218 protein-coding genes, 7 tRNA genes and 2 pseudogenes (2 of these 227 cut by a window edge) are annotated in these 224,262 nt (G+C 67.0%); 123 read left to right on the top strand and 104 right to left on the bottom strand.

What is annotated here, in order from left to right; genetic code table 11:
* Together NGK70_RS05955 and NGK70_RS05950 are read right to left on the bottom strand one after the other, a co-directional pair.
* Positions 1-624, bottom strand: partial view of a multidrug effflux MFS transporter gene (locus NGK70_RS05955; protein ID WP_251972358.1) — the 5' portion only. Its footprint begins 594 nt before the window's first position; the window shows 624 of its 1,218 coding nt (coding positions 1-624); it begins with the start codon at positions 622-624; its stop codon lies beyond the left edge, outside the window.
* Between the two features lie 22 nt (positions 625-646).
* A complete protein-coding gene (locus NGK70_RS05950; RefSeq protein WP_251972357.1) occupies positions 647-1,654 on the bottom strand; it encodes a DMT family transporter in 1,008 nt (335 codons plus the stop codon).
* 142 nt (positions 1,655-1,796) lie between these two features.
* Here NGK70_RS05950 and NGK70_RS05945 point away from each other — a divergent pair, with 142 nt between their 5' ends.
* Entirely contained in the window at positions 1,797-3,836 is a 2,040-nt protein-coding gene (locus tag NGK70_RS05945) for a DUF6600 domain-containing protein (RefSeq protein WP_251972356.1), read from the top strand.
* Between the two features lie 23 nt (positions 3,837-3,859).
* On the opposite strand, the gene NGK70_RS05940 is transcribed toward NGK70_RS05945, so the two are convergent.
* The gene (locus tag NGK70_RS05940) at positions 3,860-4,741 is read right to left on the bottom strand and encodes a diguanylate cyclase (protein WP_251972355.1); all 882 of its coding nucleotides are present in this window, start codon (positions 4,739-4,741) and stop codon (positions 3,860-3,862) included.
* A 145-nt stretch (positions 4,742-4,886) separates the two neighbouring features.
* Between NGK70_RS05940 and NGK70_RS05935 the strand changes: the two genes are divergently transcribed.
* Positions 4,887-5,342, top strand: a complete 456-nt coding sequence (locus tag NGK70_RS05935) for a methyltransferase family protein (protein ID WP_251972354.1) — start codon at positions 4,887-4,889, stop codon at positions 5,340-5,342.
* On the top strand, positions 5,339-6,145 hold the full coding sequence (locus NGK70_RS05930) for a GNAT family N-acetyltransferase (RefSeq protein ID WP_251972353.1): 807 nt from the start codon (positions 5,339-5,341) through the stop codon (positions 6,143-6,145). The genes NGK70_RS05935 and NGK70_RS05930 overlap by 4 nt, the downstream gene beginning before the upstream one ends.
* On the opposite strand, the gene NGK70_RS05925 is transcribed toward NGK70_RS05930, so the two are convergent.
* Both NGK70_RS05925 and NGK70_RS05920 read right to left on the bottom strand, forming a co-directional pair.
* Complete coding sequence (locus NGK70_RS05925; RefSeq protein ID WP_251972352.1) at positions 6,118-7,407, bottom strand: MFS transporter; 1,290 nt, start codon at positions 7,405-7,407, stop codon at positions 6,118-6,120. The two genes, NGK70_RS05930 and NGK70_RS05925, sit on opposite strands and share 28 nt — an antisense overlap.
* A 78-nt stretch (positions 7,408-7,485) precedes the next feature.
* Entirely contained in the window at positions 7,486-8,823 is a 1,338-nt protein-coding gene (locus NGK70_RS05920) for an Hsp70 family protein (RefSeq protein WP_251972351.1), read from the bottom strand.
* 72 nt (positions 8,824-8,895) lie between these two features.
* Here NGK70_RS05920 and NGK70_RS05915 point away from each other — a divergent pair, with 72 nt between their 5' ends.
* Positions 8,896-9,285, top strand: a complete 390-nt coding sequence (locus NGK70_RS05915; protein ID WP_251972350.1) for a VOC family protein — start codon at positions 8,896-8,898, stop codon at positions 9,283-9,285.
* Between the two features lie 7 nt (positions 9,286-9,292).
* Here NGK70_RS05915 and gatA read toward each other — a convergent pair whose 3' ends face one another.
* Positions 9,293-10,789 (bottom strand): Asp-tRNA(Asn)/Glu-tRNA(Gln) amidotransferase subunit GatA, encoded by a 1,497-nt coding sequence (gene gatA / locus NGK70_RS05910; RefSeq protein ID WP_251972349.1) that lies wholly within the window; start codon positions 10,787-10,789, stop codon positions 9,293-9,295.
* Positions 10,790-10,805: 16 nt separating this feature from the next.
* Positions 10,806-11,105 (bottom strand): Asp-tRNA(Asn)/Glu-tRNA(Gln) amidotransferase subunit GatC, encoded by a 300-nt coding sequence (gatC, locus tag NGK70_RS05905; protein ID WP_251972348.1) that lies wholly within the window; start codon positions 11,103-11,105, stop codon positions 10,806-10,808.
* Between the two features lie 296 nt (positions 11,106-11,401).
* Here gatC and NGK70_RS05900 point away from each other — a divergent pair, with 296 nt between their 5' ends.
* The 5 genes from NGK70_RS05900 to rodA all read left to right on the top strand — a co-directional run bounded on the left by NGK70_RS05900 (position 11,402) and on the right by rodA (position 17,553).
* The gene (locus tag NGK70_RS05900) at positions 11,402-12,445 is read left to right on the top strand and encodes a rod shape-determining protein (protein ID WP_310742605.1); all 1,044 of its coding nucleotides are present in this window, start codon (positions 11,402-11,404) and stop codon (positions 12,443-12,445) included.
* Positions 12,446-12,509: 64 nt separating this feature from the next.
* Positions 12,510-13,448, top strand: a complete 939-nt coding sequence (gene mreC / locus NGK70_RS05895) for a rod shape-determining protein MreC (RefSeq protein ID WP_251972346.1) — start codon at positions 12,510-12,512, stop codon at positions 13,446-13,448.
* Positions 13,445-13,963 carry a rod shape-determining protein MreD gene (gene mreD, locus NGK70_RS05890; RefSeq protein ID WP_251972345.1) on the top strand — a complete coding sequence of 173 codons (519 nt, stop codon included), beginning with the start codon at positions 13,445-13,447 and terminating at the stop codon, positions 13,961-13,963. The genes mreC and mreD overlap by 4 nt, the downstream gene beginning before the upstream one ends.
* Positions 13,964-14,026: 63 nt before the next feature.
* The gene (gene mrdA / locus NGK70_RS05885; RefSeq protein ID WP_251973693.1) at positions 14,027-16,402 is read left to right on the top strand and encodes a penicillin-binding protein 2; all 2,376 of its coding nucleotides are present in this window, start codon (positions 14,027-14,029) and stop codon (positions 16,400-16,402) included.
* Entirely contained in the window at positions 16,399-17,553 is a 1,155-nt protein-coding gene (rodA, locus tag NGK70_RS05880) for a rod shape-determining protein RodA (RefSeq protein ID WP_251972344.1), read from the top strand. The genes mrdA and rodA overlap by 4 nt, the downstream gene beginning before the upstream one ends.
* Positions 17,554-17,637: 84 nt before the next feature.
* Here the strand turns inward: rodA and NGK70_RS05875 are convergent, their stop codons facing one another.
* Positions 17,638-19,209: a sensor histidine kinase gene (locus NGK70_RS05875; RefSeq protein ID WP_251973692.1), complete on the bottom strand. Its 1,572-nt coding sequence runs from the start codon at positions 19,207-19,209 to the stop codon at positions 17,638-17,640.
* A 65-nt stretch (positions 19,210-19,274) separates the two neighbouring features.
* Positions 19,275-19,946 (bottom strand): response regulator, encoded by a 672-nt coding sequence (locus tag NGK70_RS05870; RefSeq protein WP_251972343.1) that lies wholly within the window; start codon positions 19,944-19,946, stop codon positions 19,275-19,277.
* Positions 19,947-20,164: 218 nt separating this feature from the next.
* Between NGK70_RS05870 and recA the strand changes: the two genes are divergently transcribed.
* The 5 genes from recA (at position 20,165) to NGK70_RS05845 (ending at position 24,608) form a co-directional block, all read left to right on the top strand.
* Positions 20,165-21,226: a recombinase RecA gene (gene recA / locus NGK70_RS05865; RefSeq protein WP_251972342.1), complete on the top strand. Its 1,062-nt coding sequence runs from the start codon at positions 20,165-20,167 to the stop codon at positions 21,224-21,226.
* A gap of 40 nt (positions 21,227-21,266) precedes the next feature.
* Positions 21,267-21,791, top strand: a complete 525-nt coding sequence (recX, locus tag NGK70_RS05860; protein ID WP_251972341.1) for a recombination regulator RecX — start codon at positions 21,267-21,269, stop codon at positions 21,789-21,791.
* 250 nt (positions 21,792-22,041) lie between these two features.
* A complete protein-coding gene (gene sucC / locus NGK70_RS05855) occupies positions 22,042-23,202 on the top strand; it encodes an ADP-forming succinate--CoA ligase subunit beta (protein ID WP_251972340.1) in 1,161 nt (386 codons plus the stop codon).
* Positions 23,203-23,225: 23 nt separating this feature from the next.
* Positions 23,226-24,119 (top strand): succinate--CoA ligase subunit alpha, encoded by an 894-nt coding sequence (gene sucD, locus NGK70_RS05850; protein WP_251972339.1) that lies wholly within the window; start codon positions 23,226-23,228, stop codon positions 24,117-24,119.
* A 132-nt stretch (positions 24,120-24,251) separates the two neighbouring features.
* Positions 24,252-24,608 carry a phage holin family protein gene (locus NGK70_RS05845; protein WP_251972338.1) on the top strand — a complete coding sequence of 119 codons (357 nt, stop codon included), beginning with the start codon at positions 24,252-24,254 and terminating at the stop codon, positions 24,606-24,608.
* A gap of 30 nt (positions 24,609-24,638) precedes the next feature.
* Here NGK70_RS05845 and NGK70_RS05840 read toward each other — a convergent pair whose 3' ends face one another.
* The gene (locus NGK70_RS05840) at positions 24,639-26,264 is read right to left on the bottom strand and encodes a M48 family metallopeptidase (RefSeq protein ID WP_251972337.1); all 1,626 of its coding nucleotides are present in this window, start codon (positions 26,262-26,264) and stop codon (positions 24,639-24,641) included.
* A gap of 182 nt (positions 26,265-26,446) precedes the next feature.
* On the opposite strand from NGK70_RS05840, the gene moaC reads away from it, so the two are divergent.
* Positions 26,447-26,977 (top strand): cyclic pyranopterin monophosphate synthase MoaC, encoded by a 531-nt coding sequence (moaC, locus tag NGK70_RS05835; RefSeq protein ID WP_251972336.1) that lies wholly within the window; start codon positions 26,447-26,449, stop codon positions 26,975-26,977.
* Between the two features lie 10 nt (positions 26,978-26,987).
* Here the strand turns inward: moaC and NGK70_RS05830 are convergent, their stop codons facing one another.
* The 11 genes from NGK70_RS05830 to NGK70_RS05780 all read right to left on the bottom strand — a co-directional run bounded on the left by NGK70_RS05830 (position 26,988) and on the right by NGK70_RS05780 (position 39,104).
* The gene (locus NGK70_RS05830) at positions 26,988-28,898 is read right to left on the bottom strand and encodes a PglL family O-oligosaccharyltransferase (RefSeq protein ID WP_251972335.1); all 1,911 of its coding nucleotides are present in this window, start codon (positions 28,896-28,898) and stop codon (positions 26,988-26,990) included.
* A gap of 105 nt (positions 28,899-29,003) precedes the next feature.
* Positions 29,004-29,480, bottom strand: coding sequence for a pilin (locus NGK70_RS05825; protein WP_251972334.1), 477 nt, complete (start codon positions 29,478-29,480; stop codon positions 29,004-29,006).
* 290 nt (positions 29,481-29,770) lie between these two features.
* Positions 29,771-31,414: a chaperonin GroEL gene (gene groL / locus NGK70_RS05820; protein ID WP_251972333.1), complete on the bottom strand. Its 1,644-nt coding sequence runs from the start codon at positions 31,412-31,414 to the stop codon at positions 29,771-29,773.
* Between the two features lie 64 nt (positions 31,415-31,478).
* Entirely contained in the window at positions 31,479-31,769 is a 291-nt protein-coding gene (gene groES, locus NGK70_RS05815; RefSeq protein ID WP_251972332.1) for a co-chaperone GroES, read from the bottom strand.
* Positions 31,770-31,992: 223 nt separating this feature from the next.
* Positions 31,993-33,084, bottom strand: coding sequence for a DNA polymerase III subunit delta (gene holA, locus NGK70_RS05810; RefSeq protein ID WP_251972331.1), 1,092 nt, complete (start codon positions 33,082-33,084; stop codon positions 31,993-31,995).
* Between the two features lie 22 nt (positions 33,085-33,106).
* Positions 33,107-33,679, bottom strand: coding sequence for an LPS-assembly lipoprotein LptE (locus NGK70_RS05805; protein WP_251973691.1), 573 nt, complete (start codon positions 33,677-33,679; stop codon positions 33,107-33,109).
* 11 nt (positions 33,680-33,690) lie between these two features.
* Positions 33,691-36,384 (bottom strand): leucine--tRNA ligase, encoded by a 2,694-nt coding sequence (gene leuS, locus NGK70_RS05800; protein WP_251972330.1) that lies wholly within the window; start codon positions 36,382-36,384, stop codon positions 33,691-33,693.
* Positions 36,385-36,519: 135 nt separating this feature from the next.
* Positions 36,520-36,969: an ExbD/TolR family protein gene (locus NGK70_RS05795; protein ID WP_251972329.1), complete on the bottom strand. Its 450-nt coding sequence runs from the start codon at positions 36,967-36,969 to the stop codon at positions 36,520-36,522.
* 16 nt (positions 36,970-36,985) lie between these two features.
* Positions 36,986-37,663, bottom strand: a complete 678-nt coding sequence (locus tag NGK70_RS05790) for a MotA/TolQ/ExbB proton channel family protein (RefSeq protein ID WP_251972328.1) — start codon at positions 37,661-37,663, stop codon at positions 36,986-36,988.
* A gap of 35 nt (positions 37,664-37,698) precedes the next feature.
* Positions 37,699-38,511 carry a 4-hydroxy-tetrahydrodipicolinate reductase gene (gene dapB, locus NGK70_RS05785; RefSeq protein ID WP_428985578.1) on the bottom strand — a complete coding sequence of 271 codons (813 nt, stop codon included), beginning with the start codon at positions 38,509-38,511 and terminating at the stop codon, positions 37,699-37,701.
* Positions 38,512-38,558: 47 nt separating this feature from the next.
* Positions 38,559-39,104 carry an outer membrane protein assembly factor BamE gene (locus NGK70_RS05780; RefSeq protein WP_251972326.1) on the bottom strand — a complete coding sequence of 182 codons (546 nt, stop codon included), beginning with the start codon at positions 39,102-39,104 and terminating at the stop codon, positions 38,559-38,561.
* 88 nt (positions 39,105-39,192) lie between these two features.
* On the opposite strand from NGK70_RS05780, the gene fur reads away from it, so the two are divergent.
* Complete coding sequence (fur, locus tag NGK70_RS05775; RefSeq protein ID WP_251972325.1) at positions 39,193-39,639, top strand: ferric iron uptake transcriptional regulator; 447 nt, start codon at positions 39,193-39,195, stop codon at positions 39,637-39,639.
* A gap of 57 nt (positions 39,640-39,696) precedes the next feature.
* Here the strand turns inward: fur and hprK are convergent, their stop codons facing one another.
* The 3 genes from hprK to hpf all read right to left on the bottom strand — a co-directional run bounded on the left by hprK (position 39,697) and on the right by hpf (position 41,775).
* Positions 39,697-40,659 (bottom strand): HPr(Ser) kinase/phosphatase, encoded by a 963-nt coding sequence (gene hprK, locus NGK70_RS05770; RefSeq protein WP_251972324.1) that lies wholly within the window; start codon positions 40,657-40,659, stop codon positions 39,697-39,699.
* A gap of 52 nt (positions 40,660-40,711) precedes the next feature.
* Positions 40,712-41,182 (bottom strand): PTS sugar transporter subunit IIA, encoded by a 471-nt coding sequence (locus NGK70_RS05765; protein WP_251972323.1) that lies wholly within the window; start codon positions 41,180-41,182, stop codon positions 40,712-40,714.
* A 245-nt stretch (positions 41,183-41,427) separates the two neighbouring features.
* Positions 41,428-41,775 carry a ribosome hibernation-promoting factor, HPF/YfiA family gene (hpf, locus tag NGK70_RS05760; RefSeq protein ID WP_251972322.1) on the bottom strand — a complete coding sequence of 116 codons (348 nt, stop codon included), beginning with the start codon at positions 41,773-41,775 and terminating at the stop codon, positions 41,428-41,430.
* 454 nt (positions 41,776-42,229) lie between these two features.
* Here hpf and corA point away from each other — a divergent pair, with 454 nt between their 5' ends.
* Positions 42,230-43,192 (top strand): magnesium/cobalt transporter CorA, encoded by a 963-nt coding sequence (gene corA / locus NGK70_RS05755; RefSeq protein WP_251972321.1) that lies wholly within the window; start codon positions 42,230-42,232, stop codon positions 43,190-43,192.
* Between the two features lie 146 nt (positions 43,193-43,338).
* Complete coding sequence (locus NGK70_RS05750; protein ID WP_251972320.1) at positions 43,339-43,818, top strand: hypothetical protein; 480 nt, start codon at positions 43,339-43,341, stop codon at positions 43,816-43,818.
* 40 nt (positions 43,819-43,858) lie between these two features.
* Here the strand turns inward: NGK70_RS05750 and NGK70_RS05745 are convergent, their stop codons facing one another.
* The 8 genes from NGK70_RS05745 to NGK70_RS05710 are packed head-to-tail and all read right to left on the bottom strand — an operon-like array spanning position 43,859 to position 51,170.
* A complete protein-coding gene (locus NGK70_RS05745; RefSeq protein WP_251972319.1) occupies positions 43,859-44,338 on the bottom strand; it encodes a nuclear transport factor 2 family protein in 480 nt (159 codons plus the stop codon).
* The gene (locus NGK70_RS05740; protein ID WP_251973690.1) at positions 44,335-45,108 is read right to left on the bottom strand and encodes an SDR family NAD(P)-dependent oxidoreductase; all 774 of its coding nucleotides are present in this window, start codon (positions 45,106-45,108) and stop codon (positions 44,335-44,337) included. The genes NGK70_RS05745 and NGK70_RS05740 overlap by 4 nt, the downstream gene beginning before the upstream one ends.
* Before the next feature lie 25 nt (positions 45,109-45,133).
* Positions 45,134-45,697: a DUF3833 domain-containing protein gene (locus NGK70_RS05735; protein ID WP_251972318.1), complete on the bottom strand. Its 564-nt coding sequence runs from the start codon at positions 45,695-45,697 to the stop codon at positions 45,134-45,136.
* Positions 45,698-45,735: 38 nt separating this feature from the next.
* Complete coding sequence (locus NGK70_RS05730) at positions 45,736-47,133, bottom strand: MFS transporter (RefSeq protein ID WP_251972317.1); 1,398 nt, start codon at positions 47,131-47,133, stop codon at positions 45,736-45,738.
* Positions 47,130-47,723 (bottom strand): chalcone isomerase family protein, encoded by a 594-nt coding sequence (locus NGK70_RS05725; RefSeq protein WP_251972316.1) that lies wholly within the window; start codon positions 47,721-47,723, stop codon positions 47,130-47,132. Before NGK70_RS05725 ends, NGK70_RS05730 begins: the two co-directional genes overlap by 4 nt.
* Positions 47,720-48,970: an SAM-dependent methyltransferase gene (locus NGK70_RS05720; RefSeq protein WP_251972315.1), complete on the bottom strand. Its 1,251-nt coding sequence runs from the start codon at positions 48,968-48,970 to the stop codon at positions 47,720-47,722. The genes NGK70_RS05725 and NGK70_RS05720 overlap by 4 nt, the downstream gene beginning before the upstream one ends.
* A 44-nt stretch (positions 48,971-49,014) precedes the next feature.
* Complete coding sequence (locus NGK70_RS05715; RefSeq protein WP_251972314.1) at positions 49,015-49,836, bottom strand: DUF1365 domain-containing protein; 822 nt, start codon at positions 49,834-49,836, stop codon at positions 49,015-49,017.
* Positions 49,837-49,847: 11 nt separating this feature from the next.
* The gene (locus NGK70_RS05710; protein WP_251972313.1) at positions 49,848-51,170 is read right to left on the bottom strand and encodes an NAD(P)/FAD-dependent oxidoreductase; all 1,323 of its coding nucleotides are present in this window, start codon (positions 51,168-51,170) and stop codon (positions 49,848-49,850) included.
* Between the two features lie 505 nt (positions 51,171-51,675).
* Here NGK70_RS05710 and NGK70_RS05705 point away from each other — a divergent pair.
* From NGK70_RS05705 to NGK70_RS05685, 5 genes are all read left to right on the top strand, one after another.
* Positions 51,676-52,740, top strand: coding sequence for a MerR family transcriptional regulator (locus tag NGK70_RS05705; protein WP_251972312.1), 1,065 nt, complete (start codon positions 51,676-51,678; stop codon positions 52,738-52,740).
* 40 nt (positions 52,741-52,780) lie between these two features.
* On the top strand, positions 52,781-53,689 hold the full coding sequence (locus NGK70_RS05700) for an NUDIX hydrolase (RefSeq protein ID WP_251972311.1): 909 nt from the start codon (positions 52,781-52,783) through the stop codon (positions 53,687-53,689).
* Positions 53,690-53,832: 143 nt separating this feature from the next.
* A complete protein-coding gene (locus tag NGK70_RS05695; protein ID WP_251972310.1) occupies positions 53,833-54,402 on the top strand; it encodes a cytochrome b in 570 nt (189 codons plus the stop codon).
* A gap of 35 nt (positions 54,403-54,437) precedes the next feature.
* Positions 54,438-55,022 (top strand): YceI family protein, encoded by a 585-nt coding sequence (locus NGK70_RS05690; RefSeq protein ID WP_251972309.1) that lies wholly within the window; start codon positions 54,438-54,440, stop codon positions 55,020-55,022.
* A 112-nt stretch (positions 55,023-55,134) separates the two neighbouring features.
* A complete protein-coding gene (locus tag NGK70_RS05685; protein ID WP_428985577.1) occupies positions 55,135-55,704 on the top strand; it encodes a YceI family protein in 570 nt (189 codons plus the stop codon).
* Positions 55,705-55,850: 146 nt separating this feature from the next.
* Here NGK70_RS05685 and NGK70_RS05680 read toward each other — a convergent pair whose 3' ends face one another.
* From NGK70_RS05680 to NGK70_RS05645, 8 genes are all read right to left on the bottom strand, one after another.
* The gene (locus NGK70_RS05680; protein WP_251972308.1) at positions 55,851-56,108 is read right to left on the bottom strand and encodes a hypothetical protein; all 258 of its coding nucleotides are present in this window, start codon (positions 56,106-56,108) and stop codon (positions 55,851-55,853) included.
* A 508-nt stretch (positions 56,109-56,616) separates the two neighbouring features.
* Positions 56,617-57,081: a MaoC family dehydratase gene (locus NGK70_RS05675; RefSeq protein WP_251972307.1), complete on the bottom strand. Its 465-nt coding sequence runs from the start codon at positions 57,079-57,081 to the stop codon at positions 56,617-56,619.
* Positions 57,082-57,104: 23 nt separating this feature from the next.
* Positions 57,105-58,379 carry a benzoyl-CoA 2,3-epoxidase subunit BoxA gene (gene boxA, locus NGK70_RS05670; protein WP_251972306.1) on the bottom strand — a complete coding sequence of 425 codons (1,275 nt, stop codon included), beginning with the start codon at positions 58,377-58,379 and terminating at the stop codon, positions 57,105-57,107.
* A 128-nt stretch (positions 58,380-58,507) separates the two neighbouring features.
* Positions 58,508-59,935 (bottom strand): benzoyl-CoA 2,3-epoxidase subunit BoxB, encoded by a 1,428-nt coding sequence (gene boxB, locus NGK70_RS05665; RefSeq protein WP_251972305.1) that lies wholly within the window; start codon positions 59,933-59,935, stop codon positions 58,508-58,510.
* 73 nt (positions 59,936-60,008) lie between these two features.
* Entirely contained in the window at positions 60,009-61,667 is a 1,659-nt protein-coding gene (boxC, locus tag NGK70_RS05660) for a 2,3-epoxybenzoyl-CoA dihydrolase (protein ID WP_251972304.1), read from the bottom strand.
* Positions 61,668-61,869: 202 nt separating this feature from the next.
* Positions 61,870-62,034 carry a LiaI-LiaF-like domain-containing protein gene (locus tag NGK70_RS05655; RefSeq protein WP_251972303.1) on the bottom strand — a complete coding sequence of 55 codons (165 nt, stop codon included), beginning with the start codon at positions 62,032-62,034 and terminating at the stop codon, positions 61,870-61,872.
* A gap of 28 nt (positions 62,035-62,062) precedes the next feature.
* Positions 62,063-62,944 carry an alpha/beta fold hydrolase gene (locus NGK70_RS05650; RefSeq protein ID WP_251972302.1) on the bottom strand — a complete coding sequence of 294 codons (882 nt, stop codon included), beginning with the start codon at positions 62,942-62,944 and terminating at the stop codon, positions 62,063-62,065.
* 48 nt (positions 62,945-62,992) lie between these two features.
* A complete protein-coding gene (locus NGK70_RS05645; RefSeq protein ID WP_251972301.1) occupies positions 62,993-63,325 on the bottom strand; it encodes a cupin domain-containing protein in 333 nt (110 codons plus the stop codon).
* A gap of 223 nt (positions 63,326-63,548) precedes the next feature.
* Between NGK70_RS05645 and NGK70_RS05640 the strand changes: the two genes are divergently transcribed.
* The 3 genes from NGK70_RS05640 to vapC all read left to right on the top strand — a co-directional run bounded on the left by NGK70_RS05640 (position 63,549) and on the right by vapC (position 64,845).
* Positions 63,549-64,109 (top strand): histidine phosphatase family protein, encoded by a 561-nt coding sequence (locus NGK70_RS05640; RefSeq protein WP_251972300.1) that lies wholly within the window; start codon positions 63,549-63,551, stop codon positions 64,107-64,109.
* A gap of 110 nt (positions 64,110-64,219) precedes the next feature.
* A complete protein-coding gene (locus NGK70_RS05635) occupies positions 64,220-64,420 on the top strand; it encodes a type II toxin-antitoxin system VapB family antitoxin (RefSeq protein ID WP_251972299.1) in 201 nt (66 codons plus the stop codon).
* Complete coding sequence (gene vapC / locus NGK70_RS05630) at positions 64,417-64,845, top strand: type II toxin-antitoxin system VapC family toxin (protein WP_251972298.1); 429 nt, start codon at positions 64,417-64,419, stop codon at positions 64,843-64,845. The genes NGK70_RS05635 and vapC overlap by 4 nt, the downstream gene beginning before the upstream one ends.
* Here the strand turns inward: vapC and NGK70_RS05625 are convergent.
* From NGK70_RS05625 to NGK70_RS05595, 7 genes are all read right to left on the bottom strand, one after another.
* Positions 64,823-65,329 (bottom strand): hypothetical protein, encoded by a 507-nt coding sequence (locus NGK70_RS05625; protein ID WP_251972297.1) that lies wholly within the window; start codon positions 65,327-65,329, stop codon positions 64,823-64,825. The genes vapC and NGK70_RS05625 overlap by 23 nt on opposite strands.
* Positions 65,330-65,466: 137 nt before the next feature.
* A complete protein-coding gene (locus NGK70_RS05620) occupies positions 65,467-65,982 on the bottom strand; it encodes a hypothetical protein (RefSeq protein WP_251972296.1) in 516 nt (171 codons plus the stop codon).
* Between the two features lie 34 nt (positions 65,983-66,016).
* The gene (locus tag NGK70_RS05615; protein ID WP_251972295.1) at positions 66,017-66,364 is read right to left on the bottom strand and encodes a hypothetical protein; all 348 of its coding nucleotides are present in this window, start codon (positions 66,362-66,364) and stop codon (positions 66,017-66,019) included.
* A 287-nt stretch (positions 66,365-66,651) separates the two neighbouring features.
* Entirely contained in the window at positions 66,652-67,074 is a 423-nt protein-coding gene (locus NGK70_RS05610) for a type II toxin-antitoxin system VapC family toxin (RefSeq protein ID WP_251972294.1), read from the bottom strand.
* Complete coding sequence (locus NGK70_RS05605) at positions 67,074-67,316, bottom strand: antitoxin (protein WP_251972293.1); 243 nt, start codon at positions 67,314-67,316, stop codon at positions 67,074-67,076. The genes NGK70_RS05610 and NGK70_RS05605 overlap by 1 nt, the downstream gene beginning before the upstream one ends.
* Positions 67,317-68,191: 875 nt before the next feature.
* The gene (locus NGK70_RS05600; protein WP_251972292.1) at positions 68,192-68,620 is read right to left on the bottom strand and encodes a hypothetical protein; all 429 of its coding nucleotides are present in this window, start codon (positions 68,618-68,620) and stop codon (positions 68,192-68,194) included.
* Positions 68,621-68,799: 179 nt separating this feature from the next.
* Positions 68,800-69,021: a hypothetical protein gene (locus NGK70_RS05595; protein ID WP_251972291.1), complete on the bottom strand. Its 222-nt coding sequence runs from the start codon at positions 69,019-69,021 to the stop codon at positions 68,800-68,802.
* A 109-nt stretch (positions 69,022-69,130) separates the two neighbouring features.
* On the opposite strand from NGK70_RS05595, the gene NGK70_RS05590 reads away from it, so the two are divergent.
* Together NGK70_RS05590 and NGK70_RS05585 are read left to right on the top strand one after the other, a co-directional pair.
* Positions 69,131-70,144 (top strand): IS701 family transposase, encoded by a 1,014-nt coding sequence (locus tag NGK70_RS05590; protein WP_251969112.1) that lies wholly within the window; start codon positions 69,131-69,133, stop codon positions 70,142-70,144.
* Between the two features lie 122 nt (positions 70,145-70,266).
* Positions 70,267-70,446, top strand: coding sequence for a hypothetical protein (locus tag NGK70_RS05585; RefSeq protein WP_251972290.1), 180 nt, complete (start codon positions 70,267-70,269; stop codon positions 70,444-70,446).
* 507 nt (positions 70,447-70,953) lie between these two features.
* Here the strand turns inward: NGK70_RS05585 and boxB (NGK70_RS05580) are convergent.
* Complete coding sequence (gene boxB, locus NGK70_RS05580) at positions 70,954-72,381, bottom strand: benzoyl-CoA 2,3-epoxidase subunit BoxB (RefSeq protein ID WP_251972289.1); 1,428 nt, start codon at positions 72,379-72,381, stop codon at positions 70,954-70,956.
* A gap of 423 nt (positions 72,382-72,804) precedes the next feature.
* Here boxB (NGK70_RS05580) and NGK70_RS26425 point away from each other — a divergent pair, with 423 nt between their 5' ends.
* A complete protein-coding gene (locus tag NGK70_RS26425; protein WP_310742581.1) occupies positions 72,805-74,043 on the top strand; it encodes a glycosyltransferase family 2 protein in 1,239 nt (412 codons plus the stop codon).
* A gap of 42 nt (positions 74,044-74,085) precedes the next feature.
* Here the strand turns inward: NGK70_RS26425 and NGK70_RS05570 are convergent, their stop codons facing one another.
* On the bottom strand, positions 74,086-75,045 hold the full coding sequence (locus NGK70_RS05570; protein WP_251972288.1) for a helix-turn-helix transcriptional regulator: 960 nt from the start codon (positions 75,043-75,045) through the stop codon (positions 74,086-74,088).
* Between the two features lie 227 nt (positions 75,046-75,272).
* Between NGK70_RS05570 and NGK70_RS05565 the strand changes: the two genes are divergently transcribed.
* The 9 genes from NGK70_RS05565 (at position 75,273) to NGK70_RS05525 (ending at position 84,949) form a co-directional block, all read left to right on the top strand.
* Complete coding sequence (locus NGK70_RS05565) at positions 75,273-75,725, top strand: DUF4863 family protein (protein WP_251972287.1); 453 nt, start codon at positions 75,273-75,275, stop codon at positions 75,723-75,725.
* A gap of 115 nt (positions 75,726-75,840) precedes the next feature.
* Positions 75,841-77,502, top strand: a complete 1,662-nt coding sequence (locus NGK70_RS05560; RefSeq protein WP_251972286.1) for a benzoate-CoA ligase family protein — start codon at positions 75,841-75,843, stop codon at positions 77,500-77,502.
* A gap of 15 nt (positions 77,503-77,517) precedes the next feature.
* Positions 77,518-78,369: an alpha/beta fold hydrolase gene (locus NGK70_RS05555; RefSeq protein WP_251972285.1), complete on the top strand. Its 852-nt coding sequence runs from the start codon at positions 77,518-77,520 to the stop codon at positions 78,367-78,369.
* Positions 78,370-78,396: 27 nt separating this feature from the next.
* Positions 78,397-79,566, top strand: a complete 1,170-nt coding sequence (locus tag NGK70_RS05550; protein ID WP_251973688.1) for an ABC transporter substrate-binding protein — start codon at positions 78,397-78,399, stop codon at positions 79,564-79,566.
* 161 nt (positions 79,567-79,727) lie between these two features.
* Entirely contained in the window at positions 79,728-80,609 is an 882-nt protein-coding gene (locus NGK70_RS05545) for a branched-chain amino acid ABC transporter permease (RefSeq protein ID WP_251972284.1), read from the top strand.
* A gap of 4 nt (positions 80,610-80,613) precedes the next feature.
* Positions 80,614-81,630, top strand: coding sequence for a branched-chain amino acid ABC transporter permease (locus NGK70_RS05540; protein ID WP_251972283.1), 1,017 nt, complete (start codon positions 80,614-80,616; stop codon positions 81,628-81,630).
* Positions 81,623-82,369, top strand: coding sequence for an ABC transporter ATP-binding protein (locus NGK70_RS05535; RefSeq protein WP_251972282.1), 747 nt, complete (start codon positions 81,623-81,625; stop codon positions 82,367-82,369). The genes NGK70_RS05540 and NGK70_RS05535 overlap by 8 nt, the downstream gene beginning before the upstream one ends.
* A gap of 2 nt (positions 82,370-82,371) precedes the next feature.
* Positions 82,372-83,112, top strand: coding sequence for an ABC transporter ATP-binding protein (locus NGK70_RS05530; protein WP_251972281.1), 741 nt, complete (start codon positions 82,372-82,374; stop codon positions 83,110-83,112).
* 31 nt (positions 83,113-83,143) lie between these two features.
* Positions 83,144-84,949, top strand: a complete 1,806-nt coding sequence (locus NGK70_RS05525) for a feruloyl-CoA synthase (RefSeq protein WP_251972280.1) — start codon at positions 83,144-83,146, stop codon at positions 84,947-84,949.
* 123 nt (positions 84,950-85,072) lie between these two features.
* On the opposite strand, the gene NGK70_RS05520 is transcribed toward NGK70_RS05525, so the two are convergent.
* A complete protein-coding gene (locus tag NGK70_RS05520; protein ID WP_251972279.1) occupies positions 85,073-85,498 on the bottom strand; it encodes an acyl-CoA thioesterase in 426 nt (141 codons plus the stop codon).
* Positions 85,499-85,544: 46 nt separating this feature from the next.
* Positions 85,545-86,753, bottom strand: coding sequence for a 3-oxoadipyl-CoA thiolase (gene pcaF / locus NGK70_RS05515; protein ID WP_251972278.1), 1,209 nt, complete (start codon positions 86,751-86,753; stop codon positions 85,545-85,547).
* 150 nt (positions 86,754-86,903) lie between these two features.
* Here pcaF and NGK70_RS05510 point away from each other — a divergent pair, with 150 nt between their 5' ends.
* Positions 86,904-87,746: an IclR family transcriptional regulator gene (locus tag NGK70_RS05510; protein WP_251972277.1), complete on the top strand. Its 843-nt coding sequence runs from the start codon at positions 86,904-86,906 to the stop codon at positions 87,744-87,746.
* Positions 87,747-87,877: 131 nt separating this feature from the next.
* Here the strand turns inward: NGK70_RS05510 and NGK70_RS05505 are convergent, their stop codons facing one another.
* The 3 genes from NGK70_RS05505 to NGK70_RS05495 all read right to left on the bottom strand — a co-directional run bounded on the left by NGK70_RS05505 (position 87,878) and on the right by NGK70_RS05495 (position 88,637).
* On the bottom strand, positions 87,878-88,147 hold the full coding sequence (locus tag NGK70_RS05505; protein WP_251972276.1) for a tripartite tricarboxylate transporter substrate-binding protein: 270 nt from the start codon (positions 88,145-88,147) through the stop codon (positions 87,878-87,880).
* Positions 88,110-88,358 carry a hypothetical protein gene (locus NGK70_RS05500; protein WP_251972275.1) on the bottom strand — a complete coding sequence of 83 codons (249 nt, stop codon included), beginning with the start codon at positions 88,356-88,358 and terminating at the stop codon, positions 88,110-88,112. The genes NGK70_RS05505 and NGK70_RS05500 overlap by 38 nt, the downstream gene beginning before the upstream one ends.
* 123 nt (positions 88,359-88,481) lie before the next feature.
* Positions 88,482-88,637: a LuxR C-terminal-related transcriptional regulator gene (locus tag NGK70_RS05495; RefSeq protein ID WP_428985576.1), complete on the bottom strand. Its 156-nt coding sequence runs from the start codon at positions 88,635-88,637 to the stop codon at positions 88,482-88,484.
* A 15-nt stretch (positions 88,638-88,652) separates the two neighbouring features.
* Between NGK70_RS05495 and NGK70_RS05490 the strand changes: the two genes are divergently transcribed.
* Entirely contained in the window at positions 88,653-89,015 is a 363-nt protein-coding gene (locus tag NGK70_RS05490; protein WP_251972274.1) for a DUF3237 family protein, read from the top strand.
* Positions 89,016-89,018: 3 nt separating this feature from the next.
* Here NGK70_RS05490 and NGK70_RS05485 read toward each other — a convergent pair whose 3' ends face one another.
* The 3 genes from NGK70_RS05485 to hrcA form a co-directional block, all read right to left on the bottom strand.
* The gene (locus tag NGK70_RS05485; protein WP_251972273.1) at positions 89,019-90,698 is read right to left on the bottom strand and encodes a methyl-accepting chemotaxis protein; all 1,680 of its coding nucleotides are present in this window, start codon (positions 90,696-90,698) and stop codon (positions 89,019-89,021) included.
* Positions 90,699-90,916: 218 nt separating this feature from the next.
* A tRNA-Ile gene (locus tag NGK70_RS05480) sits at positions 90,917-90,994 on the bottom strand.
* A gap of 41 nt (positions 90,995-91,035) precedes the next feature.
* Positions 91,036-92,067: a heat-inducible transcriptional repressor HrcA gene (gene hrcA / locus NGK70_RS05475; protein ID WP_251972272.1), complete on the bottom strand. Its 1,032-nt coding sequence runs from the start codon at positions 92,065-92,067 to the stop codon at positions 91,036-91,038.
* Between the two features lie 140 nt (positions 92,068-92,207).
* Here hrcA and NGK70_RS05470 point away from each other — a divergent pair, with 140 nt between their 5' ends.
* The 4 genes from NGK70_RS05470 to NGK70_RS05455 are packed head-to-tail and all read left to right on the top strand — an operon-like array spanning position 92,208 to position 96,507.
* Entirely contained in the window at positions 92,208-93,098 is an 891-nt protein-coding gene (locus NGK70_RS05470) for an NAD kinase (protein ID WP_251972271.1), read from the top strand.
* On the top strand, positions 93,098-94,876 hold the full coding sequence (gene recN / locus NGK70_RS05465) for a DNA repair protein RecN (protein WP_251972270.1): 1,779 nt from the start codon (positions 93,098-93,100) through the stop codon (positions 94,874-94,876). The genes NGK70_RS05470 and recN overlap by 1 nt, the downstream gene beginning before the upstream one ends.
* Positions 94,873-95,826, top strand: a complete 954-nt coding sequence (gene rapZ, locus NGK70_RS05460; protein WP_428985604.1) for an RNase adapter RapZ — start codon at positions 94,873-94,875, stop codon at positions 95,824-95,826. Before recN ends, rapZ begins: the two co-directional genes overlap by 4 nt.
* 12 nt (positions 95,827-95,838) lie before the next feature.
* Positions 95,839-96,507, top strand: coding sequence for an LON peptidase substrate-binding domain-containing protein (locus tag NGK70_RS05455; protein WP_251972268.1), 669 nt, complete (start codon positions 95,839-95,841; stop codon positions 96,505-96,507).
* A gap of 39 nt (positions 96,508-96,546) precedes the next feature.
* Here NGK70_RS05455 and mutY read toward each other — a convergent pair whose 3' ends face one another.
* The 3 genes from mutY to mutM form a co-directional block, all read right to left on the bottom strand.
* Entirely contained in the window at positions 96,547-97,632 is a 1,086-nt protein-coding gene (gene mutY, locus NGK70_RS05450; RefSeq protein ID WP_251972267.1) for an A/G-specific adenine glycosylase, read from the bottom strand.
* A 55-nt stretch (positions 97,633-97,687) separates the two neighbouring features.
* Positions 97,688-99,937 (bottom strand): dynamin family protein, encoded by a 2,250-nt coding sequence (locus NGK70_RS05445; RefSeq protein WP_251972266.1) that lies wholly within the window; start codon positions 99,935-99,937, stop codon positions 97,688-97,690.
* A 177-nt stretch (positions 99,938-100,114) separates the two neighbouring features.
* Entirely contained in the window at positions 100,115-100,984 is an 870-nt protein-coding gene (gene mutM, locus NGK70_RS05440; RefSeq protein ID WP_251972265.1) for a bifunctional DNA-formamidopyrimidine glycosylase/DNA-(apurinic or apyrimidinic site) lyase, read from the bottom strand.
* 88 nt (positions 100,985-101,072) lie between these two features.
* On the opposite strand from mutM, the gene NGK70_RS05435 reads away from it, so the two are divergent.
* The 7 genes from NGK70_RS05435 (at position 101,073) to pth (ending at position 107,169) form a co-directional block, all read left to right on the top strand.
* Positions 101,073-102,950 (top strand): tetratricopeptide repeat protein, encoded by a 1,878-nt coding sequence (locus NGK70_RS05435; RefSeq protein WP_251972264.1) that lies wholly within the window; start codon positions 101,073-101,075, stop codon positions 102,948-102,950.
* Positions 102,950-103,483 (top strand): lipoprotein insertase outer membrane protein LolB, encoded by a 534-nt coding sequence (locus NGK70_RS05430; protein WP_251972263.1) that lies wholly within the window; start codon positions 102,950-102,952, stop codon positions 103,481-103,483. The genes NGK70_RS05435 and NGK70_RS05430 overlap by 1 nt, the downstream gene beginning before the upstream one ends.
* A gap of 51 nt (positions 103,484-103,534) precedes the next feature.
* The gene (gene ispE / locus NGK70_RS05425; RefSeq protein ID WP_251972262.1) at positions 103,535-104,413 is read left to right on the top strand and encodes a 4-(cytidine 5'-diphospho)-2-C-methyl-D-erythritol kinase; all 879 of its coding nucleotides are present in this window, start codon (positions 103,535-103,537) and stop codon (positions 104,411-104,413) included.
* 40 nt (positions 104,414-104,453) lie between these two features.
* Positions 104,454-104,530 (top strand) — tRNA-Gln (locus tag NGK70_RS05420).
* A gap of 110 nt (positions 104,531-104,640) precedes the next feature.
* On the top strand, positions 104,641-105,603 hold the full coding sequence (locus NGK70_RS05415; RefSeq protein WP_251972261.1) for a ribose-phosphate pyrophosphokinase: 963 nt from the start codon (positions 104,641-104,643) through the stop codon (positions 105,601-105,603).
* Between the two features lie 89 nt (positions 105,604-105,692).
* Positions 105,693-106,319, top strand: a complete 627-nt coding sequence (locus NGK70_RS05410; RefSeq protein WP_251972260.1) for a 50S ribosomal protein L25/general stress protein Ctc — start codon at positions 105,693-105,695, stop codon at positions 106,317-106,319.
* A 163-nt stretch (positions 106,320-106,482) separates the two neighbouring features.
* Positions 106,483-107,169, top strand: a complete 687-nt coding sequence (pth, locus tag NGK70_RS05405; RefSeq protein ID WP_251972259.1) for an aminoacyl-tRNA hydrolase — start codon at positions 106,483-106,485, stop codon at positions 107,167-107,169.
* A 39-nt stretch (positions 107,170-107,208) separates the two neighbouring features.
* Here pth and NGK70_RS05400 read toward each other — a convergent pair whose 3' ends face one another.
* Genes NGK70_RS05400 through rsmD form a run of 3 tightly spaced genes read right to left on the bottom strand, consistent with a single transcriptional unit; the run spans position 107,209 to position 108,754 of the window.
* Positions 107,209-107,484, bottom strand: a complete 276-nt coding sequence (locus NGK70_RS05400; protein WP_251972258.1) for a YfhL family 4Fe-4S dicluster ferredoxin — start codon at positions 107,482-107,484, stop codon at positions 107,209-107,211.
* 56 nt (positions 107,485-107,540) lie between these two features.
* Positions 107,541-108,041 (bottom strand): pantetheine-phosphate adenylyltransferase, encoded by a 501-nt coding sequence (gene coaD, locus NGK70_RS05395; protein ID WP_256490755.1) that lies wholly within the window; start codon positions 108,039-108,041, stop codon positions 107,541-107,543.
* A gap of 29 nt (positions 108,042-108,070) precedes the next feature.
* Positions 108,071-108,754 carry a 16S rRNA (guanine(966)-N(2))-methyltransferase RsmD gene (gene rsmD / locus NGK70_RS05390; RefSeq protein WP_428985575.1) on the bottom strand — a complete coding sequence of 228 codons (684 nt, stop codon included), beginning with the start codon at positions 108,752-108,754 and terminating at the stop codon, positions 108,071-108,073.
* Positions 108,755-108,835: 81 nt separating this feature from the next.
* On the opposite strand from rsmD, the gene ftsY reads away from it, so the two are divergent.
* Entirely contained in the window at positions 108,836-109,963 is a 1,128-nt protein-coding gene (ftsY, locus tag NGK70_RS05385; protein WP_251972257.1) for a signal recognition particle-docking protein FtsY, read from the top strand.
* Positions 109,964-110,040: 77 nt separating this feature from the next.
* Here ftsY and NGK70_RS05380 read toward each other — a convergent pair whose 3' ends face one another.
* From NGK70_RS05380 to NGK70_RS05340, 9 genes are all read right to left on the bottom strand, one after another.
* Positions 110,041-112,560 (bottom strand): XrtA/PEP-CTERM system-associated ATPase, encoded by a 2,520-nt coding sequence (locus tag NGK70_RS05380; protein ID WP_251972256.1) that lies wholly within the window; start codon positions 112,558-112,560, stop codon positions 110,041-110,043.
* A gap of 7 nt (positions 112,561-112,567) precedes the next feature.
* A complete protein-coding gene (locus NGK70_RS05375; protein ID WP_256490754.1) occupies positions 112,568-114,202 on the bottom strand; it encodes a TIGR03016 family PEP-CTERM system-associated outer membrane protein in 1,635 nt (544 codons plus the stop codon).
* Complete coding sequence (locus tag NGK70_RS05370) at positions 114,180-115,091, bottom strand: XrtA-associated tyrosine autokinase (RefSeq protein WP_251972254.1); 912 nt, start codon at positions 115,089-115,091, stop codon at positions 114,180-114,182. Before NGK70_RS05370 ends, NGK70_RS05375 begins: the two co-directional genes overlap by 23 nt.
* 17 nt (positions 115,092-115,108) lie before the next feature.
* The gene (locus NGK70_RS05365) at positions 115,109-116,665 is read right to left on the bottom strand and encodes an XrtA system polysaccharide chain length determinant (protein ID WP_256490753.1); all 1,557 of its coding nucleotides are present in this window, start codon (positions 116,663-116,665) and stop codon (positions 115,109-115,111) included.
* Between the two features lie 125 nt (positions 116,666-116,790).
* Positions 116,791-117,426: an XrtA/PEP-CTERM system exopolysaccharide export protein gene (locus NGK70_RS05360; RefSeq protein WP_251972252.1), complete on the bottom strand. Its 636-nt coding sequence runs from the start codon at positions 117,424-117,426 to the stop codon at positions 116,791-116,793.
* A 217-nt stretch (positions 117,427-117,643) separates the two neighbouring features.
* Positions 117,644-119,053 carry a TIGR03013 family XrtA/PEP-CTERM system glycosyltransferase gene (locus NGK70_RS05355; RefSeq protein ID WP_251972251.1) on the bottom strand — a complete coding sequence of 470 codons (1,410 nt, stop codon included), beginning with the start codon at positions 119,051-119,053 and terminating at the stop codon, positions 117,644-117,646.
* 321 nt (positions 119,054-119,374) lie between these two features.
* Positions 119,375-120,106: a bifunctional demethylmenaquinone methyltransferase/2-methoxy-6-polyprenyl-1,4-benzoquinol methylase UbiE gene (ubiE, locus tag NGK70_RS05350; protein WP_251972250.1), complete on the bottom strand. Its 732-nt coding sequence runs from the start codon at positions 120,104-120,106 to the stop codon at positions 119,375-119,377.
* A gap of 33 nt (positions 120,107-120,139) precedes the next feature.
* Positions 120,140-120,556, bottom strand: coding sequence for a gamma-butyrobetaine hydroxylase family protein (locus NGK70_RS05345; protein WP_251972249.1), 417 nt, complete (start codon positions 120,554-120,556; stop codon positions 120,140-120,142).
* Between the two features lie 87 nt (positions 120,557-120,643).
* The gene (locus NGK70_RS05340; protein ID WP_251972248.1) at positions 120,644-124,564 is read right to left on the bottom strand and encodes a DUF3683 domain-containing protein; all 3,921 of its coding nucleotides are present in this window, start codon (positions 124,562-124,564) and stop codon (positions 120,644-120,646) included.
* A 320-nt stretch (positions 124,565-124,884) separates the two neighbouring features.
* Here NGK70_RS05340 and ugpB point away from each other — a divergent pair, with 320 nt between their 5' ends.
* The 5 genes from ugpB to ugpQ are packed head-to-tail and all read left to right on the top strand — an operon-like array spanning position 124,885 to position 129,994.
* Positions 124,885-126,195 (top strand): sn-glycerol-3-phosphate ABC transporter substrate-binding protein UgpB, encoded by a 1,311-nt coding sequence (gene ugpB, locus NGK70_RS05335; protein ID WP_251972247.1) that lies wholly within the window; start codon positions 124,885-124,887, stop codon positions 126,193-126,195.
* Positions 126,196-126,239: 44 nt separating this feature from the next.
* Positions 126,240-127,121: a sn-glycerol-3-phosphate ABC transporter permease UgpA gene (gene ugpA, locus NGK70_RS05330; RefSeq protein ID WP_251972246.1), complete on the top strand. Its 882-nt coding sequence runs from the start codon at positions 126,240-126,242 to the stop codon at positions 127,119-127,121.
* Positions 127,122-127,140: 19 nt separating this feature from the next.
* On the top strand, positions 127,141-127,992 hold the full coding sequence (gene ugpE, locus NGK70_RS05325; RefSeq protein ID WP_251972245.1) for a sn-glycerol-3-phosphate ABC transporter permease UgpE: 852 nt from the start codon (positions 127,141-127,143) through the stop codon (positions 127,990-127,992).
* A 31-nt stretch (positions 127,993-128,023) separates the two neighbouring features.
* On the top strand, positions 128,024-129,184 hold the full coding sequence (locus NGK70_RS05320) for a sn-glycerol-3-phosphate import ATP-binding protein UgpC (RefSeq protein ID WP_251972244.1): 1,161 nt from the start codon (positions 128,024-128,026) through the stop codon (positions 129,182-129,184).
* Between the two features lie 12 nt (positions 129,185-129,196).
* On the top strand, positions 129,197-129,994 hold the full coding sequence (ugpQ, locus tag NGK70_RS05315; RefSeq protein ID WP_251972243.1) for a glycerophosphodiester phosphodiesterase: 798 nt from the start codon (positions 129,197-129,199) through the stop codon (positions 129,992-129,994).
* Positions 129,995-130,036: 42 nt separating this feature from the next.
* On the opposite strand, the gene NGK70_RS05310 is transcribed toward ugpQ, so the two are convergent.
* A complete protein-coding gene (locus tag NGK70_RS05310; RefSeq protein WP_251972242.1) occupies positions 130,037-131,197 on the bottom strand; it encodes an alpha-hydroxy acid oxidase in 1,161 nt (386 codons plus the stop codon).
* Positions 131,198-131,414: 217 nt separating this feature from the next.
* Between NGK70_RS05310 and rpsL the strand changes: the two genes are divergently transcribed.
* The 6 genes from rpsL (at position 131,415) to NGK70_RS05280 (ending at position 138,371) form a co-directional block, all read left to right on the top strand.
* Positions 131,415-131,792 (top strand): 30S ribosomal protein S12, encoded by a 378-nt coding sequence (gene rpsL / locus NGK70_RS05305; RefSeq protein ID WP_009855881.1) that lies wholly within the window; start codon positions 131,415-131,417, stop codon positions 131,790-131,792.
* A gap of 171 nt (positions 131,793-131,963) precedes the next feature.
* On the top strand, positions 131,964-132,434 hold the full coding sequence (gene rpsG, locus NGK70_RS05300) for a 30S ribosomal protein S7 (RefSeq protein ID WP_251972241.1): 471 nt from the start codon (positions 131,964-131,966) through the stop codon (positions 132,432-132,434).
* A gap of 76 nt (positions 132,435-132,510) precedes the next feature.
* Complete coding sequence (gene fusA, locus NGK70_RS05295; RefSeq protein WP_251972240.1) at positions 132,511-134,613, top strand: elongation factor G; 2,103 nt, start codon at positions 132,511-132,513, stop codon at positions 134,611-134,613.
* Between the two features lie 109 nt (positions 134,614-134,722).
* Positions 134,723-135,913 (top strand): elongation factor Tu, encoded by a 1,191-nt coding sequence (tuf, locus tag NGK70_RS05290; RefSeq protein WP_251972239.1) that lies wholly within the window; start codon positions 134,723-134,725, stop codon positions 135,911-135,913.
* A 65-nt stretch (positions 135,914-135,978) separates the two neighbouring features.
* Positions 135,979-136,290 (top strand): 30S ribosomal protein S10, encoded by a 312-nt coding sequence (gene rpsJ / locus NGK70_RS05285; protein WP_019561663.1) that lies wholly within the window; start codon positions 135,979-135,981, stop codon positions 136,288-136,290.
* Positions 136,291-136,583: 293 nt separating this feature from the next.
* Positions 136,584-138,371 carry a bacteriohemerythrin gene (locus tag NGK70_RS05280; protein WP_251972238.1) on the top strand — a complete coding sequence of 596 codons (1,788 nt, stop codon included), beginning with the start codon at positions 136,584-136,586 and terminating at the stop codon, positions 138,369-138,371.
* A gap of 117 nt (positions 138,372-138,488) precedes the next feature.
* Here NGK70_RS05280 and NGK70_RS05275 read toward each other — a convergent pair.
* The 18 genes from NGK70_RS05275 to NGK70_RS05190 form a co-directional block, all read right to left on the bottom strand.
* A tRNA-Met gene (locus NGK70_RS05275) sits at positions 138,489-138,565 on the bottom strand.
* Between the two features lie 92 nt (positions 138,566-138,657).
* A complete protein-coding gene (gene rpoC, locus NGK70_RS05270; RefSeq protein WP_251972237.1) occupies positions 138,658-142,887 on the bottom strand; it encodes a DNA-directed RNA polymerase subunit beta' in 4,230 nt (1,409 codons plus the stop codon).
* A gap of 15 nt (positions 142,888-142,902) precedes the next feature.
* A complete protein-coding gene (rpoB, locus tag NGK70_RS05265; protein WP_251972236.1) occupies positions 142,903-147,030 on the bottom strand; it encodes a DNA-directed RNA polymerase subunit beta in 4,128 nt (1,375 codons plus the stop codon).
* A gap of 321 nt (positions 147,031-147,351) precedes the next feature.
* Positions 147,352-147,729 carry a 50S ribosomal protein L7/L12 gene (gene rplL / locus NGK70_RS05260; RefSeq protein ID WP_251972235.1) on the bottom strand — a complete coding sequence of 126 codons (378 nt, stop codon included), beginning with the start codon at positions 147,727-147,729 and terminating at the stop codon, positions 147,352-147,354.
* Between the two features lie 40 nt (positions 147,730-147,769).
* Complete coding sequence (gene rplJ, locus NGK70_RS05255; RefSeq protein ID WP_251972234.1) at positions 147,770-148,291, bottom strand: 50S ribosomal protein L10; 522 nt, start codon at positions 148,289-148,291, stop codon at positions 147,770-147,772.
* Between the two features lie 308 nt (positions 148,292-148,599).
* Positions 148,600-149,313: a 50S ribosomal protein L1 gene (rplA, locus tag NGK70_RS05250; protein ID WP_251972233.1), complete on the bottom strand. Its 714-nt coding sequence runs from the start codon at positions 149,311-149,313 to the stop codon at positions 148,600-148,602.
* A 4-nt stretch (positions 149,314-149,317) separates the two neighbouring features.
* On the bottom strand, positions 149,318-149,752 hold the full coding sequence (gene rplK / locus NGK70_RS05245) for a 50S ribosomal protein L11 (protein WP_251972232.1): 435 nt from the start codon (positions 149,750-149,752) through the stop codon (positions 149,318-149,320).
* Between the two features lie 109 nt (positions 149,753-149,861).
* Entirely contained in the window at positions 149,862-150,425 is a 564-nt protein-coding gene (nusG, locus tag NGK70_RS05240; RefSeq protein WP_251972231.1) for a transcription termination/antitermination protein NusG, read from the bottom strand.
* Positions 150,426-150,449: 24 nt separating this feature from the next.
* Positions 150,450-150,836 (bottom strand): preprotein translocase subunit SecE, encoded by a 387-nt coding sequence (secE, locus tag NGK70_RS05235; RefSeq protein WP_251972230.1) that lies wholly within the window; start codon positions 150,834-150,836, stop codon positions 150,450-150,452.
* Between the two features lie 162 nt (positions 150,837-150,998).
* Positions 150,999-151,074, bottom strand: a tRNA-Trp gene (locus NGK70_RS05230).
* 18 nt (positions 151,075-151,092) lie between these two features.
* Positions 151,093-152,283, bottom strand: a complete 1,191-nt coding sequence (gene tuf, locus NGK70_RS05225; protein WP_251972229.1) for an elongation factor Tu — start codon at positions 152,281-152,283, stop codon at positions 151,093-151,095.
* A 59-nt stretch (positions 152,284-152,342) separates the two neighbouring features.
* Positions 152,343-152,417 (bottom strand) — tRNA-Thr (locus NGK70_RS05220).
* 83 nt (positions 152,418-152,500) lie between these two features.
* Positions 152,501-152,574, bottom strand: a tRNA-Gly gene (locus tag NGK70_RS05215).
* Between the two features lie 105 nt (positions 152,575-152,679).
* A tRNA-Tyr gene (locus tag NGK70_RS05210) sits at positions 152,680-152,765 on the bottom strand.
* A 76-nt stretch (positions 152,766-152,841) separates the two neighbouring features.
* Complete coding sequence (locus NGK70_RS05205; RefSeq protein ID WP_428985574.1) at positions 152,842-153,603, bottom strand: uracil-DNA glycosylase; 762 nt, start codon at positions 153,601-153,603, stop codon at positions 152,842-152,844.
* A complete protein-coding gene (gene trpC, locus NGK70_RS05200; RefSeq protein ID WP_251972228.1) occupies positions 153,600-154,415 on the bottom strand; it encodes an indole-3-glycerol phosphate synthase TrpC in 816 nt (271 codons plus the stop codon). Before trpC ends, NGK70_RS05205 begins: the two co-directional genes overlap by 4 nt.
* A 4-nt stretch (positions 154,416-154,419) precedes the next feature.
* Complete coding sequence (trpD, locus tag NGK70_RS05195) at positions 154,420-155,454, bottom strand: anthranilate phosphoribosyltransferase (protein WP_251972227.1); 1,035 nt, start codon at positions 155,452-155,454, stop codon at positions 154,420-154,422.
* Between the two features lie 41 nt (positions 155,455-155,495).
* Positions 155,496-156,065, bottom strand: a complete 570-nt coding sequence (locus NGK70_RS05190; protein WP_251972226.1) for an anthranilate synthase component II — start codon at positions 156,063-156,065, stop codon at positions 155,496-155,498.
* A 1,204-nt stretch (positions 156,066-157,269) separates the two neighbouring features.
* Here NGK70_RS05190 and NGK70_RS05185 point away from each other — a divergent pair.
* From NGK70_RS05185 to NGK70_RS05005, 37 genes are all read left to right on the top strand, one after another.
* Entirely contained in the window at positions 157,270-158,016 is a 747-nt protein-coding gene (locus NGK70_RS05185) for a hypothetical protein (protein ID WP_247735662.1), read from the top strand.
* A 118-nt stretch (positions 158,017-158,134) separates the two neighbouring features.
* Complete coding sequence (locus NGK70_RS05180; protein WP_009876569.1) at positions 158,135-158,347, top strand: AlpA family transcriptional regulator; 213 nt, start codon at positions 158,135-158,137, stop codon at positions 158,345-158,347.
* Positions 158,348-158,389: 42 nt separating this feature from the next.
* Positions 158,390-159,265 carry a ParA family protein gene (locus tag NGK70_RS05175; RefSeq protein WP_247735661.1) on the top strand — a complete coding sequence of 292 codons (876 nt, stop codon included), beginning with the start codon at positions 158,390-158,392 and terminating at the stop codon, positions 159,263-159,265.
* Complete coding sequence (locus NGK70_RS05170; RefSeq protein WP_247735660.1) at positions 159,249-159,509, top strand: hypothetical protein; 261 nt, start codon at positions 159,249-159,251, stop codon at positions 159,507-159,509. Before NGK70_RS05175 ends, NGK70_RS05170 begins: the two co-directional genes overlap by 17 nt.
* Positions 159,502-161,166, top strand: coding sequence for a ParB family protein (locus NGK70_RS05165; RefSeq protein WP_247735659.1), 1,665 nt, complete (start codon positions 159,502-159,504; stop codon positions 161,164-161,166). The genes NGK70_RS05170 and NGK70_RS05165 overlap by 8 nt, the downstream gene beginning before the upstream one ends.
* A gap of 15 nt (positions 161,167-161,181) precedes the next feature.
* The gene (locus NGK70_RS05160) at positions 161,182-161,742 is read left to right on the top strand and encodes a DUF2857 domain-containing protein (protein WP_073664028.1); all 561 of its coding nucleotides are present in this window, start codon (positions 161,182-161,184) and stop codon (positions 161,740-161,742) included.
* Positions 161,743-161,745: 3 nt separating this feature from the next.
* Positions 161,746-162,996, top strand: coding sequence for an STY4528 family pathogenicity island replication protein (locus tag NGK70_RS05155; RefSeq protein WP_247735658.1), 1,251 nt, complete (start codon positions 161,746-161,748; stop codon positions 162,994-162,996).
* 331 nt (positions 162,997-163,327) lie between these two features.
* Positions 163,328-164,107, top strand: a complete 780-nt coding sequence (locus NGK70_RS05150) for a PFL_4669 family integrating conjugative element protein (RefSeq protein WP_247735657.1) — start codon at positions 163,328-163,330, stop codon at positions 164,105-164,107.
* Positions 164,104-164,631 (top strand): DUF3158 family protein, encoded by a 528-nt coding sequence (locus tag NGK70_RS05145; RefSeq protein ID WP_247735656.1) that lies wholly within the window; start codon positions 164,104-164,106, stop codon positions 164,629-164,631. The genes NGK70_RS05150 and NGK70_RS05145 overlap by 4 nt, the downstream gene beginning before the upstream one ends.
* Before the next feature lie 73 nt (positions 164,632-164,704).
* The gene (locus NGK70_RS05140; RefSeq protein ID WP_023106357.1) at positions 164,705-165,145 is read left to right on the top strand and encodes a single-stranded DNA-binding protein; all 441 of its coding nucleotides are present in this window, start codon (positions 164,705-164,707) and stop codon (positions 165,143-165,145) included.
* 278 nt (positions 165,146-165,423) lie between these two features.
* Positions 165,424-167,445 (top strand): DNA topoisomerase III, encoded by a 2,022-nt coding sequence (locus tag NGK70_RS05135; RefSeq protein ID WP_247735655.1) that lies wholly within the window; start codon positions 165,424-165,426, stop codon positions 167,443-167,445.
* 532 nt (positions 167,446-167,977) lie between these two features.
* Positions 167,978-169,558, top strand: a complete 1,581-nt coding sequence (locus NGK70_RS05130; protein WP_247735654.1) for a DNA cytosine methyltransferase — start codon at positions 167,978-167,980, stop codon at positions 169,556-169,558.
* A 243-nt stretch (positions 169,559-169,801) separates the two neighbouring features.
* Positions 169,802-170,359, top strand: a complete 558-nt coding sequence (locus tag NGK70_RS05125; RefSeq protein WP_247735653.1) for a hypothetical protein — start codon at positions 169,802-169,804, stop codon at positions 170,357-170,359.
* A 335-nt stretch (positions 170,360-170,694) separates the two neighbouring features.
* A complete protein-coding gene (locus NGK70_RS05120) occupies positions 170,695-170,907 on the top strand; it encodes a hypothetical protein (RefSeq protein WP_247735652.1) in 213 nt (70 codons plus the stop codon).
* Between the two features lie 21 nt (positions 170,908-170,928).
* The gene (locus NGK70_RS05115; protein WP_247735651.1) at positions 170,929-171,321 is read left to right on the top strand and encodes a hypothetical protein; all 393 of its coding nucleotides are present in this window, start codon (positions 170,929-170,931) and stop codon (positions 171,319-171,321) included.
* A gap of 214 nt (positions 171,322-171,535) precedes the next feature.
* On the top strand, positions 171,536-172,273 hold the full coding sequence (locus NGK70_RS05110; protein WP_247735650.1) for a DUF5983 family protein: 738 nt from the start codon (positions 171,536-171,538) through the stop codon (positions 172,271-172,273).
* A gap of 96 nt (positions 172,274-172,369) precedes the next feature.
* Positions 172,370-172,648, top strand: a complete 279-nt coding sequence (locus tag NGK70_RS05105) for a uridylate kinase (RefSeq protein ID WP_247735649.1) — start codon at positions 172,370-172,372, stop codon at positions 172,646-172,648.
* Between the two features lie 289 nt (positions 172,649-172,937).
* Positions 172,938-173,765: a GTPase gene (locus NGK70_RS05100; RefSeq protein WP_247735648.1), complete on the top strand. Its 828-nt coding sequence runs from the start codon at positions 172,938-172,940 to the stop codon at positions 173,763-173,765.
* 142 nt (positions 173,766-173,907) lie between these two features.
* On the top strand, positions 173,908-174,261 hold the full coding sequence (locus NGK70_RS05095) for a DUF3085 domain-containing protein (protein ID WP_247735647.1): 354 nt from the start codon (positions 173,908-173,910) through the stop codon (positions 174,259-174,261).
* Positions 174,262-174,626: 365 nt separating this feature from the next.
* Positions 174,627-175,556: a DUF3577 domain-containing protein gene (locus NGK70_RS05090; RefSeq protein WP_247735646.1), complete on the top strand. Its 930-nt coding sequence runs from the start codon at positions 174,627-174,629 to the stop codon at positions 175,554-175,556.
* A gap of 152 nt (positions 175,557-175,708) precedes the next feature.
* A complete protein-coding gene (locus NGK70_RS05085; RefSeq protein WP_011871441.1) occupies positions 175,709-176,536 on the top strand; it encodes a DUF932 domain-containing protein in 828 nt (275 codons plus the stop codon).
* A gap of 95 nt (positions 176,537-176,631) precedes the next feature.
* Positions 176,632-177,321 (top strand): DUF3275 family protein, encoded by a 690-nt coding sequence (locus NGK70_RS05080; RefSeq protein ID WP_247735645.1) that lies wholly within the window; start codon positions 176,632-176,634, stop codon positions 177,319-177,321.
* Between the two features lie 94 nt (positions 177,322-177,415).
* Positions 177,416-177,739 carry a hypothetical protein gene (locus NGK70_RS05075; protein ID WP_247735644.1) on the top strand — a complete coding sequence of 108 codons (324 nt, stop codon included), beginning with the start codon at positions 177,416-177,418 and terminating at the stop codon, positions 177,737-177,739.
* Positions 177,740-177,841: 102 nt separating this feature from the next.
* Positions 177,842-178,249: a hypothetical protein gene (locus tag NGK70_RS05070; RefSeq protein WP_247735643.1), complete on the top strand. Its 408-nt coding sequence runs from the start codon at positions 177,842-177,844 to the stop codon at positions 178,247-178,249.
* A 16-nt stretch (positions 178,250-178,265) separates the two neighbouring features.
* Entirely contained in the window at positions 178,266-178,526 is a 261-nt protein-coding gene (locus NGK70_RS05065; protein WP_100773603.1) for a hypothetical protein, read from the top strand.
* Positions 178,527-178,602: 76 nt separating this feature from the next.
* Positions 178,603-179,253: a hypothetical protein gene (locus tag NGK70_RS05060; RefSeq protein ID WP_009876587.1), complete on the top strand. Its 651-nt coding sequence runs from the start codon at positions 178,603-178,605 to the stop codon at positions 179,251-179,253.
* Positions 179,254-179,293: 40 nt separating this feature from the next.
* A complete protein-coding gene (locus NGK70_RS05055; RefSeq protein ID WP_256490839.1) occupies positions 179,294-180,427 on the top strand; it encodes a DUF6094 domain-containing protein in 1,134 nt (377 codons plus the stop codon).
* 50 nt (positions 180,428-180,477) lie between these two features.
* Entirely contained in the window at positions 180,478-180,798 is a 321-nt protein-coding gene (locus NGK70_RS05050) for a methyltransferase (protein WP_100773606.1), read from the top strand.
* An 89-nt stretch (positions 180,799-180,887) separates the two neighbouring features.
* A complete protein-coding gene (locus NGK70_RS05045) occupies positions 180,888-181,193 on the top strand; it encodes a hypothetical protein (protein ID WP_247735641.1) in 306 nt (101 codons plus the stop codon).
* Between the two features lie 138 nt (positions 181,194-181,331).
* Complete coding sequence (locus tag NGK70_RS05040; protein WP_247735640.1) at positions 181,332-183,611, top strand: helicase-related protein; 2,280 nt, start codon at positions 181,332-181,334, stop codon at positions 183,609-183,611.
* 191 nt (positions 183,612-183,802) lie between these two features.
* Positions 183,803-184,402: a PFGI-1 class ICE element type IV pilus protein PilL2 gene (pilL2, locus tag NGK70_RS05035; RefSeq protein WP_247735701.1), complete on the top strand. Its 600-nt coding sequence runs from the start codon at positions 183,803-183,805 to the stop codon at positions 184,400-184,402.
* Positions 184,399-185,049: a hypothetical protein gene (locus NGK70_RS05030; protein WP_247735639.1), complete on the top strand. Its 651-nt coding sequence runs from the start codon at positions 184,399-184,401 to the stop codon at positions 185,047-185,049. Before pilL2 ends, NGK70_RS05030 begins: the two co-directional genes overlap by 4 nt.
* Before the next feature lie 14 nt (positions 185,050-185,063).
* On the top strand, positions 185,064-185,789 hold the full coding sequence (locus tag NGK70_RS05025) for a TIGR03759 family integrating conjugative element protein (RefSeq protein WP_066126875.1): 726 nt from the start codon (positions 185,064-185,066) through the stop codon (positions 185,787-185,789).
* Positions 185,771-186,361 (top strand): transglycosylase SLT domain-containing protein, encoded by a 591-nt coding sequence (locus NGK70_RS05020; RefSeq protein WP_247735638.1) that lies wholly within the window; start codon positions 185,771-185,773, stop codon positions 186,359-186,361. Before NGK70_RS05025 ends, NGK70_RS05020 begins: the two co-directional genes overlap by 19 nt.
* A complete protein-coding gene (locus NGK70_RS05015; RefSeq protein WP_247735637.1) occupies positions 186,358-186,906 on the top strand; it encodes an integrating conjugative element protein in 549 nt (182 codons plus the stop codon). Before NGK70_RS05020 ends, NGK70_RS05015 begins: the two co-directional genes overlap by 4 nt.
* A 4-nt stretch (positions 186,907-186,910) precedes the next feature.
* On the top strand, positions 186,911-189,097 hold the full coding sequence (gene traD / locus NGK70_RS05010; protein WP_247735636.1) for a type IV conjugative transfer system coupling protein TraD: 2,187 nt from the start codon (positions 186,911-186,913) through the stop codon (positions 189,095-189,097).
* Entirely contained in the window at positions 189,094-189,843 is a 750-nt protein-coding gene (locus NGK70_RS05005; protein ID WP_247735635.1) for a TIGR03747 family integrating conjugative element membrane protein, read from the top strand. Before traD ends, NGK70_RS05005 begins: the two co-directional genes overlap by 4 nt.
* Positions 189,844-190,297: 454 nt before the next feature.
* On the opposite strand, the pseudogene NGK70_RS05000 reads toward NGK70_RS05005, so the two are convergent.
* The 3 genes and pseudogenes from NGK70_RS05000 to NGK70_RS04990 all read right to left on the bottom strand — a co-directional run.
* Positions 190,298-190,648: pseudogene (locus NGK70_RS05000) on the bottom strand (transposase); the annotation flags it as partial.
* Between the two features lie 56 nt (positions 190,649-190,704).
* Positions 190,705-191,718, bottom strand: a complete 1,014-nt coding sequence (locus NGK70_RS04995) for an IS701 family transposase (protein ID WP_251969112.1) — start codon at positions 191,716-191,718, stop codon at positions 190,705-190,707.
* A 75-nt stretch (positions 191,719-191,793) separates the two neighbouring features.
* A pseudogene (locus NGK70_RS04990) lies at positions 191,794-192,474 on the bottom strand (IS701 family transposase); the annotation flags it as partial.
* 156 nt (positions 192,475-192,630) lie between these two features.
* Between NGK70_RS04990 and NGK70_RS04985 the strand changes: the two are divergent.
* The 16 genes from NGK70_RS04985 (at position 192,631) to NGK70_RS04910 (ending at position 206,665) form a co-directional block, all read left to right on the top strand.
* The gene (locus tag NGK70_RS04985) at positions 192,631-193,011 is read left to right on the top strand and encodes an integrative conjugative element protein, RAQPRD family (RefSeq protein WP_247735634.1); all 381 of its coding nucleotides are present in this window, start codon (positions 192,631-192,633) and stop codon (positions 193,009-193,011) included.
* Positions 193,008-193,241 carry a TIGR03758 family integrating conjugative element protein gene (locus NGK70_RS04980; RefSeq protein WP_003050225.1) on the top strand — a complete coding sequence of 78 codons (234 nt, stop codon included), beginning with the start codon at positions 193,008-193,010 and terminating at the stop codon, positions 193,239-193,241. Before NGK70_RS04985 ends, NGK70_RS04980 begins: the two co-directional genes overlap by 4 nt.
* A 16-nt stretch (positions 193,242-193,257) precedes the next feature.
* A complete protein-coding gene (locus tag NGK70_RS04975; protein ID WP_009876604.1) occupies positions 193,258-193,617 on the top strand; it encodes a TIGR03745 family integrating conjugative element membrane protein in 360 nt (119 codons plus the stop codon).
* A 12-nt stretch (positions 193,618-193,629) separates the two neighbouring features.
* Positions 193,630-194,040, top strand: a complete 411-nt coding sequence (locus NGK70_RS04970; protein ID WP_003158639.1) for a TIGR03750 family conjugal transfer protein — start codon at positions 193,630-193,632, stop codon at positions 194,038-194,040.
* A complete protein-coding gene (locus NGK70_RS04965) occupies positions 194,037-194,726 on the top strand; it encodes a PFL_4703 family integrating conjugative element protein (protein ID WP_009876605.1) in 690 nt (229 codons plus the stop codon). The genes NGK70_RS04970 and NGK70_RS04965 overlap by 4 nt, the downstream gene beginning before the upstream one ends.
* Positions 194,723-195,640 carry a TIGR03749 family integrating conjugative element protein gene (locus NGK70_RS04960; RefSeq protein ID WP_247735632.1) on the top strand — a complete coding sequence of 306 codons (918 nt, stop codon included), beginning with the start codon at positions 194,723-194,725 and terminating at the stop codon, positions 195,638-195,640. The genes NGK70_RS04965 and NGK70_RS04960 overlap by 4 nt, the downstream gene beginning before the upstream one ends.
* Complete coding sequence (locus NGK70_RS04955) at positions 195,630-197,060, top strand: TIGR03752 family integrating conjugative element protein (RefSeq protein WP_247735631.1); 1,431 nt, start codon at positions 195,630-195,632, stop codon at positions 197,058-197,060. Before NGK70_RS04960 ends, NGK70_RS04955 begins: the two co-directional genes overlap by 11 nt.
* Positions 197,041-197,481 (top strand): TIGR03751 family conjugal transfer lipoprotein, encoded by a 441-nt coding sequence (locus NGK70_RS04950; protein WP_003158644.1) that lies wholly within the window; start codon positions 197,041-197,043, stop codon positions 197,479-197,481. The genes NGK70_RS04955 and NGK70_RS04950 overlap by 20 nt, the downstream gene beginning before the upstream one ends.
* On the top strand, positions 197,481-200,363 hold the full coding sequence (locus tag NGK70_RS04945) for a conjugative transfer ATPase (protein WP_251972224.1): 2,883 nt from the start codon (positions 197,481-197,483) through the stop codon (positions 200,361-200,363). The genes NGK70_RS04950 and NGK70_RS04945 overlap by 1 nt, the downstream gene beginning before the upstream one ends.
* A gap of 24 nt (positions 200,364-200,387) precedes the next feature.
* Positions 200,388-201,152 carry a DsbA family protein gene (locus tag NGK70_RS04940; protein ID WP_003050104.1) on the top strand — a complete coding sequence of 255 codons (765 nt, stop codon included), beginning with the start codon at positions 200,388-200,390 and terminating at the stop codon, positions 201,150-201,152.
* Positions 201,153-201,328: 176 nt separating this feature from the next.
* Positions 201,329-201,823: a JAB domain-containing protein gene (locus NGK70_RS04935; protein ID WP_003050103.1), complete on the top strand. Its 495-nt coding sequence runs from the start codon at positions 201,329-201,331 to the stop codon at positions 201,821-201,823.
* A gap of 163 nt (positions 201,824-201,986) precedes the next feature.
* Positions 201,987-202,433 (top strand): TIGR03757 family integrating conjugative element protein, encoded by a 447-nt coding sequence (locus NGK70_RS04930; RefSeq protein ID WP_087747799.1) that lies wholly within the window; start codon positions 201,987-201,989, stop codon positions 202,431-202,433.
* Positions 202,430-203,377 (top strand): TIGR03756 family integrating conjugative element protein, encoded by a 948-nt coding sequence (locus NGK70_RS04925; RefSeq protein ID WP_003050097.1) that lies wholly within the window; start codon positions 202,430-202,432, stop codon positions 203,375-203,377. Before NGK70_RS04930 ends, NGK70_RS04925 begins: the two co-directional genes overlap by 4 nt.
* Before the next feature lie 10 nt (positions 203,378-203,387).
* A complete protein-coding gene (locus NGK70_RS04920) occupies positions 203,388-204,782 on the top strand; it encodes an integrating conjugative element protein (protein WP_003050095.1) in 1,395 nt (464 codons plus the stop codon).
* The gene (locus tag NGK70_RS04915; RefSeq protein WP_003050094.1) at positions 204,779-205,126 is read left to right on the top strand and encodes a hypothetical protein; all 348 of its coding nucleotides are present in this window, start codon (positions 204,779-204,781) and stop codon (positions 205,124-205,126) included. The genes NGK70_RS04920 and NGK70_RS04915 overlap by 4 nt, the downstream gene beginning before the upstream one ends.
* Before the next feature lie 15 nt (positions 205,127-205,141).
* The gene (locus tag NGK70_RS04910; RefSeq protein WP_087747801.1) at positions 205,142-206,665 is read left to right on the top strand and encodes a conjugal transfer protein TraG N-terminal domain-containing protein; all 1,524 of its coding nucleotides are present in this window, start codon (positions 205,142-205,144) and stop codon (positions 206,663-206,665) included.
* A 6-nt stretch (positions 206,666-206,671) separates the two neighbouring features.
* On the opposite strand, the gene NGK70_RS04905 is transcribed toward NGK70_RS04910, so the two are convergent.
* From NGK70_RS04905 to NGK70_RS04895, 3 genes are all read right to left on the bottom strand, one after another.
* Positions 206,672-207,031 (bottom strand): DUF3742 family protein, encoded by a 360-nt coding sequence (locus NGK70_RS04905; RefSeq protein ID WP_003050090.1) that lies wholly within the window; start codon positions 207,029-207,031, stop codon positions 206,672-206,674.
* Positions 207,032-207,115: 84 nt separating this feature from the next.
* Positions 207,116-207,748, bottom strand: a complete 633-nt coding sequence (locus tag NGK70_RS04900; RefSeq protein ID WP_003050087.1) for an RES family NAD+ phosphorylase — start codon at positions 207,746-207,748, stop codon at positions 207,116-207,118.
* A 12-nt stretch (positions 207,749-207,760) separates the two neighbouring features.
* Complete coding sequence (locus NGK70_RS04895) at positions 207,761-208,387, bottom strand: hypothetical protein (RefSeq protein ID WP_003050085.1); 627 nt, start codon at positions 208,385-208,387, stop codon at positions 207,761-207,763.
* A 315-nt stretch (positions 208,388-208,702) separates the two neighbouring features.
* On the opposite strand from NGK70_RS04895, the gene mobH reads away from it, so the two are divergent.
* Complete coding sequence (gene mobH / locus NGK70_RS04890; RefSeq protein ID WP_003050081.1) at positions 208,703-210,565, top strand: MobH family relaxase; 1,863 nt, start codon at positions 208,703-208,705, stop codon at positions 210,563-210,565.
* Between the two features lie 50 nt (positions 210,566-210,615).
* Here mobH and NGK70_RS04885 read toward each other — a convergent pair whose 3' ends face one another.
* The 7 genes from NGK70_RS04885 to NGK70_RS04855 form a co-directional block, all read right to left on the bottom strand.
* Positions 210,616-211,098 (bottom strand): AAA family ATPase, encoded by a 483-nt coding sequence (locus NGK70_RS04885; RefSeq protein ID WP_013520789.1) that lies wholly within the window; start codon positions 211,096-211,098, stop codon positions 210,616-210,618.
* 47 nt (positions 211,099-211,145) lie between these two features.
* Positions 211,146-211,415 (bottom strand): hypothetical protein, encoded by a 270-nt coding sequence (locus NGK70_RS04880; RefSeq protein ID WP_003050070.1) that lies wholly within the window; start codon positions 211,413-211,415, stop codon positions 211,146-211,148.
* Positions 211,412-211,618 (bottom strand): IS66 family transposase, encoded by a 207-nt coding sequence (locus tag NGK70_RS04875; RefSeq protein WP_199917100.1) that lies wholly within the window; start codon positions 211,616-211,618, stop codon positions 211,412-211,414. The genes NGK70_RS04880 and NGK70_RS04875 overlap by 4 nt, the downstream gene beginning before the upstream one ends.
* Before the next feature lie 55 nt (positions 211,619-211,673).
* Positions 211,674-213,614 carry an esterase/lipase family protein gene (locus NGK70_RS04870; RefSeq protein WP_018715741.1) on the bottom strand — a complete coding sequence of 647 codons (1,941 nt, stop codon included), beginning with the start codon at positions 213,612-213,614 and terminating at the stop codon, positions 211,674-211,676.
* Positions 213,611-214,645, bottom strand: a complete 1,035-nt coding sequence (locus NGK70_RS04865) for an Lnb N-terminal periplasmic domain-containing protein (protein ID WP_018715740.1) — start codon at positions 214,643-214,645, stop codon at positions 213,611-213,613. The genes NGK70_RS04870 and NGK70_RS04865 overlap by 4 nt, the downstream gene beginning before the upstream one ends.
* Before the next feature lie 8 nt (positions 214,646-214,653).
* Positions 214,654-215,292, bottom strand: coding sequence for a TetR/AcrR family transcriptional regulator (locus tag NGK70_RS04860; protein ID WP_103738602.1), 639 nt, complete (start codon positions 215,290-215,292; stop codon positions 214,654-214,656).
* A gap of 221 nt (positions 215,293-215,513) precedes the next feature.
* The gene (locus NGK70_RS04855) at positions 215,514-216,527 is read right to left on the bottom strand and encodes an IS701 family transposase (RefSeq protein WP_251969112.1); all 1,014 of its coding nucleotides are present in this window, start codon (positions 216,525-216,527) and stop codon (positions 215,514-215,516) included.
* A 379-nt stretch (positions 216,528-216,906) separates the two neighbouring features.
* On the opposite strand from NGK70_RS04855, the gene NGK70_RS04850 reads away from it, so the two are divergent.
* The 6 genes in view from NGK70_RS04850 to phbB are tightly spaced (at most 49 nt apart) and all read left to right on the top strand, a layout consistent with a single transcriptional unit that may run on beyond the window.
* Positions 216,907-218,394, top strand: a complete 1,488-nt coding sequence (locus NGK70_RS04850) for an efflux transporter outer membrane subunit (RefSeq protein WP_251972223.1) — start codon at positions 216,907-216,909, stop codon at positions 218,392-218,394.
* A 14-nt stretch (positions 218,395-218,408) separates the two neighbouring features.
* A complete protein-coding gene (locus tag NGK70_RS04845; RefSeq protein ID WP_054667827.1) occupies positions 218,409-219,488 on the top strand; it encodes an HlyD family secretion protein in 1,080 nt (359 codons plus the stop codon).
* Between the two features lie 3 nt (positions 219,489-219,491).
* Positions 219,492-222,254 carry a ribosome-associated ATPase/putative transporter RbbA gene (gene rbbA, locus NGK70_RS04840; protein WP_087747804.1) on the top strand — a complete coding sequence of 921 codons (2,763 nt, stop codon included), beginning with the start codon at positions 219,492-219,494 and terminating at the stop codon, positions 222,252-222,254.
* Position 222,255: 1 nt separating this feature from the next.
* The gene (locus tag NGK70_RS04835) at positions 222,256-223,386 is read left to right on the top strand and encodes an ABC transporter permease (RefSeq protein WP_251972222.1); all 1,131 of its coding nucleotides are present in this window, start codon (positions 222,256-222,258) and stop codon (positions 223,384-223,386) included.
* A 49-nt stretch (positions 223,387-223,435) separates the two neighbouring features.
* Positions 223,436-223,897: a phasin family protein gene (locus NGK70_RS04830; protein ID WP_087747806.1), complete on the top strand. Its 462-nt coding sequence runs from the start codon at positions 223,436-223,438 to the stop codon at positions 223,895-223,897.
* A protein-coding gene (gene phbB / locus NGK70_RS04825; RefSeq protein ID WP_251972221.1) for an acetoacetyl-CoA reductase crosses the window boundary here: on the top strand, positions 223,887-224,262 show its 5' portion. The gene runs 371 nt beyond the window's last position; 376 of the gene's 747 nt are visible here — the first part of the coding sequence; the start codon lies at positions 223,887-223,889; its stop codon lies beyond the right edge, outside the window. Before NGK70_RS04830 ends, phbB begins: the two co-directional genes overlap by 11 nt.

Raw genomic sequence — 224,262 nt, 5'->3', positions numbered from 1 at the left:
CACCAGGTTGGGCAGGTCGAACGACTGCCGGTGCGCGGGCGCGAGCGTCTCCGGCAGCGCGCGCCAGGCCGTCAGCCACAGCAGCGTTCCCACCCCGGCGAGGAACCAGAACACCGCCTGCCAGCCGGCGTGCACGAACAGCCAGCCGCCGATGATCGGCGCCACCGCCGGGGCGACGCCGAAGAAGATCGTCACCTGCGACATCACCCGCTGGGCCTCGGCCGGCGGGAATAGGTCGCGGATCACCGCGCGCGACACCACCATGCCAGTGCCCGCCGCCATGCCCTGCAGCGCCCGGCAGGCGATCAACAGGCCGATGTGCCCGGCCAGCGCCGAGCCGATGCTCGCCAGCGTGAACGCCGCGATGCCCACCAGCACCACCGGGCGGCGCCCGAAGCTGTCCGCCAGCGTGCCGTGGAAGAGGTTCATCACCGCGAAGCCGAGCAGGTAGGCCGACAGCGTCTGCTGCATCTGCACCGGCGTGGCGCCCAGCGCCTGGGCGATGCCCTCGAAGGCCGGCAGGTAGGTGTCGATCGAGAACGGCCCGAGCGTGCCCAGCGCCGCCAGCAGCACGGCCAGGGCCCAGCGGGGAGCGCGCCAGAGGCGGGTGGCAGAGTGGGGCATGACAGTGACGGGCTCTGCTCAATCAGTCCGGGTGGGCGTCGGCCACCAGCGGCTCGGGCCGGGCGTGCAGCGCACTCAGCACCCCCACCACCAGCAGCGCGACGCCCGCCAGCGTGGCCGGCTCCGGCAGGACGCCTCGCAGCACGAAGGCGTAGGTCAGCGCCGCCAGCGTCTCGAAGACGATCAGCTGGCCCACCAGCGTGGTCGGCAGGCGTTGGCTGGCCTCGTTCCAGCACAGCGTGCCCAGCCAGGACGCCAGCAGGCCGATGGCCGTCATCAGCGTGATGAAGAAGGCCGGGCGTGGCCCGAAGGGCAGCGGGAAGGCCGCGGCACCGGCCCCAGGCCCATCACCGGGCGCCGGCCCCGCCCCGGTGAGCGCCAGCACCGCCCAGGTCAGCAGGAAGCCCAGCAGCGCCACCGGCAGCGTGGCCAGGCCCTGCGCGGTGGCCCAGGTGCGCGGGCTGCGGTCGGGGTGGGCGCGCAGCCAGTCGGCGTTGCGCAGCGGGTACCAGGTCCAGCAGACCACCGCGCCGACGGCCAGCAGCGCCCCCAGCGCGTAGCGCCCCAGGTCGGCCGCCGGGTCCTGGCGCAGCTGCGCCAGCTCGACCTGGTTGACCAGCGCGATGCCCGCGGCGATCAGGGCCAGCGGGGGCAGCAGCCGCGCCCAGGGCAGGCGGCCGTCGCGCGCCGCATCGCGGCGGTTGGACACCAGCGCGATCACCACCGGCAGCGTGCCGATGATCATCGTGGGCAGCGGCCCGCCGGCCCGCTGGATCGCCGAGGCCAGGAAGAGGTAGTAGATGATGTTGCCCACCAGCGCCAGCTTGAGCGCCTCCAGCCAGTCGGCGCGGCCAAGTTGGGCCAGCCGGGCGCGGTCCAGCCAGGCCAGCGGCAGGGCGATCAGGCCAAATGCCAGGTAGCGCCCGAAGGACTGCAGCGCCGCCGGATACTCGGGCAGCAACAGGGGCCCGACGAACACCAGGCCCCACATCAGGCCGGCGGCGAGCGCAAACAGGGTTCCGATCCACATGGGCACACACCTTACACGATCGGCCCGGGCCGGCCGGTCGCTTCAGCGACCTCAGTCGGTCCCGCAAGCGGGCAGGGCCTGCGCGGTCGTCCGGATCGCTGGTTCGGCCGTTGAATCTCCACCGTCACTGCACGAGGCCACGATGCAGATCCTCACTCTTGTTCCCGACCCCCGGTCCGACCCCGGTGCTGACCCCGGCGCCGCCCCCGGTACCGACCGCTGGGCGCGGTTGCGCCGCTGGGCTGCGCTGGCCCTGCTCGCGCTGTTGGCCCTGTACGGCGCCCTGGGCTGGACGGCCCCGGCCCACGCAGCCGATGACCCGCCCGGGCGCGTCGGCCTGGTCGCCTGGATCGACGGTGAGGCCCGGCTGCAGCGCAGCGAGGGCGGCGAGGCGCTGGAGCACGAGCGCGAGTCGCTGCGCAACTGGCCGATCAGCAGCGGCGACCTGTTCTCCACCGGTGCCCGCTCGCGCGCCGAGCTGGGCATCGGCTCCACCGTGCTGCGCCTGGACGCCGACACGCAGCTGCTGCTGCGCCGCGTCGATGACGAGGCGATCGAGCTGCAGCTGCTGCGTGGCAGCCTGGCCCTGCTGCTGCGCAGCCCCGAGGTGGCGCGCGAGCTGCGCATCGACAGCCCGGCCGGCAGCCACCTGCCACAGGGGCCCGGGCTGTTCCGCTTCGACGCGGGCGCGCCCGGTCGCGATGGCCACGCCGCCACCGCCTGGCGCAGCGACCTGCGCATCGAGCAGCGCGACGCCAGCCTGGTGCTGCGCGCGGGCCAGCGCGCCGAGCTCTACCAGGACGGCGGCTGGCGGCTCGGCCGCCCCGAGGCGGACGACTTCTCACGCTGGGCGATGGTCGACGAGGGCGAAGCCGCCCTGGCCCGCGCCGCCAGCGGCCCGCTGCCGCCGGAGATGAGCGGCGCCGACCGCCTGCACGCCCACGGCGACTGGGAGCGCCACCCCGAGTGGGGCTGGATCTGGACGCCACGCGGCGTGGCGATCGGCTGGGCACCCTACCGCGAGGGCCGCTGGGCCTGGGTTGCGCCCTGGGGCTGGACCTGGATCGACGTCGCGCCCTGGGGTTTTGCGCCCTTCCACTACGGCCGCTGGGTGCAGCACCGCCAGCGCTGGACCTGGGTGCCTGGCGAGTACCGCGCCCGGCCGGTCTATGCGCCGGCGCTGGTGGTCTGGGCCGGGGCGCCGGGCGTGTCCGTGTCGGTGCGCATCGGTGCCGGCGTGGCCTGGTTCCCGCTCGCGCCGCGCGAGGTCTACGTGCCGGGCTACCGCTGCACGCCCGAGCACCTGCGGCGGCTGAACCACCCGTTCGTCGGCGAGATCCGCCACCCCGAACGCCTGCTTGAGCGCCCCGACCTGCACTGGCGCGACACCCGCTACCGCCACGAGCGCGGCCCGGCGGTCAGCACCATCGAGGACCGCAGCGGGCGCGGGTGGCGCGTCACCCCCTGGCGCGAGGCCCTGCCGCTGCCGCCCCGGCTGCGCGCGCCGGAGCCGCCCTCGCTGCGCCTGCCGCTGCCCTGGGTGGATGAGCGCCGCCGCGATGAGCGTCGTGAGGAACGGCGCGATGACCGTCGGGACGACCGCCGCGATGACCGCGCCGACGGGCGGCGGGACGATCCGCGCGGCGACCGCGGCGATCGCGCCCAACCCGCCCCCGGCCGACCGGATCGCCACGAGCGTCCGGTCGGCGAGGGCAGCAAGCGCCTGCCCGAGCGCCCCCGCGAGCCGCTGATGACCCAGCCCGGTGACCCCGGGCCGGCCGGGCGCACCCCGACCATCCCGGCCCGCCCGCTCCAGCCGACGCCGCCGATCCAGGTGGCCCCTCCGGCACAGGCCGCCCCTCCGGCGCCGGCCACACAGCCGGTGCAGCCGGCGCAGCCACCTCAGCCCGCCCGGCCCGACCCGCGCAGCCGGCCCCAACCGCCAGCGGCGGCGACACCGGCCCCCCGCAGCGAGCCGCGCGTCGACCCGCCCCGGCAGCCCCCCGCCCGCGAAGCCCGCCCCGAGCCGGCCCCGGCGCCGCGCGAGGAGGCCCGGCCGGACAAGCCCCGCAAGGAGATCCCACGCCAGCCACGGCCCGGCCAGGACGACCCGAAGGGCGACAAGGCCGGCGAGCACGGCGCCGAAGGCCGCGGCGGCAACCGGCACGAGGCGCAGCGCTGAGGACGGGGATCAGGCGGCGCAGCTCAGGCGAAGCCGTCCGGCCGCCAGCAGACCACCCGGTTGCGGCCGGTGCGCTTGGCCTCGTAGAGGGCCTGGTCGGCCCGGTCGATGATGGCGGCGATGTCCTGGCCTGCACTGCAGGCACACAGGCCGAAGGAGGCGGTCAGGCGCACCCGCTCGCCACCAGGCAATCCGATCTCGGACGCCTCGATGACCCGCCGGATGCGTTCGAGCGTGCCCAGCGCCGCGTCGAGCGTGCTGTCGGCCAGGTAGGCCAGGAACTCCTCGCCGCCGTAGCGGAACACCAGGTCATGGATGCGCAGCTGGCGCTTGGCCCCGGCGCCGATCCAGCGCAGCACCTCGTCGCCGCTCGCATGCCCGAAGCGGTCGTTGACGCGCTTGAAGTGGTCCAGGTCCATCATCGCCACCACCGCCGGGCGGCCGTCGCGCTGCGACTGCTGCCACTCCAGCGCCAGGCGCTCTTCCATGTTGCGCCGCCCCGGCAGGCCGGTGAGCGGGTCCATCGACAGCAGGCGGGTCAGCAGGCCCTGCTGCAGCGCGCGCACCTCGCCGACCAGCTGGTCAGAGGCCGCCGCGAAGCGGTCGTAGGCCGCCAGCCGGGCGTCGCTGGGCGGGCAGCTCAGCAACTCGCGGGCATGGTCGTGCATCTGGGCGTGGAGGCTGCCGATGCCCGCAAACGCCGGCTGCCCGGCCAGCCCCAGCTGCGCATCGGCCACCTCGGCGTCGTACCAGCAGCCAAAGGTGCAACGGTGGTGTGCATCGGGGCTCAGGTCGTCATCGGTCGGCGCCATGCCCGCGATCAGGCGGCGGTGAAGCCGGGCCGCCCAGGCCTGGTGCGCGGACAGCGCCTGTTCAAGAGCGGCGATGGCGTGTTCGGTCCCCATGCCAGCCATTGTGTAACGTGCCACGGTACCCGGTCGCCCCGCCGGCGCGGATGTGAGAAATTTGGCCAGACGCTGCCCACAAAGGCCCCGTCGGCCCCCCCGACCCTGTCCCCAGCCGGGGACCTGAACCTGCCCACACTGTCGCGTGAAAGCCACCCTCCTCCCTCCCCCCTTGATGGCGGCCATCGCCGCCACCGGCATGGTCGCCACGGCCGACTGGCCTGCCGTGGGTCGCCTCGCCCTGCCCGGGCTGCAACCTGCGGCCGTCATCGCCTGGCTGGCCGGCGCGGCGCTGATGCTCACCGCCGCCTGGACGATGCGGCAGGCCCGCACCACGCTGAACCCGATCCAGCCCGGGCGCGCCCGCCAGCTGGTGACCCACGGCCTGTTTGCCCGCAGCCGCAACCCCATCTACCTGGCCGACGTGCTGCTGCTGATCGGCCTGCTGCTGTGGCTCGGGCAGGTGAGCGGGCTGCTGTGGATCACCGCCTTTGCACTGTGGATCGACCGGCTGCAGATCCCCGCTGAAGAACAGGCCCTCACCGGGCTGTTCGGCGACGACTACCGCGCCTACCGGGCACGGGTGAGGCGCTGGCTGTGAGCAGGCCCACACAGAGGGATGGCACGCAACGGGACGGCACGCACGCGCTGGCCTCGCGCGCCGAGGACGCCGGCCTGAACGCGGCCGCCACGGCCGACTCGATCTGGCTGGACGGCTGGCTGCTGCGCTTCTGCGACGCCAAGGCCAAGCGCTCACGCTGCATCAATGCGCTCGCCCCCGGGCGCCTGCCCCTGCCCGAGCGGCTGGCGCTGGCCCAGGCGCGTTACGCCGCGCACGGCCTGCCGCTGTTCGTGCGCATCACGCCCTTCGTGCCGCCCGGGCTCGACGAAGGCCTGGCCGCGCTGGGCCTGGGCCGCATCGATGACACGCGGGTGATGCTGCAGCCGCGGCTGGCCAGCCTCGGACCGCCAGCGGCACTGCCGGCCGAGCTGGAGCTGCAGCCGCTGGACGGCGCCGCCTATGCAGAGCTGATCGGCCAGTGGCGCGGCACGCCCGCCGCGCAGCGCCAGGCCCACGCCACGCGCCTGACGCAGTCGCCGGTGCGCTACGAGGCCCGGGTGCTGCGCCGCCGCGACGACGCCCAGGTGCTGGCCGCCGGCCAGTGGGCCTGCGAGGCCGAGTTCGTCGGCCTCTACGACGTCGCCGTGACCCCGGCCTCCCGTGGCCAAGGCCTGGGCCGGCGGCTGTGCGAGCACCTGCTGGCGCAGGCCCGGGAGGCGGGCGCGCGCATCGGCTACCTGCAGGTCGAGGCGGACAACAGCCCCGCCCGGCAGCTCTACGCGCGGCTGGGCTTCAGCGACGCCTACGCGTACCACTACCGGACAGCCGCAGGCGCCGGCTGAACCCGCGGCACGGCGGGCGGGTGTCGCCGCGTCGCGCGCAGCAGGAAGAGCGCGATCGACAGGTTCAGCGCATTCCACAGCACGCCGTTGACGAAGGCGGCGTCGTACGAGCCGGTCAGGTCGAACACCTTGCCCGACATCCAGCCGCCCAGCGCCATGCCGAACAGCGTGCAGGTCAGCACCAGGCCGACGCGCGCCCCCGCCTCGGCCGGCGGAAAGTGCTCACGCACGATGATCGCGTAGCTCGGCACGATGCCGCCCTGGAACAGCCCGAACAGCGCCGAGATCACGTACAGCGAGACCAGCGAGTCGAACGGGATGAACAGCAGCAGCGCCACGCCCTGCAGCACCGACCCGAGCAGCAGCGTGCGCAGCCCGCCGATGCGGTCACAGATCCAGCCCGACAGCAGCCGGCTGACGATGCCGCAGGCCAGCATGAGCGACAGCATCTGCGCCCCCGCCGCGGCACCGTAGCCCAGGTCGCCGCAGTAGGCGACGATGTGCACCTGCGGCATCGACATCGCCACGCAGCAGGCCACGCCGGCCACGCACAGCAGCGCCTGCGCCGCGCCCATGCTCAGGCCGAAGGGGCGCGCTGCCGGCGGCGCGCCGGCACCCACGGCGGGCACCGCTCCCGTGCGCAGCACCGGCGCCGCAGCCGGCGGCCGCTCCCGCATCGCCAGCGCCAGCAGCGGCAGCAGCACCAGGCACAGCGCCCCCAGGCCGAAGTAGGCCTGGCGCCAGCCGATGGTCTCGATGCCGTACTGCACCACCGGCGGCCAGATCGAGCCGGCCACGTAGTTGCCGCTGGCGCAGATCGCCACCGCGATGCCGCGCCGTCGCACGAACCACAGCGAGGTGTCGGCCACCAGCGGCGAGAACGTGGCCGAACTGCCCGCCAGCCCCAGCAGCAGGCCGTGCGCCGCGGCAAAGGCCCACAGGCTGCCGGACAGCCCGGCCGCGATGAAGCCCGACCCCAGGCCCAGCGCGCCGATCAGCACCACCACCATCACGCCGAAGCGGTCGGCCAGCCGCCCCATCAGCACCCCGCCGATGCCGAAGCCGATCATCATCGCGGTGTAGGGCAGCGCAGCGTCCGCCCGCGCCACGCCAAACTCGGTCTGCACCGTGGGCAGCACCACCGAGACGACGTACATCGCGCTCGACCCGAGCGTCATCGCCGCCAGCGTGGCGGCAAGGCGGATCCAGGCGTAGCGGGAATCGGGAAGATGGAGGGCAGGCGGTGAGGTGGATGAAGCCATCACGCCAGTATCGCGGCAGGCGAGCGCCAGCGCCCCAGTGGCTTCCCTGCAGAGAGCCGCCGACAGATCAGCGGCCGATCAGCCGCCGAACAGCCGCCGCGCGTACAGCCCGAGGCCGGTGGCCACCGAGGCGAGGCGCTCGCCGTACACCGGCCGGGCAGTGGGGAAGGCCGCGGCCAGCGCGTCGGTCAGGCCCTTCAGGCCGGTGGAGCCGCCGGTGAAGTAGAGCGCATCCACCTGCGCCGGCTGCAGGCCGGCCATCGCAGCGGTCTCCAGGGCAGCAGTGACGATGCGGCCCAGGTCGTCACGCAGCAGGGCCGCGGCCTGAGGCTCGGTGAGCGTGGCCTGCAGGCCGCGCTCGACCAGGCCGAGGTCGATGGCCACCTCGCCGCCGGCCGCCACGGCGATCTTGGCCTGCTCGGCGCGACCGGCCAGGTCGTGGCCGAGGTGGTCGGTGAGCACCTTCATCAGGCGGCGGTGCTGGTCGGCATCGGCGTAGTCGCCCTTCATGCCGCGCAGCTCCAGCACGCGCTGCGGGCGGTAGACGGTGTTGATGAGGTGCCAGGTCGCCAGGTCGAAGTAGACCTTGCTCGGCACCTCGCGCGCGGGCTGGCCGGGGCGCTCGGGCCCGTAGGCGCCGAAGCCCAGCAGCGGCAGGATGGCGCCCAACTCGACGCGGCGGTCGAAGTCGGTACCGGCGATGTGCACGCCGTGGCTGGCCAGCACGTCGTCGCGGCGGTCCAGCCGCTCGCGCCGCGCCGGGCCGACCCGCACCAGCGAGAAGTCCGAGGTGCCGCCGCCGATGTCGGCCACCAGCACGTGCTGCTCGCTGTCGATGCCGGCCTCGTAGTGGAAGGCCGCGGCGATCGGCTCGTACTGGAAGCCGATGTCGGTGAAGCCCACCGCCCGTGCCGCGGCCTGCAGCGCCGCCTGGGCCTGCGCATCGCGCACCGGGTCGCCGTCGACGAAGTACACGGGCCGGCCCAGCACCACGCGCTTGAGCTCGCGCCCGGCATGCGCTTCGGCACTGCGCAGCAGATGGCGCAGGTAGCTGGCGATCACGTCGGCAAAGCTCACCGAGCGGCCGGCGCCGATGTCGGTGTGCTGGTCCATCAGGCTGGAGCCGAGCACGCTCTTCATCGAGCGCATCAGCCGGCCTTCATTGCCCTCGACGTAGGAGGCCACCGCGGCACGCCCGTACAGCCGCGGCAGGTTGGGCAGGTCCGGTCCCTCGGCCAGGTAGAACACGGCGGTCGGCATCGTGAGCGCCTCGCCCTCCAGCTGCACCAGCTCCATCGCACCGGGCGCCCCGCCCGCCCCACCTGCGGCGGGCACGGCGATGGCGGAGTTGGAGGTGCCGAAGTCGATGGCACAGAAGTCGTCAGGGACGGAAGAGGCGGGGGCTGGCGTGGGCATGGGGCGCGGATCATACGGGTGCAGCCCGCGTGACAGATACTGGTTGCGCCCGATCGCTGCCAGGAGCTTCACATGCAGTTCACCTACGCCATCGTCTACGTCGCCGACGTGGCCGCCTCACTGGACTTCTTCGAGCGTGCGTTCGGCCTCAGGCGCCGCTTCCTGCACGATAGCGGTGGCTACGGCGAGCTGGACACCGGCGCTACCGCGCTGGCCTTCGCCCAGCACGACACCGCCCGCGCCAACCTGGGCCAGGACTACATCGCGGCCGACGCTTCCCCCGTGCCGCTGGGCGTGGAGATCGGCCTGGCCTGTGCCGACGTGCCGGCCGCTTACGCACGGGCCACCTCTGCGGGCGCCATGGGGCTGCACGCGCCTGTCACCAAGCCCTGGGGCCAGACCGTGGCCTATGTGCGCTGCCCCGACGGCACGCTGGTCGAGCTGTGCACGCCGATGGGCTGAGTCGGCGTCAGGCCAGCGCCGGTGCGCGGCGGTGCCAGTCGGTGGCCTGTTGTAGCGCATGGCCGGCGTGCAGCAGCGCCGACTCCTGCCAGTAGTTGCCGATCAGCTGCAGGCCCACGGGCATGCCGTGTTCGCCAAAGCCGGCCGGCACGCTGATGCCGGGCAGGCCGGCCAGCGAGGCGGGCAGCGTGAAGATGTCGGCCAGGTACTCGGCCACCGGGTCGGTCTGGCTGCCGATCGGGCGCGCCACCGTCGGCGCCACCGGGCCGGCGATCAGGTCGCAGTCCTTGAACGCGGCCTGGAAGTCGTCGGCGATCATGCGGCGCAGCTTCTGCGCCTGCAGGTAGTAGGCGTCGTAGTAGCCGTGGCTCAGCACGTAGGTGCCGATCATGATGCGGCGCTTGACCTCGGGCCCGAAGCCCTCGCTGCGGCTGGCGCGGTACATCTCGCCCAGGTCCTTGTAGGACTTGGCGCGGTGGCCGTAGCGCACGCCGTCGTAGCGGCTGAGGTTGGAACTGGCCTCGGCCGGCGCGATGATGTAGTAGACCGGGATGGACAGCTCGGTGCGCGGCAGGCTCACCTCCACCAGCGTGGCGCCGAGCTTCTCCAGCTCGGCCAGCGCGGCGCGCACCGTGCCCAGCACGCCAGGGGCGACGCCCTCGCCGAAGAACTCCTTCGGCAGGCCGATGCGCAGACCGGCCAGCGGGCGCTCGGCACTCGCGCCGGGGCGCAGGGTGGTGGTCTCGGCCACGAAGTCGGGCACCGGCTGCTCCGCGCTGGTGGCGTCGCGCGGGTCGAAGCCGCTCATCGCCTGCAGCAGGTGGGCGCAGTCGAGCGCCGAACGCGCCATCGGGCCGGCCTGGTCCAGGCTGGACGCGAAGGCGATCATCCCGTAGCGCGAGCAGCGGCCGTAGGTCGGCTTGATGCCCGTGACGCCGGTCAGCGACGCGGGCTGGCGCACCGAGCCGCCGGTGTCGGTGCCGGTGGTGGCAGGCACCAGGCGGGCCGCCACCGCCACCGCGCTGCCGCCGGAGGAGCCGCCGGGGATGCGGGTGACGTCCCAGGGATTGCGCGCCGGCCGGTAGGCGGAGTTCTCGTTCGAGCCGCCCATCGCGAACTCGTCGCAGTTGAGCTTGCCCAGCGTCACCGCCCCGGCCGCGGCCAGGCGGCTGACCACCGTGGCGTCGAAGGGGCTGTGATAGTCAGCCAGCATCTTCGAGCCAGCGGTGCTGGGGAAGTCGCGCGTGACGAAGATGTCCTTGTGCGCGATCGGCACGCCCAGCAGGCGGTGGCCTGCGCCTTGGATGCCGCGTGCGCGCCAGAGGTCGGCCGCGCCGGCCTGCGCCAGCGCCACCTCCTCGTCGACCGCCAGGAAGGCGCCGAGCGATTCATGCGCAGCGACGCGCGCCAGCAGGTGCTTCGTCAGCTCGACGCTGGAGACCTGTTTGCTGTCCAGCAGCGCGGCCAGCTCGGCCACGCCGAGCGTGTGCAGTTCGTGACTCATCTTGCCGCCCCCCCCTTTACTCGATCACACGCGGCACCAGGAACAGCCCGCCCTCGACGGCCGGGGCGCTCTTCTGGTTGGCTTCGCGGTTGTCTGGCTCGCTCACCGAGTCCTCGCGCAGGCGCAGGTGCACGTCCTGCACCGCCGACAGCGGCGTGTACAGCGGCTCCACGCCGCTGGTGTCGACCGCGCGCATGCGCTCGACGATGCCGAAGAAGTCGTTGAGTTGCGCCAGCAGGTCGTGCTGCTCGGCGTCGCAGAGATCGAGCCGCGCCAGGCTGGCGATGCGGCTGACGTCCTCGGGAGTCAGTGCCATGTTCGATGGGGTGAGAGCCGGCCCGCGAGGGGTCTCGGGGCCTTCGGTTATTATCACCCGTCTATCAGGATGGTCCGCCCGGCCATGCCGCCTGCGCCTCTGCCCTGCTGTCCTACTTCCGGCAGGTGGTGGCCTCAAGCGCTGACGGGTCGGGCCGTTTTGTCGTTGCGCCCTGCGTTTGGACTGCGGTGCGAGCGCTGCCCAGCGCCTGCACCGTTGTCGGCAGGGCCCCGGATTCCCGTCGAGGCGCGGCCCTGCCGTCTGGGCGCGCCTCGACCGCTGAAGAGTTGACCATGTTGTTCGGATCGCTGCGCCGCTACTTCTCCACCGATCTCGCGATCGACCTCGGGACCGCCAACACGCTGATTTACGTGCGCGGCACGGGCATCGTGCTGAACGAACCTTCCGTCGTCTCCATCCGCCACGAGGGCGGCCCCAACGGCAAGAAGACCATCCAGGCCGTCGGTGCCGAAGCCAAGGCCATGCTGGGCAAGGTGCCCGGCAACATCGAGGCCATCCGCCCGATGAAGGACGGCGTGATCGCCGACTTCACCGTCACCGAGCAGATGCTCAAGCAGTTCATCAAGATGGTGCATCCGCGCTCGCTGCTGCGGCCGAGCCCGCGCATCATCATCTGCGTGCCCTGCGGCTCCACCCAGGTCGAACGCCGCGCGATCCGCGAATCGGCACTTGGCGCGGGCGCCAGCGAGGTCTACCTGATCGAGGAACCCATGGCCGCGGCCATCGGTGCAGGCCTGCCGGTGAGCGAGGCGTCGGGCTCGATGGTGGTCGACATCGGCGGGGGCACCACCGAGGTCGGCGTGATCTCGCTGGGCGGCATGGTCTACAAGGGCAGCGTGCGCGTGGGCGGCGACAAGTTCGACGAAGCCATCATCAACTACATCCGCCGCAACTACGGCATGCTGATCGGCGAACCCACGGCCGAGGCCATCAAGAAGGAAATCGGCTCGGCCTTCCCGGGCTCCGAGGTCAAGGAGATGGAGGCCAAGGGCCGCAACCTCTCCGAGGGCGTGCCGCGCAGCTTCACCGTTTCGTCCAACGAGATCCTGGAGTCGCTGACCGATCCGCTCAACCAGATCGTGTCCAGCGTCAAGAAGGCCCTGGAGCAGACCCCGCCCGAGCTGGGTGCGGACATCGCCGAGCGCGGCATGATGCTCACCGGTGGTGGCGCGCTGCTGCGCGATCTGGACCGTCTGCTGGCCGAGGAAACCGGCCTGCCGGTGCTGGTGGCCGAAGACCCGTTGAGCTGCGTGGTGCGCGGCTGCGGCATGGCCCTGGAGCGCATGGAGCGCCTGGGCTCGATCTTCACATCGGAGTGATCCGGCCTGACGGCCGCGGCGCCCGGCGCGCCTGGGCCGTTGCGCCGTCCAGCATGAGTGCAGCATGCCCTTAGGCACCCTGGACCGCTCCCCGCCCCCCTTCTTCCGCCAGGGCCCCTCGGCCCTGACGCGGGTGGTGTTCTTCGCCTCGCTGGCCATCTGCCTGATGGCGCTGGACACACGCGCCGGGCTGACCGCACCGCTGCGCACGGCGCTGGCTGCGGCCCTGCACCCGGTTCAGCAGTTGATGCTGGCGCCGGTGTTGGCCATGGCCGGCGGTCGCGACTACCTGGGCGGCATCACTCAGGCCCGCGAGAGCGCCGAGTCGGCCCGCGCCCAACTGGCCCGCCAGGGCGAGCGCGCCCTGCAGGTCGAGCAGCTGTTGCGCGAGAACGAGCGCCTGCGCGGTCTGCTGGAGCTGCGCAGCCGCGTCAACGTGGTCTCGCACGCCGCCCAGGTGATCTACGACGCCGCCGACCCCTACACCCGCAAGATCGTGATCGACCGCGGCAGCAGCCATGGCCTGCGCCAGGGTGCGCCGGTGATCAACGAGGTCGGCGTGCTGGGCCAGGTGACGCGCCTGTACCCCTTGACCGCGGAGGTCACGCTGCTGACCGACCGCGATTCCGCCCTGCCGGTGCTGCTGCCGCGCAAGGCGATCCGCAGCATCGCGATGGGCGAGCCGCGCCGTGGTGCGCTGGAGCTGCGCTTCGTCGCTGCCAATGCCGACGTGCAGGTCGGCGACGTGGTGGAGACCTCGGGGCTGGACGGCGTCTACCCCGGCGGCTACCCGGTGGGCACGGTGCGCCAGGTGGACCGGCGCACCCAGTCCGACTTCGCGCAGATCGAGCTCACTCCCGCAGCCCCGCCCGACGGCGTGCGCCATGTGCTGGTGCTCGATCCACTCGCCCCGTTGCTGCCGGCCGCACCCGCCGCCAGTGCACCGGCCTCTGGTGCCTCCGGCGGCGCACGGCGCCCGGTCCCCAGGGGCAAGACGCCATGATGCCGCGCGCCAATGACCAGCTGCTGCTGCCGGTGAACCGCTGGTTCATGTGGGGCAGCCTCTTCGTCGCCCTGGCGGTGAACCTGCTTCCACTGGGGCGCCTGGCTTGGCGGCCCGACCTGCTGGCCGTGGTGCTGGCGTTCTGGACCGTGCACCAGCCGCGCCGCATCGGTGTGGGCATCGCCTTCTGCTTCGGCCTGGCGATGGACGTGCACCAGGGCGCGCTGCTGGGCCAGCATGCCCTGGCCTACACGCTGCTGAGCTTCTTCGCCATCACCGTGCACCGGCGCCTGACCTGGTTCACGGCGCCGGCGCAGGCGCTGCACGTGCTGCCGATCTTCGTGGCCATGCACCTCGTCGCGATGCTGGTGCGCCTGGCCACGGGAGACGGCTTCCCCGGTTGGCTGCTGCTGGCCGCCCCGCTGGGCGAGGCGCTGCTGTGGCCGCTGGTCAGCGTGCTGCTGCTGGCACCACAACGGCGCGCCCCGGACCGGGACGCGAACCGGCCGCTGTGAGGCCGCCGCGCGCAACCGCCAGACCGCGATGAGCCGCCCCGACCACAGGCCTTGGGCATGGGCATGACCGAGCTGCGCAACGTCGAGCAGGAGCTGGAGCGCTTTCGCGTGCGGCTGATCGTCGCGGGCGCCTTCGTGCTGTTCTGCTTCGGCCTGCTGATGGCGCGGCTGATCTACCTGCAGGTGGTCGTGCACGAGGACCTCGCCACCCAGGCCGAGAACAACCGCATCGCGGTGGTGCCCGTGGTGCCCAACCGCGGCCTGATCGTGGACCGCAACGGCGTCGTGCTGGCCGACAACTACTCGGCCTACACGCTGGAGATCACCCGCTCGCAGCTGCAGGCGCCGCTGGATGAGGTGATCGACCAGCTCGGCGAGGTGATCGGGGTCGAGCCACGCGACCGGCGCCGCTTCAGGCGGTTGATGGAAGACTCCAAGACCTTCGAATCCATCCCCCTGCGCACCAAGCTCAGCGACGCCGAGGTGGCGCGCTTCACCGCGCAGCGCTACCGCTTTCCGGGCGTGGAGATCAAGGCCCGGCTCTTCCGCAACTACCCCTACGGCGAACTGGCCAGCCATGTGCTGGGCTACATCGGCCGCATCAACCAGGCCGAGAAGGACGCGATGGAGGACTGGCCCGAGGAGGACTGGGCCAACTACCGCGGCACCGACGTGATCGGCAAGCTCGGCATCGAGCAGCGCTACGAGCGCGAGCTGCATGGCACCACCGGGGTGGAGGAGGTCGAGACCAGCGCCGGAGGTCACCCGGTGCGCCGCCTCAGCTCGGAGCCGGCCACGCCCGGCAACACCGTGCGGCTGTCGATCGACATCAAGCTGCAGGCGCTGGTGGAGGAGCTGTTCGGCGATCGCCGCGGTGCGCTGGTGGCCATCGACCCGCGCAACGGCGAGGTACTGGCCTTCGTCAGCAAACCCACCTTCGACCCCAATCTCTTCATCGGCGGCATCGACAACGACAGCTGGAAGGAACTCAACGAGTCCATCGACAAGCCGCTGCTGAACCGGGCGCTGCGCGGGACCTACCCGCCGGGCTCCACCTACAAGCCCTTCATGGCCATGGCCGCGCTCAACACCGGCAAGCGCACGGCCGGCTCGGTCACGATGGACTACGGCTACTTCATGTTCGGCAACCACCGCTTCCGCAGCCACGGCGACGAAGGCCTGGGTGCGGTGGACATGGCCCGCTCGATCATCAAGTCCTCCAACGTCTACTACTACGCGCTGGCCGCCGACTTGGGCGTGGACCTGATCCATGACCAGCTCGATCCCTTCGGCTTCGGCCGCCGCACCGGCATCGACCTGGATGGCGAAGTCACCGGCGACCTGCCCTCCACCGCCTGGAAGAAGCGCAAGTACAAGCGCGCCGACCTGCAGCGCTGGTACTCGGGCGAAACCATCTCGCTGGGCATCGGCCAGGGCTACAACAACTTCACGATGACCCAGCTCGCCAGCGCGATGGCCACCCTCGTCTCGGGCGGGCAGCGCTTCGAGCCCCGCCTGGTCAGCCGCATCGAGAACGTCGTCACCCGCGAGCAGCGCAGCATCTCGGCCCAGGCCCTGCCGCCGCTGGCGCTCAAGCCCGAGCACGTCGCCGTGATCCGCCGCGCCATGCATGGCGTGACGCAGGAGGGCACCTCCACGCGGGTGTTCGTCGGTGCGCCCTACCTCAGCGGCGGCAAGACCGGCACCGCCCAGGCCAAGAGCATCGGTCAGAACGAGAAGTACAACGCCTCCAAGCTCAACGAGTACCTGCGCGACCACTCGCTGTACACCGCCTTCGCGCCGCTGGACGAGCCCCGTGTGGCGCTGGCGGTGATCGTCGAGAACGCCGGCTTCGGCGCCGAGGCCGCCGCGCCGATCGCGCGCCGTGTGCTCGACTACCTGATTGCCGGCATCTACCCCGGCGAAGAGGACATCGCCCTGGTGCGCAAGGGCCTGGCCAGCGCCCCGGTGGGCGCAGGTCGCCCGGTGGCCTCGGTGCCGCTGCCGCCGTCGCGCGCGGTGGCCGGCGAGACGCAGGGTGGTGCGGTGTCGGCGGTCCCCACCGCCCAGGCGGCTTCGCAGGCAGCTTCACAGGCGATCTCGCAAGCGGTTGCGGCCACGGCGAACGCGGCCTCGGCAACCGCACCGGCAACGGCAACGGCCTCGGGCGTGGGAGCCCCCCCGGCTTCTGCAGCGTCCACCGCGGCCATGACCTCCAGCCCCGCAACCGCCGCCCGATCGGGCGTGCCCCGTGCGGCGTCTGCACCGCCCCCGTCGGCCAGCGCTGCGGCTTCGCGGCCCACCGCTGCCCGCCCTGCGTCGGCAGCGCCCCTCCCTCGCCGGGCCGCGGCAACGCCGTCGGTGTCACCGTCAGTGCCGCCATCGACACCGACGCCGCCCCCCACCCCGACCGAACGCCGCGAGGAGGCCCGCCCATGACTTCCGCCCTGGACGAGCGCACCTGGCGCCAGCGCCTGCAGCCGCTGTTCTCCGGCTTCGACCTGCCGCTGATGCTGGCGGTGCTGGTCCTGGCGGCCTGCGGACTGACGGCGATGTACTCCGCCGGTTTCGACCACGGCACGCGCTTCGTCGACCACACCCGCAACATGATCCTGGCCGCGCTGATCCTCTTCGGCGTCGCCCAGGTGCCCCCACAGCGGCTGATGGCCTTCGCCGTGCCGCTCTACACCATCGGCATGGTGCTGCTGGTGGCCACCGCGCTGTTCGGCGTGACCCGCAAGGGCGCCACCCGCTGGCTCAACATCGGCGTGGTGATCCAGCCCAGCGAGATCCTCAAGATCGCCACGCCGCTGATGCTGGCCTGGTGGTTCCAGCGCCGCGAGGGGGCCCGGCGCGTGCGCGACTTCGTCGGCGCCGCCCTGCTGCTGCTCGCCCCGGCGGCCCTGATCGCCAAGCAGCCCGACCTGGGCACCGCGATCCTGGTGTTCTCGGCGGGCTTCTACGTGATCTTCTTTGCCGGGCTGTCCTGGCGCCTGATCCTGCCGGTGGTGGCCATTGGCGCCACCGGGCTGATCGCCCTGGTGCTCAGCGAGGACAGCATCTGCCAGCCCGGTGTGGACTGGAAGGTCCTGCACGAGTACCAGAAGAACCGCGTGTGCACCCTGCTCGACCCCAGCAAGGACCCGCTGGGCAAGGGCTTCCACATCATCCAGGGCATGATCGCGATCGGCTCGGGCGGCCTCTGGGGCAAGGGCTTCATGAAGGGCACCCAGACCCACCTGGAGTTCATCCCCGAGCGCACCACCGACTTCATCTTCGCGGCCTACTCCGAGGAGTTCGGCCTGGCCGGCTTCCTGGTGCTGCTGTTCGGCTTCACCTTCCTGATCCTGCGCGGGCTGGCGATCTCCTTCGAGGCGCCCACCGTGTTCGCCCGCCTGCTGGCCGGCGCGATCACGCTGAGCTTCTTCACCTACGCGATGGTCAACATGGGCATGGTCAGCGGCATCCTGCCGGTGGTGGGCGTGCCGCTGCCCTTCGTCAGCTACGGCGGCACCGCGATGGTGATGCTCGGCCTGTCGCTGGGCATGCTGATGTCGATCGCCCGCTCACGCCGGCTGATGCCAAGCTGATGCCAAGCTGATGCCAAGCTGATGCCAAGCTGATGCCGATCTGATCCGCGCTACCGCCCACGCCTCGGCGCCGCGCCTGACTTGTCAGGCCAACGACATCGGCCCGGTCGGCTCCAGCGGCTCCAGCGGCTCCGGCGGTACCGGGGGAGCAGGGGGAGCCGACGGCGGCCCCTCGGCCGGCGCATGCGGCAGCCGCAGCGTGAAGCGCGCCCCGGGCCCCTCCCCGGGCGGGATCGAGCCAGGCACGCGGGCATCCTCCAGCAGCACCGCAGCGCCGTGCTGCTGGGCCACCTCGGCCACGATGGCCAGCCCCAGGCCGGAGCCATCCACCTTGGTGCCCAGCGCCCGGTAGAAGGGCTGGAACACCAGGTCGCGCTCCGCGGCAGGGATGCCCGGGCCGGAGTCCTCGACCTGCAGCACCACCACCTGCCCGAAGGGATCGGGCACCACCCGCACCGTCACCGTACCGCGTGGGGGCGTGTAGTGCAGCGCGTTGTCGACCAGGTTCACCAGCAACTCGCGCAGCATCACCTCGTGTCCCAGCACACGGGCATCGACGCTCCCTGCCCGCTCGGCGGGGGCCTCGAAATCCGGCCCCTCGTAGCCCAGGTCGATGCCGTCGTCGAGCGCACGGGGCACGAAGTCGCGCACCACGTCGGTGGCGAGCCGGTGCAGGTCGACCACGTCGCGCAGCGCCGTGCCTGAACGGGCCTCGGTGCGCGCCATCGACAGCAGCTGGTTGACCATGTGCGCCGCGCGCTGCGAGGCATTGGCCATCTGGTCCAGCGAGGCGCGCAGCGAGCGCGGGTCGCTCTGCCCCGACTCCAGCTCGCGCGCCGCCAGCTCGGCCTGCATGCGCAGCCCCGCCAGCGGCGTCTTCAGCTGGTGCGCCGCATCGGCCAGGAAGCGCTTCTGTGTCGTCATCGTGCTGCGCTGGCGCTCCAGCAGCTCGTTGATCGCCCGCACCAGCGGCGACACCTCCTCGGGCACCTCGCGCTCATCGATCGGCGACAGGTCGTCGCTCTGGCGCTTGCGGATGCGCTGCTGCAGGGCGTTCAAGGGGGCGAGGCCACGCACCAGCGCCAGCCACACCAGCAGCACCGCGATCGGCAGGATCACGAACTGCGGCAGGATCACGCCCTTGATGATCTCGGTGGCCAGGCGCGAGCGCTTGGTCAGCGTCTCGGCCACCTGCACCAGCGCCGGCCGCTCCTCGAAGCCCACCTGCACCCACTGGTAGGCCACGCGCACGCTCTCGCTGCCGATCTCGTCGTCACGCAGGCGCAACTCGCCGGGTGTCACCGCGTCGCCTTCGGGCGGCACCGGCAGCTCCCGATCCCCGCCGAGGAAGAGGCCCCGCGTGTCGAGCACCTGGTAGTAGACGCTGTCGGCCTCGTCGGCACGCAGCATGCGCACCATCTCGGGCGGCAGGTCGAGCTTGATCGCCTCCCCGCGCAGCTCGATGCGCTGCGCCAGCGAGCGCACCGACTCGACCAGCGCCCGGTCGTAGGGCCGGCTGGCGATGCCCTGCGCCGCCAGCCAGGTCAGCGCCAGGCTCATCGGCCACATCAGCAGCAGCGGGGCCAGCATCCAGTCGAGGATCTCGCCAAACAGCGAGCGCTGCTCGCGCCGCCGCGCGAGCACGCTGGGCCGCATGCTGCGCCGAGCGCCCTTGGCCGGCTGCGCCGCCGCCGTCGTTTTCACGGGCTCAGTTCACCGGCTCAGGCCGCGATGCGTTCCAGGCAGTAGCCCAGCCCGCGCACCGTGGCGATGCGGATCGGCCCCTGCTCGATCTTCTTGCGCAGGCGGTGGATGTAGACCTCGATGGCGTTGTTGCTGACCTCCTCGCCCCACTCGCACAGGCGCTCGACGAGCTGGTCCTTGCTCACCAGCCGGCCGGCGCGCTGCAGCAGCACCTCCAGCAGGCTCAGCTCGCGCGCCGACAGGTCGAGCATCTGCTCGTTGATGTAGGCCACGCGCCCGGTGGCGTCGAAGGTCAGTGGGCCGTGCTTGATCAGCGCCGAGGCCGAACCCAGGCCACGCCGCGTCAGCGCCCGCACCCGCGCCTCCAGTTCCTGCAGCGAGAAGGGCTTGGCCATGTAGTCGTCGGCCCCCAGGTCCAGCCCCTTGACACGCTGCTCGACACTGTCGGCCGCGGTCAGGATCAGCACCGGCACCGACGAACCGCGCGAGCGCAGCTTCTTCAGTACCTCCAGCCCATGTAGCTTGGGCAGCCCCAGGTCCAGGATGAGCAGGTCGAACTCGTGCGCGGCCAGTGCAGCATCCGCCTCGGAGCCGCTGGCGACATGGTCCACGGCGTAACCGGCCGCACGCAGGCTGCGCAACAGGCCATTGGCCAGCACTTGGTCATCTTCCGCGATCAGAATTCGCATGGCTCAGGTCTCCTCGACGGCCCCGTCACTGCGACACTCGCAGGCGCGGCCGTTCATGTCACCTATTCTAGGAACCCGACCCGGCGCCGGATATCGGGACTGTTGCCATACGGCATGACCTGCACCTGCCGGCGGCATGCCCACGCGCATGCGCCCCAGAAATACTGTACAAACATCCAGTTTTTGAGATAATGACACGCAAACCCAGGAGCACCCCGATGGAAGCCAACGCCAGTTCCAAGTCCGCCCTCAGCAGCGAAAAAGCCAAGGCCTTGCAGGTCGCGCTGGCCCAGATCGAGAAGCAGTTCGGCAAGGGCTCCATCATGCGCCTGGGCGAAGGCGAGGTGATCGAGGACATCCAGGTCGTCTCCACCGGCTCGCTGGGCCTGGACATCGCCCTGGGCGTGGGCGGCCTGCCGCGCGGGCGCGTCGTCGAGATCTATGGCCCGGAATCCTCCGGCAAGACCACCCTGACCCTGCAGGTCATCGCCGAGATGCAGAAGCTGGGTGGCGTGTGCGCCTTCATCGACGCCGAGCATGCCCTGGACGCCCAGTACGCGCAGAAGCTGGGCGTCAACCTGCAGGACCTGCTGATCTCCCAGCCCGACACCGGCGAACAGGCTCTCGAGATCGTCGACGCGCTGGTGCGCTCCGGCTCGGTGGACCTGATCGTGATCGACTCGGTGGCAGCGCTCACCCCCAAGGCCGAACTCGAAGGCGAGATGGGCGACGCCCTGCCCGGCCTGCAGGCCCGGCTGATGAGCCAGGCGCTGCGCAAGCTGACCGCGACCATCAAGAAGACCAACTGCACCGTCTTCTTCATCAACCAGATCCGCATGAAGATCGGCGTGATGTTCGGCAGCCCCGAGACCACCACCGGCGGCAATGCGCTGAAGTTCTACGCCTCGGTGCGCCTGGACATCCGCCGCATCGGCAGCATCAAGAAGGGCGAAGAGGTCATCGGCAGCGAAACCCGGGTCAAGGTGGTCAAGAACAAGGTCGCCCCCCCCTTCAAGACGGCCGAGTTCGACATCCTCTACGGCGAGGGCATCAGCCGCGAAGGCGAGATCATCGACCTGGGCGTGACCGCCAAGGTGCTCGACAAGGCCGGTGCCTGGTACGCCTACCAGGGCGAGAAGATCGGCCAGGGCAAGGACAACTGCCGCGAGTTCCTCCGCGAGAACCCACAGCTGGCCCGTGAGATCGAGAACAAGATCCGCGAGTCGATGAACATCGCCCTGCTGCCGCCCCCCGCCGCTGCGGCGGGCCAGGGCGGATGACGGGGTCGAGTCAGGCCAGGTGAATGCGTAAGGTGCTGAAATGACCTGGAGCAGGCCGCGGCGCACGGAGGGCGAAGCACCTCGGCGCACCCTGGACCAGCCTGGGCTGGCAGGGTTGAGCCTGAAGGGCCGGGCGCTGAAGTACCTGGCTGCGCGGGAGCACTCCCGCGTCGAACTGACCCGCAAGCTCGCCGCCCACGCCGAGTCGCCCGAGCAGATCGACACCTTGCTCGACGAACTGGAGCGGCTAGGCTACCTGAGTGCCGAGCGGGTGGTGGCCAGCGTCATCCATCGCAAGGCGGCTCGATTCGGCAGTGCCCGCATCCGCCAGGAGCTGGTGGCCAAGGGGCTGGACATCGCCGAGCACGGCGACGCCCTGGTCGCGTTGCGCGACACCGAGTACCAGCGCGCTCACGAGGCCTGGCAGCGCCGCTTCGGCGAGGCCCCCGCCACGGATGCGCAGGAGCGCGCCCGGCAAGCCCGCTTCCTGCTGGCGCGGGGCTTCCCGGCCGGCATCGTGGCCCGCATCGTCCGCGGCATCGGCGACCCTGCGCGCGACGACTGAGGCCGCTGAGGCGGTCCCGCCCCCAGCGGGGCCACTCCTCCGCACGGGCCTTTGGTCCCGCGCGCTGGCACCCGCCGCCACCACCCCTGACCTGCGGAAAGCCCGCACTTTTGCCGCACTGCAGCATGCTACAGTTCGCGCGCAATTTCGGGACACACCACATGGCGCAACGCCATTTCAGCGTGTACCACCCCAAAAAGGACCCGCCGGGCGCCGGCCCTTCCGCCCTCACACCAGCCAAGCACGACCCATGAAGATCCACGAGTACCAAGGCAAGGAAATCCTGCGCCAGTTCGACGTCCCGGTGCCCCGGGGCCATGCGGCATTCACCGTTGACGAGGCGGTGGAAGCGGCCCAGAAGCTGGGCGGCCCGGTGTGGGTGGTCAAGGCCCAGATCCACGCCGGTGGGCGCGGCAAGGGCGGCGGCGTCAAGGTCACCAAGACGCTCGAGGGCGTGCGCGAACTGGCCGGCCAGATCCTGGGCATGCAGCTCAAGACCCACCAGACCGGCCCCGAAGGCCAGAAGGTGCGCCGCCTGTACATCGAAGACGGCGCCGACATCGGCCGCGAGTTCTACGTCTCCCTGGTCACCGACCGCGCCTCGCAGAAGGTCGCCTTCATCGCCTCCAGCGAAGGCGGCATGGACATCGAAGAGGTCGCCCACTCGACCCCCGAGAAGATCGTCACCGAACTGATCGACCCGCTGACCGGCCTGGGCGACGAGCAGGCCGCCAAGATCGCGCGTGCCATCGGCATGGAAGGCCATACGGTCGACCAGGCGGTCACGCTGTTCAAGAACCTGTACCGCTGCTACATGGAGACGGATGCCTCGCTGGTCGAGATCAACCCGCTCAACCGCGACTCCAAGGGCAACCTGATCGCGCTGGACGCCAAGTTCAACTTCGACGCCAACGCCCTGTACCGTCACCCCGAAATCGTGGCCTACCGTGACCTGGACGAAGAAGATCCGGCCGAAGTCGAAGCCAGCAAGTTCGACCTGGCCTACATCAGCCTGGACGGCAACATCGGCTGCCTGGTCAACGGCGCCGGTCTGGCCATGGCCACGATGGACACCATCAAGCTGTTCGGCGGCGAGCCGGCCAACTTCCTGGACGTGGGCGGCGGTGCCACCACCGAGAAGGTCACCGAGGCCTTCAAGCTCATGCTGAAGAACCCGGACGTCAAGGGCATCCTGGTCAACATCTTCGGCGGCATCATGAAGTGCGACACCATCGCCGAGGGCGTGATCGCCGCCTCGCGCGCGGTGAACCTGAGCGTGCCGCTGGTGGTGCGCATGAAGGGCACCAACGAGGACCTGGGCAAGAAGATGCTGGCCGAGAGCGGTCTGCCGATCATCGCGGCCAACACCATGGCCGAAGCCGCGACGAAGATCGTCGAAGCGGTCAAGTAAGCGCCCAGCCAAGGAACACGAACATGTCGATTTTCATCAACAAGGACAGCCGGGTCATCACCCAGGGCATCACGGGCAAGACGGGCCAGTTCCACACGCTGGGCTGCCAGGCCTATGCGAACGGGAAGAACTGCTTCGTCGCGGGCGTGAACCCGAAGAAGGCGGGCGAGAAGTTCAGCGACATCCCCATCTACGCCAGCGTCAAGGAAGCCGCGCAGCAGCAGGGCGCCAACGTGAGCGTGATCTACGTGCCGCCCGCGGGCGCGGCCGCGGCGATCTGGGAAGCCGTCGAGGCGGACCTGGACCTGGCGATCTGCATCACCGAAGGCATCCCGGTGCGGGACATGCTGGAAGTGCGCAACAAGATGAAGGCCAAGGAAGCGGCTGGCGGCAAGAAGACGCTGCTGCTGGGCCCGAACTGCCCGGGTCTGATCACGCCCGAGGAAATCAAGATCGGCATCATGCCGGGGCACATCCACCGCAAGGGCCGCATCGGCGTGGTCTCGCGCTCGGGCACGCTGACCTATGAAGCGGTGGCGCAGCTGACCGAGATCGGCCTGGGCCAGAGCTCGGCCGTCGGCATCGGTGGCGACCCGATCAACGGGCTGAAGCACATCGACGTGATGCGCGCCTTCAATGACGATCCGGACACCGATGCGGTGATCATGATCGGCGAGATCGGCGGCCCGGACGAGGCGGAAGCCGCGATGTGGTGCAAGGCGAACATGAAGAAGCCGGTGGTGGGCTTCATCGCCGGTGTGACCGCTCCGGCGGGCAAGCGCATGGGTCACGCCGGTGCGCTGATCAGCGGCGGTGCGGACACGGCCGACGCCAAGCTGGCGATCATGGAGGAGTGCGGCTTCACGATCACGCGCAACCCTTCCGAAATGGCGCGCCTGCTCAAGGGGCTGATCTGAGTTGAGCGAGTCCGGGCAGCACCGGCCGGCACATGCCGCCGGCCCGCCGCCCGACATCGCCACGGAGCCGCCTGCGGGCGGCTTTTTTGCGCCCCTGCGCCATCGACCACGCGGCTGTGTATGCTGCGGAGCATGGTCAAACTGCTCATTCGCTGGTCCCTGCTGGCTGCCGCCCTGCTGTTGATCAGCCATCTCTACAGCGGCATGGTGGTGCAGAGCTTCACCGCGGCGCTGATCGTCGCCCTGGTGCTGGGCTTGCTCAATGCCATCGTCCGGCCGGTGCTGATCCTGCTGACGCTGCCGGCCACCATCGTCACCCTCGGGCTCTTCCTGTTCGTCATCAACGCCGCGATGCTCTACACCGCCGCCTGGATGCTGGACGGGTTCCAGGTCACCGGCTTTGGCGCCGCGCTGCTGGCCTCGCTGCTCTACAGCGCCTGCGGCATGGTCATCGACGCGGCCTTGCAGCATCTGTTCCGGGACCGCTGACGCGGCCCGGCATCGCGGCAGCGGCCCGGCTCAGCGCGGGCCGTTGCCGCCTTCTTCACGCTGATCAGCTTGGTCACGCCGACGGCGCTCTTCGATCGCCTTCAGTCGCGCGTCGATCACGGCAGCCTCCACCGAGTCGGCCCCACCCGTGCTGCGCGCCAGGCGCTGGCCCGCGCGCAGGCGGTCGGCCGCCCCGCTCAGGTCGCCCCAGGCCAGGTGCGCCTCGCCCTGGGCACGCAGGGAGGCCAGGCGTGCGCCGAGCCGCTCCTCGACCTGCGCCAGCGCCATCCAGGCCGAGCCGTCCTGCGGGTGCAGCGCCACCCAGGTGCGCAGCTCCTCGGCCGTGCGGGTGAGCGACTGCGCCGGACCCGGCTGCGCCACCACCACCCTGGCACCCAGCAGCATCGCCGCGCGCGAGCCATCCAGCGGCGCCTGGGCCAGCAGCGCCGCGGCCTCGCGCGGGCGGTCGCGCTCCAGCAGGGACTCCACCTGCGCCTGCAGCACGGCACGCTGCGCCGCGACCGACGGGGTGGCCAGCGCACGGGCACGCGCCAGGGCGGCGTCCGCCTGCGGCCAGTTCTTCAGCCGGGTCGCGGCCACCGCCGCTGCATACGCCGCGGTCAGGGCCTGCGGATCGCTCCCCGCAGTCGTTGGCGCGCTGCCTGTGCCATGTCCTGCCGCCGTCACGCTGCCGGCCAGGCGCTGCAGCGCCTCGCTGCGGTTTTCCATCAGGCCGCGGGCACGCCCCTGCATCGCGGCGTGCCACCACAGCGCCTGGGCACCGCCCGACCCCATGAGGTCCAGCAGGGTCGATGCGCCCTCCACGCCCAAGCGGGAGCGCGCCTCGGCCACCCGCTCGGTGGTCAGCGGGTGGGAGCGCAGGTAGGGGAACTGGTTGTAGTCGGTCAGCCGCTGCGCCTGCTGCATGCGCTCGAACATGCCCGCCATGCCGCTGCCGGCAAATCCGGCCTGCTCCAGCACGCCAAAGCCCACGCGGTCCGCCTCCCGCTCCATGTCGCGCGAAAAGTTCAGCTGCCCCTGCGCCACGGCCGCCTGCCCGCCGACGATCATCGCGTTGGCCGCATCGACGTTGCTGCGTGCCGCCGCCATCACCCCCAGGATCATCGCCACCACGCCGAGCAGCGACTGGCGCCGGTTCGACGCGAGCATGCGCGCGATGTGCCGCTGGGTGACGTGCGACAGCTCGTGCGCCAGCACCGACGCCAGTTCGTCGCGCGTGGCCGTCATCGACAGCAGCCCCAGGTGCACGCCGATGTAGCCGCCCGGCAGCGCAAAGGCGTTGACGCTGCGGTCGCGCACGATGAAGGTTTCCCACGCGAAGTGCTGGGCCAGCTCCTCCGGCAGATCGCCACGGGCCTTGGCCGCCTGCAGCAGCGGCGTGAAGACCGACCGCACGTAGTCGACCAGCAGCGCATCGTCGAGCAGGTCCGGGTCGCGCCGGGCCTCCTGCATGATGCGGTCACCGATGCGGCGCTCGGCCCCGATGCCCAGGTCCTCACCCGCCGCATCGCCCAGCGCCGGCAGCGCCGAGCGACCTGGACCGCCCTGTGCGAGCACACCGGCAGGCACCGGCAGCAGCAGCGCGGCGGCCAGCAGACCGGCCAGGCCGCGCTGCGCCGCCGATCGCTGTGCCACCACCCGCCGCCCACGGCCCACTGCGGGGCACGCGGGGCACGCGGGGCACGCGGGGCGCACGGGGGCTCCGGCACAGGAAGACAGGAGCCGGTGCGCGGCGCCACGGCAAGAGGCTGGGGACGACATGCCGCCTATCATGCCGCCACAATGTCACACCCGTGTAAACCCAGCCAGTCCCCCTCATGAGCCAGCCGACCCTGCCCGCCGACACGACCCACCCGGGCGAGATCGCCTCACCCCTGACGCATTTCGACGCCCACGGCCAGGCACACATGGTCGATGTGGGCGACAAGGCCGTCACGCACCGGGTCGCCACCGCCGAGGGCCGCATCTGCATGCAGCCCGCCACCCTGGCGCTGATCACGCAGGGCAGCGCCAAGAAGGGCGACGTGATCGGCATCGCCCGCATCGCCGCCATCCAGGGCGCCAAGCGCACCGCCGACCTGATCCCGCTGTGCCACCCGCTCGCACTCACCCGCGTGGCGGTGGAGTTCGAGATCGACGCGGCAGCCAGCACCGTGCGCTGCCGCGCCACCGTCGAGACCACCGGGCGCACCGGCGTCGAGATGGAAGCGCTCACCGCCGTGCAGATCGGCCTGCTGACGATCTACGACATGTGCAAGGCCGCCGAGAAGGGCATGGTCATCACCGACGTGCGCCTGCTGGAAAAGCGCGGCGGCAAGTCGGGGGAGTGGCGCACAGCGGCGCCCTGACGCCAAGACGCTACCTCGGCACGCTGCCAGCGCCCTGGCTGAGCCGGGGCGGCAGCACCAGCTGGGCGGCATCCAGGCGGGGATCCGGCCCGCACTGGAACGGCCGGCTGGCTGCACTGGCTGCACTGGCTGCACTGGCCGCACTGGCCGCACTGGCCGCTGGCACCGGTCTGGCCACGGCGGAGGCGACTGCCGATGCCGCCCCCAGGCCAGCTGCGCTGGCCGGATCGCAGGGCGCGAAGAAGGCCTCCGCGGCCGGGTTGTGGAACTCCTGCAGCCGGGCCGCCACATGGCGGGCACGCTCCAGCTCGCCCCGCCCCGCCAGCGCCCGGGCGTAGGCCGTCATCAGCCGGGTGTCCATCAGGTGATAGAGCGGGCGCTCGAACTGCGCGAACACCGCCTCCGGCCGCTCGGCCATCGTGACCTTGGCGTAGTCGGCGTGGTGCCCCCAGAACAGGCTGCGCTGGCCGCGCTCGATGCGCGCCTCCAGCGGCAGGTCTTCGCCCAGGGAGAGCTCCGGCTCGAAGATCACCGCCACCTGCCAGTACTGCAGCGTCGCCCAGACCGTGCCCAGCACCGCCAGCGCCCCGGCCAGCGCCACGGCAGCCACGCCCACCCGGCCGGTGGACTGCGCCGGCGCCAGCCCGCCGCCGGTGGGAGCGCTGCCCGTCAGCCAACCGGCCATCACCGCCGTGGGCAGCAGGAAGTAGGTGTACCAGAGCGGATACTCCAGCAGGCTGTGCACGCCCACCAGCACCAGCATGAACAGCGCCGTGCGTGCGCCCATGGCCGCCTCGTCATCCGCAGCGCGCAGTGCCCCGCGCGCGCTCCACAGCCCCCACAGCAGCGCGGCACACACCGCCACGGCGATCGGCAGGCCGAACTCCGCCGCCCACTGCAGCGCGATGTTGTGGGTGTGGTCGAAGAAGGCCACCGGCCGGCCCGGGAAGGGCGTCATCGACCAGACGAAATTGAACGCCCCCACGCCGGTGCCGAACCAGGGATGCGCCTGGATCATCGCCCAGGCGTTGGACCAGATCCGCCCGCGCGAGCTGCTCGCATCGCCGTGCAACGTCTTCTTGAGCTGATCCTCGCCGTAGTAGGCCACCCCGTGGGCCGATAGCCACTGCTCCAGCCCCCACCAGCTCAGCACATACAGCGGCAGGCAGGCGATGAGCAACAGGCGCACCCAGCCCGGCAGGCGGCGGTCCAGCAGTCCCCAGATCAGCAGCAGGCCGATGCCCACGCTGCCGGTGCGCGAAGCCGTCATCGCCACGCCAAACACCAGCAGCGCCACCACCGCCAGCAGCACCCGGCGCGGCCAGCCGGACGACACGCCCAGCCACACCGCGGCGGCGATCGCCCACATCAGCAGGGTCGACAGCTGGTTGGGCTGGCGCATGTTGCCAATCGCCCGCCCGGCAATCGTCGGCAGGGACACCAGGCGGCCATCCGCCCAATCGGGCGCGAACACCTGCACCAGCCCGACCCCCACACTGGCCAGCCCTGCGATCACCAGGCCCCAGGCCAGCGGCCGGGCAAAACTCGCCAGATCACCCGCCTGGGCCGCACGTGCCGCGGCGTACACCATCGCCGCGGCCAGCAGCACACAGGCCAGGGGGAGCAACCGCTGCCCGATGGGCGCCCCCGGTACGAGCATCGCCCCCGCCAGAAGCCCCAACGCCAGCAGCACCGCCCGAGTCCCCGCCGGCAAGGCCCCCACCGCCCGCACCGGCGCCCGTGCCAACCACGCCAGCAACCACAGCCCCGAAGCCGCCACGGCCCAGGCCTGGTTGAAGTAGGTGGACGAGGGCGAGACGCTGAAGGCGATCAGGAAGGGGAGAGCGACAACAAGCCAACCGATCGAAGTGACCGCACCGCCGTCGGTCCGGCCGCTGAATGGGGGTATAGCTTGACTCATCAGAGCCGGCATTGTGCTCGATTCATCGGATGCATTCTCTGAGGCCCGAAAACGGAAAGAGGGGGCCGAAGCCCCCTCTTTGAGTCGAACCTAAAGCAGGTGTCGTTACTTGCAGGAACCCGGGAGATATTTGGGGGTGAGCGTGCCCGCCGCGCACTTCCACGCGGCGACTTGCTTGCCCTGATCCTTGGCGGCGGCCGACACGTCGATGGCATTAGCCATTGCAATGTCCGAATAAGGCGTCAGCGTGATGGTCTTACCATCGATGGCTGCGTCATTGAAACCCTGGGTGGTCACCGTGACAACACCGTTGATACCAGTGGCCACCGACGCAACGTACTTCGAGGGACTAGTGGATTCACAGCCCCATCCATTCGCCGTACCGATCGACGTCGTCGGCATCGACTGGATAGCCTCGCTGATCGACGTGCGGCACTGCGACGCGGCCAGGATGACTTCAGACATCTTCGCGCGCTTGGTGTAATCCTGATAAGCCGGCAGCGCCACGGCAGCCAAGATGCCGATGATCGCCACGACGATCATCAGTTCGATCAGCGTGAAGCCCTGTTGAACACGTTTCATCTGTAACCTCCAGTTGGGACAAGAACAAGGACTCATCATGCAGTTCCCGTGCCAGCCTGATCTCGCAGAGAACCTGCACTTTTGAGGAGCTTTTGCGCGCATGGAGACCCATCAGAGCCGGTTGACGACGCTGGGGCGACCAAAAATGTCACTTCGCGGTCGTGCCCACGAACACCAGCCGTCGCCTCGGCCCGGGCTTGACGTGTCTGGTCGCTCAAATGCAAAAAGGCCGCATCGCTGCGGCCTTTTTGCTGGCTTGAACGCGGCGAGCCGCGCTCAGGCAACCGGACTCACATGCCCATGTCCATGCCGCCCATGCCACCCATGCCGCCGCCCGGCATGGCCGGTGCGTCGTCCTTGGGGGACTCGGCGACCATGCACTCGGTGGTCAGCATCAGGCCGGCCACGGAGGCTGCGTTCTGCAGCGCGGTGCGGGTCACCTTGGTCGGGTCCAGGATGCCCATCTCGATCATGTCGCCGTAGGTGTCGTTGGCGGCATTGAAGCCGTACGTACCCGCGCCTTCCAGGACCTTGTTGATCACCACGCTGGGCTCGCCACCGGCGTTGGCCACGATCTCGCGCAGCGGCTGCTCGATCGCGCGCAGCACGATCTTGATGCCGGCGTCCTGGTCGTGGTTGTCACCCTTGATGCTGCCAGCCGATTGACGGGCACGCAGCAGGGCCACACCACCACCGGCCACGATGCCTTCTTCAACGGCGGCACGGGTGGCGTGCAGCGCGTCTTCGACACGGGCCTTCTTCTCCTTCATCTCGACTTCGGTGGCCGCGCCAACCTTGATCACCGCCACGCCGCCGGCCAGCTTGGCCACGCGCTCTTGCAGCTTTTCACGGTCGTAGTCGCTGGTGGCTTCCTCGATCTGGATGCGGATCTGCTTGACGCGCGCTTCGATGTCGCCAGCAGCGCCAGCGCCGTCGATGATGGTGGTGTTTTCCTTGCCCACTTCGACGCGCTTGGCCTGGCCCAGATCGGCCAGGGTGACCTTCTCGAGCGTCAGGCCGACTTCCTCGGCGATGACCTTGCCGCCCGTCAGGATGGCGATGTCTTCGAGCATGGCCTTGCGGCGGTCGCCGAAGCCCGGGGCCTTGACGGCCACGACCTTCAGGATGCCGCGGATGGTGTTGACCACCAGGGTCGCCAGCGCTTCGCCTTCGACTTCTTCAGCGATGATCAGCAGCGGACGGCCGGCCTTGGCCACTTGCTCCAGCGTGGGCAGCAGGTCGCGGATGTTGCTGATCTTCTTGTCGAACAGCAGGACAAACGGGTTGTCCAGCAGGGCAGCCTGCTTTTCCGGGTTGTTGATGAAGTAGGGCGACAGGTAGCCGCGGTCGAACTGCATGCCTTCGACGACGTCGAGCTCGCTGTTCAGGCTCTTGCCGTCTTCGACGGTGATGACGCCTTCCTTGCCGACCTTGTCCATCGCCTGGGCGATGATGGTGCCGACTTCTTCATCGCTGTTGGCGGAGATGGTGCCGACCTGCGCGATTTCCTTGCTGGTCGTGGTGGCCTTGGACTGCTTCTTCAGCTCGGCGACCAGGGCGATGACCGCCTTGTCGATGCCGCGCTTCAGGTCCATCGGATTCATGCCGGCGGCGACGAACTTCATGCCTTCGCGCACGATCGACTGGGCCAGCACCGTGGCGGTGGTGGTGCCGTCACCGGCCAGGTCGCTGGTCTTGGAAGCGACTTCCTTGACCATCTGCGCGCCCATGTTCTGGAGCTTGTCCTTGAGCTCGATTTCCTTGGCCACGGACACACCGTCCTTGGTCACGGTGGGGGCGCCGAAGGAGCGCTCCAGGACCACGTTGCGACCCTTGGGGCCCAGGGTGACCTTGACCGCGTTGGCCAGGACGTTCACGCCCTCGACCATGCGATGACGGGCGTCGGAACCGAAGACGACGTCTTTAGCTGCCATGTGTTTACTCCGAATTCTTCAAATAGGGGATGGTTTGCGTGGAGGGGAAGAAGCAGCCCGAGGCTTACTTCTGCACCACGGCAAACAGGTCTTCTTCGCGCATGACCAGCAGCTCTTCGCCGTCGACCTTGACGGACTGGCCGCTGTACTTGCCGAACAGGACGCGGTCACCCACGGCGACGTTCAGGGCCACGAAGTCGCCCTTGTCGTTGCGCTTGCCCGGGCCCACGGCCAGGACTTCACCCTGATCGGGCTTCTCTGCGGCGTTGTCGGGGATCACGATGCCCGAAGCGGTCTTGGTTTCTTGTTCGAGGCGCTTGACGATCACGCGATCGTGCAGAGGACGAAGTTTCATCGTATCTCCTAGGGAGGAAAGACTGGACTGTTTGGGAATCGGTGGGGCCGTCGCCGGCAGGGCGCAAACGCCGCCCACCTCCCCCGGCAGGTTCACCAAAGAGAACACCACCCGGGATCACTAGCACTCATCACCTGCGAGTGCTAACAGCGAGATTATAGGAACGATGTGCGGGCTTTCAAGGGGCCAGGGATCTGCCCTTGTTCTACGGGTTTTCCCGCCCTCAGGGCCGCAGCGCCAGCGGCGGCGGCGGCGCAGCGCCCCGCTTGGGCAGCGGGCGCAGCGCCTCCACCGTCTGCAGCATCAGCCGCCTGAGCGCCTCCCAGGGGTCGAGCGGCCAGGCGGGATCGCGCAGACCCTTGACGATGCCGTCCACGGTGTGGGCGTCGGCCACCAGGGCGTCGAGGGGGGCATCGGGCAGCTGCGGCAGCACGCGCTCCAGCAGGCGCTCCTTCTGGCCCCAGACACGCGCCTCGCGCAGCGCCAGCGGGGGCGGTTTGCCCTCGCGCAGCGCGATCTGCACGCGGCGCAGCGCGCGCAGATCCTCCGACAGGGTCCAGTGCACCAGCACGGCGGCCTCGCCCTCGGCGCACAGGCCGTCGAGCATGCGCAGTGCGCGGGGCACGTTGCCGGCCAGCACCGCCTCGCCGAGCTTGAAGACGTCGTAGCGCGCCACGTTGAGCACGGCCGATTCGATCTGCTCGAAGCCCAGCGTCGCGCTGGGATGCAGCAGCGCCAGCTTGCTGATCTCCTGGTGCGCGGCCAGCAGGTTGCCTTCGATGCGGTCGGCAAAGAAGGCCAGCGCGCGCTGGCCGGGCTCGCCGTCCTCGACACGCAGGCCCTGCGCGGCCAGGCGCTGGGCGATCCACTGCGGCAGCGCGGGGCGCTCGATGGGGTCGACGCGCACGCTGGCGCCGGCACCGTCCAGCGCGGTGAACCAGGCGCTGGCGAGCTGGGTGCGGTCCAGCCGCGGCAGCAGCACGAGGATGAGGTTGTCGTCCGACAGCGTCTCAACCAGCCGCTGCAGCGCCTCGGAGCCCTCCTTGCCAGGCTTGCCGCCGGGGATGCGGATCTCGATCAGGCGGCGGTCGGAGAAGAGGCTGAGCGCGCTGGTCTCGCCCAGCAGGCCGGACCAGTCGAAGTGCGCGCCTTGCACGGTGTGCACCACCCGCTCGCTGTAGCCCGCCTGGCGGGCGGCGGCGCGCACCGTGTCGGCGGCCTCCTGCGCCAGCAGGGCCTCGTCGCCGTAGACAACGTACACCGGGCGCAGGCCGCGGGCCAGGGCCTGGGGGAGCTGTTCGGCGCGCAGCTGCATGGCGTGGACCGGTGCGCTGCGATCAGCGGGCCGAGGCCGCCGCCGCAGCAGCCGATGCGGCCGAAGCCGCGGACGCAGCCTCGGCCACGGCAGCCGGGCCGATCGTGGCCAACCGCCGCAGCACCTGGGTGGCGATGTCGGCGTGCATCGCGCGGTAGAGGATCTGCGCCTCCTGCTCCTTGGCCAGCGAGATCGACTCCTCGAAGGTCATGTCGCGTGCCAGCGCCAGCTCGGTGGGCTCGATCAATTCGCGCCCGCCGGGCGTGCGCACGCGGTAGCGCAGCCGCGTGCGCAGGCTGAGTTCACGCACCTGGCCAGCGGCGGTGGTAGAGGTGGCGACCTGATTCTGGCTGTCGAGCAGCGCCTCCAGCACCAGGTCGGCCTCGGCGGGCGCCTCCACCAGCGTGACACCCGGGCTGGCACGCAGCTGGCGGCGCAGCTCGTCGGCCTGGCCGGAGTAGCGCGAGAAGCCGGCCAGGTGGATGCGCTTGAGCTGCAGCTCGGGCGGGCGGCGCAGCTGGAAGCCGCAACCGGCCAATGCCAGGGACACCACGGTGGCCGAGCCGACCAGCCAGGAGCGCCGCGAGATCGTCATCACGAGCCGGGTCAGACGACCACGTTCACCAGCCGACCGGGCACGACGATGATCTTCTTCACCGGCCGGCCTTCGGCGAACTTGGCCACGTCGGGGCTGGCCGCGGCCGCCGCCTCGATCGCGGCCCGGTCGGCGCTGGCGGGCACCTTGATCGCGCCACGCAGCTTGCCGTTGACCTGCAGCACCAGCTCGATCTCGTCCTGCACCAGCGCGGCCTCGTCCACCGCGGGCCAGGGTGCGTCGAGCAGGTCGCCCAGGCGAGCCGCAAAACCCAGTTCCTGCCAAAGCGACCAGGTCAGGTGCGGGCAGGCGGGATAGAGGCCGCGCAGCAGCACCGAAACGGCTTCGCAGAGCACCGCGTCGTCGCCAGCCGAGCCGTCCGGCTTGAAGGCTTCCATCGCGTTGAGCAGCTTCATGCAGCCCGACACCACGGTGTTGTACTGCATGCGCTCGAAGTCGTAGCTGATCTGCTTGAGCACCAGGTGCAGCTCGCGGCGCAGCGCCTTGGCCTCGGCACGCAGCGGCGCCTCGCTCAGGTTGCCGGCGGTGGCGGTCTTCAGCCGGGCCTCGTTCTTCGCCGCAAAACCCCAGACGCGCTTGAGGAAGCGGTGCGCCCCCTCGACGCCGGCGTCGTTCCACTCCAACGTCTGCTCTGGCGGGCTGGCGAACATCACGAACAGGCGGGCGGTGTCTGCGCCGTACTGGTCGATCAGCGCCTGCGGGTCCACGCCGTTGTTCTTGGACTTGGACATGGTGCCCACGCCCTGGTAGTCCACCGCCGAGCCGTCGCTCTTCAACTTGGCGCCGACGATCTTGCCGCCCGCGTCGAAGACGTTCTCCACCTCGTGCGGCCAGAAGTACTCGATGCCGCCCTTCTCGCCGCGGCGCGAGTAGATGTGGTTGAGCACCATGCCCTGCGTGAGCAGGCGGGTGAAGGGCTCGCTGACGCTGACCAGCTTCAGGTCGCGCATCACCTTGGTCCAGAAGCGCGCGTACAGCAGGTGCAGGATGGCGTGCTCGATGCCGCCGATGTACTGGTCCATGCCCGGCGTGCCGGCCGAATTCCCCGCGCCCATCCAGTACTGCGTGCCCTCGGCGACCATCTTGTCGGCGTTGGTCGGGTCGCAGTAGCGCATGTAGTACCAGGAGCTGTCCACGAAGGTGTCCATCGTGTCCGTCTCGCGGCGCGCCGGCTTGCCGCAGCAGGGGCAGGTGACGGCCAGGAAGTCCTCGCGCTTGGCCAGCGGGTTGCCCGAGCCGTCCGGCACGCAGTCGATCGGCAGCACCACCGGCAGGTCCTGCTCGGGGACCGGCACGGCGCCGCAGCTGTCGCAGTGGATGATGGGGATCGGGGTGCCCCAGTAGCGCTGGCGGCTGATGCCCCAGTCGCGCAGGCGCCAGGTGGTCTTTTTCTCGCCCAGCCCCTGGGCGGCGAGCAACTCGGCGACCTTGCTGACGGCGTCCTTGTAGGCCAGGCCGTCCAAAAATGCAAATTCAGCGCCGGAGTTGACGCAGACCGCGCGCTGCTTGTCGCCGTACCAGTCGGCCCAGGCGTCGAGCGAGAACGGCTCGTCACCCACCTTCACGACTTGCTTGATCGCGATGCCGTACTTGTTGGCGAAGGCGAAGTCGCGCTCGTCGTGCGCCGGCACGCCCATCACCGCGCCGTCGCCGTAGCTCATCAGCACGTAGTTGCCGACCCAGACCTCGACCTGCGCTCCGGTCAGCGGGTGGGTGACGAACAGGCCGGTGGCCATGCCCTTCTTTTCCTGCGTGGCCAGCTCGGCCTCGGTGGTGCCGCCCTGGGCGCATTCGGCGATGAAAACCGCCAGCGCCGGGTTGCCCGCCGCGGCGTGCGCGGCCAGCGGGTGCTCCGGCGCCACGGCGCAGAAGGTCACGCCCATGATCGTGTCGGCGCGCGTCGTGAAGACGTAGAGCCGCCCGCCCTGGATCAGCTCGCCGTCGTTAGCGCGGATCTGATGCGGAAAGGCGAAGCGCACGCCCTCGCTCTTGCCGATCCAGTTCTCCTGCATCAAGCGCACGCGCTCGGGCCAGCCGGAGAGGTAGTTCGGGTCCTCGGGGTTCGCCACCGCGCTGAGCAACTCGTCGGCGTACTTCGTGATGTTCAGGTAGTAGCCCGGGATCTCGCGCTTTTCCACCGGCGCGCCCGAGCGCCAGCCCCGGCCGTCGATGACCTGCTCGTTGGCCAGCACGGTCATGTCCACCGGGTCCCAGTTCACCACCTGGGTGCGGCGCTCGGCAATGCCGGCCTCCAGCATCTTCAGGAAAAGCCACTGGTTCCACTTGTAGTACTCGGGGTCGCAGGTGGCGACCTCGCGGCTCCAGTCGATCGCCAGGCCCATCGCCAGCATCTGGCCCTTCATGTGGGCGATGTTCTCGCGCGTCCACTTCTCCGGCGGCACGCGGTTCTTCAACGCGGCGTTCTCGGCGGGCAGGCCGAAGGCGTCCCAGCCCATGGGCATCAGCACGTTCATGCCCTTCATGCGCAGCTGGCGCGTGAGCATGTCGTTGATGGTGTAGTTGCGCACATGGCCCATGTGCAGCTTGCCCGAGGGGTAGGGCAGCATCGAGCAGGCGTAGAACTTGGCCTTGCTGGCGTCCTCGGTGACGCGGTAGGCGTCGGCAGCACGCCAGGCGGTCTGGGCGGCGGATTCGACGGCAGCGGGATCGTATTTCTCGTTCATGGCGCGGCAGCAGCAAGCAGGGGAGCGGTCCGTCGTCCTGCGACGGCAGGCGGACCTCGCCGATCGGGCGGCGGAAGCGGGGGATTATCGCGTGGGGCCGGGGCGAGCCCGGCGTCGGGTGCGCTCAGGGCGCGATCAGCGCGCCGCCGAGGCCGCAGCGGCGGTCGACCCCGGCTCGGTGACAAAGGCGATGCGGTTCAGCCCCGCTGCCTGCAGCTGGCCGATCAGCTCGGCCACGCGGCCGTAGGGCACGGCGCGGTCGGCGCGCAGCTGCACCTCGGGCAGTTCGCCACCGCGCTTGGCCACGGCCGCCAGGCGCTCTCCAAAGGCAGGCGGGGGCAGCTTCTCTTCACCCAGGTACAGGCTGCCGTCGGCCTGCAGCGCCACCTGCAGCGCCTGCGGCGCCTCGGTCACCGGCGTGGCGCCGTCGGCCTTGGGCAGGTCGAGTTTCAAGCTGGCGGTCATCAGCGGCGCGGCGATCATGAAGATCACCAGCAGCACCAGCATGACGTCAATCAGCGGCGTCATGTTGATGTCGCTCATCGGCTGCGGGCCGGGGCTGCGTTCGAGGCGACCGAAGGCCATCGCGATGGCTCCTCCGTCAGCCCGCTTCGCCGCTGCGCCGCTCGCCCGGGGAGCGATCCAGCAGCATCTCGCGCAGGTCGTGGGCAAAGCCCTCCAGCTCCGCCTCGCAGGCGCCCACCCACTTGCCGAAGACGTTGTAGGCCAGCACCGCAGGGATCGCCACGGCCAGGCCGGCGGCGGTCATGATGAGCGCCTCACCCACCGGGCCGGCCACCTTGTCGATGCTGATGCTGCCGGCCGCCGAGATGCCCAGCAGCGCGTGGTAGATGCCCCAGACGGTGCCGAACAGGCCGATGAAGGGCGCCGTGCTGCCCACCGAGGCCAGCAGCACCTGGCCGTACTGCAGCTGGGCGACGATGCGGTGCAGCGCGTCACGCAGGCGGCGCGTCAGTTGCGATTCGGCCTGGCCGGCCGACTCCAGCGTGCCCGCCGGCGGGGTCAGCAGCGCGGCATCGAGCAGGGGGGTGAGCACCTGCTCACGGTCGATCGCCTGCAGCTGCAGGCGCGCCGATGCCAGGTCGGCACCGGACCAGAACGCCGGCACGGCGCGGGCCACGTCACGCCGCACCCGCGTGAGCACCCAGCCCTTCCACAGGATCACCACCCAGGCGGACACCGACATCGCCAGCAGCAACAGCGCCACCGTGCGGGTGATCGCGTCCCCCTCGGCCCAGAGCCTGGCGTAGCCTCCCATGCGAATGTCCTGTGCGGTCCTGTGCCGGGAATCGCTCAGCCGAGGCCAAGCACGTCGTCCATGCCGAACAGCCCGTTCGACCGTCCCGCCAGGAAGCGCGCGGCGCGCAGGCTGCCCTGGGCGTAGGTGGCGCGGCTACTGGACTTGTGGGTGATCTCGATGCGCTCGCCAGTGCCCATGAACATCACGGTGTGATCGCCGACCACGTCGCCCCCGCGCACGGTGGCAAAGCCGATGGTGCTCGGGTCGCGCTCGCCGGTCACGCCTTCGCGGCCGTAGACGGCGCATGCCTTCAGGTCGCGGCCGATCGCGGCGGCCACCACCTCGCCCATCTTCAGCGCGGTGCCGCTGGGCGCATCGACCTTGTGGCGATGGTGCGCCTCGACGATCTCGATGTCATAGCCCTGGTTGAGCGCCTTGGCCGCCGTCTCCAGCAGCTTGAGCACGACGTTGACACCCACGCTCATGTTGGGCGCCATCATGATGGCGATGTCCTTCGACGCCGCGGCGATCTCGGCCTTCTGCGCCTCGCTGAAGCCGGTGGTGCCGATGACCAATTTGACGCCCAACTCGCGGCAGGCGGCCAAGTGGGCCATCGTGCCCTCGGGGCGAGTGAAGTCGATCAGGCAGTGCGCGCCCTGCAGGCCGGAGCGCAGGTCGGCGCTCACCGCCACGCCGCTGACGCGGCCCAGGAAGGCGGTGGCGTCCTGGCCGATGGCCGGGCTGTCGGCGCGGTCAAGGGCACCGGCCAGCGTGCAGTCATCGGTAGCCAGCACGGCCTCGATCAGCATGTGGCCCATGCGACCGGTGCAGCCGGCGATGGCAATGCGGTGGGGTGTGTCGCTCATGTCGCTCATGTCGGCCTAGGCGGCGCGTGGTTCAGGTTCTCGGGAGGTCAGGGCCGCGCATCCGGCTCCAGCGGCGGATAGACGCGCTGCGGGGCACTGGCCGGCCCCGCCGCCGCAACGGCCGCGGCGGGGCGCCCCACCGGCAGCGGCAGGGCGCGCAGCTGGGTCTCGTTCAGCTCCAGCGGGGCAGTGCGCGCCTTCACCTTGGCGGCGTCGATCGAGGCCACGAACTCCCGTTCGGAGGGCAGCTCGCCGGCCTCGTGGCGCTGCACGCGGTCACTGGCGAAGTAGACGGTGACGCGGCGCTGCTGGGGCGCCGCCCCCTGGCGACGGATCGTGAAGACGTAGTCCCAGCGGTCGGCGTGGAAGATGTCGGTCAGCAGCGGGGAACCGAACAGGCCACGCACCTGGTCGCGCGTCAGGCCGGGGCGCAACTGCTCCAGCATCTCGCGCGTGACCACGTTGCCCTGCACGACTTCCATGCGATAGGGCTGCAGCGCCGCAGCGGCGCCGCCCCCGGTGGACGAAGCGCAGCCCGCCACGAGCAGGGCCACGGTCAAAGTGGCGCCGACGCGCCAAGACGGAAAAGACATGCCGTGCATTGTGCCTGGGCGCCACGCGAGGCAACGCCTGCCGATATGATCCGGAAATTGTATCGAGCCCCGTCGAGCGCCGTCGCCCATGACCCACGCGGAAGAAATCAAGAGTTCCGGCCTCAAGGCCACGCTGCCGCGCATCAAGATCCTGGAAATCTTCCAGCGCTCCAGCCAGCGCCACCTGACGGCCGAAGACGTCTACAAGGTCCTGCTCACCGACGGCTCGGACATCGGCCTGGCCACCGTGTACCGCGTGCTGATGCAGTTCGAACAGGCCGGTATCCTGTCGCGCAACCACTTCGAGAGTGGCAAGGCGGTGTTCGAACTCAATGAAGGCCACCACCATGACCACCTGGTCTGCGTGGACTGCGGCCACGTGGAAGAGTTCTTCGACGCCCAGATCGAGACCCGCCAGCGCACGGTCGCGCAGGAGCGCGGCTTTCTGCTGGAGGAGCATTCGCTCGCACTGTACGCACGCTGCACCAACGAGGGTTGCGCCCGGCGACCGAAGAAGGCTCGCCACCAGTCCTGAGCGCTGGGCATTGAGCCGCAGGCCCGCGCACACGCTCGTGCGCATCGTCCGGTAGCGTCAGGCAGCGCCCGAGTCGCCGCGCTCCATCATCTCGCGGTGGCGCTGGATGAATTCCTTGTAGGTGTCGATGCCACGCAGTTGCAGCACGGTGTTGCGCACCGCAGCCTCCACCAGAACGGCCAGGTTGCGGCCGGCATCCACGGCGATCACCACCTTGCGCACCGGCATGCCTAGCACGTCCTCGTACAGGGGCTCGTAGGGCAGGCGCTCGAAGTCGCGGTCCAGCGTCTCCTTGCGCACGAGGTGGACGATGAGTTTGAGGCGCATCTTGCGGCGCACCGCCGTCTCGCCAAAGATGGCCTTGATGTCCAGCAGGCCGATGCCACGCACCTCCAGCAGGTTGCGCAGCAGTTCCGGGCAGCGCCCCTCGATGGCGGACTGGGAGACCCGGTAGAGGTCCACCACGTCATCGGCCACCAGGCCATGGCCGCGAGAGATCAGCTCCAGGCCGAGTTCACTCTTGCCCAGGCCCGACTCACCCGTCAGCAGAACACCCAGGCCGAGGATGTCCATGAACACCCCGTGGCGCGACGTGCGCTCGGCAAAGTGCTGGCCCAGGTAGCCGCGCAGCACGTCGATCACATGGCCGGCCGAGTCCTGCGTGCAGAACAGAGGCAGCTCGGCGCGCTCGCACATCGCCACCAGCCGGTCCGGCGGCGTGCAGCCGTCGGCCACCACCAGCACCGGTGGCTCCAGCGTCACGATGCGCGAGATGCGCCGCTCCTGGACCTCGGCATCGCCTGACGCCAGGTAGCCAACTTCACGCCGGCCGACGATCTGCACCCGGTAGGGGTGGATGTAGTTCAGGTAGCCGACCAGATCGGCGGCCGACTGGGCATCGCGGACCGCCACCTCGTCGAAACGCCGCTCGGGATGGGCGTGACCAGCGATCCACTCCCACTTCAGCGCCTGCCGGTGGGCATCGAACAGCGCTTCGGCGCTGATGACGGTGGGTTTCAACGCGCGCTCGGCAAGTGGGAGGGGACTGGCAGGATGGGCCGCTGTGGCCGGCTCAGGCCACCGACTTCAACGGTTCCCAGCGGGAGATCAATTCGTGCACCCGGGCCGGATCGGCCTCGACCTTGATCTGCTCGCGCAGCTCGCGGTCGGACAGCAACTCGGCGATCTCGGAGAGGATCTCCAGGTGGCGCTGCGTGGCCGCCTCGGGCACGAGCAGGAAGATCAGCAGCGTGACGGGTTCGTCGTCGGGCGCCTCGAAGGGGATCGGCTGCTGCACGCGGATGACCGCGGCGAGCGGATTCTTCAGACCCTTGATGCGGCCATGGGGGATCGCCACGCCGTGCCCCAGCCCGGTGGAGCCCAGTCGTTCGCGGGCGAACAGGTTGTCCGTCACCGTCGCCCGTGCGATCGAGTGACCGTTCTCGAACAGCAGGCCCGCCTGCTCGAACGCACGCTTCTTGCTGGAGGCCTCCACATTGACCAGCACGTTGCTGGCCGGAAGGATGGCGGCGAGGCGGTTCATCGTAAGAGGACGTCTGGGTGAATCATCGACGGGCCACAGGGCCGGCGTTCGACGGGATGCGAATTATAGGAATCGCCCCGATCGGTGCGCGGACCTCAAGGCCCCTGCAGGTCCAGGGTTCCGCGCAGGGTTGCCTGAGGACAACAGATCCAACACAAAACTTGCAGTTTGACACCCGAAATGAGAAAACGGCCTCGCAAGGAGGCCGTCGTACCGTCTGATTCAGCCCGGGCGCGTGATGCGTATCACGATGCCTCGCCGACCATCGCGCTGCGCTTGGGCGATTCGTGGTGGTGGTCCTGCAAGCGGTCCTTGTGGCGCACCACCTGACGGTCCAGCTTGTCCATCAGTTGATCGATCGCGGCGTACAGATCCTCGTGCGCACTTTCAACGAAGATGTCCTTGCCCTTGGCATGCAAGGTCACTTCAGCCCGCTGGCGACGTTCCTTCTCCTTCTGCTTTTCCACGGTGAGCAGCACGGTGACATCCACCACCTGATCAAAGTGACGCGTCACTCGATCCAGCTTCGTGAGCACGTACTCGCGCAGCGCAGGGGTGACTTCCAGGTGATGACCGCTGATCGTCAGGTTCATGAGACCTCCTTTCGGATAGAGGTGGGTGGGAGGAAACCTAGTATGTCCGACCCGGCCGGCTGTCTGTACCGACCGTCGATTCCAGTGTGACGGCTGCCGCGATCTCTGGCAAGCGCACGGGTCGTGACCCTGAAGCAACCGTGTGGTAATGGGTCGCGATCTCGCTTTTTGGGGGTACCCTACGGGTTTGTAGGGATGTCGTCCAGCCTCGCGGGCAGGCGCCGCGGCGACCGGGCGCTGATCCGGACAGGCTGCGACGCAGTGCGATAATTACAGCTTCTTTCCAGCTCATGGAGTTCCTGTTGGACAGCTGTCACCCTTGGTGACCGTCCCTCCCGGCCCCTGCCCTGCGGTGGTTGCGTGGAGTGAGACGGTTTGCCCGCCACCGCCCCCTCCCACCGGATTGCCGTGATGTTCCGCCTGCTGCTGCCAGGTGCACGGCGCAGGACTGCCGATGCTCAATGTATTCACCCTGGCCAATGGTCGCCTGATCCAGGAAGAGATCGACGACCCCGACGCGCTGGCACATGTGTCGCCGGTCTGGGTGGACATGGAGGCGCCGACACCGGCTGAAAAGGGCTGGGTGCAGGCCCGCTTCGGGCTGATCATCCCCGACAACATCGTCGACGACGACCTGGAAGAGTCCGCCCGCTTCTACGAGGAAGACAACGGCGAACTGCACATCCGCTCCGACTTCCTGATCGACGACGGCGAGACACCGCGCAACGTGCGCGTGGCCTTCATCCTGCACCACAAGGTGCTGTTCTCGGTACATGCCGAGGACCTGCCGGTGTTCCGGCTGCTGCGCCTGCGCGCGCGCCGCATACCGGCGCTGATCGAGGACGCCAAGGACGTGCTGCTCAAGCTCTACGATGCCGACGCGGAGTACTCCGCCGACGCACTGGAGAGCATCTACGACGAGCTGGAGAAGGTCAGCGCCCGCGTGCTCAAGCAGGACTTCGACGACCACGCAGCGGGCATCGCGCTGGCGTCGATCGCGCGGGAGGAAGACCTGAACGGGCGCATCCGCCGCAATGTGATGGACACGCGCCGCGCGGTGAGCTTCATGATGCGCGCGCGCATGCTCAACGCGGAACAGTTCGAGGAAGCGCGCCAGATCCTGCGCGACATCGACTCGCTGGACTCGCACACCGCCTTCGTGTTCGACAAGATCAACTTCCTGATGGACGCCACGGTCGGCTTCATCAACATCAACCAGAACAAGATCATCAAGATCTTCTCGGTGGCCAGCGTCGCGCTGCTGCCACCGACGCTGATCGCCAGCATCTACGGCATGAACTTCCGCCACATGCCCGAGCTGGACCAGGTCTGGGGCTACCCGCTGGCACTGGGCCTGATGCTGGCCTCGGTCGCTGCCCCGCTGATTTATTTCCGCCGCAAGGGCTGGATGCGTTGAAGCGCGCCGCTGGGCAAACAGCGGTGGCTTCCCCGGGCAATTTGCACGACAAACGCCAGAAGGGGCTGCCTACACTCGATCAGGCTTGGTGGCCATTGGCCGACACACCAGGTACCCGCGCCTCCGCGCCTCGTCGAGCCCACCCCATGCCCCTGCGCCGCACCGCCCTGCCGAACTTCGCCGCTGCCCTGTGTCTGGGGGCGTTCGCCTCGGTGGCGCAGGCGCAGTTCACCGCCCCACCCCAGCCCCTGCCGGCCCCGCAGCTGGAGGCTTCGGAGGCCGAGTCGCCCAAGGCCTACCGGCAGGACGCGGCCCGACACCTCTACCTGACCTACCCGATGCAGGTGATGCGCGGCAAGCTGCCGCCGCTGCTCTATGCGGTCACGGTGGTGGAAACCACCCTCGACGCCCAGGGCAAGGTGCTGCAGGTGGAGTTCACCCGCGAGCCGGCCGTGGCCAAGGAGGTCATGCCCTGGATCAGGCAGATGATCCAGCGAGCGGGCCCCTACCCCGCCCCGGCCAAGCTGGGCACCGAGATGATCTACACGGACATCTGGCTGGTCGACAAGAGCGGGCGCTTCCAGCTCGACACCCTGACCGAAGGCCAGCGCGGCAGCAGCGACTGACCAGCAGAGGGTGGCACCGGCCACCGGCTCACACGCCGACTCACGCTTGGGTCGCGCTGCCCCGGCGGCGCAGCCAGCGCATCACCGCCCCGAGCAGCGGCAGGCGGGCGTAGAGCTCCTCGCCGGTGTCCCAGTAGTCGCGGTGCAGCACGACGAGGCCGCTGTGCGGATCGAACGCCAGCTGCGTGGCACCACGCACCACCACGTCCTGCGGCTGAAGCCGCGGGCTGCGGAAGTGGAAGGTCCAGGTCAGGAAGGCCATGTCGCCCTCGGCCACCGCCTGCGTCACGACGAAGCGCGGGCCGTCCAGTTCGGCGTACATGTGCACAAAGATGCGGCGGATGGCCTCCAGCCCGCGCACCTCGTTGAACGGGTCCTTGAACGCCGCGTCGGCGCTGTAGATCTCGCCGAGCCGGTCCAGGTCGGCCGGCACGAGGTCCTCGAAGAAGCGGGCCACCCTCGCCACCCGCACGTCGGGGTGGGCGCGCGGCAGGCGCGGCGCTGACGAGGCGCTGCTCACAGCCCGGTCACCTTGCGCACCAGCGGGAAGTACAACCGGTGCGGCAGGCAGCGCAGCAGCCGCAGCAGCCGCGTGAAGCGCTTGGGGTAGTGGATGTCGAACTCGCCGCGCGCCCAGCCCGCCAGCATCGCCGCGGCCGCTTCGTCGGGCTGGATCAGCGCCGGCATCGGGAAGGGGTTGCCTGCGGTCAGCGGCGTCTCGACGAAGCCGGGGTTGATCACCGACACGCCCAGACCGCGCGCAGACAGGTCCAGGTGCAGGCACTCGGCCAGGTTGTTCAGCGCCGCCTTGGTCGGCCCGTAGGCCAGTGCATTGGGCAGGCCACGCCAGCCCGCCACGCTGGCCACGAAGCTCAGGTGCCCGCTGCCCTGCGCCAGCAGCACCGGCAGCACGGCGTCCAGCACATGCAGGGCTCCGACGTAGTTGACCTGCTCGTGGCGCAGCAGCTCGTCCAGGTCCAGCGCGGTGGCGCGTTGCGCCTGGTAGTGGCCGGCGCAATACAGCAGCAGGTCGATGCGGCCGAAGCGGCCCATCTGGTCGTCGTGCGCCGCCAGGACCGAGTCGCGCTGCGTCACGTCCAGCGGCAGGGCGAGCGCGCCCGGGTAGGTGTCGACGAAGCCGGCCAGCGCATCGCGGCTGCGCGCCGAGACGACCACCTGCGCGCCCGCTCGCGCCAGGCGCGCGGCGGTGGCCCGGCCGATGCCGCTGGAGGCGCCGACGATCCAGGCGACGCGGCCACGCCAGTCGGTCAGGGGAGGATTGGGCGGCATGAACAGCGGCATGGGCAATGGCCTTTCAGGGGCGGTGGAAGGAGAGCGTGACCTCCCCCAGCCGGATGCCGAACTTGCTCATCACGGCACGGTTGAGCAGCACCTTCTCGTCCATCAGGTACATCCAGTCGTCGAACTGCACCTCCCACTCCCGCCCATCCACCGGCAGGCGCAGGGTGTACTGCCAGCGCAGCGCGTTGCCGGCGGACTCGCCGCGGGCGGTGCCCACCACGTCGTCGGCCCGGCCGCTCCAGTGCCCGTTGCCCTCGCGGGCCAGGCGCCAGACGCGGCGCTCGGTGCGCCCGTCACTGTAGGTGAAATCCTCTTCCAGCACGCCCTGATCCCCCGACCAGGTGCCCTTGAGCTGCACCGTGAAGCGCCGCTGCACCACGCCGTTGCGGTCGGTGAACAGGCCGTGGGCCACCAACGGGCCGTCGAAGTAGCGCCGCAGGTCCAGCGTGGGTTGCTGCCCGGCATGGTCCTCGATGCGCGGCCCGCTGGCACAGCCAGTCAGGACCACCGGTGCGGCCAGTGCCGCGAGTAGGCCGGCACGGGTGCAGCGCAGGGCGAAACGATGGAAACGGGTCATGGGCGGGTGTCCTTGGACAGTCGGTCGTACACAGGTTCTCAGGGAGGATCGGCGGCCGCCGCGGCGGCAGGCACCGACGCCGAGGGTCGCGTCGGCACTGTCGACTGCGTCGGCCCACCCCAGCGCAGCAGCAGGGCCAGGGCCGCCAGCTTCAGGACGCAGGGCAGTCCGGCATAGACCCAGGCCAGCGCGTCGAGCCCGGCCGGGCTGGCGGCACCCGGCACGTAGCCCAGCCAGCCCAGCAGCGGCAGCACGAGGCCGGCCGCCAGCGCGAGGTTCAGCTTGGACGCGGCATTCCACCAGCCGAAGAACAGGCCCGCATCGGCGCCCGCCCCTCCATCCCTGCCCGACCCGGTGCTCCCGCGACGGCTGGCCACCACCTCGGCCAGCAGGGTGGCGGGCAGCGCCAGGTCGGCCCCCAGCGCCAGCCCGCTGGCCAGGCAGACCGCGGCGAACAGCGCCACATCGCCAGCGCCCAGGCCGATCGCCCCGGCAAAACCCGCCACGGCGATCACCATGCCCAGCGCCCAGGCGCGCACCGCCCCCCAGCGGCGCACGGCGTGCACCCAGGCGGGCAGCGAGACCACACCGGCCACGAAGTACAGCGCCAGGAACGCACCCTCCCAGGCCGGCGCCTGCAAGCGATCGCGGATGAAGAACAGCACCAGCGTGGCCGGCACCGCCGCCGCCACGCCGTTGACGAGGTAGACCGCCAGCATGCGACGAAAGGCCGGCAGCCGCCAGGGCAGCAGCAGCCCCTGCCATGCGACTGCCCCCGCCGGACGTACCGGCGCCACCTCGGGATCGGCCGGCAGCACAGGCGGTGGAGCCGGCGCCGCACGCAGCGCCAGCCAGCCGATGGCCAGCGCGGCGCAGAGCACGACAGCCGTCACCGTCAGCCCGGCCAAGCTGGGCAGCAGGCTGGCGGCCACCACGCCGACCAGCCCGGCGCCCTCGCGCGCCGACACCCAGCGTGACTGCGCCAGCTCGCCTCCGCCCAGCCGCACGCCCCAGGCCTGGTGCAGCACCGACGCCAGCGACCAGCCCGCGCAGGTCAGCGCCAGCCAGCCGCCACACCAGGCGAGCAGTTCGGCTGGGCCGAGCGGCGGCGCAAAGAACAGCTGCACGAAGCCCAGCGCCACCAGCACCGCCGCTGCCCCCAGCAGCGCCCAGGCCGCACGGCCACCGCGCGCCAGCAGCCGGTCCGCCCATCGCCCCAGCAGCGGATCCACCAGCGCATCCAGGCAGCGCACCGCCAGCAGCAGGGCGCCGAGGGTGGCCAGCGCCACGCCGTGCACCTGCGCGTAGTGCTGCGGCAGTTGCACATACAGCGGCAGGGCGACGAAGGCCAGCGGGGCCCCCAGGCCGCCATAGGCCAGCGCGGCGCGTGGGTTCCAGGCGGCGGGCGCTGCCGCGCGCCGGGGCGCGGACGTCATCGCGGCACCAGCCCGAGCAGCGCGTCGCGCTGGGCCGCATCCCGGCTGCGCGGCGACAGCCAGATGCCGAAGAAGCGCTCGCCAAACCCCGCAGACCCCGCAAACCCGGCGTCTGCGACCGCGTGCGTGGGTCGCCCATTCAGGTAGAACGCCGATTCGCGCCCCGGCCGGTGCCAGCCGAGCAGCCGGTCACCTGGCTGCACATCGGGGAAGGCCGCGCGCATCTGCGCCAGCCAGGCCTGCGCCTGGGCCTCGGGCAGCGCCTGTTGGCGCTGCATCTCCTGCAGCGAGCGCTCGGCGATCGCCGCGCCCTCCAGCGCGCGCACGTAGCGCAGGCCGAGCACGAACTCCTGCTGCGCATAGCCGGTGGCCGTCACGGGCTGGCGCGTCCAGAGCCGGGCGTCGTAGATCGGCAGGCCGAACCAGCGCAGCCGCATGCGCCCCTGCTCCTGGGCGCCGGGCAGCAGCCGCAGCGCCTCCTGGGCCTCCGGTGCCTCGTCGGACGCAGCCGCCGCACGAGCCAGCAGCGGCCCGAGCAGCCCGGCCGCCAGGAACGAGCGGCGCGTGGGGGCGCCAACGTTCCCGCTCACGCCGCCCGCCTCAGCGTGTACTGCACGACGTCGGTGTTGCCGGTGTCGAAGGCCGCCTCACAGTAGGCCAGGTAGAACTCCCAGGTGCGCTGGAAGGTGGCGTCGAAGCCCAGGCGCTGCACGGCGGTGCGCTGGGCGTCGAAGGCGACACGCCAGCGCCGCAGCGTCTCGGCATAGTCGCGGCCGAAGCCGAAGGCCCGCTCCACCACCAGCCCGGCCCGCTCGGCTTCGCGGCGGAAGGCGGCGTCGCAGGGCAGCATGCCGCCCGGGAAGATGTACTGCTGGATGAAGTCGCTGGAGCGGCGGTAGCGATCGAACAGGTCGTCGCGGATCGTGATGGTCTGGATGCAGGCCCGAGCGCCCGGCTTGAGCAGGCGCTGCACCTGGCGGAAATAGGTGGGCCACTGGGCCTCGCCGACCGCCTCGAACATCTCGATCGAGACGATCGCGTCAAAGGCCGGGTCGGTGATGTCGCGGTAGTCCTGCAGGCGCAGGTCGGCGCGCTCGGCCAGACCGGCACGCGCCAGCCGCTGCTGGCCCCAGTTCAGCTGCTCGCTGGAGAGCGTCACGCCGGTCAGCTGTGCGTCCAGATCACGGGCCGCCACCTCGGCCACCGCGCCCCAGCCGCAGCCGATCTCCAGCACGCGGCTGCCAGGCCCCACGCCAGCCTCGGTCAGCGCACGGCGCATCTTGGCCTGCTGGGCCTGCGCCAGCGGGCGGTCGAGGTCGCCCTCGAACCAGGCCGACGAGTAGTTCATCGTCTCGTCCAGCCAGCTGCGATAGAAGTGGTTGCCCAGGTCGTAGTGCAGGTGGATGTTGCGGCGGCTGCCGCTGCGGCTGTTGCGGTTGAGCGCATGGCGCAGCCGGTGCGCCAGGCCGCCCCACCAGCTGCCGTAGACCAGGCGCTCCAGCGCCTCGCGATTGGCCAGCAGCAGGCGCAACAGCGCGCTCAGGTCGGGCGTGTCCCAGCCGCCCTCGATGTAGCTGCGCGCAAAGCCGATGTCGCCCTCGGCCAGCGCGGCCGCCAGCGGCGATCCGTCGTGCAGGCGCAGGCTGGCCTGGGGCGCCTGCGCGGAGGTGTCGCGGCCAAAGTGGCGCACGCTGCCGTCGGGCAGCTGCAGGTGCAGATGGCCGTGCGGCAGGCGCTCCAGCAGCCCCAGCACGGAGCGCGCCGCCACCGGCAGGCGCTGGGTGGAGGACGGCGGACGGGCCAGCGTCGGCGACGTCAGGACGGTGGTGTCGTTCATGGCGAGGTGCGCTCAGGTGGAGGGAAGGAAATGGGCGGCAGGAATCAGCGGCTGACCACGGCGGCAGGCGGCTGCGGCTTGCGCCAGAAGGGCACGCGCTTGAGCCACAGCTGCAGCGCCTGCCAGTGGATGCGGGCCAGCACCATGGCGGTCAGCGCCGGCATGCGCCGGCCGGCTCGCCAGAGTGCGGCACGGGTGAGCGGCTCGAGTTGGCCGCTGACACTGGTCGACAGCAGCGGGCCGCCGGCATCGTCGAGATCAACGCGCACCACGGTGCGCCCGGCGTCCACCACGTCGCCCGGGACCCCCGGCACGCGCAGGAAGCGGAAGCGGTAGCGCCCATCGACGCTGCAGAAGGGCGAGACGTGGAAAACCTTGCGCACGCCGACCTCGCGCCCCCAGCCGAGCCCCGGGCCGTCGAGCAGGTAGGCGTGTCGCTCGCCGAAGGTGTTGTTCACCTCGGCCAGCACGGCCGCCAGCGAGCCGTCGGCGCGGTGGGCGTACCAGAAACTCACCGGCTTGAAGACGATGCCGAACACGCGCGGGTAGGTGTGCAGCCAGACCTCGCCATCGGCGTCGTCGATGCCAGCCTCGGCCAGCAGGCGCTCGAACCAGGCCAGCGCATCCGGGCCGCCCTCGCCGTGGTCGGCGTCGTGAAAGCTCACCCAGCCTGCGCGGTTGCGCGCCAGCACCGCATCGGGCGACTGGCGCAGCGAGCGCAGCGGCAGCAGCAGGAACCAGGTCGGGTAGCGGAACTCGTGCGGCACCGGACGCAGCCGGGCGTGGCGCACCAGCCCGGTACCGAGCAGGGCCCGGGCGCGGGCGGGCACCGGCGCGGGATGGGTGGCGGTGGCGAGCGAGCTCACGGTCGACGCCCTCAGGCGGCCAGCCGCACGTCGCCGCACTGCCAGGACGCCTGCAGGCCAGCCACCACCTGCTGGGCGGACTTGAGCCCGTCCTCGTGGAAGCCGTAGCCGGTCCAGGCGCCGCAGAACCACAGGCCGCGCCGACCCTGCAGCTCGTGCAGGCGGCCCTGGGCGGCAATGGCCGCGCGATCGAACACCGGGTGGGCGTAGTCGAACTCGGCCAGCACCGCCTCCGGGCGCGGCTCGCGCACCGGGTTCAGCGAGACGATCACCTCCTGGCGGAACGGCAGCGGCTGCAGCCGGTTGATCAGGTAGTGCAGGCAGACGGCACGCGATTCGCCGCCAGCCGACACCGCCTGCTCGTAGTTCCAGGCGGCCCAGGCGCGGGAGCGCTTGGGCAGCAGGCCGGTATCGGTGTGCAGCACGGCACGATTGGGGTGGAAGCCGATCGCCCCGAGCAGCGAGCGCTCGTCGACCGAGGCCTGGTCGCCCAGCAGCGCCAGCGCCTGGTCGGCATGGCAGGCCAGCACCACCTCGTCGAAGTGCTCCGCGCCTGTGTCGCTGACCACCAACACGCCCCCCAGGCCGTCCGCGTTCGGGCGCAGCGCGCGCACCGGCTGGCACAGGCGCACGTCCGGAATGCGCGGCAGCATGCGCCGCACGTACTCACGCGAGCCGCCGCGCACCGTGTGCCACTGCGGCCGGTCGGTCACCTGCAGCAGTCCATGGTTGTGGCAGAAGCGGATCAGCGTGGCCACCGGGAACTGAAGCATCTGCTCGGTCGGGCAGGACCAGATGCAGGCCACCATCGGCAGGAAGTACCAGCAGCGGAAGTGCTCGGAGAAGCCCAGCTCGTCCAGGAAGGCGCCGATCGGCTGGTCCAACGCTGCTTCATTGCCCTGGCGCGCCAGCTCGGTGGTGATGCGGTTGAATCGCAGCAGCTCTCGCAGCATGCCGATGAAGCGCGGACGGAGCAGGTTGCGACGCTGCGCGAACACCGTGTCGAGGCTGCTGCCGCACCACTCCAGCGCGTCGGCGACGGACTGCACCGAGAACGACATGTCCGACGGCGCCGTGGGCACACCCAGCTGCTCGAACAGCTTCAGCAGGTTCGGGTAGGTGCGGTGGTTGAAGACCAGGAAACCCGTGTCCACGCCATGGCGCACCAACTGCCCTGACGCATCGGGCAGCTCGACGTCCACCGTGTGCGCATGGCCGCCGACATAGTCATTGGCCTCGAACAGCGTGACGCGGGTGCAACGGCCCGGCTCACTGAGCAACCAGGCGGCAGACAGGCCGGCGACGCCCGACCCGATGACGGCAACGCGCTTCATCGTGCCACCCCCGCGCCACAGGCGGTCGTGGCCGCGACGGCGGGGCGGCGATCCACGCCACCCCGCGTCCACGATGAAGAGAAGACCGTGCAGCGCCCCGAAGCGAACGAGGGAGGGAGGGAGGAGGAGGAGATGCGCTTCGGAGGGACAACCCGGACATCCGGGTGACTGCACGGTTGAAACCGGTTCGACAGTACTGGGACACCATGTGAGCGCCCTGACCTGCCGCCGCGATGCGCGTCCTCCACGCACCGCACGGGCTCTGTGACCGACCGCTGCGAAAAAAGTTCCCGGGCAGGCACCGAAACGCGCAAGCCCGCCGGCGCGCCCGCCTCCGATGACCAGCCCCGGCGTGGGACCGAGGCCATGACCAGGCTGGGCACATTGAAGAGGCACACCATGTTTGTCCTAGACGAATTGAATCTGTGCGCCATCTTAGTTCGACAAATGATTTTGTTCAACACTTTGTCCATGACAAAATAGAGTCCACCGCCCGTCGCCGAACATGAACACCACCGCCCCAACCACACCGCCCGACTGGACCATCGCCGCCGTCGAGCGCGATACCCGCATCGGCAAGGACACCCTGCGGGTCTGGGAGCGCCGCTATGGCTTTCCGCAGCCGGTGCGCGACGCCAACGGCGAGCGGCTGTATCCGCTCGACCAAGTCGAGCGGCTGCGCCACATCAAGCGGCTGCTCGATGCCGGCCTGCGCCCGGGCAGGGTGGTGGCCATGCCGCTGGACGAGCTGCTGCGCCACGCCGGGGGCTTGCCGCCGGCCACGTCGGCCTCACCGCCCCTGTCGCCCGCGTCGGCCACATTGGCCAACAAGGCCCTGGACCGCGCCCTGCCCGCGGCCGCCGCGGCCACCATCGACGGTGAGGCGCGCCGCCTGCCATCCAACGACGTGGCCGCGCTGATGCAGCTGCTGCGCGCGCACGAGTTGCACGGCCTGCGGCGCAGCCTGAGCCAGGCGCTGCTGCGGCGCGGGCTGGCACGCTTCATCACCGAGATGGCCATCCCGCTCCTCGCAGAGGTGGGCACAGCCTGGTCCCGGGGCCAGCTGCAGATCTACGAGGAGCACCTGTGCAGCGAGGTGCTGGAAACCGTGCTGCGCGCGGCGCTGGCGGCCGCCCCCGCGCCGGATCCGCTGGGACGCCCGCGGGTGGTGCTGGCCACCTTCCCGGGCGAGCACCACGGCCTGGGGCTGCTGATGGCGGACGCGCTGTTCGGCGTCGAAGGCTGCTGCTGCCTCAACCTCGGCCGGCAGACGCCGATGCGCGAGCTGCTGCTGGCCGCGCAGGCGCACCGCGCCCAGGTCGTCGCCCTGAGCTTTTCCAGCGCCAACAACCCCAACCAGGTGCTCGACAGCCTGCAGGAGCTGCGCCGCCAGACCGATCCCGCCATCGAGATCTGGGCCGGCGTGCCGTTCGCGCCCCTGCTGCGGCGTGGCTGCGATGGCGTGCAGCTGCTCAGCCGGCTCGACGACATCCCTGCCGCGGTGCAGCGCTGGCACAGCGAACGGGGTGACCCGCTTGCCACATCCGCCAGCAACACGGGCCGGCCGTGAACCCGCAGCCGCTGGCGCCCACCCGCAGGAGTCCGCACGCATGAACACCCCCCGGCGCTGGGCCTGCCTGGAGCAAGCGATGGACCACGACCCCGCCACCCGCGTGGCCTGGTGGGTCAGCGCGCCCGGGCAGGCGCGGGCGTGGGCCGGCAGCATCGCCCGGCATCACCGGGAAGCCGTGTGCGATCTCGACCCGGCCGGCTGGCGGCGTGGAGAGAACGGCGACCTGCACCTGACCTGGCCGGCCGAGGAGCGCGATGCGCGTCTTGCCGCGCTGAACCACGCGCTTCGCCAGGCCGGTCTGATCCTCGGCTGGCGCAACGAAACCTACCCGGTCTGGCCGCTGCAGGCACCGGCCGAGGCCTGCGTGCATGGCGGCAGCGCCCGGCCGCTGGCGCGCATCGAACGGGCCGCGGCGCGCTTCTGGGGCAGCCTGACCCTGGGCGCGCACTGCAACGGCTGGGTGGCCGATGCGCTCGGGCGGCCGACGCAGCTCTGGATCGGCCGACGCTCACCCGACAAGGCGACCGACCCCGGCCGGCTCGACAACCTCGTCGGCGGCGGCGTGCCCGACGGACAAACCCCCTTCGAGACCCTGCAGCGCGAAGGCTGGGAGGAGGCCGGCCTCTCGCCCGGGCAGATGGCCCCGGCCCAACCGGGCGGCGTGATGGCGCTGTGCCACGACCTGCCCGAGGGCCTGCAACGCGAGGTCCTGTACGCCTACGACCTGCAACTGCCCGCAGCGGTCATGCCGGCCAACCAGGATGGCGAGGTGGCCGCCTTCACCTGCCTGGACGTCCACGCTGCCCTCGACGCCGCGGCCCATGGCGAGATGACGGTGGACGCCGCGCTGGTGACGCTCGACTTCGGCCTGCGCCACGGCCTGCTCGGCAGCGAGGCGGCGCCCCTGGAGGCGCGCCGGCGCGCCCTGGGCGTCCTTGCCGGTTAAAGGCCTGGCGGGTGGATGCGGCGGGACGAAGTTCCCCACGGCTGTTCGAAGTTTTCAAACGTCGGCATCACCCAGCGTGAACCTGTGGGAAAACCTGGCCGGCTAAGCTCCCTCCCAGTTTCAACGCATCGAATCGCCTCGACATGCCCCCACCTTCCTCGGCCCCCGGCGCCCGCTACGGCCTGACCGCCATCGCGCTGCACTGGCTGCTCGCACTGGCCATCGTGGCTGCCTTCGCGGTGGGCCTGTACATGCACGAGCTGCCGCTCTCGCCGCAGCGCCTCAAGCTCTATAGCTGGCACAAGTGGGCGGGGGTGTGCATCCTGCTGCTGTCCGTGCTGCGGCTGGTCTGGCGCCTCACCCACCGGCCGCCGCCGCTGAGCGACCAGATGACCACTGCCATGCCGGCCTGGCAGCGCGCCGCCCACCACGGCGTGCACCACCTGATGTACCTGCTGTTCTTCACCGTGCCGCTGGTGGGCTGGGCCTACAGCTCGGCCGCGGGTTTCCCCATCGTGCTGTTCGGCGTGCTGCCGTTGCCGGACTTCGTGCCGGCCGACAAGGCGCTGGCCGAGGTCATCAAGCCCTTCCACGCGATTGCCGCCTTTGCCCTGATCGGCCTGGTGCTGCTGCACGTGGGGGCTGCGCTCAAGCACCAGTGGATCGACCGCGACGGTCTGCTCGACCGCATGAACCCCTTCAAGCGCGCCTGAAGTCCCAGGCCCTCACCCTTCCACGACGCACCGCCATGTCACTGCCCCAGTCTCTGTCCCGCATGCTCGTCACCGGCGCGCTCGGCACCACCGCCCTCCTGGGCAGCCAGGCCGCGCTGGCCCAGCAGAAGGTCGACCCCGCCAAGAGCGAAATCACCTTCGTCAGCAGGCAGATGGGCGTGCCCGTCGAAGGGCGCTTCCGCAAGTTCGACGCCCAGGTGAGCTTCGACCCGAAGAAGCCCGAGGCCGGCAAGATCGCCTTCAGCATCGACCTTGGCAGCACCACGGTCAGCCCGGACGCCGACGCCGAGTTGCCCAAGGCCATCTGGTTCAACGTGCCGAAGTTCCCCCAGGCCACCTTCCAGTCCGGCGCCATCAAGGCGGCCGGCCCGGGCAAGTTCGAGGTGGCGGGCAAGCTCGCCATCAAGGGCAGCAGCCGCGATGTGGTCGTGCCCGTGTCGCTGACGCAGGCCGGCGGCATCACCACCGCCAACGGCAGCTTCGCGATCAAGCGCCTGGACTTCAAGATCGGTGAAGGCGACTGGGCCGACACCTCGATGGTCGCCAACGACGTCCAGGTGAAGTTCAAGCTCACGCTCAGCGGCGTCGGCCCGCTCTGAGCGGCCCGCCAATCCGTCACCTCCCAGTTCTCTTCGTACCCCCACCGCCGCCGCTACCACGGCGGCGCCTTTCCCCTCCGCTCTCCTCCCTGCTCAACCTGGAAACCCCACCATGCACCTGACCAAAGTCCTCTCCGCCGTCGCCCTGGCCGCCATTGCTTCTTCCGCAACGGCCGCCCCCGAGACCTACAACGTCGATCCGACCCACAGCTTCCCGCGGTTCTCGTACAACCATCTGGGCTTCTCGACGCAGCTGAGCAAGTTCAACAAGGTCACCGGCACCGTCACGCTCGACAAGGCCGCCAAGGCCGGCGCGGTGGACGTGACGATCGACATGAAGTCGGTCGAAACCGGCTCGACCGTCTTCAACGGCCACATCCAGGGCGAGGACTTCCTGGACACCGCCAAGTTCCCGACCGCCACCTTCAAGTCCACCAAGGTGAACTTCGCCGGTGACAAGCCCGACACCATCGAGGGCAACCTGACCATCAAGGGCGTGACCAAGCCGGTCACCCTGAAGGTCACGCACTTCGTCAACAAGGAACACCCGATGATGAAGCGCGACACCATCGGCGCTGACGCCACCACGACCATCAAGCGCACCGAGTTCAACGCCGGCAAGTACGCGCCCAACGTCGGTGACGAAGTGACCATCACCGTCTCGCTCGAAGCGCTCAAGTGACCAGCGCATGAGCCGCGGGGGGAGACCCCTGCGGCAAAAAGCAAAACGGCGTGCCCTGGCACGCCGTTTTGCTTTCTTGTCGCGGAAGGTGCGGTGCGGCGCCGCAGGCCCCGCGTCGATACCGACCGATCCGACCGGGTCCGGTTTCAGCCTGCCCGGCGCCATGCCGGCTCGGCGGCCAGCGCAGGCTGCACCCGCGCCATCGGCCTGGCCCAACCCGTGAACCGCAGCGGCGCCCGGTGGCGCCGGCCGACGCCCAGCGCGACGAAGGGGAAGGCCGCCAGCAGCAGGGCCATCGACATCAGCGCGCCCGCTGCAATGGCGGGGGCCGCCAACAGCACGAGTCCGAGCCGGGCCAGCAGCGACACCGCGCGGGCGGGGCGGAGAACGAGGGCAGCACGCATGATCACGGGTCCTTTCTCGGGAGCGGTTCGTTTCACCAGCAATCGCCACCGATCCGGCGGCTGACATGGACTGCTTGGTGCATGGACTGAACCTTACCGAGCCCCCCCTCAGGGCCAAGTGAGAAATTGCAGCAGCCTGTATGGCCATTTCCGGGCTTTCAGCCCGACGCCCCTGCCACCATCAGCGTGGCAGAGCGGGCCACCCGTGCCCCCAGTTCACACGTAAATGGGCAAAAAACCCATGTCCACAAACCCTTTCGCCCTCATGGAGGCTCATCGGTTGAGCCTATGCATTGCGGGCCGACCCGGCACACCCTCGCCGGGGGAGCTGTGACATCCGCTACAGATGGACGCAGATGGCACCGCACGGGCATGTGTCGGGCCTCCCTGCCCGACGCGGCAGACACATTGGCTTACGCGTGCAGCGCCTTGCCCACCCCGGCAATGTGTGATGTATGCCACACATTGAACTCCGCTTCGGAAGCCTCGGCGTTGCGCCGGACCTGCTTCATGCCGCCGGCGCGTCGGCCTGAGTCGTCGAAACCAGCTTGAACAGGCTGGTCGCCGCCGTCTCGAACACGTCCTGCCCGGCCTGATTGACCAGGCGCCAGCGCCAGTGCACCAGCCCGAGGTGGGGCTTGCTCTGGCTGCGGCGGGCGTCCAGCACGTCGATGTGCAGGGTGAGCGCGTCGCCCACCTTCACCGGTGCCGGCCACTTGACGTACTCCAGGCCAGGGGAGGCGAAGGACTCCGAGCCGGCCAGGAAGTGCGTGGCCACCAACCGCATCGCGATCGAGCCGGTGTGCCAGCCGCTGGCGATCACGCCGCCCCAGTGGCTGGCATTCGCCGCCGCCACATCGGCATGGAACCACTGCGGATCCCACTGGCTGGCGAAGCCGACGATCTCCGCCTCGTTGACGACATGCGGCCCGGCGGTGAGCTGCTGTCCGGTGTGGAACTCGGCGAACTTCATCGTGCTGAGGAGGTCCCGCGACCTCAGTAGGTTTCGAGGTGCAGCCGGCCTTCACGCTTGAGCGCGGCGCCGACCGTCTCCCAGCTCAGCCCGGCCTTCTCGGCGATGTCGCGCAGCGCCAGCACCACGCCCTCTTCCATCGCCTTCAGGCCGCAGACGTAGAAGCAGGTGTTCGCGTCCTTCAGCAGCTCGGCCAGGTCGGCGGCGCGCTCGCGCAGCGCGTCCTGCACGTAGCGCTTGGGCGCGCCGGGCGTGCGAGAGAAGGCGAACTCGATGTCGATGAAGTCCTTCGGCAGGCTCTGCAGCGGGCCGAAGTAGGGCAGCTCTTCCTTGGTGCGCGCGCCGAAGAACAGCATCAGCTTGCCGCCCTCGAACTTGCCGGACTTGCGCAACCGCCGGCGCCACTCGGTCATCGCGCGCATCGGCGCCGAGCCGGTGCCGGTGCAGATCATCACGATGTTCGAGCGCGGGTGGTTCGGCATCAGAAAGCTCGCGCCGAAGGGCCCGATCACCTGCACCGTGTCGCCCACCTGCAGGTCGCAGACGTAGTTGGACGCCACGCCCCGCACCGGCCGGCCCTGGTGGTCGGCCAGCACCCGCTTCACGGTCAGCGAGACGTTGTTGTAGCCGGGCCGCTCGCCGTTGCGCGGGCTGGCGATGGAGTACTGGCGCGCATGGTGCGGCTTGCCAGACTCGTCCACGCCGGGTGGGACGATGCCGATCGACTGGCCCTCCAGCACCGGAAAGGGCATGCCGCCGAAGTCCAGCATCACATGGTGGGTGTCGCTCTCGTAGCCGGCGTCGGTGACGCGCACATTGCCCACCACCTTCGCGGTGGTCGGCGCCTTCGGCCCGTAGAGGTTGACGTAGGGATGCGCGGCGGACCAGGGGCCGATCGTCGAGCCCCAGTCGGCTGAGCGGAACTCGCTCTCCCCGCTGACCGCCGCGGGCAGCACGGGTGCCGGCGGCGTCACCGCTGCCTCAGCCTCCGCCCCGACACCGGCCGCCGCCAGCTGATCGCGCGACAGCTCGGCCGGCAGCTCGTCCCAGCCGAACTGGTCGGCCAGGCTGTACGCCACCGCCTTGGGCATCGTGCGGTAGTTGTCGATCGCGCCCGTCGGGCAGGGCGGGATGCAGGCGTTGCACCAGTTGCAGATCGCCACGTCCACCACGTAGTTGCGCGAGTCGTGCGTGATCGCATTGATCGGGCAACTCGCCTCGCAGGTGTTGCAGCGGATGCAGATCTCGGGATCGATGACGTGCTGCTTGATCACAGCGCCTTCAAGGGGGGCGTTCATGGTTGTCTCTGCTGTCGCTATCGATGGTGCCAGGACTTTAGCCAGCAGACGCCGCGGATCCGGCTCAGCCGGTCCGCCAGCGTCGCCCCCCTTGAGGGGGGAGCGCCGTCAGGCGCAACGGGGGGTGGTCAGTTAAAGCGGACGTACTCGAAGTCGATCGGCTGGCGGTTGATGCCGATGACCGGCGGCGCGATCCAGTTGGCGAACTTGCCCGGCTCGACCACACGGCCCATCAGCGAAGCGACGTAGGCGCGGTCCTCGTCGGTGGGCAGCCAGTTCTCGACCTTCTGGTTCCACTCATGATCGGACACCACGCGGCCGTCCGGCGACACCTTCACGCCCGAGAGCGTGCCGATGCTGCGGTGGAAGGCCTTGTGCGGCACGGTCAGTTTGAAGGGAATGCCCGCCTTCTCGATCACGCGGTTCCAGCGCTCCACGCCGCCCTTCGAGTCGGTGATGTAGTCGTCGCGCAGCACCTCGTTCAGGGCGTTGAGCATCGGCACTTCCTTCTCGCGCAGCTGGCCCTCGGCCACCTCCAGGATCTTGTAGTGCTGGCTCTTGAGCACGTGGTCGTCGACTCGCTTGCCTTCCTCGTAACGGCCCTTGAGGCCCGACGAGTAGAAGGTGGCGGCGTTGGACGACTGGTCGGCGCCGAACAGGTCGATGGTCACCGAGAAGTGGAAGTTGATGTAGCGCTGGATGGTCGGCAGGTCGATCACGCCGGCCGCGCGCAGCTTGCCCACGTCGTCGGTCTTGAGCTGGTTCATCGCGTCCACGGTACGCTGGATCACGCGGCTGATGCCCGACTCGCCCACGAACATGTGGTGCGCTTCCTCGGTCAGCATGAACTTGGTGGTGCGCGCCAGCGGGTCGAAGCTGGATTCAGCCAGGGCACAGAGCTGGAACTTGCCGTCCCGGTCCGTGAAGTAGGTGAACATGAAGAACGCGAGCCAGTCCGGCGTCTTCTCATTGAAGGCCTGCAGGATGCGCGGGTTGTCCGCATTGCCGCTGCGGCGCTCCAGCAGCGCCTCGGCCTCCTCGCGGCCGTCGCGGCCGAAGTAGCGGTGCAGCAGGTAGACCATCGCCCAGAGGTGGCGGCCCTCTTCCACGTTCACCTGGAAGAGGTTGCGCAGGTCGTACTGGCTCGGGCAGGTCAGGCCCAGGTGGCGCTGCTGCTCGACCGACGCCGGCTCGGTGTCGCCCTGCGTGACGATGATGCGGCGCAGGTTGGCGCGGTGTTCGCCGGGCACGTCCTGCCAGGCGTCCTCGCCCTTGTGGTCACCGAAGTGGATCTTGCGGTCCTGCTCGGCCGGGTTCAGGAAGATGCCCCAGCGGTAGTCGGGCATCTTGACGTGGCCGAACTGCGCCCAGCCCTGCGGATCGACGCTGACCGCCGTGCGCAGGTAGACGTCAAAGTCCTGGCTGCCGTCCGGGCCCATGTCCTGCCACCACTGCAGGTAGTTGGGCTGCCAGTGCTCCAGCGCGCGCTGCAGCGTGCGGTCTTCCGACAGGTTGACGTTGTTGGGGATCTTTTCGCTGTAGTTGATGCTGCTCATTCGGGTCTCCTGGTCGTGCCACGAAGGCGTTGAATTCGGTACGGGCGGCGTCAGCCGCAACGGGGGTGGTCCATCAAACTCGGTTCCAGTCGAACGAAGCCTTTTCGCCCTTGCCGTACACCTTGAGCGCACCCTTTTCACCGACGGCGTTCGGGCGGATGAAGATCCAGTTCTGCCAGGCCGACAGGCGCCCGAAGACGCGGGTGGCCATGTTTTCCTTGCCGGCGAAGCGCAGGTTGGCTTCCAGGCCGGTGAGCGAGTCGGGCGACATGCTGGCGCGCTCTTCCAGCACCAGGCGCACCTCGTCGGCCCAGTCGATGTCGTCCAGCGCCGCAGTCACCAGGCCCAGCTTGGCGGCGTCGTCGCCGTTGAGCGCCTGGCCGATCGCGGCCTGGGCTGCGCCCATCGGGCCGGCTTCTTCGTAGAAGCGGCGCGCCAGGCGGGACTGGTCGTTGACCATCGGGAACGTGCCGAAGTTCAGCGCCGACAGCGTCAGCTTGGGCTCCTGCGCCGGCTCGTTGGGGAGGATGGCCATGTAGCTGCGGTCGGCGCAGAAGGCCAGCTCGGCCAGCGTGCCGGCAAAGCAGGAGCCCGGCTCGATCAGCGCGATCAGCGTGCGCGAGGACACGTCCAGCCGTGCCAGCGTGCGGCGCAGCGCGCCCGTCACTTCCCGCACGAACCAGTGGCCGGCGTGCTGCTGCAGCGCGGCGTCGCAGGCCAGCACGGCCGCGGCGTCGCCTTCGGTCTTCAGGATCCAGGTGCCGATGTCCAACTCGTTGGTGCGCAGGTGCAGGATCGCGTCGTCCAGCTCGCGCTGCATCGCAAACGGCCACCAGGCGGTGCCTGCGGCCTCGATGCCGGCGATGTCCGTCGGCTGCGCGGTCTTGGGTGCACGCACCGTGATCGTGGCGTTGCGCCGGGTGCGGTCGATCTGCACGCCCACGTTCGGGTACATCACGCCGTCGGCGGTGAATTCGCGGGCGATCGGTGTCAGCGCCACGCCCTTGCCGTTGGCCGGGCGGTCGCTCTGCTCGGCCAGCTTGGCGGCGCGCTCCTGCACCACCTGCGGGAACTGCTGCGGCTTGGCGATCGCGTCCACCAGGCGCCAGTCGACGGCGCGCTGGCCGCGCACGCCTTCGGTCGTGGTGCAGAAGATGTCGGCCAGGTCGTGGCGCACACGGCGCTTGTCGGTCACACGGGTCAGGCCGCCGGTGCCCGGCAGCACACCCAGCAGCGGCACCTCGGGCAGCGACACCGCCGAGCTGCGGTCGTCCACCAGCACCAGGTCGTCACAGGCCAGCGCCACCTCGTAGCCACCGCCGGCGCAGGAGCCGTTGATCGCGGCCAGGAACTTCAGGCCGGAATGCTTGCTGGAATCCTCGATGCCGTTGCGGGTCTCGTTGGTGAACTTGCAGAAGTTCACCTTCCAGGCGTGCGTCGACAGGCCCAGCATGAAGATGTTGGCGCCCGAGCAGAACACGCGGTCGCGCTGGCTGGTCAGGATGACGGTGCGCACCTCCGGGTGCTCGAAGCGGATGCGGTTGAGCGCGTCGTGCAGCTCGATGTCCACGCCCAGGTCGTAGCTGTTGAGCTTGAGCTTGTAGCCGGGGCGGATGCCCGCGTTCTCGTCCACGCCCATCGCCAGCGTGGCGACGTTGCCTTCGAAGCTCAGCTTCCAGTGGCGGTAGCGCGAAGGGTCGGTTCGGTAATCAACGACGGCGGCGGTGCTCATGGCGGGTGACCTCGGCGGTAGGCGACAGGCACAACGAACAATAGTGCATGTCTTGTGGATCGATGGCATGCATCATATTGCATGTCTTGATCCAGGGTCAATCATTGCACCGCCCCATCGAGGCCGACCTGGGGTAAGCACCGAGTCGAATCACCGGCCGACGATGCACTCCAGTGCATGTCCGTCGGTCGGCAAGAGGCACTCAGCGTCGTCGCAGCAGCATCGACACCCCCACCACGATCAGGATCAGCGGCCACCACCGCGCCAGCAGCGGCCCCAGGTTGGGCAGCCAGCCGAGGTTCTGCAGAAGGAAGAGCGACCCCAGGCCAATCAGGATCAGGGGCGCCAGCAGGCTGCGTCCGCGCATGTCGGTTTCTCCTTTCGCAGGAACAGGGTCAGGCCGGGGCGGCCAGGCCGTCCAGCATTCCGGCCACGAAGCGCGCCACCGCTGCCGGCTGCTGCAGGTGCACGTTGTGGTTGGCCTCCAGCACCCGCAGGCGCCGGTCGGCACGGCGAGCCACCACGGCCTCCAGCGCGGCCTGCCGCGAGGCGTACAGCCCCCGCGTGGCGAGGACGAACCCGGCCGGCACCGTCAGGCGCTCGTAGAGATCCACCGCCGGGTGGATGGGCGCCGCCGGATCGGGCCGGCTCACCCGCGCGATTTCCTCCATCGTCGGGCGGCGCAGCAGGCGGCCATCGCCCTGCCCATCACCCTGCGCCAGGAAGGCCCGGCGCGTGAAGGCTGCCACCTGTTCGACCGGCACGCCCGCGTTCAGCCAGTCGCCCGGCGCCTGCTCGCAGACCTGCGCCACGTAGGCCTCTACCTCGGCTGGCGTGGCCCGCCAGCCGTAGCGGAAAAGATCCCAGAGCTGCTCGCGCGGCAGGTGCCAGGCCTGGCGCTCCTCGGGCGTCTGGCGAGGGTCGAGCACGAAGCCGTCCAGCGCCACGATGCCGGCACAGTCGCCGCCATCGGCCGCAAAGGCGGTCACTGCGTAGCCGCCGGTCGAGTGGCCCACCAGCCAGGGGCGCCGCAGGCCCAGCGCCGCCGAGACCGCGCCGATGTCGCGCCAGTACTGCTCGGGGTCGCTGGAATCCTGCGGTGTCTGGCCGTGCCCGCGCAGGTCGAAGGCCGCGACGCGGAAGCGCCCACGCAGGCACGCCACCAGCGGCGCCCACACCGCCAGGTTGTGGCCGGTGCCATGCACCAGCAGCAGGTCAGGGCCGCTGCCGCCGAAATCCTCGACCGCAAACGGGCCTTGCGCAGTCTCCAGCCACATCGCAGATCCTGGGAACGGACGCGCCGGAACGCCCGGCGCCGCGCAGCGTCAGCCGGCGTGCAGGGCGATGGTCACCAGCGCCGAGGAGGCCTCGACCGCCGTCACGTCATGCACCACCCCGCCCGGCAGGTAGACCAGCTCGCCTGGCAGCAGCTCCGTGCGCTGCCCCTGTACGCCGATCTCCAGCCGGCCCTCCAGGCAGTGCAGCGTCAGGTCGCCGGGCAGCTTGTGCGCCGGCATCGACTTGCCCGGCGCCAGCACGACGCGCATGACCTCCAGGTCACGCGACTTGAACAAGGCCACCGACTGGCTGCTGGCCAGCCGCTCGCCAAGCGGCGAGACATCCACAGGGTGACCGGGTACGGCATGCAGGATGGCCATGGTGCGCCTTCACGATCCAGTGGTTCGTGGCCCGTCTGCCGGTGCGGCGCCCTGCCTGGGCGCGCCCAACGCCTCACATCCCGGGCCTGTGCGTGCAGGTTACCCGGCCGCTCCCGGGTTGTCACCGCCGCTGCAGGTTGTATGCGACAGGTCAAGCTTGGCGCGCCAGACGGCCAACACCGACCGACAGCAGCCGACTCCGGCCGACCCTTACAGTCACGCCATGCCGCTCGACCTGCTGCTGGCCCGCCATGGCCAGACCGACCTCAACATCGACGAACGCTGGCAGGGCCGGCTGGACTGGCCGCTCAACGCCACCGGCCAGGCCCAGGCCGCGGCGCTGGCGCAGGCGCTGCCGCCGGGCATCGAGGTGCTCATCGCCTCGCCCCAGCGCCGTGCCCGCGAGACGGCCGAGGCCGTGGCCGCGGCACGGGGCCTGGATGTGCAATTCGACGACGCCTTCCGCGAGCGCGACTTCGGCATCTTCGAGGGCCTCACCTCCGAAGAAGCCCGGGTGCAGCATCCCGCCTGGTGGGCCGCCAACGCCGCCTACCGCTGGGACCTCTGCCCGCCCGGCGCCGAGCCCACCCGCGCCGTCGTCAACCGCGTCGCCGCCGGCCTGGCCGCCCTGCGCCAGCGCCACGCCGGCCGCACCGTGCTGCTGGTGTCCCACGGCTTCGTGGTGCGCTGCCTGCGCTACCTGATCGACGGCCTGCCGGACGCGGCCTTCTTCGAGGCGGCGCGCATCCCGAACGGGGGGTTCATCCGCAGGCGGGTGGATTGAGGCAAAAGGCAAGACCTGGTACCTGCGGTGGTACCTACGGGGTACGGGCCTGCTGAAATGGCTCGCGGGCCGCTAAGATGTGTACGTTTCCTTCAACCCTACACATTGCCATGCGCACCAACATAGTGATCGACGAGAAGCTGATGGCCGAGGCGATCAAGGTCACTGGCGCCCGCACCAAGCGCGAGGCGGTGGAGCTGGGCCTGAAGACCCTGCTGCAACTGAACCGCCAGAGCGCCGTGCGTCAGCTGCGCGGCCAAGTGCAGTGGGAGGGCGATCTGGAGGCGATGCGCACGGATGCGCCGAAATGATCCTCGTCGATTCCAGCGTCTGGATCGACTACCTGCGCGGGCACGACACAGCCCAGGCCAACAAGCTCGACGCCCTGCTCGGCAGCACCCCGCTGGCCATCGGCGACCTGATCCTGACTGAAGTGCTGCAGGGCTGCCCGACCCAGCGCCAGTTCGATCAGGTGCGCGAACTGCTCGGCACCCTCACCTTCGTGACCCTGGGCGGCCCGGCGGTGGCCGTAGCGGCGGCAGAAAACTTCTGTGCCCTGCGCGCCAAGGGCATCACGGTGCGCAAGACCATCGACACCGTCATCGCCACGCGCTGCATCATCGATGGCCTGGAGTTGCTGCACGACGACCGGGACTTCGAGCCCTTCGAAACCCATCTGGGGTTGCGTTGTGTGGCGTGTGGGGCCCCGGCCCTCACTTCTTCGCCGGCAAGCTGAATTCCGCCTTGAACTGGTTGATGGCGTCCCACTCGCTCAGCGCCCGGCCCGTCGACTCGGTCCGGCCGCTGATGCCCTCGAAGCGGCCGGTGCCGCCCACCAGGCGCCCGCTGCCCATCTGCACACTGCGCGGCGGCGTGGTCACCTCGTTGCGCCCGCTGCCCTCCTGCCGCAGGGTGGAGCCGTCCTCGAAGGTGTAGACCATCTTCACGTCGTAGGTCAGCACCTTGGGGTCAAAGGAGGTGATCTGCCCGGCGAGCGTGAACGTGGCCACCTCGCCGCTGGCGAACATCGCCACGCCGCGGCGCTGGAACTGCCCGGTCGCGCGGTCCTGCGAAACGATGTAGCTCGTGCTGGTCCACGCCATCGTGTCCGCCAGCACCGGCCCCGCCGCCAGCAGCGCCGCCGCGGCCGTGAGCGTGACCGCGCCGATGCGCAGCAGATTCGTCTTCGGCTTGAACGTGGGGATCGGCTTCTTCGTCACGACGGCTCCTTGAAGTCCAACCTTCAGAGTGAGCCTGGCGCACGCATTTGCAAGCCCTGTCGAAAGGAGCGCTGACCTGGGTCAAGTGGCGCCGTGACGTGCCGTGGAGCGCGGTGAAGCCACCGGCCGCCGGCCACTCACTCAGGCGGAAACCGCAGCCGGGAAAAGTCGCGTCCGGCCAGGATGGCCCGGCGTTCAATCGCCGCCGCAGAGTCGAGCCAACCCTTCTGCTCCAGGAAGAGCAGGAAGGATCGCGTGCTGACTTTGCGGCAGTTGTCGGGCAGGTGAAAGCTGGTCCGTGCGATCTTGTGGTCCTCAAACAGGAAGACGCCAATCCTGGGCGCCTCCATGAGGGCAAAGCCGTTCATGGTTTCTTGAATGGCCAGTTCGCCCAGATGGGACTTTCGCGGTGCACCTGGCCGCACCGACTGGGCCTGGGCCTGCTGGTCATGCTGGAAGGTCCGGGTCGGCAGCACCGCCAGCTTTCGGTCGCTCACCCACTGCGCCAGCTTCTCGCTCGTGGGGGTCGAGTTGCGCGTCACCTCGTGCAGCACCCTATCCACCACCTCCACCGGCCAGCCCGGCAGGAGCAGCAGATCCAGGGCATCGGCGTAGGCCAAGGTGATGAGCGGCCCTGCATCGGGCAGCAGCACGGTGTCCGGGCGGCTTGGCACCTGACGCCCCCGCTCAGGCCGACAGCGCGTTCAGGCTCTCGACCATGCCCTGCGTCACCGCCTCCGGCAGGCGCGGCATCGGCAGGTGCGCCTGCGCCATGAGCAGAAAGAGGTCTTCGGCGCTGTCGATGCCCAGCGCGTTCAGGGCCGTGTGGTCGTCGATCCGGCCCAACGAGAAATCGAGCAGCGTCTTGTAGTTCTGATTGCCTGCCGCCTCGGCGGCCTCGAAGGTCTCGACCAGGTAGCGAAGCTCGGCGTTGAACAGCGCATTGATCGACGTATCCGACTTGGCAGCGATCACCTTGGCACGCTTGAGCAGGTCACGATCCACAGAACCCGTGAAGTTCACATTGGCAGCCATGGGGGTGACTCCGAGGTTGGTCAACACATAAATCAGTGTAGCACTTGATTGTGTAGATCCAGCGAGGCCAATGCGCACGGGCGGCCCGCGCCGGCTTCTGCGGAGCGACGCAGCTTCGCCTGAGCGGCGTCCTCAGGCGCCAGCACGGCACGAACCAGATGGTCGGCACAGCCGGGAACGCCCAGCCAAGTCCACAGGTGCTTGAGGTTGCGCTGACCTGGTTCGGAATTTGACAAGCAAAATGCAAGACCCCAATGACCGCAACGCCATGCCCCTGCAACGGTCACTCAGCCGTCCAGCCAATCCTCCACCACCAGCCCGTCCACCCGCCGGAAAGCCTGATCGTTGGTCACCAGGATGCAGTTCTGCGCCAGGGCATGCGCCGCGATCATCGTGTCCATGCCGCCGAGCGGCCGGCCGGCCGCCTCCTGCCTGGCACGCAAGGTCGCGTAGTGCTGGGCGGCGGCGCTGTCCCAGGACAGCGTCTCGACGTGCTGCAGGAAGGCATGCACGGCAGCCTTCAGCGCCGTGGCCTGCGGTTTGCGCGCCAGGCCGTAGAGCAACTCGCCTTCCGTCACCGCGGAGATCCGCAGGTCACTGAGCGGGATCGCGCGCAACCTCTGCTTCAGGCCGGGGCTGGCGCCGCGGATGATGAAGCTGGCCGTGTTCGTGTCCAACATCCACCGGTCGGCCTCAGGGGTGCGGGCCATCAGAACAGATCCCGGCTCTGCGCCGGCTCATCGCGGCGGTCGGTCAGGTAGTCCTGCGGGATACCGCCCTGCTCCACCAGCTGGAAGAAGCCCTCCCAGTCTGCCGGACGCCTGGAGAGGATCACGTCACCCGTGATGGGGTCGCGCCGCACGAACACCTCCTTGGTGTCGAAGCGGAACTCGGCCGGCAGCCGAACGGCCTGGCTGCGGCCGTTTTGGAAGACTTTGGCGGTCTGGGTCATGCTGCGGCTCCTGCTGGGTAGCTATCGAAGTATCTACCATCAGACCCACACCGTCAAAGAAGAAGGCAAACGGCAAGACCCCTGCCTCGGCAATGCCGACGGCAGGTGTTTCGAGCCGTTCGAGACGCCTCTGGGTTTGCGCCGGGCTCGAGCCGCCTCTCGATGCGCCACCTGCGGCGGCCAGGCCCCAGCCGCGCGGCTTCGTGGCACCGTCTCCACCAGAGTGCCGTCTGCCGCAAAGCGGACATGCGTGTACCAGTCCTGCGACACCTCGTGCGCGACCGGCGTGTCGCGCCGTGTCCTCGTCTTCCTGACCATGGTCTTCATGGCACCCGTTCCCAGTGACGTGAGGTTGCCCTGGCCCGGTTTGGGGCTTGATTGGCAAAAGGCAAGACCCGACCCCAATGCCCGCGCAGGTGCGTGAGGTTGCGCTGATTCGATTCGGGACTTGATAGACAAAAGGCAAGACCTGACCCCATTGCCGGTAGCGGCCATCGGGGTGACTCCGAGTTTGGTCAACACATAAATCAGTGTAGCACTTGATTACGTGGATCCGGCGAGCACGATGCCTCACAGGCCGCCCCTACCAGTTCCTGCGGACCGACGCGGCTGCTCCTGCGCGGCGTCCCCGAGCACCAGCACGGCACACACTGGCTTTTCGGCACGGCCGGGAACGACGAGCCAAGTCCGCAGGTGCGTGAGGTTGCGCTGATTCGATTCGGGACTTGATAGGCAAAATGCAAGACCTGACCCCAATGCCTGTGGGACAAGGCGGCGGGAGTCAGTGATGGACAAAAGGCAAGACTTGACCCCTTAAACTCGGTACCAGACCTTTATCGGAAGATGGTTATTCACCAAAAATACATTCTGAAATGCTACAAATTTCTGATGGCCGATTCAAATTCATCACACTCATTAACTAGAGTGCGCACAACAGATTCGAAGTACGCGCTATTTATAAGTTGCATTTCAGCATTATGCATACACTCAAAAACGAACTCGTCCTCAATAACCTCCAGGCACCAAAAACCAATCTTACGCTCAGTATTTCGCTTCAAAAGAAGTGTTGATAATCTATGTGGAATATCATTATCCTCATAAGCAAGTTCGCTGGGAACCGAAAATTCTAAAGTTGTATCATACTTCAATATATACAAAGTCTGAATGCGTCCCGAATCCATCCTGAATTTAAGAACAGCACGTTTATCACTCAAATCCACGAGATTCCAACCTTGATCTGCGCAGTATTGTTGAATTGTTCGTTTGAAATTTGAACCTGCAAACAAGTCTGAGAAGCTGCCCATAAAACCTCACCTTTACTTAGCCCTTCAGACAAAAAGTTAAGCACTAGAAGGGGAAATAATGCCTAACGCCCGCGGTAAGCCGCGCCGGGGTACGGAGCAAAGGGGCGCCCACAAGCGGCGCTTGTGGGCTTCGGACTGACCAAATTGTTAGGCCAAGGAGCGGAAGCGAAAACTTTGCTTCACCGGACGTCCTTTTCTATGCGGGCGGCCTCCCGCTCTTCTCGCTCTTTTTCCAAGCGGCGCTCTTTTGATTCGTTGGATTTTTCAACGATATTCCGAGCGCGCTCCATTTGTTCATCCGTCATCAAATGGGAGCGTTTGTCAATATTTTCCTGCGCGACCTTCCCCGCAGCATCGGGAATTCTCTTCACAACTTCAACGCCAGCTTCTACGGCAAGCATGCCGATGTTTGCAACTGACTTGCTTAGGACTTACGCAAACGTTTAAATCAAACTAGATTATTTAATATATCGGCGCCGATTTCGTGGTATTTGTGATAATATATTCACCATGAAACCCACGAGCCGAGACTACTGCCAATTTCTGATATCCACACAAATCAACTACACGCAGACCTATTTTGCGGATCACCATCAGAGGTTTTCTCATGACGCCATAAATCGCTACTTGCAGGCTGCCAATATCAGCCCGGCCGATGTCTGGAATCTGGCCCGACGAAACATCGAATTTGACGACGATGCCTGCCTGGTTTTCGATGACAGCGTTCTGGACAAGAACCACTCGCACAAAATCGAGCTGGTGCGCAAACAGTACAGCGGCAACGCCCACGGCCTGATCAAGGGCATTGGGGTGGTCAACTGCCTGTACGTGAACATCAAGACCGGCCACTACTGGATCATCGACTGGCGCATCTATGCGCCTGACGAAGACGGCAAGTCCAAGCTGGATCATGTCCAGGAGATGTTCGACAATGCCATGGCGCACAAGAAGCTGCCCTTTCGCACCGTGCTGATGGACTCCTGGTACGCCACCATGGATCTGATGAAGCACATCCACCGGGCGGGCAAGCACTTCTACTGCCCGCTCAAGAGCAATCGCAAGGTTGACGACAGCCAAGGCCAGCAGCCCTACAAGGCGGTCAGTACGCTGCAGTGGAGTGCCCAAGAACATGTGCATGGCAAACACGTCAAACTGTTCAAGTTTCCCAGTGACATCAAGCTGAAACTGTTCCGGGTTGTGGTTGATACCAATCGCACGGACTGGGTTGTGACAAACGACCTATCTCAAGATTCGACGGACGATACGCATGAGATGTGTGCCGTGCGCTGGAAGATTGAGCAGTACCACAGGGAGATCAAGCAGGTTCTTGGCATCGAAAAATGTCAGTGCAGAATGGCCCGGTCACAGAAGAATCACATCGCCTGCGCGATATTGGCCTGGGTCCACCTCTGCGAGACGGCCAAAGCGCTGAAGACAAACATCTACAGCCTGAAGAAGGGAATCCTCTCGGAATTCCTCAAGAAGGAACTTCGGTCACCAACCATTCGCATGGCACCCATCTGACATATTGAGTCGAAATGGCGAATCATTGCGCTAGCTGAAGTGACCCTGCGTAAGTCCTATTGCTTAACAACTTAGCTGTAGAAGCAAGTTTTTCGGTATTGGTTCCAAATGCAAAACTGTCCTTGGCTTCACTGAACGCCTCGCCTATTTTGAAATATGGTAGTTTCATGTTCGTGATTCTTCAGGAATACTTTGCACCGCAGCCGCGGCAGGTGCCGTTAAAGACTTTGTTTCCTCCACAGTTCGCACACCGCTTGCCTTGGCCGCCCTTGCCTTCGTTTGCTGGCAAGGTCATCGTGTGACCACATCGAGAGCACGTTCGTCCTGTCGGTGTTTGAAAGAATGTTTGTTCGCCACAACTTGGGCACATTTTTCCAGCCATATCGCACTTCCTTTCGCATGTATATGTGTGTGAGCTTAGGCTAGATGTCGGACAGTGCTTTGTCAAGTATCAAACTTCAGCTCGGGGTGCGCTTGCTAAGCTGCGCAAAAAATGCCCAACTTGTTGCGTGCCGCCGAGTGCTCAATAACATCGGCACATGTCCAATAACATGTCGACTAACTGCGTAAGGTGGCTGCCTGCTGAATGACATGGCAATGCGCTCGATGACATCGGCATCGCCGGCACCCGTCGAGTTGCTTAACGAGGTTGACAAAGGTCAAATGAACGCCTCTCCCGCTTGATCTACAAGAACCAGCATAAATGCACAACGGGCCGCCGTCCATCCACCTTGCTGGGGGGGGCAAGGCGAAGGAGCGGCGGCCCGTGATGGGTTACCGGGGCCGGCTGTAGCCGGCCGGTTACGGCGTCAATTGAACCGGATGTAGTCGAAGTTCACCGGCTGGCGGTTGATGCCGACGGCCGGCGGGGCGATCCAGTTGGCGAATTGGCCGGCTTCGGTCACGCGGCCCATCAGCGACTGCACGTAGGCGCGGTCGATTTCGTTGGGCAGCCACTCCTGGTGGTGGTGGGTCCAGGTGGCTTCGGAGAGCATGCGGCCGTCCGGGCTGACGTGCACGTCGTTGAAGACGCCGATCTTGCGATGGAAGCCCTTGTGCGGCAGCTGGAAGCGGAAGGGGATGCCCAGCTTGGCGGGCACGCGGTTCCAGCGCTCGACGCCCGCGGCCACGTCGGTGATCCAGTCGTCGCGCAGGCGCTCGTTCAGGGCGTTCAGCGCGGGCACGTCACGTTCGCCCAGCAGGTCACCGGCGACTTCGGGCACGCGGTAGGTGCTCGAACCCAGCTGGTGGTCGTCGGCGATCTTGGTTTCCTCGAAGCGGCCCTTCAGGCCCGAGTTGTAGTAGGTCGCGGCGTTGGATGACACCTCGGAGCCGTACAGGTCGCTGGTCACCGAGAAGTGGAAGTTCAGGTACTTCTGGATCGTCGGCAGGTCGATCACGCCGGCCTGGCGGAGCTTGGTGACGTCGTCGGTCCGCAGCTCGTTCATCACCTCGCAGGTGCGCTGGATGGCGCGCGCCACGCCGCTCTCGCCGACGAAGAGGTGGTGCGCCTCCTCGGTCAGCATGAACTTGCAGGTGCGCGCCAGCGGGTCGAAGCCGCTCTCGGCCAGCGCGGCGAGCTGGTACTTGCCGTCGCGGTCGGTGATGAAGGTGAACATGAAGAAGCTCAGCCAGTCGGGCGTCTTCTCATTGAAGGCGGTGAGGATGCGCGGGTTGTCCGCATCGCCCGAGCGGCGCTCCAGCAGGGCCTCGCCCTCCTCGCGGCCGTCGCGGCCGAAGTAGCGGTGCAGCAGGTAGACCATCGCCCAGAGGTGGCGGCCTTCTTCCACGTTGACCTGGAAGAGGTTGCGCAGGTCGTACTGGCTGGGCGCGGTCAGGCCCAGGTGGCGCTGCTGCTCAACCGAGGCGGGCTCGGTGTCGCCCTGGGTGACGATGATGCGGCGCAGCGTGCTGCGGTATTCGCCGGGAACCTCCTGCCAGGCCGGGCGGCCCTTGTGCTCGCCGAAGTTGATCTGGCGTTCACCCTCGACCGGGGTCAGGAAGATGCCCCAGCGGTAGTCGGGCATCTTGACGTGGCCGAACTGGGCCCAACCGTCGGGGTCGACGCTGACGGCGGTGCGCAGGTAGACATCGAAATTGGTGGAGCCGTCCGGGCCCATGTCCTGCCACCACTGCAGGTAGTTGGGCTGCCAGTGCTCCAGCGCGCGCTGCAGCGTGCGGTCGGAGCTGAGGTTGACGTTGTTGGGGATTTTCTCGCTGTAGTTGATGCCGCTCATCGGTCTGCTCTCCTGGTCGTCCATCCAAGGGTGGCGTCGCGCGAGCCGGTGGCGAAGGTAGATGCCCGGCCGCCCGCTGACAATGCACTATCTTTCATTTCAAAAGATAACGTCAATGCACCATAGTGCATTCAACGGGAGACCTTGAGGTGGATCAGAGGCCCCTTGCCGGGGCCGCCGCGCTCGGGAAGTTCCGGATGGACGCGGCCAACGACCGCACCCGTCGAGTCGCCCCAGGGTGGCCTCGCGCTCAAGGTCAACCCGCGTGAGGGCAACGGACGACAGCGCCAGGCGACTGTGGCGCTCTTAAGCCACGGCCAATCTGGCCCCCCTAAAGTGACGTTTTCCCATTTGATGCAGGTTCACCGGGATGTCACAAATGCCTCCGAGACTGACTCCTGCATGCAGTTGCGGCAAGACACCATGACCACCCTCCCCCTCGTATCGATCATCCTGCCCACGTACAACCGTGCCGATGTGCTCGGCCGAGCCGTGGACAGCGTGCGCCGCCAGACGATGCTCGATTGGGAACTGATCCTGGTCGACGACGGCTCCACCGACGAGACCGCGGCCTGGCTCGCCACGCTGGACGACCGGCGCATCCGGGTGCACCGCCAGGCCAACGCCGGGGTCTACCACGCACGCAACGCCGGGCTGCGCCTGGCGACCGGGCGCTACGTCACCTTCCTGGATTCGGACGACGAGTGGTACCCGCACTACCTGGCGCTGACCACCGCCTTCCTGGAGGCGAACCCGCAGCAGATGTTCGTCACCACCGAGTTCCACAGCCATAAGAACGGGCTGCTCGACCAGGTGTTCGACCGCGTGCTGGTGCCGGCCTACGCCCAGCGGGCCAGCTCGATCGGCCTGGGCCACTGCGACATCGCCCAGCCGAAGGACGACGACTACCTGCGCGTGTACAGCCAGCGCGAGCCCGTGGGCGCCTGGGGCCAGGCGATCGTGCACCGGCTCGGCCAGCCCGCCGCCCAGGTGTACCGCGGCCAGCTCTTCCAGCACATGCGCTGGGGCTACCTGAACTGGCTGCCCATCACGATGCTGCGCCGCGAGGCGCTGGAGGTGATCGGCGAGTTCAGCACCGAGACGCGCAGCGCGGCGGATTTCCGCTTCATGGCGTTGCTGTGCAAGCACTTCCAGGCCGCGATGATCGCAGTGCCCTGTGCGGTCAAGCATGAGAATGCCCCCGCCGGCCAGAAGCTCAAGTGCGACCACCTGGCCTCGGGCGCCGGCGCGCACCGCTTCGAGCTGAACAAGCTGAAGTTCTTCGATGAGCTGTTCTACACGCCCAACCCGAAGGACCCCGAGCTGCGCGTGATCCGCCGCCACTACGAGCTGTGGGTTGGCCGCACCGCGCTCGCCGCCGGGCTGCTGCCGGCGGCGCGGGCGCACCTGGTGCGCGCGCTGTCCTGGCACCCCGCTTTCTGGCCCGCCGGCCTGCTCTGGCTGGTGGCGCGCCTGGCGCCCACGCCGGGCATCGGTGCCGCGCTGCTGCGCACCTGGGAAGTCGGCAGCCGCGTTGGCCACCGCCTGATCAGCGACCGCAGCGCCCTGCCCGCCTACGCCCGCCGCCTGCTGGGCCGGACGAAGCGCCAGCCGACCGGTGCAACGGTGCCGGGCGACCTGCCGCTGGAAAAGGCGCGCTGACGAACGGTTGCGGAGGCGGTCGAGGGAACGGCCGCGGGCCGCTCAGGGCAGGCTGAGCGCGGCCTTGACCTGGGCGCACAGCGCCTCGCGGCTGGGCTGCAGCGCCTGCGCGCTGGTGTCGAACACCAGGTCGGCCTTGGAGTAGAACGCCGAGCGGCCATCGAGGATGCGCCGCAGGTCGTCCATCGCCTCCTTGCTCGCCGCCATCGGCCGCATGTCCCCCTGGGCGGCGACGCGGCCCATGTGGTCCTCCGGCCGGGCCTGCAGCCAGATGGCGTAGCAGTGCGCCAGCAGCAGGTTGAAGGTGGCCGGGTCGGAGACGATGCCGCCCGGCGTGGCGATGACCACCTCCGGGTAGATCTGGATCGCCTCCTCCAGCGCGCGGCGCTCGTAGCGGCGGTAGGCGTTGGTGCCGTACAGATCCTGGATCTCGCGCACGCTGCAGCCGGCGAACTTCTCGATCTCCCTGCTCAGCTCGATGAAGGGGTAGCCCAGGTCCTCGGCCAGCATCTGGCCGAGCGTGGACTTGCCCGCACCGCGCAGGCCGATCAGCGCGATGCGGTTGCTGCGCGCGCGCTCGTCGGTGCGGTTGCCGAACAGCTCGGCCAGCTCCACGCGGGCGCGCCGCAGCTCCGCCTCGTTGCGGTGCTCCAGCAGCTCGCGGATCAGCAGCCACTCGGGCGATGACGTGGTCACGTCGCCGATCAGCTCGGCCAGCGAGCACTGCAACGCGCCGGCCACCTGCTGCAGCACCAGGATCGACGCATTGCCGATGCCGTACTCCAGGTTGGCGAGGTGGCGCTCGGACACATCGGCCGACAGCGCCACCGCCTTGCGCGTGAGGCCGCGGCGCGCGCGCAGGTTGCGCACCCGCTCGCCCAGCGCGACCAGGAAGGGGTTCTTGCCCTCGTCCTCCGTGGCGGGCACGGGCAGGGAGGCATCGTTCGAGAGCGGCGCTGCGATGGAGAGGCCATCGGTCGGGGCCGGGAGGTGGGCGCGCATCGGTCCTGTCAGGGGGCCTAGGGGAAACACCATGCATGCACTATATTGCTTGACACCCTAGGACCCGCTGGATATCGTTTGAATGCACGCACAATAATGCATAAACGTCCCGGTCGCAAGGCAAGTCACCCGCATCGAGCGAGGCCGACATCGCCCGGTCAGGACGGCACTGCAGGCATGCCCACCGTCCCTCCGAGTCGTCACGAGCCATGATGTCACAAGACCTGATGCATTCCCGAGTCGCCCGGCTCACCGCCGAACTGGCCGGCCGGCCGCTGGATGGCGCGCTCGACGCCTGGCTGAACGCGCAGCATGGCGCGCTCAGCAGCACCTACGCGGAGCTGGCCGAGTCGATCCGCAGCGGCGTGGCCGAGGGCTGGCTCTGCAACCGCGAAGGGGGCGGCATCCGCTACGGCCGCATCTTCAAGCCCAGCGAGGCGCTGGCCGGTTTCTCGGTGGACGTGGTGAACATGGCCGACCTCGCCGGCCCGCACCACGCGCACCCGAATGGCGAGATCGACCTGATCGTGCCGGTGGACGCCGACGCGCAGTTCGACGGCCGCGGCGCCGGCTGGCTGGTCTACCCGCCCGGCAGCGCCCACCGCCCGACCGTGCGCGGCGGGCGCGCCTACGTGCTGTACCTGCTGCCCGCCGGGGCGATCGAATTCACCAAGGCCTGACCCGGCCAGCGCCTCGGTGCTGACCCGGTTGACGCCCGCCGCCTGACGCACCCGAATCGGTGCCGGCCACGCCCCGCTTCGCGGGACTGCCGACCCGCAGACCAGGAGACTAGACATGAGCCCCATCACCGAATTCGCCCCCGGTCCCGCGCTCGACACCGGCATCCCGGCCCCGGGTCCGACCTTCAACTACGCCCAGCACCTGCTGGCGGCCAATGCCGGCCGGCCGGGCAAGACCGCCTTCATCGACGAGGCCGGCAGCCTGACCTACGGCAGCCTGGATGAGCGGGTGCGCCGCATGGCCGCCGGCCTGCGTGGCTTGGGCATCCGGCGCGAGGAGCGCGTGCTGCTGCTGATGCACGACAGCATCGACTGGCCGGTGAGCTTCCTGGGCGCGATGTACGCCGGCCTGGTGCCGGTGGCGGTGAACACCCTGCTGACCGCCGACGACTACGCCTACATGCTGGAGCACTCACGCGCCCAGGCGGTGCTGGTCTCCGGCGCGCTGCTGCCCACCGTGACGATGGCGATGATCAAGTCCGACCACGAGGTGGGCAAGGTGATCGTCTCGCGCCCGGCGGCACCGCTGCACCCGTCGGAGGTGGAGTTCGAGGCCTTCCTGGCCGCGCAGACGCCCGCCGCCAAGCCGGCCGCCACCAGCGGCGACGACCCCGGCTTCTGGCTCTACTCGTCGGGCTCCACCGGCCGGCCCAAGGGCACGGTGCACTCGCACGCCAACCCCTACTGGACCAGCGAGCTCTACGGCAAGGGCGTGCTGGGCCTGCGCGAGGACGACGTCTGCTTCTCCGCGGCCAAGCTCTTCTTCGCCTACGGCCTGGGCAATGCGCTGACCTTCCCGATGAGCGTGGGCGCGACCACGGTGCTGATGGGCGAGCGCCCGACGCCGGAGGCCACCTTCAAGCGCTGGACCGCCGCGCTGCCCAGCCAGAAGGGACTGAAGCCCACCGTCTTCTACGGTGCGCCGACCGGTTTTGCCGGCATGCTGGCGCACCCGGGGCTGCCGGGGCGCAACGACGTGGCGATGCGCCTGGTCTCCTCGGCCGGCGAGGCGCTGCCGGGCGAGCTGGGCGAGCGCTTCAAGCGCCACTTCGGCGTGGACATCGTCGACGGCATCGGCTCGACCGAGATGCTGCACATCTTCCTGAGCAACCGGCCCGAGAAGGTGCGCTACGGCACCACCGGCTGGCCGGTGCCGGGCTACGAGATCGAGCTGCGCGGCGAGGACGGCCAGCCGGTGCCCCAGAACCCGGATGGCTCCACCGAGCCGGGCGACCTCTACATCCACGGCCCCAGCGCCGCGATGATGTACTGGGGCAATCGGCAGAAGACGCGCGACACCTTCCAGGGCGGCTGGACCAAGAGCGGCGACAAGTACGTGCGCAACGCCGATGGCAGCTACACCTACGGCGGCCGCAGCGACGACATGCTCAAGGTCAGCGGCATCTACGTCAGCCCCTTCGAGGTCGAGGCCACGCTGGTGCAGCACCCGGCGGTGCTGGAGGCGGCGGTGATCGGCGTGAACGACGCCGACGGCCTGACCAAGACCAAGGCCTTCGTGGTGCTGAAGTCCGGCAGCGAAGTGTCAGACGAGGCGCTGAAGGGCTTCGTCAAGGACAAGCTGGCGCCCTTCAAGTACCCGCGCCAGATCGAGTTCGTCGACGAGCTGCCCAAGACGGCCACCGGCAAGATCCAGCGCTTCAAGCTGCGCGAGCGCGAAGCGATTGGCAACAGCAGCAGCGGCGGCGGCCAAGGCTGAGCGGAGCCCGGCGCGATGACGGATCAGGCGGTGACGGCGCGCGAGGGCTTCGTCGAGCTCGACTGGGACGGCCGGCGCCAGCGCGTCGAGTTCGCCCGTGTCGGCGTGGACGACCCCGCCGCGCCGCTGCTGGTCTTCCTGCACGAGGGCCTGGGGTCGGTCTCGATGTGGCGGGATTTCCCGCAGCAGATGGCGCAGGCGCTGGGCTGGCGTGGCCTGGTCTATTCGCGCCCGGCCTATGGCCGCTCGACGCCCAAGCGGGCCGAGGACCGCTGGCGCCCGGACTTCATGCACCGCCAGGCGCAGGAGGTACTGCCGCAGGTGCTGGCCGCGCTGGGTCATGCGCCTTCTTCATCTGGGGAGCGGCTCTGGCTGTTCGGCCACAGCGACGGCGGCTCGATCGCGCTGCTGCATGCCGCGGCCTTCCCCGACCAGGTGGCGGGGCTGGTGGTCTGTGCGCCGCACCTCTTCGTCGAGGCGCTGACGGTGGCCAGCATCGAGGAGGCCCGCGAGGCCTACGCGAGCACCGACCTGCGCGCGAAGCTGGCGAAGTACCACGACGACCCGGACTCGGCCTTCCGCGGCTGGAACGACATCTGGCTCGACCCGGACTTCCTGGCCTGGAACATCGAGGCCGAGGTGGCCAGCGTGCGCTGCCCGGTGCTGGCGGTGCAGGGCCAGGACGACCAGTACGGCACGATGGCCCAGATCGATCGCATCGCGCAGGGCCTGCCCGCTGGCCAGGTCGAGCTGCTGAAGCTCGACGCCTGCGGCCATTCGCCGCACCGTGACCAGCCGAAAGCCCTGATCGACCGGGTGGTCGATTTCGTGCATCGTCGCGCCGGCCCTGATTCACGATCCAAGTAGGAGACAACCATGCAACAAGCCCCCCTGATGTCGTTCACCCGTCACGCGCTGGCTGCCGCGGCGCTGGCCGCCACCGTGGCCGCCCCGGCGGCGCTGGCCCAGGGCCAGCCGCCGCTGAAGGTCGGCCTGATGCTGCCGGCCACCGGCACCTTCGCGGCGCTGGGCACCGCGATCGAGAACGGCTTCAAGCAGCACGTGGCCGAGCAGGGCGGCAAGCTCGGCGGGCGCGAGATCCAGTACTTCAAGGTCGATGACGAGAGCGACCCGGCCAAGGCGACCGACAACGTCAACAAGCTGATCAAGCGCGACAACGTCGACGTGATCGTCGGCACCGTGCACTCCGGCGTCGCGCTGGCGATGGCCCGCGCGGTCAAGGAAAGCAAGACGATGCTGATCGTGCCGAACGCCGGTGCGGACGCGATCACCGGCCCGCTGTGTGCGCCCAACATCATCCGCTCCAGCTTCAGCAACTGGCAGCCGGGCTATGCCACCGGCGTGATGGCCGCCCAGAAGGGCTACAAGAAGGCAATGACCATCACCTGGAACTACGCCGCCGGCCTGGAGACGGTGAAGGGCTTCACCGAGGCCTTCGAGAAGGGCGGCGGCAAGGTGACCAAGGACCTGAACCTGCCGTTCCCGGGCGTGGAGTTCCAGGCCCTGCTGACCGAGATCGCGGCGCAGAAGCCCGACGTGGTGTTCGCCTTCTTCGCCGGAGGCGGCGCGGTCAAGTTCGTCAAGGACTACGACGCCGCGGGCCTGAAGAAGAGCATCCCGCTGATGGGCTCGGGCTTCCTCACCGATGGCACGCTGGACGCCCAGGGTGCCTCCGCGCAGGGCCTGCTGACCTCGCTGCACTATGCCGACGGGCTGAACACGCCGCGCGACAACGCCTTCCGCAACAAGTACGCGGTGACCTACAAGATGCAGCCGGACGTGTACGCGGTGCAGGGCTATGACGCCGCGCAGATCCTGGCCGGCGGCCTGAGCGCGGTGAAGGGCGACTTCGGCAAGCGCGAGGCGATGGTGGCGGCGATGCGCAAGATGACGGTGGACAGCCCGCGCGGCAAGTACACCCTGAGCGCGGCGCACAACCCGGTGCAGGACTTCTACGTGCGCGAGGCCAAGGGGCGCGAGAACGTGATGACGGGCGTGGCCGTGAAGGTCCTCCCCGACCCCGCCCGCGGCTGCAAGATGTAACGCATCTCCCTGCTGCGCAACCCGATCTGGCGCCTGCGCTCCTCGCCGTACGGGAGTACGGCTGCGGTGCTCGACGCCACCTCGGGCTGCTCGCGACGGGATCTGCATCACATCTTGGCGTTGCTTCGCTCGCCTGATACCTCCCTCCTTTCTGGGTTGCCGTGGACCTTGCCACCTTCCTCATCCAGTGCCTGAACTCGCTGCAGTACGGGCTGCTGCTGTTCCTGGTCGCCTCCGGGCTGACGCTGATCTTCGGGATCATGGGCGTCATCAACCTGGCGCACGGCAGCTTCTACATGATCGGCGCGTACATGGCCTATGCGCTGGCGCCGGTGGTGGCGAGCACCTTCGGCGGCGGCTTCTTCGCCACGCTGTTCGTCGGGCTGGTGCTGGCCGTGGTGCTGGGCTACGTGCTGGAGTGGGCCTTCTTCAGCTTCCTTTACGAGCGCGAGCACCTGCAGCAGGTGCTGATGACCTACGGGCTGATCCTGGTGTTCGAGGAGCTGCGCAGCCTGATCGTCGGTGACGACGTCTACGGCGTGCAGCCGCCGGACTGGCTGGCCGGCACCATCCCGCTGGGCGAGGTGATGACCTACCCGGTCTACCGGCTGTTCATCTCGGGCGTGTGCCTGGCGCTGGCCGCGGGCATGTGGGCGGTGTTCACGCGCACCCGGCTGGGCATGATGATCCGCGCCGGCTCGACCAACCGGGAGATGGTGCAGTCGCTGGGCATCGACATCAAGTTCCTCTACCGCGTGGTGTTCGCCGCCGGGGTGGCGATCGCGGTGCTGGCCGGCATGGTGGCCGCGCCGGTGTCCTCCGTGTACCCAGGCATGGGCAACCAGGTGCTGATCATCTGCTTCGTGGTGGTGGTGATCGGCGGCATCGGCTCGATCCGCGGCGCGCTGCTGGCGGCGCTGCTGATCGGCGTGGTGGACACCTTCGGCAAGGTGGTGTTCCCGCAGGCGGCCGGCGTGCTGGTCTATGTGCTGATGGCCCTGATCCTGCTCTGGAAGCCGGACGGCCTGTTCAAGGCGGGCTGACCCCATGCGTTCCCCCAAGTCCCTCTTCACCGCCGCGGTGTTCGTGCTGCTGGCGCTCTACCCCTTCGCGGCCGGGCAGTTCGGCGTGGACCTGGTCACCAAGATCATGATCTACGCGATCTTCGCGCTCAGCCTGGAGCTGCTGGTGGGCAGCACCGGCCTGGTCTGCTTCGGCCAGGCGGCGCTGTTCGGCATCGGCGCCTACGCCGCGGTGCTGCTGTCGCCCGAGAGCGATGCGGCCAACCTGACCTGGCTGCTGCCGGCCAGCGTGCTGGCGGCTGCGGCCTATGCGCTGTTCATGGGCGCGCTGTCGCTGCGCACCAAGGGCGTGTACTTCATCATGGTGACGCTGGCCTTCGCGCAGATGGCCTACTACGTGGTGCACGACACCCCGCTGGGCGGCGGCACCGACGGCATCTACCTCAACGTCAAGCCGACGCTGGCGGTGGGCGGGGCCACGCTGGTCAACCTCGACCACGCGCCGAGCTTCTACGCCTTCACGCTGGTGATGCTGGCCGGCGTGTTCGGCTTCCTGGCGCTGCTGCTGCGCTCGCGCTTCGGCCGGGCGCTGGCCGGCATCAAGGCCAACGAGCAGCGCATGCGCGCCACCGGCTTCTCGACCTACCCGTACAAGCTGGCCGCCTTCGTGATCTCGGGCGCGCTGGCCGGGCTGGCGGGCTTCCTCTTCGCAGTGAAGGACGGCGTGGTGAACCCCGAGCTGATGAGCTGGCACCTCTCCGGCGCGGTGCTGATCATGATCATCCTGGGCGGCCTGGGCCACCTGCGCGGGGCGCTGATCGGCGCCTTCGCCTTCGCGCTGCTGCAGGAGTTCTTCAAGTCCGAGGCGATCTTCGGCGCCTTCGCCAAGCACTGGCACCTCGGGCTGGGACTGAGCATCATCGCCTGCGTGGCCCTGCTGCCCAACGGCCTGGTGGGCCTGCCGGCCCAGTGGCGCGCGCGGCTGACCGGCCGCGCGCCGCGCGGCAGCACCGGGCCTGCCCAGGGAGCGCAACATGGCTGACATCCTGCTTCGGGGCCAGGACATCACCCGCCGCTGGGGCGGGCTGGTGGCGGTGGACCGCGTCTCGATCGACCTGCGGCGCGGCGAGGTGCACGCCGTCATCGGCACCAACGGCGCGGGCAAGTCCACGCTGATCAACATCCTCTCCGGCGAGATCCCGCCCTCGGGCGGGCGCGTCGAGCTGCTCGGGCAGGACGCCACCGGCTGGTCCCAGCCGCGCCGCGCCCAGGCCGGGCTGGGGCGCAGCTACCAGCGCAACACCATCTACCCCGGCTTCACGGTGTTCGAGAACTGCCGGCTGGCCGCCCAGGCCCGCACGCCCCGGCCCTGGCGCTGGTGGCAAAGCGCCCAGGCCTGCCCGGACAGCAACGCCGCCGCCCGCGCGGTGATCGAGCGCGTGGGCCTGCAGGAGGTGCAGCAGCGCAGCGCCGGGCTGCTCTCGCACGGCCAGAAGCGCCAGCTGGAGATCGCCATGTGCCTGGCCACCGGCCCCGAGGTGCTGCTGCTCGACGAACCGCTGGCCGGCATGGGCGCCGAGGAGACCGAGCGCATGCTGGCGCTGCTGGCGCAGCTCAAGGCCAGCCACGCGATCCTGCTGGTTGAGCACGACATGGACGCGGTGTTCCGCATCGCCGACCGCATCACCGTGATGGTCAACGGTGCGGTGATCGCCTCCGACACGCCCGACGCCGTGCGGGCCAGCCCGGCCGTGCAGGCAGCCTACCTCGGCGGACACTGACGATGGCCTCAGCCCCCTCCCCCTCTTCCCCTTCCTCCGAACTGCTGCTGGATGCCAGCGGCATCCACGCCTGGTACGGCAGCAGCCACGTGCTGCACGGCGTGGACCTGCAGATCCGCCGCGGCGAGACCGTGGGCCTGCTCGGCCGCAACGGCATGGGCAAGAGCACGCTGATCCGCACCCTGCTCGGCCACGTGGCGCAGCGCGACGGCCGCATCACCCTGTTCGGCCAGGACTGCTCGCGCGCCCGGCCGCACGAGGTGGCCCGCCTGGGCGTGGCCTACGTGCCCGAGGGGCGCGGCGTGTTCCCCAACCTCAGCGTGCGCGAGAACCTGGTGATGGCCGCGCGCACCGGCCGCGACGGCCGCAGCGACTGGACCTACGAGCGCGTGCTGGCCACCTTCCCGCGCCTGAAGGAGCGGCTGGGCAACCTCGGCGCGCAGCTCTCGGGCGGCGAGCAGCAGATGCTGTCGATCGGCCGCGCGCTGATGACGCACCCCGAGCTGATCATCCTCGACGAGGCCACCGAGGGCCTGGCGCCGCTCATCGTCACCGAGATCTGGCGCGTGATCGGCCAGATCCGCGCCAGCGGCATCGCCACGCTGATCGTCGACCGCGACTACCGCAAGGTCTGCAACGAGTCGGACCGCCTCGTCGTGCTGCAAAAAGGCAGCCTCGTCCTCGCCGGCGCCTCGGCCGCACTGCGCGGCAGCACCGAGCTGGCCGGCTACCTGGGCGTCTGACGCCCGGCCCCATAGATCAAGGAGAGAACCCATGGACTTGCTGCCCTTCGACGACGCCGCGGCGCTCGCACCCGCGCGCGTGACCCGGGAAGACCTGCCCGGCGGCGGTTTCGTGCTGCGCTCGCCGGAGGCCCTGCAACCCTTCGCCCGCAGCATCGGCTCCTGGCTGGAGCACTGGGCGCGCATGACACCGCAGGCCCCGTTCCTGGCCGAGCGCCATCCCGACGGCAGCTGGCGCCGCCTGACCTACGGCGAGACCCGCCACCTGGTCGGCCGCATCGCCCAGTCGCTGCTGAACCTGGACCTGCCCGAGCACAAGCCGGTGGTGATCCTGTCGGACAACTCCATCGACCACGCCCTGCTGATGCTGGCGACGATGCACATCGGCCGCGTCAGCTGCACCGTCTCCAGCGCCTACAGCCGGCTCACCAAGGACCACAGCAAGATCTGCGCGATCCTGGATGCGCTCGACCCCGCGCTGGTCTACGCCTCCGACGCCAAGGTCTATGGCGGCGCAGTGAAGAGCTGGGGCGCGCGCTGCCCGGCCGTGTTCAGCACCCACGCGCACGACAGCGCCCTCGGCCAACACGGGGCGCTGTCCTTCGAGTCGCTGCTGCAGGCCGAGGAGACCGAGACGGTCATCGACCTGTACCACGCCATCCGCCCCGAGTGGCCGGCCAAGTACCTGCTCACCTCCGGCTCCACCGGCGTGCCCAAGGTGGTCATCAACACCCACCGCATGCTCTGCGCCAACCAGCAGCAGATGGCGCAGGCCTGGCCGATGCTGGTGCGCTACCCGCTGCGGCTGGTGGACTGGCTGCCCTGGAGCCACACCTTCGGCGGCAACCACAACTTCAACATGGTGCTCTCGCACGGTGGCAGCCTGACCATCGACGAAGGCCGGCCGGTGCCCGGGCTGATCGAGAAGACCGTGGCCAACCTGCGCGAGGTCCGTCCCAACTTCCTCTTCAACGTGCCACGCGGCTACGACATGCTGCTGCCCTACCTGGAGAGCGACCTCGAATTTGCGCGCACCTTCTTCGAGAACCTCGAAGGCATCTTCTACGCCGCCGCCGCCCTGCCGCAGAGCCTGTGGGAGCGCCTGGAAGCGGTGGCCCGCAAGGTGCGTGACCGCCCGCTGTGGTTCACCTCCTCCTGGGGCAGCACCGAGACGGCGCCGGCCGCCACCTCGGTGCACTGGCGCATCGACCGCGCCGGCTGCATCGGCCTGCCGCTGCCGGGCATCGAACTCAAGTTCATCCCCAACGGCGGCAAGCTGGAGATGCGCGTGCGCGGCCCGTCGATCTTCCCGGGCTACCGCAACAACCAGGAAGCCAACGCCGCGGCCTTCGACGCCGAGGGCTACTACCGCATCGGCGACGCCGGCAAGCTGGTGGACGACACCCGCCCCGAGCGCGGCGTGGCCTTCGACGGCCGCGTGGCCGAGGACTTCAAGCTCATGAGCGGCACCTGGGTCAGCGTGGGCAGCGTGCGCATCCGCAGCGTCAGCGCCTGCGCGCCGCACGTGTCCGACGCGGTGGTCACCGGCCACGACCGCGAGGAGGTCGGCCTGCTGGTCTTCCTCACGCCGCAGGCCAAGGCGCTGCCGGTCGAGACCGTGCGCGAAACCATCGCCGCCGGCCTGCGCGCCATCAAGGCCGAAGGCGGTGGCACCTCGCAGTGCCCCACCCGCGCGCTGATCCTCGACGAGCCGCCCACCGTGGACGACGGCGAGATCACCGACAAGGGCTACATCAACCAGCGCGCGGTGCTGACCCGCCGGGCGGACAAGGTGGCAGCGCTGTACGGGGATGGGCCGGAGGTGATCCGGCCCTGAGGCGGCGCCCCCGCTGAAGACGACAACGCCCGCAGCCGCGGGCGTTTGTCATGGGATGGTGACCCCGGAGCGATCCGGGCTGCTGGCGCCTTGTTGGCACCTTGCTGGTACCTCGCTCGCTCCTCACTCGCACAGCGCGCGCCAGTCCTCCGGCACCGGCACGGCCTCGATGGCGTGCGGGTCGCTGCCATCGCCCTTGCGGCGGGCGAAGACGCGCACCTCGGTGATCTCGCAGAGCGTCTCGTCGCCGCGGCGCACGGTGTGGCGCATCACGAAGCTGGTGCGACGCCACTCCGGCACGAAGCTGTCGATGGTCAGCTGGTCCCCATAGGACGCCGGGCGCTTGAAGCGCGCGTGGGTGTCCACCAGCGGCGTGCCGATGATGCCGCGCTCGGCTTCGGTGGTCTTCCAGCTCGGCAGGCCACACTGGATGAAGAAGTGGCGGCTGGCCGCATCGGCCCAGCGGAAGTAGTTCGGAAACCAGACGATTTGCGCCGGATCGCAGTCGCCGAACTCGACGCGCAGGAGGTAGGTGTGGATGCGGTTCATGCGGTCAGTGTGTCACGGGCGGCAGCGCCCTGCGGCGCCGCCCGGGTCACACACGTTCCAGGATCATCGCGATGCCCTGGCCCACGCCGATGCACATGGTGCACAGCGCATAGCGCCCGCCGCTGCGGTGCAGCTGGTTGACTGCGGTGGTGGCCAGGCGCGCGCCCGAGGCCCCCAGCGGGTGGCCCAGCGCGATGGCGCCGCCGTTGGGGTTAACACGGACGTCGTCGTCGGCCAGACCCAGGTCACGCAGCACCGCCAGGCCCTGGGCGGCAAAGGCCTCGTTGAGCTCGATCACGTCGAGCTGCGCCAGCGTCAGGCCGGTGAGCTCCAGCACCTTGCGGGTGGCCGGGGCCGGGCCGATGCCCATCACGCGCGGGGGCACCCCGGCGGTGGCCATGCCGACGACGCGGGCGCGCGGGGTCAGGCCGTGCTTCGCCGCGCTCGCCTCATCGGCCAGCAGCAGGGCGCAGGCACCGTCGTTGACGCCGCTGGCGTTGCCGGCGGTCACCGTGCCGTCCGGGCGCACCACGCCCTTGAGCTTGGCGAGTGACTCCAGGCTGGTCTCGCGCGGGTGCTCGTCACGGCTGACGATGACCGCGTCGCCCTTCTTCTGCGGGATCGTGACCGGGCAGATCTCGGCGTCGAAGAAGCCGGCCTTCTGCGCAGCCACCGCCTTCATCTGGCTGGCCAGGGCCATGCGGTCCTGGGCCTCGCGCTCGATCTTCCAGTCGGTGGCGACGTTCTCGGCGGTCTCGGGCATCGAGTCCACGCCGTAGAGCTCCTTCATGCGCTTGTTGATGAAGCGCCAGCCGATGGTGGTGTCGTAGACCGCGTTGGCGCGCGAGAAGGCGCTCTCGGCCTTGGGCATCACGAAGGGCGCACGGCTCATGCTCTCCACGCCGCCGGCGATCATCAGGCCCGCCTCGCCGGCCTTGATGGCGCGCGCGGCGGTGCCCACGGCGTCCAGCCCGGAGCCGCAGAGGCGGTTGATGGTCGAGCCCGGCAGCGCCAGCGGCAGCCCGGCCAGCAGCGTGGCCATGTGGGCGACGTTGCGGTTGTCCTCGCCGGCCTGGTTGGCGCAGCCGTAGATCACATCGGTCACCGCCTCCCAGTCCACGCCGGTGTTGCGTGCCATCAACGCCTTGAGCGGGATGGCGGCGAGATCGTCGGTGCGCACCGACGACAGCGCGCCGCCGTAGCGGCCGATGGGCGTGCGGATGGCATCGCAGATGAAGGCGTGGCGGGGGGTCATGCAGTCTCCAAAGGGGCCGGCGGACTCGGCGGCCGGCGTTGACTCGGGCTCCGGCCGGCGGGCCCGACCGCTGGGCAAGCGGGCCGGGTTCGGCTAGAGTAGGCGCATCAAGTTCGTATATCGAACAGAAATTCTTGGAAAGAACAAGTGATGCTAGAGAGCCCTCCGGGGTCTGTCAATGCAGGCCAGTCCGCCGCCGACGACGGCGAGGCCGCCCCGCGCCCGGGCGACAGCTACGTGCAGTCCTTCGCCCGCGGACTGGCGGTGCTGCGCAGCTTTGGCGCGCAGGCGCCCGCGCAGACGCTGACCGAGGCGGCCGAGCGCGCCGGGCTCACGCGGGCGGGGGCGCGACGCATCCTGCTGACGCTGCAGCAGCTCGGCTACGTGGAAACCGTGGATGGCGATGGGCGGCGGTTCCGCCTCACGCCAAAGGTGCTGGAGCTGGGTTTTGCCTACCTCAGCTCGCTGCCGCTGTGGCACCTGGCGCAGCCGGGCATGGAGGAACTGGTGCGCGAGATCGGCGAGTCCTGCTCCGCCGCGGTGCTGGAGGGCGACGACATCGTCTACGTGCTGCGGGTGCCGGCCGGCAAGATCATGGCGATCAACCTCGGCGTGGGCAGCCGGTTGCCGGCGCACTGCACCTCGATGGGCCGGGTGCTGCTGGCCGGGCTGGACGATGCCGCGCTGACGCAGCGCCTGGAGCGCCTGACCCTGACCGCCCACACCGCACGCACGCTGACCGACCGCAGCGCCCTGCTCGCCGAACTGCGGCGGGTGCGCGCGCAGGGCTACGCGCTGGTGGACGGCGAGCTGGAAGAAGGCCTGGTGTCGATGGCAGCGCCCATCGTCAACCGCGCAGGCCGGGTGGTGGCGGCGATCAACATCAGCGGGCAGGTGGCGCGCACGCCGGTGACGCAGATGACGCAGCAGTTCCTGCCCCGCCTGCTCGCCACGGCGCAGCGCATCAACGCGCTGCTGCGGGCGCAGGACTGAACACCCCCCCCGAAGCGCCTTCGGCGCTCCCCCTCAAGGGGGCGCCGCCGGCGGCCCGGCGAAGCCGGCTCCGCGGCCGCTGCTTGGTTGTGCCGAGTTCCGCGCCGAGCGCAGTGGAGCGTCGAACCGCCTCAGTCGGCCTTGAAGCCCGAGGCCTTGACGATGCCGGCCCAGCGGGCGGCTTCGGCCTTGAGCATGCGCTCGGTGTCGGCGCGCGAGCTGGCGATCACATTGAAGCCGGCCTCCTGCAGCTTCTGGCGCACGTCCGGGCTTTGCAGGGCGGCCACCACCTGGCGGTTGAGCAGGTCCACCACCGGACCGGGCGTGCCGGTGGGCACCAGCACGGCGAACCAGGAGGCAAAGTCAGCCTTCGGGTGGCCGGCCTCGGTGAAGGTGGGCACCTCCGGCAGCACCGCCAGGCGTTGCGCCGCCGTGGTGGCGCGCCACCAAGTCGGGCCCGCTGCCGGGCGGGAAGCCCACCACCAGCTTGACCTGGTGGTCCGGGAAGGTCTGGGCCACGCCGGGCAGCGGCGCGCACAGGACGGCAGCGACGGCGAAGGCGGCCAGGGCAGAGCGGCGGGTGGGTTGGCGGGTTGGGTGGCGGTGGATCATCGGGCAGTCTCCTCACATGGTTGCGGGCAGTGTGCCGGGCGCGGGGCCGGCGCCCTGTCATCCCAGAGGAGGACAGCCCCGCTCAGAGCCCACCGCAGCCCCTCACCGTCCCGCCCCGGCCCGTCACTGCCGCGGCAGGAAGGCCGCGAACAGCCCGCTCTTGAAGTGCATGCCCAGGCGCTCGAAGGCGCGCGCCCGGTAGGTTTTGACCGTGGCCTGCGACAACCCCAGGTCGTCTGCGAGGTTGGCGACCTCGTCACCCTCTGCCCCGCCAAGCATGGCGAGCGCCGCTACGTGCCGCTGGCCGGCGGCACGGTGCGCGGCCCCGAGCTGAACGGCACGCTGGTCGAAGGCGGCGTGGACTGGCAGATCCTGCGCGCCGACGGCGTGCTGGAGATCGCCGCGCACTACGTGATCCGGGCCGACGACGGCGGCCTGATCGAGGTGCAGAGCGACGGCCTGCGCCACGGCCCCGCGGAGGTGATGGCCCGGCTGGCACGCGGCGAGGCGGTGGCGCGCGACGAGTACTTTTTCCGCACCGTCGTGCGCTTCACCACCGGCGCCCCGGCCTGGCTGCACCTGAACCGGGTGCTCGCGCTCGCCGTGGGCCAGCGCGAGGCGCGCTGCGTGAAGCTGGACTTCTACCGCATCACCTGATGCTCAGCCGGCCGGCAGCCGGAAGCGGCTGACCTCGCCTGCGAGCTGCAGCGCCTGGTCCTTCATCGAGGCCGAGGCCGCCGCGGTCTGGTGCACCAGCGCGGCGTTCTGCTGCGTCACGCGGTCCAGCTCCTGCACCGCCTGGCCGATCTGCGCGATGCCGGCACTCTGCTCACGCGCGCCGGTGGCGATCTCGTCGAGCAGCTGGTCCACACGCTGGGAGGAATCGACGATCTCGCCGATCGCCGAGCCGGCCTTGCGCACCACCGCGGTACCGGTCTCGACCTGGTCGACGCTGGTGCCGATCAGGGCCTTGATCTCGCGCGCGGCCTGGGCGCTGCGGCCCGCCAGGTTGCGCACCTCGCCGGCCACCACCGCAAAGCCGCGGCCCTGCTCGCCGGCTCGGGCCGCCTCGACGGCCGCGTTCAGCGCCAGCAGGTTGGTCTGGAAGGCCAGGCCGTCGATGGTGGCGATGATCTCGCCGATGCGCGCCGAGGAGCCGCGGATGCCCTCCATCGTCTGCACCACGTCGTTCATCACCCGGCTGCCATCGTCGGCACAGCGAGCGTTGTGGCGCGCCACGCCGGCGGCCTCCTGGGTGTGCTCGGCGGTGTTGCGCACCGTGGCGGCGATCTGCTCCATCGACGCCGCGGATTCCTCCAGGTTGGCCGCAGCCTGCTCGGTGCGGGCCGAAAGGTCGTTCATGCCGGTGGCGATCTCGCTGCTGGAGTGCAGGATCTCATCGCTGGAGTGGCGCACGTGCAGCACCATCTGGCGCAGCGCCTCCTGCATGCGGCGCAGCTCCTGCATCAGCTGGGCGGGCTCGTCGCGACCCCAGGGGGAGGGGGACGTGGTGAGGTCGCCATCGGTCATCGCGCGCAGGTGGCGGCGGGTTTCCTTGAGGCCGCCGTCCATCACGCGGTAGAAGCTCAGAAACAGGTAGCCGGCCATCAAAAGCGACAGCGCCAGGATGGCCAGCGCCACCACCAGACGCTGCGCTGCCTCGGCGCGCAGGTCATCGGCATAGACACCGGAGCCGACCACCCAGCCCCAGGGTGCAAAGCCCTTCACGTACGACACCTTGTCCACCGGCTCGCTGCGCCCGGGCTTGGGCCACTGGTAGCGCACGGTGCCCTCGCCGCGCTCGCGCACGGTGGCGACGAAGAGGTCGAACAGCGCCACGCCGTTCGGGTCGCGCACGCCGCCCACCGCCTGGCCGTTCATCTCCGGCTTGGTCGGGTGCATGACCATGCGCGGCTGCATGTCGTTGATCCAGAAGTACTCGCTCCCGGCGTAGCGCAGCTGCCCCACCGCCTGCCGGGCGATCAGCTGGGCCTGCTCGCGCGACCACAGCCCCGCCGCCTCCTGCGCCTGCGCCCAGGCCAGCACGCCGTGCGCGATCTCGACATGCGCCCGGGTGGCGGCCATGCGGCTCTCCAGGGCCTCGTCGCTCTCGCGCTTGAGCTGGAGGGCCACCAGCAACAGCAGCGGAAGCACCACCGCCGTGGAGATGATCAGCGCCTTGGCCGTGAAGTTCAGCCGCCGGAACAGCCGCACCCCAGGGGCCCAGATGCCGTGGTAAGCGAAGAAACCCTCGTCGCGGCGGGCCGGCTCGCCGGCATCGGCAGACGGCATGTCGCCCCGGGACGACCAGGCAGGGCCGGGCGTGGCGGTATTGGACATGGGGCGGGATCCTTTCTGCTCGTTCGAGGCGCGCCGACACAGTGGCACGCAGGGTCGCAGATCCTCGCCCGGACGGGCAGCCCCCACTCGGTCGAAAACCGGGCATCCGGCCTGCCGATTCTTGAGATTTCTCAATCTCTGGATCCAACCGCCACCGAATGGAGGCCCCAGAAAAAAAGGACCTGCCACGCCACACGCGACAGGTCCTGCAGGGAGTTTGGTAGGCCGCCCGTGAGTCGAACACGGCACCAACAGATTATGAGTCTGCTGCTCTAACCATCATGAGCTAGCGGCCCGGAACCCGGAATTGTAGGTGGCGAACGACGCGCCCTGCCCCTCACTTCTGGCTCAGCGCGTTGCCCACCAGGCGTGCGGTGATGTCCACGATCTGGATCATGCGGTCGTAGGGCATGCGGGTGGGGCCGATCACGCCGAGGGTACCGACCAGGCGGCCGTTGACCTCGTAGGGGGAGGACACGACCGACAGCTCCTCGATGGGCACCACGCCGCTCTCGCCGCCGATGTAGATGCGCACGCCGTCGGCGCGGCTCGAGCCGTCGAGCAGGCGCAGGACCTGGGCCTTCTGCTCGAAGAGGTCGAACATCTTGCGCAGCGAACCCAGGTCGGCGCCAAAGTCCTGCACCTGCAGCAGGTTTCGTTCGCCCGAGATGACGACCTGATCGGCCTCCTCGCTGACCGCCTCGCTGCCGGCCTGCACCGCCGCCTGCATCAGCACGGCGATCTCGGCGCGCAGCGCGTCGACCTCGCCCTTCAGCCGCTCGCGGATCTCCTCGATGCCCAGGCCGGCGCAGTTCGCGTTGAGGTAGTTGGTGGCCTCCAGCAGCTGCGTCTGGCTGTAGTCCTGGGCGGTGAAGAGCACGCGGTTCTGCACGTCGCCATCGGCCGAGACGAGGATGAGCAGCACGCGGCGCTCGCCCAGGCGCAGGAACTCCATGTGGCGGAACACGCCCGGCTTGCGCGGCACGGTGACCACGCCGACGAACTGCGACAGGCTGGACAGCAGGTGCGCGGCGTTGGCGATGACGCGGCGCGGCTGGTCGGGCAGCAGGGGCTCGACGTGGGGCGCGCCGCCGGCCTCGTCGGCCCCGGCGCCCGCGAGCGAGCGCACCGTGAGCATGCTGTCGACGAAGAGGCGGTAGCCACGCGCGGTGGGCACGCGCCCGGCAGAAGTGTGCGGGCTGGCGATGAGGCCCAGCTCCTCCAGGTCGGCCATCACGTTGCGGATGGTCGCGGGGGAGAGATCGAGCCCGGGCGCCTTCGACAGGGTGCGCGAGCCCACGGGCTGGCCGTCGGCGATGTAGCGCTCGACCAGGGTCTTGAGCAGGAGCTTGGCGCGGTCGTCCAGCATGGCAGCCGATTCTAGGCGGCACCGGCTGGCGGGCGGCCGCCCATCCAGGCGGGGAGGGCCAGCCACGACGCAACGCCACGGCAGCGCTGCCCGGCACGGGCGGCATCGGGTCGTCATGGCCCTGTGGTGTAATTTCCCGCATGACCAACCGCTTCCGTCATGCCGCGCTCGTGGGCAAGTTCCAGGCCCGCGGCATGCGCCCGCTGCTGGAGGACATCGCCCATCTGCTCACCCGCCTGGGCCTGGATGTGTCGGTGGAGACGACGACGGCGCAGAACACCGGCCTCACCGGCTACCCGGCGCTGTCCACCGAGGAGCTGGGGCGCCATTGCGACGTGGCGGTGGTGGTGGGCGGCGACGGCACGATGCTGGGCATCGCCCGCGACCTGGCGCGCTACGGCCTGCCGATGGTGGGCGTGAACCAGGGCCGGCTGGGCTTCATCACCGACATCCCGGTGGCACGCGTGGCGCAGGCGCTGAAGGCGATGTTCGCCGGCGACTACGAGGAAGAGCACCGCGCCATGCTCGAAGGCCGGGTGCTGCGCGACGGCGAGGCGATCTACGAAGCCGTGGCGATGAACGATGTGGTGCTGCGCAGCGCCGCCACCGCGATGGTGGAGCTGCGCGTGGAGGTGGACGGCCAGTTCGTGGCCAACTTCCGCGCCGACGGCCTGATCCTGGCCTCGCCCACGGGCTCGACCGCCTACGCGCTGTCGGCCGGCGGGCCGATCCTGCACCCCGGCGTGGCGGGCTGGCTGCTGGTGCCGATCGCGCCGCACATGCTGTCGAACCGGCCGATCGTGCTGCCGGACTCGGGCGAGGTGGCCATCGAGATCGTGGCCGGCCGGGAGGTCAGCGCGAACTTCGACATGCAATCGCTCGCCAGCCTCGTGCACGGCGACCGCATCTGCGTGCGCCGCTCGGCCCACCGGGTGCGCTTCCTGCATCCGCGCGGCTGGAACTACTACGCGACGCTGCGCCGCAAGCTGCACTGGAACGAGGGCGCACTGCCCGGCGACGGAGGACTGTGATGCTCAAGCGCCTGGCGCTGCGCGACTTCGTGATCGTCACCTCGCTGGAGGTGGAGTTTGCCGGCGCGAGCCGGGGCGGATTTGCCGTGCTGACTGGCGAGACCGGGGCCGGCAAGTCGATCCTGGTCGACGCGCTGCAGCTCGCCCTGGGCGGGCGCGGCGACGCCGGCGTGGTGCGTGAAGGCACCGCCCGCGCCGAGATCAGCGCCGAGTTCGAGCCGGTGGCCCCAGCGCTGCTCCAGTGGCTGGACGAGGCGGGCTTCGGCATCGAGGAGCCGCTGCTGCTGCGCCGCACCGTGGATGCGCAGGGCAAGAGCCGCGCCTGGATCAACGGCAGCAGCGCCACGGTGGCACAGCTCAAGGAGCTGGGCGAGGCGCTGGTGGACATCCACGGCCAGCACGCCTGGCAGAGCCTGACCCGCCCGGCCTCGGTGCGCGCCCTGCTCGATGGCTATGCCGGCATCGACACCGCAGCGCTCGGCAGCGCCTGGGCGGCGTGGCGCCACGCCCTGGCCGCCCTGGAAACCGCCCGCAGCCGCAGCGAGGAACGCGAGCGCGAGCGCGAGCGCCTGACCTGGCAGATCGGCGAGCTGGACAAGCTCGCCCCCGCTGCCGACGAGTGGGCCGAGCTCAATGGCGAGCACCAGCGGCTCGCGCATGCCCAGGCGATCCTGGACGCGGTTCAGCTGGCGCTCGACGCCACCAGCGAGGCCGAGGACAGCGCCAGCGCACTGACGGCGCGCGCGGTCGAGGCGCTGAGCGGCGTGGCCGACTACGACGCCACGCTTGGCAGCGCGCTGGAGGTGCTGCGCGATGCGCAGGCACAGCTCGATGACGCCGCCCACAGCCTGCACGCCGCGCTGCGCCACACCGAGCTGGAGCCCGAGCGGCTGGCCGAGCTGGATGCGCGGCTGTCCGCCTGGCTCGGGCTGGCGCGGCGCTTCCGGCTCCAACCCGAGGAGCTGCCCGCCACGCTCGCCGCCTGGCGTGAGGAGTTGCAGGCCGTGGAAGCCGCCTCGGACCTGGAGGGTCTGCAGCGCCAGGCCGAGGCGGCCCGGCAGCGCTTCCTCGCCGAGGCTGGCACGGTCAGCGCCGCACGGCGGCAGGCAGCGCCGGTATGGAGCGAGGCGGTGACCGCCGCGATGCAGCAGCTCGGCATGGCGGGCGGGCGCTTCGCCATCGCGCTGGAGCCGCTGGCCGAGCCGCAGGCGCACGGGCTGGAGTCGGTCGAGTTCCTGGTGGCCGGCCACGCCGGCAGCACGCCGCGCCCACTGGGCAAGGTGGCCTCGGGCGGCGAGCTGTCACGCCTCGCCCTGGCGATTGCCGTGACCGGCTGCGAGCGCCGCAGCGCGCAGGGCAGCAGCGCCGCGACGCTGATCTTCGACGAGGTGGACTCCGGCATCGGCGGCGCGGTGGCCGACACCGTCGGCCGCCTGATGCGCCGCCTGGGCCGCGAGCGCCAGGTGCTGGCGGTGACCCACCTGGCGCAGGTGGCGGCCTGTGCGGACCAGCACTTCGTCGTCGCCAAGGAACCGGGTGCGGACGGCCGCACCGCCAGCCGCATCACGGCGGTGGCCGGCGAGGAGCGCGTCGCGGAGGTGGCGCGCATGCTCGGCGGTACCGCCCGCTCGGGCAGTGGCCTGCTGCACGCCCGGGAGATGCTGGCTTCGGTGGACAATGAAGGCCCGTCGGCCACCGCCAACACGGCCAACACCGACTTGCAGCCGACGCCGGCCCGCGAGGCACCCCTCGCACCGGCCACGCGCCACCGCCGCTGACCCCCATGAGTGACGCCCCGCCGACCGCATCCAGCCACGCCAGCACCGGCGACCCGACCCCAGGCAGCTCCCAGCCCCCGGTGGTGCTGATCTCGGGCATCTCGGGATCGGGCAAGTCGGTGGCGCTCAATGCCCTGGAAGACGCCGGCTACTTCTGCGTCGACAACCTGCCCACCGAGTTGCTGCGCGACTTCATCCGCCTGCAGCGCGAGCAGGGCACGCGGCTGATCGCAGTGGCGGCCGACGTGCGCAGCGCCAGCTCGCTGCCCAAGCTGCTGCCGCTGCTCGACGAGCTGCGCCGCGAGGGCACACCGGTGCTGTCGCTCTTCCTTGACTCGCGCACCGAGACGCTGGTGCGGCGTTTTTCCGAGACGCGGCGGCGCCATCCCCTGTCCCTGACGCAGGACGACAGCGGCACGCACTCGCGCGCCGCGCTGATCGAGTCGATCGAGCGCGAGCGTGAGCTGCTCGTCGCCCTGCGCGAGGTCAGCACGGTGATCGACACCAGCGACCTGCGCCCGGCCCAGCTGCGTGCCTGGGTACGCCAGCTCGGCGGGGCAGCGCACAGCCAGCTGGCGCTGGTGTTCGAGTCCTTTGCCTTCAAGCATGGCGTGCCGCGCGACGCCGACCTCGTCTTCGACCTGCGCGTGCTGCCCAACCCGCACTATGTGCGCGAACTGCGGGCGCTGACCGGGCGTGACCCGGGCGTGATCGACTTCCTGAAGGCCCAGCCCGAGGTGGGCGAGATGCTGGCGCAGATCGAGACCTTCCTCGACCGCTGGCTGCCCGCCTACGAGCAGGACCAGCGCAGCTACCTCACGGTGGCGCTGGGCTGCACCGGCGGCCAGCACCGCTCCGTCTACAGCGTCGAACAACTCGCGGCACGTTACCGCGCCCGCATGCCCACGCTGATCCGCCACCGCGAGCTGGAAGCCCGCGACGAACGCTGAGAACCCCCCGCCATGCCCACCCCGCCCGTGCCGTCCGGCTCTGACATCCTGGTGGGCACGCTTGCGGGCGAGTGGACCGAGCGGCCGCTCTTCCCGCTCGGCACGGTGCTGTTCCCTGACGGGCTGCTGCCGCTGAAGGTCTTCGAGACCCGCTACCTGGACCTGATCGCAGACTGCCTGCGCGAGGGCACGCCCTTCGGCGTGGTCACGCTCACGCGCGGCGGCGAGGTGCGCCTGGACGGCGAGGCGGTGGCCTTTGCCGACGTGGGCTGCCTGGCCGAGCTGCTCAGCTGCGACAGCGAGCAGGCCGGCATCCTGCAGGTGCGCTGCCGCGGCTTGCAACGTTTCGAGCTGAGATCACCCCGCCAGCGAACCGACGGCCTGTGGGTGGCCGACACCCGCCCGCTTCCGGCCGACGAGCCGGCGGCGCCCGGCGAGGAGCACCTGGGCTGCGTGGCGGCGCTGGGCCGGGCGATCGGCGCCCTGGGCGCCCAGGGCCAGGCCCCCTTCCTCGAACCCCATCGGCTCGACGACGCCGGCTGGGTCGCCAACCGGTGGTGCGAGCTGCTGCCCATCCCGCTGCCCACCCGCCACAAGCTGATGGCCCTGCCCGATGCGAAGGCCCGGCTGGCGCTGGTGGATGGTTTCCTGCGTCGGCACGGCATCGTCAAGCCAAGTTGACGGCGGAACTCGGCGGCAGATCGACCGCCGGTCAGTCGCTCAGCCGGGCGGCAGCCGCTTGCGCAGGGGCGCCGGCAGGCCCAGGTCGGCCAGCGTCGCGGCGGGCCACCAGCGCCCTGGCCCGAGCAGCGCCTCAAGCCGCTCGGCGGGCAGCGGCTGCGGCAGCACCAGACGGCGCGGGTGCAGCGTCCAGTCAACGTGGGTGAGCACGTGCAGGAAGCCGTCGAGCACCTCGATGTCGGCCGCCGCTCCACTGGTGCCGGCTGCGGTCGACGCAGCCAGGACGGCCTCGGCCGCAGCCAGGCAGGCGGCCTCGTCATCGAACATCGGCCAGGCCCACAGCCCTGACCAGATGCCCGGCGCCGGGCGCTGCTGCAGCCACACCGCCCCGGACACATCGGCCAGCCAGAGGCACCAGCTGGCGCGCACGTGGCGGCGCAGCTTGCGCGTGCGCACCGGGTAGGCCTGCGGGCTGCCTTCGGCGTGGCCGATGCAGGCCTGCTGCCAGGGGCAGGCGTCACAGCGCGGCTCGCGCACGGCGCAGACGGTGGCCCCGAGGTCCATCAGCCCCTGCGTGTAGGCCGGCATGTCGGCCGCCTGGCTGGGCAGCAGCCCCTGGGCCAGCGCCCAGAGCGCACGCTCGTGCCGGAGCACCGCCAGGTCCTCGCCGTAGCCGAGCAGGCGGGTCAGTACGCGCTTGACGTTGCCGTCCAGGATCGAGGTGCGCTCGCCGAAGCAGAACGAGGCGATTGCCGCGGCCGTAGACGGCCCGATGCCCGGCAACTCGGCCAGCTGGGCTGCGCTGCGCGGGAACTGGCCGCCGTGCTCGGCCACCACCTGTTGCGCGCAGCGGTGCAGGTGGCGCGCCCGGCTGTAGTAGCCCAGCCCGGCCCACAGGCCGAGCACCTCGTCGCCGTGCGCTGCCGCCAGCGCGGCCACATCGGGAAAGCGCGCCAGGAAGCGGGCGTAGTAGCCCAGCACGGTCGTGACCTGGGTCTGCTGCAGCATGATCTCCGACAACCAGACCCGGTAGGGATCACGCTCCCCTTGCCAGGGCAGGTCGTGGCGGCCATGCACGCGCTGCCAGGCCACCAGGGCGCTGGCGGCGTCGAACTGCGCCGCCATCAGCCGTGCCCGCGGGGCCGGTTCAGGCCCACGCGCTTCCGCAGACGCACCGGCATCAGGCCCGCACAGCCAGCGGATCCAGCCCGGCGGCGCCCAGCGGCGTGGTGGCCTCGAAGGAACCCGTGGGCCCGGCCGGCTGCAGCACCGGCAGGGGTTCCAGCACGGGCAGCGGCTCCAGCAACGGCAGCGGGTGCAGCATCGGCGCCCGTGGCACCGGTGCCGGCTCGGCCGCGCGCGGGGCGGGGATCGTCGTCAGCGGCATGAAGGCCGAGGCGGCCGAGCCGTCCGTCACAGTGTCGAACTCGCGCTGCGTCGCGGCGCGGCGCGCGTCCTCGAACAGCTGGTTCAAGTGCACCTCGATGGTGGCCAGCCGGGCGTCCTGCGCCTCCAGCTCGCTCAGGCGCAGCTCCAGCTCGGAGGCGGCGCTCTGGATGCGCTCCAGCGAATCGCGCCGGCGCTTGAAGGCCTTGCGGCGCTCGCGCAGCTGGGCGTCGACCTGGGCGGAGGCGGTGCGGTTCCACAGCTCGATCTCGCTGGCCGCGCCCTCGAAGACCACGCGCAGGCGGGAGATCAGCATGCGGCGGAACTGGTCCAGGAAGCGCGGCTGCGCCAGCCGCATCGCCTGGCTCAGGCCGAGGTACTGCACGTAGCTGCGCTCGATCAGCGCCAGGTCGTCGCGGAAGCGCGAGAGCTCGGGCATCGACGAGGCCACCAGGCTGAAGCCGAACTCGGTATTGAGGCGGCTGAAGTAGGCGCCCAGCATGTCGCGCACGTCCTGGCTGCGCTTCTGGGCATCGTCCAGCATCTGCCGCAGCGACGCGAACAGCTGCGTGTAGGAGCGCTTGGCACCGAGCTTGAGCAGCGAGTCGCGGATCGAGCCGATCATGCCGTCGACCTCGGTGCGCAGCCGCTCGCCGGCCAGCTGGGCCAGCAGCTCCTTGAGCATGCGCCCGTGCACCGCGCGCAGGGCCGAGAGCTGGGTGGTGCAGGCCTCGAATTCATTGGTTTCGGCGGTGACGCGCTGCAGCATCAGCCGGACCTTGCCGACGTTCTTGCCGCGCAGGTCGCGCAACTCCAGCAGCTGCTCGGCCAGGTGACGGCGCAGGTCGGTGAGGTTGCGCACCGTCTGCTGCTGCACGACGGCGAGCGCCTCCAGCGTGAGCTGCTCGAACACCGCACGCCGCTGCGGCAGCAGCTGCTGCGCCAGCGCCTGCTCCAGCGCCAGCAGGCGGCTGTCCACCAGCAGGCGCGGGTTGCCTTCGACGCGGGCCTCCAGCGCCTGGCGTGCCGAGATCGGGAACACGCGCGCCTGCGGGATCTGCAGCGTCTTGGCCACCTGGGCGCACTGGCTGGCGATCTGCGCCTCGCTGTGCTCGACGGTGGACAGCGGGTCGTAGAGCGCGTCGATCTTGTTGAGCACCACGTAGCGCGTCAGCACCTGCGAGGCGAGGTGGTCGCGCCAGATTTCCAGGTCCGAGCGGGTCACGCCGGTATCCGCGCCGAGCACGAAGACCACCACGTGCGCGCTGGGCAGCAGGCCCACCGTCAGCTCGGGCTCGGCGCCGATGGCGTTGAGGCCCGGGGTGTCCAGCACCACCAGCCCGCGCTTGAGCAGCGGGTGCGGCGCATTGATCAGCGCATGGCGCCAGCGCGGCACCTCGACCTGGCCGTCGGCGCTCATCGGCGGGTTGTCGGCCGGCTGGTCGTCGTTCCAGAAGCCCAGTGCGCGAGCCTCGTCCACGCTGGTCAGGCGGGTGTCCATCACCGCCGTCAGCGCCTGCGCAAAGGCCTCGGGGTCGTTCACATCCACCGGCTTGCGCACCCAGGCCGTGCGCTTGTGGCGCAGCTCGGCCAGCGAAGCGCCGTCCAGCCGCGTCTCGATGGGCAGCAGCGCCAGCCCGGGCGGGTCCTCGGCGTCCCAGCCCAGCTCGACCGGGCACATCGTGGTGCGCCCCGGCGAGGCCGGCATGATGCGCCGCTTGTTGTCGGCGAAGAAGATCGCGTTGATCAGCTCGGACTTGCCGCGCGAGAACTCGGCCACGAAGGCCACCACCAGCTTCTCGCCGGCCAGGCGCTGGCGCAGCGAGTCGAGCAGGTCGCTGGCCGCCTCGTCGAGCAGGCTCTGCTCACGCAGGTAGCGCACCAGGTCGCGCACACGTTCTTCCAGCGCGCCGCGCCAGATGCCCAGGGCATCCAGGCTGCGCACGAAGGGCTCGTGCACGGCCGCCGGATCCGTCGAGCCGGCCGCGCTGGCGGCCGCGGTGATGGCGAGGGGGCTGGGAGCAGGCTGGTAGGACTCGTTCATCGTAGGGCTGCATCCGGCGTGGGGCCGGACCATGGTTCATGGTAGCTCAGCCCCCCGCATCCGCGGTGGGCCCCTGCCCCCGCAGTCCGGCAGGTGCGCACGCTTGCCGGTACTGCCAATGCCCCGATTCGCACCGGATTTGCGCGCTGTCGCAGATCCGCGCCGCCGCGGGCGGGCTCAACGATGCTGGCAGCCGGGGCAAAAGTAGCTGGCGCGCTGCCCCTGGACGATGCGCTGCACCGTGCCGCCGCAGCGTCGGCAGGGCTGCCCTGCCCGGCCATAGACCTGCGCCTGGGTCTGGAAGGCGCCGCCGTGCCCGTGCGCGTCGTGGAAGTCGCGCAGCGTCGAGCCCCCCAGGGTCACCGCGCGCTGCAGCACCTCGCGGATCGCCTGCGCCAGCCGGCGGCAGCGCAGCAGGCTGACCCGCCCGGCGGCGGTGCGCGGGTCGATGCCTGCTGCGAACAGCGCCTCTGAACAGTAGATGTTGCCCACGCCCACCACCACGTCGCCAGCCAGCAGCGCGTGCTTGACCGCCACGCGGCGCCCCTGCAGCCCCGCGTGCAGCCGCTCGGCGGTGAAGCCCGGCTCCAGGGGCTCGACGCCCAGGCCCGCCAGCAGCCGCGCCGCCGGATCAAGGTCCCGCCCCGGCGACCACACCACCGCACCGAAGCGGCGCGGGTCGTGCAGGCGCAGGGTGCCCCGGTCGGTGAGCCAGTCGACATGGTCGTGCGGCCCGGCGGGCGGCAGCTCAGCGTCCAAGCGCAGCGCCCCGGACATGCCGAGGTGGATCAGCAGCCCCGGTGTCTCGGCCGGCTCGCCCCCCTCGACAGCCTCCTCGCGGCTCGCGTCGCCCGCTGTCCCGAGCGGCATCCAGAGGTACTTGCCGCGCCGCTGCAGCCGGCCGATGCGGGCACCAGCCAGCGCCAGGGGCGCCACGCCCAACGGCCAGCGCAATGGCTTGCCCAGACGCAGGCCCAGCAGTCGGGCGCCCTCCAGGCGGTCGACCAGGCTCAGGCGGGTGACTTCAACTTCCGGCAACTCGGGCATGGAACGATTATGGGATGGGGCGCCCCGCCGCAGCGCCGCCCTAGAATCATTCGGCCCTTCCCCGTCCAGCGACTGCCCCCGAGCCATCATGCCCTTGCGATCCAGCGCCCCGCGCCGCCCTCGAACCGGTCGCGGCCTTGCTGCCGGCCCCGCGCACACGGGGTGGCGCGCCAGCTTCGTGGCCCTGTGCCTGGGCACCTTCGGTGCGGCGCAGGCGCAGTCACCCACCGTGCCGCGCCCATCGGCACTGGACGCCGAACTGTTCTACCAGCTGCTGGTGAGCGAGGTGGAACAGCGTCGCGGCGAGCCCGGCACGGCGATCCAGGTGATGACGGAGGCCGCCCGCAAGCAGCGTGACGACCGCCTGTTCCGCCGCGCGGTCGACATGGCGATCGAAGCGCGCGCGGCCGACCAGGCGCTGGGTGCGCTCAAGGAATGGCGCCGCAGCCTGCCGCGCTCCGTGGCGGCGGCGGAGATGCAGGCCCAGGTGCTGATGGCGCTGGGGCGCCCCGCCGAAGCCCAGGAGCCGGTGCGGGCGCTGATCGAGCTGACGCCGGCAGCACAGCGCAACGCCACCATCGCCTCGCTGCCCCGCCTGGTGGTGCGCGGCAGCCAGGCCAAGGCGGCCGCCCAGGTGCTGGCCGACGTGCTCAAGCCCTGGCGGGAGGCGAAGGCCACCCAGGCCAGCGCCCAGTTGGCGAGCGCGCGGATTTGGTGGATCGCCGGTGACGCAGCACGCAGCCTGGACGCGGCCCACGAGGCCCAGCAGAACGACCCTGCTGCCGAAGGCGTGGCCATGCTCGGCCTGGAGATGATGGAGCAGGAGCCCCGCGGCGAGGCGCTGGTGCAGTCCTACCTGAAGACCTCCCAGCCGGACGCCCGGGTGCGGCTGGCCTACGCCAGGCGGCTCACGGCCGCACAACGCTATCGCGAGGCCCTGGCCGGTGCACGCGATGCCACCGGCGCCGACCCGCAGCTGGCGGCCGGCTGGTTGATGCAGGGCGCCCTGCTGCTGGAGCTGGGCCAGCCCCTCGATGCCCAGGCGGCGCTGGAGCGCTACCTGGCGATCCGCCAGGCGCCGCCGCCCCCCGCCGCCCAGGCACCTGCCCGCCCCGCGCCCCCGCAGGGCGAGACCGCGCCCGACGACGAGCCGGAGGCCGATGACGACGACCAGCACGGGCCGCAGGCGGAAGCCGTCCAGGAACTCTCCCAGGCCTACCTGATGCTGGCCCAGGCGGCCGAGCAGCAGAAGGACTTCCGCGCCGCCCAGGGCTGGCTGGAGAAGCTCGGGGACACACACGCCAGCGCCGGCGTGCTGCAGCGCCGCGCCTCCCTGCTGGCCCGCCAGGGCAAGCTCGCCGAGGCCCGGGCACTGCTGCAGTCTCTGCCGGAGGGCACGCCGGAGGCCGTGCGCAGCAAGGTGATGGCCGAGACCCGGCTGCTGCGTGACATGCAGCAGTGGCAGGCGGCCTACGATCTGCTGGTCCAGGCCAACGCCCGCCTGGCGAACGACCCCGATCTGCTCTATGAGCAGGCACTGCTGGCCGAACGGCTGCGGCGCTTCGACGAGATGGAGGGCCTGCTGCGGCGCGTCATCGCGATCAAGCCGGATCAACAGCACGCCTACAACGCCCTGGGCTACAGCCTGGCGGATCGCGGCCTGCGACTGGCCGAGGCGCGCGAGTTGGTGGCCAAGGCCCTGACCCTGGCGCCGGGCGACCCCTTCATCACCGACAGCATGGGCTGGGTCGAGTTCCGCAGCGGCAACCGCGCCGCCGCACTGAAGCTGCTGCACGAGGCCTACGACCGCCGCCCGGACGTGGAGATCGCCGCCCACCTGGGCGAGGTGCTTTGGGCCGACGGCCAGCAGGACGCGGCCCGGCAGGTCTGGCGCGCCGGGCGGGATCGTGATGCCGGCAACGAGGTGCTCACCGAGACGCTCGCACGCCTGAAGGTTCGCCTCTGATGCGGCTGACTCGGCGCGCCTGGCTGGGCTGGACGACAGCCGCAGGCCTGACGGGCTGCCAAAGCCTGCCCTCCGGGCCGGGCGAGCTGCCGCTGCGGCACAGCGGCCGGCTCGCGGTGCAGGTGGCCGGCGACAGCGAGCGCTCCTTCAGCGCCGGCTTCGAACTCGCGGGCGACCCCGCCAGCGGCCGCCTGGCCCTGCTCAGCCCGCTGGGCACGCAGCATGGGCTCGCGGCCTGGTCGCCCGGGTCGGTGCGCCTGGTCACCGGCGACGGCATCCGTCGCTATGCCACCCTCGACGCGTTGTCGGCAGACCTGCTCGGCGAGCCGGTGCCGATCGCGGCGCTGTTCGACTGGCTCGGCGGCCGCCCCTGGCCGGCTGCGGCCGCCCACCCCCTGCCAGACGGCGCCGCCGGTTTCGCGCAAATGGGCTGGCAGGTGGCACTGCAACGCATTGCTGACGGGCTGGTCGTGCTCTCCCGGACCGATCCAGCCCCGATCGTGACCGTGCGCATCAAGCTCGATGCCCGCTGAACGTCCGGCAGGACGCGCGCCGATCCAACCGATCGCCTCGGAATCTATGCCATGTCACTGACTGCGCTCTACGACCTCCCGGCCCCGGCCAAGCTCAACCTCTTCCTGCACGTCGTCGGGCGTCGCCCCGATGGCTATCACCTGCTGCAGTCGGTCTTCGTGCTGATCGACTGGATGGACACGCTGCACGTCGAGCTGCGGCCTGCGGGGCAGATCAGCCGCAGCGACTTGGGGGCCGCACTGCCGGCCGACGACCTCTGCCTGCGCGCTGCACGGGCCCTGCAGGCCGCCAGCGGCTGCCGGCTCGGCGCCCACATCGCCATCGACAAGCAGGTGCCCTGGGGTGCCGGGCTGGGCGGCGGCAGCTCGGATGCCGCCACCACGCTGCTCGCCCTGAACCGGCTCTGGGGCCTGAACTGGCCTCGGTCGCGGCTGCTCGCGCTGGGCCTGCAGCTGGGTGCCGACGTGCCCTTCTTCATCGGCGGCCGCGATGCCTGGGTCGAGGGCATCGGCGAGCAGATCACGCCCATCGATCTCCCGGCAGCCAGCTACCTGGTGCTCAAACCCCCTGTCGCGATTCCAACACAGGCGATTTTTTCCAGCCCCCTCTTGTCACGCGACACTGCGCTCACTACAATAGCGGTCTTTCTTGCAGACAAGCAGCGCTTTGACAAAAACGATCTGCAGGCAGCAGCGGCAGCCTACAGCCCTGAAGTCAGTCAAGCGTTGAAGTTGCTGGAGCAGCATGTGGGCTCAGGCCGCATGAGTGGATCCGGTAGCGCAGTGTTTGCAGAAGCTGGGAATCATCCTGGCGCAGAAGATGGATTCGCGGATCCAAGGCAAGTGTTGGCGACCTTGCCGGTGGGTTGGATCGGTCGGCTGTGCCGCAGTCTGGAAGCTCACCCCCTCGTGGATTGGGCATCGGATTGAGTGCTGGAGTTGTGGGCTGTTTCGCAAGAGCGGCCTGTGTAGGGGAGTCGCCAAGTTGGTCAAGGCATCGGATTTTGATTCCGACATGCGAGGGTTCGAGTCCTTCCTCCCCTGCCAAATCATGACAGGCGCCCGTCGGTTACCGACGCGGCGCCTGTTTTCTTCCTGATCGCCGATCCTGTCTACGTGCCACGTCCCCGTGGCGCCGAACCTCCCGGACCTCCGTGATGCTTGCAGACACCGTCCTTTTCACTGGCAACGCCAATCCGGCCCTGGCCCAGGAGATTGCCAACGACCTGCGCGTCGAGCTCGGTCGGGCATCGGTGGGCCGTTTCTCCGATGGGGAAGTCACCATCGAGATCCAGCAGAACGTGCGCGCCCGCGACGTCTTCGTGGTCCAGCCCACCTGCGCGCCGACCAATGAGCACCTGATGGAGTTGCTGCTGATGGTCGATGCGCTCAAGCGCGCGTCAGCGCGGCGCATCACCGCGGTGATCCCCTACTTCGGCTATGCCCGACAGGACCGCCGGCCGCGCTCCACCCGCGTGCCGATCAGCGCCAAGGTGGTTGCCAACATGCTGGAAGCGGCTGGCGTCAACCGCGTGCTGACGATGGACCTGCACGCCGACCAGATCCAGGGCTTCTTCGACATCCCGGTCGACAACATCTACGCCTCGCCGGTGCTGCTGTCGGACCTGCAGGGCAAGCGCTACAACGACCTTGTGGTGGTTTCGCCCGACGTCGGCGGCGTGGTGCGCGCCCGTGCCCTGGCCAAGCAACTCGGCTGCGACCTGGCGATCATCGACAAGCGCCGCCCGAAGGCCAACGTCTCCGAGGTGATGCACATCATCGGCGAAATCGACAAGCGCACCTGCGTGGTCATGGACGACATGATCGACACCGCGGGCACGCTGGTGAAGGCAGCCGAGGTGCTCAAGGAACGCGGCGCCAAGAGCGTGTTTGCCTACTGCACGCACCCGATCCTGTCTGGCCCGGCGGTCGAGCGCATCCGCAATTCGCACCTCGACGAGGTGGTGATCACGAACACCATCCCTCTGCGTGGTGAAGCGGTGGACTGCCCGAAGATCCGCCAGCTGTCGGTGGCCTTCCTGTTCGCCGAGACGATCCGCCGCATCTCTGACGGCGAGTCCGTCACCTCACTCTTTGCGGAACAGAACAACAACTTCTGATCCGCACGTCCTCAGCCTTGCCACGTTGGCAGGCTGTGTTTACAGCGCCTGGTCGCGGGCGCTTTCCTTTCCATCATCTGGAGTCATCCATGAAATTCGTCGCATTCCCGCGTGAGCTGCAGGGGACCGGAGCGAGCCGCCGCCTGCGCCTCAGCGGCAAGGTGCCCGGCATCGTCTACGGTGCTGGTCAGCCGGCCATGATCGAGCTGGACCACAACGCGCTGTTCCACGCCCTGAAGAAGGAAGCCTTCCACTCGTCCGTCCTGGAGATGGACCTGGGCGGCGAGGTGACCAAGGTCGTGCTGCGCGACGTGCAGAAGCACGCCTACAAGCCGCAGGTGCTGCACATCGACTTCCAGCGCGTCGACGCCACCACCCGCATCCACAAGAAGGTGCCGCTGCACTTCGTCAACGAAGCCGAGTCGCAGGCCGTCAAGTTCGACAAGTGCCTGATCAACCACGTCGTCAGCGAACTCGAGATCGAGTGCCTGGCCGAGAAGCTGCCTGAGTTCCTGACCGCCGACCTGGGCGGCTTGGCCAAGGGCCAGTCGCTGCACGTGGATGACCTGAAGCTGGACGCCAGCATCAAGGTCGTGACCCATGGCCGCAAGAACCCGGTGGTCGCCGTGGTGGTGCCGATCGTGGAAGAGGAAGTGGTGGTCGCCGCCGCTCCCGCCGCAGCGCCCGCCAAGGGCAAGGGCAAGGGCAAGAAGTAAGGCCCGGATCGCGCCTCAGGGCCGCGATCGCACCGGGAGCCAGGCATACCAGGTTCCCGCCCATCCAACCCCGCCCTGTGCGGGGTTGCTGCTTTCAGGCGCTGCCAGTGCGCCGGCCCGATGAAGGCATGGCCTGGCAGCGCACCGTGACGGAGCGTTGGCGATGATCAGATTGCTGGTCGGCCTGGGCAACCCGGGTCCGGAGTACGAGGCCACCCGGCACAACGCCGGTTTCTGGTGGATCGATGCGCTCGCGCGCCAATGGGGGGTCAGCCTGCATCCAGAGCGCAGCTACCACGGACTGGCCGCCCGCCCTACGCGCCACGGCCATACCGTCTGGCTGCTGGAGCCGCAAACCTACATGAACTTGTCGGGCAAGTCGGTGGCGGCGTTGGCGCGCTTCTTCAAGATCGAGCCCGCCGAGATCCTCGTGGTGCACGATGAACTCGACCTGCTGCCCGGCCAGTCCAAGCTGAAACTCGGTGGCAGCGCCGCCGGCCACAACGGTCTGAAGGACATCCAGGCCCAGCTCGGCAGCGCCGACTTCTGGCGCCTGCGCCTGGGCATCGGGCACCCGGGGGATCGTGTCGAGGTGGCCAGCTACGTGCTGCGCAAGCCGCCCGAAGCGGAACGCGTGGCCGTGGAAGACAGCATCACGCGCACACTCGCCGCCGCCGAGGCCTTCCTCAGCGGCGACATGACCCGTGCCACCTCACTGGTGCACGCCAAGCCAGAACGCCCCAAGCCGCCGCGCAAACCCGCGCCCACCGCAGCCTCGGCGGCGGAACCTGGCGCGACCTTGCCCAAGCCGGCGGCCCCACCCTCCTCGACACCAACGAACGGCACCTGACCGCCACCAGTGCCGCCCGACACAGGGAGGCTCGGTCGGTCAACTGGTCGTGGGGAGCAGGGCCTTCTTGGCAGCCTGCAGCTGCTCGTACTTCAGCTGCAGCTGGCCGGGTGATTCCAGGTGGAAGGGATCGAGCGGGATGCACTCGACCGGGCAGACCTGCACGCACTGCGGCTCGCCGAAATGGCCAACACACTCGGTGCAGCGCTGCGGGTCGATCACGTAGAACTGCTCGCCCATGGAGATGGCCTGGTTCGGGCATTCGGGCTCGCAGACGTCGCAGTTGATGCACTCCGCGGTGATCATCAGCGCCATGGTTCAGTCCCCTGCGCAGGCCAGGTGGCGGCCCTCATCACCGGCCGGCAACGCATTCATCGCTGATTGACGCGCCGCTGCAGGCGTTCCAGCACCGAAGGCGCGACGAACTTCGACACGTCTCCGCCCAGCATCGCGATCTCGCGCACGAAGGTGCCGCTGACGAACTGGTACTGGTCGCTCGGCGTGAGGAAAAGCGTCTCCACGTCCGGCATGAGCTGGCGATTCATGCCCGCCATCTGGAACTCGTACTCGAAGTCACTCACCGCCCGCAGACCACGCACCACCACCTTGCCACCGTGCTCGATCACGAAGTTGCGCAGCAGGCCGCGGAAGGCGATCACCTCGATGTTCGGGTACGGCGCCGCCAGCTCCTGGGCGATGTCCAGGCGCTCCTCCAAACTGAACATCGTGTTCTTGTGGTGGCCGGCCGCCACCGCGACGATCAGGCGGCTGAACAGGCGGCTGGCACGGCGCATGAGGTCCTGGTGCCCCAGGGTCATGGGATCGAAGGTGCCGGGGTAGATGGCCGTGAGTTCCTGGGTGACCGGGGTCAAGTCGTGCTCCTGGGCTGGGACGCAAAAGTTTAGCCGTTTGACACAGGCAGGCGCCTGAGCAGATGGAAATGCACCGCACCGGCGCGGCCACTGCGCTGCAGCAGCCAGCCTGCGGCAGCACAGTCGTCCGCACCCCAGGCGTGATCGTCTTCCAGGTAGACCGCACCGGACGGTGCCAATCGGGGTGCGCAGGCCTGCAGCGCAGGTGCCTGCAGGCGGGTGGCGTAGGGCGGATCGAGCAGCACGAGGTCGAAGAGCAACTCACTGGGCGCACGCTGTGCCATCCAGGCCAGCGCGTCGGCGCGCCGCACCTGGACCGTCTCGGCCCGCAGGCGCAGCCGCGCCGCTTCCAGCGTGGCGACAGCGCGGGCATCGGCCTCCAGCAGCAGCACCTGGGCCGCGCCGCGTGAAGCCGCCTCGAACCCCAGCGCCCCTGTACCGGCAAAGGCATCGAGCACGCGCCAGCCGGAAAGGTCCTGTCCGAGCCAGTTGAACAGCGTCTCCCGCACCCGGTCGGGCGTGGGCCGCAGACCCGGCAGGTCCAGCACGGGCAGCTTGCTGCGCTTCCACTGCCCGCCAATCAGGCGGACCTCGGCCGGGGAACGGCGGGCGGCCTGATGGCCCGAATCGCCGGGCCCGGTGCCGGCGCTCTTCCGGCCACGTTGTGCAGGCCTGGCGCCTGGTCGATGCAATGCTTGTGCCACGGCGCGCATTCTAGGGACGACGGGGGTCGGCCGCCGCCTGTGGCTGCCTACAATCACTCATTCCCAACCGCCGCCTGCCGCGGACCCTTCATGTTCAGCTTCTTTCGGCGCAAGGCTGCGCCACCGACGCCCGAGGCGCCGGTCTCCACGCCGGCCAGTCCGCCGGTCATCGCGCCCCTCACCTCACCGCCGGTTTCTTCCACACCGATCGCCGCGGCCCCGCCGCCACCCGGATCGGCCCCTGCGACCGTGCCAACGGCCACGCCGCCCGCAGCGCCTGACGATGGCGGGGGGCGGACCTCCTGGCTCGGCCGGCTGCGCAAGGGCCTGCAACGCACCGGCGCGAGCATTGCCCAGGTCTTCACCGGCACGCAGATCGACGACGCTCTTTACGAGGAGCTGGAAGCCGCGCTGCTGATGGCAGACGCCGGTGTTGGCGCCACACAGCATCTGCTGAATGAACTCAAGCGCCGCGTCAAGGACACCCGCTGCAGCGACCCACAGGGCGTCAAGACCTTGTTGGGCGACGTGCTGGCCGAATTGCTCACGCCGTTACAGGGCAGCCTGACGCTGGGACGCCACCAGCCCACCGTGATCATGATCGCGGGCGTCAACGGTGCCGGCAAAACGACCAGCATTGGCAAGCTCACCCGCCATCTGGCCAACCTCGACTGCAAGGTGCTGCTGGCCGCGGCCGACACCTTCCGGGCTGCCGCGCGTGAACAGCTGTCGGTCTGGGCCGACCGCAATCGGGTCGAGATCGTCAGCCAGGAGGGCGGCGACCCCGCCGCGGTCTGCTTCGATGCCGTCTCGGCCGGCAAGGCCCGTGGCTGCGATGTGGTGATCGCCGACACCGCCGGGCGCCTCGCCACCCAGTTGCACCTGATGGAAGAGCTGCGCAAGATCCAGCGCTCCCTCGGCCGCGCGATGGAAGGTGCGCCGCACGAGGTGATCCTGGTGGTGGACGGCAACACCGGCCAGAACGCGCTGGCCCAGGTGAAGGCCTTTGACAGCACACTGGGACTGACCGGGCTGGTGGTGACCAAGCTCGACGGGACCGCCAAGGGCGGCGTGCTGGCCGCCATCGCGCTGTGGGTGCGCGAGCGCATGGCCGCAGGAAAGCCGGCGGTGCCGGTCTACTTCATCGGCGTGGGCGAGAAGCTGGAAGACCTGCAGACCTTCGACCCGCGCGAGTTCGCGCAAGCGCTGCTGAACTGATCGGCAACGCAAGCGCGTCGCTGGCCGCACAACAGGTCTGGCCGCAGCTTCCGATGCCGGGCAGACGGGGTGCCGCCTCAGCCAGCGACGTCGGAGGTGATGGTCTGGGCGGTGGTGGTGCGCGCGCTCAGCCAGGTCCGCAACTGCCCGGCCACCGCCAAAGCGGCGCCGGTCGGCTGGACGAGGCTGTGGCCACGGTGACTGTCCAGGCCCGCCAGCATCGCGGCAAACTCCTGTACGCAGCGGTTCAACTCGCCAGGCTCGGCCAGCATGGCGGGTGCGAGGCTCGCGCCAGCGCAGTACAGCGAACCACCTCGCACCATGATGCTGGGCAGCTCCAGCAGCGGCGCGGCTGCCGCGAGCAGTTGCCCCTCCTCGACGATGGCGCAACTCGCACCACGCAGGATGCTGAGCTGGTCGCACAGAGAGGTCACGGTGCGGCACAGCAAGCGTGAGCGGTCCATGCGATCACGCTGCGCGGGCGTGCGGGGTCCATCCCCCTGCAGCAGGCAGACCTGTTCAGCCCAACGCGGCTCGGCATCCAGCAGTTCGGCCAGCGCTTCTTCGCTGCGCGCATCGAGCAGCCAGACACACTTGGGCAGCGCGTCGAGGCCCGCCAGCTGCTCGACCACCCAGCGGGTGCGGTCGGCATCGGCAGGGTCGAGCGTGAGCGAGGTCACCGCATACGGCGTGCCGTCACCCGCATGCTCCGACCAGGTCGGCCCCAGATAGATCGGCATCGCGTGGCGCATGAAGGCGCCGTAGGGGGTGGTGACCTCACTCCACACCGCAGCCAGGGCATCGGCGTCGAGCCGGCCCGCAACGCTGCGGCAGCGCTCGGCATCGATGCCTCCCTCCTGCAGTCGGGTCAGGCTGGCGGTGCCCACGGCGGAGTCGGTCGCAACGAGCAGATCCGCCATGCGTGCAATCAAGGCCCAATTGTTGGCGGGGCGGCGATCCGGTGCTGCGAGGCTGGAAGCGGCTTCAAGTTGCACCAAGGGCACGCCGCGCTTGCTGGCGGTCAGCGCACAGCTCAATACCGCGTCGCTCGCGCCCAGCGACAGCACCGCCAGCGGATGGAATTCATCCAGCACGCGCGAGAAAGCGTCGATCAGGCGAGGAGCGATCTGAGCGAAGGCCCCGGCCCCCACTCGCAGATGCAGGGCTTCGTCCAGGGCCGGCAGCAGGCGGTCCATCTGCTCCCAGGGCCAGACCTGCGTCTCGAAGCCCGGATTGACGAGCACCATCCGGCAACCGTCAGGCCCCTGCGCCAGCTCGCGGCCCAGTGCAGCGAGCTTCAAGGCATCGGCGGGTGCGTCCGCCACGCACAGCAGGGTGTGCCGGCCAAGCACCACCGCACTGCGCTTGTTGCGGACAGGCTCCTGCTTCGGAAGCTCGAAGCCAGCTGCAGCGCTGCGCAACCGCTCGTCCACCTCCGACACGACCGGCTGTTCGGCAGGCGGCTCCACCTGCTCGGCAAGCGGCTCAGCCTCGACCGACCGGGCCTCGCTTGGTGCGACGGCCGGCGCTTCAGGCTCCTCAGCGCGAGGTGTGGTCGAAGCGACGGCGGCTTCTGCTGCCATGGCGAGTGTCGGTTCCGCTGGTGTGACCACCGGTCCGTCGACGGCCTCGTCGGCAGGTGACCGGCTTTCGGGGGCCACGGCGGGAACCTCGGCCGCAGCGGCCGATGCAGCGGGTGCGGCCGCCGTCGCCGATTCAGCAACAACGGGCGGCGTCGCCTGCGGCTCCCGCACCGGCAGGGGAAGTGGCTGATAGCTGCTCTCACCGATCTCGGTGCGCAGCTCCAATGCGGTCTGCTCGACCAGCTCCGGCGTGATGAGGTCGGTGTTCTCCAGGTACGACGCCAACAGCAGGCGGTTGGCCAGGCGGTTGATGCGCCGCGGCACGCCGCCGGCCCAGGCATAGATGTGATCGAACGCGCCCGGCGCAAAGACCGGCCGGTTCGTCCACCCCACGTGGCGCAGGCGGTGCTCGATGTAGGCCTGGGTTTCCTCCGGGCCAAGCGGGCCAAGGTGCTGGGAGGCGATCACCCGCTGGCGCAACTGCTCCAGTTGCGGTGACTCCAGCAGGCGACGCAGCTCGGGCTGCCCGACCAGGAAGCTCTGCAGCAGCGCGTGGTTGCCGAGTTGGAAGTTCGACAGCATGCGCAGCTCTTCGACCGCCTTCTCGTTGAGGTTCTGCGCCTCGTCGACGATCAACAGCGCATGCCTGCCCTGGGCAGCCAGCGCCGTCAGGAAGGCCTCCAGCGTGGCGATCAGGTGCGCCTTCGAACTGCCCTGGGCGGGGATGCCGAAGGCCGTGATGATGGCCTGCAGCAGTTCGCCGGACTCCAGCTGGGTGCTGACGATCTGAGCGGCCAGCACCTTCTGGCGGTCCAGCCCTTCGAGCAGCGTGCGCAGCAGCGTGGTCTTGCCTGCCCCGATCTCGCCAGTGATGACGATGAAGCCTTCACCTTGCATCACCCCGTACTGCAGATACCCCATGGCACGGCTGTGCCCCTTGCTGTTGAAGTAGAAGGCGGGGTCGGGGTTGAGCTGGAACGGGGAACCGCTGAAACCGAAATGGGATTCGTACATCGCCGCGTCAGAAACGGTGCAAAACGCCGACGGACAGCGAATTCGCGTTCGCGTTCGACGAGGAAGCGGCAAAGGTGCTGCCGTCGAGGGCCGTGCCGCCCGGCGCATTCGTCCGCACCACCTGGCGACGCAGGCTGGCTGTCGCGGTGGTGCGCGGGGACAGCACCTCGGTGGCGCCAATGCGCCAAGTCGTGTTCACGCTGTCGCGCCCCAGGTTCGGCCCCTCGCCATGCACGCGGGAATGTGCCACCCCGGCATCGGCGGTGAGGTTCATCGTCAGGCGATGCGACAACCCAAGGCTCAGGCCTCGCTGGCGGGAGTCGGCAGAGACCAGGATCACGTCATTCGGCCCACGCAGATCGCGCAGACGTTGGGCGTAGAACTGGGCGGTGATGACCTCACGTGGCGTCATCCAGCCCAGGCTGATCGTGCCACCCTGGCTCACCTGCGCCCCCCCGGAGAAGAGATCCACGGCCGTTGCGAGGGTGGCGGGCAAGCCACGGCGAGCCATGATGTCCTGCACCAGCTGGGCGCGCTGAGCCGCATCGGACACGCGGGTGGTGAGCATCGCATCCAGCAAGGTGGCCACGTCGCTGCCCGCGGTCAGCAATCCAAGCCGACTCGCATAGGTGGAGACGGTACGCTGCAGATTGCCGCTGATCGCCACGAAAGGCGAGCGGTGGCTCAGGGTCACGTTCCAGCCGTTGCCGAAGAACCGCTTTTCGGCCGTCATGTCGAGCAACGTACGGGGACTGGGTGCCCACCTCAGACTGACCCCGGTGAGCGTATCGGACACTGAATTGGTGGTGTAGTCCCCCTCGTCGCGACCGACGATCAGACCCCAGATGGCCTCCTGGTCCGCTGTGTAGAGCAGCGCGGCCCGCCCGGTGCGGAACTCGACGTCATTGCCGCCTTGCTGCCGGTAACTGGTGTACTGACGATCCCCGGTCAACCGCAGGCCCATCGGCGCCGGACGCACCTCAAATATCCCGGCCTGGCCTTCGACGTAGGCATCGTTACTGATCGACGTCGCCTGACTGCCGAAGCCGCGCGACCAGGCATGGTCCGACCGAAGGCTGAATCGGGTCGAAGGCGACAGCTCGCGCTCGATGCGCGGACTGACACTGGCGCGCATCACCTGACTGCGGTTCAGGGTCGTGGCGCCATCACCGATCGGCCCAAATGCATCCGACGCGGTGGTCCGGGCGGACAGGTCACCATCAAGGTACAAGAGGCGATCGACAATCTGACTGCGTGCAGCCAGACCCACCTGCGGAAAGATACGGTCCGCCAGACTGCGACCCAGATAGACCAAGCCATCGGCAGCCAGGGTGCCCGTGACCTCATAGCCGGGGCCGCGACCGATGACCCGCAGGCTGGGCGTGGTCACGGTGACCGTATCGGAGCGCGCATTGGTGGGAGACAGGCCCACGTTGTCGGTGGTCACTGCCGTTGCACGGACCGCCGGCTCGAACCGCCAAGCCTGCGCCGTCGCCGCCAGCGCTGGTTGGGTTGGCGCCTGTGGAGCCTGCACCAACTGCGCTCGCGCCCCCGCCGACAACACGACCAGCACGGCGGCGCACGCCAAGCTCAGCGCGTGCAAACCGATTCGCCCGGATTCAGCTCGCGTAGTAGTAGCCATAGGCCTCCCTCGCCCCCTTGCCGGTGCACTTGTTGAGCACCGACAGGACCACCGGGCATTGCTCGACGGCGGCATAGGCCTGGGCAACCTGGGCATGCGTCGTGTGGTCGGCCTCGACCACCATCACCACTTGGCCGACCCGCGATGCCAGCACACGGGACTCGGTGGTTGGGATCAACGGCGGCGAGTCGAACACGACGATGCGATCGGCATACTTGGCCGCCAACTCATCGAGCAGTTCGGCCATCGCCGCGCTGGCCAGCATTTCGGTGGATTTGGCATTGGCGGTACCGGCCGGCAGCAAGCTGAGCTTGGGCACGTTCGTGCGCAGCATCACATCGGACAGGGATAGCTTTGCCTTGGAGTCAAGCACGTCCATCAGACCCGGCGCCGGTTCGACGCCCAGGCGAGCCAGCACCGATGGTCGAAGCACATCAGCATCCACCAGCAGCACGGAGTGATCGACCTCCATCGCAATGCTCATCGCCAGATTGACCGCAAAGAAGGTCTTGCCCTCTCCTGGCATCGCGCTGACCACCTGGATCAGGTTGGCCCGCGGGATCGCGCGTGCCTCGGCGTCCCGGGTGTTTGCCAGAAGCGGTCGCTTGATGATGCGCAACTGCTCGGCCAGCGAAGACCGGCCTTGGGACGGTATCAGGTAACCCTCCCGCTCCAGCCGGGTCAGGTCCAGCTCAACTTCGCGCGACCGGCGCGCGGGTGCCGCGGGCTCTGCCGGCACGGTCGCGGCAGCGACCTCACGCGGGGTGAGCAGAGCCACCGGCGCAGATGCCGCCATGGCATTCGTGGCGGGGGGGACTACCGGCACCTCGATGCCGGCCCGCTTGAGCTCTTCCAAGCGTCGCTTGGCAGCCTGTTCGATGAGGTTCATCGACTCATTTCCTCAGATCACGTGCCGGTGCGCACGGAAAGCCAGACCACCCAGCCTGCGTGCACCAGCACGAACAGGCCCATCGCCCCCATCACCCGCATTCGATCCTGGCGCTCAAGCAAATCGGCGCGGGGATCCACCAGTTTGGTGAGCCCCCCCAGGACGGGACGCTTGGTGAACTCGCGCAGCTCGCGCTCCGACGAGAACGTTGGCCGCATCAGCGTGGCGGCGTAGCCTGCTCCCAGACCAAGGAGCACCGCCAGCAGCATCACGCCCACAGCCAGGTGCGCACGACTGGGGAAAACCGGTGACGGCATGACACGCGGGGGCTCAATGATGCGGAAATCCGCCAGCGACGCCTGCTGATCAATCTTGACACCCAGCGAGGCGGCTTCACGACGCGAGACCAATTGCTCGTAGTTCTTGCGAATGATGTCGTAGTCCCGGTTCAGCTGAGCCAGTTCGGCTTCAGCCTGGGGCACTCGCCCAGCCTGCGCCTTGATCTCCTCCAGGCGAGACTGCTGCGTGCTGAGCTGACCACGCAGCGAGGCGATGTTTGCCTCGGCCTCTGCCAGGGAGATCCTGAGCCGCTGGAAAACCGGGTTGGCAGCTGCGGCCGCGGCCCGCGCACGGCTGGGCGACTGCAGAGAGCGGGCGGCCTCCCCCTCCATGTGCCGCTGGTCTTCCAGCTGCTTGATGGTGCGACGGGTCGACTGCACGTCAGGGTGCTCATCGGTGTACCGGCGCAACATGTCATCGAGCTGGCGACGCTGGGTGTCGATGCGAGCGTCCAGATCCGGGGTCAACGACACCACCCCCGGCGTGTTCACCTCGCCCAGTTGCGGCTCCGTGGCAGTCAGCTCTCGCTTGAGCGCGTCGCGCGACTGTTCTGCTGCCGACAGCGCCAGGCGGATCTTGGCCACCTCGTCCGTGAGTGCCGACATGCGACCGAAGTAGTCCTGGTTGCTGGTACCGGCCATGTTCATGTTGCGGAGCTTGAACTCCTTCAGGCGGTTCTCCGACTCGATGAGCTTGGCCTCGTAGGACTTGATCTGTTCATCGATGAAGCGACTGGCCTCCTCGGAGTCGCGACGCTTGGTGTCGGTGCTGGCGCTCATGAACAGGCCGACCAGCGCCGAGACGAGCCGATTGGCACGCTGTGCGTCGCTGTCGCGGTAGGTGATCGCATACAGGTTGCTTCCACCTGACAGCTCGACCTTGATCGCCTTCAGCAACTCCTCCACACGGCGCGTGGCCTGAGCGGCATCGCCCTTGGGCCATCCGATGGCCACATCATTGGCCAGCCGCTCGACATTGGGCCGCGAGATCAGGGTGCGAGCCAGCATGCGGACCTGCTGGTCGATGTCAGGCTGGAATGCCAACCCGGACATCAGCGGCTTGAGCACCGTCTGCGTATCCACATGGATCCGGGCCTGTGCCTCATAGCGCTCAGGGGTGGTGGCCACCAGCCCCCCCCCAAGCACGGCAACCACCCAGGCCACGATCACGGCCAGCCACCGTTGACGCCAGACGGCACGCGACACCGTCAGGGCTTGTTCGGTCAAATTGATCATGCGCGCAAATACCTATCGCACGGCCTGGAACAGGGGTGCGGACGCAGCCCCATACCAGACCTCAAAAACACACGACACGGGATGCCGACAGAGGGCCGCCCGACGTCGCAGCCCGGCCATCCCGGTCAGAACCAGCTTTGCGGCACGATGACGATGTCGCCCGGCTTGACATCCACATTCGCGGAGATGTCGCCACGCTTGAGGAGGTCCTTCAGGCGCACGCTGTACTGCTTGCCCCCTTCGGCGCCACGCACCAGCACAGCAGCATTGCCATCTGCAAAATCAGTCAATCCCCCAGCCTGGATCATCACGTCCAGCAACGTCATGTCCTGCCGGAAGGCTACGCTTTGTGGCCGGGTGGCTTCACCGACGATGCGAATCAGCTCATTGAGGTTGCCCTGGAACGTAGAAACCACCACCGTCACCACCGGGTCCCGTATGACACGCGAGAGCTCGTTCTGGATCTCCAGCGCCAGGTCGGAAGGGTTCTTGCCCGCGGCGAGCACGTCACTGACCAGCGGTGTCGAGATGCGTCCGTCAGGACGGACAGTGACCACCCCCGAAAGCTCGGGATTGCGCCACACGACGACGTTGAGCGTGTCCAGCGGCCCGATCTTGTACCGGTGATCAGGCGTTTGTGCCTTGCGCGGTGCCGGCGGATAGGACCCGGTCCCGGCACAGCCCACCAACTGGAAGACGACCAGGGCCGAAGCCAGCATCCAGGCGCAGCCGCGCAGGAAATGTCCCATGTTGATCCTCATGCCTCATCACTCCAACAAATGGCTACCGCCAACTACAAACAGATGCAATCCTACCGCGCGCCGCCAAATGAGCCACCCCACGTGCCAGAGCGCTCGCAGCAGTGTGCAGTGTGAACGTGGCGTAAACACGGCACGCTCTACTCCACACCCGGATCTGCTCCGAAACGACAAACGCACGGCCCATGCCGTGCGTTTGCCGAAGACAGACCAGAAACCGTCAGTGCGCCCCCTCGCGGAACAGCACCACACTCACCGTCTCGATGAGCACCTGCAGGTCAAGCAGCACCGAGTTGTTCTTCACGTAGTATAAGTCAAATTGGTGCTTCTTGCGCGCATCTTCCAGCGAGGCCCCGTACGCATAGCGCACCTGCGCCCACCCCGTCAGCCCCGGCTTGACCGTGTGGCGCAAGTCGTAGTACGGGATCTGCTCACGGAGTTGAGCCACAAACGAAGGCCGCTCCGGACGGGGGCCCACCATGCTCATCTCCCCGGCCAGCACGCTGAACAGCTGGGGCAACTCGTCGATGCGCGTCTTGCGGATGAACGCACCAACACGGGTGATGCGGCTGTCGTTCTTCGTCGCCCAACGAGCGACACCATCCTTTTCGGCATCCGTGCGCATGCTGCGGAACTTGATGCACTGGAAGGAACGCCCACCCAACCCCACACGCTCTTGTCGGTACAGCACCGGTCCCGGGCTATCGAGTCGAATGACAACGGCCGTCAACAGCATCACCGGTGCGGCCAAGATCAGCAGCAGAGAGGAGCTCGCCACATCGAAGACGCGCTTGGAGGCCTGCCGAAGCCCCCCCTGAACGAAGCCATCGCCGTATACCAGCCAACTGGCCTTCAGGCTATCGACCGGCACCTCAGCCTTAGCACGCTCATAGAAGGCCGCCAAGTCCATGATCGGAACGCCGCCAATCCGGCAATCCAGCAACTGCTCCATGGGCACGCCGCCACCGCGTTGCTCACGCACCGCCACGATGATTTCGTTGATCCGATGCTCGCGCACCAGATCCACCAAGCGGCGACGCCCATCAAAAACAGTCGCCCCATCGCGCGACACAACCGCGGGCACCTGCTCTGCCGTCGGAACGAAGCCGACCACCTCGTAGCTGGACCACTGCTCACCAGCACGCAGGTCACTCCACACCTGCTGGGCATCCGGCCCGGTTCCAACAATCAGAACGCGCCGAGTGCCAACAAGCTGCCGCACCGCCCAAGCCAGACCCCGATAGACCGCCAAGCCGGCCACCAGATACACCAACGCCAGCCCGACCAAGCGACTGGCATAGCCATCGTACTCAATGTACTTGATGGTCAGGTAAGTGATGTACCCGCCCACCACGAAGGTGAAGGCGATGCGCACGAACATCGGCATCAGACCGATATTGCGATGCCGGTAGAGGCCAACGAACGAATACAGCAGCGCCATCACCAGCGCAAAGGTCAGCGCCGACAGCAGGATGCCGGGAGTGGCGAGCTGCACGAGCATCGAATACGTCGACCCCGCCTGCGCGAGCGTGGCGGCTGACAGCAGCGCCGCGACGAAACACAGCAGCCCATCTGCGATCAGCTCGACAAAATGTGTCCCTGATGAACGATGTTGAAATACCCTGAACATCCGTGAGCCCTCACTACAGCCATTCGGGGCGCACCTTGGCCGAAAGGATGCCCCGCGAATCTTCTAACTCTGACGACTGATTTTCGCCAGGGAACCAGCAACTTCAACCCTTCAAGCGGGGGCCACGAGACCAACTGTGCCGAACGAGCAGGATTCTGTGACGGAGTCACGCAGAAGTGAACCATCCAGCCAACGTTTTTCCAGTGTTCGACGCCAACACGCGACGCCAGTCTCTTCATGCGAAACCTGAAGTGAAAAATTCACGACCGAAGTGCACAAGCCTCGGTCCGACCCCCTTCGGCACGACCATGGCAGGCCAACTCAGCACTTCAGCCCAACGTGCAGGGCCACGACGCCCGCCGACAGATTGTGCACATCGACGTGCCCAAAGCCGCTCTCCTTCATGAGCGCCTTCAATTCCTGCTGCCCAGGGTGCATGCGGATGGATTCAGCCAGATACCGATAGCTTTCCGCGTCACCAGTTATCATTTTCCCCATTTTCGGCAGAACCGAAAACGAATACCAGTCATAGATTTTCTCCAGCGGCTTGGCCACCCGCGAAAACTCCAGCACCAGCAATTTACCGCCGGGCCGCAGGACACGGCACATTTCGCGCAGCGCCTGATCCTTATGGGTCATATTGCGCAAACCGAAGGCCACGCTGACGATATCGAAATGGGCCTCGGGAAAAGGCAGTTTCTCGGCATCGCAAATGACCGTCGGCAGCGCCAGCCCCTCGTCGATCAGGCGATCGCGGCCCGTGCGCAGCATGGCCTCGTTGATGTCGGTGTGCACCACGCAGCCCTGCGGCCCCACCTTGCGGGCGAAGGCCCTCGTGAGGTCGCCCGTCCCGGCCGCGATGTCCAGCACCCTCTGGCCTTCGCGCACTCCCGACACGGCGATCGTGTAGGCCTTCCACACGCGGTGCAGGCCCACCGACATGACATCGTTCATCACGTCGTACCGCGATGCAACCGAGTCGAAGACCCCCCGCACCATGCTGGCCTTCTGGTCTTCCTCGACCGTCCTGAATCCGAAATGGGTGTTGCTCATGGCTGGTCGGCGCACAGGCGCCGCTGGAAGTGATCAGTGACGGGTCGCGCAGGCGCCGCCCGCCGAGGGCGGCGACATCGGGGCATCCCGATCGACACCCGCAGCCGCAAGACGCGCCTCGTAGTCGGCCCAGAAGGCAGACTGGTCGCGCCCCAGTTCGTACAGATAATCCCAGCTGTAGATGCCGCTGTCATGACCGTCGCTGAAGCGCGGCTGCACTGCATAGTGGCCGACCGGCTCCAGCGCAACGATCTCCACCAGGCGCTTACCGGTCTGCAGGGTTTCCTGCCCGGGACCGTGCCCCCGCACCTCGGCGGAGGGCGAGAACACGCGCAAAAACTCGAAGGGCAGGCGAAAACGGCTGCCATCGGTGAAAGCGACTTCGAGGATGCGCGACTGCTGATGCAGTGTCAGCTCAGTCGGCAGGGGGCTGGGGGCAGAACCGGCCATCTCGGGACTCCAGGAGGAACAAAGCAAGCAACCCGGCTCAAGCCGGGCAGCCGTTGATTGTCCTTCACAACGGCCCGGCCGTGCGGCTCACACCAGCACGCGCTCGATACCCCCGGCGTTGGCCCGGTGAACGTAGTCAGGCATCCAGTTCTCCCCCAGGATCTGGCGCGCCATCTCGACGACGATGTAGTCCGCCTCCAGCAGGCCGCTCCCCAGGTCGTCGCCATAGCGGCTCAGCCCCTGCAGGCAGGCCGGGCAAGAGGTCAGGATCTTCACGTCGCCCTGGTGGCCGGAGGCACGCAGCGCGGCCTCGCCCTGGCGGATCTCCTCTTCCTTGCGGAAGCGCACCTGGGTGGAGATGTCAGGCCGATTCAGCGCCAGCGTGCCAGATTCGCCGCAGCAGCGGTCCGACTTGAGCACCCCCGGGCCGACCAGCGCCCGCACGGTCTTCATCGGGTCCTGCAGCTTCATCGGCGTGTGGCAGGGGTCGTGGTAGAGGAAGTTCCCCGCCCCGTCGAGCTTGATGCCCTTCTCCAGCAGGAACTCGTGGATGTCGACGATGCGCGAGCCGGGGAAGATCTCCTCGAACTTGTACCCCTGCAGCTGGTCGTAGCAGGTTCCGCAGCTGACCACCACCGTCTTGATGTCCAGGTAGTTGAGCGTGTTGGCCACGCGGTGGAACAGCACCCGGTTGTCGGTGATGATCTTTTCCGCCTTGTCGAACTGGCCCGATCCGCGCTGTGGATAGCCGCAGCACAGGTAGCCCGGCGGCAGAACGGTCTGCACGCCCGCGTGCCAGAGCATGGCCTGGGTGGCCAGGCCGACCTGGCTGAACAGGCGCTCGCTGCCGCAGCCGGGGAAATAGAACACCGCCTCGGTCTCGGCACTGGTGGCCTGCGGGTCGCGGATGATGGGCACGTAGTCCCGGTCCTCGATGTCCAGCAGCGCCCTTGCGGTGCGCTTGGGCAGGCCGCCCGGCAGCTTCTTGTTGACGAAGTGGATCACCTGCTCCTTGATCGCAGCGGTGCCCACCGTCGCGGGCGGTGCATCGGTCTGCTTGCGCGCAGCCAGCTTGAGCACGTCGTGTGCGATGCGCTGGGCCTTGATGGCGACGTTGACCATGGCACCGCGCGCCAGCTTGATGGTCTGCGGATTGGTGGCGTTGAGCATGAACATCGCCGCCGCACCGGCCGGCCGGAAGCTCTTCTGCCCCATCTTGCGCAGCAGGTTGCGCATGTTCATCGACACGTCGCCGAAGTCGATCTTGACCGGGCAGGGCGAGTGGCACTTGTGGCAGACCGTGCAGTGGTCGGCCACGTCCTCGAACTCCTCCCAGTGGCGCAGCGACACGCCGCGGCGCGTCTGCTCCTCGTACAGGAAGGCCTCGATCAGCAACGAGGTGCCCAGGATCTTGTTGCGCGGGCTATACAGCAGGTTGGCGCGCGGCACATGGGTGGAGCACACCGGCTTGCACTTGCCGCAGCGCAGGCAGTCCTTGACCGACGCGGCGATGGCGCCGATGTCGCTCTGCTGCATGATCAGCGACTCGTGCCCCATCAGCCCGAAGCTGGGCGTGTAGGCGTCGGCCAGGTCGGCCGAGCGGGCATCCTCGCCCAGCGTGGCGGTGCGATCCTTTGCGCGCAGCAGCTTGCCCTTGTTGAAGCGGCCCTCGGGGTCGATGCGCGCCTTGTAGGCAGCAAAGTCGACCAGCTCCGCGTCGGTCAGAAACTCCAGCTTGGTGATGCCGATGCCGTGCTCGCCCGAGATCACGCCGTTGAGCGAGCGCGCCAGGACCATGATGCGCGCCACCGCCTCGTGCGCGGTCTGCAGCATCTCATAGTTGTCGGAGTTGACGGGGATGTTGGTGTGTACGTTGCCGTCGCCGGCATGCATGTGCAGCGCCACCCACACCCGACCGCGCAGCACCTCCTGGTGGATGCGCTTGAGCTCGTCCAGGATCGGCGCGAAGGCCGCCCCCGCCAGCAGCGTCTGTAGCGGGCGCAGGATCTGCGTCTTCCAGGAAGCGCGCAGGCTGCCGTCCTGCAGCTGGTCAAAGTAACTGCAGGTCTCGTTGGGCTGCACCACGTCGAGGTGCCCGATCCATTGCCGCCACTGCACGCGCACGTCCCGGATCAGCGTCAGCGCCTGCAGCACCCGGTCTTCCAGCAGGTCGGCGCCCGGCAGGTCACCCACGTCATCGGCACGCCCCAGCGGCAAGTTGCCTCCTGCGAAAAACGCTTCCAGCCGGTCGGCCAGGGCGATCTTGTTGCGCAGGCTGAGCTCGATGTTGATGCGCTCGATGCCCAGGGTGTACTCGCCCATGCGCTCCAGCGGGATCACCACGTCCTCGTTGACCTTGAAGGCGTTGGTGTGCTTCGAGATCGCCGCGGTGCGCTTGCGGTCGGCCCAGAACTTCTTGCGCGCCTCGGCCGAAACAGCCACGAAGCCCTCGCCCGAGCGGCCGTTGGCCAGGCGCACCACCTCGCTGGTGGCACGCGCCACGGCCGCCTCGTCGTCACCGACGATGTCGCCGATCAGCACCATCTTCGGGAAGCCGCCGCGCTTGCTCTTGGTGGCGTAGCCCACCGCCTTCAGGTAGCGGTCGTCGAGGTGCTCCAGGCCGGCGAGGATGGCCCCACCCGGCTTCTTCATCTCGGCGAACATGAAGTCCTTGATCTCGACGATCGAAGGCACGCAGTCCTTCGGGTTGCCGAAGAACTCCAGGCACACGGTGCGGGTGTGGGCCGGCATGCGGTGCACCACCCAGCGCGCGCCGGTGATCAGGCCGTCGCAGCCCTCTTTCTGCACGCCCGGCAGGCCGGCGAGGAACTTGTCGGTGACGTCCTTGCCCAGCCCCTCCTTGCGGAAGACCCGGCCCGGGATGTCCAGCCGCTCCGTGCGCTCCAGCTTCTTGCCCGTTGCGTCGTAGTACTTCAGCTCGAAACTCGCCGTCTCGACGTCGTGGATCTTGCCGAGGTTGTGGTTCAGGCGGATGACCTCCAGCCACTTGGCCTCGGGCGTCACCATCTTCCAGCTGGCCAGGTTGTCCAGCGCCGTGCCCCAGAGCACCGCCTTCTTGCCGCCGGCATTCATTGCGATGTTGCCGCCCACGCAGGAGGCCTCGGCCGAGGTGGGATCCACCGCAAAGACATGACCCCCGCGCTCGGCCGCATCGGCCACGCGCTGGGTCACCACCCCCGCGCCGGTCCAGATGGTGGCCACCTTGCGATCGACCCCGGGCAGATCGACGAACTCGACCTCGGTCATCTGTTCGAGCTTCTCGGTGTTGATGACCGCGCTCTTCCAGGTCAGCGGCACGGCGCCGCCGGTGTAGCCGGTGCCGCCGCCCCGCGGGATGATGGTCAGACCCAGCTCCACGCAGCCGGCCACCAGCGCAGCCATCTCCGCCTCGCTGTCGGGCGTGAGCACGACGAAGGGGTACTCGACGCGCCAGTCGGTGGCGTCGGTGACGTGGGCCACGCGGCTCAGGCCATCGAACTTGATGTTGTCGCGCCGCGTGTGGCGGCCCAGCACCTTGCGGGCCCGCTGGCGCAGGTCGTACACGGTGCGGAAGTGCGCCGCGAAGCGCTCCACCGCCTGCTGCGCCGACACCAGCAACTCACCGACCGCCGCATCACGCCCGCCGTCTTCGCCGGGCGTGCGGCGCTTTTCCACCTCGCCCAGGCGATGATGCAGTGCGTCGACGAGCATCTGCCGGCGCTTGGGGTCGTCGATCAGGTCGTCTTCAAGGTAAGGATTGCGCTGCACCACCCAGATGTCGCCCAGCACCTCGTAGAGCATGCGCGCGGACCGGCCGGTGCGGCGCTCGCTGCGCAATTGATCGAGCAGGGCCCAGGCGCGTGCACCCAGCAGGCGCAACACGATCTCCCGGTCGGACAGCGAGGTGTAGTTGTAGGGAATCTCGCGCAGGCGCGGCGCAGGTTCGGCCAGTTCAAGGGCCGGCTCGGCGCGTTCGTTCAGGCGGTGCAGGGGAAGCGGAGCGTTCATGGGGCCGCGGTTGCCGCGAGGCAGGCGAGGGGCACAGACTTGAGGAAGCACGCGGGCGACGCCGACGTCGTCAGGCACGACCAAGCGGGCCGCATGCGGCTCATGATGGTACTTCAGGGGCCCATGGGCTCGTCGGCGCAGGCCTTTCAGCCAGCATCCGGCGCCGGCTGTCCACTGCCTCAAACCCGCATGGACGGGGGGCGCATCTCGTGACAGAAACACGGGGTGGGTTGTGTCACGGCACCGTCATCCGCGCTGCCTAGGCTGCAGGGCTTGCCTGGACGCAGGCCCCGGACACCCCTGTTGCCGACGGAGTCACCATGAAGAAGACCTACACGTTCGCTACGCTTGCTGTGGTTGCGGCGGCGATCAGCCTGCCCGCCCACGCCCAGACGGAGATCCAATGGTGGCACGCGATGAGCGGCCCGCTGGGTGAATGGGTCAACGACCTGGCCAAGCAGTACAACGCCAGCCAGACCGACTACAAGGTCGTGCCGACCTACAAGGGCACCTACGACGAATCGATGACCGCGGCCATCGCGGCGTTTCGGGCCGGCAACGCGCCGCACATCCTGCAGGTCTTCGAGGTCGGCACCGCCACGATGATGGCCAGCAAGGGCGCCATCAAGCCGGTGGCCGACGTGATGAAGGAAGGCGGCGCCAAGTTCGATCCCAAGGCCTACGTGCCAGCAGTGGCGGGCTACTACACCGCGCCAGATGGACGCATGCTGAGCTTCCCGTTCAACAGCTCGACCACCATCTTCTATTACAACAAGGACGCCTTCAAGGCGGCCGGCCTGGACCCGAACAAGGCACCCTCCACCTGGCCGGAGGTGGCGCTGGCGGCGGCCAAGCTCAAGGCCAGCGGCCACCGTTGCCCCTTCACCACCAGCTGGATCAGCTGGACGCAGCTGGAGAGCTTCTCGGCCTGGCACAACACCCTGTTCGCGACGCTGAACAACGGCTTCGGCGGCACGGGCGCGCGCCTGGCCTTCAACTCACCGCTGCACCTGCGCCACTTCGAGAACCTGGCCAACATGTCCAAGCAGGGCCTGTTCACCTACAAGGGGCGCGGCAACGCGGCCGACGTGTCCTTCCCCTCGGGCGAGTGCGCGATGATGACCGGCTCGTCGGGCCTGTACGCGCGCGTGGCCAAGGAGGCCAAGTTCGCTTACGGCATCGCCGCCCTGCCCTATTACCCCGACGTGCCCGGCGCGCCGCAGAACACCGTCATCGGCGGTGCCAGCCTGTGGGTGATGGCCGGCAAGAAGGCCCCCGAGTACAAGGGCGTGGCCAGTTTCTTCAGCTTCCTGTCCAACGCCGAAGTGCAGTCGGCCAGCCACAAGCGCACCGGCTACCTGCCGATCACCACCGCCGCCTACGAGCTGACCGAGAAGTCCGGCTTCTACAAGGAGAAGCCCGGCACCGACGTGGCCGTGACGCAGATGATCCGCAAGACCACCGACAAGTCGCGCGGCATCCGCCTGGGCAACCATGTGCAGATCCGCACCATCATCGACGAGGAAACCGAGCAGATCTGGACCGGCAAGAAGACCGCCAAGGAGGCGCTGGACACGGCGGTGCAGCGCGGCAACGAGCAGCTCGAACGCTTCCAGGCCGCCAACAAGTGACCTCAGTCGCTCCGTCTGCTGCGCCGGCGGCCTGAGGCGACGGCATGGAAAAACGCGTCCGCTTCCGCTCCACCTGGCTGCCCTGGCTGCTGCTGACGCCACAGCTGGCGGTCATCGGCGTGTTCTTCTTCTGGCCGGCCAGCCAGGCGGTGCTGCAGTCGGTGCAGCAGCAAGACGCCTTCGGCCTGAGCACCGAGTGGGTCGGGCTGGCCAACTTCAAGCGGCTGTTTGCCGATCCGCTGTACGTCGAGTCCTTCACCACCACCGCGCTGTTCTCGGCCCTGGTGGCGGTGGCGGGCATCAGCATCTCGCTGCTGCTGGCGCAGTTTGCCGACCGCGTGGTGCGTGGCGCGATGGTCTACAAGACCCTGCTGATCTGGCCCTATGCGGTGGCGCCAGCGGTGGCCGGCGTGCTCTGGACCTTCATGTTCTCGCCGGGCGTGGGCGTGGTGGCCTGGGGCCTGCGCGAACTGGGCTGGGACTGGAACCACCTGCTCAACGGCCGCCAGGCCATGGCGCTGATCGTCATGGCCGCGGTGTGGAAGCAGATCTCCTACAACTTCCTGTTCTTCCTGGCCGGGCTGCAGAGCATTCCGAAGTCGCTGATCGAGGCCGCGGCCATCGACGGCGCGGGGCCGTGGCGGCGCTTCTGGACCATCCAGTTCCCGCTGCTGTCGCCCACCACCTTCTTCCTGCTGGTCATCAACGTCGTCTACGCCTTCTTCGACACCTTCGCCATCGTCGACGCGGCCACCCAGGGCGGCCCGGGCAAGGACACCGCCATCCTGGTCTACAAGGTCTACTACGACGGCTTCAAGGCGCTGGACTCGGGTGGCTCGGCCGCGCAGTCGGTGGTGCTGATGGTCATCGTCATCGCGCTGACGGTGGTGCAGTTCCGCTACGTCGAGCGGCGCGTCAACTACTGAAGCCACCGAAGCCACCCCGATGATCGAACGCCGCCCCGCGCTCACCGTCCTGTCGCACCTGGTGCTGGTGCTGGGCGTGCTGATCGTCGCCTTCCCGATCTACCTGACCTTTATCGCCAGCACCCACACGGCGCAGGACATCGTGCAGGCGCCCATGCCGCTGTGGCCGGGGAGCCACGGGCTGGAGAACTACTGGGCCGCGCTGACCGGCACCGGCGAGGGCGGCGGCTCCAATGCGCCGGTGGGCCGCATGATGCTGGTCAGCCTGGTGTGCGCGCTGGTCATCACGGTGGGCAAGATCTCGATCTCGCTGCTATCGGCCTTCGCGGTGGTGTACTTCCGCTTCCCGCTGCGCGGCCTGTGCTTCTGGGCCATCTTCGTGACGCTGATGCTGCCGGTGGAGGTGCGCATCGGGCCGACCTACCAGGTGGTGGCCGACCTGGGCCTGCTCAACAGCTATGCCGGGCTGACGGTGCCGCTGATCGCCTCGGCCACCGCCACCTTCCTGTTCCGCCAGTTCTTCCTGACCGTGCCCGACGAGCTCGTCGAGGCCTCGCGCATCGACGGCGCCGGGCCGATGCGCTTCTTCATCGACACGCTGGTGCCGCTGTCGGCCACCTCGATCGCGGCGCTTTTCGTCATCCAGTTCATCTACGGCTGGAATCAGTACCTCTGGCCGCTGCTGGCCACCACCAGCGAGGACATGTACCCGGTGGTCATCGGCATCAAGCGCATGATCGCCGGCGGCGACGCCGCGGTGGGCTGGAACCTGGTGATGGCCACCGCCATCCTGGCCATGCTGCCGCCCGCGCTGGTGGTGATCCTGATGCAGAAGTGGTTCGTCAAGGGCCTGGTCGACACCGAGAAATAGGCCGGCGCCGCAGCGCCCGGACAACACAAGCATGGCATCCATCTCCCTGCGCGGCATCGTCAAGCGCTACGGCAGCGGCCCCAAGGCCACCGCCGTCATCCACGGCCTGGACGCCGAGATCGGCGAGGGCGAGTTCGTCGTCATCGTCGGCCCCTCGGGCTGCGGCAAGTCCACGCTGCTGCGCATGGTCGCGGGGCTGGAGGAGGTGACGGACGGCCAGATCGTGTTTCGCACCGCCGCGGGCGAGCGGGTGGTCAACGACGTGGAGCCGGCCGCGCGCGACATCGCCATGGTGTTCCAGAACTACGCGCTCTACCCGCACATGAGCGTGTACGACAACATGGCCTACGGCCTGAAGATCGCCAAGGTCCCGAAGGACGAGATCCGCCAGCGTGTCGAGAAGGCCGCGCGCATCCTGGAGCTCGGCGGCCTGCTCGAGCGCCGGCCGCGCCAACTCTCGGGCGGCCAGCGCCAACGCGTGGCCATGGGCCGGGCCATCGTGCGCCAGCCACAGGTCTTCCTGTTCGACGAGCCGCTGTCCAACCTGGACGCCAAGCTGCGCGCGCAGACGCGGCTGGAGATCCAGAAGCTGCACGCCGAGCTGGGCGTGACCAGCCTGTTCGTCACCCACGACCAGGTCGAGGCGATGACGCTGGCGCAGCGCATGATCGTGATGAACGGCGGGCGCATGGAGCAGTTCGGCACGCCCGAGGCGGTCTACGCCCGTCCGGCCACCACCTTCGTGGCCAGCTTCATCGGCTCGCCGCCCATGAACCTGCTGACGGGCCGGCTGGGGCCGCGCGCGACCTTCGTCACCGACGCGGGCGTGCGCTTGGCGCTGCCCGGGGCGGCACCCGTGGCCGGCGAGGGCGAGCGCATCCTCGGCGTGCGGCCCGAGCACCTGGGCGTGGCCCACGGCGAGCCGGCGGCTGGCGAGGCACGCTGGACGCTCAAGGTCGAGGTGGTCGAGATGCTGGGCGCCGAGCGCCTGGTGCATGGCCGCCTGGGCGATGTCGATGGCGCGGCGGCCCCGGCCAGCGTGGTGCAGGCCACCGCGCCGGGCAGCCTGTTCACCGTGCGGCTGGACGCCAGCGAACACTCGCCGCGGGCCGGCGAGGTGCTGCCGCTGCGCGTGCTGGCCGAGCGCCTGCACTGGTTCGACCCGTCCAGCCAGCGCCGGCTGGACGATTGATCGCTGTCCGCCTTGACCCACCCGAGCACCCCCGCCTGGACCGGCCCGCGCTGGATTGCCCACCGTGGCGCTGGCAAGCTCGCGCCCGAGAACACGCTGGCCGCTTTCCGGCTGGGCGCCAGCCTGGGCTGGCGCGCCTATGAATGCGACGTCAAGCTCAGCGCCGACGGCGTGCCCTTTTTGCTGCACGACGCCACGCTGGCGCGCACGCTGGCCAGCGGCCTCGGACTGGAGCCCACGCTGTCGCCCGACACCGTGGCGGGCAGCCTGCCCTGGTCGCGCCTGGCGCGGCTGGATGCCGGCGCCTGGCACGGCCGCCTCTATGCCGGCGAGGCGCCGCCGACGCTGGAGGCCATCGCGCGCTGGTGCCTGGCCAACCGGCTGGCGCTGAACGTCGAGATCAAGCCCACGCCGGGTGAGGAGGTGCGCACCGGCGCGGTCGTCGCCGCGGCGGTGCAGCGGCTGTGGACTGACGCGGTGGCGGCGGGCGACGCTGCCTGGCCGCTGCTGAGTTCCTTCCGACCGGAGTCCCTGGCGGCAGCGCTGCAAGACGCCCCCGGACTGCCCCGGGCCCTGCTGCTCGACAGCCTTTGGGACGACTGCCTCGGCGTGGCCGAGCGCCTGGGCTGCGGCGCCGTGGTGCTCAACCACCAACTGGTCGATGGCCCCCAGGCCATCGATGACCTGCACGCCCGCGGGATGCAGGCGCTGGTCTACACCGTCAACGATGCCGACCGCGCTGCAACCCTGCTGGCCTGGGGCATCGACGCGGTGATCACCGACGCGGTGGACCGGTTCGTGCCGGACTGACCTGGCCCTGGCCCAGGCCGACACCGCACAGGCAAGCCCGCCTCAAACCCCTGGCAACGGGTAGGTCCCCGGGACCAGGATGGACCGGCCCACGTCGGTCAGCCGCGTGTTTCCGGTAAAGGCCATCGTCAGGTCCAGCTCCTTGTGGATGATCTCCAGGGCCTTGGTGACGCCCGCCTCGCCCAGCGCACCCAGTCCGTAGAGGAAGGACCGGCCGATGTACGTGCCGCGCGCGCCCAACGCCCAGGCCTTGAGCACGTCCTGGCCGGAGCGGATGCCGCCATCCATGTGCACCTCGATGCGATCCCCGACCGCGGCAGCGATGGCCGGCAGGGCCTCGATGCTGGCCAGGGCACCGTCGAGCTGGCGACCACCGTGGTTGCTGACGATGAGCGCGTCCGCACCCGTTTCCACCGCGAGGCGGGCGTCCTCGACATCCTGGATGCCCTTGAGGATCAGTTTGCCGCCCCAGCGCTTCTTGATCCACTCCACGTCGCCCCAGTTCAGGCGGGGGTCGAACTGCTGGTTGGTCCACGCCCCCAGGCTGGACATGTCGTCCACCCCCTTGACGTGGCCGATGACGTTGCCGAACTGGCGCCGCTTCGTGCCCAGCATGCCCAGGCACCAGCGGGGCTTGGTCAGCATGTTCAGCAGGTTCGCCAGCTTGGGCTGCGGCGGCACCGACAGGCCGTTCTTCAGGTCGCGGTGGCGCTGCCCGATGATCTGCAGGTCCAGCGTCAGCACCAGCGCGCCGCAGCCGGCGGCCTTGGCGCGCTCGATCAGGCGCTCGATGAAGTCGCGGTCGCGCATCACGTAGAGCTGGAACCAGAACGGCGCCTTCGTGTGCGCCGCCACGTCCTCGATCGAACAGATGCTCATCGTCGACAGGGTGAAGGGCACGCCGAAGGCCTCGGCAGCGCGTGCGGCCAGGATCTCGCCGTCGGCGTGCTGCATGCCCGTGAGCCCCGTGGGCGCCAGCGCCACCGGCATGCGCACGTCCACACCGGCCATCGTGGCTGCCGTGGACCGGTGCTCCAGGTTCACCGCCACGCGCTGACGCAGCTTGATCTTCTGGAACTCGCTCTCGTTGGCTCGGTAGGTCGACTCGGTCCAGGAGCCGGTGTCAACGTACTCGTAGAACATGCGCGGCACACGGCGGCGCGCCAACTGGCGCAGATCTTCGATCTCGGTGATGACGGGCAAGGCGATCTCCTCGTGTGATTCTTGGGTGCGATTCCGTGCGACCAGGGATCGCCAAGATCCTACCGTGAGGTCACGCCTTGCCGGCCCCCACCCCTTGCCCCTATAATCTTCGGCTTTTCCGTTCATGCTGCGCTCATTGCGGGCTGCCAGCTGCAGACGGGAAGAGGAACAAGGTCCACCGTGGACCTGCGTAACTTCAAACGGGAACAAGTTACCTATGCCGACCATCAACCAGCTCGTGCGCCAAGGCCGTCAGGCCGAGGTCACGAAGTCCAAGTCGCCTGCGATGCAGAACTGCCCGCAGCGCCGCGGTGTTTGCACCCGCGTCTACACCACCACCCCGAAGAAGCCGAACTCGGCGCTTCGCAAGGTCGCCAAGGTGCGTCTGACCAACGGTTTCGAGGTGATCTCGTACATCGGCGGTGAAGGCCACAACCTGCAGGAGCACAGCGTCGTGCTGGTGCGCGGCGGCCGGGTCAAGGATCTGCCGGGTGTGCGCTATCACATCGTGCGCGGCTCGCTCGACCTGCAAGGTGTCAAGGACCGCAAGCAATCGCGCTCCAAGTACGGCGCCAAGCGCCCCAAGAAGGCCTGATCGGCGTTCTGACAAACGGTGGTCACATCCGGCTGTCAGGCTGGCGTGTGAAAGATTGCGGCAGGTCGACGCCCCAGAGTGGCGGGCCGTGCCGAGTAAGTGGATGACCCGTGAGTCGTGGTCGTCCAGGGTGCCGGGCAACCAGCACCAACTGAAGATGAAGGAAGAGAAATGCCTCGTCGTCGCGAAGTACCCAAGCGCGAGATCCTGCCGGACCCGAAGTTCGGTTCGGTCGATCTGTCCAAGTTCATGAACGTGATCATGGAGTCCGGCAAGAAGGCCGTGGCTGAGCGGATCATCTACGGCGCCCTCGATCAGGTCGAGAAGAAGGCCGGCAAGGATCCGCTGGAAGTGTTCCTGACCGCGCTGAACAACGTGAAGCCCATGGTCGAAGTCAAGAGCCGCCGCGTCGGTGGCGCGAACTACCAAGTTCCCGTGGAAGTTCGCCCCATCCGCCGCATGGCCCTGGCCATGCGTTGGCTGAAGGAATCGGCCCGCAAGCGCAGCGAGAAGTCGATGGCCCAGCGCCTCGCCAACGAACTGCTGGAGGCCTGCGAAGGCCGCGGCGGCGCGATGAAGAAGCGCGACGAAGTGCACCGCATGGCAGAAGCCAACAAGGCCTTCTCGCACTTCCGCTTCTGATCTAACGTTCTGTAGCCGCTCAGGGTTTCTGCTGACCCCGGGCGGCTTTCGCCATTTCTGGCTTTTGGAGTGACACATGGCACGTCAAACCCCCATCGAGCGCTACCGCAACATCGGTATCTCGGCGCACATCGATGCCGGCAAGACCACCACGACCGAGCGCATCCTCTTCTACACCGGTGTGAACCACAAGATCGGTGAAGTGCACGATGGTGCGGCCACGATGGACTGGATGGAGCAGGAGCAGGAGCGCGGCATCACGATCACGTCGGCCGCGACGACCTGTTTCTGGAAGGGCATGGACATGTCCTATCCGGAACACCGCTTCAACATCATCGACACCCCGGGGCACGTCGACTTCACCATCGAGGTGGAGCGTTCGATGCGCGTGCTCGACGGCGCTTGCATGGTGTACTGCGCAGTCGGCGGCGTGCAGCCCCAGTCGGAGACCGTCTGGCGCCAGGCCAACAAGTACAAGGTGCCCCGCCTCGCGTTCGTCAACAAGATGGACCGCACCGGCGCGAACTTCTTCAAGGTCTATGACCAGATGAAGACCCGCCTGAAGGCCAACCCGGTCGCGGTGGTGATCCCCATCGGCGCCGAGGACACCTTCAAGGGCGTGGTCGACCTGCTGAAGATGAAGGCCATCTTCTGGGACGAGGCGTCGCAGGGCATGAAGTTCACCTTCGAGGACATCCCCGCCGATCTGCAGGCTCAGGCCCAGGAGTGGCGCGAAAAGATGGTCGAAGCCGCCGCCGAGGCGACCGAGGACCTGATGAACAAGTACCTCGAAACGGGTGATCTGACCGAGGACGAGATCAAGCTGGCGATCCGCACGCGCACCATCGCCTGCGAGATCCAGCCCATGCTGTGCGGCACCGCGTTCAAGAACAAGGGCGTGCAGCGCATGCTCGACGCCGTGATCGACTACCTGCCCTCCCCGGTGGACATCCCCCCGGTGACCGGCACGGACGATGACGACAAGGAAGTCTCTCGCAAGGCGGACGACAAGGAAAAGTTTGCTGCGCTGGCCTTCAAACTGATGACCGACCCGTTCGTCGGTCAGCTGACCTTCGTGCGCGTGTATTCCGGCGTGCTGAACTCCGGCTCGACGGTGTACAACCCGATCCGCGGCAAGAAGGAGCGCATCGGCCGGATCCTGCAGATGCACGCCAACCAGCGTGAGGAAATCAAGGAGATCCTGGCCGGCGACATCGCCGCCTGCGTGGGCCTGAAGGAAGTCACCACGGGCGAAACCCTGTGCGACATCGACGCGCCGATCACGCTGGTGAAGATGATCTTCCCGGAGCCGGTGATCTCGCAGGCCGTCGAGCCCAAGACCAAGGCCGACCAGGAAAAGATGGGCATCGCGCTGGGTCGCCTGGCCGCCGAGGATCCGTCGTTCCGCGTGCGCACCGACGAGGAGTCCGGCCAGACCATCATCTCCGGCATGGGCGAGCTGCACCTGGAGATCATTGTCGACCGCATGAAGCGCGAGTTCGGCGTGGAAGCCAACGTGGGCAAGCCGCAGGTGGCCTACCGCGAAACCATCCGCTCCAAGGTCGAAGGCGTGGACGGCAAGTTCGTGCGCCAATCGGGCGGCAAGGGCCAGTACGGCCACGTCGTGCTGACCGTCGAGCCGCAGGAGCCGGGCAAGGGCTTCGAGTTCGTCGATGCGATCAAGGGCGGCGTGGTGCCGCGCGAGTTCATCCCCGCGGTGGAAAAGGGCCTGATCGACACGCTGCCCAACGGCGTGCTGGCCGGCTTCCCGGTGGTGGACGTCAAGGTCACGCTGACCTTCGGTTCGTACCACGAAGTGGACTCGAACGAAAACGCCTTCAAGATGGCGGCTTCGATGGGCTTCAAGGACGCTTGCCGCAAGGCCAGCCCCGTGATCCTGGAGCCGATGATGGCCGTGGAAGTCGAGACCCCGGAAGACTACGCCGGTACCGTGATGGGCGATCTGTCCTCGCGTCGCGGCATGGTGCAGGGCATGGACGACATGGTCGGTGGCGGCAAGATCATCAAGGCGGAGGTCCCCCTGTCCGAGATGTTCGGCTACTCGACCTCGCTGCGCTCGGCCACCCAGGGTCGCGCGACCTACACGATGGAGTTCAAGCACTACAGCGAAGCTCCTCGCAACGTCGCCGAAGCCATCATCACGGCCCGTTCGAAGTAATTTTCACTGGTCTTCGTCCTGGGGACGCGTGCTGCCGGCGGCATGCGACTTGAACCCAGGGCGGAAACCTTAAACCGACCACCGGCAACGCTCTTTCCCGGAGAAAGCAATGGCAAAAGAAAAGTTTGAACGTACCAAGCCGCACGTGAACGTGGGGACCATTGGACACGTGGACCACGGCAAGACGACGCTGACGGCGGCGATCACGACCGTGCTGTCGGCCAAGTTCGGTGGCACCGCCAAGGCCTACGACCAGATCGACGCGGCGCCGGAAGAGAAGGCGCGCGGCATCACCATCAACACCGCGCACGTCGAGTACGAGACGGCCAACCGTCACTACGCGCACGTGGACTGCCCGGGACACGCCGACTATGTGAAGAACATGATCACCGGCGCGGCCCAGATGGACGGTGCGATCCTGGTGTGCTCGGCCGCTGACGGTCCGATGCCCCAGACCCGCGAGCACATCCTGCTGTCGCGTCAGGTGGGCGTGCCCTACATCATCGTCTTCCTGAACAAGGCCGACATGGTGGACGACGAAGAGCTGCTCGAACTGGTCGAGATGGAAGTTCGCGAGCTCCTGTCCAAGTACGACTTCCCCGGCGACGACACCCCGATCATCAAGGGCTCGGCCAAGCTGGCGCTCGAAGGCGACAAGGGTCCCCTGGGCGAAGAAGCCATCATGAAGCTGGCTGACGCGCTGGATACCTACATCCCGACGCCCGAGCGCGCCATTGATGGCACCTTCCTGATGCCCGTGGAAGACGTGTTCTCGATTTCGGGTCGTGGCACCGTGGTGACCGGCCGTATCGAGCGCGGCATCATCAAGGTCGGCGAGTCCATCGAAATCGTGGGCATCAAGGCCACCCAGACCACCACCTGCACCGGCGTGGAAATGTTCCGCAAGCTGCTGGACCAAGGTCAGGCGGGCGACAACGTGGGCATCCTGCTGCGCGGCACCAAGCGTGAAGACGTCGAGCGCGGCCAAGTGCTGTGCAAGCCGGGCTCCATCAAGCCGCACACCCACTTCACGGGCGAGGTGTACGTGCTGTCGAAGGAAGAGGGTGGGCGCCACACCCCGTTCTTCAACAACTACCGCCCGCAGTTCTACTTCCGCACCACCGACGTGACCGGCGCCATCGAGCTGCCGGCCGACAAGGAAATGGTGATGCCGGGTGACAACGTGTCGATCACGGTCAAGCTGATTGCCCCGATCGCCATGGAAGAAGGCCTGCGCTTCGCCATCCGTGAAGGCGGCCGCACCGTCGGTGCTGGCGTCGTCGCCAAGATCATCGAGTAATTGCATGACCGGCCGACCAGGCAGAGACACCCGGTCGGCCTCATCGCTCTTTTGAAGGAACCGTCATGCAAAAGCAAAAGATCCGCATCCGCCTGAAGGCGTTCGACTACAAGCTGATCGATCAATCGGCCCTGGAAATCGTCGACACCGCCAAGCGCACCGGCGCGATCGTCAAGGGTCCCGTGCCCCTGCCGACGCGCATGCAGCGTTTCGACATCCTGCGCTCGCCGCACGTCAACAAGACCAGCCGCGACCAGTTCGAGATCCGCACCCACCAGCGCCTGATGGACATCGTCGACCCGACGGACAAGACCGTCGACGCGCTGATGAAGCTGGACCTGCCGGCTGGCGTGGACGTCGAGATCAAGCTGCAGTGATGCATTGATTTCCCGCTCTGGCAGTTGCTGCCGGATCAGGCCCCTGTAGAAGCGCCCCCGGCGCCGAAGCAGGGGTTTTTCCTTTCCGGGCCCGGGGCGGTTGCGGATCGTATCCGCCGGGCCGGGTGGCACACTTGTGGGCGACATGTCCCTCCGAGTCAACGCTGGCCATCCGGTCCTGCCACGCGCCGTCGCAGCGCGCGCGAAACGCCTGCGACCTTGCTCAGGAGCGCCGCTTCGAGCACGGTCGAGGTGGTCCACTGTCTGTGCCTGCGGGTCTCTGGGTCTCTTGAATGGTCCGCTTCGGCAGCGCTGCAGCAACCCATCCCCCTTGTATGCCCTACAACGTCGAAATCTTCCCGTGGAGTGACAACTTCGCCACCGGCATCGAGAAGATCGATGAACAGCACCGGCGGCTGATCGATTTGCTCAATGTGCTGGTCGGGCACCTGGCCTTCCAGTCTGACGCGCCCGCCCTGGGCAAGATTTTCGATGAGCTGAAGGACTACACCGCCGTCCATTTCTCGACCGAGGAAGCGATCTGGAGTGCCTACTTCGGCGATGACGCCTGGGCCGAATGGCATCGGAACGCCCACGGCGACTTCATCGGCAAGCTGAAGGACATCAAGTCCCGGGAAACCGAGGAAACGGCCGACGAGGTCATCGAGGAAATCGTCCAGTTCCTCACCCATTGGCTTGCCCTGCACATCATCGAGTCGGACAAGCGCATGGCCAAGGTGGTGCTGGCGCTGCCCTCAGGCATGTCGCTGGCGCAGGCCAAGGATCTGGCGGACATAGAGATGTCCGGTGCCACCCGGGTACTGATCGACACGGTGATGGGCATGTACGACAAGCTCGCCAACCGGACGATCCAGCTGACCCGGGAGATCAACCGTCGGATCAAGGCGGAAGCGGAGTTGCGTGCCACCCAGTCGGAATTGGAGCGCCTGCGCGACGAGGCGGTGGCAGCCAGCCTAGCCAAAAGCGCCTTCCTGGCCCACATGAGCCACGAGATCCGCACCCCGATGAGCTCCATCCTGGGTCTGACGCACCTGCTGCAAGGCAGCATCGACAACCCCGAACACCTGGAGAACCTGCGCAGCATCGTCGGGTCGACCCGGCATCTGTTGGGCATCATCAACAACGTGCTCGACTATTCCCGGCTCGAGGCCGAGCGCATGGAGATCGAGGAGGTTCCGATCCATTTCGACACGCTGTTCGACAATGTGCGCAGCATGCTGATCGACCGGGTACAGGCGAAGCGGCTGGAACTGGCGGTCGCGCTGGATCCGGCGTTGGCGCAAATGCAGCTGATGGGTGATTCAATGCGCATCAGTCAGATCCTGATCAACTACATCGGCAACGCCGTCAAGTTCACCCAACAGGGCAGCATCACCCTGCGCTCACGGCTGCTGGACGATCAGGGCGAGCGCGTGAAAGTGCGTTTCGAAGTCACCGACACCGGCGTCGGCATCTCGGCCGAGAACCAGGCGCGCATCTTCGGCGCCTTCGAGCAGGCGGAGGTATCCACCTCGCGCAAGTTCGGCGGCAGCGGCCTTGGCCTGGCCATTTCGAAGCAGCTGGCCCAGTTGATGGACGGCGAAGTGGGCGTGGACAGCACCCCAGGGCAAGGCAGCACGTTCTGGTTCACCGCAAGCCTCAAGCGCGACGCACCACGGGCATCGGAGCCGCTGGCAACCGCAGCCGTGCCGCTGCGGGCCGGCAGCCAGGTCCTGGTGGCGGACGACAACGAGATCAACCAGCTGGTGGCGATCCACTTCCTGGAAAGCGCGGGACTGGTCGTCGACGTCGCCAACGACGGCCGGGAGGCCATCGAGAAGGCGCGGTCGGGCCGCTACGACCTGATCTTGATGGACATGCAGATGCCAGTCATGGACGGACTCCAGGCCACGCGCGAGATCCGCGCCCTGGGTTTGGGCATGCCCATCATCGCGATGACGGCCAACGCCTCCGAAGAGGACCGCAGACGTTGCATGGCATCCGGCATGAACGACTTCACCAGCAAGCCCATTGAGCCAGACCTGCTCTACGCCACGCTCGCCAGGTGGATTCCCGCATAGCCGGCCAACGGCAGCATTGGCGCGGATGCTGCGCCAGGACGTCGACCGCCGTGGGTGGCCGGCTGATGCCAGCATGAAAAAACCCGTCGCACCTTGCGATGCGACGGGTCCTGAATTTGGTTGCGGAGGCAGGATTTGAACCTGCGACCTTTGGGTTATGAGCCCAACGAGCTACCAGACTGCTCCACTCCGCGACTGAGAAATATATTATAAGAGGGTTTTGCTTCGCGATGCAAGCACTATTTTCTGATTCCTGAAAATAGTGCCCGCACGCACAAGCAAGCGATCAGTCCTCGTTCGCCAAGTCGCCGGAAGCCGCGGCCGCAGCGGTCTCGGCATCCACCGCCGCGAAGGCGTCTTGCGCTTCCTGCATGGCGATGAGGCGACGCTCGTTGTCGTCCATCTCTTCCTTGGCCTTGCGGGCCTGATGGTAGGCCAGGCCGGTACCAGCGGGGATCAGGCGACCGACGATGACGTTTTCCTTCAGACCACGCAGCTCGTCGCGCTTGCCCATGATCGCCGCTTCGGTCAGCACGCGGGTGGTTTCCTGGAAGGAAGCCGCGGAGATGAACGAATCGGTCGACAGCGAGGCCTTGGTGATGCCCAGCAGCACGTCGGAGTACGTGGCAGGGATCTTGTCCTCGCCACGCAGCCGGTCGTTGGTGTCGAACAGTTCCGAGCGCTCGACCTGCTCACCTGCGATGTAGGTGCTGTCGCCCGGGTTGACGATCTGAACGCGGCGCAGCATCTGGCGAACGATCACCTCGATGTGCTTGTCGTTGATCTTCACGCCCTGCAGACGGTAGACGTCCTGCACCTCGTCGACGATGTAGCGTGCCAGTTCCTCGACGCCCAGCAGGCGCAGGATGTCCTGCGGATCGGCCGGACCGTCGACGATGTTTTCGCCCTTGTTGACCACCTGGCCTTCGTGCACCAGGATGTTCTTTTCCTTGGGCACCAGTTCTTCGTAGACCTTGCCGTCCGGGTCGGTGATCTGCAGACGCACCTTGCCCTTGGTCTCCTTGCCGAAGGAGACCGTACCGGTCATCTCGGCCAGGATGCCCTTGTCCTTGGGCGAGCGGGCTTCGAACAGCTCAGCCACCCGCGGCAGACCGCCGGTGATGTCGCGGGTCTTCTGGCCTTCGACCGGGATGCGCGCCAGCACTTCGCCGGGCATCACGTCCTGGCCGTCGCGCACCTGGATCAGCGCGCCTACCGGGAAGCCGATCGTCACCGAGTGGTCGGTGCCGGGGATCTTCACCTCGTGGCCGCTGGCGTCCAGCAGCTTGACCTGAGGGCGCACCACCTTGGCGGCGCCACGGCGCTTCGGATCGATCACGACCAGGGTCGACAGGCCCGTCACCTCGTCGACCTGCTTCGCCACGGTCACGCCTTCCTCGACGTTCTCGAAGCGCATCTTGCCGGCGAACTCGGTGATGATCGGGCGAGTCAGCGGGTCCCAGTTGCCGAGCACCGTGCCCGCCTTGATGTGCTGGTCAGCCTTGATGTTCAGCGTGGCGCCGTAGGGCACCTTGTGGCGCTCGCGCTCGCGGCCGTGCTGGTCGGAGATGATGATTTCGCCGGAACGCGAGATCACCACCAGCTCGCCCTTGGCGTTGGTCACGTAGCGCATCGTGCTGTTGAAGCCGATGTAGCCCTCGGACTTGGCGTCCACGCTGGACGCCACCGCCGCACGCGAGGCCGCACCACCGATGTGGAAGGTACGCATCGTCAGCTGCGTGCCCGGCTCACCGATCGACTGCGCCGCGATCACGCCCACCGCCTCGCCGGTGTTGACCAGGCCGCCGCGGCCCAGGTCGCGGCCATAGCACTTGGCACAGATGCCGAAGCGGGTGTCGCAGGTCAGCGGCGTGCGGACCTTGACCTCGTCGACGCCAGCGGCTTCGAGGATGTCCATCGCCTCTTCGTCGAGCATCATCCCGCCGCGGATCAGGGTTTCCTGGTTTTCGGGGTGGATCACATCCACCGCGGTCACCCGGCCGAGGATGCGGTCGCGCAGGGACTCGATCACCTCACCGCCTTCGACCAGCGCACGCATCGCGATGCCGTTGTCGGTGCCGCAATCGTCCTGGTTGACCACCAGATCCTGCGTCACGTCGACCAGCCGGCGGGTCAGGTAACCCGAGTTCGCGGTCTTCAGCGCCGTGTCCGCCAGGCCCTTTCGAGCACCGTGGGTGGAGATGAAGTACTGCAGAACGTTCAGGCCTTCGCGGAAGTTTGCCGTGATCGGCGTCTCGATGATCGAGCCGTCCGGCTTGGCCATCAGACCGCGCATACCCGCCAGCTGGCGGATCTGGGCGGCGGAACCCCGCGCCCCGGAGTCAGCCATCATGTAGATGGAGTTGAACGACTCCTGGTCCACTTCCTTGCCGTGGCGGTCCATCACCTTCTGCTTGGACAGCTGCTGCATCATGACCTTGCCGACTTCGTCGCCGGTCTTGCCCCAGATGTCCACGACCTTGTTGTAGCGCTCGCCGGCGGTCACCAGGCCCGAGACGTACTGCTGCTCGATCTCCTTGACCTCGTTCTCGGCGCGCTCGATCAGGCCGGGCTTCTCCTTGGGCACCAGCATGTCATCGATGGCAATCGAGATGCCTGCGCGCGTGGCCAGCCGGAAGCCGCTTTGCAGCAGCTTGTCGGCGAACACCACGGTCTCCTTCAGGCCGCACTTGCGGAAGGAGGTGTTGATCAGGCGCGAGATCTCCTTCTTCTTCAGCGCCTTGTTCATGTTGGTGAACGGCAGGCCCTTCGGAAGGATCTCGGACAGCAGGGCACGGCCGACCGTGGTCTCGGTCAGCTTGGTCGTGGGCAGCCAGGCACCGCTCTCGCTGCGGCTGTACTCGGTCAGGCGGACATTGATCTTCGCGGTCAGCTCGATCACGCCGTTGTCCAGTGCGCGCTGCACTTCGCCAACGTCGGAGAAGATCATGCCTTCACCCTTGCCGTTGATGCGCTCGCGGGTGGCGTAGTACAGGCCCAGCACCACGTCCTGCGACGGCACGATCGACGGCTCGCCCGAGGCCGGGAAGAGCACGTTGTTCGACGCCAGCATCAGGGCGCGCGCTTCCATCTGCGCTTCGATGGACAGCGGCACGTGAACGGCCATCTGGTCACCGTCGAAGTCGGCGTTGAAGGCCGAGCAGACGAGCGGATGCAGCTGAATGGCCTTGCCTTCGATCAGCACCGGCTCGAAGGCCTGGATGCCCAGTCGGTGCAGCGTCGGTGCGCGGTTCAGCAGGACGGGGTGCTCCTTGATCACCTCTTCCAGGATGTCCCACACCACCGGCGTGCCGGCTTCCACTTCCTTCTTCGCCTGCTTGATCGTGGAGGCGATGCCCATCGCTTCCAGGCGCGAGAAGATGAAGGGCTTGAACAGCTCCAGCGCCATCAGCTTGGGCAGGCCGCACTGGTGCAGCTTGAGGTACGGGCCCACGGTGATGACGGAACGACCCGAGTAGTCGACGCGCTTGCCCAGCAGGTTCTGGCGGAAGCGGCCTGACTTGCCCTTGATCATGTCGGCCAGCGACTTCAGCGCGCGCTTGTTCGCACCGGTCATGGCCTTGCCGCGGCGGCCGTTGTCGAGCAGCGAGTCGACGGCTTCCTGCAGCATGCGCTTTTCGTTGCGCACGATGATTTCCGGCGCCTTCAGCTCCAGCAGGCGAGCCAGGCGGTTGTTCCGGTTGATGACGCGGCGGTACAGGTCGTTCAGGTCGGAGGTCGCGAAGCGGCCACCGTCCAGCGGCACCAGCGGACGCAGGTCCGGCGGCAGCACGGGCAGGACTTCCAGCACCATCCAGTTGGGCTTGATGCCCGACTTCTTGAAGGCCTCCATGACCTTCAGGCGCTTGGAGTTCTTCTTGATCTTCAGCTCGGAGCCGGTCATGTCGTTGCGGAGCTTGTCGATCTCCGCATCGCTGTCCATGTCCTCCAGCAGGTGCTTGATGCCCTCGGCGCCCATCAGCGCGACGAACTCGTCGCCGTACTCCTGGCGCTTCGCGTCGTAGTCGTCCTCGGACATGATGCTGAACTTCTTCAGCGGGGTCATGCCGGGGTCCACCACCACGTAGGCTTCGAAGTACAGCACGCGCTCGATGTCGCGCAGCGTCATGTCGAGCACCAGGCCCAGGCGCGACGGCAGCGACTTCAGGAACCAGATGTGCGCGCAGGGTGCTGCCAGCTCGATGTGGCCCATGCGGTCACGGCGGACCTTGGTCTGGGTCACTTCGACGCCGCACTTCTCGCAGATCACACCGCGGTGCTTCAGGCGCTTGTACTTGCCGCACAGGCACTCGTAGTCCTTGATCGGGCCGAAGATCTTGGCGCAGAACAGGCCGTCACGCTCGGGCTTGAACGTCCGGTAGTTGATCGTCTCGGGCTTCTTCACCTCGCCGAAGGACCACGAGCGGATCTTCTCCGGGCTGGCCAGCCCGATGCGGATCGCGTCGAAGTGTTCGTCGGGGGTGAACTGCTTGAAAAGGTCGAGTAGTCCCTTCATGCCTTTTCTCCTTGCTTAGTTGCGCTCGAGCTCGATGTCGATACCGAGCGAACGGATTTCCTTGACCAGCACGTTGAACGACTCGGGCATGCCCGCGTCGATCGAGTGCTCACCCTTGACGATGTTCTCGTAGACCTTGGTGCGGCCGTTCACGTCATCGGACTTCACGGTCAGCATTTCCTGCAGCACGTAAGCCGCGCCGTAGGCTTCCAGCGCCCAGACTTCCATTTCACCGAAGCGCTGGCCACCGAACTGGGCCTTGCCGCCCAGCGGCTGCTGCGTCACCAGCGAGTACGGGCCGGTCGAGCGGGCATGCATCTTGTCGTCCACCAGGTGATGCAGCTTCAGCACGTGCATGTAGCCGACCGTAGTGGGACGCTCGAAGGCCTCGCCGGTGCGGCCGTCGTACAGATAGGCCTGGGTACGCGTCTCGGTCAGCCCCTTCTTCTTGGCGATGTCGTCCGGATACGCCAGCTTCAGCATGGCGCGGATTTCCTCTTCCTTGGCGCCATCGAACACCGGGGTGGCGAAGGGCACGCCCTTGGACAGGTTGTGCGCCATCTCGACCACTTCCGTGTCGGTCAGGGCATCCAGGTCCTCGGTGCGGCCGCCCGACTGGTTGTAGAGCTGATCGAAGAACTGGCGCAACTCGGCCACGCGGGCCTCCTGCTGCAGCATGTCGCCGATGCGCTGACCGATGCCCTTGCCGGCCCAGCCCAGGTGCACTTCCAGGACCTGGCCCACGTTCATCCGCGAAGGCACGCCCAGTGGGTTCAGCACGATGTCGGCAGGGGTGCCGTCGGCCATGTAAGGCATGTCCTCGATCGGGGTGATCTTGGACACCACACCCTTGTTGCCGTGGCGGCCGGCCATCTTGTCGCCAGGCTGCAGGCGGCGCTTGACGGCCAGGTAGACCTTGACCATCTTCAGCACGCCGGCGGGCAGTTCGTCGCCCTGCGTCAGCTTCTTGCGCTTTTCTTCGAAAGCCAGGTCGAAGCTGTGGCGCGTCTGCTCCAGCGAGTTCTTGATCGACTCCAGCTGGTTGGCCACCTCGTCCTCGGCCGGGCGGATGTCGAACCAGTGGTACTTCTCGACCTCGGTCAGATAGGCCTTGTCGATCACGGTGCCCTTGGCGATCTTGCGCGGACCACCGTTGACCACCTTGCCGATCAGCAGCTTCTCGATCCGGTCGAAGGCGTCCGACTCCACGATGCGCAGCTGGTCGTTCAGGTCCAGGCGGAAGCGCTTCAGCTCGTCGTCGATGATCTGCTGGGCACGCTTGTCGCGCTGGATGCCCTCACGGGTGAAGACCTGCACGTCGATGACCGTGCCGTTGGTGCCCTGGTCGACCCGCAGCGAGGTGTCCTTCACATCGGAGGCCTTCTCGCCGAAGATCGCGCGCAGCAGCTTCTCTTCCGGCGTCAGCGTGGTTTCGCCCTTGGGCGTGACCTTGCCGACCAGCACGTCGCCCGGGCTGACCTCGGCGCCGATGTAGACGATGCCCGCCTCGTCCAGGCGACCCAGTTGCTGCTCGCTCAGGTTCGGGATGTCGCGGGTGATGTCCTCGGGCCCGAGCTTGGTGTCACGCGCCATGACGACCAGCTCCTCGATGTGGATCGAGGTGTAGCGGTCTTCGGCAACGACGCGCTCCGAGATCAGGATCGAGTCCTCGAAGTTGTAGCCGTTCCAGGGCATGAACGCGACCAGCATGTTCTGGCCCAGCGCCAGTTCACCCAGGTCGGTCGAGGCGCCATCGGCGATCACGTCGCCCGCACCGACCATGTGGCCACGGCTGACGATGGGACGCTGATGGATGTTGGTGTTCTGGTTGGAACGGTGGTACTTGATGAGGTTGTAGATGTCCACGCCCACTTCACCGGCCACCGTTTCCGCGTCGTTCACGCGGATCACGATGCGGTTGGTGTCGACGTAGTCCACCACGCCACCGCGGCGAGCGGTCACGACGGTGCCCGAGTCGACCGCGGCGACGCGCTCGACACCGGTGCCCACGAAGGCCTTCTCCGGACGCAGCGTCGGCACGGCCTGGCGCTGCATGTTGGCGCCCATCAGTGCGCGGTTCGCGTCATCGTGCTCCAGGAAGGGCACCAGCGAAGCCGCCACGGAGACGATCTGCGTCGGCGCCACGTCCATGTACTGGATGCGCTCCGGCGAAGTCAGCACCGAGTCGCCTTTTTCACGGGCGGAGACCAGCTCGTCGATCAGGCGGTTGTCGCCGTCCAGCTTGGCGTTGGCCTGGGCGATGACGTACTTGCCTTCCTCGATGGCCGACAGGTAGTCGATCTGGGTCGACGCGATACCGTCCTTCACCCGGCGGTACGGTGTTTCCAGGAAGCCGTATTCGTTCAGACGGGCGTACAGGGCCAGCGAGTTGATCAGGCCGATGTTCGGGCCTTCAGGCGTCTCGATCGGGCACACGCGGCCGTAGTGGGTCGGGTGCACGTCGCGGACTTCGAAGCCGGCGCGCTCGCGGGTCAGACCGCCCGGGCCCAGGGCCGAGACGCGACGCTTGTGCGTGATCTCGGACAGCGGGTTGGTCTGGTCCATGAACTGCGACAACTGGCTCGCCCCGAAGAACTCCTTCAGCGCAGCGCTGATGGGCTTCGAGTTGATCAGGTCGTGCGGCATCAGGGCCTCGGTCTCGGCCTGGCCCAGACGCTCCTTCACGGCCTTCTCGATGCGCGCCAAGCCCGAGCGGTACTGGTTCTCGGCCAGTTCGCCCACGCAGCGCACGCGCCGGTTGCCCAGGTGGTCGATGTCGTCGACTTCGCCGTTGCCGTTGCGCAGGCTGACCAGGATCTTGACGACGGCGAGGATATCGTCGTTGCCCAGCGTCATCGGCCCTTCGGAGCCCTCACGCCCGACGCGGGCGTTGAACTTCATGCGGCCCACGCGCGAGAGGTCGTAGGTGTCGGCGCTGTAGAACAGGCGATGGAACAGGGCCTCGACCGCATCCTCGGTCGGCGGCTCGCCGGGGCGCATCATGCGGTAGATCGCCACGCGTGCGGCCAACTGGTCGGCCGTCTCGTCGCTGGCCAGGGTCTGGCTGATGTAGGCGCCCTGGTTCAGCTCGTTGGTGAACAGGCAGGGCAGCTCCTTGATGCCCGCGGCGCGCAGCTTCTTCAGCAGCGCCTCGGTCAGCTCCTCGTTGGCCTTGGCCACGATCTCGCCGGTGTCCGCGTCGACCATGTTGCGCGCCACCACGCGGCCCACCAGGAAGTCTTCCGGCACGCTGATGAACTGCGTACCCGAGGCCTCCAGCTGGCGGATGTGCTTGGCGGTGATGCGCTTGTCCTTCTCGGCCAGGACATTGCCCGCCTTGTCGGTGATGTCGAAGCGTGCGATCTCGCCCTTCAGGCGCTCGGGCACCAGCTCCATCTGTGCGCCCGTGTCCATCAGGCGGAAATGGTCGTTGACGAAGAAGTGCGCCAGGATCTGCTCGGGGTTCAGGCCGATGGCCTTGAGCAGGATCGTGACCGGCATCTTGCGGCGGCGGTCGACACGGAAGTACAGAATGTCCTTCGGGTCGAACTCGAAGTCCAGCCAGGAGCCGCGGTAGGGGATGATGCGTGCCGAGAACAGCAGCTTGCCCGACGAGTGCGTCTTGCCCTTGTCGTGCTCGAAGAACACGCCGGGCGAGCGGTGCAGCTGACTGACGATGACGCGCTCGGTGCCATTGACGATGAAGGAGCCGTAGTCGGTCATCAGGGGCACCTCGCCCATGTAGACCTCCTGCTCCTTGATCTCCTTGACCACCTTGGACTGCGAGGTCGAGGCCTCACGGTCATAGATGATCATCTGCAGGCGCGCACGCACCGCTGCCGCGAAGGTGAGGCCGCGCTGCTGGCACTCACGCACGTCGAAGGGGGGCTTCGCGATGTTGAACTCGAGGAACTTCATCTCGACCATGCCGTTGTGCGACACGATCGGGAAGGCGGAGAGGAAGGCTGCCTGCAAGCCCTCGGGCTTGCGCTTCTGGGGTGGAACGTCCTTCTGAAGGAAAGCCACATAGCTGTCCTTCTGCATCGTCAACAGATAGGGAACGTTCAGCACACTCGCGCGTTTGCCAAAGCTCTTGCGGATTCGCTTGCGCTCGGTGTAGCTGTAGGGGGTTGCTTGCGCCATCAATCACTCCGTGCCGCGTGCCACCCGTCGGGCCAGGACAGGGGCATTTCGGGCCGATAAGTCGGGACGACTGGCACCAGGTATTGCACCTGAAGCTTGGTGGCAGGCCACTACCTGCCGCTGGCGGACAACCCCGGCGTTGCACCGGAGTCCGACCAAACCCGTTCTCCGCAGTCGGTTCAGAGAACACTTGGAAAGACCGTCGAGCGTAGCCCAAAGGTCTTTTCAGCTGCTCTCCAGGGACAAACCCTGAAGCACTGACCTGAAGCGCAAAAGGCTGGCGGCCCGTTTCCGGCCGCCAGCCCTTCGAGGAAGCGTGAATTACTTCACTTCGGCCTTGGCGCCGGCTTCCAGCAGCTTCTTCAGAGCGGCTTCGGCATCGGCCTTGGCAATGCCTTCCTTGACGTTCTTCGGAGCGCCGTCGACCAGGTCCTTGGCTTCCTTCAGACCCAGGCCGGTCAGCTCGCGCACGGCCTTGATGACGGACACCTTGTTGGCGCCAGCTTCGAGCAGTACGACGTTGAATTCGGTCTTCTCTTCAACGACGGCAGCAGCAGCACCGGCACCACCGGCAGCCGGAGCGGCCATCGCAGCGGCGGACACGCCGAACTTCTCTTCGATCGCCTTGACCAGGTCGTTCAGTTCCATCACGGACATGCTGTCCAGGGCGGTCAGGAAGGCGTCTTTGTCGAATGCCATTTGGATTACCTCGAAATCAGTGATTCAGTGAAACAGGGGCTCAGGCTGCAGCAGCTTCGGCGGGGGCTTCGGCACCACCACCGCGCTTCTCAGCCAGGGCAGCCAGCACGCCAGCCATGCGCTGGACCGGCGACATGAGCAGACCGGCGATCTGTGCCAGCAGGACTTCCTTGCTGGGCACGGAGGCCAGGGCCTTCACACCGTTGGCGTCCAGGGCCTTGCCGGCATAGGCGCCGCCCTTGATCAGCAGCTTGTCGTTGGTCTTGGCAAAGTCGGCAATGACTTTGGCCGCAGCCACGGCGTCTTCGGAAAAACCATAGATCAGCGGGCCGACCATGCTCTCCGACGCCACCTCGAACGGGCTGCCTGCAACGGCACGACGCGCCAGGGTGTTCTTCACGACGTGAAGGTACACACCCTTGGCACGCGCATCGACGCGCAGCTTGTTCAGGTGTTCGACGGTGAGGCCACGGTACTCGGCCATCGCCAACGTCTGGGACTTGGCCACTTGCGCGGCCACTTCCGAGACGACAGCGGCCTTCTCGTTGCGGTTGAGACTCAAGGTCTACTCCTCACTTCAACATGCCCTTGGCGCGGACGCCTCGGGCACACCCGGATTGCAGCGACCTGGCCGTTTCCGATCGATGCCCCATCACTGGAACCTCTTTCTTCACGGCGGGGACGCCATCTGCGCTGGCGGTGGGCACCCCTTGCGGTGCACCCGACCCATTAAGCCCGGACCTTGCGGCCCGTTCACCAGCGGTCTTGGATGGCCTGGGGTGGTGTTGCACCACCCCAGCCCACCAATTCATGGGGCGAGATGCCAGACTCGCATCGCGCCCCTTTGTCCTGTGGTCCGACGGACCCGGATCAGCCCTGCGCGGCCATGCCGGCGGTGATGCTCGGCACTTCGACGCGCACGCCCACACCCATCGTGGACGACACGGCGACCTTACGCAGGTACACACCCTTGCTCGACGCTGGCTTGGCCTTGGTCAGGGCTTCCAGCAGCGCCTGCAGGTTGCCCTTGAGCTTGTCGTCGTCGAACGAGCGACGGCCGATGGTGCCGTGGATGATGCCGTTCTTGTCGACACGGAACTGCACCTGACCCGCCTTGGCGTTCTTCACCGCGGTGGCCACGTCGGGCGTCACGGTGCCGACCTTCGGGTTCGGCATCAGGCCGCGCGGGCCGAGGATCTGACCGAGTTGACCGACCACGCGCATCGCGTCCGGCGAGGCAATGACCACGTCGAAGTTGATGTTGCCGGCCTTGACCTCGGCAGCCAGGTCGTCCATGCCGACCACGTCGGCGCCGGCAGCCTTGGCCTCTTCGGCCTTGGCGCCCTGCGTGAACACGGCCACGCGCTTGGTCTTGCCGGTGCCATTGGGCATCACGACCGCGCCACGCACGACCTGATCCGACTTCTTGGCATCCACGCCGAGCTGGACGGCCACGTCGATGGACTCATCGAACTTGCCGCCGGCACATTCCTTGACCAAGGCAAGTGCCTGATCGATGGCGTACAGCTTGAGGCTGTCGACCTTGCCCTGCAGGGCCTTCTGACGCTTGGTGAGCTTGGCCATGGTGTCAGACCCCTTCCACGTTGATGCCCATCGAACGGGCCGAGCCGGCGATGGTCTTGACGGCGGCGTCGAGGTTGGCGGCAGTCAGGTCTTTGACCTTGATCTTCGCGATCTCTTCCAACTGCGCCCGGGTCAGCTTGGCGACCTTCTCAACGTGCGGGCGCGGCGAGCCCTTATCGATCTTGGCAGCCTTCTTCAGCAGCACGGTCGCCGGCGGCGACTTGATGATGAAGGTGAAGGACTTGTCCGCGTAGGCAGTGATCACCACGGGCAGCTTCATGCCGGGCTCGAAGCCCTGCTGCGTCTGCGCGTTGAACGCCTTGCAGAACTCCATGATGTTCAGGCCACGCTGACCCAGCGCGGGACCGATCGGGGGCGAGGGGTTCGCCTTGCCCGCCGGCACTTGCAGCTTGATGAAGCCGACGATCTTCTTTGCCATGAAAGGCTCCTTGTCGAGTTCGAACGCCTTGGGGAATTGCCCCGCAGCTCCTCGTCGTTTGACCCGTTGAGAACCGCAGGCGCCGGGTCAGCTCGCCTGCGACAAGAAATCAGACCTTTTCGACTTGGTGGAAGTCCAGCTCGACTGGCGTCGCACGACCAAAGATGGTGACCGACACGCGCAGCTTGTTCTTGTCGTAGTTGACTTCTTCGATCGCGCCGTTGAAGTCGGTGAACGGACCTTCCTTGACGCGCACGACCTCGCCGACTTCCCACTCGACCTTGGGCCGCGGCTTCTCGATGCCTTCCTGCATCTGGTTGACGATCTTCATGACCTCGTCTTCCGAGATGGGCACCGGCCGGTTCTTGGCACCGCCGACGAAGCCGGTCACCTTGCTGGTGTTCTTGACCAAGTGCCAGGACTCGTCATCCATCAGCATCTCGACCAGTACATAGCCCGGGAAGAAGCGCCGTTCAGTAACGGCCTTCTTGCCGTTCTTCATTTCGACCACTTCTTCGGTCGGCACCAGGATGCGACCGAACTTGGTCTGCATGCCAGCACGATCGATGCGCTCGCGCAGGTTGCGCTCCACCGCCTTCTCCATGCCGGAATAGGCGTGCACCACGTACCAGCGCAACGGCACGGCGGGCGGGTTGGTCACAGCATCGGTCATCGTTATTCTTCCCGCTCAGAGTTTTCAGCGCTTCCAGCCCAGAACGAGGTCGTACAGGACCCACTCGAGCGTCTTGTCGGTCAACCACAGGAACAGCGCCATCACCACGACGAAGGCGAACACGTAGCCCGTCATCTGAAGCGATTCCTTGCGCGTCGGCCAGACCACCTTCTTGAGCTCGCGCACCGACTCACGGCCATACGCGATCAGCGACTTGCCCTGCTCGGCCGCGAAGAACGCCGCCACCGATGCCGCCAGCAACACAAGGAGGACCGCCCACTGGACGTAGGGGCCCTGCTTAGCCAGGAGATAAAAGGCCACCAGGCCGCCCAGCAGCAGCACACCTGCCGCCGCCAGCTTGGCCTTGTCAGCGCCGGTGGAGACGGTTTCGACTTGTTGAGGAGCGCTCATCGCTATCACTTGATGCACGAACAGGACCGTGCGCTGTAACCGCTTCAGCAACCCCGGATTCCGGACGCATCAGCAGCAAAGCCCGCGAGGGCCACATGGCGTCCCGCGGGCTGCTTGGCAACCTCCGAGGAGGCTACAAGCCTGAATGAAGATATTCAGACTTGGCAGGGGCAGAGGGAATCGAACCCCCAACCTTCGGTTTTGGAGACCGACGCTCTGCCAATTGAGCTATACCCCTGCTGCCTTTCAAAAAGACTTACTCGATGATCTTGGCGACGACGCCGGCGCCGACGGTGCGACCGCCTTCACGGATGGCGAAGCGCAGGCCTTCTTCCATGGCGATCGGCGCAATCAGCTTGACCGTGATCGACACGTTGTCGCCCGGCATCACCATTTCCTTGTCGGCCGGCAGCTCGATGGCGCCGGTCACGTCGGTGGTGCGGAAGTAGAACTGCGGGCGGTAGTTGTTGAAGAACGGGGTGTGACGACCACCCTCTTCCTTCGACAGCACGTATACCTCACCGGTGAAGTGGGTGTGCGGCTTGATGGAGCCCGGCTTGCACAGCACCTGGCCGCGCTCGACGTCTTCACGCTTGGTGCCGCGCAGCAGGATGCCCACGTTGTCGCCCGCCTGACCTTGGTCCAGCAGCTTGCGGAACATTTCCACGCCGGTGCAGGTGGTGGTCTGGGTGGCCTTGATGCCAACGATTTCGATGGCCTCGCCCACCTTGATGATGCCGCGCTCGATACGGCCGGTCACCACGGTGCCACGACCCGAGATCGAGAACACGTCTTCCACGGGCATCAGGAAGGTGCCGTCCACGGCGCGCTCGGGCGTCGGGATGTAGGTGTCCAGTGCGTCAGCCAGCTTCATGATGGCTTCTTCACCCAGGGGACCCTTGTCGCCTTCCAGCGCCAGCTTGGCCGAACCCTTGATGATCGGGGTGTCGTCGCCAGGGAAGTCGTACTTGGACAGGAGCTCGCGAACTTCCATCTCGACCAGTTCAAGCAGCTCTTCGTCGTCCACCATGTCGGCCTTGTTCAGGAAGACGATGATGTAGGGCACGCCGACCTGACGGCTCAGCAGGATGTGTTCGCGGGTCTGGGGCATCGGGCCGTCGGCGGCCGAGCAGACCAGGATCGCACCGTCCATCTGGGCCGCGCCGGTGATCATGTTCTTCACATAGTCGGCGTGTCCCGGGCAGTCCACGTGCGCGTAGTGACGGTTGGCCGTCTCGTACTCGACGTGGGCGGTGTTGATCGTGATGCCGCGCGCCTTCTCTTCCGGCGCTGCGTCGATCTGGTCGTACGCCTTCGCGGTGCCGCCAAACTTGGCCGACAGCACGGTCGTGATCGCCGCCGTCAGCGTGGTCTTGCCGTGGTCCACGTGTCCAATGGTCCCCACGTTCACGTGCGGCTTGGTACGTTCAAACTTTTCTTTTGCCATGTTTCGCGCTCCTGAGTGCGATCAAGGTAAGACTTCGCCGACCAACGCTTGGAATAGGTTGGTGCCCATGGCGCGGATCGAACGCGCGACCTCTCCCTTACCAAGGGAGTGCTCTACCACTGAGCCACATGGGCATCGACACAGGACTGAACACCAGCACCCCAAAGGACGCTCATCGCACAATCCTGTGCCGACCATTACCAACTCGCCACAAAACTGGAGCGGGAGGCGGGAATCGAACCCGCGCCATCAGCTTGGAAGGCTGAGGTTCTACCATTGAACTACTCCCGCCTCGCAGGCTACGCCGCACAAGGCGCAACCAACAAGACAGCAAGACCACTCAGGACCACAACACAACCAAGCCTGAATACTCACCGTCTTGCGACGACGTTTCGCTGGTGGAGGAGGCTGGATTCGAACCAGCGTAGGCGTAAGCCAACAGATTTACAGTCTGCCCCCTTTAGCCACTCGGGCACCCCTCCTGGGCGAGCCCATAACTTTAACACCATGCGGGTTTGAATTGCAAGCGTGTCGCTGGCAATTTGCTGTGACGGCGCTTCAGCGCCGAGTCAGCGACCAGTCCACCGGCTCGGCACCGCGCTCGCGCAGCAGTGCGTTGGCCTGGCTGAAGGGGCGGCTACCGAGGAAGGGCACCGGCGGGCGCCGCGCCGACAACGGCGAGGGATGGTTGGACATCAACACGCCATGCATCGGCCCGGCGGCGTGGATGCGCGGCGCCTTCTGCTGCGCGTGTGCCCCCCAGAGCAGGAACACCTTGGATGAACGATCCCGCGCCACCCCGTCGATCAGCGCATCCGTGAAATCAACCCAACCGGCTCGCGCGTGGCTGGCCGGACGATCGCGCTCGACGGTGAGACTGGTGTTGAGCAGCAGCACGCCGGCATCGACCCAGGGGCCGAGATCACCCGCCGCCGGCAAGGCGATGCCGAGGTCGTCGACCAGCTCGCGCCGGATGTTGCGCAGGCTGGGCGGGATCTTCACCCCTTCAGGCACCGAGAACGCCAGTCCCTGGGCCTCGCCGGGGCCGTGGTAGGGATCCTGACCCAGGATGACCACCTTGACCCGCTCGGGCGTCAGGCTGCGCAGCGCGCGCAGCGGGTCGGCCGGATAGACCTCGACTCCCTCGGCCCGACGCTTGTCCACCAGCGCGCACAGCCGCTGGCCGGCCGCGCTGACCAGGAAGCCCTGCGCCAGCTCCGCCCAGGCCGCGGGCAGGCCACCAAAGGCCTCGGCCAGGGGATGCCGCAAGCGGTTGTCCGGCAGGCCGCCCGGGGCCGCCTCGTCGTCGAACAGCCTCACGCGCCCGGATCCGCCGGCATCTCGAAGAGATCGGCCAGCGCCGCGCCCGGGTCGCTCTGGCGCATGAAGGCCTCGCCGACCAGGAAGGCGTGCACGTCGGCGGCGCGCATGCGCTGAACGTCGGCCCGGCCGAGGATGCCCGATTCGGTGACCAGCAGGCGGTTGGCCGGCACGTCGGCCAGCATGCCCAGGGTCGTGTCCAGCGTGACCTCGAAGCTGCGCAGGTTGCGGTTGTTGATGCCCACCAGCGGCGTACGCAGCCGTAGGGCGCGCTGCAGCTCCTCGGCATCGTGCACCTCGACCAGCACCGCCAGGCCGAGCGCCCGCGCGCAGTCCTCCAGCTCGGCCATCTGCGCATCGGCCAGGCAGGCAGCGATCAGCAGGATGCAGTCCGCGCCCATCGCCGCGGCCTCGACGACCTGGTAGGGGTCGACCATGAAGTCCTTGCGCAGCACCGGCAAAGCGCAGGCGGCGCGGGCCTCGCACAGGTAGGCGGCCGAACCCTGGAAATATTGCTCGTCGGTCAGCACGCTCAGGCAGGCGGCGCCGTGGCGCTCGTAGCTGCGGGCGATCTCGGCGGGGTGGAAGTCCGGCCGGATCACGCCCTTGCTCGGGCTGGCCTTCTTGATCTCGGCGATCACCGCGGCCTGCCCGGCGGCGATCCTGGCGCGCAGCGCGGCCTCGAAGTCGCGCCGGCCGAGCCGGGCCGCATCGGCCTGGATCTGCAGTTCGGCTTGGCCGATGCGCTGGCGCGCCGCGGCGATTTCCTCGTGCTTGGTCGCAACGATGGTCTTCAGGATGTCGGTGGCCATGGGGTCAGGCTCCTGCCAGTCGCTTCGTCGCGGCGACGAACTCGTCGCGCTTGCGGGCCGCGGCACCGCTCTCCAGTGCCGCACGGGCCCGCTCGATGCCTTCGGCCATGGTGGCTGCCACATTGGCCGCGTACAGACCCACGCCGGCGTTGAGGATCACGATATCGCGCGCCGGGCCCGGTTCGTTGGCCAGCACGGCGGCCAGCATGGCCTGGGACTGCTCGGGCGTCTCCACCTTCAGCGCGCGCCCACCGGCCATCGGCAGGCCGAAGTCCTCGGGGTGGATCTCGTACTCGCGGATCGCGCCGTCGCGCAGCTCGCCCACCAGCGTGGCCGCGCCCAGCGACACCTCGTCCATGCCGTCGCGGCCGTGCACCACCACCGCGTGCTCGGCGCCCAGGCGCTGCAGTGCGCGCACCTGGATGCCCACCAGGTCAGGGTGGAACACGCCCATCAGGATGTTGGGCGCGTCCGCCGGGTTGGTCAGCGGGCCGAGGATGTTGAACATCGTGCGCACGCCCAGCTCCTTGCGCACCGGGGCGACGTTCTTCATCGCCGGGTGGTGGTTGGGGGCGAACATGAAGCCGATGCCGGTTTCGGCGATGCACTGGGCGATTGCCTGCGGCGGCAGCGAGAGGCTCACGCCCATGGCCTCCAGCACGTCGGCGCTGCCGGAGCTGCTGGAGACGCTGCGCCCACCGTGCTTGCTCACCCGCGCGCCCGCCGCGGCGGCCACGAACATGCTGCAGGTGGAGATGTTGAAGGTGTGCGAACCGTCACCGCCGGTGCCGACGATGTCGACCAGGTGCGTGCGGTCGGCCACCGGCACCTTGACCGAGAACTCGCGCATCACCTGCGCGGCGGCGGTCAGCTCGCCGATGGTTTCCTTCTTCACCCGCAGGCCGATCATCAGCGCGGCCATCACGGTGGGCGACATCTCGCCGGTCATGATGCGCCGCATCAGCGTGAGCATCTCGTCGTGGAAGATCTCGCGGTGCTCGATGACGCGCGTCAGGGCTTCGGTGTTGGAAATCGTCATGTCAGGCTCCAGGCGTTTTTCAGCACAGGTTCGGCTCAGGGTCAGCGCATCTGCAGGAAGTTCTTCAGCAGCGCGTGGCCGTGCTCGCTGAGGATGGACTCGGGGTGGAACTGCACCCCCTCCAGCGGCAGCGAGCGGTGGCGCACACCCATGATCTCGCCGTCGGCCGCCGTGGCGGTGACGACCAGGTCAGCCGGCAGCGTGTCGCGCGCGATCGCCAGCGAGTGGTAGCGGATCACGCTGAACTGCTTGGGCAGCCCGGCGAACACGCCCTGCTGGTCGGTGGTGATGGTGTCGGCCTTGCCGTGCATCTGCACCTTCGCACGCACGATGTCGCCGCCCAGCGCCGCGCCGATGCTCTGGTGGCCCAGGCACACGCCCAGGATTGGCAGCTTGCCGATGAAGTGGCGGATCGCCGCGATGCAGATGCCCGCCTCGGCCGGCGAGCAGGGCCCGGGCGACAGCACCAGGCGGTCGGGCTTCAGCGCCTCGATCTCGGCAATCGAGATCTCGTCGTTGCGGTGCACGCGCACGTCTTCGCCGAGCTCGCCGAAGTACTGCACCAGGTTGTAGGTGAAGCTGTCGTAGTTGTCGATCATCAGGAGTCTCATGATTTTAAGTCCTTGATTTTATTGAATATTTTCATTACACACGGACCCCATTACACACTTCATTACACACATCGGCGATCGATTGCGATGGAGGAAGCGCACGCAAGTGCTGGCACAGGGTAGCAACGGGTTTTGAGTGAAGCCGCAGAGTGCGCCAACGCGGTGTGCCGAGGAAGCGTTTGCGCCGGCATGGCTGGGACAAGTGCGCAGACAAGACGGGCAAGCTTGTACCCCACGGCGGCGCAGCGCGCGGGGCATCAGTTCGACGACGGGGTTGGGATGCTAAGGGCATCGGGCAATCTCCTCAAATCTTGGAGCCGCCGTGCCGGGAAGCCTTCTTGAAACCTTGCCTGCCGGTACGGCGGCAAGGTGCGGTCAAGACCGCAACGACATGCCGCTTCCTATTGGAAGCGCCACCACAGAGCGATGTTGGTCGAAGCAGTACGGGTCATGGTCAGACCAAAGTATTGAATTAAAAAGCTAGAACCCAGTCCGAGCGCACAGGAACGGAATTCCAATAAAACCTTCGGTATTTTACCACGAGCATGGCAGGCAAAGTCCACTTCTTAACAGAACGGCGAGATCACCTTGGACGTCGCCAAGTCAGCGCACTAAAAAAGGGACGAGCGGAAGAGGACCTGGGTATTCGACCTGCGCTGGACAAAGCCGACATAGCCCCCGTCGCTGGCTGTGGGCGTCGTAAGCGCCCCGCCTGCTTGATGGAACTGAAATGCATCCCGAGAAGCGATGCGAGGACGGCTGTCCCACAGTGGAAGCCAGCCGCGTGGCTTAGCCCGTAGATGCTATGTCGATATATCAGGATGCCGAAACAAGCATGACATGCGCGGATTTCTCCAAGTCCCTCTAGACGTGGAGCAGCGGATGCAATCCCGTGCGCCTTGTGAAACCGTGGGGATATCAGACCATATCGAATCGGTCTTGATGGGCTTGACGCACCCCATGACGCTGGCACCGTGAGCGCCATTGTCGAGCGTGCTTCTTCCTTGTTACTCGACGGGCCGGCAACTGGTCAATTCTTGCACATCGAGCAAGAGAGAACCACCTGTGACGGGTGCCATGATCTCTTCTGTCCATGTTCCAGGGCATCGCCCCAGGCATCAACCACAGGCATAACGACACAACAGCCCCTTGGCGGGGCAAGAAAGGAGCCGGTGACGTAGCGCTTCCGAAAGGAGACGAAAACATGCACAAGGAGCCACCACTATCAAAGGTGTTCTATCGTCCCATCGAAGCTGCCATACGGTGGGCTGGGTTGTTGCGGTACGAGGCGGTGATCGTCGCATCGATCGCATCACCGCGTTGTCTGCCGCAGATGTTGGACTGCCCGCGATGGAACGAGTGTCGGCTGTACTCGGAACGCATCTACGACGGTATCCTCAACGCCGAACTGCCCTTCGGCAAGAACGGGATCACGCTTAATGACCCAGATCTGGTGAGTTCACCCGATCTGACCGTCCGCCATGTCGATCTGAAGCGGTGGATGCGCACCCACTATCCCGAGCATCGGCCGGGATTTCTGTTCAGTCGGGGCGAGCGCATGGTGCATCCCTTCATCACCATCGAAACAGGACAGGCAATCCTGCTGGAACGGCTGGCTCTGCAGGCCGCGCTGGACCATAGCCGACGCGAGATGCGCGAACTGCAACAGCAACACGAAGTCTTGCTAAAGCAGTCCGCCGTACTGCTGGCTCCCAAGCAGTGCGTGATCAGTGATCGGGCGGAAACTACATACCTGAACATCATCGGCGGCATGCTGACGCTGATGCTGAGCCAATCCCCATCCGGCGTGCCGTACTCCAGCTTCAAGACGCAGGAGGCCATCGTCACCGCATTGCTCGCCCACTATGGCGGCACCATGGGCATCACGGAGCGAACCTTGAACGGCAAGTTCGCCAATGCCAGGAAGAATGTCCGTAGCGCAGCCGCGTGAATTCTTCCATCTTGTATGTGCAGTCGCGGAGATTGCATTTGCAATGTTTTTCCGCAGCCATGTCTATTGAATAGAGGTCACGCCAACAAACGCCACTGAGCGTTCAGGAGTGACCGCCATGTCGCAAATACCTGTACTGCCACCGCACGAGCGCCGCATCCTGCGGCTCGATGAAGTTGAAGCGAAGTCCGGCTTCAAACGCGCCCACATCTACAACCTGATGAAGAAGCGCCAGTTTCCGCAGGCGTTGCGCCTGGGCGTGCGCGCCGTGGGCTGGGATTCGGTCGAGATCGACCAGTGGATCGCCGAACGCCTCAACAACCGGACCTGACCCGCTCCCCCTCGATTTTCCCATCGCCAAACGGAGAGCGCCATGCAGGTCGTATCCATCATTTCAACGAAAGGCGGCGTAGGCAAGACGACTACGGCCGCCAACCTCGGCGGCCTCGCCGCGGACGCGGGGCTGCGTGTGCTGCTGCTCGATCTCGACGTGCAGCCGACCTTGTCGTCCTATTACGAGCTGGCACACCGCGCTGCCGGCGGTATCTATGAGTTGCTGGCGTTCAACGAACGCGCCCTCGATCAGTTGGTGTCCCGCACCATCATCGCGGGCCTGGACCTGGTGCTCTCGAACGATCACCGGGGTGAACTGAACACGTTGCTACTGCACGCGCCAGACGGACGCCTGAGACTGCGGCACCTGCTGCCGGCGCTGGCGCCGCTTTATGACCTGGTGCTGATCGACACCCAGGGTGCACGCTCGGTGCTGTTGGAGATGGCGGTGCTCGCCTCTGACCTGGCGCTGTCGCCCGTGACCCCGGAAATTCTCGCTGCCCGCGAACTGCGACGCGGCACCATGCAGTTGCTGGAGGACATCGCGCCATACCGGCACCTCGGCATCGAACCGCCATCCCTGCACCTGCTCATCAATCGCGTCCACCCCGTGTCCGCGAATGCACGGATGATCCAGCAGGCGCTGCGCGACCTGTTCCAGGACCATGCCGGCATATGCGTGCTGGGCACCGACGTGCCGGCCATCGAGGCCTATCCGCGCGCCGCAACCCGCGGCCTGCCGGTGCATCGCGTCGAGCATCGCCAGCCGCCGGGCAGAGTTGCGCCCGCCGCGCTCGACACCATGCGCGCGCTCGCTGGCGAATTGTTCCCTCAATGGCAAGACAGATTTGCCCACGTTTCCGGCCGTCCTCCACGTTCTATTGAAACCGGGAGGTCGCATGGCGAACGCACATGAATTGGCCCGTGGCCACAAGCGGCTGCGCGCCCTGATCGAGTTTGCTGTGAGCGAAGGTTGGCACGTCAAGCGCACACGTGGCGGACACCTCAAGTTCACCAAGGCCGGCTGCGCCACCATCTACACCAGCTCAACAGCGAGCGACTACCGGGCGGATCTCAACGCCCGTGCACAGATCCGCCGCGCCGAGCGCGAGGCCCGCATGGCCCGGGCCGTCAACGCCGAGGGATGTGGTCATGGCTGAGATGACCTCCCAGGACATGGCCGGCAAGCTGCTTGCCGCCGGGTTCGAGCGCAGTGGGCCATCGGCCACGGCCTTGAGCGACCCGATCGCCGACACGCCGATGGTCGTGACGCTGGACCAGTTGCGGCCCTACGACCACGACCCCCGCAAAAAGCGCAACTCGGCCTACGATGAAATCAAGGCCTCCATCCGAGAGCGCGGCCTGGACGCGGCGCCAGCGATCACACGCCGTCCTGGCGAGGCGCACTACATCATCCGCAACGGCGGCAACACCAGGCTGGCGATCCTGCGTGAACTCTGGGCGGAGACCAAGGACGAACGCTTCTTCCGCATATCGTGCCTGTTCCGGCCGTGGCCTGCGCGCGGAGAGATCGTCGCCCTGACCGGGCACCTCGCCGAGAACGAACTACGCGGCGGCCTCACGTTCATCGAGCGCGCCCTGGGCGTCGAGAAAGCCCGCGAGTTCTATGAAGCTGAAAGCGGCACCACCCTGAGCCAGTCCGAGCTGGCCCGCCGCCTGGCCGCCGACGGCTTCCCAGTCCAGCAGTCGCACATCAGCCGCATGGCTGACGCGGTGCGCTACCTGCTGCCCGCGATCCCGACCGTCCTATACGGGGGCCTCGGCCGCCACCAGGTCGAGCGGCTGTCGGTCATGCGCAAAGCCAGCGAACGCACGTGGGAGCACTATGCCAAAGGCCGCTCCCTGCCGCTGGACTTCGACAGCTTCTTTCTGGAGGCGCTGTCGCAATTTGATGTCCAGCCCGACGAGTTCTCGCCGCCGCGTGTGCAGGACGAGTTGATCGGTCAGATGTCCGAGCTGCTGGGCATCGACTACGACGTGCTCGCCTTGGACCTGACCGAATCCGAGAGCCGCCACCGCGCCCTGGTCAGCGACCCAACCCCGCCATCGGCGCCGCCGGCATTGCCCGAGCCTGGGGCCATCGCACGGCCGCCGATCGAACCGGCACCGCCCCCCACTACAACTGCACCTTCTGCGGGCCACTCTGCCGACGCGCCGACAAGGCCCCGGGACGATGGGGCCCCGAGCGAGGCATCCGCAGCCAGCCCTGCGGCAGCGAATGGCGGTCTGCTTGACGAGCACATCATCTCTCCGGCACCCACGACGGAGCGGCTCCAGTCCATCCAGCGCATGGTCGCCGACCAGTTGGGCGATGCGCTGCCGCCCGACTTCTCGGCCAACGTCTTGCAGTCGATTCCCGTGCAGGCCGGTGGCCTCTATCCCATCTCGGACATCTGGTATATCGACCCTGGCCTCGACACACCCGACCGCCTGCGCATCCACATCGCGCAGTTCGCGCGCGAGATCGCGGGCGAGGCCGACCTGGACGCGTGTGTCGAGGATCGTTCTGATGGCATCGGGTTCACGTGTCGTGCCCCAGCCCAGGCTTCGTCGCCGCTCGCACGCGCCGTGCTCGCACTACTGGTTTCCCTGGCCGGTCAGCAGCCAGCCGGCGTCGGCTTGGACAGCGGGCAACTCATCACAGACCTGCCAGCGCTGTTGCACGGCCAGGGTCAACGTCGTGACGGCGGGGCCCGGCGATTGAGCGACACCGCGCTGGTCAAGCTGTTTCGTCTGCTGCGGCTGGCCCGGCGCCTGCTGGATCTGGAAGCCGGCGCTGTCGGTCCTGGGATCTGAGCGAGGGAGGCCTGCATGTCCGCACCGAACCCACTCAACCAGGCCGTCATCGCGCAGGCACTCTACGACCTACGCAACGGGCAACTGCGTCGCTGCAAGGCGATGGGGTTCGGCGAGGAAGAGCTGGATGCGCTCAAGCATCCGGCGCTGATCAGCGTGCTGGCCAATGCCAACGTCTCCTGGTGCTCTGTCTCGGTGAACCGGGAAGTGCTCCGGCGATTGCTCAAACAGGCGCAGGACGTGGAGAAGGAGATCGCCACCGTCGATCGCATGCTGCGCCTGGGTGCCAGTACCGAAATGGTGAGCCGCTTCTACGGGCTGACACATCAGGAAGTCGCACTTCGGCGCGAAGTTCTCGGCCTGCCCAAACGCAAGGGGCGCCATCCGGTTCTGGACGAGGAGCAGGACACCGAGCTGTGGCGGCGCTGGAAGGCCGTGACCAGCAGCAGGAACGTCGAGCTGGAGGATGAGACCTCGGTTCTTGATGCGGCAATGGACCTCGCCGAAGGCATGGAGCTGCCGCTGTCGGTGGTCTGGGCTGCGATCAAGAACTGGATCGATCAGGGACTGGGTTGAATCATGGCCGTGGACGACGCTGCACCACGAGCACCACGCCAAGGCCCCGTCGCCCTCGCTGATCTGTTCGACAGCGCACTGAACGACCTTGCGCCGAAACCTCGCCCGCCCGCGCCCGAGCCGGCTCCCGCATCCGCAACGTCTCCTGTGCCCGCAACTGGCGACGGTTTTCTGTTCAGTGGCAATCGGCACGAGAGCGTGCCGCGACGGCTGTTCCTCGACCGACGCCTGACGCCACTTGAACGCAATGCCTGGCAAGTCTTCCGGATGATGCTCAACGAGGATGGCGTCACTGCGTTTCCGACGTATGAGCAACTTCGCCCGTGGCTCGCGTCAACGCCCTGCGCCGGACAAGCCTCCCACGAGACCGTGGCACGGGCGCTGACGCTGTTGCGCCTGACGCGCTGGTTGAGTCTCGTGCGCCGCAGGCGCGACCCCAAGAGCGGACGCATCCTCGGCAACCTCTACGTCCTGCACGACGAGCCCCTGACCCCGTTCGAGGCGATGCAGCTCGACCCGGACTACTTGCAGCTCGTCAGCCACACCCTGGGCCATTCGGCGAGGGCCGTTCAGGTCGTGGGCTTGCACACGCTCAAGGAGATCGCCGAAGACCCGTTGCTGTCTGGCCGCATGCTGCCCTCGCGGCTGCAGGTCCTTGCCGAACGCCTCGCAAGCCAGGGCATCGGGTCGCAGGAGAGTTATCCACAGGAGGACACGGTTCACGATTCCGAAGAAGGGGCGCCGAGCCTTCTTCGGAATTCTGATCAGCCCTCTTCGGATTCCGAAGCAGGGCCGAAACCCGCGTCAGACGGCGCTCTTCGGAATCCGAAGCAGGACCGTACTGTACGTAGTAGTCGTATTAATGAAGTACGTACTACCGCGCGTGAGCGTGGGCAGGTGCGCGCAATGCCGGGAGTTCGTCTGCCTGATCGCTTCCTCAACTTGAAGGAAGAGCAGCAGGCCGGCGCCATGGTGGCATTGCAGCAGGTCGATGCCCCGCTACGCCAGGCAGTGCTGGACGAATGGGCGGATCGCTGTCGTGGCAGCACCATCCGCAACCCGGCAGGCTACCTGTTCGGCATCATCCAACGTGCCATCCGTGGCGAGTTCAACGCATGGGCCAGGCAAGCTGGGTCAGCACCGCCACCTGCCCCTGCACGAGATGCACCGCCTGAGCCACCGCGCAATGTAGTTCCGCCCGAGGTAGCCCGGCAGCACATCGACCGGCTGCGCGACCTTCTGCGCAGTAGCTGAGCGCGACGAGCGACAAGGGCGTGAAGCAGACGCCCGTGGCCGTCAGTAGAGCTATCCCCTGGGGATAGATGTGATGCAAGGCGTAACACCGAAAGACACAGGCTGGGTGCTTCTGTCCACGGTGCTGCAGTAGCGTCCGGTTCCTGAGCGCACCCACCATCTGCGCGAGCAGCGCTCTGTGGCGTTTGATGGAGCTATCCCCTGGGGATAGCTCGCATTGCGGGCCGCCACCACCACGACAACCGGGGACCAGTTCATTTCGGTTTGTTGACTGACTGCCTTCCGCTGCATGCCGATCCTGACCGCTCCTTTTCCCAAGCGAGCGGACACCATGGCAACCAACGAACCTTTGCAACTCAATCTCGGCTCTTTGCGCAGCGCGATGTCGCTGACGCTTCACACCCACCACGCCTCGCGCATCTGGCATGGCCGCGCCGCCACCGAAGGGCGACCCGGCATCGTCGGCCTGAACGGCTACATCGCCGTGATGAACAAGATGAAGCGCGGCTCGGAGCAGGACGACCCCTACAGCGACTGGTGGATGTTGCGCATCGAGGAAAAGCTCGACCAGGCCAAGACCACGTTGCAATCGCTGCGCGAGCAGGTGGACCAGGCATTGGCCGGCGTGCCTGCGGCGTTGAGCCTGGGCGAGAACCTCAACGTGCAACCGGTGAAGCTCCCCTTGTTCGTGAACGCGCAACTTGGCTTTGCCGCGGTCTATCTCCTGGCCGACTATGACGACATCGCCCGCAAGCTGATCCTCGCCCATCACACCGCGCTGATCGATCGCTCGACATTGGAGCGCTGGCTCAACGAAGGTGCCCACACGCTGCGCAGCCTGTTCAGCCTGGCCCAGCAGTACCGCTACTCGGGATGCACCCGCGACGACTTCGCGGCCAAGAACGCCGCAGCGCGGGCGGCGCTGGAGAAGTTCGGCGACCTGCCGCAGGACGTGCTCGAAGGCACTCGCCGCTCGAAGTTTGCGCCGCCCGTCGTGCGCCGCGGCCTACAACAGCGCAGTGATAGCGCTTCCGCAGCCGCACCTCCCAGCGACGAAGGCACTGCCGCCGATCCGGCCGAGGCCAGCACCGGCGAGGACGAACAGGCATGAGCGACCCGAACCGCGAACCTCGCTACTTCCGTGGTCTGGAACAGCCAGCCTTCATGCGGCTGGAACACGCGGCCTCTCTAAAAGGCCTTTTAAAGCCTTTTAAAGGTAAGGGGGACTTCGAGACCTGGGCCAGCCAGTGCTTCGCCATGCGCGACGAGTTGATTGCCCTGGCGCAGCGACAGGTGCTGCCACAGGCGTGCGGGCATCCCTTCCACCTGCTTCCCGTCGAGCTGGCCCAGCAGACCACTGGCGCAGGCACGGCCTTTCTTCGCTGGCGCAAGCATGATCGATCGGCCATGGGCGTGGCCCTGTGGCGGCAACTGATCGCCAGCCCCAGCACGCCGGTCAACCTGCTGCACGACCTGCACACAATCGAATTGCAGCGCATCACGCTGAACATGCAGATCAGCCTGCTGCACACCCTGGGCAGGCAAGCACAGGAATGCGCCAGCAAGGCCGCGCAGGCGGACAACACCTACCTGCGCCGGCTCGCGTCCGTTCCTGTCGCAGTGCGTGATCGGTGATTGCGCCAGCCAGCCGAGCACGCGCCCGAGTCCAACCAGGCACGGGTATTTCAACCACCACGGAGATATCAACATGAGCACACAATTCATCGGCGAGGGCAACATCGGCTCGCCTCCCGAGTACCGCGAATTCCCCAACGGCAACGACGATCCTCGCCGGTTGCTCCGGCTGAACGTGTACTTCGACAACCCCGTTCCCACCAAAGGCGGCGAGTTCGAGGACCGCGGCGGCTTCTGGGCGCCGGTGGAACTCTGGCACCACGACGCCGACCGCTGGCAGCAGCTCTACCAGAAGGGCATGCGGGTGCTGGTCGTCGGCCGCATGGAGCGCGACCCCTGGACGGACAACGAAGATCAGCCGCGTGAGACTTGGCAGGTCAACGCGCGCAGTGTCGGCATCCTGCCGTACCGCATCGAGTCCGTGACCCTCAGCCCGAAGCCACAGGAGGCAGAGCCGAAGCCCCAGGCCACCCAGGAACCAGCGGCACCGAAGGAAACGAAGCGCAGGAAGTGACCCTACATGGAGGGCGGCTGCTGCAGTGCTTCGCCGCCCTCCATGCGCTGCGAATTATCCCCAGGGGATAGCTCCACCAACGTCCACCGAGTTCCACGCGCTCCCGGAAATCGCGGCTCCCGACCCGCACACTTCCGGCCACGCGTCGTCCCCGCACACGCCATTTCATCCCGTGAAAGCGGTCGCCACCGCATGCGGCTTGTTTGCTGCTGCCCTCAGTGGTGCTCGGCATCCTCGATTCCAGCAACTCATGAACCACGGGAATCGGATGGACGGATATGCGGCTGTTCTTGTGCGAGAAGCCCTCCCAGGGCAAAGACATTGGCCGGATTCTTGGCGCCACGCAACGCGGTGAAGGCTGCCTCAACGGTTCCGGCGTCACGGTCACCTGGTGCATCGGCCATCTCGTAGAGGCTGCAGCACCGGAAGCCTACGACGAACAGTTGAAGCGCTGGTCCATCGAGCAGTTGCCCATCATTCCCCAGCATTGGCGGGTCGAGGTCAAACCGAAGACCGCCACGCAATTCAAGGTCGTCAAAGCGCTCCTGGCGAAGGCGACCCAACTAGTCATCGCCACCGATGCCGACCGCGAGGGCGAGTTGATCGCTCGCGAAATCATCGACCTGTGCGGCTACCGCGGGCCAATCGAGCGGCTGTGGTTGTCGGCGCTGAACGATGCGTCGATCCGCGCCGCCCTCGGCAAGCTGCGGTCCTCGGCCGAGACGCTGCCGATGTACCACTCGGCGCTGGCGCGATCTCGTGCGGATTGGCTGGTGGGCATGAACCTCAGTAGGTTGTTCACGGTGCTGGGGCGGCAGGCCGGCTACGACGGCGTGCTGTCAGTCGGCCGCGTCCAGACCCCGACGCTCAAGCTCGTCGTGGACCGCGACCGCGAGATCGCAGCCTTCGTGTCCGTGCCGTACTGGGCCATCGTCGTGTCCCTGTCCGCAGGTGTCCAGGCTTTCAACGCGCAATGGGTGCCACCCGATGCCTGCACCGACGACGCAGGCCACTGCCTGCAGCAGCCGGTCGCACAGCAGGCCATGCAGCAGATCCGCGCCGCCGGCAGCGCCCAGGTCGTATCGGTCGAGACCGAGCGCGTGCGCGAAGGCCCGCCGCTGCCGTTCGACCTGGGCACCTTGCAGGAAGTGTGTTCCAAGCAACTTGGGCTGGACGTGCAGGAAACCTTGGAGATCGCCCAAGCCCTGTACGAGACGCATAAGGCCACGACGTACCCGCGCTCGGATTCCGGCTATCTGCCCGAGAGCATGTTTGCCGAAGTGCCCACCGTTCTCGACAGCCTGCTCAAAACCGATCCCTCGCTGCACCCGATCATGGGCCAGCTCGACCGTTCGCAGCGCTCGCGCGCCTGGAACGATGGCAAGGTCACGGCCCACCACGGCATCATTCCGACGCTTGAACCGGCGAACCTCTCCGCCATGAGTGACAAGGAACTGGCCGTGTACAGGCTCATCCGGTCGCATTACCTGGCGCAGTTCCTCCCTCACCACGAGTTCGACCGCACCGTGGCCAAGCTGTCATGCGGCGGGCAGAATCTGGCGGCTACCGGCAAGCAGGTTGTCATCCCGGGCTGGCGCCAGGTACTGACCGAGCCGCAGACCGACGACGCTGATGGCGAGAGCGACACTGCGGCCCGCGCCCAGGTGCTACCGGCGCTGCGCGAGGGCCTGGCATGCCAGGTGGCCGACCTCGATCTGAAGGCACTCAAGACGCTGCCGCCCAAACCGTACACGCAAGGCGAGTTGGTCAAGTCCATGAAAGGCGTCGCCAAGCTGGTGTCCGATCCCCGCCTGAAGCAGAAGCTCAAGGATACGGTTGGCATCGGCACCGAAGCGACGCGGGCCAACATCATCGGCGGCCTGATCGCCCGCGGCTACCTTGTGAAGAAGGGGCGCGCCATCCGCGCCTCGGACGCGGCTTTCACCTTGATCGATGCCGTGCCTGCGGCGATTGCCGACCCTGGCACCACCGCCATCTGGGAACAGGCGCTCGACATGATCGAAGCCGGCCAGCTCACCTTGGACGTGTTCATCGGCAAGCAGGCCGCATGGATTTCGCAATTGATCGCGCAGTACGGCAGCGCGTCCCTGTCCATCAAGGTTCCCCAAGGGCCGGCATGCCCGCAGTGCGGCGCACCCACGCGCCAGCGCAGCGGCAAGAGCGGCCCGTTCTGGTCATGCAGCCGCTACCCGGACTGCAAAGGCACGCTGCCGGTCGAATCCGGCAGCTCCAAGCGCGGCGCCTCGCGCCCGCGCCGTAGCGGCCGCAAAGGCTCCTGACCGACCCCGTTCCCCGTGAGCCGTGCCCGCCTTCGGCGGCGTGGCCCGTGTCCCGCATGCCCTGCGGGACGCCCAGCGCGCAACGCCTTCTTGATCCGTGTGCGCGTCCCGCCTGGCCGTCCCCGGCCGCGGGACCTGAAGGTAGCTTCTCCGCGAGCCGCACCACGCGCGTTCTGTTGATCTGCGTTTCTTCCGCCCTCTGCGAAGGGTCTCCCGGTGGCTTGCCAGCCTACACGAGCCACCGGGAGACCCTTCGTGGTCAGCGGTAATCGGTGCCGGTGCCCGCCGGTGCAAAAACGGGCTCCCTTTGTGCGCGGATGTGCGCCAGACGATGCCGGCCCCAGCCACGACATGGGTCGGGTGTGATTGCTGAGAGCAGACGGTTCTAGCGACGACCGGGCCTGCCAATCAGCCCACGGGTGGTTCCTCTTTCCTCCCGAGCCGAAGGCCGCAGGGCCTTCGGCGCCTTTCTCCTGCCCATCAACGTCCCGGTCCGGCCATTGGCCTGGGCCACACGAACAGGAGAGACGACATGCACCCTCAACCTTGCGCGCCGCTGCTGTACGGCAGTGTGTGCAGCGGCATCGAGGCAGTGAGCCTGGCATGGCAGCCGCTCGGCCTCGAAGCCGCGTGGTTCGCCGAGATCGAACCGTTCCCGAGCGCCGTGCTCGCCCACCACTATCCGCGCGTGCCCAACCTGGGCGACATGACCTCGATCGCCCACCAGGTTCGCGCCGGCACTGTGCCGGCCCCCGACATCCTGGTCGGCGGCACGCCGTGCCAGTCGTTCAGCGTTGCCGGTGCACGCAGGGGACTGGATGACCCGCGCGGAGCCTTGACCCTTGCTTATGTGGAGTTAGCTAATGCCATCGACCAAACCCGCTACCAAGACGGCCGCACGTCGGCCACGCTCGTCTGGGAAAACGTCCCCGGCGTCCTCAACGACCGCAGCAACGCCTTCGGGCATTTCCTGGGAGCACTGGCCGGAGAAAGCCGTGCGCTCGAACCGCCAGGGCAAAAATGGGCGCACGCAGGTTGTGTGTCTGGACCCCGGCGCCGCATCGCCTGGCGCGTGCTCGACGCTCAATATTTCGGCGTCGCCCAACGCCGCAAGCGTGTGTTTCTTGTGGCAAGTGGTGGAGATGGCCTCGATCCCGTCGAAGTACTTTTTGAGCGCGCAGGCCTGCACGGGGATTCTTCTGCGGGCAGCGCGCCGTGGCAAGAAGCTGCCCGTGTTGCTGGATCTGGTACTGAAGCAGCAGGCGGATACGCAGGATTTGCTGGACTGAAGCAGCCCTACGGCAAGGTCACGACGACGTTCGGATTCAGCGGAGGCATCGGCCCTGTCGATGTGGCTGCATGCCTGATGGCGGCTGGCCCCAAGCATGACATCCGCACGGAGACGTTCATGGTGCAGTCGTTCGCCGGCAGCATCAGCCACACCCTCGACACCGCCAACGGCGGCAAGGGCAGCAGCGAGGACGGTACGGGCAAAGGTGTGCCGATCATCGCCTTCACCGCCCAGGGCAGCGGCGCGGATGCCACGATGGATCTGACGCCGACGCTACGTGCTGGTGGGCATCGCAACAGCCATGCGAACGCCGGTGTCGTGCCGGCTATCGCCTTCGCGCAGAACAATCGCGGCGAAGTGCGCTTCGAGTCGGGCCATGGGCAGGTGGCTTGCACCGTCCTGTCCAACGGCAAGCCGGGCTATGGGGTGCCGACGGTGGCCTGCATTGCCCTGCGGGGTCGGCAGGGTCTTGCCGCCGAGCTTGGCGGCGGCGTCGCGGCGGCGTTGCGCACTTGCGACGGCGGCGCGAACAAGCCCTATGTGCTGGCTCCCGACTGCGAGGCGCATTTCCGCTACGACTGGAATGAACCCGGCCCGGGGGATTGGTCGCAGTGGCGGGTGCGGCGGTTGATGCCCGTGGAATGCGAACGTCTGCAAGGCATGTCCGACAACTACACCCTGGTCCCTTATCGCGGCAAGCCCGCCGCAGACGCCCCGCGCTACAAGGCGATCGGCAATTCCATGGCCGTGCCCTGCGTCGCGTGGCTGGGTCAGCGGCTGGTGCAGTGCCTGCAAAAGACGGGATCGAGCGCATCGGATTGATGCACGACGCAGCCAACCGGCCACGCCATTCTTCCTTCTGCATTGCCGACGTGTCGGCAGCAGCCAGCAGCCAGGGTGTCCAGGCTGCCGTGGGTTCCACCCGCGCCACCCGCCAGTTCGCCCCGGCATCCACCGGCGAACGCTGCCCACCGGGGCATCGATGCCTCCTTTCTCCAACCCACGGGACGAATGCCGCGTCCCGTCAGGGGCGTGTCGTCACCCGGTCGATACTCAGGACTTCCCATGGAAACCATTACCCAACAAGACCGCATCACGCTGAATAATCTCAAGGTGGCCGATTTCGCCAGCGAGGAAACGCTGTGCTTCACCGCCATTGTCGAATTCGACGGCATTCCCATTGCCGAGGCCCGCAACGACGGACATGGCGGATCGACATTCGTGCGTGCGCTACAAGGCCAGATCGCGCTTCTGGCCCAGGCGGAGGAATTCACCAGGAGCCTTCCGCCGGCCTCGCTCGACCTCGAACGAGAGGACGAAGAGCCGCTGATCATCGACATTACGTTGGACTTCCTCGTCGATCAACTGGCCGGTGCCATGTACGCCGAGCGCAAGCTGCGCACCGCATTCAACCGCGACGTCGGCAACAAGGTGCTGTTCATCAAAGACGGCAAGCTGCTGTTCCTCAAGGGCATCAAGCTCAAGGCCATCGCAGACAGGCCGGCGTATTTCGCATCGCTGCGCGCCCGTCAGGGCCAGCCCATCGTCATCCTTGCAGAGCTAGCACCGGATGAAGCATTCGCCCTATGGAAGCAGCATGTGCTGGGCGACAAGCCTCGCTGATCCAGCATCGCCTGCCCGTCCTGATAGCCCCGCACTTGCTGCGGGGCTTTCTTTTTTCCACGTTCGCCAATAGGGGCTGTAGCAGGTGCCGATTTCCGGCTGACGTGGCTCGACTCGCTCACGAAGCTGCGTGCATGTGTCGCTGATCCGTCAGCACCATGCCAGCAGCCAGGGTTTCCAGGCTGCCGCGGATTCTCTCCGCGCCACCCGCCAGTCCGCTATCGCATCGAGTCTGCGGACGCGCGTCCTCGTGACGCCGATGCTTTTTCTCAACCGCATGCGGGAGCTGCCATCCCGTGAGGGACAAGGCCCCCGCTTCTCCAAGGAGCCCATCCATGTCCCAGCAAGCCTCTTTCGGCCAGTTGGCCTTGATCCATTGCGGCAAGTTCCTGCCGCTCGAAGTCCTGCATAGCGCCGCCGGCCACTACATCGGCACGCACGATACCGAAGGTCCCGTTTCGCGGGAATCCAGCGAGTACTTCCGCAGCTATGTCGCGGCTCAACGTGCCCTCGAAAGAGGCGGCTGGTCCCAGCTCGCCACGCCCTGATCCAACTGGAGGAATCACGTCATGAACCAGCTTTTGCCACAGGAAGTCGTCGATCAGATCATGTGGGAAGAGCAGCATTTCGCCGCCGCGCCCCAAGCCTTCTTCGAGGCCTGGAAGCGCGGTGTCGAGATCGCTGGCCCGCAATGGTTTGGCGACGGCACACGCGAAGGCCTGAACCAGGCCAAGAGCAAGTGGGATCTGCGTCCCGACATGCTGCGTGCCAACGACGCTCTCGGCGTCCTGAGCAGCGGAGAACGCATGTTCCTGTCCGCCATGTTCAGCTTCTACAACGCGCGCGAGGGCGGTGCCATGCTCAAGCGCTGCCACTTCCAAGGACTGTCGGACTTCGACGGTCTCGATCTGCAACGCCGCAAGGTCATCGCCGACCTGCTGGTGAACTACAGCGGTTGGTGAGCCGGCTTCCGGAATATCACCACCTTGTCGTTCGCCACCCCATGAGGGACATGCGCCCACCAGGCCATGTCCCTCAATTTTCCCTCCGTCAGCCAGCGCCGATTGGTCCAAAGCCATCGATCAGTGCCGCCTGACGCTTTTTCGACTTTCAACCCACCGGGGTCCAGTTCCCGGTGGCGGGGATTGGCTCCATTATTCAATCTGGAGAAATCCTATGACCCAGAATCCCAACCCCTTTGTACGCGGCTACTGGAATCTGAAAATCGTCCGAACGCTGTGCATCAGCTACGAAGACGGAAGCCCGCATGTGTGGCGAAACATCCACGCGAGCCAACAGCACCTCTCCGAGGAGGAGCTGGTTTCTTCCCCCTGCATCGTCACCAGCGACTTCGCGGTGGTCAGGAATGGCACTGTGCCTGTCAGTGCCGAACTGATGGCCGAATGCGATGCCATTGAAGGCGTCAGCGGCGAAGGCGTGGTGGGTGCGGTGGTTTATGCCATCCATGGCGACGACCTGGACGGTCGCCCGGTCCACGTCGGTGATACCTATTCGGCCGAGGCCGCGCGAGACGTGGTGCAGCGGTTGAGTTTCGAGACCGGCTATTACAGCCGATGCTGGGAAATCAGCAGCGCGCACATCAGCCAGGAAACCGGCCAGTACCTGGCCAGCCTAGCGGACCTTGCGACGCCGGAGGCCTTTCTGTTCATCGCCTTCCGGGTTCCATACAGCCCGGCGATCGGCGTCAAGCTGATTTCCACGCCCTGGACAGACAAGAACCTGGAGTATGCCGAGGGCATCAGTGCGGAGCAGCTTCGGCAGGAGCACCGGGACAAGGGCATGCCTGACGACCTGGCGAACATCCTTGAATTGGCCGGCCAGGCCGATGTACGCATCCTCATCCTAGATGCTGACGCACCCGCGCTACTGGGCCTGCCACTGGCCGAGATCTAGCAGACGCGCGACGCGCAAGCCTTCCCCTTTATCCCCCACATGCCAGCCCGCCTCCCACCAGGAGCTGGGCCGGTTCAATTCCATAGGAGCAATCTCATGTTCCCCGATCTCATCTCGCCTACGCCTGACTTCGAGAATCAGCTTGGAGCCTGCGTTAACGCCATGAGCCAGAACGACGCCATCGGCCAGATTCTGGTGTTCGAGCGCATGAGCGGCACGCTGCACATGCGCCATATCGACAGCGCCGATCTGGCGGACACCGACATTGACGACTACGAAATGGTCGTGTTCGACGGTGGCAACACAAGCGGCGACACGTGGAAGCACGTGTTTTTCCCGCGTCAGCGCGAACACTACTTCGTGTACGAAGCCTGACATCTCCAGCCCCTTTCGAGGGGCTTTTTCTTGCCCGGAGCGCTGTAAAGCGGGTACGGCGGGGTGCCGTTTCCTGCGGGCGGGCCGCTTACTCCCGGGCCATTCTTCCCCCATGTTCGTCGGCGTTGCCGACACATGCCCAGGCAGCCGAGACCTTCAAGGCTGCAAGCACGGGAAACCGTGCTGGTCGATGTTTTCCACGGACGTACCGCGTCCATCCACGCCACCCACAAGGGACCTCTCCCTTGCGGGCGGGGAATCCCTTGTTTCTTTCTCAAGGAGATTCTCCATGGACCGTTCCCTCATCAAATCCATGATGCCTTCGCTTGTCGCAGGCCACGTGCCCCGCAACGTGCGGTCGTTCAAGTACCGCGTGTTCGACGATCAGCCGCAGTCTTCGACATGGGGCTTCGCCATCGACCCCCAGTCCTTCGACGGGAAGGTAGTCGCAATCACTGACGACGCCATCGTCGTCAAGCTCAAGCCCAGCGAATTCGCTGTGCTCGATTCCAAGCTGGTGACCACCGTCCCCGACGAAGGTGCCAAGGTGCATGTCCAACCCTACGCACGGCGCCGTTTCGATGGGCTGCGCGCGGACACCCCGGAAGAGCGCACCGAGATGACGTCCGACGGGGTTCCCTACACCGTCAAGACGCACATCCTCGGCTCTGCGCCGGCCAAGCTGCCCATCCCCGAGCCGCAGTGCATGGAACTGGGCCAGCTCATCCAGCAGTTGGAGGAAATGCCGGCGCCCGATGGCTTCCGGCGCATCACCCACATGCTGGTCGATGCGGGAGCCCGGGACTTCACCTGGGTCGATCCCAAGCCTTCCAAGATCGTCGAGACACCTCCTGCGATCAGCTTTACGGTCTCGACCGCGAAGTTCGAGGGCCGGGTGACGGTGCTGTACGAGCGAGGCGGCGACACCTATGTGGTGGAGCTACACCGCGACGGCGATTTGCTCGATCGGCATGACGAGGTGTATTTCGACATGCTCGGCGAAGTGCTGGAGCGACTCGTCGACGACGGACGTTGGCGCCTGATCGATGTGAGCGTGATCGATGTGAGCGTGATCGACGCCAAGGCTACCCGGCAGCGCCAGGCGGTACCGGCATGACCCTGGGAACCGAATCCTGGGGGTTCTTCGGCTGACACGAGGCTCCCTCACGTCGTTTCAGCCCATTGGCCATGTGCCCCACAGGCTCTCTATCCATCCGGGTGGAGGGCCTTTTCTCTATTCCACACAGGAGATTTCAACCATGTCACTGCGATTCAAAGGCTCCGACCTGCGGCCTGTGCTGACCGAGGCGATCGCTGGTCAATGCCGCGTCATCCTGGTCAAGGACCAGGGCGTGTACTTCCTCGCCGAGCAGGGAGAGCGACGCCCGGATGGGCGTGTGAAGCTGCTGGCCTATGCCGTCGGCTGCAACCCGGATACCGACCCGTTCGACGACTGGTGGGAACTGGCGCGCGCCGAACTGGGCGGCGACGACTTCGCGGAGTACTTCGACCCGAAGGACGGCGTATTCACGCGCATTCTGCACACCGCAGACGACCTGATGCTGTCGGCCACCGCCACACATTTGTCACTGGAGGTGGTTCCTCCCGCATAGAGCGGCAACTGACGCTCGCCCCTCGCAGCCCCCGCACCGGGGGCTTTCTTTTGCGCTGAACCGGGCTGCGTGGACAAAGGGAAACACCCGGATGCCAATTGATTGCTGCCGCGCGCGCAAGGGCCGCCCATGCTGACCCCATGCCTGCTGACGTTGTCAGCGACATGCCAGGCAACCATCGGTCTTCGAGGTTGCGGCGCAGTTTCCACTGCGTGACCGAGCCAGCTCGCACCGCATCCATACGCGAGCGGCCACCAGTCTCTGGTGGTGGATGCTTTCGCCTTATCAACCCACCGCGGGGTTACGCACCTTTCCCCGCATGCGTGGGCTCGGTGTGTCTCCGCTTTTCCCAATGGAGATTCACCATGAACACCACGTCCAACGAGAAATCGTATTTCGACCTCCACACATCGGGCATCGGCTACATCCAGCGTGTCCGTGAAGTGCCCGTCAGGGGCGGCCGCCGTGCGCAGCCCTTCCTGGCATGCACCATCGCCGCATTGGTCGGCCCCGCCAGGGACCCCAGCTACCGCTACTTCGATGTCAAGGTCTCGGGTGCCGAGGCCAAGAAGCTCGTTCAGCGCTACATCGGCGTTGACGATCCCAAGCAGCGCCCGCTGGTGCGCTTCCGCCTTGGCGACCTCTGGGGCGATGCGTACATCCGCGACAAGGGCGAAAACCAGGGCAAGGCCGCCGCGTCCCTCAAGGCGCGACTGCTCAAGGCCGAGCCGATCGAGCGGGCCGAACTGGCTTCAATCGAGCAGCATGAGCTGATTACCCGTGGCATCGGCTACCTCAACCGTCCGAAGGACGTCACCCCCAAGGATGGCGATCCGTTCCTGTCGTGCTCCATCGCCGCATTGGCCGGACCTGTCGATGAACCGGAATATCGGTACTTCGACACGATCGTCGCCACCCCCGGGGCCGAGCATCTGGTTCGCCGATGCGTGCAGGCCATCGAAGGGGATCGCAAGGTGCTGATCGCCTTCCGTCTCAACGATATGAAGATCGATCCGTACATCCGTACCAAGGGCGAGCACGCTGGGGCACCGGCCGCAAGCCTGGAGTCGACGCTGATCCACATCGGTCTGATCAAGATCGATGGCACCCAGGTCTATCCGATGAGCCAAGCGCAAGCCGAGGCGCCAACGGTGGAGGACGCACCCGCGCCCGAAGCCGACAACGCCATCGACACTGCCGCCGACGCCGTTTCCGACCTACCCGTCGAGTCCGCCGAGCGCGAGCCCGAGGGTGAAGTCGAGGAGCAGGAGCCGGCCTTGGTCGCTTCGTTTTGATCCGGCATGGCCCCTCATGGGGCCTTGTCGCTTCTCCTCCCCAGCATCCGCCGCGTCCCCAAGACGCCAAAGGTGCTTGCGTCTTTTCATCCCCCGAGTCCCGCGTGGTCACACGACCGCGCGGTTACCGCATTTCTCAAAGGAGATCAGCCATGTCTCTGGCATCCCGTTTTGCTCCGCAATCCCCGATCCTGCGCTCCGATCGCCCACTCTCGGACGACCGTATTCGTGCCGTTGTTCCCTCGATCTTTGCCGACGCTCCACATGGGAGCCGGTCCGATCGGTATGCCTACATACCGACCTCGGTCGTGCTGACCAGGTTGCGCCAGGAGGGTTTCGAGCCCTTCATGGTGTGCCAGACGCGCGTGCGCAACGAGGATCGGCGCGAGTACACCAAGCATCTCATCCGACTTCGCCATGCAAGCCAGATCAACGGCGATGAGGCGAACGAGATCATCCTGCTCAACAGCCACGACGGCACGAGCAGCTACCAGATGCTTGCCGGCATGTTCCGGTTCGTCTGCCACAACGGCCTGGTCTGCGGTGACACCACCGCCGACATCCGCGTTCCTCACAAGGGCGACGTGGCAAGCCAGGTGATCGAAGGCGCCTACGAGGTTCTCGAAGGCTTCGAGCGCGTGCAGGACGCGCGCGATGCGATGCGCACCATCACCCTCGATGAGGGCGAAGCGGAAATCTTTGCGAATTCCGCGCTCGCACTCAAGTACGACGACCCGGCCAAGTCCACCCCTGTCACGGAGAGCCAACTTCTGGCGCCCAGGCGCTGGGACGATCGCAAGAACGACCTGTGGGCCGTCTTCAACCGCGTCCAGGAGAACCTCGTCAAAGGGGGACTGAATGGACGCTCGGCCAATGGCCGCAATCAACGCACCCGTCCGGTGCAAGGAATCGACCAGAACCTGCGCCTGAACCGGGCGTTGTGGCTGCTGGCCGAAGGCATGCGCCAGCTCAAGGCGTGATGCCAAGCGGACCTCGCCCAGCTCGGGTGAGGTCCATTTCCTCTCATCCACCGGGCGCCGTCGGCGGCCCGCTATTCGTCATCAGGAGAACCAACATGGCAACCACATCGGCGCCCGAGCAATCGGTATCGCCCATCATTGTTCCGGGCCAGCTCACGCTGCGCACCATACGCGGCAAGAACGGCCCGTTCACCGTTGGCCGCCTTGTCACCCCCATCGGCAAGTTCGCGGTCAAGGATGCGGAGCTGGAGCAGTACCCCGAAGGAAAATACGACGGGGAATTCATCATCCGCTACATCTTTCCGAAGTCCTATCCGGTCGGCGACGGCATGCGGTTCGAGATCCGCGCCAACCTGGACGGAATGACGCTCAACGGCATCGACAAACTGAGCCGCGACGAAGCCCGCAGCTTCGCCACCCAGGACGTCGATCCACTCGATGAAGAGCTGGGGGCGCAGCCTGCGGCAACGCCGGCCAAGCCCGCCAGAACGTCCAGGCCCGCCAAACCTGCACCCGTACAGGCGTCCGCTGACCCGCTGGTCGATACCACGCCCTTCGGCGTGGATGCGCCACCGCCCGCCGCGACCGCTGCCCCTGGCAGCATCGAAGACGGCGACGCCGCGCTGTTCGGCCTGCTGTGGCCGCTGGGCGAGTCCGTGAAATTGGATTCAACCATCGACCGCCGCGCCCTGCGCACACAGATCGCCCGCCTGGGCGAACTGGGCTACGCGCTGGACTTCAAGACGCAGGAATGGAGCCGCCAGGCCGAACTGCAACCTGCGTGATCGCAGACGCCGCATCCGCGGTGTTCTTCATCCACCCGCCGGGGTTCCTTCCCCATGCGGGGGAGGCCCCGGCTTTCTTCTGGAGGTCTTCATCATGTCCACCATCGCTTGCGATACCCCCCGTTCAACGCTGGATGAAACCGTGTGGCGGGCTCTTTGCAGGACGGCTGCTGAACACGCCCAGCGTGGCTGCGGCCTGTCCTACGACCACTACGTGACGCTCTTCAGTTCGGAGATCGACACGCACGCCAGCCGATTGCCGGATGACCAGCGCGTTCAAGCGCTAGAAATCGCAGCTCAGGAATGGGATTACGCAACGCCTGCCGAACGGCAGGAAACCCAGGACTGGAATGCCGCAAACGGCTATTGCTCGCATGGCATCGAACTGGGCTGCTGCCCGGCCGGATGCGGTTCATAGGCCGCACTGGGTTTGATCGCCGCACACGCGGCATTCCACCACTCGCTGGGGGTTCTTCCCCGCGGGGGAGGCCTCCGGCTCTACTTTTTCAGGAGGCCTCTCATGGGCTGGTATTTCTCTCACCAATCGCGGTCCGAGCTGATCGCGGAACTGACCGCACCGCAAGAGACCGAGCGCGCAAGCGCGAAGGTCATCGCCCACACACTGCGCGGCAACGTGCTGTGGTCCGTGGTCGAAATGACCGCCAAAGTCGAAGGCGTGCATCGTGATCTTGCGCCCGGCCAGTCCCTGCGCTACATCCGCTGCGATCTGCTTGAACGCAACGGCGCCCAGTGGGGTTACAAGCCGCTGGACGAGTCCATGCACCCGTACTACTACTCGTGCCCGCTGTCCTATCTGGACCTTGCACCGGAGCAGTCTGCCGAATGGCGTGCAGGCGTTCGCGCCTACCACGCTCGGCGACGCACACCCACGGCTGTCACGGCACCCGCCGCAACGCTGATGGTCTGAGCCAGGAGGAACCGACATGGACCTGATCCTGGCTGCGCTCTCCCCCTCGCTGCTGGCACTCGTTGAAGGGAGTTTGTCCAACGACGAAGTGTCCTCCGACGAGGAGATGCTGGAGTACTTCATCAGCAACGGCCTCACCGAGGAACAGGCGCGGCAGGCACTGACCTACCGCGACCAGTACCTCAACAACATCTACCTGGACGGCTTCACGCCGATCACCGCGGTGGACGAGGCGCTTCACTTCAACCCGCACACCCGGCAGTTCGAGCCGGACTGAGCGGTTTTCTTCCACCCCCAGGGGCAGCACTTGCCCCAGCGGGCGGTGCTGTTCCCGTTCATCCGAGGACACCACCATGCCCGCACACACTTCTTCCACCACGCTGTACCGCATCGACGAATGCCCGGATGTGATGGCCGACGCCTGCGTCGGCGACGACCAGGGCAACCTGATCTTCCTGTCGATCTGGGCGCGGGACACCGCCGTCCAGCAGTTCCTCGCTCGCCTGACCCTCGGGCGCGACGAGCAGGGACTGGACCAGTTTCACGTCATCACCGACCAAGGCGGCAGCGTCCCGGTGTTCATCGGCAACGTCGATCGCCTGGAAAAGCGCATCACGCGCGCCTACCGGCGAACGCTGTTCGGTTCGCTGTCCAACGTGTGGCTGTTCGACCGGCGCTGCGTCAAGCCCGACAAGGCCAACGCCAGCGCGCTGGCATTGCTGCCACGCGACAGCGCCCACCGGCTCGACCGCCTGTGGACGCTGGTACGGGACACGTGCCCGTTGCCGCTGCTCGACCACTGGCGCGAGACCGTGCTGGAACTGCTGCAAAGCCGCGAGATGCTGGGCCGCCTTCCGTTCGCCCTCGGGCCGCTGGAAGGCCATCGGCTCGCCATCGACGTGCCGACGCTGACCCTGGCGCTGGGCTCTCTGATCCGCAGTGACGTGCTCACCGCCTATCCATACCCGGCCAAGATCTGGACGCCGGAAGTGGTAGCGGCCTGACCCACCCTCGGAGGCACGCCTTGGCGTGCTTCCGTCTTTCATCCCCGCCAACCAGGAGACTTCCATGGCCCTCATGTTCCCGCGGCTTGCCCGCAATTTCGTGAAGAACGGGTATTTCCCGACTGATGAACCCACGCTCGAAAGAGCCCTCAACGCACTGATGCCCAGCGACGGGCCGATGTGCATCCTCGATCCCTGCGCCGGCGAAGGCGTGGCGATCGCCGAAGCCGCCCACGCCCTCGGGCGCGAGCAGGCCAAGGCGTTCGCCGTCGAGTTCGACGCGGAGCGGGCACGCCATGCCCGCGGCCTGGTCGATCACTGCCTGCACGCGGACCTGATGGACACGATGGTCTCCAAGCAGTCGTTCGGACTGCTCTGGCTCAACCCGCCGTATGGCGACCTGTCCAAGGACGTCAACGGCAACATCGGCTATCAGGGCCAGGGTCGTGCCCGCCTCGAAAAACTGTTCTACCAGCGCAGTTTGTCGTTGCTGCAATACGGCGGCGTGCTGGTCTTCATCGTCCCCGGCTACGTGCTCGACGCGGAGCTGGTCGGCTGGCTGACGCGCCACTACACCGACCTGCGCATCTACCGAGCGGTGGAGACGCAGTTCAAGCAAGTGGTGATCTTCGGCCGGCGGGTGCGCCAGCGCGAGCAGGCCTCGGATGGCGTCAAGGCCGTGCGCAATCTGCTGCTGCAGGTTGGGCAAGGCGAGATCGAAGCCGACGAACTGCCGAGCGAATGGCCGTTCCTGCCGTACATCGTCCCCGCCAGTCCGGCCGAGCCGGAGCATTTCTTCCGCGTGACGATGGAGCCCAAGCAGTTCGCCGACGAGGTTGGCAGGCTGCAAGGCCTCTGGCCGTCGCGGGACACGCACCTGGGGGCCGCGCAGCAGTCGCTGCGTCCACCGGCGCGGGCCTTGTCCCACTGGCATCTCGCCCTGGCTCTGGCCGCAGGCGCGATCTCGGGGGTTGTGCGCTCCAAGACGGGGCGCGTGCTCGTCGTCAAAGGTGACACCCACAAGGACAAGACGCTCCAGCGGGAATTCACCGAACGCGAAGACGGCTCCATCGCCGAGACCCGCATCCTCACCGACAAGTTCGTACCTGTCATCCGCGCGTGGGACATGACGCCTGGCTCCCCGACACGGGGCGACGTCTTGACCATTCGTTAATCCACCGGACGCGCTGCTGTCCTGCTGTACCACATCGAAGGAGAAACACCATGTTCCCAAATCTGTTCAAGCGGCCCGCGCCGCAGAAGCAACCGTTGTTCGCACCGGGCTCGCTGAAGTTGAGCGAGAAGGTGCATTGGTTGGCCCGCAAAGGCCTGATCGACCCCTTGACCTATGTCCAGCGCCATGTACGCGGTGACTGGGGCGAGATCGACAAAGCCACCCGCCAGGCCAACGACGTCGCACTCCAACAGGACAACCTGATGATCTCCTATTACCGGATCACGCCCGAGCTGGTTCTGATCGTCAAGACCAGCGAAGACCACCAGACCACGGTGGTCCAGCTTCCCGAAGAGCGCGACATGATCTGAAGTCACCCATCGTCATCCCAGTCACCTGACGGAGCCACTTCACTCCGCTAGGGGCGTCGTGGCTCAATGAATCCATCAAGGAGGACTCCATGGCATCCCGACATATCGAAACCTACTGCCAGGACCTGCTGTTTCCGGTAGGTGCACTCATCCTCAGCGAAGGTATCGACCGCCTGGTCCGCGCCGGTCGTCTTGACCCGATTCCGTACTTCCGTCGCCATGTCCGTGGCGACTGGGGTGACGTCAGCGACAGGCAGTGGCAAGCCAACGGCATCGCACTTCAATCGGGTGCTTTGCTGGAATCGCACTACGTGATTCATCGTGCGCTGTGCATTCGCATCGTCACCGATGCGGAACGCCATCTCACATCCATCGTGCTGCCGTCCGAAGACTGAGCACGTTTCACCAGTAGGCCGCCAGCGCCTGCGTTTTCCATCCACCGTCGGCCGTGTGCCGATTGATCTTCCCACCCTGGGGCATGCCATTGCCCTGTTGGGGGTGGTGCATGCCCCATTTTTCTTTGGAGCATCACCATGTCCCTCGATCTCGACACCACTGCCGCTGACGCGACGCCCGTGCAGGGCGAACTGCTCGATGCGGAATCATCCCCTCTGACCCTGAGCCTTCAGGATTTCGTTGGTGAGTTCGGCGACGAACTGCTCGACTCGCTCAACCGCGCCAACCCACCGGTCTATGCCGGCCAACCGCAGGCGCATCGCCAACTCGTCGTCGCCAGCCTCAAGCGCAAGCTGTTCCAAGCTCAGGCCGAAGTCGTCCATGCCGCCGCAGAGCTGCTGATCGACCGTGGCGAACGCGCCGCGATCGTCAATGGCGAAATGGGCTGCGGCAAGACGACCGTCGGTATTGCCACGGCCGCAGTCCTCAACGCCGAAGGCTACCGCCGAACCTTAGTTCTCTCGCCACCCCATTTGGTTTACAAGTGGCGGCGCGAGATCCAGGAGACGGTGGCGGGCGCAAAGGTCTGGGTGCTCAACGGCCCGGACACGCTGGTCAAGCTCATCAAGCTGCGCGAGCAGTTGGGTGTGCAGCCCACAGGCCAGGAGTTCTTTGTCCTGGGGCGCGTCAGGATGCGGATGGGATTCCACTGGAAGCCCGTCTTCACCACGCGACGCACCCGCCATGGCGACGTGGCAGCGTGCCCTGACTGCGGCACGGTCATCACCGACCTCGACGGCGAGCCGGTCAACCCAGTCGCGCTCGAAGCCGAGGAGTATCGCAGGAAGTGCAGCCATTGCGCCGCGCCCCTGTGGACGCTGATCCGCCCGAGAAGTCTGTCCGGCAGCGATCAGTCCTCGGCCGTTCTCAAAGCCTTGAAGCGCATCCCGACGATCGGCGAAGTCACCGCGCAGAAGCTCATGAAACGCTTCGGTGATGGTTTCCTCGCCTCCATGTTGGGAGACAACGTGCATGAGTTCATCAACCTCATGGACGGCAGCGGCGAGCTGGTATTTTCCGACCGTCAAGCCACGCGCATGGAACGTGCGATGGCCAACATGGAGTTCGGCTTTGGCGAGGGCGGCTATCAGCCGTCCGAATTCATCAAGCGCTACCTGCCGCAAGGCATGTTCGACCTGCTCATCGCCGACGAGGCGCACGAGTACAAGAACGGCGGCAGCGCCCAGGGCCAGGCCATGGGCGTGCTGGCAGCGAAGGCTCGCAAGACCTTGTTGCTGACAGGCACGTTGATGGGCGGCTACGGCGACGATCTGTTCTACCTGCTGTTCCGAGCCCTTCCCGGGCGGATGATCGAAGACGGCTACCGCCCGACCACGAGCGGCAGCATGACCTCGGCCGCGATGGCGTTCATGCGCGATCACGGGGTCTTGAAGGACATTTATTCCGAGAGCACCGGCACGGCGCACAAGACCGCGAAAGGCACGAAAGTCAGTGTCAGAACGGTCAAGGCCCCAGGCTTCGGCCCCAAGGGCGTGTTGCGCTGCATCCTGCCGTTCACGATCTTCCTGAAGCTCAGAGACATCGGCGGCAACGTGCTTCCGCCGTATGACGAAGAGTTCCGTGAAGTCGCAATGGACACGGCGCAAGCCGCGGCCTACCGCGACCTGGCGGGTCGGCTGACCGCGGAGTTGAAACAGGCTCTGGCGCGACGCGATACGACCCTGCTGGGCGTGGTCCTCAACGTGCTGCTGGCCTGGCCGGATTGCTGCTTCCGGTCGGAGACCGTGGTGCATCCACGCACGCGCAACACGTTGGCGTTCGTTCCGGCTCAGTTCAACGAGTTCGAGGTGACGCCGAAAGAGCGCGAGCTGATCGACATCTGCAAAGAGGAGAAGGCGCAGGGCCGCAAGGTCCTGGCCTACACGGTCTATACCGGCACGCGCGACACCACGTCGCGCCTGAAGGTGCTGCTGGAGCAGGAAGGCTTCAAGGTGGCGGTGCTGCGCGCGAGCGTGGACGCCAGCCGCCGCGAGGACTGGATCGCCGAGCAGCTGGACCGTGGCATCGACGTGCTCATCACCAACCCCGAGCTTGTCAAGACGGGATTGGACCTGTTGGAGTTTCCGACGATCGTGTTCATGCAGTCGGGCTACAACGTGTACTCGCTCCAACAGGCAGCACGCCGCTCCTGGCGTATCGGGCAGAAGCTGTCCGTGCGCGTGATCTACCTCGGCTACGCCGGCTCCTCGCAGATGACCTGCCTTGAGCTGATGGCCAAGAAGATCATGGTCTCGCAGTCCACCTCGGGCGATGTGCCCGAATCCGGGCTGGATGTGCTCAATCAGGACGGTGATTCCGTCGAAGTCGCCCTGGCCCGACAACTGGTCGCCGCCTGATCCCTACGCCATCGCCGGCCTAGCGCCGCCGGCTTTCTGTTGTTCCCACCTAGCAGCCACGCCCACGGTTTCCGTGGACGTGGCTGTTTTTTTATGTCGGCAAATCGGACGCAGCGTGGTTCGCATTGTTTGCTGCTGCCCCCGGCCTTAGCGGCGATGGTGAGGGCTCGATGTTTCAGGACGCCGAGCTTATGTGCCCCTCTCCACCTTGGTTTCACCATCCCGAACGCCGCCTGCTGGCGGGAGTCCTCGGCCTGCTCTGGTCGGTGCTGGCTGGCGGCTGCGCGACGACGACTGCGCCGCCCGCGCCTGATGCCATCGAGGAAGTCTCGGCCGCGCCCGAACCCGAGACGCCCGAGTACATCCCCGTTGTGCGCTACGGTCGCTACACGCTGGTCGAGCTAGCGCCCACGGCGGCGCAGCGGGACCTGCTGTTGCAGACCATCGACGTATCCATGCCCGAAGATGCCCGCGCCACCGTCGGCGATGGGCTGCGGCATGTACTCAAGCGCAGCGGTTACGGCCTGTGCCAGACGGCGCACGCGGTAATCGAGCTGTATGCGCTGCCGCTGCCGGCGGCGCACCTGCACCTCGGCCCCATGACCTTGCGCGATGCGCTGCTCACACTGGCTGGCCCGGCCTGGGAACTGCACGCGGATGATCGCGCACGGCAGATTTGCTTCGAGCGCCCCGGCGACAGCGCGGCTATCGAACCCGCATCCGAGCCACCCGCCGCCGAGGCGGTGCAGACGTTCCCGCTGGAGCCTTCGGTTTCGGGAGGCCAGCCATGAACGCCCCGCAGGCTTCCCGGCGCCCGGCCGCCGCCGTGGTGGTGCAGAGCCTTCTATGGCTCTGGCTGATCGGCCTCAGCGTCTTCGTAGCCTTGGGCTACCAGACCATGAACGACCAGGCCGACCAGGAACGGCTCGATTCCCGCCTGCAACGCCTGGAAGCCCGGTCGGCGGGCCTGGTCGAGTCGATCGAGGCCATCCAGCAGCGTCCGGCCGTCGCAACGGCGGCAGACCTCAAAGACACCCGCCAAGTCTTGGAAGCACGCGCAGCCCAGGTTGAGAAAACGCTGAGCGGCTATGCCGCTGCCGACGACCTTCAGGCGCTGCGCGCGGAGGTCGAGCAGATCAAGGCGCGCCAGACCGCTGCGCCCGTTCCGCGCGCCGCCGCACCCGCCCAGCCGCGCGCATCGGGCAAGGCCGCCGCCAAGCCCGAACCGCCGCCGCTTCCGTTCCGCGTCGTCGGCGCCGAATTGCGCGCTGGCCAGCGCAGCGTGTCCGTCGCGCCGAGCAGCGCGGACTTCACGCCCGACCAGCTTCAGGTGCTGCTGCCAGGTGATGCGCTCGGCCCGTGGCGCTTACAGGCGATTGAGGGCAACACCGCCGTGTTCCAGGCCGGCGACCAGACCCGTCGCGTGGCGATTCCCTGACCGGAGCACACCACATGAAGCCGTCGATCATCCTTTCCGCGCTCCTGCTGGCATCCGCCCAGTTGCCCGCCTGGGCGCAGCAGCCGGCCACCGCCCCGGCCCGCAATGCGCAGAGCCAGGAGCGTCCGCTGGTCACCCGAACCCCGGGCGACCAGGTAGCAAGCGGGTGGGGCCTGCAACCGCAGGAATGGACGCGCTATCGCGAGTTGATGGACGGGCCGCTAGGCATCTACTCGCCCAACTTGGACCCGCTGTCCGCCCTGGGTATCGAGGCCCGCACCGACGAGGAACGGCGGCGCTACGCAGAACTGCAGGTGCAAATCGAAGCGCGCCGCGTCGAGAAGCTGCTTGCCTATCAACGTGCCTATGACGAAGCCTGGCAGCGCCTGAACCCCGACATGCAACGGGTGAACCTGCCTGACGACAAGCCCAGCGCCGGCGCAGTGCGCGGCAGCGGCCGCATGGCAGTGTTCGTCAAGGACGGCTGCGTGGCCTGCGGACAGCTCGTGCAGCGCCTGCAATCCTCGGGTACCGAGTTCGACCTGTACATGGTCGGCAGCCGCCAGGACGACGCGCGCATCCGCGACTGGGCCAAGCGCGCACAGATCGACGCGGCACGGGTGCGTAGCGGCAGCATCACGCTCAACCACGACGGCGGCCGCTGGCTGTCGCTGGGCCTGCCCGGCGATTTGCCTGCGGTCGTGCGCGAAGTGAACGGCCAATGGCAGCGCCAACCCTGACGGCGCCGTTGCGCGCTCTGGTGCTCGCTGCTGGCCTCTGCGCCTGCGCCGCCCAGGCGCAGGAGGTTCCGCCACCGGCCTACCAGCTTGCCGCCCAGCGCGCGGGCATTCCCTCGACGGTGCTCTACGCCGTGGCCTTGCAGGAGAGCGGCATCCGGCGCAACGAGCGCATCGTCCCGTGGCCGTGGTCCCTCAACGTCGCCGGCCAATCGCGCCGCTATGCGACCCGCGCCGACGCCTGCGCCGGTTTGCAGCAGGCCATGCGCTCCACGCCGAACACGCGCATCGACGCGGGTCTGGGCCAGATCAACCTCGGCTACCACCAGCAGCGCTACGCCAGCGCATGCGATCTGCTCGACCCGTACCGCAATCTCGCCATCGCCGCCGAGATCCTGAAAGAACAGCACACCCCCGGCGAGGACTGGCTGGTGGCGATCGGCCGTTACCACCGCCCCGCGGGTGGCGAGCCCGCCGCCCGCTATCGGCGCAGCGTGTCCCGCCACCTCGCGCGCGTGCAGGGCGCGCGCGCAACCGCCGCGGTCCTCGCCGCGCGCCAGGAGACCTCCCCATGACGAAATCCCATCTGGCCCATCTCGCGGCAAAGGGCCTGCTCGTGCTGCTGGCGGGTCTGCCGCTGGTCTCGCGTGCCGGCGAGCCGCTGATCGTGGTCGAAGACCGTGGCGGCACGTCGGCGCTACCGTACTACGAATCCCTGAACCTCCAGCCGCGCGCCAACGCTCCGGCCCGGTCGCCGATCCCGACGCCTCAGATCCCGGCCACGCCGGCGGACGAGGCCGCGATGCTGCCGGTGCGCAGCACCAAGCTCACGCCCGGCACCGTCACGCGGCGGGTGATCGAAGCCCCGGGCCTGCGTCCCTTCGTGGTCGTGGGCGACGACGAGGCTTCCCAGGCCTGGTTGCACCGCCATGCAGCCTCATTGCGCGAGCGCGGCGCGGTCGGTCTGGTGGTCAACGTCGAGACCGTTCAGGGCCTGGCGCGGCTGCGCACACGGGTGCCCGGCGTCCCCCTCGCACCCGTGTCCGGCGACGACTTGGCCGAGCGCTTGGGCCTGCGGCACTACCCGGCGCTAGTCACGGCCACCGGCATCGAGCAATGAAGCCATGTCGGGGAAACAGCCGGTCGAGGTTCTGCTTCGCCCAGCGGTGGAGCTATATACCGTCGCGGCGTGTGCAGGCGCCGCGTTTCTGTCCCTGGTGGCCCCGTGGTCGCTCGCGCTGAGCCCCGCCATGGGTGTCGGCAGCGCGCTGGCGTTCGGAGCCTATGGCGCGATCCGCTACCGCGATGCCCGCGTCATCCTGCGCTACCGGCGCAACATCCGTCGCCTGCCGCGCTACGTGATGACCAGCAAGGACGTGCCGGTCAGCCAGCAACGTCTGTTTGTGGGACGCGGCTTTCTGTGGGAGCAGAAACACACCCATAGGCTCATGCAGACGTACCGGCCAGAGTTTCGGCGCTACGTCGAGCCGACGCCGGCCTATCGGCTGGCCCGGCGCCTGGAGGAACGGCTGGAGTTCGCGCCGTTCCCGCTGTCCCGGCTATCGAAACTCACCGGCTGGGACGTGCCTTTCAATCCGGTGCGGCCGCTGCCGCCAGTGGGCGGCCTGCCGCGCCTGCACGGCATCGAACCCGACGAGGTGGACGTCAGCCTGCCGCTGGGTGAGCGCGTGGGCCACTCCTTGGTTTTGGGAACGACAAGGGTGGGCAAAACACGTTTGGCCGAACTCTTCGTCACTCAAGACATCCGCCGGAGGAACGCCGCGGGCGAACACGAGGTCGTGATCGTCATCGACCCCAAAGGAGATGCTGATCTCCTGAAGCGGATGTATGTCGAGGCCAAGCGCGCGGGCCGCGAAGGCGAGTTCTATGTCTTCCATTTGGGGTGGCCGGACATTTCGGCACGCTACAACGCCGTAGGCCGATTCGGTCGCATCTCGGAAGTCGCCACCCGCATCGCGGGGCAGCTCTCCGGCGAAGGCAACAGCGCAGCCTTCAGGGAATTCGCGTGGCGCTTCGTCAACATCATTGCCCGCGCCTTGGTGGAACTGGGGCAGCGCCCGGACTACATGCTGATCCAGCGGCACGTCATCAACATCGACGCGCTGTTCATCGAGTACGCCCAGCACTACTTCGCCAAGACCGAGCCCAAAGCCTGGGAGGTGATCGTCCAGATCGAGGCCAAGCTCAACGAGAAGAACATCCCGCGCAACATGATTGGGCGCGAGAAGCGCGTGGTGGCGCTGGAGCAGTACCTGTCACAAGCCCGCAACTACGACCCTGTGCTGGACGGTTTGCGCTCTGCCGTGCGGTACGACAAGACGTATTTCGACAAGATCGTCGCCAGCCTCTTGCCTCTGCTGGAAAAGCTCACGAGCGGCAAGATCGCGCAGCTCCTGGCCCCGAACTATTCCGACCTGGCCGACCCGCGCCCGATCTTCGATTGGATGCAGGTCATCCGAAAGCGCGCAGTCGTCTATGTGGGCCTGGACGCGCTATCCGATGCCGAGGTCGCCGCAGCGGTCGGCAACTCGATGTTCAGCGATCTCGTTTCGGTGGCAGGCCATATCTACAAGCACGGGATCGATGACGGCCTGCCGGGCGCATCGGCTGGCACGCGCGTGCCGATCAACGTCCACGCGGATGAATTCAATGAACTGATGGGTGACGAGTTCGTGCCGCTGATCAACAAAGGCGGCGGCGCCGGTCTGCAGGTCACCGCGTACACGCAGACGCTTTCGGACATCGAGGCCCGTATCGGGAACCGCGCCAAAGCGGGTCAAGTGATTGGCAATTTCAACAATCTGTTCATGCTGAGGGTCAGGGAGACGGCCACCGCCGAACTGCTGACCCGGCAATTGCCGAAGGTCGAGGTCTATACGACCACCATCGTCTCCGGCGCGACCGACAGCTCGGACATCCGCGGCGCGACGGACTTCACCAGCAACACGCAGGACCGCATCAGCATGTCCAGCGTGCCGATGATCGAGCCGTCGCACGTCGTCGCCTTACCCAAGGGCCAATGTTTCGCATTGTTGCAGGGCGGCCAGCTTTGGAAGGTTCGCATGCCGCTGCCGGCACCGGACCCCGATGAGGTCATGCCGCAGGATCTGCAACAACTGGCGGGCTACATGCGCCAGAGCTACAGCGAGGCCACGCAGTGGTGGGAGTTCACCAGTTCCCCGGCGTTGCAGGACGGGGCCTTGCCCGACGACCTGCTGGATGATGCCGCTGCGGCCGAACCTGGCCCGGTGGCCACCGACGACAGCGCCGGCAATGAGGCCTCGCCATGAAGGATGCCGCCTCGACCGCGCAGCGGGAGCAGAACCAGCGCCAAGGCCTGATCGTCGGCACCATCACCTTGCCGTTCCGGCTGCTGGGGGTGCTGATCGGCTCGCTGCTGTTCTCCATTGTCGTGGAGTGCGTCGGAATGCACCTGTTCTGGAAGGACGAGGGCTGGCGACACTCCCAGCAGATGTTGCAGTACGAGTTGGGGCACCTGTCCAACCACTTCACGCGCAGCGTGGTCGTGCAGGAACCGGGGCGCACGGCGCACGAGCTGGTGGATACCGGATACGAATGGGTGTTCGTGCGCTCGGGCTTGCTGGAGCGCATGAGCCAGACCGCCGAGCGCGCCCGTGCACCCAGCCACGGGCAGACACGCAACTTTCGCTACTACATCAGCCAGGCCTATGTCTGGACCGAGAGCTACCTGATCGCCGCAGCCTTCACGACGCTGACCTTCCTTGTGCGCCTGCTGGTCCTGGTGCTCACGTTGCCGCTGATCTTCACTGCGGCGTTCGTCGGCCTGATCGACGGCCTAGTGCGGAGGGACGTGCGGCGCTTCGGTGCGGGCCGGGAATCGGGCTTCATCTACCACCGCGCGAAAGCCAGCCTGATGCCGCTGGCTGTGCTGCCCTGGGTCACGTACCTGGCGCTGCCGATCTCGGTGCATCCGCTGGTGATCCTGCTGCCGAGCGCCGCCTTGCTGGGACTGGCCGTGAGCCTGACCGCAGGCAGTTTCAAGAAGTACCTGTAACCCCTTCGGGTCTGCCAACGGCGTCAGCATGAATTACATCAACGCACTGCGCTGGCGCCCACTCAGTTTACGAACCCCGTAGTGCAAGCGTAGCTGCTCTGCCTGGCGCCTTTGTCCTTGCCAAGAAAAGTCGCTGTTGGGCAGTGGAGAAAGAAGGACCTCCGTAGGCATCTCGATGCCTTGCACCATCGCATCGTCAAAGACCCATGCGATCGGATGTCGCCAGTAGTAGCACCGCTCGGACAGGAGCCAGAAATACGTTGGCGCGAATAGCGCCAAGACTGCGAGTGCTGTGAGCGTCAGAAGGAACATAGGGCTTGCGAGTATTGAGTGAGTCACTTCCCGATCGGGGAGTCTATATCTCCCATAAATCCGGTCATCCGCGGGTTCCTATTTAGGACTTACGCAGGGTCACTTCAGCTAGCGCAATGATTCGCCATTTCGACTCAATATGTCAGATGGGTGCCATGCGAATGGTTGGTGACCGAAGTTCCTTCTTGAGGAATTCCGAGAGGATTCCCTTCTTCAGGCTGTAGATGTTTGTCTTCAGCGCTTTGGCCGTCTCGCAGAGGTGGACCCAGGCCAATATCGCGCAGGCGATGTGATTCTTCTGTGACCGGGCCATTCTGCACTGACATTTTTCGATGCCAAGAACCTGCTTGATCTCCCTGTGGTACTGCTCAATCTTCCAGCGCACGGCACACATCTCATGCGTATCGTCCGTCGAATCTTGAGATAGGTCGTTTGTCACAACCCAGTCCGTGCGATTGGTATCAACCACAACCCGGAACAGTTTCAGCTTTAGGACTTACGCAGGGTCACTTCAGCTAGCGCAATGATTCGCCATTTCGACTCAATATGTCAGATGGGTGCCATGCGAATGGTTGGTGACCGAAGTTCCTTCTTGAGGAATTCCGAGAGGATTCCCTTCTTCAGGCTGTAGATGTTTGTCTTCAGCGCTTTGGCCGTCTCGCAGAGGTGGACCCAGGCCAATATCGCGCAGGCGATGTGATTCTTCTGTGACCGGGCCATTCTGCACTGACATTTTTCGATGCCAAGAACCTGCTTGATCTCCCTGTGGTACTGCTCAATCTTCCAGCGCACGGCACACATCTCATGCGTATCGTCCGTCGAATCTTGAGATAGGTCGTTTGTCACAACCCAGTCCGTGCGATTGGTATCAACCACAACCCGGAACAGTTTCAGCTTGATGTCACTGGGAAACTTGAACAGTTTGACGTGTTTGCCATGCACATGTTCTTGGGCACTCCACTGCAGCGTACTGACCGCCTTGTAGGGCTGCTGGCCTTGGCTGTCGTCAACCTTGCGATTGCTCTTGAGCGGGCAGTAGAAGTGCTTGCCCGCCCGGTGGATGTGCTTCATCAGATCCATGGTGGCGTACCAGGAGTCCATCAGCACGGTGCGAAAGGGCAGCTTCTTGTGCGCCATGGCATTGTCGAACATCTCCTGGACATGATCCAGCTTGGACTTGCCGTCTTCGTCAGGCGCATAGATGCGCCAGTCGATGATCCAGTAGTGGCCGGTCTTGATGTTCACGTACAGGCAGTTGACCACCCCAATGCCCTTGATCAGGCCGTGGGCGTTGCCGCTGTACTGTTTGCGCACCAGCTCGATTTTGTGCGAGTGGTTCTTGTCCAGAACGCTGTCATCGAAAACCAGGCAGGCATCGTCGTCAAATTCGATGTTTCGTCGGGCCAGATTCCAGACATCGGCCGGGCTGATATTGGCAGCCTGCAAGTAGCGATTTATGGCGTCATGAGAAAACCTCTGATGGTGATCCGCAAAATAGGTCTGCGTGTAGTTGATTTGTGTGGATATCAGAAATTGGCAGTAGTCTCGGCTCGTGGGTTTCATGGTGAATATATTATCACAAATACCACGAAATCGGCGCCGATATATTAAATAATCTAGTTTGATTTAAACGTTTGCGTAAGTCCTAAGCTTGATGTCACTGGGAAACTTGAACAGTTTGACGTGTTTGCCATGCACATGTTCTTGGGCACTCCACTGCAGCGTACTGACCGCCTTGTAGGGCTGCTGGCCTTGGCTGTCGTCAACCTTGCGATTGCTCTTGAGCGGGCAGTAGAAGTGCTTGCCCGCCCGGTGGATGTGCTTCATCAGATCCATGGTGGCGTACCAGGAGTCCATCAGCACGGTGCGAAAGGGCAGCTTCTTGTGCGCCATGGCATTGTCGAACATCTCCTGGACATGATCCAGCTTGGACTTGCCGTCTTCGTCAGGCGCATAGATGCGCCAGTCGATGATCCAGTAGTGGCCGGTCTTGATGTTCACGTACAGGCAGTTGACCACCCCAATGCCCTTGATCAGGCCGTGGGCGTTGCCGCTGTACTGTTTGCGCACCAGCTCGATTTTGTGCGAGTGGTTCTTGTCCAGAACGCTGTCATCGAAAACCAGGCAGGCATCGTCGTCAAATTCGATGTTTCGTCGGGCCAGATTCCAGACATCGGCCGGGCTGATATTGGCAGCCTGCAAGTAGCGATTTATGGCGTCATGAGAAAACCTCTGATGGTGATCCGCAAAATAGGTCTGCGTGTAGTTGATTTGTGTGGATATCAGAAATTGGCAGTAGTCTCGGCTCGTGGGTTTCATGGTGAATATATTATCACAAATACCACGAAATCGGCGCCGATATATTAAATAATCTAGTTTGATTTAAACGTTTGCGTAAGTCCTACTATTGTTTGCGGCCTAAAGCAGCCCTGATCTCCACGATCGAGCCATTGCTGATCACACAGGAATGGCGCGATGGTGGCTTCAACCTGGCTGCGTGCCGCGCATCGCGGCGTGCCCACTTTTCTCGTGACGGCCCTCCTGCTGGGCCAGTCCCCGATGGCGTTGGCCGAGCCCCCCGCGCAGCGCCAGGAATTGGTCGCGGCGCTGCGCCAACTCGACGCGCTGGAGCGCACCGTCGCCGACAGCGCCGCGCATGCTCCCGTCCAGCCGGGCGAGCGCTACCACTTCGATTACCCGCGGCTGCTGGCTGACCTAGCGCGCGTGCGCGCCGGCATCCAGGCGCACCTCTTTCCTTCGCGTGCTCAGCCGCGCGACCCCGCCGAACTGGCCGGCGACTACCGCACCGAGCGGGCCGTCGAGCCATCGCCGACGACCGCGGAGGCCAAGCCATGAACGGCGCCCAGGTCTCGGCATTTCAAGCCAACAGCGGCATCGCGCCTTCCGCGATGGCGACCGTCTTGGTCGGCGTCGTGTTCGCGGTCCTGCTCGTCTGGGGCGTCTGGGCCATCCGAACGGCCTACGTGGGGTGGTCCGAGAGCCGCCTCAACCAGCGCCAGTTCCTCGGCGTCTGCATCCGCTTCGTCGCGATGTACCTCGTCCTGAGTTTCTTCCTCCTCTCCTGACCTGAAAGGCCTGACCATGCAAAACCGCATCCTCACTTCCCGTTTTGTCCAGCGCGCCACCGTGGCTCTGGGCGCCGCCGCGCTGCCCGCGCTGTCGTTCGCGCAGGGGTTGCCGCAACTGGAGAACCCGACCCGCGGCACGGGCAACGGCATCATGGAAACGATCAGGAACTACGGCTACGACATCATCATGCTCGTGGCCCTGCTGGTTGTGGCGTCGATGTTCATTGGCGTGTGCTACCACGCCTACGGCACCTACGCGGAAATCCACACTGGTCGCAAAACCTGGGGCCAATTCGGCCTCACGGTCGCCATCGGCGCGGTGCTGCTCGTGATCGGCATCTGGCTGCTCACCGAAGCCACCGGCATCCTGTAAGGCGAGGCCGGTATGTCCGAGCAGCAGCACGTCCGTGCTGACGGGACGGTCACGTTCCTTCCGCACCGGCTCAACCGCCATCCCGTTGTCGTGCGCGGCCTCACCGCCGACGAGCTGTGGATCTGCTGCGGCCTGTCCGGCGCCGCCGGCCTGCTGGTCGGTGCGCCGCTGTCTTGGGTGTTCCGCACGATCGCGCTCGCGCCCACGTTCGTCGTGCTGGGCGTGGCCTTCGGCGTGTTCATCGGGGGCGGCATCCTGCGTCGCCTCAAGCGTGGGCGTCCCGACACCTGGCTGTATCGGCAACTCCAGTGGCGCATCGCCACGCGCTATCCGCTGGTGGCGGGCTGGGTGGGCGGCCATGTGCTGATCTCACGCTCCGGCTTCTGGACCACCCGAAGGTCTGCTGCAAGGGGGGCACGATGAGCCGCTTCAAGAACGAGATCACCCATCTGCAGGCGCACATCAAGACGCTTCGCCTGGGTGCTGGCGCGCTGGTCATCGTCGCCCTGGTCATGGGCGGCGGCTGGTGGAGCGCTCCGCGCGACCTGACCATCCACGTCCCGCCTGATCTGCGCTCCGGCAGTACCCGCAAGTGGTGGGAAGTGCCGCCCGAATCGGTCTATGCGTTCACGTTCTACGTGTTTCAGACCCTCAACCGCTGGCCGACGAATGGCGAAGAGGACTATGCGCGTAATCTCCACACGCTCTCGCCGTACCTCACCCCATCCTGCCAGGCCTTCCTGCGGGCGGACTACGACTATCGCCGCTCCACGGGCGAGCTGCGTCAGCGCGTGCGCGGCATCTACGAAATCCCCGGTCGCGGCTACGGTGACGACCCCACGGCGCGCGTGCGCGTGGTGTCCGACCGCGACTGGGTGGTGACGCTGGACATCACCGCAGACGAGTACTACGGGGCGGAACAAGTCAAGCGGGCTTTGGTGCGCTACCCCGTGAAAGTCACGCGAGTGGACATCGATCCCGCTCGCAATCCGTTTGGCCTGGCGCTCGACTGCTACGAGGGTGCGCCCCAGCGCATCAGCACACCGGAGCCGTCGCGCCCGGCACCTGGCGGCCTGTCTCCGCAAGCGCCTCAAGGAGAAACCCCATGAAACACCTTGTACTCGCACTGCTGGGGCTGCTGGCCGTCGCCTCGGCTCCTTTTGCCCAGGCCGTGGAGATCCTTCGCTGGGAACGCATGCCCCTGGCCGTGCCCCTGCGTGTCGGGCAGGAGCGCGTCGTGTTTATCAACCGGAACGTCCGCGTGGGCGTGCCCGCGGGCGTCGGCGAGCGCTTGCGGGTGCAGAGTGCGGGCGGCGCGGTGTACCTGCGCGCGAGCGAGCCGATCGAGCCCACACGGCTGCAATTGCAGGATGCCGACACGGGCGCGCTGATTCTGCTCGATATCGCGGCCGAGCCGGCCAAGGTCGGCGAAGCCGAGTTGGAGCCGGTGCGCATCGTCGAGGGCGACAGCGCCCCGACGCGCTATGGCGATCAAGCCGACGGAGCAGACGACGCCCCGGCGCGCGCCCAGGACCAGGCAGGCGCGCGGGCAGCGCGGCGTGAAACCCCGGTTCCGGTCGTGCTGACGCGCTTCGCCGCGCAGAACCTCTACGCACCGCTGCGCACCGTGGAGCCGCTGCCGGGCGTCATGCGGGTGAACCTGCGCCGCGATCTCGACCTCGGCACGCTGGCGCCGACGCTGCCGGTGCGCGCAGTTGCGCTCGCCTCGTGGCGTCTGGAAGACCAGTGGGTCACAGCCGTGCGCCTCACCAATAGCAGCGGCGGCTGGATCACCCTCGACCCGCGCGTGTTGCAGGGCGATTTCCTCACCGCCACCTTCCAGCACGAAGCACTCGGCCCGCGCGGGACGCCAGAGGACACGACCGTCCTGTACTTGGTGACGCGGGGGCACGGCCTCGCGCAATCGCTGCTGCCGGCGATCAACCGCTTCGACCCAGCCGTGCATCTGCCGCAGCCCGAAGCCGAGGCCACCGACGACAAGGAGGCCCGCCATGCGCAGTAACGGACTCCTGAAGTGGTTAATGATCCCCGTGGCCCTGCTGGTGCTGTTCGTCGCCATCCGGCTGTTTTCGGGTGGAGGCTCGTCGGCGCCGCCCGCTGCGGATGCCGGCGCCAAGCTCACGCCGGAGGAGATGAAGGCGCTGGGCATCGAGGGCGATACCCCCCGCGATACCGTGGCGACGCTCGTGGCGCAAGTGAAGCAGTTGCGCACCGAACTGCAGACGGCGCTGTCCGACAACAAGTCCCAGCGCGAAGAGAACCAGCGCCTGCGCCAACGCGAGAACTCGATCGACCAGCGCATCAATTCGGCGCTGGAGACCGAGCGCTCCAACCTGCGCCGCGACCAGCAGCAGGCAGCCAGCGAACGCCAGCAGACCGAGGGACTGCTCGCCGACCTGCAGCGGCGCCTGGAAGGCATCGGCGGGCGCGGCGGCGGCCACGCCGATCTACCCGTGGGCCTGGGGCTGCGTAACGGCGACGAGGCAGGCATGGAAGGCGGCGTGCGCTGGGTCGAGCCGGACGACGCGAAGCCCGCTGATGGGCGTAACGGCAGTCGCGGCACGGGTGGCGGCATGAGCTTTCCGACGAGCTTCGGCCCCGCGCAGAGCACGCTGGAAACCACGGCACAAACCGTGGCGAACGCGGGCGCCCGCGCCGCAGGCGTCAAGAGCGCCAAGCCGGTCTATACGGTGCCGACCAACTCGACGCTGATGGGATCGGTGGCAATGACGGCGCTGATCGGCCGCGTGCCGATCGACGGTACGGTCAACGATCCGTATCCGTTCAAAGTCCTGGTCGGTCCCGACAATCTCACGGCAAACGGTATCGACATTCCCGACGTGGCGGGCGCCGTGTTTTCCGGCACGGCCTCGGGCGACTGGACGCTCTCTTGCGTGCGCGGCCAGGTGCGCAGCATCACCTTTGTGTTCCATGACGGGACCATTCGGACGATTCCCGAAGACCGCGACGGCAACCAGCAGAACAACCAGCAGCAGAACTCTCAAAGTGGGGGCCTGGGCTGGATCAGCGACCCGTATGGCATTCCTTGCGTCAGCGGAGAGCGGCGCAGCAACGCCCAGCAGTACCTCGGCTCACAGGCGCTGATCACCGCGGCGGGTGCCGGCGTCGCCTCGCTCATCGACAGCGACAGCGGTCAGATGTCCTACGTGGGCGCCGATGGCTCCATCGGAAGCGTCGGCATCTCGGGCAACGAAGCCGTGGGCCGCATCCTGGCCGGCGGCGTTCGGGACATGGCCGATTGGGTGAACAAGTTGTACGGCCAGGCCTTCGCCGCCGTCTATGTCCAACCCGGCGCAAAGGTCGCCGTCCACCTCGAAAAGCCGCTCGCCATCGATTTCGATCCCGAAGGTCGCAAGGTCGATCACCGTGCAGGAGAAAGCCATGCTCTCGAACTTGAATAAGGGCCTGGCGCTGGCCCTTGCCGTCGCGGTGCTCGGCGGCTGCGCCACCAGCAAGGAAAAGCTGCTGCCCCACGGCGACAGCACGATGATGGACATCTGGCAGCAGAACGCCGGTGACGGCGGCGGTGGCGCCGGCCAGGTGGCACGCAGGCAATTGCTCGACGCGCGCCAGAGCCTGCGCCGGCCGCTGACCGAGATGGATGTACAGGCCGCGCCCGCCGAGCAGATGCGCTACACGCGCACAGCGCGCAACGAGGTCTATCGCCAGTTCCAGCGCCTGCCGAATCCCGACCTGGTGATGTACGTGTACCCGCACCTGGCAGGCACGGACCCGGTGCCCGTGCCGGGCTATACGACGGTTTTTCCCTTGTACCAGCGCGTGCAGTACGCCATGCCGGGCGAGCGCGTGGAGGACTACTGATGCGCTGGAAACTCCCCTGGCACAAGTCGGCCGCGCCGAAGCTGGCCGCATCCGGCGCAGGCGATGACGAGCGGCCGGAGGGCTGGCAACGCCACGTCGAGGCCTTGCGCCAGGCCGGCATCCCAGAACCCGGCACGGCGGTCCATGGCCGCAGGCCGGCGACCGTGGCCGACGAGCAGGCGCTGTACGACGTCGCGCCGTCGTTCGCGGAATTCCTGCCCTGGGTGGAGTTCCTGCCCGATTCGAAGTCCATGCTGCTGGAAGACGGGCAATCGGTCGCGGCATTCTACGAGCTGGTGCCGCTGGGCACCGAGGGCCGGGAACCCGGCTGGCTCGCGCATGCCCGCGACGCCTTGGAGAACGCGCTCCAGGACTCGTTCGATGAACTGGACGAGAACCCCTGGGTACTCCAGCTCTACGCCCAGGACGAACCCAGCTTCGACCAGTACATGCAGACCCTGCGCGACTACGTGCAGCCGCGCGCCCGCAATACGGCTTTCACCGAGTTCTACCTTCGCTTCTTCGGACACCACCTGCGCGCGGTAGCGAAGCCGGGCGGGCTGTTCGAGGACACGGTGGTCACGCGGCTGCGTTGGCGCGGCCAGACGCGGCGCGTGCGCATGGTCGTCTATCGCCGGGCCACCGGGCAGGCGAGCCGCCGCGGCCAGACGCCCGAGCAGATGCTGAACATCGTCTGTGATCGCCTGTGTGGCGGGCTGGCGAACGCCGGCATCCAGGCCCGGCGCATGGTCGCGGCCGACGTCCATGACTGGCTACTGCGGTGGTTTAACCCGCGTCCCACGCTGCTCGGCCCTGGGGTCGAGGATCGCGAACGCTTCTATGCGCTGGCACGCTACCCCGACGAGACAGAAGACGGTGAGATCGAGCTGGCGAGCGGACGGGATTTCAGCCAGCGGCTTTTCTTCAGCCAGCCACGTTCGGACGCGGAGCACGGCACCTGGCACTTCGACGGCATGCCGCACCGTGTGCTGATCACCGACCGGCTGCGCATGCCGCCCGGCACGGGACATCTAACCGGCGAGACCCGCAAGGGCGATGCGATCAACACGCTGTTCGACCAGATGCCGGAAGACACCTTGCTTTGTCTCACGATGGTTGCCACGCCCCAGGATGTCCTGGAATCGGATCTGAACCACCTGGCGAAGAAGGCCGTGGGCGAGACGCTGGCGTCGGAGCAGACGCTCAAGGACGTGCATGAAGCCCGCTCGCTGATCGGCAGCGCGCACAAGCTCTACCGGGGCACGCTGGCGTTCTACCTGCGCGGGCGCGACGAGGCGGAACTGGATCGGCGCGGCCTGGACCTGGCGAACGTGATGCTCAACGCTGGTTTGCAGCCGGTGCGAGAGGATGATGAGGTGGCGCCGCTCAACAGCTACCTGCGCTGGCTGCCGTGCTGCTACAACCCCGGCAAGGATCGGCGCCGGTGGTACACGCAACTGATGTTCGCCCAGCACGCGGCAAACCTGTCGCCGGTGTGGGGCCGTGCCCAGGGTACGGGGCATCCAGGCATCACGATGTTCAACCGCGGCGGCGGGCCGATCACCTTCGATCCGCTCAATCGCCTGGACCGGCAGATGAACGCCCACCTGTTCCTGTTCGGCCCGACGGGTTCCGGCAAATCGGCCACGCTCAACAATCTGCTGAACCAGGTCACGGCCATTTATCGGCCGCGCCTCTTCATCGTGGAAGCCGGCAATAGCTTCGGCTTGTTCAGCGACTTCGCCAGGCGCCTGGGCCTGACCGTGAATCGGGTCAAGCTGGCCCCCGGATCGGGCATCAGCCTAGCGCCGTTCGCCGACGCGCGCCGGCTGATCGAAACGCCCAGCGATGTGCAAACGCTCGATGCCGATGCGCTGGACGAAGACCTGCCACCCGATGCCTCAGCCATGGAGGCGGACGAACAGCGCGACGTGCTGGGCGAACTGGAGATCACGGCGCGGCTGATGATCACTGGCGGCGAGGACAAGGAGGAAGCCAGGATGACGCGCGCCGACCGCTCGCTGATCCGCCAGTGCATCCTCGACGCCGCCGAGCACTGCGTGGCCGAGAAGCGCACGGTGCTCACGCGCGACGTGCGCAATGCGCTGCGCACCCGCGGCCAGGACCCGACGTTGCCCGAGATGCGGCGCGTGCGGCTGCTGGAGATGGCGGACGCGATGGACATGTTCTGCCAAGGCACGGACGGCGAGATGTTCGACCGCGACGGCACGCCGTGGCCCGAGGCCGACATCACGCTGGTGGATCTCGCGACCTATGCCCGTGAGGGCTACAACGCGCAGCTCTCGATCGCGTACATCAGCCTCATCAGCACGGTGAACAACATCGCGGAGCGTGACCAGTATCTCGGCCGCCCGATCATCAACGTGACCGACGAAGGCCACATCATCACGAAGAACCCGCTGCTCGCGCCGTATGTCGTGAAAATTACAAAAATGTGGCGCAAGTTGGGCGCCTGGTTCTGGCTGGCGACGCAAAACATCGACGATCTGCCGCGCGCCGCAGAGCCCATGCTCAACATGATCGAGTGGTGGATCTGCCTGTCGATGCCGCCGGACGAGGTGGAGAAGATCGCACGATTCCGCGAACTCTCGCCGGCGCAGAAGGCGCTGATGCTTTCGGCACGCAAGGAAGCGGGCAAGTTCACCGAGGGCGTCATCCTCTCCAAGAGCATGGAGGTGCTCTTCCGCGCCGTGCCGCCGAGCCTGTATCTCGCGCTCGCGCAGACCGAACCCGAAGAGAAGGCCGAGCGCTACCAGCTCATGCAGCAGCACGGCGTCAGCGAGTTGGATGCCGCCTTCAAGGTGGCCGAGAAGATCGACCGGGCACGCGGCATCGAGTCGCCGGCCCTGGCACGGCCCTGAATCTGCCGTGCACCGGAGAACGCCATGGAACAGAAACGCTCATCCATTCCGATGCAGGTCCAGGCGTTCCGCCGTCGGCGCTGGCGGGCCCGCTGGCCATGGGCGTTAGGCGCAGTGCTGGTTGCGCTGCTGCTGATCTGGCTCGTGTCCCGTTCGCCAGGCGAGTCCACGCCCCAAACCTCGGCGCCTGTCAGCGAGACGCAGGTGGCCGGGCCTCCTTGGCAGATGGGCAACCCGGCAGGTCGTTTCACGCTGACGCTCTACGCGGACCTCGAATGCCCGTTCTGCCGGTCCTATTTCCCTGTCCTCAAGCGTTGGGTAGCCGGCAATGCGGACGTGGCCTTGCAATGGCACCACCTGCCGTTGGCCGCGCATGAGCCGGCCGCGTCCGCCGAAGCGCGCTTGGTGGAATGCGCGGGCGAAGCCGGCGGCCATCCCGCCTTCTGGCAGGCTGTCGAGTGGGTCTATGTCCACACACACAGCGACGGCCAGGGCTTGCCCGAAGACCTGCGCCACCCCGCCCTGACGCCAGCCATCGAACAGTGCATTGCGAGCGAGCGGCCCGACGCGGCGATTCGTACCCAAACTGCGGAAGCCACGAACAGCGGCGTGACCGCCACGCCGTCGCTGCGGCTGCACGATCGCGAAACCGGCAAGGCGATCCTGCTGCAGGGCCCGATCGAGGGCGATGCCTTGCTGTCGGCCATGGACATGCTCGCGGCCGGCGATCCCGCCGCCACACCCACATCGGAAATGCCTGCCGACGTCGTCGGCGACATGCCCAGGTAGCCCCGGTCTTCAAGGCTACGGCGCAGTCCGCTGCGCTGACCACAACCCCGTTCGCCTCGCATCCTGGCCGCGAACGATCACCGCTGCCGCGGTGATGGATGCACCTTGTTCGTTCCCCAGGAGGGCTTGCCCTCCCAGGGCGAGTGCCCTCCGATCTCACCGTCTGGAGGTTCGCCATGTCTTTCGCCGTCAATGACTCCTGCCTGGAGTCGCTTTCCGCCATCGCTGCCCAACACGAGGACTGGATCATCCAGCAAGCCATCGTGCTGCTGGAGAGACGGGTCTTCAAAGCTGGACCGTGCCTCAGCCAACCGGCCGCTGTACGGGACTACCTGCGTCTGAAACTGGTCGCTGAGCCCAATGAGATATTCGCCGCTGTGTTCCTGGACAGCCTGCACCAGGTGCTGGCCTACGAGCCGCTGTTCAGGGGCACGATCAACGCGACTTCGGTCTATCCGCGTGTCGTCGTGCAGCGTGTGCTGGAGTTGAATGCCGCCGCGGTGGTCTTCGCCCACCAGCATCCTTCGGGCGTCTCCGAGCCGTCCAGCGCGGATCGCATGCTGACCCAGCAACTGCAAGCCGCGCTGGCGCTCATCGATGTGCGGGTACTGGACCACATCATCGTCGGCCAGGGTGCCCCGTTCTCCTTTGCGGAATCCGGCCTGCTGTAGCAATGGCACCGGCTCCTTGATCCACGCGGAGGCTTCGGCCTCCGCTTTTCATTGGCGCAAGACAAGCAGGTATGCGGGCAGTCCGCGATGCGCATTGTTTGTTGGGGCCGCATGGCGTTCGGCGTTTGACTATGGCCCTTGACAACTCTTGGGGGCGCTCGACATGCCAGCATCTTCATCCAGGTTCGCATCGGGCTGGCGAACCCTTGGCCTGGCCGTTGCGCTGCCGGCTTCCCTGGCCGTGTTCAGCCCGGCCAGCTTCGCCGCCGATGTGGTGGTCATCACCGACAGCCGTCACCCGGTCAGGACCATGGGTGGCGAGCAGCTGATCGAGCTGGATGAAGCGCCCCGGATCGAAGCGGAGCTTTCTGCGGCGCTGCCCGCCGATCCCGGACAGGCAACAGCCATCGTGAAGCGCCGGCTGAGCCAGGGGGGCGCTGACCTCCAGCGTCGCATCGCCACCGCATACCAGGGCGTTGCCGACGCATGGAGCCTGGGCATCACCACCATTCCGGCTGTCGTGGTGGATCAGCGCTACGTGGTCTATGGCGAGCCTGACGTGGCCCGCGCCATCGCGCGCATCGAACAGCACCGGAGGGCCGAACCGTGATCCGCTCATTCGACCTTCTGCGCCGCATGCGGGCTGCCGTCACCTCCGTGCTGCTGCTCAGCGCCACGGGCAGCTACGCCCTGAACACGGCGACCATCGTGGGTTCAGTGGCTTCGCCCGATTGCCTGGAGTACCGGGTGGTGGGTATCTGCTACTGGCTCTACTGCACCTGGACCGGCTGCACGGTGCGCACGTCCGTCAAGGTCAGGCACTACATCCCCGATGCGGTGGTTTCGTCCTACTCGAACACCGGCGAGAACCCCTGGGTCGAAGTGCGCGCCATGAGCACGCCCAACCCTTCGGCCCAGGCCGGCGGGGACGGCACCACCAATGAAGATCACGAAAACAATCTCGCGAAGTTCAAGAACGCGGACGTCATCGGCCACCCCGGCGTCGAGGTGTTCAACCAGTTCGTCTCGTCCTCGGGCTATTTCTGCGAGGGCGCAGGCACGGCCTTCATGCCGTACCTGCTCAGTACGCTGGACACGCCGGCCTGGCGCTACAACGTACCGGAGATGGTGTACCCGGAGGCATTGATCCCGGGCATGCGCGAGGTCGGCGCGCGCTCGACCCTGAACCTCTGGGGCAACGTCTATCCGCGCGGCGGCTTCCTGCACCAGACGGACGACCACAAGGCCGGTGCCGTGGTGGCCCAACGGGCCGGCGATGTGGTCACGCGCCGCGGGCAGATCCACGTCTATCAGCCGCTGCTCGCCAACTCCCGCGATGGCTACTGGCCGGCCGGCGCGCTGATGGAGGGCGATGCCTCGACCGGCAAGTGGCAGGAACTCACGCCCGTCCTGTCCTCGTCCTGCACGGTCTTCCCGCGCAACGGCTTCCTGACACAGGCCCAACAAGGCGACTACGCCTGGGCGTTGTGGCGGCCCTATGCGTGCTGCGAACGCCGGGGCCAGGTGTTCCTCGGCAGCGTCGATTTCTATTGAGGGTACGGCGATGAAGCGTCCTGAACTGATGAACCCATCCGCCAAGGTTCGCCGCCCGCTGCGCCCCACGGCGCTAGCCGGCGCGCTCGCCCTGGTCTGTGGCCTCGCGTGGGCGCAGGCCGGCTTCCAGACCAGCGGCCCCGTCATCGGCGATGAGGTCATGTACTCGATCGGCGGTGGCAGTGCGGTGTCCATGGGCCGCGCCGCTGGCATGCGTTCGATCGGGGTCGGCCTGGGTTGGAACAGCAACCTCATCTGCGGCGACATGAGCATCCAGACCACGCTGCGCAATCAGCTCAATGGGATCACGAATGGGTTCCAGCAGATCATGAGCAACGTGATCCAGAGCGCGACCAGTGCCGTGGCATCGCTGCCGGCGCTGATCATCCAGCGTGCCGATCCGGGGCTGTACAACCTGCTGACCAATGGTGTGCTGCAGGCGAGGCTGGATTTCGACCGCTCCAAGCTGACGTGTCGCGCGATGGCCGAGAAGATGGCCGAGACGGCGGGCGGCCAGCTCGGATGGAGCCAGATGGCGGAAGGCATGGCGCTGCGCGATGCGGTGTCGAGCACGGATGCCGTATCGGCGATCGAGCAGGCCGAGACGCGCCGCGGCAACGACGGCGTGCCCTGGGTGGGCGGCAGCAATGCCGGCGGCGCGGGCCAGTCGGCCATCCGGGTGGTCGGTGACGTGACGCGGGCGGGCTACAACCTGGTCAACGGGCGCAGCGTGACTGACACGTCCTCCATCGCGCCCGCCAGTTGCGCGAGCCTGTCCTGCCAGACCTGGACGTCGCCGCAGCAGGCGACCGAATGGGCGACGCGGGTTCTCGGGGAACAGGTACAGCGCACGTGTGATTCCTGCACCAAGACCGAGACCGTGCCTGGCGTCGGGCTGACGCCGCTGATCCAGGAGGAGTACGAGACCAAGCTGGAGGCCTTGCAGGAACTGGTCTCTGGGACGCGCAACACGACGTTCGAGAACCTGCATGCAGCCGGCAGCACCTCGCTGCCCATTACACGCGGCGTCATCGAGGCGCTGCGCGACGAGCCAGACCAAGACCTGCTGGCGCGACGTCTCGCGTCCGAGGTCGCGTTGTCGTCCGTGCTGGAGAAGGCATTGCTGCTCCAGAGGACCCTGCTGACCGGCAAGAAGGAACCCAACGTGGCGGCCAACCAGTTGGCGGTCGAGGCCGTGAACCACGAGAGCGACACGCTCGATCAGGAGATCCGCAACCTCAAGACCGAACTTGAACTGCGGCGCGAACTGGCGAACAACTCGCCCATGGCCATCATCCAGCGCCACGGGACGCGCGCGGCCGGCTCGCGCGGCATCTACGAAGGCGACCCGGTGCCCGACCGCCTCGATCGGTTGCAGCGGGGCAACCCGGGAGGCACGCCATGAACGCGGCCTGGCTGCGCCCGCGCTGGCTTTTCAGCCGGCGCGCGGCAAAGGCGCTGCTCCTGGCGGTGGTCATCATCGCCGCGGCCGTGGGCGCCAATCTCGTCGGCATCTACCTCGTCGGCAGCGTTGCCGGCTGGGAGCGGTGGCTGGCTGCCAGCGCGGGCTACTTCCTGGTGTGGCGGCTGTGCCTGTACGGCGCGACGGTCTATGGCTGGGTCTGGATGCGCCGCCGGCTGCTGGCCCGCGAGGAAGACGCGCAAGCGCGGCGACGCCTGGTGCGCAGCGAGATCGCCGGCGTCGTCGCCATCGTGGCGCTGGAAGCCAGCCTGCTGATGCAGAGCTGAAGAGGGAGCCGCGCCATGACGCTTTTTACGACCGACTACCTGGAGTACTACCTGACGCTGGTGTCCTGGATCGTCAACAACGGCATCTGGGCGGTGCTGGTGTCGAGCGGAGTATTCGCGCTGCCGTTCGTCGCCATCATCGTGCAGGAGTGGTTGAAGGCCCGTGCGGAAGGTGCCGACGAAGGCAACAAGGGCGTGCTCTCGGCTGCGCGCATCGAGAACCGGGTCTTCGTCGCCATCGTGGTGGTGATGTTCGCTGGCATCCCGTTCATCGACGTGGACCTCAACACCATCCAGTACGACAGCTCGCGCTCGGCCCAGTGCCAGGTCAGCGTGCCGCAGCCCACGGATACCGGCTGGTCGCAGTCCTTCAGCACCATCAACAACCAGTCGGCGAAGGTGCCGGTCTGGTGGGCTTTCATGCACGCGCTCTCGCGCGCCGTCACGAGCGCCTCGGTGGCGGCGATCCCATGCGGCACGGACCTGCGGCAGATGCGCATGGAGATCGACGCGACCCGCATTGACGACCCGGTACTGGCTCAGGAAGTAGCGGATTTCTCGCGGGATTGCTATGGGCCTGCGCGGGCCAAATTGTTCATGCAGCGCCCTCAGCTTGATGAGCAGCAGATGCACGACGTGACCTGGATAGGGTCGAGGTTTTTCACGGGCACGGGCGGCTACTACGACACCTACCGCTCAAGCACGCCGCGCGACGACTGGCCCTACGACAGCACCCGCGATGCGGGGCTTGCACAGGTGGGCAGCGGTGGCGGCTACCCGACCTGCAGGCAGTGGTGGGCCGATGGCGGAAATGGCCTGCGGGCACGCCTGCTGGGACAGGTGGACCCGAACCTGTTGAATCGCCTGGCAGGCTGGGCCGGGTTCCTGAGCAGGGCCGAGGTGGACGACTCGGTGATCCGCGCCATCGCGTCACCGCGGCAACAGAAATTGAACCAGGGTAGCGTCTATACGGACTATGGCGGCCAGATCGACAAGACCTTGCCGAACATCGTGACGCGGGCCACGGGAGACGTTGGGATGGCCGTCGGCGCGATTGCCGCGTTTCCCGCCATGGACGTCGTGAGACAGTCTCTGCCCATGGTCCTCGCCTTGCTCAAGATGGCGCTGGTCATCTGCATCCCGCTTGTGCTGGTCGTAGGCACCTACGATCTGAAGACGGTCGTTACCGTCAGCGTCGTGCAGTTCGCGCTCTTCTTCACGGACTTCTGGTTTCAGCTTGCGCGCTGGATCGATTCGACGATCCTGGATGCGCTCTATGGCTGGGGGTTCGGCTGGAATCGGCCGCACACCAACTTCGACCCGCTGGTGGGGCTGAACAACGCCTTCGGAGACATGCTCCTGATGTTTGTCACGGGCACGATGTTCATCGTACTGCCTACGTTCTGGATCATGGCCTTGGCTTGGGCGGGCGTTCGTGCCGGCAACGTGTTGCAAGGCCTCGCAGGAGCCACCGGAGATGCCAAGGCTGCTGGCGGAAGGGGAGGAAGCATTGCGATCAATGCAGTGTCGAAGAAGTGATCGCTGCTAGTCGTCCTCGACATGAGGATCAATGCGGAAACCGTCGTAGGTGTATAGGCCGAATCCTGCTGGTCCGTTTCGCCACTCTGGCTCGGGCAACTCCTCGCCCAAGTCGGTGTTGCGGGCCATCCAGGCAACCACCATGACGCACACCATCACCAGGGCCAGCCAGAAGGTGGTGTACAGCAGCACCCCGAGCGCAGCCAGCTTAACCATCCACACGAGCGCGGTGGCTCCAGCCGTCGGCATGCCCTTGGAAACCAACCAGTTCGACGCCCGCCGTTCACAGCGCGCGTAGGCACGCCATCCGCGGCCAAAGGCGCGGCCGAGGCGTTCTGCGGTGCTGGTGCGAGTCGTGGTGTTCATGGTCGTCTCCTACTGCTGAGGGATGCCTATTTCAGTTTGGTCCATTTCATTCTGTTTAGGGCTTCAATGTGTTCTCTTGCTGCTTCAGGACGCTTCGTCATCCGGTTCCAACGGGCCAGGGTCGGGCTCCACGCCGATGCGGTATGTAGCAACGAAACGCGGCCAGTCCACATGGTCAACGAGATCGATGTCCTCGATGACACTGACCTTCGCGCTGGCACGCTCGAACAGCGCGATGCTCTTGGCGGGATAGTTGTTGCGCGACGGATAGAGCACCCCGTCGAACAGCACCTGGCCGTCATCTCCAAGCATCGCATGCACCTGGGCCGACACCTGCTGCGTGTGCGTGTAGTCGCGGCTGGCCAACTGCTCCAGGTTCAGGCCGAAGTAGCCCGCCATGACGCCCGGCGCCGTGAGGTCGGCCAGAAGCACGTCGTCCATCACGCCCACTGCGCGCACCATCCGGCTCTGGACTTCTTTCAGCGCGATCGAGCGCTTCGTGTCCGCAAGCCACTGGTGCTTATGAAACACCGACTCCATCAGCGCCGTGGGCAGGTCGCGCCCCAGGTAGAGCACCCCGTAGGCCTGGGCCGGGTCATCGTAGCGATTGGTGCTGCTGCGGCCATAGTACAGCGGGCTGCCCCGATAGACGACGCGGCTCACATGCTGGAGCAGCTCACCGGCATCGATCAGGAACGAAGGCAGCTCGTGGCTCATGGCGATCTCGCTTCAATGCACCTGAACGCCCAGCACGTTGAACACGGCCTCGGCCACGTCGTCGATCGTGCCATGCGTCACCGCATCCACTGGCGAGCGGCCGCCCAAACCTTCGAGCGGTTCGGACAGTGCGCGGTAGATCGTCCAAGGGTCGATGCCCTCGACCTCCTGAAGCACGGTTTGGGTCAACTGCTGCTTCACCGGGTCGAGCTGCCAGTCGGGCAGTTTCTGGCCTCGCGGCCCCACGTTCAGCGCCAGCAGCCGACGGGCGAGGATGTCCTTGTAGATCTGCTGGCGCGACTTGTCCGCCAGCTTGGCGTACTCCGCGGGCGGCAGGTTGTGCGGCTGGTTGAAGGTTTCCAGCAGCACGGCGCGGCCTCGCTGGACGTCGGTTTCAGTCGGCGCCCAGCGCGTCTCAGCGCGCAGCGCAGCCGTCTTACGCTTCAACGCGTGCTCCACCGTTTCACCTTCGAGGTTGGCTGGCAGCTTTACCGCCTCCACGCGCTCGTGAATGAACGCCTGCAACTCGGCCGCGAAAGCCGGCGCATCCCGGATTTCGACGGTATCCGCGAAGCGGCGCACATCCTCCACGGTGACACGCGGCAGACGGTCGGCAATGAATTCAATGGCGGTGGGCATGGTCATCTCCCAGGTAGGTTTGAGACAGGACTTACTCTAGTCGCCTTTGTCGCATTTGTCAACTTTGACGCCTAGAGAGCAACCTACCTGGCGAAAACAGCGTCTCCGCAGCATAGGCCGAGGCCAGCGGCTGGTCGCCGCGCAATCCATTCGTGCGGGTTCCACATTGACGCTGGAACCGCAACCCAGGCCCCGCTATACCGAAACGGTTAAAGGCCAAAGGGCCGAAACGGCAAGGGAATGGGGTGCAAGGGGAAAGGCCCTACCTCGAAAAGGCAAAAAGGCCTCCCGGTCGGCCCGCCACAGGACACCCGCATGCTCTCCCTGTTCCAGCGAAAACGGCCCCCGGTCGCCGGCGCGCCACCGCCAGCACCCGCCACCGTCCTCCCGAAAGGGTTGATGCGGCCCGAGTCGGCCGCATCGCTGCTGGCCACCCCGCGCCGGCAGAAGCTGCTGGAGCACATTTGGCAGCGCACCTCGCTGTCGCGCAGGCAATTCGCCACGCTGTACCGAGCGCCCCTGGAACGCTACGCCGAGCTGGTCCAGGCCTTCCCGGCCTCCGAGGCGCATCACCATGCCTATCTGGGCGGCATGCTCGACCACGGCCTCGAAATCGTCGCCTACAGTCTGAAACTGCGGCAGTCCCATCTGCTGCCCATCGGCGCCAGCCCCGAAGACCAAGCGGCACAGTCCGAAGCCTGGACCGCCGCCGTCGCCTACGCCGCGCTGCTGCACGACATCGGCAAGATCGCCGTCGATCTGCACGTCGAGCTGGCCGACGGCAGCATCTGGCACCCTTGGCACGGCCCGCTGCGCCAGCCATACCGATTCCGCTACCGCGACGATCGCGAGTACCGCCTGCACAGCGCCGCGACAGGTTTGCTCTACCACCAACTGCTCGACCGTGAGGCCCTGGACTGGCTCAGCGGCTATCCGTCCCTGTGGGCACCACTGCTCTACGTCCTGGCCGGGCAGTACGAGCACGCCGGCGTACTGGGCGAACTTGTCGTGCAGGCAGACCGGGCCTCGGTGGCCCAGGAGCTGGGCGGCGATCCGGCCCGCGCCATGGCTGCGCCCAAGCACGCGCTGCAGCGCAAGCTGCTCGACGGGTTGCGCTACCTGCTCAAGGAACAGTTGAAACTGAACCAGCCGGAAGCCTCCGATGGCTGGCTCACCGACGATGCCCTGTGGCTGGTGAGCAAAACGGTCTCGGACAAACTGCGTGCGCACCTGCTGTCCCAAGGCGTCGATGGCATCCCTGCGAACAACACCGCGGTGTTCAACGTCCTCCAGGATCACGGCATGTTGCAGCCGGCGCCCGACGGCAAGGCTATTTGGCGCGCGACCATAACCAGTTCCACCGGCTGGTCCCACTCGTTCACCCTGTTGCGCCTCGCTCCTGCGCTGATCTGGGAATCTGGCGAGCGACCGACGCCTTTTGCAGGCACGGTAGCGATCGACGCGGCAGTCGCCGAAAACGACGCCGAGGCGCCGAAAATGCCGCCTGCGGCCATGGCGAAGGCAGCCCCGAACGGTCAGAAACTTCCATCTTGGGAAGGCAGTAGTACCGTCACCGCCTCACCGCCTAAGGCCCAGCCCGTGTCCGATGTCATGGAGGACATGCTGGCAATGGTGAGCACGAGCGGCTCGCCTGGTGCCGAGCAGGATGTGGAGCCGGTCGCACAGAGAAGCTACCCCGCAGACCCCAGCACTCCTATGCCAGCGACTGCCGCAGTGCTTCCTTCGCCACCACCATCTACTGCTAAACCACCCCTAACAGCAGCGCCCCCGTCAGGCGAACATTTCATGATGTGGCTGAAACAGGGAATTGCTTCGCGCCGGCTCATCATCAACGACGCAAAAGCGCTCGTGCATTCCGTGAATGACACGGCCTACTTGGTCAGCCCAGGTGTGTTCCAGCGCTACGTCCAGGAGCACCCTCATGTCGGCACGCTGGCACGGCAGGACAAGATGCCGGATTGGCAGTGGGTGCAGAAGCGCTTTGAGAAACTGGGGTTGCATCGAAAGCACGACAGCGGCTTGAACATCTGGATCTGTGAAGTCACCGGGCCGCGCAAGTCCCGGAAGCTGCATGGGTATTTGCTGATCGATGCGAATTGGTTGTTCGATGCAGTACCACCCAACAATCCTTATCTCAGAGTTACGCAAGAGATTTGAGCATGGAGTCCTACGTGGCGGTGAGATACGGTAGAGTTCGCCTTGGTAGGTTAGCGGCTAGCCAAGGTGTCCAGCACAAAGTCAGCGCGTTGCGCCACTCTGATCTTGGGCAACCGCGATACCGCATAGCCCAGCGCTGGATAGGTGCGCTGAAGCCGCTCGAATTCAGCCCGCGCTTCATCCATGCTGTGACGGCGTTCTTCGTCCTGCACATAGATTTCAGGCCACGGCGGGGCCAGAAAGATGCGCGAGTGGTAGCGATGCGACTGGGCAATCGTGTCCAGAATAGTAGTGCCGTCCAGTGCCTGGGGTGCTGCCGCCGCGTCGATCAGGCCACGGTCGAAGAACACCCATTGCGTATTGCTGCGTGGCGCATTGGCATGGTTGTCTAGCGCAAGGTCGATGGCCCCGCGCAGGAAGGCCGTCATGTCGAGCCACGGCAGGGCCTGGCCGCCCGTGCGTGTTTGTTCCTGAACGATACGCCGTCCAGGCTCCTCAATTACGGCATCCCTGGATTTCCATTCAACCCCCACAAACGAGAACGACGATCAACTATCTCCTGAAAGGCCATCAGCATCCATCAAGGCCAGCATGCCAACAATGAGTGCGTGCATGCCCTGTTGAGTTCGGCCTCCATCTCGGCTTCCTCCGTCGCACGGTCTGCATCCACGACGGGTTCCCGTTCGGCGACCGAGTACACCGTGTCGGCCACGGCAAGGCAGTGGAACGCCACGGTGGTCAACAGCCAGCGCGCATGCTCCATCGATATGCCGTAGGCCTGAGCGATGTGGCGTTGGTGGCCGACGATTTTGTCGAGCATGGGCTGGGTCGCCGCCAGACGGCGGATCACGTTGGGTACGCCTTGCCGTCGCCAAGATGCTTGGGCTTGAGCATCGGCGTCTCGTGGGCGTGCAGCACCACGTGGCGACGCAGTTCGTCATCCAGCGCCTTTACCATCGGCTGCAGTTGCGCGCCGCACGCACCGACCCACTGTGCCAGCGTCGAGCGGGCAACAGTAAGTCTGATGCTCTTTGCGCATTCAGATGAATGCATTACGCCCATACGAAATCCGAAATCAGCTCGGCCGCGCACAGCAGATGGCAGTTGTCTATGGCTGTAAATGCGCTTCCCGCAGAGCCATGTCCTCTCTCAGAATACGCTGGATCTCCAGTATCGCGGCCGCGCTCTGTTGCACGCTGTGCCCCGAAATAATGACTTTCTCGGACTGTGCGCCGGGAAGATGTGCGCTGCGATAAGGCACAAGACCGTCATCGGAATCATCGAGGGCCACTTCGGAATTGGCTTGGGCCACGATCGAGTGATAGCGCACCTGGGATGAGATGGGAAAGCCCGCCGCCGTACGCACGAACGGATCGTTTTCGTCGAGATTGTTCACGCTATTGGGAATGGTTGCCAGGCTTTCACGGCTGCTGGCGGCCGCATTGGGTGCCAGTGTATGGGCGAGTTCTTCGAGCACCGTAATGGGAAAGCGGATAAATCCCGCCATCCAGCGCCCCAGGCGTCCACCCGCGACCGATGTGCCCCGATGAGGCGCCGCGATGAAGATGGCACTGCTGACATTCGGGAAGGGCTCGAAGCGCAACATGGGATCAATGCGCCTGATCTGCTGCGGCGTCAACCGACTGTGATCCGCAGCCAATTGCACCAGCGATTGATCGGTTGACGACACCATCAACCGCGCGATGACCCCGCCCATGCTATGCCCCACCAGCACGAGGTCGGACGACGCCGGCGCTTGGCCGGATGGGTCGAAATGCGTCAGCGTATCCCCGAGCGCCCTGCGAATCATGGCGTGGTTCAACGCGACTGGCATGTTGGTCGGGTAGTAGACCTGCCAGATCTGGTAATGCTGGCGCAGGGCCTCATCGCCCAGGATTTCGTTGGCGAGTTCCACCCAGGCTTCAGGGCTGCTGGCCAGTCCGTGCAGCATGACGATGATCCGCCTGTTCGGATCGTAGGGCTGCATCAAGTAGACGTGCGGGCGGTCGATGCCACCCTCGCGCCCGAGCAGGCTGCGCAGCGACTGGCGGTTGAAATTGGCACGGGCCAGCCATACGCCATAGCCGGCCGTGAAATTGGCCGCCAGCGGCACACGTTGGCCGCGCAGCATAATGGCCGATTCCACATAGGGGTCATGCACCGTCAGACGGGCTGTACGAGCATGCAGCACGCTGTCCAAGTTGTCTCCGTCGGGATGCAGCAGAACCGTCATGGACGGCGCGGGCATCTCGCTCCAGGGCAGCGGTTGCTGATCATGTTTTGCCGCTGGGCGACCACCCCGAGTTGGGGCGGCGCTCAGGGACTCGTCCGGAATGACCGCCACAAGCTCGGCGCCAAAGCCGTCGCGCCGGTAGAGGCTACGCAATCCACGGAAAGACAGGGACGAGGCTGGCAGGAGTTCGGCTGGCACCGCCGTACTGCCCGGTAAGCGCGCGCCGCGCATATCCAGCTTCAGTTCCCAGCCTGCAATGTTCCAACTGGTCTGGTCGGGCAACTGCGTCGGCATTTGTTGCCGAACTTCGAACATGCCGGTGGCCGCATGCTCGACGGCATAGTTATACCAATCCCGCACTTGGGTCTGGCGATCCTCGAAGGCCCGCTCTCCCGGAGTATGGTCACCAAGGAACAGATAAGCATAGGCATAGCGAATCGTCTCAAGCCAGGCGGCTTGCTGCGCTGAGCCGGGCTTCATGGCCTGAGCCTGCGCCAGCCATAGTTCGGACAGTGCAGCCAGGCGTCTATCCGTGGCGACCCCCGTCACGGTAGCCAAGGCCTCCGCGCACTCCGAGGAGATCGGCTTTGCGCATGCCTGCTCATCCAATGCCGCCACCCTGATGGTCTGGACAGTCGCATCGCTGAGCTTGCCACGTGTCAGGATGTCGCCGCGCTTGAGTTCGATGGCCTCCCTGGCAGGTAGCGTATGAACTTCAACCACTGGGCCGAACTCGCGCAGGATCGAGCAGCCCCCCAGCAGCAGCGGAGCAAGAGCGGCGCATGCAATGAGAAGGCAGGCCTGCGGGAACCTCATGGATTCACCTCGTTGGCAGGGATGCCTGGCACGCCTTGTCGAATCGACATCGAGAAGTCATCCTCTGACACATCGGAAGCAAGGGCACGTTCGTTGATATGCCCCAGTGCCTGCAATTCATCGTAACGATAGCCAGGCGTCAATCCATGCAGGTCGTAGACGTACCGCGCAAAATATCCAGACAGCAGCAGGCGATAGTCCATTGGCAATGCGGGCGCAATGACCCGGGCCAGCTCGAATACGATGGTCGTGCAGTTACTGGTTAACGTGTTGTAAAAGCGCGGTTTCTGCCGCAGTTCATTGGCCGCGTTCAGATACTCCAGAAACAACGCGCGGGCACTCGCCTGATTCATCTGCAAGCGATAGAGATAAACATCTTCGCCTCGCGCGTTGCTGCGCGTACGCACAATGTCTCGCTCATCGGCGGCTACCAGGATCTGCTCGAACTGACGGAAGAATCCTCCTACCGCCGAGAAGGACTCATGGCGTTCCTTGCGAATTTCCAGCGAGAACACCACGCGTTCACCGCCATCGAAGCCGAACGACACCAGGGTGTGGGCGATGTGCGGCCCCATCCAGTAGGAAAGCACCAAGTCGGCGCTGCGCAGACGATCCAGGTCGTATGTGCGGCTCTCCCACTGCGGGGTGTAGTCGGTTTCGCTGCGCCACTGGAAGTTGCGCACATTATTCAGGTGAACATGGTTGCCGTCGATCCTGGCCTCCAGCAACTGAGCGACATCGTCAGCCCATACACGCTGGTGTGACGGCTGCAGCGTCCCCCACCACATGAGCAGGGAGGCGGCTGCGATCACAAATGCGAATCCGGCGATGTTGCGATTGCGCCGCCCAAGCAAGCCCGCCCGCGACAAGACAACGGTCACACCCAATGTGGACCACATGGCAATGACGAACCATCGCACCACCGAAGGTCCCGGCATCTGATGCCACAGAGCCAGCGCACCCCACACAGTCAGCAGCAGTACCACAAAGCCGATCGCCAAGCCTGCAAGGGCGCGCAGGACTCTGTGCATCACTCCGCTCATTGAGGCTGCAAAAGCTCAAGCAACAGTTGCCGGTGCGCATCCCGTAACTGCACCAGCGAGATGGAAGGATTCCCCTTGGACAGCATCGAGGAACTCAGCCACAGCACTGCGGGCGCGAGCGCCAACGGGAAGAAGTGTTCGGTCAAGACGCCTGGGCGAATGACGCCTCGGCGTATGTTGCGGTGGATGATCGTCTGCGCCCGCTCTTTCAGCCCGAGCGCAACTTCGTTGTGCCAACGCTGCACCAGCTCTGGAGTTCGGGCGCTTTCGGCCAGAAGCAGCCGGTAGATCGACATCGTGGCAGGGGAGCTGAAGGTCGCGTACAGGCGATCCAGGTAGACATCTACCAGCTCTGGCAACGTCAGATCCTCATCCGGGAGCCAGCCCTGGAAATCACAAATCTGCTTCGTCGTACGTTCGAGCAAGGCGTGAAAAATTTCTTCCTTGCTTTTGAAGTGGGCATAGATGCCAGCCTTGGACAAGCCCGCGCATTCCGCCAGGCGCTCCATCGACACTGCGTTGTATGTCCGATCCGCGAATTCGACCAGGGCCGCGTCGAGTATTTCCTCTTTCCTGGCGGCAGAGGACAGGTAGCGGCGCTTGTTGTCTGGCGCGTCATCTTTCTTGGGTGGCATTCAAAGGCTCTGTTCAAAGATCTGAGGGGTGTTCCCATGGGCCTGTCACCGGCTCTACCAAGAATCAGGGCCTTCCTTGAACCCAAGCCGGCAGCTCGAATTGACCTGCGTCAATGACCGACGAGCCCGCTGATTGCGGTTCTTGGATTGTAACGTATAATTTAGGACTTACGCAGGGTCACTTCAGCTAGCGCAATGATTCGCCATTTCGACTCAATATGTCAGATGGGTGCCATGCGAATGGTTGGTGACCGAAGTTCCTTCTTGAGGAATTCCGAGAGGATTCCCTTCTTCAGGCTGTAGATGTTTGTCTTCAGCGCTTTGGCCGTCTCGCAGAGGTGGACCCAGGCCAATATCGCGCAGGCGATGTGATTCTTCTGTGACCGGGCCATTCTGCACTGACATTTTTCGATGCCAAGAACCTGCTTGATCTCCCTGTGGTACTGCTCAATCTTCCAGCGCACGGCACACATCTCATGCGTATCGTCCGTCGAATCTTGAGATAGGTCGTTTGTCACAACCCAGTCCGTGCGATTGGTATCAACCACAACCCGGAACAGTTTCAGCTTGATGTCACTGGGAAACTTGAACAGTTTGACGTGTTTGCCATGCACATGTTCTTGGGCACTCCACTGCAGCGTACTGACCGCCTTGTAGGGCTGCTGGCCTTGGCTGTCGTCAACCTTGCGATTGCTCTTGAGCGGGCAGTAGAAGTGCTTGCCCGCCCGGTGGATGTGCTTCATCAGATCCATGGTGGCGTACCAGGAGTCCATCAGCACGGTGCGAAAGGGCAGCTTCTTGTGCGCCATGGCATTGTCGAACATCTCCTGGACATGATCCAGCTTGGACTTGCCGTCTTCGTCAGGCGCATAGATGCGCCAGTCGATGATCCAGTAGTGGCCGGTCTTGATGTTCACGTACAGGCAGTTGACCACCCCAATGCCCTTGATCAGGCCGTGGGCGTTGCCGCTGTACTGTTTGCGCACCAGCTCGATTTTGTGCGAGTGGTTCTTGTCCAGAACGCTGTCATCGAAAACCAGGCAGGCATCGTCGTCAAATTCGATGTTTCGTCGGGCCAGATTCCAGACATCGGCCGGGCTGATATTGGCAGCCTGCAAGTAGCGATTTATGGCGTCATGAGAAAACCTCTGATGGTGATCCGCAAAATAGGTCTGCGTGTAGTTGATTTGTGTGGATATCAGAAATTGGCAGTAGTCTCGGCTCGTGGGTTTCATGGTGAATATATTATCACAAATACCACGAAATCGGCGCCGATATATTAAATAATCTAGTTTGATTTAAACGTTTGCGTAAGTCCTATAATTGAAAACAACCGTCCAGTGGTTTGTTTTCAGATTTCACAATGCAGATCAACACAGGGCGCGAGTGAACCTGGCACATCGGGTTACGACACAGGAAGAGCGCCCTATCAACCAGCCGGGGAACACGGGGATGCACATATCAACAAGGAGATGAAGTGGGCTTGACAGCACTTGCAAGCAAGAAAGTAGGGCCTGCGGACACCAGCCACGAACCCCGCATTGCGCGGGTGGCAGCCATTCCCTCCTCTGCGACCAGACCCTCTTCAGCCCGATACCTGTACGGAACGTGACCATGCTCCCAACTTCCCCGTTGTTTCCTGCGTTCAGATTGCGCGCTGCCTCGTTGGCCCTGAGCGCCGTCGTCTTGACCGGCTGCATGTCGCTCGCTCCGGCGCCAGACACCCCGCCATTGCCCGTGCCCGAAGCCTGGCCCGCGCATCTTGGATCAGGCACCGACGGCGCCCACGCGGGAGAGCTTGCCTGGCAGGCGTACTTCACCGACCCCCTGCTGCAACGCCTCATCGAGACTGCGCTGGAAAACAACCGCGACCTGCGCGTGGCCGCGCTGCGCGTCGAGGAAGCCAGCGCCACATTCCGCATTCAGCGCTCGGATCGTTTTCCTGCCATGGGCGTGGGCGCCCAAGGTGGACGCGCGCGGGTCCCTGGCGACCTGAACATGTCGGGCCGATCGCTGGTGGGCGGCGAGTACCGGGCCGAGGTGGGTTTGACCACCTGGGAACTGGATCTGTGGGGTCGGATCCGCAACCTGGAAGACGCCGCCCTGCAAGCTTGGCTGGCTTCCGACGCGGCTCGCCAGGCCGTCCATTTGGCGCTGATCGCCCAGGTGGCAGACGGCTATCTTGGCCTGCGCGAGATCGACGAACGCGTGGCGATCGCACGGCAAACCGTGACCACCCGCGAGGAGTCCTATCGCATTTTCCGGCGCCGCGTCGAAGTCGGCTCGACCTCGAAGCTGGATCTCACACAGGTCCAGACCCTGCTGAACCAAGCTCAGGCGCTGCTGACGCAGCTTGAGCAAGCTCGCACCACGCAACTGCACGCCCTGGCACTGCTGGTAGGCGCTGATCCCGGCCCGCTGCCCGCCAAGGCACCCTTCGATGAAACGACGGTTCTGGCTGAGCTGCGGGCCGGTCTGCCTTCGGAGCTGCTGGTCAGTCGCCCGGACATCATTTCCGCCGAACACCAATTGCGTGCCAGCAATGCCCACATCGGCGCGGCCCGCGCGGCGTTCTTGCCGCGCATTGCGCTGACCGGCAGCTTCGGCACGGCCAGCTCCGACTTGAATGGCTTGTTCGATTCCGGCAGTCGCGCCTGGACCTTCATGCCCACCCTGTCGCTGCCCATCTTCGATGGCGGGCGCCGCCGCGCCAATCTGGAGCTGAGCGAAGTGCGCCGCGACATCGCCGTCGCCGGATACGAAAAAACCATTCAATCGGCCTTCCGCGAGGTGGCCGATGCGCTGAGCGCAAAGCACTGGCTGGCTGAGCAGTTGACGATCCAGAGAGCCAACCTGGAAGCGCAAAGCGAACGCGCACGCCTGGCCAAGTTGCGCTACGACAACGGCTCGGCCGCCTTCTTGGAAGTGCTGGATGCCCAACGCGATCTGCTGGGAGCCCAGCAACAACTGGTACAGGCGCGCCGCGCGCTGCTGTCCAGCCAAGTGGCGCTGTATGCCGCGCTCGGCGGCGGCACCCTCGCCGCAGCCGGCGAGGCACAGGGTGCGGCCTCGACTCCCGCTTCCACCCCATCAACCCGTTAAGGCACGCCGAACCCATGACTGTCTCCCCCTCTCTCAAGAAAAAACTCCTGGTCGCTTTCGCTGCAGCGGTTGTTGCCGCGCTGGCCTGGTGGAGCTGGACGAGGTTTACCGACAGCGGCCCGGGCGAAGGATTCGTCAACGGCAATGGCCGCATCGAAGCCACCGAGATCGACGTGGCCACCAAGCTTCCCGGCCGCATCGAAGACATCCTGGTGCGTGAAGGCGATTTCGTCACAGCCGGCCAGCCACTGGCCAAGATGCGGCTGGAAACGCTGGAAGCGCAGCGCGACGAGGCCCTGGCCATGCGTCAGCAGGCTGAGCATTCGGTGACCGCGGCGCAGGCACAGGTGGCGCTGCGTGAAGCCGACGTGACTGCCGCCTTGGCTCTGGTTGGTCAGCGCGAGTCGGAACTGGACGCCGCGCAACGGCGCCTGACACGCTCCAGCACGCTGTCGAGTGAGGGAGCCGCCTCGATCCAGGAACTGGACGATGACCGGGCGCGCGTACGGGGCGCCCAGGCGACCCTCGCGGCCAGCAAGGCACAGGCCGCCGCTGCCCGCGCCGCGGTCGAAGCCGCCAGGGCGCAGCTTGTCGGCGCGCAGTCCAGCGTGTCCGCCGCTACGGCCAGTATCAGCCGCATCGAAGCCGACATCCGCGACAGCGAACTGCGGTCTCCGCGCGACGGACGGGTTCAGGTGCGTGTCGCGCAACCCGGCGAGGTGCTTGGAGCGGGCGGACGTGTCTTGAACCTCCTTGATCTGTCGGACGTGTACATCACCTTCTTCCTGCCCGAAACCGTGGCCGGCCGCGTTGCGCTGGGTTCGGAGGTTCGCATCATTCTGGATGCCGCGCCCGAGTATGTGATTCCAGCCACCGTTTCCTTCGTCGCCAGCGCAGCGCAGTTCACCCCCAAGACGGTGGAAACCGCCAGTGAGCGACAAAAGCTGATGTTTCGCGTGCGCGCACAGATCTCGCAGGAGCTGCTGCGTGAGCACCTGAACCAGGTCAAGACCGGTCTGCCCGGCGTAGCCTGGGTCAAGCTCGACGCCAAGGCCGAGTGGCCTCAGAACCTCTCCGTTCGTGTGCCGGAGTAAGGTATGAGCCACAGCGCGCAGCTCGCGACCGTTGCAAGTGTCCGCCAGGTAAGACTGCGCTACCGCGACGTCATTGCCTTGGATGGCATTGACCTGGACATCCCCGCTGGACGGATGGTCGGTCTGATCGGCCCCGACGGCGTGGGTAAGTCCAGCCTGCTCTCGTTGCTGGCCGGTGTGCGCATCATCCAGGAAGGCACGGTCGAGGTGCTCGGTGGCGACATGGCCAGCAAGGCCCACCGCAAGCTGGTGTGCCCGCGCATCGCCTACATGCCGCAGGGGTTGGGCAAGAACCTGTATCCGACGCTCTCGGTCGAGGAGAATCTGCAATTCTTCGCGCGGCTGTTCGGCCATGACGCGCCCGAGCGCCGCCAGCGCATCGATGAGCTGACCCAGGCCACTGGCCTGTTCAAATTCCTGGAGCGCCCGGCAGGCAAGCTGTCCGGGGGCATGAAGCAAAAACTCGGCCTGTGCTGCGCGCTGATTCATGACCCGGATTTTCTGATTCTCGATGAGCCGACGACTGGCGTGGACCCGCTGGCGCGCGCGCAGTTCTGGGATCTGATTGAGCGTATCCGCGCCGATCGCCCCGGCATGAGCGTGATTGTGGCCACGGCCTACATGGATGAGGCCCAGCGCTTCGACTGGCTGGCCGCCATCGACGACGGCAAGGTTCTCGCCACCGGCACGCCGAAGGAATTGCTGGCAAGAACAGGCAGCCCGAACCTGGAAGAGGCATTCATCCGCCTGCTCCCGGAAGAGAAAAAGCGCGGACACCAAGCGGTAGTCATTCCCCCCTTGTCGGATGGCGGCGCGGACGATATCGCCATCGAGGCCGAGGGGCTGACCATGCGCTTTGGCGACTTCGTTGCCGTCGATAGCGTGTCCTTCCGCATCCGGCGCGGTGAAATCTTCGGCTTCCTCGGCTCCAACGGGTGCGGCAAGTCCACGACGATGAAGATGCTTACCGGCCTGTTGCCGGCGAGCGAGGGTCGGGCCTGGCTGTTCGGCCATGAAGTGAACCCGCATGATCTGGGCACCCGCCGCCGCGTCGGCTACATGTCCCAAGCGTTCTCGCTCTACAGCGAAATCACGGTACGCCAGAACCTGGAGTTGCACGCCAAGCTCTTCAGTGTGTCCCCGAACGATATTCCGGGCCGCGTGGACGAGATGGTGGAGCGCTTCGGGCTGGTGGACGTCATCGACAGCCTGCCGGCCAGTCTGCCGCTGGGCATACGCCAGCGCCTGTCGCTGGCCGTTGCCATGGTGCACAAGCCCGAGCTGCTGATTCTGGACGAGCCGACCTCCGGCGTCGACCCGGTGGCGCGTGATGCGTTCTGGCGGCTGCTTATTGAATTGTCGCGGCGCGACCGGGTGACGGTCTTCATTTCCACTCACTTTATGAACGAGGCCGAACGCTGCGACCGCATGTCGATGATGCATGCCGGCAAGGTGCTCGACAGCGACGTGCCCGCCAGGCTGGTCGAGAAACGCGGCGCCAAAACCCTTGAAGAGGCCTTCATCGGCTACCTCCTCGAAGCCGAGGGAGGCACAGCCGCCCCGCCCAGCCAGCCTGAGGCCGACAATCACGAGGAGCAGCCATCCGCGGTACCCGCTGAACACGGCGGGCACGGCTCTGGCGGTTTCAGTCTGCAGCGAATGTTCAGCTATCTGTGGCGCGAGACGCTGGAATTGCAGCGGGACCCGGTACGCGCCACGCTGGCGCTGGGCGGTTCGCTGCTGCTGATGTTCGTGATCGGCTTCGGCATCACCATGGACGTCGAGGACCTGAGCTATGCGGTGCTCGATCGCGACCAGACCACGCTTAGCCAGAACTACACGCTGAACTTGGCCGGATCGCGCTACTTCACCGAGCACGCGCCGATCATCGACTACGAGGACCTCGACCGGCGTATGCGCAACGGCGAACTGTCGCTGGCCATTGAGATCCCCCCTGGCTTCTCTCGCGATGTGTTGCGAGGCCAGAACGTGCAGATAGGTGCCTGGATCGACGGCGCCATGCCGCAACGCGCGGAAACCGTCCAGGGCTACGTTCAGGGCATGCACCAGCACTGGCTGCTCGTACAGGCCAGCGAACGCAGCGGTGCCAGCGCCGCAGGAAATGCGAGCGTCGAGACACGCTTTCGCTACAACCCCGATGTCAAGAGCCTGCCGGCCATGGTGCCGGCGGTGATCCCTCTGCTGCTGCTCATGCTGCCGGCCATGCTGACCGCGCTGGCGGTGGTGCGCGAGAAGGAGACGGGCTCGATCACCAATCTCTACGTGACGCCGGTCACGCGCATCGAGTTCCTGCTTGGCAAGCAACTGCCCTATGTCGGTCTGGCCATGGTGAACTTCCTGCTGATGAGCCTGCTCGCGGTCACCGTCTTCGGTGTGCCGGTCACGGGCAGCTTCTTCACCCTGTCGCTGGCCGCGCTGATCTTCTCCTTCGCTGCGACCGGCATGGGGCTGCTGGCCTCGGCCGTCACGCGTAGCCAGATCGCGGCCATGTTCTTTGCCATGATCGGTACCCTGATCCCGGCCACCCAGTTCGCCGGCCTGATCGATCCAGTGTCCTCGCTCGAAGGCTCCAGCAAGTTCATCGGCGAGATCTACCCCGCCACGCACATGATCTCCATCAGCCGTGGCGTGTTCAACAAATCACTCGGCCTGGCCGACCTGACGGGGCCGCTGTGGTCGATGCTCATTTCGGTTCCGGTCATTCTCGGCGTGGCTGTTTTGCTACTCAAGAAGCAGGAGCGTTGAGATGCGCAGAAGAAACCTGGCCAACATCTACGACCTTGGTGTCAAGGAGCTGTGGAGTCTTTGGCGCGATCCGATGATGCTTGTGCTCATCGTCTATGTGTTCACCGCGTCGGTCTACACCAAGGCCACGTCCATGCCGGAGACGCTGCACAACGCGCCCATCGCCATCGTCGACGAGGATAATTCGGCGCTGTCCCAGCGGGTTGCCTCGGCCTTCTACCCCCCGCAGTTCACGCCACCGGCCATGATCGACTATGGGGACGTGGACCCGGGCATGGACGCGGGGCTGTACACCTTCGCTCTGGTCATTCCGCCCAACTTCCAGCGCGACGTGCTGGCGGGGCGATCGCCTGCCGTGCAGCTCAATGTCGACGCCACCCGCATGAGCCAGGCCTTCACCGGCAGTGGCTATATCCAGCAGATCTTCACCGGCGAAGTCAATGAGTTCGTCAAGCGTTACCGCGGCACCGACGCGCCACCCGTGGATCTGGCATTGCGCGCACGCTTCAACCCGGCACTGGACAAGGCCTGGTTCGGCTCGGTGGTGCAGATCATCAACCACATCACGCTGTTGTCCATCATCCTGACCGGCGCAGCGCTGATCCGGGAGCGCGAGCACGGCACCATCGAGCACCTGCTGGTGATGCCGGTTACACCCGCGCAGATCATGCTCTCCAAGGTCTGGTCGATGGCCCTGGTCGTGCTGATCGCCTCCTTCCTGTCCCTCAACCTCATGGTGCGCGGCATCCTGGGCGTGCCCATCGAGGGCTCCATTGTGTTGTTCTTCGCCGGCGCGGCCCTCAGCCTGTTCGCCACCACCTCCATGGGCATATTCATCGCCACGCTGGCGCGCAACATGCCGCAGTTCGGCATGCTGATGATGCTTACCATCATGCCGCTGCAGATGCTGTCGGGTGGCACCACGCCGCGCGAAAGCATGCCCGAGATCGTGCAGAACATCATGCTGATCGCGCCCACCACGCATTTCGTGGAACTGAGTCAGGCCATCCTTTACCGGGGCGCGGGCCTGGAGACGGTATGGCAGCCCTTCCTGGCGCTGGCCCTGATCGGAACGGTGCTGTTTTTCCTGTCGTTAGCACGCTTTCGCAAAACCATCGGCCAGATGGCCTGATCGTTTTACCGCCCGAGTGGGCATTTCAACCCAAGCAAGGAGTTTGACCATGAGCAATGAAACCATCCCTCTCAATCTCTTCAAGGCGAACCTGGAACTGCAGCTGCGCATCCAACGCCTGATGCAGGAAAACGGCCAGCAATGGCTGGAGAACGCCACGCGCGCGGGCAGCGAAAACATTGCCGAGTCCGGCACTGAGATCGAAAGCCTGCTCAAGGCCCAGAACTGGCAGGAGTTGGCCACGCTGCCCGCGCAGGCCTTCTGGCGTCAGTTTCAGCACCAGATGGGTGGCGCGCAGGCACTAACGCAAGTCGCAATCAAGAATCAGACCACCTTCACCCAAGGCCTGCAGCAAGCCATTCAGGACTGGCAGAAATCGGTCACGCAGGCCGTAGGCCAGGCAGATGCGATATTGCCGTTCCAGGATATTTTCAAGCAATGGGGAGCGGTGTGGGCCAAGGCACAGGACAAGGACGCACCAGCCAAGACAGGTGGTCGCAATGCCGGCTGAGCAACGCACTGCACTGGTCACCGGCGGCAGCGGCGGCCTGGGCGAAGCCATCGCCCGGGCCTTGCACGATGCGGGCCATACCGTGCTCATCGTCCATTCGCCGGGCAATGCCAGCATTGGCGCGTGGCTGAAAACCCAAGCCGGCGAAGGTTACGACTTCGCCGCCTACGGCGCGGATGTGGCCGACCATGCCTCCTGCCAGGAGCTGGCCGGCCTCATTCAAGCAGACGGTCACCACATCGACATTCTGGTCAACAACGCGGGCATCACGCGTGATGCTACGTTCCGCAAGCTGAGCTACGCCGATTGGGATGCGGTCCTGCGGGTCAATCTCGACTCCGTTTTCAACGTCACCCGGCCATTCA

It is taken from the genome of Sphaerotilus microaerophilus, assembly GCF_023734135.1.
In the GTDB taxonomy this organism is placed as follows: domain Bacteria; phylum Pseudomonadota; class Gammaproteobacteria; order Burkholderiales; family Burkholderiaceae_C; genus Sphaerotilus; species Sphaerotilus microaerophilus.
Note: the sequence above shows the minus strand (reverse complement) of the source record. Positions and strands in the feature narration are given on the sequence as shown.

What these genes read in the sequence shown, in the direction of transcription:
- NGK70_RS05090 (WP_247735646.1), top strand. Translation starts at nt 174,627, where the DNA reads ATGAACACCACGTCCAACGAGAAATCGTATTTCGACCTCCACACATCG.
- NGK70_RS04985 (WP_247735634.1), top strand. Translation starts at nt 192,631, where the DNA reads ATGGTGGCTTCAACCTGGCTGCGTGCCGCGCATCGCGGCGTGCCCACT.
- NGK70_RS05675 (WP_251972307.1), bottom strand. Translation starts at nt 57,081, where the DNA reads ATGAAGTTCGCCGAGTTCCACACCGGACAGCAGCTCACCGCCGGGCCG.
- recX (WP_251972341.1), top strand. Translation starts at nt 21,267, where the DNA reads ATGACCTGGAGCAGGCCGCGGCGCACGGAGGGCGAAGCACCTCGGCGC.
- NGK70_RS05120 (WP_247735652.1), top strand. Translation starts at nt 170,695, where the DNA reads ATGTCCCAGCAAGCCTCTTTCGGCCAGTTGGCCTTGATCCATTGCGGC.
- NGK70_RS26425 (WP_310742581.1), top strand. Translation starts at nt 72,805, where the DNA reads ATGACCACCCTCCCCCTCGTATCGATCATCCTGCCCACGTACAACCGT.
- NGK70_RS05150 (WP_247735657.1), top strand. Translation starts at nt 163,328, where the DNA reads ATGGCAACCAACGAACCTTTGCAACTCAATCTCGGCTCTTTGCGCAGC.
- NGK70_RS05015 (WP_247735637.1), top strand. Translation starts at nt 186,358, where the DNA reads ATGACGAAATCCCATCTGGCCCATCTCGCGGCAAAGGGCCTGCTCGTG.
- NGK70_RS05700 (WP_251972311.1), top strand. Translation starts at nt 52,781, where the DNA reads ATGAACACCCCCCGGCGCTGGGCCTGCCTGGAGCAAGCGATGGACCAC.
- NGK70_RS05805 (WP_251973691.1), bottom strand. Translation starts at nt 33,679, where the DNA reads ATGACGATCTCGCGGCGCTCCTGGCTGGTCGGCTCGGCCACCGTGGTG.
- NGK70_RS05680 (WP_251972308.1), bottom strand. Translation starts at nt 56,108, where the DNA reads ATGCGTGCTGCCCTCGTTCTCCGCCCCGCCCGCGCGGTGTCGCTGCTG.
- NGK70_RS05525 (WP_251972280.1), top strand. Translation starts at nt 83,144, where the DNA reads ATGGACTTGCTGCCCTTCGACGACGCCGCGGCGCTCGCACCCGCGCGC.
- NGK70_RS05790 (WP_251972328.1), bottom strand. Translation starts at nt 37,663, where the DNA reads ATGGGAGGCTACGCCAGGCTCTGGGCCGAGGGGGACGCGATCACCCGC.
- gatC (WP_251972348.1), bottom strand. Translation starts at nt 11,105, where the DNA reads ATGGCACTGACTCCCGAGGACGTCAGCCGCATCGCCAGCCTGGCGCGG.
- NGK70_RS04850 (WP_251972223.1), top strand. Translation starts at nt 216,907, where the DNA reads ATGCTCCCAACTTCCCCGTTGTTTCCTGCGTTCAGATTGCGCGCTGCC.
- nusG (WP_251972231.1), bottom strand. Translation starts at nt 150,425, where the DNA reads ATGACCGATGCTGTGACCAACCCGCCCGCCGTGCCGTTGCGCTGGTAC.
- NGK70_RS05685 (WP_428985577.1), top strand. Translation starts at nt 55,135, where the DNA reads ATGCACCTGACCAAAGTCCTCTCCGCCGTCGCCCTGGCCGCCATTGCT.
- boxB (WP_251972289.1), bottom strand. Translation starts at nt 72,381, where the DNA reads ATGAGCGGCATCAACTACAGCGAGAAAATCCCCAACAACGTCAACCTC.
- tuf (WP_251972239.1), top strand. Translation starts at nt 134,723, where the DNA reads ATGGCAAAAGAAAAGTTTGAACGTACCAAGCCGCACGTGAACGTGGGG.
- NGK70_RS05640 (WP_251972300.1), top strand. Translation starts at nt 63,549, where the DNA reads ATGCCGCTCGACCTGCTGCTGGCCCGCCATGGCCAGACCGACCTCAAC.
- NGK70_RS05520 (WP_251972279.1), bottom strand. Translation starts at nt 85,498, where the DNA reads ATGAACCGCATCCACACCTACCTCCTGCGCGTCGAGTTCGGCGACTGC.
- NGK70_RS05875 (WP_251973692.1), bottom strand. Translation starts at nt 19,209, where the DNA reads ATGCGGCCCAGCGTGCTCGCGCGGCGGCGCGAGCAGCGCTCGCTGTTT.
- NGK70_RS04980 (WP_003050225.1), top strand. Translation starts at nt 193,008, where the DNA reads ATGAACGGCGCCCAGGTCTCGGCATTTCAAGCCAACAGCGGCATCGCG.
- NGK70_RS05650 (WP_251972302.1), bottom strand. Translation starts at nt 62,944, where the DNA reads ATGTGGCTGGAGACTGCGCAAGGCCCGTTTGCGGTCGAGGATTTCGGC.
- NGK70_RS05365 (WP_256490753.1), bottom strand. Translation starts at nt 116,665, where the DNA reads ATGATCAATTTGACCGAACAAGCCCTGACGGTGTCGCGTGCCGTCTGG.
- NGK70_RS05105 (WP_247735649.1), top strand. Translation starts at nt 172,370, where the DNA reads ATGTTCCCCGATCTCATCTCGCCTACGCCTGACTTCGAGAATCAGCTT.
- NGK70_RS04895 (WP_003050085.1), bottom strand. Translation starts at nt 208,387, where the DNA reads ATGCCCACCGCCATTGAATTCATTGCCGACCGTCTGCCGCGTGTCACC.
- NGK70_RS05185 (WP_247735662.1), top strand. Translation starts at nt 157,270, where the DNA reads ATGCACAAGGAGCCACCACTATCAAAGGTGTTCTATCGTCCCATCGAA.
- NGK70_RS05430 (WP_251972263.1), top strand. Translation starts at nt 102,950, where the DNA reads ATGCGGCTGACTCGGCGCGCCTGGCTGGGCTGGACGACAGCCGCAGGC.
- NGK70_RS05005 (WP_247735635.1), top strand. Translation starts at nt 189,094, where the DNA reads ATGAAGGATGCCGCCTCGACCGCGCAGCGGGAGCAGAACCAGCGCCAA.
- mrdA (WP_251973693.1), top strand. Translation starts at nt 14,027, where the DNA reads ATGACCGAGCTGCGCAACGTCGAGCAGGAGCTGGAGCGCTTTCGCGTG.
- NGK70_RS05375 (WP_256490754.1), bottom strand. Translation starts at nt 114,202, where the DNA reads ATGGCTACTACTACGCGAGCTGAATCCGGGCGAATCGGTTTGCACGCG.
- NGK70_RS05040 (WP_247735640.1), top strand. Translation starts at nt 181,332, where the DNA reads ATGTCCCTCGATCTCGACACCACTGCCGCTGACGCGACGCCCGTGCAG.
- NGK70_RS05050 (WP_100773606.1), top strand. Translation starts at nt 180,478, where the DNA reads ATGTTCCCAAATCTGTTCAAGCGGCCCGCGCCGCAGAAGCAACCGTTG.
- NGK70_RS05060 (WP_009876587.1), top strand. Translation starts at nt 178,603, where the DNA reads ATGCCCGCACACACTTCTTCCACCACGCTGTACCGCATCGACGAATGC.
- NGK70_RS05615 (WP_251972295.1), bottom strand. Translation starts at nt 66,364, where the DNA reads ATGGCTGCCAATGTGAACTTCACGGGTTCTGTGGATCGTGACCTGCTC.
- NGK70_RS05695 (WP_251972310.1), top strand. Translation starts at nt 53,833, where the DNA reads ATGCCCCCACCTTCCTCGGCCCCCGGCGCCCGCTACGGCCTGACCGCC.
- recN (WP_251972270.1), top strand. Translation starts at nt 93,098, where the DNA reads ATGCTCAAGCGCCTGGCGCTGCGCGACTTCGTGATCGTCACCTCGCTG.
- NGK70_RS05495 (WP_428985576.1), bottom strand. Translation starts at nt 88,637, where the DNA reads ATGCTTGGCGGGGCAGAGGGTGACGAGGTCGCCAACCTCGCAGACGAC.
- rplK (WP_251972232.1), bottom strand. Translation starts at nt 149,752, where the DNA reads ATGGCAAAGAAGATCGTCGGCTTCATCAAGCTGCAAGTGCCGGCGGGC.
- NGK70_RS05535 (WP_251972282.1), top strand. Translation starts at nt 81,623, where the DNA reads ATGGCTGACATCCTGCTTCGGGGCCAGGACATCACCCGCCGCTGGGGC.
- mobH (WP_003050081.1), top strand. Translation starts at nt 208,703, where the DNA reads ATGCTCTCCCTGTTCCAGCGAAAACGGCCCCCGGTCGCCGGCGCGCCA.
- ugpB (WP_251972247.1), top strand. Translation starts at nt 124,885, where the DNA reads ATGAAGAAGACCTACACGTTCGCTACGCTTGCTGTGGTTGCGGCGGCG.
- NGK70_RS05100 (WP_247735648.1), top strand. Translation starts at nt 172,938, where the DNA reads ATGGACCGTTCCCTCATCAAATCCATGATGCCTTCGCTTGTCGCAGGC.
- NGK70_RS05510 (WP_251972277.1), top strand. Translation starts at nt 86,904, where the DNA reads ATGCTAGAGAGCCCTCCGGGGTCTGTCAATGCAGGCCAGTCCGCCGCC.
- hpf (WP_251972322.1), bottom strand. Translation starts at nt 41,775, where the DNA reads ATGAACCTGACGATCAGCGGTCATCACCTGGAAGTCACCCCTGCGCTG.
- NGK70_RS04870 (WP_018715741.1), bottom strand. Translation starts at nt 213,614, where the DNA reads ATGAGGTTCCCGCAGGCCTGCCTTCTCATTGCATGCGCCGCTCTTGCT.
- trpD (WP_251972227.1), bottom strand. Translation starts at nt 155,454, where the DNA reads ATGACGATTTCCAACACCGAAGCCCTGACGCGCGTCATCGAGCACCGC.
- NGK70_RS05020 (WP_247735638.1), top strand. Translation starts at nt 185,771, where the DNA reads ATGGCAGCGCCAACCCTGACGGCGCCGTTGCGCGCTCTGGTGCTCGCT.
- NGK70_RS04830 (WP_087747806.1), top strand. Translation starts at nt 223,436, where the DNA reads ATGAGCAATGAAACCATCCCTCTCAATCTCTTCAAGGCGAACCTGGAA.
- NGK70_RS05750 (WP_251972320.1), top strand. Translation starts at nt 43,339, where the DNA reads ATGCCCCTGCGCCGCACCGCCCTGCCGAACTTCGCCGCTGCCCTGTGT.
- trpC (WP_251972228.1), bottom strand. Translation starts at nt 154,415, where the DNA reads ATGGCCACCGACATCCTGAAGACCATCGTTGCGACCAAGCACGAGGAA.
- NGK70_RS05570 (WP_251972288.1), bottom strand. Translation starts at nt 75,045, where the DNA reads ATGCGCGCCCACCTCCCGGCCCCGACCGATGGCCTCTCCATCGCAGCG.
- leuS (WP_251972330.1), bottom strand. Translation starts at nt 36,384, where the DNA reads ATGAACGAGAAATACGATCCCGCTGCCGTCGAATCCGCCGCCCAGACC.
- NGK70_RS05705 (WP_251972312.1), top strand. Translation starts at nt 51,676, where the DNA reads ATGAACACCACCGCCCCAACCACACCGCCCGACTGGACCATCGCCGCC.
- NGK70_RS04930 (WP_087747799.1), top strand. Translation starts at nt 201,987, where the DNA reads ATGCCAGCATCTTCATCCAGGTTCGCATCGGGCTGGCGAACCCTTGGC.
- NGK70_RS04965 (WP_009876605.1), top strand. Translation starts at nt 194,037, where the DNA reads ATGAGCCGCTTCAAGAACGAGATCACCCATCTGCAGGCGCACATCAAG.
- NGK70_RS04875 (WP_199917100.1), bottom strand. Translation starts at nt 211,618, where the DNA reads ATGCATTCATCTGAATGCGCAAAGAGCATCAGACTTACTGTTGCCCGC.
- NGK70_RS05735 (WP_251972318.1), bottom strand. Translation starts at nt 45,697, where the DNA reads ATGACCCGTTTCCATCGTTTCGCCCTGCGCTGCACCCGTGCCGGCCTA.
- NGK70_RS05280 (WP_251972238.1), top strand. Translation starts at nt 136,584, where the DNA reads ATGGTCCGCTTCGGCAGCGCTGCAGCAACCCATCCCCCTTGTATGCCC.
- NGK70_RS05160 (WP_073664028.1), top strand. Translation starts at nt 161,182, where the DNA reads ATGTCCGCACCGAACCCACTCAACCAGGCCGTCATCGCGCAGGCACTC.
- NGK70_RS05075 (WP_247735644.1), top strand. Translation starts at nt 177,416, where the DNA reads ATGTCCACCATCGCTTGCGATACCCCCCGTTCAACGCTGGATGAAACC.
- secE (WP_251972230.1), bottom strand. Translation starts at nt 150,836, where the DNA reads ATGAGCGCTCCTCAACAAGTCGAAACCGTCTCCACCGGCGCTGACAAG.
- NGK70_RS05950 (WP_251972357.1), bottom strand. Translation starts at nt 1,654, where the DNA reads ATGTGGATCGGAACCCTGTTTGCGCTCGCCGCCGGCCTGATGTGGGGC.
- rsmD (WP_428985575.1), bottom strand. Translation starts at nt 108,754, where the DNA reads ATGCGCGCCGTGGCACAAGCATTGCATCGACCAGGCGCCAGGCCTGCA.
- NGK70_RS05720 (WP_251972315.1), bottom strand. Translation starts at nt 48,970, where the DNA reads ATGAACGACACCACCGTCCTGACGTCGCCGACGCTGGCCCGTCCGCCG.
- NGK70_RS05370 (WP_251972254.1), bottom strand. Translation starts at nt 115,091, where the DNA reads ATGAACCTCATCGAACAGGCTGCCAAGCGACGCTTGGAAGAGCTCAAG.
- traD (WP_247735636.1), top strand. Translation starts at nt 186,911, where the DNA reads ATGTCGGGGAAACAGCCGGTCGAGGTTCTGCTTCGCCCAGCGGTGGAG.
- NGK70_RS05165 (WP_247735659.1), top strand. Translation starts at nt 159,502, where the DNA reads ATGGCTGAGATGACCTCCCAGGACATGGCCGGCAAGCTGCTTGCCGCC.
- boxB (WP_251972305.1), bottom strand. Translation starts at nt 59,935, where the DNA reads ATGAGCAGCATCAACTACAGCGAAAAGATCCCCAACAACGTCAACCTG.
- NGK70_RS05540 (WP_251972283.1), top strand. Translation starts at nt 80,614, where the DNA reads ATGCGTTCCCCCAAGTCCCTCTTCACCGCCGCGGTGTTCGTGCTGCTG.
- mutY (WP_251972267.1), bottom strand. Translation starts at nt 97,632, where the DNA reads ATGGCGGCGCAGTTCGACGCCGCCAGCGCCCTGGTGGCCTGGCAGCGC.
- NGK70_RS05550 (WP_251973688.1), top strand. Translation starts at nt 78,397, where the DNA reads ATGTCGTTCACCCGTCACGCGCTGGCTGCCGCGGCGCTGGCCGCCACC.
- NGK70_RS05380 (WP_251972256.1), bottom strand. Translation starts at nt 112,560, where the DNA reads ATGTACGAATCCCATTTCGGTTTCAGCGGTTCCCCGTTCCAGCTCAAC.
- NGK70_RS05345 (WP_251972249.1), bottom strand. Translation starts at nt 120,556, where the DNA reads ATGGCCGGTTCTGCCCCCAGCCCCCTGCCGACTGAGCTGACACTGCAT.
- NGK70_RS05555 (WP_251972285.1), top strand. Translation starts at nt 77,518, where the DNA reads ATGACGGATCAGGCGGTGACGGCGCGCGAGGGCTTCGTCGAGCTCGAC.
- NGK70_RS05500 (WP_251972275.1), bottom strand. Translation starts at nt 88,358, where the DNA reads ATGATCCACCGCCACCCAACCCGCCAACCCACCCGCCGCTCTGCCCTG.
- NGK70_RS05355 (WP_251972251.1), bottom strand. Translation starts at nt 119,053, where the DNA reads ATGTTCAGGGTATTTCAACATCGTTCATCAGGGACACATTTTGTCGAG.
- NGK70_RS05175 (WP_247735661.1), top strand. Translation starts at nt 158,390, where the DNA reads ATGCAGGTCGTATCCATCATTTCAACGAAAGGCGGCGTAGGCAAGACG.
- NGK70_RS05080 (WP_247735645.1), top strand. Translation starts at nt 176,632, where the DNA reads ATGGCAACCACATCGGCGCCCGAGCAATCGGTATCGCCCATCATTGTT.
- dapB (WP_428985578.1), bottom strand. Translation starts at nt 38,511, where the DNA reads ATGAGCGACACACCCCACCGCATTGCCATCGCCGGCTGCACCGGTCGC.
- NGK70_RS04835 (WP_251972222.1), top strand. Translation starts at nt 222,256, where the DNA reads ATGCGCAGAAGAAACCTGGCCAACATCTACGACCTTGGTGTCAAGGAG.
- NGK70_RS05690 (WP_251972309.1), top strand. Translation starts at nt 54,438, where the DNA reads ATGTCACTGCCCCAGTCTCTGTCCCGCATGCTCGTCACCGGCGCGCTC.
- NGK70_RS05110 (WP_247735650.1), top strand. Translation starts at nt 171,536, where the DNA reads ATGACCCAGAATCCCAACCCCTTTGTACGCGGCTACTGGAATCTGAAA.
- NGK70_RS05470 (WP_251972271.1), top strand. Translation starts at nt 92,208, where the DNA reads ATGACCAACCGCTTCCGTCATGCCGCGCTCGTGGGCAAGTTCCAGGCC.
- holA (WP_251972331.1), bottom strand. Translation starts at nt 33,084, where the DNA reads ATGCAGCTGCGCGCCGAACAGCTCCCCCAGGCCCTGGCCCGCGGCCTG.
- NGK70_RS05115 (WP_247735651.1), top strand. Translation starts at nt 170,929, where the DNA reads ATGAACCAGCTTTTGCCACAGGAAGTCGTCGATCAGATCATGTGGGAA.
- NGK70_RS05945 (WP_251972356.1), top strand. Translation starts at nt 1,797, where the DNA reads ATGCAGATCCTCACTCTTGTTCCCGACCCCCGGTCCGACCCCGGTGCT.
- NGK70_RS05595 (WP_251972291.1), bottom strand. Translation starts at nt 69,021, where the DNA reads ATGCTTGCCGTAGAAGCTGGCGTTGAAGTTGTGAAGAGAATTCCCGAT.
- NGK70_RS05730 (WP_251972317.1), bottom strand. Translation starts at nt 47,133, where the DNA reads ATGACGTCCGCGCCCCGGCGCGCGGCAGCGCCCGCCGCCTGGAACCCA.
- NGK70_RS04910 (WP_087747801.1), top strand. Translation starts at nt 205,142, where the DNA reads ATGACGCTTTTTACGACCGACTACCTGGAGTACTACCTGACGCTGGTG.
- NGK70_RS04905 (WP_003050090.1), bottom strand. Translation starts at nt 207,031, where the DNA reads ATGAACACCACGACTCGCACCAGCACCGCAGAACGCCTCGGCCGCGCC.
- hrcA (WP_251972272.1), bottom strand. Translation starts at nt 92,067, where the DNA reads ATGCTGGACGACCGCGCCAAGCTCCTGCTCAAGACCCTGGTCGAGCGC.
- NGK70_RS05435 (WP_251972264.1), top strand. Translation starts at nt 101,073, where the DNA reads ATGCCCTTGCGATCCAGCGCCCCGCGCCGCCCTCGAACCGGTCGCGGC.
- rpsL (WP_009855881.1), top strand. Translation starts at nt 131,415, where the DNA reads ATGCCGACCATCAACCAGCTCGTGCGCCAAGGCCGTCAGGCCGAGGTC.
- NGK70_RS05740 (WP_251973690.1), bottom strand. Translation starts at nt 45,108, where the DNA reads ATGCCGCCCAATCCTCCCCTGACCGACTGGCGTGGCCGCGTCGCCTGG.
- NGK70_RS05065 (WP_100773603.1), top strand. Translation starts at nt 178,266, where the DNA reads ATGGACCTGATCCTGGCTGCGCTCTCCCCCTCGCTGCTGGCACTCGTT.
- NGK70_RS05360 (WP_251972252.1), bottom strand. Translation starts at nt 117,426, where the DNA reads ATGAGGATCAACATGGGACATTTCCTGCGCGGCTGCGCCTGGATGCTG.
- NGK70_RS05765 (WP_251972323.1), bottom strand. Translation starts at nt 41,182, where the DNA reads ATGAACCGCCTCGCCGCCATCCTTCCGGCCAGCAACGTGCTGGTCAAT.
- NGK70_RS05590 (WP_251969112.1), top strand. Translation starts at nt 69,131, where the DNA reads ATGAAACCCACGAGCCGAGACTACTGCCAATTTCTGATATCCACACAA.
- rplA (WP_251972233.1), bottom strand. Translation starts at nt 149,313, where the DNA reads ATGGCCAAGCTCACCAAGCGTCAGAAGGCCCTGCAGGGCAAGGTCGAC.
- NGK70_RS05920 (WP_251972351.1), bottom strand. Translation starts at nt 8,823, where the DNA reads ATGCCCACGCCAGCCCCCGCCTCTTCCGTCCCTGACGACTTCTGTGCC.
- moaC (WP_251972336.1), top strand. Translation starts at nt 26,447, where the DNA reads ATGAGCCAGCCGACCCTGCCCGCCGACACGACCCACCCGGGCGAGATC.
- NGK70_RS05645 (WP_251972301.1), bottom strand. Translation starts at nt 63,325, where the DNA reads ATGGCCATCCTGCATGCCGTACCCGGTCACCCTGTGGATGTCTCGCCG.
- pth (WP_251972259.1), top strand. Translation starts at nt 106,483, where the DNA reads ATGATCAGATTGCTGGTCGGCCTGGGCAACCCGGGTCCGGAGTACGAG.
- NGK70_RS05530 (WP_251972281.1), top strand. Translation starts at nt 82,372, where the DNA reads ATGGCCTCAGCCCCCTCCCCCTCTTCCCCTTCCTCCGAACTGCTGCTG.
- NGK70_RS05485 (WP_251972273.1), bottom strand. Translation starts at nt 90,698, where the DNA reads ATGTCCAATACCGCCACGCCCGGCCCTGCCTGGTCGTCCCGGGGCGAC.
- NGK70_RS05605 (WP_251972293.1), bottom strand. Translation starts at nt 67,316, where the DNA reads ATGACCCAGACCGCCAAAGTCTTCCAAAACGGCCGCAGCCAGGCCGTT.
- fusA (WP_251972240.1), top strand. Translation starts at nt 132,511, where the DNA reads ATGGCACGTCAAACCCCCATCGAGCGCTACCGCAACATCGGTATCTCG.
- NGK70_RS05825 (WP_251972334.1), bottom strand. Translation starts at nt 29,480, where the DNA reads ATGAAACGTGTTCAACAGGGCTTCACGCTGATCGAACTGATGATCGTC.
- vapC (WP_251972298.1), top strand. Translation starts at nt 64,417, where the DNA reads ATGATCCTCGTCGATTCCAGCGTCTGGATCGACTACCTGCGCGGGCAC.
- NGK70_RS05085 (WP_011871441.1), top strand. Translation starts at nt 175,709, where the DNA reads ATGTCTCTGGCATCCCGTTTTGCTCCGCAATCCCCGATCCTGCGCTCC.
- NGK70_RS05410 (WP_251972260.1), top strand. Translation starts at nt 105,693, where the DNA reads ATGAAATTCGTCGCATTCCCGCGTGAGCTGCAGGGGACCGGAGCGAGC.
- fur (WP_251972325.1), top strand. Translation starts at nt 39,193, where the DNA reads ATGACCCACGCGGAAGAAATCAAGAGTTCCGGCCTCAAGGCCACGCTG.
- NGK70_RS05045 (WP_247735641.1), top strand. Translation starts at nt 180,888, where the DNA reads ATGGCATCCCGACATATCGAAACCTACTGCCAGGACCTGCTGTTTCCG.
- rpoC (WP_251972237.1), bottom strand. Translation starts at nt 142,887, where the DNA reads ATGAAGGGACTACTCGACCTTTTCAAGCAGTTCACCCCCGACGAACAC.
- groL (WP_251972333.1), bottom strand. Translation starts at nt 31,414, where the DNA reads ATGGCAGCTAAAGACGTCGTCTTCGGTTCCGACGCCCGTCATCGCATG.
- rodA (WP_251972344.1), top strand. Translation starts at nt 16,399, where the DNA reads ATGACTTCCGCCCTGGACGAGCGCACCTGGCGCCAGCGCCTGCAGCCG.
- sucC (WP_251972340.1), top strand. Translation starts at nt 22,042, where the DNA reads ATGAAGATCCACGAGTACCAAGGCAAGGAAATCCTGCGCCAGTTCGAC.
- NGK70_RS05125 (WP_247735653.1), top strand. Translation starts at nt 169,802, where the DNA reads ATGGAAACCATTACCCAACAAGACCGCATCACGCTGAATAATCTCAAG.
- NGK70_RS05565 (WP_251972287.1), top strand. Translation starts at nt 75,273, where the DNA reads ATGCATTCCCGAGTCGCCCGGCTCACCGCCGAACTGGCCGGCCGGCCG.
- pilL2 (WP_247735701.1), top strand. Translation starts at nt 183,803, where the DNA reads ATGTGCCCCTCTCCACCTTGGTTTCACCATCCCGAACGCCGCCTGCTG.
- NGK70_RS05320 (WP_251972244.1), top strand. Translation starts at nt 128,024, where the DNA reads ATGGCATCCATCTCCCTGCGCGGCATCGTCAAGCGCTACGGCAGCGGC.
- NGK70_RS05845 (WP_251972338.1), top strand. Translation starts at nt 24,252, where the DNA reads ATGGTCAAACTGCTCATTCGCTGGTCCCTGCTGGCTGCCGCCCTGCTG.
- ugpE (WP_251972245.1), top strand. Translation starts at nt 127,141, where the DNA reads ATGATCGAACGCCGCCCCGCGCTCACCGTCCTGTCGCACCTGGTGCTG.
- rpoB (WP_251972236.1), bottom strand. Translation starts at nt 147,030, where the DNA reads ATGGCGCAAGCAACCCCCTACAGCTACACCGAGCGCAAGCGAATCCGC.
- NGK70_RS04995 (WP_251969112.1), bottom strand. Translation starts at nt 191,718, where the DNA reads ATGAAACCCACGAGCCGAGACTACTGCCAATTTCTGATATCCACACAA.
- NGK70_RS05925 (WP_251972352.1), bottom strand. Translation starts at nt 7,407, where the DNA reads ATGGCTTCATCCACCTCACCGCCTGCCCTCCATCTTCCCGATTCCCGC.
- rpsJ (WP_019561663.1), top strand. Translation starts at nt 135,979, where the DNA reads ATGCAAAAGCAAAAGATCCGCATCCGCCTGAAGGCGTTCGACTACAAG.
- ftsY (WP_251972257.1), top strand. Translation starts at nt 108,836, where the DNA reads ATGTTCAGCTTCTTTCGGCGCAAGGCTGCGCCACCGACGCCCGAGGCG.
- NGK70_RS05140 (WP_023106357.1), top strand. Translation starts at nt 164,705, where the DNA reads ATGAGCACACAATTCATCGGCGAGGGCAACATCGGCTCGCCTCCCGAG.
- NGK70_RS05830 (WP_251972335.1), bottom strand. Translation starts at nt 28,898, where the DNA reads ATGAGTCAAGCTATACCCCCATTCAGCGGCCGGACCGACGGCGGTGCG.
- boxC (WP_251972304.1), bottom strand. Translation starts at nt 61,667, where the DNA reads ATGAGCACCGCCGCCGTCGTTGATTACCGAACCGACCCTTCGCGCTAC.
- NGK70_RS05135 (WP_247735655.1), top strand. Translation starts at nt 165,424, where the DNA reads ATGCGGCTGTTCTTGTGCGAGAAGCCCTCCCAGGGCAAAGACATTGGC.
- NGK70_RS04970 (WP_003158639.1), top strand. Translation starts at nt 193,630, where the DNA reads ATGTCCGAGCAGCAGCACGTCCGTGCTGACGGGACGGTCACGTTCCTT.
- ugpA (WP_251972246.1), top strand. Translation starts at nt 126,240, where the DNA reads ATGGAAAAACGCGTCCGCTTCCGCTCCACCTGGCTGCCCTGGCTGCTG.
- rplL (WP_251972235.1), bottom strand. Translation starts at nt 147,729, where the DNA reads ATGGCATTCGACAAAGACGCCTTCCTGACCGCCCTGGACAGCATGTCC.
- NGK70_RS04935 (WP_003050103.1), top strand. Translation starts at nt 201,329, where the DNA reads ATGTCTTTCGCCGTCAATGACTCCTGCCTGGAGTCGCTTTCCGCCATC.
- NGK70_RS05025 (WP_066126875.1), top strand. Translation starts at nt 185,064, where the DNA reads ATGAAGCCGTCGATCATCCTTTCCGCGCTCCTGCTGGCATCCGCCCAG.
- NGK70_RS05400 (WP_251972258.1), bottom strand. Translation starts at nt 107,484, where the DNA reads ATGGCGCTGATGATCACCGCGGAGTGCATCAACTGCGACGTCTGCGAG.
- NGK70_RS05145 (WP_247735656.1), top strand. Translation starts at nt 164,104, where the DNA reads ATGAGCGACCCGAACCGCGAACCTCGCTACTTCCGTGGTCTGGAACAG.
- NGK70_RS05710 (WP_251972313.1), bottom strand. Translation starts at nt 51,170, where the DNA reads ATGAAGCGCGTTGCCGTCATCGGGTCGGGCGTCGCCGGCCTGTCTGCC.
- NGK70_RS04855 (WP_251969112.1), bottom strand. Translation starts at nt 216,527, where the DNA reads ATGAAACCCACGAGCCGAGACTACTGCCAATTTCTGATATCCACACAA.
- NGK70_RS05610 (WP_251972294.1), bottom strand. Translation starts at nt 67,074, where the DNA reads ATGGCCCGCACCCCTGAGGCCGACCGGTGGATGTTGGACACGAACACG.
- NGK70_RS04955 (WP_247735631.1), top strand. Translation starts at nt 195,630, where the DNA reads ATGCGCAGTAACGGACTCCTGAAGTGGTTAATGATCCCCGTGGCCCTG.
- recA (WP_251972342.1), top strand. Translation starts at nt 20,165, where the DNA reads ATGGAAGCCAACGCCAGTTCCAAGTCCGCCCTCAGCAGCGAAAAAGCC.
- NGK70_RS05795 (WP_251972329.1), bottom strand. Translation starts at nt 36,969, where the DNA reads ATGGCCTTCGGTCGCCTCGAACGCAGCCCCGGCCCGCAGCCGATGAGC.
- NGK70_RS05180 (WP_009876569.1), top strand. Translation starts at nt 158,135, where the DNA reads ATGTCGCAAATACCTGTACTGCCACCGCACGAGCGCCGCATCCTGCGG.
- groES (WP_251972332.1), bottom strand. Translation starts at nt 31,769, where the DNA reads ATGAAACTTCGTCCTCTGCACGATCGCGTGATCGTCAAGCGCCTCGAA.
- pcaF (WP_251972278.1), bottom strand. Translation starts at nt 86,753, where the DNA reads ATGACCCCCCGCCACGCCTTCATCTGCGATGCCATCCGCACGCCCATC.
- sucD (WP_251972339.1), top strand. Translation starts at nt 23,226, where the DNA reads ATGTCGATTTTCATCAACAAGGACAGCCGGGTCATCACCCAGGGCATC.
- mutM (WP_251972265.1), bottom strand. Translation starts at nt 100,984, where the DNA reads ATGCCCGAGTTGCCGGAAGTTGAAGTCACCCGCCTGAGCCTGGTCGAC.
- NGK70_RS05170 (WP_247735660.1), top strand. Translation starts at nt 159,249, where the DNA reads ATGGCGAACGCACATGAATTGGCCCGTGGCCACAAGCGGCTGCGCGCC.
- NGK70_RS05155 (WP_247735658.1), top strand. Translation starts at nt 161,746, where the DNA reads ATGGCCGTGGACGACGCTGCACCACGAGCACCACGCCAAGGCCCCGTC.
- mreD (WP_251972345.1), top strand. Translation starts at nt 13,445, where the DNA reads ATGATGCCGCGCGCCAATGACCAGCTGCTGCTGCCGGTGAACCGCTGG.
- gatA (WP_251972349.1), bottom strand. Translation starts at nt 10,789, where the DNA reads ATGAGTCACGAACTGCACACGCTCGGCGTGGCCGAGCTGGCCGCGCTG.
- NGK70_RS05560 (WP_251972286.1), top strand. Translation starts at nt 75,841, where the DNA reads ATGAGCCCCATCACCGAATTCGCCCCCGGTCCCGCGCTCGACACCGGC.
- NGK70_RS05940 (WP_251972355.1), bottom strand. Translation starts at nt 4,741, where the DNA reads ATGGGGACCGAACACGCCATCGCCGCTCTTGAACAGGCGCTGTCCGCG.
- NGK70_RS05445 (WP_251972266.1), bottom strand. Translation starts at nt 99,937, where the DNA reads ATGAACGAGTCCTACCAGCCTGCTCCCAGCCCCCTCGCCATCACCGCG.
- NGK70_RS05070 (WP_247735643.1), top strand. Translation starts at nt 177,842, where the DNA reads ATGGGCTGGTATTTCTCTCACCAATCGCGGTCCGAGCTGATCGCGGAA.
- NGK70_RS05635 (WP_251972299.1), top strand. Translation starts at nt 64,220, where the DNA reads ATGCGCACCAACATAGTGATCGACGAGAAGCTGATGGCCGAGGCGATC.
- NGK70_RS05190 (WP_251972226.1), bottom strand. Translation starts at nt 156,065, where the DNA reads ATGAGACTCCTGATGATCGACAACTACGACAGCTTCACCTACAACCTG.
- NGK70_RS05095 (WP_247735647.1), top strand. Translation starts at nt 173,908, where the DNA reads ATGTCACTGCGATTCAAAGGCTCCGACCTGCGGCCTGTGCTGACCGAG.
- NGK70_RS04860 (WP_103738602.1), bottom strand. Translation starts at nt 215,292, where the DNA reads ATGCCACCCAAGAAAGATGACGCGCCAGACAACAAGCGCCGCTACCTG.
- NGK70_RS05455 (WP_251972268.1), top strand. Translation starts at nt 95,839, where the DNA reads ATGCCCACCCCGCCCGTGCCGTCCGGCTCTGACATCCTGGTGGGCACG.
- NGK70_RS05415 (WP_251972261.1), top strand. Translation starts at nt 104,641, where the DNA reads ATGCTTGCAGACACCGTCCTTTTCACTGGCAACGCCAATCCGGCCCTG.
- NGK70_RS04940 (WP_003050104.1), top strand. Translation starts at nt 200,388, where the DNA reads ATGGAACAGAAACGCTCATCCATTCCGATGCAGGTCCAGGCGTTCCGC.
- corA (WP_251972321.1), top strand. Translation starts at nt 42,230, where the DNA reads ATGCTCAATGTATTCACCCTGGCCAATGGTCGCCTGATCCAGGAAGAG.
- NGK70_RS05130 (WP_247735654.1), top strand. Translation starts at nt 167,978, where the DNA reads ATGCACCCTCAACCTTGCGCGCCGCTGCTGTACGGCAGTGTGTGCAGC.
- ubiE (WP_251972250.1), bottom strand. Translation starts at nt 120,106, where the DNA reads ATGAGCAACACCCATTTCGGATTCAGGACGGTCGAGGAAGACCAGAAG.
- NGK70_RS04865 (WP_018715740.1), bottom strand. Translation starts at nt 214,645, where the DNA reads ATGCACAGAGTCCTGCGCGCCCTTGCAGGCTTGGCGATCGGCTTTGTG.
- rbbA (WP_087747804.1), top strand. Translation starts at nt 219,492, where the DNA reads ATGAGCCACAGCGCGCAGCTCGCGACCGTTGCAAGTGTCCGCCAGGTA.
- NGK70_RS04920 (WP_003050095.1), top strand. Translation starts at nt 203,388, where the DNA reads ATGAAGCGTCCTGAACTGATGAACCCATCCGCCAAGGTTCGCCGCCCG.
- NGK70_RS04900 (WP_003050087.1), bottom strand. Translation starts at nt 207,748, where the DNA reads ATGAGCCACGAGCTGCCTTCGTTCCTGATCGATGCCGGTGAGCTGCTC.
- NGK70_RS04960 (WP_247735632.1), top strand. Translation starts at nt 194,723, where the DNA reads ATGAAACACCTTGTACTCGCACTGCTGGGGCTGCTGGCCGTCGCCTCG.
- rpsG (WP_251972241.1), top strand. Translation starts at nt 131,964, where the DNA reads ATGCCTCGTCGTCGCGAAGTACCCAAGCGCGAGATCCTGCCGGACCCG.
- NGK70_RS05870 (WP_251972343.1), bottom strand. Translation starts at nt 19,946, where the DNA reads ATGCGAATTCTGATCGCGGAAGATGACCAAGTGCTGGCCAATGGCCTG.
- NGK70_RS05600 (WP_251972292.1), bottom strand. Translation starts at nt 68,620, where the DNA reads ATGGGCAGCTTCTCAGACTTGTTTGCAGGTTCAAATTTCAAACGAACA.
- NGK70_RS05655 (WP_251972303.1), bottom strand. Translation starts at nt 62,034, where the DNA reads ATGCGCGGACGCAGCCTGCTGGCGCCCCTGATCCTGATTGGCCTGGGG.
- NGK70_RS04945 (WP_251972224.1), top strand. Translation starts at nt 197,481, where the DNA reads ATGCGCTGGAAACTCCCCTGGCACAAGTCGGCCGCGCCGAAGCTGGCC.
- NGK70_RS05030 (WP_247735639.1), top strand. Translation starts at nt 184,399, where the DNA reads ATGAACGCCCCGCAGGCTTCCCGGCGCCCGGCCGCCGCCGTGGTGGTG.
- NGK70_RS05340 (WP_251972248.1), bottom strand. Translation starts at nt 124,564, where the DNA reads ATGAACGCTCCGCTTCCCCTGCACCGCCTGAACGAACGCGCCGAGCCG.
- NGK70_RS04975 (WP_009876604.1), top strand. Translation starts at nt 193,258, where the DNA reads ATGCAAAACCGCATCCTCACTTCCCGTTTTGTCCAGCGCGCCACCGTG.
- NGK70_RS04950 (WP_003158644.1), top strand. Translation starts at nt 197,041, where the DNA reads ATGCTCTCGAACTTGAATAAGGGCCTGGCGCTGGCCCTTGCCGTCGCG.
- NGK70_RS05915 (WP_251972350.1), top strand. Translation starts at nt 8,896, where the DNA reads ATGCAGTTCACCTACGCCATCGTCTACGTCGCCGACGTGGCCGCCTCA.
- ispE (WP_251972262.1), top strand. Translation starts at nt 103,535, where the DNA reads ATGTCACTGACTGCGCTCTACGACCTCCCGGCCCCGGCCAAGCTCAAC.
- boxA (WP_251972306.1), bottom strand. Translation starts at nt 58,379, where the DNA reads ATGAACGCCCCCCTTGAAGGCGCTGTGATCAAGCAGCACGTCATCGAT.
- mreC (WP_251972346.1), top strand. Translation starts at nt 12,510, where the DNA reads ATGCCCTTAGGCACCCTGGACCGCTCCCCGCCCCCCTTCTTCCGCCAG.
- NGK70_RS04915 (WP_003050094.1), top strand. Translation starts at nt 204,779, where the DNA reads ATGAACGCGGCCTGGCTGCGCCCGCGCTGGCTTTTCAGCCGGCGCGCG.
- NGK70_RS05780 (WP_251972326.1), bottom strand. Translation starts at nt 39,104, where the DNA reads ATGTCTTTTCCGTCTTGGCGCGTCGGCGCCACTTTGACCGTGGCCCTG.
- tuf (WP_251972229.1), bottom strand. Translation starts at nt 152,283, where the DNA reads ATGGCAAAAGAAAAGTTTGAACGTACCAAGCCGCACGTGAACGTGGGG.
- NGK70_RS04845 (WP_054667827.1), top strand. Translation starts at nt 218,409, where the DNA reads ATGACTGTCTCCCCCTCTCTCAAGAAAAAACTCCTGGTCGCTTTCGCT.